Below are 226,207 nucleotides of genomic sequence, written 5' to 3'. Positions count from 1 at the left end.
TCAGGAACTGGCCCGGCACTATTTCAAATGTTTTGGCGATGACTTTGAAGCGACCTATGGCGCGCAACTGCCGCCCGCGGATTTCACTCACAGCAACTGGCACCTGTTTCAGTTGGTCCTGCCGGAGCGCAAGGACGGTTTGCCGGCGCGGGCCACGTTCATGGAGCAGATGCAAGCCAACGGCATCGGCATCGGCTATCACTACCCGCCGATTCATTTGCTGAGTCTGTACCGCGAGCGCGGTTTCAAGGAAGGCATGCTGCCGGTGGCCGAGCGCGTCGGGCGACTGATTGTATCGTTGCCGATGTTCAACACCATGACCAAGGAAGATGTCGAGCGGTCGGTGGCGGCGGTGAAAGCCGTATTGAAACCCTGAAGCGCTCTTAATGTAGGAGCTGCCGCAGGCTGCGATCTTTTGGTCTTGTCTTTAAAAACAAAGTCAAAAGATCGCAGCCTGCGGCAGCGCCTACAGGGCGAGGATTATTCGCCGATTGCAGCCTTGTAGCCGGCAGCGTCGAGCAGTTTGTCCAGCTCAGCCTTGTCGCTTGGCTTGAGCTTGAAAATCCAGGCGTTGTAAGGATCGTTGTTCAGCTCTTCCGGCGCGTCAGCCAGCGCTTCGTTGATTGCGGTCACTTCGCCGCTGATCGGCGAGTAGATGTCGGACGCCGCTTTCACGGACTCGACCACACCGGCCGCTTCACCGGCTGCAAACACCTTGCCCACTTCAGTCAACTCGACAAACACCACATCGCCCAGCGCTTGCTGCGCGTGATCGCTGATGCCCACGGTAACGGTGCCGTCGGCTTCCAGACGCGCCCACTCATGACTTTCGGCAAAACGCAGTTCAGCGGGGATATTGCTCATGCTCGGTGTCCTCAAGAAATTGTCAGCGGTCAGGCCCGCCGGAAAAGGTCAGATCAAGGTTTTGCCATGGCGCACGAAGGTCGGTTTGACCACTCGTACCGGATACCACTTGCCACGGATTTCCACTTCGGCGCGGTCGGCGGTAGCCATCGGTACACGCGCCAGGGCAATCGATTTGCTTAGCGTAGGAGAGAAACTACCACTGGTGATCTCTCCTTCGCCAACATCGGCGATACGAACCACTTGATGGGCGCGTAAAACACCGCGTTCCTCAAGCACCAGTCCCACCAGTTTGTGCGCAACGCCGGCGGCTTTTTCCGCTTCCAGCGCAGCACGCCCGATGAACTGCCGCGAGGTCGGTTCCCAGGCAATGCTCCAGGCCATATTGGATGCCAGCGGCGAGACATCTTGATGAATGTCCTGGCCGTAGAGGTTCATCCCGGCCTCGACCCGCAACGTATCGCGGGCGCCGAGGCCGATCGGCGAAATGCCGGCACCGACCAGATCGTTGAAAAATCCCGGCGCCTGCTCGGCCGGCAAGGCGATTTCCAGGCCATCCTCACCGGTGTAGCCGGTGCGCGCAATAAACCAGTCGCCATCGACGTGAGCTTCGAACGGTTTGAGATGTTTGATCAGTTCGGCGCGGGACTGGGTCACCAGTTCGGCAATTTTCTGCCGGGCCTGCGGGCCTTGAATGGCGAGCATCGCCAGATCCTGACGCTCATGCAATTGCACGTCGTAACCGGCAACCTGCGCCTGCATCCACGCCAGATCCTGGTCGCGGGTGGAGGCGTTGAATACCAGACGATAACGGTCTTCGAGGCGATAGACGATCATGTCGTCGACGATGCCGCCACGCTCGTTGAGCATCGTGCTGTAGAGCGCGCGGCCGGGGCGATGCAGGCGCTCGACGTCATTGGCCAGCAAATGCTGCAGCCAGCCCTTGGCCTGTGGGCCATCGACGTCGATAACGGTCATATGGGAAACATCGAACACCCCGCAATCGCGGCGCACCTCGTGGTGTTCCTCGACCTGCGAGCCGTAATGCAGTGGCATGTCCCAACCGCCAAAATCGACCATCTTCGCGCCGAGGGCGAGATGCAGGTCATACAGAGGCGTACGCTGTCCCATGGGTTTCTCCTTCCGGGCGTGGCGAAGGTGCGGACAGCCGCTGCACGGGGTGAAAGCCGCTAAATAGAAGGCTTTCAGCCGATTTCAGCGAACGGATCTGTCAGACGAACCGCACCGAATGCCGCGCATTGTAGCCGCATGATTCAGCTCTCACTACTAAGTGTTTCGGTGCGCCGAGCGGCGGATCAGGCCGATGACCGGCAACAGACCGACCAATACCAGGGTCAGCGCCGGCAGCGACGCCCGCGCCCACTCGCCCTCACTGGTCATTTCGAAGATCCGCACCGCCAGCGTGTCCCAGCCAAACGGGCGCATCAGCAGGGTCGCGGGCATTTCCTTGAGCACATCGACGAACACCAGCAATGCCGCACTCAGCGTGCCGGGCAGCAACAGCGGCAGATACACTTTGAAAAACAGTCGCGGCCCACTGACACCGAGGCTACGTGCCGCTTCGGGCAATGAAGGCCGTATACGCGCCAGACTGTTTTCCAGCGGCCCGTAGGCCACCGCGATGAAGCGCACCAGATAGGCCATCAGCAACGCCGCCAGACTGCCCAGCAGCAGCGGCTTGCCGGCGCCGCCGAGCCAGCCCGACAGCGGGATCACCAGTTCGCGGTCGAGGTAGCTGAAGGCGAGCATGATCGACACCGCCAGCACCGAGCCCGGCAGTGCATAACCAAGATTGGCCAGACTGACCCCGGAACGGATCGACCGGGTCGGCGCCAGTCGTCGGGCGAAGGCCAGCAGCAACGCGACGCTGACGGTGATCAATGCCGCCATGCCACCCAGATACAGGGTGTGCAGGATCAGCCCGGCGTAACGCTCATCGAGATCGAAGCGCCCGCGCTGCCAGAACCAGACAATCAGTTGCAGGACTGGAATCACGAATGCGCAAGCAAACACCAGAGCGCACCAGCCGGTCGCCGCGAACGCCTTGATCCCGCGAAGGTGATACAACGCCTTGACCCGTGGCCGCTCGTTGCTCGCCCGATTGGCGCCGCGCGCGCGCCGCTCGCCGTACAGCACCAGCATCACCACCAGCAGCAACAGACTGGCCAGTTGCGCCGCGCTGGGCAGGCTGAAGAAGCCGTACCAGGTCTTGTAGATGGCGGTGGTGAAGGTGTCGAAATTGAACACCGACACCGCGCCGAAATCCGCCAATGTCTCCATCAGCGCCAGCGCCACACCGGCACCGATCGCCGGACGTGCCATCGGCAGCGCCACCCGCCAGAACGCCTGCCAGGGCGATTGCCCGAGTACCCGCGCCGCTTCCATCAGGCCTTTGCCCTGCGCCAGAAACGCGGTGCGCGCCAACAGATAAACGTAGGGATAAAACACCAGCACCAGCACCACGATCACCCCGCCGGTAGAGCGCACGCGCGGCAGGCGCAGGCCGCTGCCGAACCATTCGCGCAACAGGGTTTGCACCGGGCCGGCGAAGTCCAGCAGACCGACGAAGACGAACGCCAGCACGTAGGCCGGAATGGCGAACGGCAGCATCAGCGCCCAGTCGAGCCAGCACCGCCCAGGGAATTCGCAGAGGCTGGTGAGCCACGCCAGGCTGACACCGAGCAGCGTCACGCCGACGCCAACGCCAAACACCAGCGTCAGGGTGTTGCCCAGCAGGCGCGGCATCTGGGTTTGCCACAGGTGCGACCAGATCTGCTGATCAATGGTCTGCCACGACAGCAGCAGGACACTCAGGGGCAACAGCACCAGCGCGGCAATGGCGAGGACGATGGGGTACCAGCGGCGTTGGGCGGGGTGGGCCAAGGGGGTTCTCTGGAAGTGGGCCAACGCCCATTCGACGTCGAGCACATGTTGTGGCGAGGGAGCTTGCTCCCGCTCGGCTGCGAAGCAGTCGCAGGAGGTTACCAGATCAATTCATGCCAGACACAAGGGCGCCATGGGGCCGCTTCGCGCCCCAGCGGGAGCAAGCTCCCTCGCCACAATGGTCTGGACAATTACAGACTCAGTTCCAGCCCGCGCGATCCATCATGCGGATCGCTTCAGCCTGTCGCTTGCCCGCCACTTCCACCGGCAAGGTGTCAGCGACGAACTTGCCCCACGCCGCCACTTCCTCCGAAGGTGCCACCGCCGGGTTGGCCGGGAACTCCTGGTTCACGTCGGCGAAGATTTTCTGCGCTTCAGGTGTGGTCATCCATTCGACCAGCGCCTTGGCTGCCTCCGGGTGCGGTGCATGTTGGGTCAGGCCGATACCGGACAGGTTGACATGCACGCCGCGATCGGCCTGATTCGGCCAGAACAGTTTCACTGGCAGGTCCGGTTTCTGTTTGTGCAGGCGACCGTAGTAGTAGGTGTTGACGATGCCGACGTCGCACTGCCCGGCGTTGATCGCTTCCAGCACCGCGACGTCGTCGGAGAACACATCGGTGGACAGGTTGTTGACCCAGCCCTTGAGGATCTTCTCGGTCTTCTCGGCGCCGTGCACTTCGATCATGGTCGCGGTCAGCGACTGGTTGTAGACCTTCTTCGCCGTGCGCAGGCACAGGCGTCCTTCCCAGTTCTTGTCGGCCAGCGCTTCGTAGGTGGTCAGTTCGCCCGGCTTAACGCGCTCGGTGGAGTAAGCGATGGTCCGCGCGCGCAGGCTCAGGCCGGTCCAGGCGTGGGACGAGGAGCGATATTGCGCAGGAATGTTGGCGTCGATGGTCTTCGAGGTGAACGGCTGCAGAATGCCCATCTGCTCGGCCTGCCAGAGGTTGCCGGCATCGACGGTCAGCAGCAGGTCGGCGGTGGCGTTTTCGCCTTCGGCCTTGATCCGCTGCATCAGCGGCGCTTCCTTGTCGGTGATGAACTTGATCTTCACCCCGGTTTTCGCGGTGTAGGCGTCGAACACCGGTTTGATCAGCTCATCGATACGCGAGGAATAGACCACCACCTCGTCGGCGGCCTGGGCGGTAGTGCTGCCGATCAGGGTCAGGGCCAGTGCGGTCAGAAGACGCTTGGATGCCAACATTGGGGTGATCTCTCGGTCGGAAAATGTGGGCCAAATGATAAGGACTCACATTTACCACCTCAATCGAACTCTTTTCCAAGGAGTTACCAGATGTTGCACAGGGCAACACACCCCCTGTAGGAGCTGCCGTGTGAAACGAGGCTGCGATCTTTTGATCTTAAAACAAGATCAAAAGATCGCAGCCTTCGGCAGCTCCTACAGGGAGCGTTATCGAGTCAGGGTTTGGCGAGCGCCGGAAGATCACCTGTGAGGCCTAGTGCTTCGCGAACAAAGAGAGCCTTGGCCTCCGGCATCTGCTCCACCAGCTTCAACCCGGCGTTACGCAACCAGCGTACCGGCAACGGGTCGGCCTGGAACAAGCGTTCGAAGCCCTCCATCGCCGCCATCAGCGCGAGGTTGTGCGGCATGCGCCGACGCTCGTAACGACTCAGCACTTTCACGTCCGCCAGGCGCTCGCCGCGTTCCGTAGCTTGCAGCAGCACTTCAGCCAGCACCGCCGCATCGAGGAAACCCAGGTTGACGCCCTGCCCGGCCAACGGGTGAATGGTGTGCGCCGCATCGCCAATCAGCGCCAGCCCTTCGGCGACATAGCGCTTGGCGTGACGTTGACGCAGCGGCACGCACAACCGTGGGTCAGCGCTGAGCACTTCGCCCAGGCAACCCTCGAACGCACGCTCCAGCTCTCGGCAGAACGCGGCTTCATCCAGCGCCATCAGGCGTTCGGCTTCACTCGGCGTGGTCGACCAGACGATCGAGCACCAGTCTTGCTGCCCGTCACGCTCCAGCGGCAGAAACGCCAGCGGCCCGTGATCGGTAAAACGCTGCCACGCGGTCATCCGGTGCGGCTTGCTGCTGCGCACACTGGTGACGATGGCGTGGTGCAGGTAATCCCACTCGCGGGTGGCAACGCCGGTCAGCCGGCGTACCGCCGAATTGGCGCCGTCCGCAGCAATCACCAGCGGCGCACGCAACTGGCGACCGTCGGCCAGGGTCAGCAGCCAGTCGTCACCGGAGCGACGCATCTGTTCCAGCCGTGCGTTGGCCAGCATGCCCAGATCGCAGTCGTGCAAACGATCGAGCAAGGCATCCTGCACCACGCGGTTTTCGACGATATGGCCGAGCACTTCGGCATGCACACTGCTCGCCGAGAAATGAATCTGCCCGGTGCCGCTGCCGTCCCACACGTGCATGTCGGTGTACGGGCTGCTGCGGCGCTTGGCGATGCCGTCCCAGACGCCAAGGCGTTCGAGTATCCGCTGGCTGGCCGCCGACAAGGCGCTCACTCGCGGTTCGAACGGCGCGGCGGCGTCGAACGGTTTGACGCTCAGCGGGCTGCCGTCGAGCAGCAACACTTCCAGGCCGCTGTCCTGCAACGCCAACGCGAGGGCGCTGCCGACCATTCCGGCTCCGACAATCAGCAGATCTGCGCGCATTTCCATGCTTTAAGCCTGTCTCGCTGGCGGCATGCGCCGCCCGTAAAGGGTTTTAGCCAGCGCGCCAGTTGGCGGCGCGCTGCTGAAAGTGAAAGTGCCGATTCGCCGCTCAAGCATCCGGCCGCGTCCCCAGACCCATGGCCTGACGAGCAAACCAGCGCTTGGCCGGTGGCAACAGATCGAGACCGAGCAGGCCGATGTTGCGCCCCAGCGAGACCAGCGGCTGAGTGCTGCCGAACAGCCGGGTAACCTGATCGGAGAAGCCCACGGTGAGCTCCTGATCCAGGCGCTGGCGCTCGCGATAGGCCTGCAACGTGGCGAAGTCGCCCAGCGGCTGGTCACTGGCGAGCAGTGCGGCGGCCAATGCATCGGCATCGCGCAAGGACAGGTTGAAACCCTGCCCGGCAATCGGGTGCAGGCTGTGTGCAGCGTTGCCGAGCACCGCCAGATGCGAGCGCACTTGCTCCTCGGCCTCGACCAAGGACAGCGGGTACAGATGCCGCGCACCGACCTGTTTCAAGGTGCCGAGGCGGTAGCCGAACACGCCCTGCAGTTCGCTGAGGAAATCGCGCTCGCTCAAGTCTGCCAAACGCTGCGCGTCCATGCCCAGGCGGGTCCAGACCAGCGCACAGCGGTTGTCCGGCAGCGGCAGCAAGGCCATCGGTCCTTCGTCGGTGAAACGCTCGAAGGCCATGCCGTTGTGCGCTTCGCTCGGGGTGATGTTGGCGATCAGCGCGCTCTGGTTGTACGGACGCTTGCGCACGTTGATGCCCAATTGTTCGCGCAAACCGGAACGGCCACCATCGGCGAGCACCGCCAGATCGCACTCGATGCTGGTTTCATCGTTGAGGGTCAGGCGATAACCGTCGGGCAGCGGCTCCATGCGCGTAACCTCCGCCGGGCAACGCCAACTGATCACGTCTTTATCCAGATGCTGCCACAGGCACTGGCCGAGCCAGGCATTCTCCACCACATAACCGAGCGCCGGCACGCCCTCTTCCATCGCCGACAGACGGGCGGTGGAGAAGCGACCCCGATCGGAGACGTGAATCTGTTTGATCGGCTCGGCGCGGCGGGAAATCTCCTGCCACACGCCCAGCCGCTGATAGATCTGCCGTGAACCGAAGGACAGCGCCGATGAACGGGCGTCGTAGCTCGGCTGCCAACTGTCGCCGGGGGCGAACGGTTCGATCAGGACGATTTTCCAGCCGCGCGCCTTGGCCCCGACCTGCAAGGCCAACGCCAGACTGGCGCCGACCAGACCGCCGCCGATGATTGCCAGATTAACTCGACTCATGCCGCGTGGGTCCGCGCTTGCGCCATCAGCGCTTCGATCTCGGCGACGGTTTTCGGTACGCCGCTGGTCAATATTTCACAACCGGTCTTGGTCACTACCACGTCATCCTCGATGCGCACGCCAATGCCGCGCCATTTCTTTGCCACGTGCTGGTTGTCCGGGGCGATGTAGATGCCCGGCTCCACGGTCAGCGCCATGCCGACCTCCAGCACCCGCCATTCGCCGCCGACCTTGTATTCGCCGACGTCGTGTACATCCATGCCCAGCCAGTGCCCGGCACGGTGCATGTAAAACGCTTTGTAAGCTTCGGTCGCGATCAATTCGTCGACCTCTCCTTGCAGCAGTCCAAGTTTCACCAGCCCCGTGGTAATCACCCGAACCGTGGCTTCGTGCGCCTGATTCCAGTTTTTATTCGGGGCGATTTCAGCGAATGCGGCTTCCTGCGAGGCCAGCACCAACTCGTAAATCGCTTTTTGCTCTGGCGAGAACTTGCCGTTGACCGGCCAGGTACGAGTGATGTCGCTGGCGTAGCAGTCGATTTCGCAACCGGCGTCGATCAATACCAGATCGCCGTCCTTGAGCAGCGCGTCATTCTGCTGGTAATGCAGGATGCAGCTGTTGCGTCCGGCGGCGACAATCGAGCCGTAAGCCGGCATCTTCGCCCCGCCCTTGCGGAATTCGTAATCGAGTTCGGCTTCAAGGCTGTACTCGTACAAACCCGGCCGACTGGCCTGCATCGCGCGGATGTGGGCCTGAGCGGAGATCCGTGCGGCTTCGCGCATCACCTTCACTTCTGCCGCCGATTTATACAGGCGCATGTCGTGCAGCAGGTGATCCAGGGCAACGAATTCGTTCGGCGGCTGGGCGCCGAGGTGCGCCTTGGAGCGGATCACGTTGATCCAGTCCATCAGGTGCCGATCGAACTCCGGGTTGCTGCCCATCGCCGAATACACCCGATCGCGGCCTTCGATCAGGCCCGGCAGGATGTCGTCGATGTCGGTAATCGGGAACGCGTCGTCGGCGCCGTAATCACGGATCGCGCCTTCCTGCCCGGCGCGCAGACCGTCCCATAACTCGCGTTCGGCGTTGCGTTCACGGCAGAACAGCACGTACTCGCCATGCTCGCGGCCGGGCATCAGGACGATGACCGCCTGCGGTTCGGGGAATCCACTGAGGTACTGAAAGTCGCTGTCCTGACGATAGACATGCTCGACGTCGCGGTTGCGGATCGCCACCGCGGCGGCGGGCAGGATCGCGATGCTGTTGGGTTCCATCTGCGCCATCAGGGCCTTGCGGCGACGGCTGTATTCCGCTTTGGGGATATGGGTCATGGGCAGATGGCTTTCCCTGGCACGCGATTAATGCAGCGACGGCTTGGCGGCTGGCGGTACGTCGGCTTTCCTGGTTTCCGAGAACAGCAGCAGCGGCGCGACGCGCAGGTATTCCATGACTTCCATGTAATCGTTTTCGCCGTCGTCGGACTCTTCCAGGGCGTCTTGCACCTGGGAAATCGCGGCCAGATCCTGCAGCACTTCGGTGGCTTCGGTACTGAGCATGCTGCTGTCGCGGCAGTTCAGGCCGAATCCGCTGAGGAAGCCCTGGCACCATTGGCCCAGTGCAGCGGCGCGGTCGGCCAGCGGCGCATCATCGGTCGGCAGCAGCAGAACGACGGTCACGTCGCTGCCAGTCAACTCACCCTTGACCATTTCTTGCAGGCCGATCAGGGCGTTGCGGACGTTGTCCTGGATATCGCCTTCGAGCAGTTCGGCGGCGTCGATCAACCAGCCTTCGTTATCGAAGCCGGCGCCGGCGCAGCTGCGGCCGAGCAGCAGGCCATGCAGTTCGGCAGGCGAGACGTTGTGGCCGCTGGCAGTCAGCAGGGTGGCAAAGGCTTGGTACGGGGAATTCGCAATGGTCATGGGCAGCTAGGCGCCAGACGGCGCTATGTCTAGAATGAAGGCCTTGTATCCTACATCGACAGACTCGCCAAGACTATTAAAGGCTGTCCGCCAGCTATCCCATCAGACAGACTCCGACTCAGTGGACACAATGGAAGACACCGACCTGCAAGCGCTGATGGCCAGACTCGAACTGCTGATTAGTCGAGTGGAGCAACTTAAGAGTCAAAACGCACTCTTACTAGCTCAGGAAAAGACCTGGCGCGAGGAACGCGCTCACCTCATTGAAAAAAACGAAATCGCCCGGCGTAAGGTCGAATCGATGATTTCGCGCCTCAAGGCCCTGGAGCAAGACTCATGAGTTCAAGCAATAGCGTTACCGTGCAGATCCTCGATAAAGAATATTCGATCATCTGCCCCCAGGAAGAACGCAGCAATCTGGTCAGCGCCGCCCGCTACCTGGACGGCAAGATGCGCGAGATCCGCAGCAGCGGCAAAGTCATCGGCGCCGACCGTATCGCCGTGATGGCCGCGCTGAACATCACCCACGACCTCTTGCACAAAGAAGAGCGCCCGGACATCCAGGCCAGCGGCTCGACCCGTGAACAGGTACGCGACTTGCTCGATCGTGTCGATCTGGTGCTGGCGACCGATCCGGACGTCACCAAGGGCTGATTCGCCGGGCCGCTTGAGGTATACTCGCGGCACTCCCTGGGGTGCTTGCCAGTTGACGATGTCCCTGAGCCGATTTGCACTACCCTGGAGGTTGCACGTTGGGCTGGTGTGCATGTCCGCCAGACGGAAAGCCTTAAAGTCTACTGCTTCCTCCACCTTGAACTTTCGGGTTCAAGGGCTAAGTTGACAGCGGTTCATCCGGGGAGCCTGATTCGAATCCGATGCCGGTTTTGCCGGCATCGGATTTTTTATGCGTGCGTTTCCGCCCTCACCTGCCGAAGCCGAACCATGACCGAACCCGCGCTGCTGCCCCGCCCGCAACTCCGCCGCCTTCTGCGCAAGGCGCGCCGCGCATTGACCCCGAGCGAACAACGCCAGGCCGCCAAAGGCCTGTTCCGCCAACTGGCGCAAGACCCGCACTTTCGCCGGGCCAGACACATTTCCCTGTACCTGCCCACCGACGGTGAAATCGACCCGCGCTTGCTGCTGCGTGAAGCCCAGCGGCGCGGCAAGGCCACCTACCTGCCAGTGCTCAGTGCCTGGCCGCGAACCAAAATGGTGTTCCAGCGGATTCGCCCGGGCGACAGGCTCAAGCCCAATCGCTTCCGCATTCTCGAGCCACGAGCCAATCTGGCTCAGCAACGCAGGATCTGGACCCTGGATCTGGTGCTGTTGCCACTGGTGGGATTTGACGATGTCGGCGGACGGCTGGGGATGGGCGGCGGATTCTACGACCGCAGTCTGGCCTACCTGGCCCGGCGCAAAAACTGGCGCAAGCCGACGTTGCTTGGGTTGGCCCACGAATGTCAGAAGGTCGAACGCCTGGCGCAGGCCAGCTGGGATGTACCGTTGCAGGGCACGGTCACCGATAAGGCGTGGTATTTCGCAGGGTAGACGCCGCGCAGGTCAACGGCGTCGGAAAGGCTGTTTCAGCGCTTGAACGCGGTCGACTGTTGGACCTGTTGCGCGACTTCAATCGGCGCATCGGTCTTGCTCGTCCACAGACTTTGCGCATAACCGGTGGTTACGACGCCGAGGCCGAACAAAATAACCAAAGTCCATAGCAAATCCGGTTTGCGTTTCATCGATTGCCCCCCTCAAGGCACATCATCACGATGACAGCAGCGGTTTCCGTTCGTAGGCCGTGCAGCAGCGTCAAGCTTTAAAGGCCGGCATTTTGCGACAACGTGAACCCGGGCGCAAATGCTGACGTCAACCGACCGTCGGTTTGTCATAAAATTGCCCGACAACCTGTCCAATCACCGCTTGAGGAGCAAAAGACATGGCCTATTGGCTGATGAAATCCGAGCCGGACGAACTCTCGATCAAAGGCCTGGAGACACTCGGAAAAGCGCGCTGGGACGGGGTTCGCAACTATCAGGCGCGCAATTTCCTGCGGGCGATGGCGGTCGGGGATGAGTTCTTTTTCTACCACTCCAGTTGCCCGGAGCCGGGGATTGCCGGGATCGGCAGGATTATTCAGGCAGCGTACCCGGATCCCACCGCACTGGACCCCGAAAGCCATTACTTCGACCCGAAAGCCACGCCCGAGAAAAACGCCTGGAGTGCAATCGATGTTGCACACGTCGAGACCTTTGCCCGGGTGCTGAAACTGGATTATCTGAAGCAGCAGACCGCATTGGCCGAGATGCCGCTGGTGCAAAAAGGCAGCCGTCTTTCGGTCATGCCGGTGACCGCCGAACAGTGGGCCGTCGTGCTCGGTTTGCGCTGAGAACTCTCCGGTCACGGTTTTTTACCCGAAAAAAGGGCTAGGCTTGGCGCTCATTTGACTGACATCAAGCGAGTGGAACGCTTGAACAGTCAGACTGGACGCCACAGCCGCAGGATGCCCCCCATGTCGACGCACAGCCGTTCTTCACTTTTATATGCCGGTTCGCTCCTGGTGTTACTCGCCGCCGCGGGTGGCCTCGGTTACTGGATGTCGATCAGCAGCCGGCTGGTCGAGGGGCTGTCGATGGGCAACGGGCGCCTGGAAGCCACCGAAGTGCAGATCGCCAGCAAGACGCCCGGGCGCCTGGCCGAGGTGCTGGTGGATGAAGGCGACAAGGTCAGCAAAGGACAACTGCTGGCGCGCATGGACACCCGCACCCTCGAAGCCCAGCGCAACCAGGCCGAAGCCGAAGTCCTGCGCGCCCGGGAAAATCTCAACGCCGCCCAGGCCAATGTGCAGTTGCGTCAGAGTGAGCTGCTGCTGGCCCAGCAAGAGCTCGGCCGCTCGCAATCACTGTTCAAGCACGGTTACGTCAGCGCGCAGATCATCGATCAACTGCAGTCGCGCATTGGCACCGGCAACGCTGCGGTGACCGCAGCCCGCGCCCAGGTATCTGCCGTCAGCGCAACAATCGGCGCAGCGCAGGCGCAGGTGGCGCAGCTGACCAGCGAAATCGACGACAGCCTTCTGCGCGCGCCGATTGATGGCGTGATCCAGCTGCGCATGGCCGAACCCGGCGAAGTGCTGGGTGCCGGCGGCCGGGTCTTGTTGCTGATCGATCCCAACGACCAATACATGAACCTCTATCTGTCAGCTGCGGTGGCCGGGCGCCTGGCCGTGGGCGACGAGGCGCGCGTGTTGCTTGATGCCTTGCCCGATAAACCGCTGCCGGCAAAAATCAGTTTCGTCGCGGCCAAATCGCAATTCACCCCCAAAGAAGTCGAGACCCGCGACGAGCGACAAAAACTGGTGTTCCGCGTCAAGTTGCGCCTGACCCAGCCCAGCGCCGTGCCACAGGCCAAGCCCGGCATGCCCGGCGCCGGCTATGTGCGGATCGCACCCGTCGAATGGCCGGCCAATCTGCAATGAGCAGCCTTGCGGTTCAAGCGAACGGTATCGCCCACCGCTACGGCAAACAGCAAGCGCTGAACGAGATCGCCTTCAGCCTGCCCGCCGGAACCCGCTGCGGGTTGATCGGCCCCGATGGCGCGGGCAAGTCCAGCCTGTTGGGGTTGATCGCCGGCGTGAAAACCCTGCAACAAGGGCAACTGCAAGTGCTCGGAGGCGCGATCCAGGATCGCCGGCATCGCGACACACTCTATGCACGCATCGCCTTCATGCCTCAGGGCCTGGGCGGCAACCTGTACCCCGAACTGTCGATCCGCGAGAACATCCAGTTCTTCTCGACGCTGTTCGGCCTGTCCAGGGCTGAAAGCGAGCAACGCATGCACAGCCTGTTGCTCGCGACCGACTTGCTGAAATTTGCCGAGCGCCCCGCCGGCAAGTTGTCCGGCGGCATGAAGCAGAAACTCGGGCTGTGCTGCGCGCTGATCCATGAGCCCGACCTGTTGATCCTCGATGAGCCGACTACTGGCGTCGACCCGCTCTCGCGCCGGCGTTTCTGGGAGCTGGTCGACGATGTGCGCAGCCAGCGCCCGCAACTGACGCTGCTGGTCGCCACCGCGTATATGGAAGAAGCCGAGCAATTCGAGCATTGCCTGATGCTCGACGCCGGCCAGTTGATCGCCACCGGCCTGAGCCGCGAGCTGGCGGCCGTCACCCCCAGCGGCAAACTCGATGACGCCTTTACCCATTTCCAGGGTGACAGCCAGCACGACGCTCAACCGCTGGTGATTCCACCGCGCACCGGCAACAGCAACGACATCGCCATCCAAGCCCACGATCTGACGCTGCGCTTCGGCGATTTCACCGCCGTGGATCACGTCAGCTTTGCCATTGGCCGCGGCGAGATTTTCGGTTTTCTTGGCTCCAACGGCTGCGGCAAGACCACTACCATGAAAGTCCTGACCGGGCTGATGCCGGCCAGTGAAGGCAGTGCGACGCTGCTCGGCAACCCGGTGAACGCCAAGGATCTGGCCACGCGCAAGCGGGTCGGGTTCATGTCGCAGAGCTTTTCGCTGTATGGCGAACTCAGTGTGCGACAGAACCTCGAACTGCACGCGCGGCTGTTCGACCTGCCCAAAACCGAGAGCGCACAGCGCATCGAGGCACTGATTCAACGCTTCAATCTGCTCGCGGTCGCCGACCAGCCATCCGGGGCGTTGCCATTGGGGCTGCGCCAGCGTCTGTCGCTGGCGGTGGCAGTGCTGCACCGCCCGGAAGTGCTGATCCTCGACGAGCCGACCTCCGGCGTCGATCCGGCAGCCCGCGATGACTTCTGGCGACTGTTGATCGAGTTGTCCCGCGAACAAGGCGTGACGATCTTCCTCTCCACGCATTTCATGAACGAAGCCCAGCGCTGCGACCGCATCTCACTGATGCACGCCGGCAAGGTTCTCGCGTGCGATACCCCGGCGGCACTGCAACGCCAGTTCGCTGGAGAGACGCTGGAAGCGGCCTTCGTCACCTGCCTGGAACAGGCTCAGGGGGCTCAGCCACCAGCGCCTGCGGCCGAACCGCAAATGGCGCCGCCGAGCGCAGCGACAACACCGCTGCCCCGCCACGGTTTCAGCCTCGGTCGCCTGTTGGCCGTGGCCCGTCGCGAAGGCAAGGAGCTGTTGCGCGACAAAGTGCGCATGGCGTTCGCCTTGGCCGGGGCGATTTTCATGATGGTGATCTTCGGTTACGGGATTTCCCTGGACGTGGAAAACCTCGCGTTTGCCGTGTACGACCAGGATCAGACGCCGCAGAGCCGGGCTTATCTTGAGGCGTTTCGCGGCTCCCGCTACTTCGACGAGCAGCCGGCCATTCATGACCCACAGGAGCTGCACCGGCGCCTGCAACGCTCGGAAATCAAACTGGCACTGGAAATCCCGCCCGGATTCGGCCGCGATCTGTACGCCGGGCGCCAACCCGCTGTGGCGGCGTGGCTGGATGGCGGTATGCCGTTTCGCGCTGAAACCAGCCGCAACTATGTTGAAGCCGTGCACCTGGCCAATCTGCAACAACTGGCCGAGCAAAGCAGCCCCGCGCTGGCCCACCCGGCGGCGGCCAGTCTGGAAACCCGCTTTCGCTACAACCAGGACGTAGTCAGCGTCAACGCCATCGGCCCCGGGGTCATGGCGCTGATCCTCGCCTTCATTCCGGCGATGCTCACGGCGCTCGGCATCGTGCGCGAAAAGGAGTTGGGCTCGATCACCAATTTCTACGCCACACCCCTGACCCGTCTGGAGTTTCTGCTGGGTAAACAGGCGCCGTATCTGCTGGTCAGTCTGGTCAACCTCGCAGTGCTGGTGGCGATGAATCGCTGGCTGTTCGGCGTGCCGTTCAAGGGCAGCCTGCTGACTCTGGCATTCGGCGGCCTGCTGTACGTGCTGGCGACCACCAGCATGGGCCTGCTGATTTCGGCGTTCACGCGCACACAAATCGCCGCGATCCTCGGCACCATGATCATCACCAGCTTGCCGACCATCCAGTTCTCCGGGTTGATCGTGCCGCGCTCGTCGCTGGAGGGTGCGGCCGCGGTGATGGGCATGCTGTTTCCAGCGGGGCACTTCCTCGACATCGCGGTGGGCACGTTCACCAAAGCGCTGGACTTGCGTCAGCTGTGGCCGCAGTGCCTGGCGCTGTTCGGGTTCTTTGTCGGGTTCACCGGGCTGAGCCTGATCATGCTGAAAAAGCAGGAGGCCTGATGCACAAGTTCGCGCACATCCTGCGCCTGGGACTCAAGGAACTGACCAGCCTGCGGCATGACAGCGTGTTGCTGCTGTTTTTGTTCTACGCCTTCACCGTGGCGATCTACATGCCCGCTGCGGGTTCAGTGATTGGCGTACATAACGCCAGCGTGGCCATCGTCGACGAAGACCACAGCACCCTCTCGCGCCAGTTGGCCCAAGCCCTGCAGCCGCCGGAGTTCCAGACGCCGGTGCTGTTGCCTTACCCTCAGCTGGACCAGGTGATGGACAGCGGTCAATACACCTTCGTCATCAACATCCCGGCGGGCTTTCAAACCGATCTGCTGGCGGCGCGGCAGCCGGCGATTCAGGTCAATGTCGACGCCACGGCCATGAGCCAGGCATTCATGGGCGCTGGCTACATTGGCCGGATCTTTCAACGCGAGTTACTCGACTATGCAGGTCAGGGTGAAGCAGCGACCAAGGCGCCGGTGTTACTGACTACTCGCGCCCTGTTCAACACCAATCTGGAGGGTGGCTGGTTTCTGGCGGTGATTCAGATCGTCAACAACATCACTATTCTGGCGATCATCCTCACCGGCACGGCGCTGCTGCGCGAACGCGAACACGGCACGCTCGACCACTTGCTGGTGCTGCCGCTGACGGCGCTGGAAATCATGCTGGCGAAAATCTGGAGCAACCTGCTGGTGGTGGTGCTGTGCACCTGGTTGTCGCTGGAAGTGGTGGTCAAAGGCCTGCTGGGCGTGCCATTGGCCGGCTCGATGAGCCTGTTTTTACTGGTGACAGCGGTTTATCTGTTTGCCAGCACCGCGCTGGGCATCTTTCTGGCGACGCTCGCGCGTTCGACGCCGCAGTTCGGCCTGCTGGCGATTCCAGTGATCATCCCGATGTTGCTGCTGTCCGGCGGCAGCACGCCACTGGACAGCATGCCGCAATGGTTGCAGTGGGTGATGCAGGGCTCGCCGTCCACGCACTTTGTCAGCCTCAGCGCCGCGATTCTGTTTCGCGACGCCGGGCTGAGCGTGGTCTGGTCGGACTTGCTGGCGCTGACGGCCATCGGCCTGCTGTTCTTCCTCATCGCGCTGGCACGCTTTCGCAAGAGCCTGGCGTCCTGAACAGCGGCCAGCGTGGTTACTGAATGATCAGGTTGTTGAACAGCAGATCTTCAACCACCGGCTTGCCGGTCTCGTCATTCATCACTTGCTGGGTCTGCTTCAGGGCTTCCTGACGCAGCTTTTCCTTGCCTTCGATGCTGCCCATCGCCTCGGTGGTCTGCTGAGTGAACAGCGCCACCAGTTGATTGCGGATCAGCGGCTCGTTGGCCTTGACCAGTTTGGTCGCCTCTTCACCGGTCACACGCAGCGCCACGTCGGCCTTGTAGACCTTCAGCTTCGGCGTGCCGTCCAGCCCGTAATTGCCCACGAACGGCGGGCTCAGGGTGATGTAGTTGACTTTCGGCGCCTCGCCTTCTTTGGCTTCTTCGGCCAGCGCTGCCACAGGCAGAGACAGGGCCAGCAACAACATGATCCACGCTTTCACAATTCGCTCCTTATCCGGTTTGCGGCCTAGCATAACGACCCGCCGCGCAAGCACAAGCTTATGGCTGACTATCAGGGCCGGGCATGCTCGTTGACCCGTTGACTGACATACCTACACTTATCGGCCATCACTCCCAAAGGAATAGCCCTGATGAAAGCCGTGCTGTGCAAAGCCTTCGGCCCTGCCGAATCGCTGGTGCTGGAAGACGTCGCCAGTCCTGTCGCGAAGAAGAACGAAATCCTGCTGGAGGTGCACGCCGCCGGGGTCAACTTCCCGGACACGCTGATCATCGAGGGCAAGTATCAGTTCAAGCCGCCCTTCCCGTTTTCCCCCGGGGGCGAAGCGGCCGGCGTGGTCAGCGCCGTCGGTGAAAAGGTCAGCCATCTGAACGTCGGCGACCGGGTCATGGCCCTGACCGGCTGGGGCAGCTTCGCCGAACAGGTCGCGGTGCCGGGCTACAACGTGCTGCCGATCCCGCCGTCGATGGATTTCAACACCGCCGCCGCGTTCAGCATGACCTACGGCACCTCGATGCACGCCCTCAAGCAACGGGCGAACCTGCAACCGGGCGAGACCTTGCTGGTACTCGGCGCTTCCGGTGGCGTCGGCCTGGCGGCAGTGGAGATCGGCAAAGCCATGGGCGCCCGGGTCATTGCCGCCGCCAGCAGCGCGGAAAAACTCGCCGTGGCCAAGGCCGCCGGTGCCGATGAACTGATCAACTACAGCGAAACCAGCCTCAAGGACGAAATCAAACGCCTCACCGACGGCCAGGGCGCCGACGTGATCTACGACCCGGTCGGCGGCGACCTGTTTGACCAGGCCATTCGCGCCATCGCCTGGAACGGCCGCCTGCTGGTGGTCGGCTTCGCCAGCGGGCGCATCCCCGAACTGCCGGTCAACCTCGCGCTGCTCAAAGGTGCAGCCGTGCTCGGCGTGTTCTGGGGCTCCTTCGCCCAGCGCCAGCCACAGGACAACGCAGCGAACTTCCAGCAACTGTTCGGCTGGTTCGCCGAAGGCAAGCTGAAACCGCTGGTGTCGCAGGTGTACCCGCTGAGCAACGCGGCGCAGGCGATCAACGATCTGGGGCAGCGCAAGGCGGTGGGCAAGGTGGTGGTGCAGGTGCGCTGAGTTTTTCCCGGCCGGCGCCCCTTGGTGCCGGCCCGGATTGCGCCAGGCAGCAACACAGCTTCACTCTCAGCGGCGCTGGTTATCAAAGCAACTCACGAACCTCTCCCGGCAGAAAACTCATGTATCTCCACATGGGGGCCTCCCGGCAGCCTCTGACGATCATCGGTACGCGCCGATTCATCCTGGCGATGATTGCCAGACGTTGATCATCGGCCAACTGACTCTTGTGGCTCGCGTTCGAAAGGTAAGCGCGGGTGTAATGAAACACGTCCGCGTCGACCCAGGCGTACTCAGGCATGTTCCTGAAACTGCCATTGATGACATGACACTTCACTGACTTCAGCCACTGATTGAGGTGGATCGGCTCGTCCCGGCCCAGTCGAAAGAGCATCGGTGCCACCACGGGCTGTTCTGCAGGCCGCCCGTTTTCAGTCGTCCAGGGCTTGAAGCGCCACTGTGTTATTGCGTCTTTGACTACCTCAGCCAGATCAGGGTGATCACTTTGCACAATGTTGATCGCGCTGACCGAACCATCCGCCTTGACGACAAAACTGACCCTGACCTCGCCTTCGACCCCGGCCCTGCGCAACAGCTTCGGGTAAATCGGCTTGGGAATGTTTTCCGGTATGAGTAACCCTTCCGCTGCCAGCGCAAGACTGAAGATCGTCAATAAAAGCCCAGCAAAGAACCACCGCATGATCTCGCCCCTTCCCGATTGAGATGCCTGTCCGGCAACAACAGAAAGGTTACGGAGCATTGCCTGTTAACTGAATGGCGCAGCTTCGCTATTGAATGCAGGACATTTCCTGATCCTGACAAGAAAACAGGCGAACGCCCTGCGCAACGGGCTTCAGGTACATTTTCTGACGGATGCTTAGCCGCCGCTGGCCGCTGCAGCGTCGCCCGGCAATAAATGCTCCTGCACCTTCAGGCTGCGAGACGGAATCAGCCGTCCCTTGTCATCGAAGCGCAAAACGATCAGCCAGTCGAAGACTTCATCCGGCCATCTTTCCTGGCCCATCAGCGCCGTGGGGTCGCCACCAAAGGCCTTGAGCAGTTTATTGATGTGGCCGTGGTGCCAGGCGATCAGCACCGTTTGCGCCTGATTGCTCTTGCGCAACAGTTTGACCAATTGATGCAGATCGCCATTGACGTAGGGCTGCTCGATCGCGAGGTTCAGGCGTTGGGCCAGCGGGGTCAGGGTCAGGCGCGAGCGCGAACTCTCCGGGGTGTCGCCGGCAGCGATCAAACGCTGGGGCGTGAGTGTCTGGCCGTCGAGTTTCAGCGGATTGAAATAGTCGACATAGGCGGCCGCGCGTTGCTCGCCTCGGGCATTGAGCACCGATCCTGTATCCGGTTTTTCCGCATGCCGGATGATCAGCACCGTGGCGTTGCGCAGGCCGGAATGGGAAGGATGATCGGTGACGATCAATGTCAGCAGCACAACGGCGAGCCCCGCCGCCACCAAGAACCTCGGCACCAACATGCGAACCTTCAGGGCCATTTCCTATCTCTGCTGATCAATTGGCTGAACGGGCCGCGAGTCTATGTCACACCCTGTTGATAAGTGGTGAAAACGTCCTGTTTTTACAGCTGAGCGACAGGTTCGTAAAAGAACATGCGACTTCCAACATTTTCCGCTGTTTTGCCGATGCGAACCGGTGCTATTTTCGGTAACGAAACTGTAACATTCGCATCCGCAGTCAAAACAAGAAATCTGGAGCTCTTGAATGTTTGCTTTCTTTCGTCCTGCCGCACATCAGGCTCCATTGCCTGAAGAAAAAATAGACAGCACTTACCGACGCCTGCGCTGGCAGATCTTCGCCGGTATCTTCTTTGGCTACGCGGGTTACTACCTGCTGCGCAAAAACTTCTCGCTGGCCATGCCGTACCTGATCGACGAGGGCTACAGCCGTGGCGATCTGGGTCTGGCGATGTCGGCCATTGCCATCGCCTACGGTCTGTCGAAGTTCCTGATGGGCCTGGTCTCCGACCGTTCCAACCCGCGTTATTTCCTGCCGTTCGGCTTGCTGGTGTCGGCCGGCGTGATGTTCATTTTCGGTTTCGCGCCGTGGGCGACGTCCAGCGTGACCATGATGTTCATCCTGCTGTTCATCAACGGTTGGGCCCAGGGCATGGGCTGGCCGCCGAGCGGACGCACCATGGTGCACTGGTGGTCGCAGAAGGAACGGGGCGGCGTAGTCTCGGTGTGGAACGTGGCGCATAACGTCGGCGGCGGTCTGATCGGCCCGCTGTTCCTGATCGGCATGGGCCTGTTCAATGACTGGCACGCAGCGTTCTACGTCCCGGCAGCGGTGGCGCTGGGCGTGGCGGTGTTTGCCTTCATCACCATGCGCGACACCCCGCAATCGGTCGGCCTGCCGCCGATCGAGAAGTACAAGAACGATTACCCGGAAGGCTACGACGCCAGCCACGAAGACGAATTCAGCGCCAAGGAAATCTTCGTCAAATACGTGCTGCGCAACAAAATGCTCTGGTACATCGCCATGGCCAACGTCTTCGTCTACCTGCTGCGCTACGGCGTACTGGACTGGGCGCCGACCTACCTCAAAGAAGCCAAGCACTTCGACGTCGACAAGACTTCGTGGGCTTACTTCTTCTACGAGTGGGCGGGCATTCCGGGCACGCTGCTGTGCGGCTGGATGTCGGACAAGATCTTCCGTGGCAACCGTGGCCTGACCGGCATGGTGTTCATGGCACTCGTGACCGTAGCGACGCTGGTGTACTGGCTGAACCCGGCCGGCAACCCGACCGTGGACATGATCGCGCTGTTCTCGATCGGTTTTCTGATCTACGGCCCGGTGATGCTGATCGGACTGCAGGCGCTGGAGCTGGCACCGAAGAAAGCCGCCGGCACGGCAGCAGGCTTCACCGGTCTGTTCGGCTATCTGGGCGGTTCGGTCGCGGCGAGTGCGGCAATGGGCTATACCGTTGACCACTTCGGCTGGGACGGTGGTTTTGTCCTGCTGGTAGGCGCTTGCCTGCTGTCGATGGCCTTCCTGGCCCCGACGCTATGGCACAAGCAAGTCGCCAGTCAGAGTCGCGAAGCCGTCGCCTGATCGGCTTTTGCCTGACAGCGCTTGAGCCGCGCCTCCAGATTTCGATCCGGCATGGCGTGGCTGCGCAGGGCGTGGGCGGTCTGCTCGACATAATCGCGAGTGGTGCCGTAGCGCCCGCAAGCGCTTTCGAACACCTGACTCAGCACATGATCCGGCAAGTTGCCGGCATAGCTGGGCAGGTGTCGCTCCAGAACAAACCCCAACGCCTGAACCTGACTGCCATCTTCGAGCCGGCAGTTCAGCCAGTGCGGGCGATAGGACGGGAATGGCATCTCGCGTTTCCACAGCGCGTACAGCGCAGCGTCGAGATTCTCTTCCGGCAGCCGATAGGCGAAGCCGCTGCACGAACCGCCACGATCCAGACCGAACACCAGCCCGGGCATTTCCGGCGTTCCACGATGCTCATGCGACCACAGGTACAAGCCGCGATGGTAACCGTGGACTCGCCCGCGCACCCGCTCCACCGCCGTGCACTCCGGGCGCCAGATCAGCGAGCCGTAAGCAAACAGCCACACCGGCCCACCCTTGTGGCGCGCCATGGTCGATTGCATCGAGACGAGAAGTTGTTCGTGGGTCAGCTGCGGCCCCAGATCGAGCCGCGGAGGGTAAGCCAGATTCACAAAAGCAGATTCAATGGCTGTCATGACAGAAGTGTTCGGCCCCGCAAGTATTACAAGATGTAAGCACAATTCGCTTGATAGAACATATAGCAGTAACTGTAAAACGAAAAGTGCTAAAGGATGTATGACCCGCCTGACAACGATAATGCGGGATCATCTGCCCGGTTATCCGGTTTTATATAGCCTAATACCCTTGCAGCAATATCTTAAATACCCGAATGAAATATGCATAAGCCTTCGCTTGTTCAGGTTTCGTTCATGAAGGCGCGGGAAACTTCCTACTAGAATGTCGGACTTTCTTTCTTCTCCGTCGCTGAACGCCTACGTATAACGGCCTTCCTCTGGCGCAAGCCATCCCGTTTAACCGAGGCTGCACAATGAACATCCGAAGACTTCTGACCGTATTGCTGATGACTCAGACCGGCCATGCATTGGCCGCGGACGATGCGCAGGACACGGGCTTCTGGTATGCCCAGACCAGCGTCTACACCCGACATTACTCGCCCGACCCCGAGCACAATAATCATCAGGACTTGATCGGCATCGAACGCAATCAGGCTTCCGGCTGGGTCTTTGGCGGGGCAACTTTCCGTAACTCGTTCCGCCAGCGCTCGAACTACGCCTATGCCGGCAAGCGCTATGACAGCCGTGAGTATCCGGTGTATTTGAAAGTCACGGGCGGGCTGTTGCAGGGTTATCGCGGTGATTACAAGGACAAGATCCCGTTGAACCGCTATGGCGTTGCGCCAGTGATCATTCCGTCCGTCGGGACTCAATACGGCCCATTGGCCGCCGAGCTGGTGTTTCTCGGCGCCAATGCGGCGATGGTGACTAGCGGCGTACGTTTCTAGGGACGGGGCTCAAGATCGCGGCGCGTACGCAAATACGTCGGCGCGCATCTGGTGCGCATCCATCCCGGCTTCCACCAGCGCATCCAGCGTGCCGTAGACCATCGCCGGCGAACCGCTGGCGTAGACGTGCAGGGCCTTCAGATCGGCGAAGTCCTCGCACACGGCCTGGTGCAACATCCCGCAGCGCCCTTCCCAACCGCACTGGTCGCTGACCACTTTGTGCAGGAACAGATTGGGCAGCTTCAGCCATTCGTCCCAATGCTCGATGTCGTAGAAATCTTCCGGGCGACGCACGCCCCAGTACAGATGCACCGGGTGTTTGAAGCCGTTGGCGCGGCAGTGTTCGATCAGGCTGTGAATCTGGCCCATGCCGGTGCCGGCGGCGATCAGTACCAGCGGCCCGTCAGGCAATTCGGCGAGGTGGGTGTCGCCGAACGGCAGTTCGACGCGCACCAGCGGGTTGCGCTGCAGTTGCTCGATCAGGCTCAGCGCACTGGCCTCACGGGCCAGCACGTGGATTTCCAGATCCCGTCCGCCGTGCGGTGCAGAGGCCATGGAGAACGCTGACTTTTCACCGTTCTCGCGCTCGATCATCAGGTACTGCCCGGCGTGATAACGCGGTGGCTTGCCGGCCGGCGCACGCAGGCGCACGCGCCAGGTGTCGCCGCCGACGTCCCGGCATTCGATGACCTGACACGACAGGCTGCGCACCGGCAGTTCTCCCAGCGCGAGCACGCCATCCCACAGCAGGACGCAGTCTTCCAGCGGCTCGGCTATGCAAGTGTAGAACTCGCCGTGGTCATGCACCTTGCCGGCCTGTTCGACCCGGCCCTCCACCAGCAGCGCCGCACATACGTGGCAATTGCCGTTGCGGCAGCTTTGCGGGCAGTCGTAGCCCAGGCGCCGCGCACCATCGAGAATCCGCTCGCCGGGCCGTATCTCAAGCACCGCTCCGGAGGGCTGCAGGGTTACACGCATCAATCTATTCCTAACTGATTCCAGATGGCATCGATCCGCTGGGTGACGGCGTCGTCCTTGACGATCACACGGCCCCACTCGCGAGTGGTTTCGCCCGGCCACTTGTGGGTGGCATCCAGGCCCATTTTCGAGCCCAGGCCCGAGACCGGCGAGGCGAAGTCGAGGTAGTCGATCGGCGTGTTGTCGATCATCACCGTATCGCGCTTGGGGTCCATGCGCGTGGTGATGGCCCAGATCACGTCGTTCCAGTCGCGGGCATTGATATCGTCGTCAGTGACGATAACGAACTTGGTGTACATGAACTGTCGCAAAAACGACCAGACACCGAGCATCACGCGCTTGGCATGCCCCGGATACGACTTCTTCATCGTCACCACAGCCATGCGGTACGAGCAGCCTTCCGGCGGCAGGTAGAAGTCGGTGATCTCCGGGAATTGCTTCTGCAGGATCGGCACGAACACTTCATTCAGCGCAACGCCGAGAATTGCCGGTTCATCCGGTGGACGGCCGGTGTAGGTACTGTGGTAGATCGGCTTGATCCGGTGGGTGATGCGCTCGACGGTGAACACCGGGAAGCTGTCGACTTCGTTGTAGTAACCGGTGTGGTCGCCGTACGGGCCTTCATCGGCCATTTCGCCCGGATGGATCACGCCTTCGAGGATGATCTCGGCGGTGGCCGGCACTTGCAGGTCGTTGCCGCGGCACTTGACCAGCTCGGTGCGGTTACCGCGCAGCAGACCGGCGAAAGCGTATTCGGAAAGGCTGTCCGGCACCGGCGTCACGGCGCCGAGGATGGTCGCCGGGTCGGCGCCCAGCGCGACCGACACCGGGAACGGCTGGCCCGGATGCTTCTCGCACCATTCGCGGAAGTCCAGCGCGCCGCCACGGTGGCTGAGCCAGCGCATGATCACCTTGTTGCGGCCGATCACTTGCTGACGGTAAATACCGAGGTTCTGGCGCTCCTTGTTCGGGCCTTTGGTGACGGTCAGGCCCCAGGTGATCAGCGGACCGACGTCGCCGGGCCAGCAGGTCTGCACCGGCAGCATCGCCAGGTCGACGTCGTCACCTTCGATAACCACTTCCTGGCACACCGCGTCTTTGACCACTTTCGGCGCCATCGAGATGATCTTGCGGAAGATCGGCAGTTTCGACCACGCGTCCTTCAAGCCCTTCGGCGGCTCCGGCTCCTTGAGGAAGGCCAGCAGCTTGCCGATCTCGCGCAGTTCGCTGACCGACTCGGCGCCCATGCCCATGGCCACCCGCTCGGGCGTGCCGAACAGGTTGCCGAGCACCGGAATGTCGTAACCGGTGGGCTTCTCGAACAGCAGCGCCGGGCCCTTGGCCCGCAGCGTGCGATCGCACACCTCGGTCATTTCCAGCACCGGCGAGACGGGAATCTGGATGCGTTTCAACTCTCCGCGCTGCTCAAGCTGCTGCACGAAATCCCGAAGATCCTTGAATTTCATTGACGATGGCACCCTCAAAATAGGCGTACATCCTACCTGCTATGCAGCCCTGTGGCAGCCTGTCGCTGCTTACTTGGCTGCATTGGTCTGCGCGTTCCCACGGTTTTCCCGGGCTTGCAGGCTCATAAACAGCGGCTCGAGGATCGGCGCAACGAAGCGTGCACCGACTTCGGACAAGTGATTGTCGTCGGTGTACAGCGAATAGCCGCCAAGTTCAGCGTGGCACAAGCCTTTGTCATCGCACAGCCGTGGCGCGGGATCGACCACGCGCACGGCCGGATCCTCCTGCGCAAGTTGCGCAAACAGCTGACTGATGAACACCTGGCGTTTGTGGTGCGCCTCGACGTCCAGCCCGACGTCATCGACCGGACGATCAAGCATTGCCAGACGTGTCAGCCGATAGGGCGGACTGAAGGCCTGCAGCGGCGCTTCTTTCACCAGCCACACGCGATGCCCGCCGGCACGCAATTGCGCCACACGGGCCCGCAGACCTTCAGCCAGGCGCCGCTCGGCGTCGGCACGATCATAGCGGCCATCGGTGGTTCTCAGAACATGACCCAGATCACCTTTGGCATCGCCGTACAGGTACAGGCTCCAACGCGCAACCAGCACCACATCGCTGACCGATTGCGCCTTCAGCCCCCGCTCGACACGCTGGTTGAAACGCGCACAGACACCGTCATGTTCCAGTCCATCGACCGGAATGCAGCCGGGAGAACTGGCCAGGATCACGCTCACGCCGTAGGCCTTGGCGCCGTCATCGAACACCGGGATCAGCGCCGTGGCGTGACTGTCGCCCCAGACCATGGCGCGGCTCGGCAGATCCGTCATGCCGTAATGGCAGAACAGCTTGTCGTCCGGGGTCTTGTCATCCGCCAGACACGCCATCAGCTCCGGCCGCCACTCGCGACCCTTGGCGTATTGCAGGGCCTGCTCGGACAAGCGCCATGGCAGGCCATCGGTCCAGCGCAGCGATTGCCCGGCCAGACCGAGCACCAGGATGCCGCAGAAACCGGCCAGCAGAATCTGCCGACGGCCGGCGAGCAAACGCCGTTCACGGAACGGCGTTTCGACGAATTTCCATGACAGATAACCCAGCACCAGGGTCAGCAGGATCAATCCGGCCGTGTCGAGCGCGCCCGGTTCATCGACGCTGGCGTAGCTGGAAAACACGAACACCGGCCAGTGCCACAAGTACCAGGAATAGGAAATCAGGCCGAGGCCGACCATCACCCGACTGCTCAACAATTGACCAACCAGCGTTTCGCGATGACCGTTGGCCAGAATCAACAGCACCACGCCCAGCACCGGCAGCAGCGCGGTCGCCCCCGGGAACGGCGTCGACTTGTCGTAGACGAACACTGCCAGCAGGATCAACCCCATGCCCAGCAGGCTCAAGGCCTGGGCGGCCAGCGGTTTCAAACGCCAGGCGTGTTTCGGCGCAATCGCCAGCATCGCCCCGGCCAGCAACTCCCAGGCACGCATCGGCAGCAGGAAGAAAGCTTTCTCCGGATGATGATTGATCGCCCACACACTCAGCCCGAACGACACCAGCAGCACAGCGAACAGCGCCAGCCGCCAGTGTTTCAAACGGCTCGAGAGCAGCGTCAGCAGCAGCGGGAAGAAGATGTAGAACTGCTCTTCTACCGCCAGTGACCAGGTGTGGAGCAGCGGTTTCAGGTCAGAGGCGACGTCGAAGTAACCGTCCTGGCGCATGAACAGGATGTTCGAGACGAACGTCACTTGATAGCGCACCGAACGCCCCAGCTCTTCGTAGTCCTTGGGCGCCAGCAGGAACCAGCCCACCGCCAGCACCGCAATGATCATCGCGAACAGCGCCGGCAGAATCCGCCGCGCACGCCGAGCCCAGAACTCGACGAAACTGAAACGTCCGGCTTGACGCTGGTTCCAGATGATCGAGGTGATGAGGTAGCCGGAAATCACGAAGAACACGTCCACGCCGACAAAACCGCCGGTAAACCCCGGAACGCCAAAGTGGAACAGCACCACGGCGATCACCGCGACTGCGCGCAGGCCGTCGATATCCCTTCGATAAGCGAGTGTGCTCATAAAATCTTTAATGCCAATCAGGTGGTGGTTTTTATACAGCGCGAGCCCGAGTCGAGAGGCTCGCGAGCGCTGCTGGTTGTAGTGCCCGATCACAGACCTTACCAGATCGGGAACCTCCCATAATCCGGGCAAAATTCAGGCAAAAAAATGGCGCCCCGCGCGGGACGCCATTTTTATCGGTTCAGCGGCGATGTTACTTGCGTTTCATCGACAGGAAGAACTCGTCGTTGGTCTTGGTCGTTTTCAGCTTGTCGACCAGGAACTCGATGGCCGCCACTTCGTCCATCGGGTGCAGCAGCTTGCGCAGAATCCACATGCGCTGCAGTTCGTCATCGGCAGTCAGCAACTCTTCGCGGCGGGTGCCGGAGCGGTTGATGTTGATGGCCGGGAACACACGCTTCTCGGCGATCTTGCGATCCAGAGGCAGTTCCATGTTGCCGGTACCTTTGAACTCTTCGTAGATCACTTCGTCCATCTTCGAGCCGGTTTCAACCAGCGCGGTGGCGATAATGGTCAGCGAGCCGCCTTCTTCGATGTTGCGCGCAGCACCGAAGAAACGTTTCGGTTTCTCCAGGGCGTGAGCATCGACACCACCGGTCAGCACCTTGCCGGAGCTCGGGATCACAGTGTTGTAGGCACGGGCCAGACGGGTGATGGAGTCGAGCAGGATCACCACGTCCTTCTTGTGTTCGACCAGGCGCTTGGCCTTCTCGATCACCATTTCGGCAACCTGCACGTGACGGGTCGGCGGTTCGTCGAAGGTCGAGGCAACCACTTCGCCGCGCACGGTGCGCTGCATTTCGGTCACTTCTTCCGGACGTTCGTCGATCAACAGCACGATCAGGTGAACTTCAGGGTTGTTACGCGCGATGTTCGCGGCGATGTTCTGCAGCATGATCGTTTTACCGGCCTTCGGCGGTGCAACGATCAGACCACGCTGGCCTTTGCCGATCGGGGCACACAGGTCGATCACACGACCGGTCAAGTCTTCGGTGGAACCGTTACCGGCTTCCATCTTCATGCGCACGGTCGGGAACAGCGGGGTCAGGTTCTCGAAGAGAATCTTGTTCTTCGCGTTCTCGGGACGATCGAAGTTGATCGTGTCGACCTTGAGCAGAGCGAAGTAACGCTCGCCTTCCTTTGGAGGGCGGATCTTGCCAACGATGGTGTCACCGGTGCGCAAGTTGAAACGACGGATCTGGCTCGGCGAGACGTAGATATCGTCCGGGCCGGCGAGGTAGGAAGCGTCAGCGGAGCGCAGGAAGCCGAAGCCGTCCTGGAGAATCTCCAGCACGCCATCACCGGAGATTTCCTCGCCGCTTTTCGCGTGCTTTTTCAGCAGGGAGAAAATCACGTCCTGCTTGCGCGAACGGGCCATATTTTCTATGCCCATCTGTTCGGCCAATTCGAGCAGTTCGGTAATCGGCTTTTGCTTGAGTTCAGTCAGATTCATATAGGAATGACGTAATCATTTATGGAGGGGGGAAATTAAGCTTTTGGCTTAATGAGGCCGCGCCGCGGAGAAGGCGACAGGATCGCGAACTTGTTCGAAAAGGAGTGCGTCGGCGACGGCTAGCAGGGGGCAGTGGAGAAACCAGTGCGGGGCCGAATGTACCACCTGAGTTTCGGAGCGTCTAGCCCTGAATACGCAAAAAGCCCCGCAAATTGCGAGGCTTTTTTTTGGCGATTTACAGCGACGCTTAGATGTTGGCGTCGAGGAAAGCAGCCAGTTGCGACTTCGACAGGGCGCCGACTTTGGTCGCTTCAACGTTGCCGTTCTTGAACAGCATCAGCGTCGGGATACCACGCACGCCGTGCTTGGCCGGGGTTTCCTGGTTTTCGTCGATGTTCAGTTTGGCAACGGTCAGCTTGCCTTTGTAAGTCTCGGCAATCTCGTCCAGAACCGGAGCGATCATTTTGCAAGGGCCGCACCATTCAGCCCAGTAGTCGACCAGTACAGCGCCTTCGGCCTTGAGTACGTCGGCTTCGAAGCTGGCGTCGCTAACGTGTTTGATCAGATCGCTGCTCATGGAATTCTCCAGGTTGTAAGCAAAAAAACGTGGCCCATCATATCCGCCCTTCCCTTGTTCAGGAAGCCGCAGTTGATTGAGTCTTGCTATGGCGCCCCATGAGTCTGGGTATAGCCCAAGTCACGCGGTGGCGGGGGCGATGAAGGCGATCCCGGTGCGCAGCGCCGCGTTGCGCACGTGCTCTTGCATGGCCTTCTGGGCGGCGGCGGAGGCCCTGCGCGCGAGGGCGCGGAGGATCTTGCGGTGTTCCTGCCAGGTTTCCATCGCCCGTTCGGCGCGGATGAACGGTAGTTTCTGGCTCTCCAGAAAGATCTCGGCGCGGGCGGTGAGGATGCTCAGCATCGCCTGATTGCCGCTGGCCAGCAGAATGCGCCGGTGGAATTCGAAGTCGAGTTTCGCCGCAGCCTCGAAGTCCCCAGCCTTCAATTGCTCGCGCATCGCCGCAACGTTGTCCTCCAGCGCATCCAGATCGATCGTGCTCAAGGTCACCGCCGCCAGCCCGGCGGCAAAACCCTCCAGCGCATAGCGCAACTGAAAGATGTCCAGCGGCGAAGCCTGCGCCGCAAACGGCCAGCCCGGCGCATGGTCACCCGGCGCAAGGTCCACCGGTGCCTGCACGAACACGCCTTTGCCCGGCTGGATGCTGACCACGCCCAGCGCACTGAGCGATGACAGCGCCTCACGCAAGGACGCCCGGCTGACCCCCAGTTGCACCGCCAGATCCCGTTGCGAGGGCAACGCATCGCCCGCACCGAACCCCTGTTCGGTGATCAGTTTGCGAATCGCTTGCAGCGCCACTTCGGGTACGGCGCGGGAGATCGAGTTCATGGTTGTTCAGACGAGCCAGGCCAAGGTGCGACTAGTTGTAAAGCTATTCGCCGGATCCGGCAAGTCGTGCCCCAGCGGGGTTCGGCGCCCGCTGCCGATGCGCTATCGAGGTGCGAAAAACATCCTGACTGTTCAGACCAGTAAGACCGAAAGAACACGCCAAATCCGCGGCCTGCGCGGCATCCGGCGCGGTGTTGGCACGGCGCATGCTCTGTCCGATCGCAGAAAACACTTCCCGCCGATCCGGAGATTTGCCATGAGCCTGCGTTACAGCGCCCTCCTCACCGCCCTGTTTGCCAGCCTGATGCTGAGCCAGGCCCCCGCCCACGCCGATGGCCTGGATGACGTGGTCAAACGCGGCACACTGAAAGTCGCCGTGCCTCAGGACTTCCCGCCGTTCGGCTCGGTCGGCCCGGACATGAAGCCCCGTGGCCTGGACATCGACACGGCCAAACTGCTGGCCGAGCAACTCAAGGTCAAACTCGAACTGACCCCGGTCAACAGCACCAACCGCATCCCGTTCCTCACCACCGGCAAGGTCGATCTGGTGATCTCCAGCCTCGGCAAGAACCCGGAGCGCGAGAAAGTCATCGACTTCTCCCACGCCTACGCGCCGTTCTACCTCGCGGTGTTTGGCCCGCCTGACGCAGCGATCAGCAGCCTCGACGACCTCAAGGGCAAGACCATCAGTGTCACCCGTGGCGCCATCGAAGACATCGAGCTGACCAAGGTCGCCCCCGAAGGCGTGACCATCAAGCGCTTCGAAGACAACAACTCGACCATCGCCGCCTACCTCGCAGGGCAAGTCGACCTGATCGCCAGCGGCAACGTGGTGATGGTGGCGATCAGCGAGAAGAACCCGAAACGCGTGCCGGCGCTGAAAGTGAAGCTCAAGGATTCGCCGGTCTACGTCGGCGTGAACAAGAACGAGCCGGCGCTGCTGGGCAAGGTCAACGAGATTCTCGCCACCGCCAAGGCCGACGGCGCGTTGGAGAAAAACTCGCAGACCTGGCTCAAAGAGCCGCTGCCGGCCGATCTCTGATCGATCGCGCGGGAGACAATTGATGGCTTATCAGTTCGATTTCATGCCGGTGGTGCAAAACACCGACCTGCTGCTGCGCGGCGCTCTGTTCACCCTGGAACTGACGGCGATTGGCGCAGTGCTCGGCGTCGGCGTGGGCATCGTCGGCGCGCTGGTGCGGGCGTGGAACATTCGCCCGTTCTCGGCACTCTTCGGCGTCTACGTCGAGTTGATCCGCAACACGCCATTTCTGGTGCAGTTGTTCTTCATCTTTTTCGGCCTGCCGTCGCTTGGGGTGCAGATTTCCGAGTGGCAGGCGGCGGTGCTGGCAATGGTGATCAACCTCGGCGCGTATTCGACCGAGATCATCCGCGCCGGCATCCAGGCGATTCCGCGCGGGCAACTGGAAGCCGCCGCCGCACTGGCGATGAGCCGTTTCGAAACGTTCCGCCACGTGGTCCTGCTGCCGGCGCTGGGCAAGGTCTGGCCGGCCCTGAGCAGCCAGATCATCATCGTCATGCTCGGCTCGGCAGTGTGTTCGCAGATCGCCACCGAGGAGCTGAGCTTCGCTGCCAACTTCATTCAGTCGCGCAACTTCCGCGCCTTTGAAACCTACGCGCTGACCACGCTGATCTACCTGTGCATGGCGCTGCTGATCCGCCAGTTGCTGAACTGGGTCGGCCGCCGCTATATCGCGAGGAGCAGCCGATGAGCGACTTCACTTTCTGGGACATCCTGCGCAACCTGCTCACCGGCCTGCAGTGGACGCTGGCGCTGTCGCTGGTGGCGTTCATTGGTGGCGGGATCGTCGGGTTGCTGATTCTGGTCATGCGCATCTCGAAAAACCCGTTGCCGAGCAATATCGCCCGCACCTGGATCGAACTGTTCCAGGGCACACCGCTGCTGATGCAGCTGTTTCTGGTGTTCTTCGGCGTGGCGCTGGCCGGGGTCGAAATCTCGCCGTGGATGGCCGCGGCGATTGCCCTCACGCTGTTTACCAGTGCCTATCTGGCGGAGATCTGGCGCGGTTGCGTCGAAGCGATCCCTCACGGTCAGTGGGAAGCGTCATCGAGTCTGGCGCTGAATCCGCTGGAGCAGTTGCGCTACGTGATCCTGCCGCAGGCGCTGCGCATCGCCGTGGCGCCAACCGTGGGCTTCTCGGTGCAAGTGGTCAAAGGCACGGCGGTGACCTCGATCATCGGTTTCACCGAGCTGACCAAGACCGGCGGCATGCTCGCCAACGCCACTTTCGAACCGTTCATGGTCTACGGCCTCGTCGCCCTCGGCTACTTCCTGCTCTGCTACCCCTTGTCGCTCAGTGCGCGCTACCTGGAAAGGAGACTGCATGCCTCTGCTTAGAATTTCCGCCCTGCATAAATACTACGGCGATCACCACGTGCTCAAAGGCATCGACCTGAGCGTCGAGGAAGGCCAGGTGGTGGCGATCATCGGCCGCAGCGGCTCGGGCAAATCGACCCTGCTGCGCACGCTCAACGGCCTGGAGTCGATCAACGACGGGGTGATCGAAGTCGACGGCGAATACCTCGACGCCGCCCGCGCCGACCTGCGCAGCCTGCGGCAGAAAGTCGGCATGGTGTTCCAGCAGTTCAACCTGTTCCCGCACCTGACCGTCGGCGAGAACGTGATGCTCGCCCCGCAAGTGGTGCAGAAAGTACCGAAGGCCAGGGCGGCCGAACTGGCGCGCAAGATGCTCGAACGCGTCGGCCTGGGGGAGAAGTTCGACGCCTTCCCGGATCGGCTGTCCGGCGGGCAGCAACAGCGCGTGGCAATTGCCCGGGCGCTGGCGATGTCGCCGAAAGTGCTGCTGTGCGACGAGATCACCTCGGCGCTGGACCCGGAACTGGTCAATGAAGTGCTGGCCGTGGTGCGCCAATTGGCGAAAGAAGGCATGACGCTGATCATGGTCACTCACGAAATGCGCTTTGCCCGGGAAGTCGGCGACAAACTGGTGTTCATGCACCATGGCAAGGTGCATGAAGTGGGGGATCCGAAGGTGTTGTTTGCCCATCCGCAGACGGCGGAGCTGGCGAATTTTATTGGCACGGTGGAAGCGACAGCCTGAAATAGCCGTAGTGATGGGGCGGACGCCTTCGCGAGCAGGCTCGCTCCCACAGGGATCTCTGTTGGACCACTATGGTGTGTTCGCCGCAAAACCTGTGGGAGCGAGCCTGCTCGCGAATGGCCGCGCCGCGGTCTCAAGCTTTTATGCGCAGGATCAACGGTTTGAACCATGCGCGTTGGCGCCAGCGTTTGATCGTGGCACGATGGCGGGGTTATCGACCGAGACCCCCTGACCATGCCGCAATCCAAAGCCAAGAATCTGTCCCTGATCGCCGCAATCGACCTGGGCTCCAACAGCTTCCACATGGTCGTGGCCAAGGCCCAGAACGGTGAAATCCGCATTCTGGAGCGCCTCGGAGAGAAAGTGCAGCTTGCCGCCGGCATCGACGACGAGCGCCATCTCAACGAAGAATCGATGCAGCGCGGGCTCGATTGCCTCAAGCGTTTTGCCCAACTGATCAACGGCATGCCGCTGGGCGCCGTGCGAATCGTCGGCACCAACGCCCTGCGCGAAGCGCGCAATCGTCTGGAATTCATCCACCGCGCCGAAGAAATCCTCGGTCACCCGGTGGAAGTCATCTCCGGCCGTGAAGAAGCACGGCTGATTTATCTGGGCGTGTCACACACCCTCGCCGACACCCCGGGCAAGCGTCTGGTGGCCGACATCGGCGGCGGCAGTACCGAATTCATCATCGGGCAGCGGTTTGAACCGCTGCTGCGCGAAAGCCTGCAAATGGGCTGCGTCAGTTTCACCCAGCGCTACTTCAAGGACGGCAAGATCACTCCGGCCCGTTACGCCCAGGCGTACACGGCGGCGCGGCTGGAGATCATGAGCATCGAACACGCCCTGCACCGCCTGACCTGGGATGAAGCCATCGGCTCCTCGGGCACCATCCGCGCCATTGGCCTGGCGCTGAAGGCCGGCGGACATGGCACCGGCGAAGTGAATGCCGAAGGCCTGGCATGGCTCAAGCGTCGCCTGTTCAAACTGGGTGACGTCGACAAGATCGATTTCGAAGGCATCAAGCCTGACCGCCGGGCGATCTTCCCCGCGGGTCTGGCGATTCTCGAAGCGATCTTCGACGCCCTCGAACTGCAACGCATGGATCACTGCGAAGGCGCACTGCGTGAAGGCGTGCTCTACGACCTGCTTGGCCGCCATCACCACGAAGACGTGCGCGAACGCACCCTGACTTCGTTGATGGAGCGTTATCACGTCGACCTGGAACAAGCCGCGCGAGTTGAACGCAAAGCGCTGCACGCCTTTGATCAGGTCGCTGCAGACTGGGAGCTGGATGACGGCATCTGGCGCGAACTGCTCGGCTGGGCGGCGAAAGTCCACGAAGTCGGCCTCGACATCGCGCACTACCACTATCACAAGCACGGCGCCTACCTGATCGAGCACTCGGACCTCGCCGGATTCTCCCGCGAAGACCAGCAAATGCTCGCCCTGCTGGTGCGCGGCCACCGCCGCAACATTCCCAAGGACAAGTTCGCCGAATTCGGTGACGACGGCGACAAGCTGATCCGCCTGTGCGTGCTGCTGCGCTTCGCGATCCTGTTCCACCACATCCGTGGCACCCAGGCGATGCCGCAAGTGGCGCTGCACGCCAAGGGCAACACGCTCGACGTGGAATTCCCGGAGCACTGGCTGGATGAGAATCAGCTGACTCAGGCTGACTTTGGCCTGGAGGCCGAGTGGCTGACGCGGGTTGGCATCGTGCTGACAGTCCACTGATAACCCCTGTAGAAGCTGCCGCAGGCTGCGATCTTTTGCTCTTTAAACGGCAAGATCAAAAGATCGCAGCCTTCGGCAGCTCCTACACAGGTCGGTGTTTGGCGTACAAAAAAGGCGATCCCGAGGGATCGCCTTTTTATTTCACCTGAAACCGAGGCTTAGCTGCTCACCGGCAAAATCGGGCTGCCCAGGCGTTCCAGCAACGTCGCCTGCGCACTGCGCGGGTTCTGATTGCCGGTTGGCGTGTTGCGGATGTAACGACCATCCGACTGCAGGCTCCAGCTGTGGGTGTTGTCGGTCAGGTACAGCTCCAGCTCTTTCTTGACGCGAGTCAGCAGCTTCTTGCCTTCCACCGGGAAGCAAGTCTCGACGCGCTTGTCGAGGTTGCGCTCCATCCAGTCGGCACTGGAGAGGAACATCTGCTCCTCGCCGCCGTTGAGGAAGTAGAACACTCGGGTGTGTTCAAGGAAGCGACCGATGATCGAGCGCACATGGATGTTGTGCGAAACCCCGGCAATGCCCGGACGCAGGCAGCACATCCCGCGCACCACCAGATCGATGCGCACGCCGGACTGGCTGGCCTTGTACAGCGCGCGGATGATCTTCGGATCAGTCAGCGAGTTGAACTTGGCGATGATGTGCGCCGGTTTGCCTTCGACGGCGAACTGGGTTTCCCGGGCAATCATGTCGAGCATGCCCTTCTTCAAAGTGAACGGCGCATGCAGCAGCTTTTTCATGCGCAGGGTTTTACCCATGCCGATCAACTGACTGAACAGTTTGCCGACGTCTTCGCACAAGGCATCGTCGGAGGTCAGCAGGCTGTAGTCGGTGTACAGACGGGCGTTGCCGGCGTGGTAGTTACCGGTGCCGAGGTGCGCGTAACGCACGATCTCGCCGGCCTCGCGACGCAGGATCAGCATCATCTTGGCGTGGGTCTTGAAGCCGACCACGCCGTAAATCACCACCGCACCGGCCGCTTGCAGACGGCTGGCCAGTTGCAGGTTGGACTCTTCGTCGAAGCGCGCGCGCAGTTCAATGACCGCGGTCACTTCCTTGCCGTTGCGCGCGGCGTCCACCAGCGCATCGACGATTTCCGAGTTGGCGCCGGAGCGGTACAGGGTCTGGCGCACAGCCAATACATGCGGGTCTTTCGCCGCCTGGCGCAGCAGGTCGACCACCGGGGTAAACGACTCGAACGGGTGCAGCAACAGGATGTCCTGCTTGCTGACGACACTGAAAATGTTCTCGCTGTTCTGCAGCAGTTTCGGGATCTGCGGGGTGAACGGCGTGTATTGCAGCTCCGGGTGACTGTCCAGACCGGTGATGCTGAACAGGCGGGTCAGGTTGACCGGGCCGTTGACCTGATACAGCTCGGTTTCGCTCAGGTTGAACTGCTTGAGCAAGTAGTCCGAGAGGTGTTTCGGGCAGGTGTCGGCGACTTCCAGACGCACCGCATCACCGTAGCGCCGCGAGAACAGCTCACCACGCAGGGCGCGCGCAAGGTCTTCGACGTCTTCGGAATCGAGCGCCAGGTCGGCGTTTCGGGTCAGGCGGAACTGGTAGCAGCCCTTCACCTTCATGCCCTGGAACAGGTCATCGGCGTGGGCGTGAATCATCGACGACAGGAACACATAGTTGTCGCCCGGGCCGCCGACTTCTTCCGGAACCTTGATGATCCGAGGCAGCAGGCGCGGTGCCGGAATGATCGCCAGACCGGAATCGCGACCGAAGGCGTCGATGCCTTCCAGTTCGACGATGAAGTTCAGGCTCTTGTTTACCAGCAACGGGAATGGATGCGTCGGGTCGAGGCCGATCGGGGTGATGATCGGCGCGATCTCGTCGCGGAAGTAGCGGCGCACCCAGGTTTTGATCTTGGTCGTCCAGTGACGGCGACGGATGAAGCGCACCTGATGCTTTTCCAGCTCCGGCAGCAAGATGTCGTTGAGGATCGCGTACTGGCGATCAACGTGACCGTGCACCAGCTCGCTGATCCGCGCCAGCGCCTGATGCGGTTGCAGACCGTCGGCACCGGCCTGTTCCCGGGCGAAAGTGATCTGCTTCTTCAGGCCGGCTACGCGGATTTCAAAGAATTCGTCGAGGTTGCTGGAGAAAATCAGCAGGAACTTCAGCCGCTCCAGCAACGGATAGGACTCGTCCAGCGCCTGCTCCAGCACGCGGATGTTGAACTGCAGTTGCGAAAGCTCGCGGTGGATGTACAGGCTGCTGTCATCCAGCCCCGGGATCGCAATCACTGGCGCCGCCGCGACGGCTTCGGTGACCGGCGCGGGCGGCGCAGGTTCGAGTTCCGGCGGGGTTTCGGTGATTTGCTCCACCACCGGTTGAGCTTCTTTTACTGCAACTTCAGTGAGTCCTTCGGTATTCATCGAATGTTCCTGGGAGGGCTATTTCTGCTCTCGTAACAATTGAGCGGCGCGGACAGCAAAGTAAGTCAGGATGCCATCAGCGCCGGCACGTTTAAAGGCGGTCAGTGACTCGAGAATCACCGCCTCGCTCAACCAGCCATTCTGGATCGCCGCCATGTGCATGGCGTATTCGCCGCTAACCTGATAGACGAAGGTCGGCACTTTGAAGGCATCTTTTACCCGGAAAAGAATGTCCAGGTACGGCATGCCGGGTTTGACCATGACCATGTCCGCGCCTTCAGACAAGTCCGCGCCGACTTCGTGCAACGCTTCATCGCTGTTGGCCGGGTCCATCTGATACGAGGCTTTGTTGGCCTTGCCCAGATTCGCTGCCGAACCCACGGCATCGCGGAACGGCCCGTAATAGGCGCTGGCGTACTTGGCCGAGTAGGCCATGATCCGCACATTGACGTGGCCGGCGATCTCCAGCGCTTCGCGGATCGCCTGAATCCGACCGTCCATCATGTCCGACGGCGCCACGACCTGAGCGCCGGCTTCGGCGTGGGACAGCGCCTGCTTGACCAGTGCGTCGACGGTGATGTCGTTCTGCACGTAGCCTTCTTCGTCGAGAATGCCGTCCTGCCCATGGGTGGTGAACGGATCGAGGGCGACGTCAGTGATCACTCCCAGCTCGGGAAACCGCTCACGCAATGCACGAGTGGCGCGCTGGGCAATGCCCTGCGGGTTCCAGGCTTCGGCGGCGTCGAGGGATTTCAGTTCGACAGGCGTGACCGGGAACAGCGCCAGCGCCGGAATGCCCAGTTCGACCCATTTCGCCGCTTCTTCGAGCAGCAGATCGATGGTCAGGCGCTCGACGCCGGGCATCGAGGCCACGGCTTCGCGACGGTTCTCACCGTCAAGCACGAACACCGGCAGGATCAGGTCATCGACCGTCAGCACGTTTTCCCGTACCAGCCGACGCGAAAAATCATCGCGACGGTTGCGGCGCAAACGGGTAGCGGGGAACAAACGGTTGGCAGGGGTAAAGCTCACGGCAGACTCCTGAGCCCGCGCAAACGGGCGAGCGTGACAGTTATAGACGGCCATTATGACGAACAGATTACAGTTGTGCGTACCCCGTGACATGTAGCCGCATTCCATTGTTAGCGTAGGAAATGTTCACGTCGAGACACATTTCGACACTTTCCTGAATGTGTCCGAAGGGTTAGGCTGCGCGTTCATTTCGCCAGCACCCAGACAATGCTCCAACAATTTCTGCATGACTTCGGCTACTTTGCCCTGTTTCTCGGCACGTTCTTCGAAGGCGAAACCATTCTGGTGCTCGCAGGCTTCCTCGCGTTCCGTGGATACATGGACATCAACCTGGTGGTGGTCGTGGCGTTCTTCGGCAGCTATGCCGGCGATCAGCTGTGGTACTTCCTGGGGCGCAAGCACGGGCGCAAATTGCTCGCGCGCAAGCCGCGTTGGCAGATGATGGGCGACCGCGCGCTGGAACATATCCGCAAGCATCCGGACATCTGGGTTCTGAGCTTCCGCTTCGTTTACGGCCTGCGCACGGTGATGCCGGTGGCGATCGGCCTGTCGGGTTATCCGCCGGGACGCTACCTGCTGCTCAACGGCATCGGCGCAGCGATCTGGGCCACCGCCCTGGCAGCCGCCGCCTACCACTTCGGCGCGGTGCTCGAAGGCATGCTCGGCAGCATCAAGAAGTACGAGTTGTGGGTGCTCGGCGCGCTGCTGATTCTTGGCGTTGGTCTGTGGCTGCGTCGCCGCTTCAAGAATGCGCGCCTGGCCAAGCAGGTTTACGCCGATGAACAAGCCGCAAAAGCCGCGCTGCTTCAGGCAGAACACTCAAAACCCGCCGAGCCTAAGACGCCAGCCGAGTAACACGCTGGCGACAGCCATACAGCCCGATGCCACTGAGCAGGCTGTAACCGAGCAGACCAGCCCAGGCCAACGGGCTGGCCGGCCATAGCCCGAGCAGCGGCGCCAGCCATACCAGCGGCACATTCGACCCCAGCCGCAGCAGCTCGACCTTCAGTGCCCACGGGCGATTCTCCAGCATCACCCCCAGCGCGAACAAACCCCACGCCACTACACCCCACCCCAGTAGCAGCGCGGCGGTCGACAGATGTTGCGCCTGCCCCATCAGGTCACTGCCCAGCGCGATATAGACGCAGAACTGCAGCGCCACATACCACTGGCGACGGCTGTCGAGCGGTACCTCGTACTTGCGGAAGCGGCTCAAGTCGGGTTTGGTCAGCGGGTACTTCGCCGCCACATCCGCCGGACGCCAGCCAGTGCGCATGAACCAGATCCGCAGCTTGTCCCAAAGGCTTTCGGTGCGGCGTGCGTCGTCCCACAACTGCACATAGAACTGCACATTGGCCCACAGCGGATTCCAGCTCGCCAGCGGCGTGGTCACACCGAAAATCACCGGCTCGTTGTCGTCCTCTTCCTGAAACGTACCGAACAACCGATCCCAAAGAATGAACACCCCGCCGTAGTTGCGATCCATGTAGAGAGCGTTCTGTGCATGGTGGGCCCGATGATTGGATGGCGTGACGAAGAACCACTCGAACCAGCCGAGCTTGGGAATGTGCCGGGTGTGAACCCAGAACTGATACAGCAGATTCATCGCCGCGACGCTGACGAACACCAGCAGCGGCACGCCAAGCACGGCCATCGGCAAGTAGAAGATCCAGCCCAGCACAAATCCGGTACTGGTCTGGCGCAACGCCGTGGAGAGGTTGTATTCCTCGCTCTGGTGATGCACCGAATGCGCGGCCCAGAGGATGTTGCGCTCGTGGCCCAGGCGATGCAGCCAGTAATAGCAGAAGTCATAGAAGACAAAGGCCAGCACCCAGACCCAGAGACTGTCTGCCGGCAACCTGAGCAACGCCAGGTGTTCCAGGGCAAACGCATAGGTCACCAGCCCCAGGCCTTTGCTCAGCAGGCCGGTGGTGGTCGACAACACCCCGGCGCTGAGGCTGTTGACCGAGTCAGCGAGGCGATAGTGTCGGGTCCCGCGCCAGCGATCGGCAAGCAGTTCGGCGGCAATCAGCACGAAGAAAAATGGCACTGCATACAGAATGAAGTCCATGGCGCGCCCCGATCGGATTCTATGGACAGATCCTAGGTCTAGCCGCCCAATCACCCTATGGCAACACGCGACAATTTAGTGGACATTTAGCGCCATGAATCTGGAGAGAAACCCATGAGCAAAAAAGTTGCAGTGATCCTGTCCGGCAGCGGCGTGTACGACGGCGCCGAGATCCACGAGAGCGTCATCACTCTGTTGCGCCTGGATCAACGCGGCGCGCAGGTGCAGTGCTTCGCGCCGAACATCGCGCAATTGCATGTGATCAATCACCTGACCGGTGAAGAAATGCCCGAAACGCGCAACGTCCTGGTGGAGTCGGCGCGCATTGCCCGCGGCAACATCAAGGACATCCGTGAGGCCGACGTCGAAGACTTCGACGCGCTGATCGTGCCCGGCGGCTTTGGCGCCGCGAAGAACCTCTCGAACTTCGCCGTCGAAGGTGCCGGCTGCACGGTACAGCCTGAGGTGCTGGCCTTGGCTGAAGCCTTTGCCGAAGCGGGCAAACCGGTGGGTCTGATGTGCATCTCGCCGGCGCTGGCAGCGAAAATCTACGGCCCGGGCGTAACCTGCACCATCGGCAACGATGCCGATACCGCCACCGCGATGAACAAGATGGGCGCCACCCACGAAGACTGCGCGGTGAGCGAGATCATCGAAGACAAGGCGCGCAAACTGGTGACCACCCCGGCCTACATGCTGGCGCAGAACATCAGTGAGGCGGCTTCGGGGATCAACAAGCTGGTCGACCGGGTGCTCGAACTGACGCACGAGCACGACGCTTAAAATCAAAAGATCGCAGCCTTCGGCAGCGCCTACAGAGGATTGAGGTGATCACCAGAACGCTGTAGGAGCTGCCGCAGGCTGCGATCTTTTCAAGATTGACGGGTCAGCCGGGTGAGAATCCGGTCCAGCGCATTGGCAAACGCCTGTTTCTCACGCTCGCCGAACGGTGCCGGGCCGCCGCTGATCTGACCCTGCTCACGCAGGTCGGTAAACAGGTTGCGCACGGCCAGGCGCTCGCCCATGTTCTGCGCGTCGAACTCCTTGCCGCGCGGGTCAAGCGCCGCTACACCTTTCTTCACCAGGCGATCGGCCAGCGGAATATCGCTGCAGATCACCAGCTCTCCGGGCACCGCGTGCTCGACCAGATAATCGTCCGCCGCATCCGGGCCGCTGGGCACCACGATCAGCTTGACGATCGCCAGCCCCGGTTTGATCTGCGGTTGCCCCGCCACCAGCACCACTTCGAACCGGCGCTTGAGGGCGAACTTCACCACCAGCTCCTTGGCGGCCCGCGGGCAGGCGTCGGCATCGATCCATACGCGCATCATTTTTTCCTCTTCTAAAAGCATCGCGGGCAAGCCGCGCTCCCACAAGGTTAACGCTAAACCTGTGGCAGCGTGGCTTGCCCGCGAATGTGAGCGCAGCGAATGCTATTAAGCAATCACCCGCTTCTTCTCAACCATCCGGCTGCGCCCATACAACACGACAATCGCCAGAATCGCCACGGCCTGCGCCGATAGCGAATAAGCGTCGGCATGAATCCCCAGCCAGTCGAAATCGAAGAACGCCACCGGCCGCGTGCCGAAGATCCCGGCTTCCTGCAACGCCTTCACGCCATGCCCGGCGAACACCACCGACAACGCGCAGAGCAGACCGGCGTTGATGCTGAAGAACAGCGCCAGCGGTAGTTTCGCCGAGCCACGCAGGATCACCCAGGCCAGACCGATCAGCAGCACCAGCGCCGTCGCACCACCAGCCAGCACCGCATCATGCCCGGCGGGGCCGGCCTGCAGCCACAGGGTTTCGTAGAACAGGATCACTTCGAACAACTCGCGATACACCGAGAAAAACGCGAGGATCGCGAAGCCGAAACGCCCGCCGCCGCCCACCAGACTCTGTTTGATGTAGTCCTGCCAGGCTGCAGCGTGGCGCCGGTCGTGCATCCACACGCCGAGCCACAGCACCATGACGCTGGCGAACAGCGCCGTCGCGCCTTCGAGCAATTCACGCTGCGAGCCGCTGACGTCGATCACATACGCCGCCAGCGCCCAGGTACCAAGACCGGCGAGCAGCGCCAGGCCCCAGCCGACGTTGACGCTGCGCACCGCCGATTGCTGGCCGGTATTGCGCAGGAACGCGAGGATCGCCGCCAGCACCAGAATCGCTTCGAGGCCTTCGCGCAGCAGAATCAGCAGACCGGAGATGTAGCTCAGCGACCAGCTCAGGCCATCGCTGCCAAGCAGTTCGGCAGACGCTTTGAGCTTGCCCTTGGCCGCGTCCAGGCGCTCTTCCGCCTGCGCCACCGGCAGACCGTCCTGCAACGACTGACGGTAGGCCATCAGCGATTTTTCGGTGTCCTTGCGTACGTTGGCGTCGACGTTATCCAGCGAACTTTCGACCAGTTCGAAACCTTCCAGATACGCCGCCACCGACAGGTCATAGGCCTGATCACGATCACCGGCGCGGTACGCCGCCAGGCTTTTGTCCAGCGTCGCGGCGGTGTAGTCGAGCAATTGCGCCGGGCCGCGTTTGACCTGCGGTGGCTGCGCGCGCTGGGCACGGAAGGTCGCGGCGACTGGCGCACCTTCGGCGGCCTGTACTTCGGCCGGCGTCTGGCGTGCCAGATCAGCGATATTGAAGGTCTTGTCGGACTTGTCGGCGGCCGGGTCGGCACTGAAGCCGGCGATGTAGGTCGCCAGATCCCAGCGCTGACGGTCGTCCAGTTGATCGGCGAACGCCGGCATGTCGGTGCCTTCGACACCTTGGCCGAGGGTGCTGTAGATCGCGTAAAGGCTCAGATGATCCATCCGCGCGGCATCGCGCAGGTTGGCCGGTGGCGGCGCCATGCCGAGGCCCGCCGGACCGTCACCGGCTCCGTTGGCACCGTGACAAACCGAGCAGTTTTGCGCATACAGCGGCGCGCCACGGGTCGGATCCGGCGTGATGATCGGCGCCTGGCTGACCTCATACGCCACCGCCAGTTTCTCCCCCAGTTGCCGGGCCTGACGGGCGACGTCGGCACCGTCCTGCTTTGCCGTGATAGCCGCATGCAGAGCCGCGACGCCCTGCTCCAGCGCAGCCTTCTCCGGTTTGGCCGGCAGACCGCCGATCAGCCCTTGCAGCACTTGGGTGAATTCCAGCTGCTCGCGGTATTCGCCGTCATCGACAACTTTGCCCGCTTCGACCGTCGGCGGGTAGTCGGCGCTGATGTAATCGAGCAGGTGCAGCGCTTGCGGGGCGCCTTCCACCGTGTCGGCCAGCAGGTTGAAGCTGCTCAGGGCGCACAACGGGAACACCAGCCAGGCCAGAAATCGGGACGCGGCAGTCATGAATGAGTCTCAAATGGAAATGCGAAGTTACATATTGTTCACTTCGAACGCTTTTCACTCAAGCGTTGTCGACATACGCCACCTGGGACGGGTGCCATGAACCTGCGAAAACGGACGAATCACTTGGCCACTACCGCACTCTATACTGCGCCACCTCATTGCATTTGCCGCTCAAGGACGAACCCTCTTCATGCGCCATAACATGCTGCTACCCCTGTTGATCGCCGCCGTTGTGCAACTGAGCGGTTGCGGTGCGTATCGCAATTACGATCTGGAGCTGCAACAGACCACCGCGCCGCTCAAAAACGGCAACATCGAAGGTGCCCTGTCGGTGATCGAAGCGAACAATCCGGACCCGGAAAAAGACCTGCTCTACTACTTCGAAAAAGGCGCCGTACTCAGTGCCGGCGGCGATTTTGCGCAAAGCCAGACCACTTGGCGCAGCGCCGAACAGATGATTATCGAACGCCAGGACACAATCCAGACCACTGGCGACAAGTTGCTTGCTGCAATGGGCGATCACTGGGGCAGCATCATCAACGACAAGCTGCGCCGCTACGATGGCTACGACTATGAAAAGGTCATGCTGACCACGCAAATGGCCCTCAATCAGTTGGCGCTAAATGACTTCGATGGCGCTCGCGCCGACATCAAGAAAACCCACGAGCGCGAAGCGCTGATCGCTCGGCAACGGGAGCTGGAATACGAAAAAATCGAGGAAGCAGCCAAGGCCCAGGGCGCACGTGTGCATTACAGGGATCTGCAGGGCTACCCGGTGGTAATGCTCGAATCGCCTGCGGTGATTGCCCTGAAAAACGGTTACCAAAGTGCATTCAGTCACTATCTCGCGGGCTTCACTTATGAAGCGCTGGGTGAAAAGGATCTTGCCGCGCCCGGATATCGTCAGGCCATTGAACTGCGCCCGGACGTAGCCTTTTTTCAACAGGCACTACGCGCCCTCGACAGCCCCGGACTCAAGGCCGATGAAAGCGACGTGCTGATCATTGTGCAAAGCGGGCTGGCACCTGCCCGCAGTTCAGTACGCGTGCCGTACCCGGTGAAGCTGGCAGACGGGCAAGTCATCGTCGCCAACATTTCGTTTCCGGTGATGGTGCCGGACACCTCAACCCCGCCGGTCAGTCAGGTGAGTATCGATGGTCGCCAGAAGAAACTGATCACGGTCAACAGCATCACCGAAATGTCCTTGCGCACGCTGCGTGACGACATGCCCGGGATTATCCAGCGCACGACCTATCGGGCATTCCTCGCCGCAGATGTTCAAGGCACGGACAATCGACGCAACCCGAGCAAGGCGTCCTACGTGACCCATTGGGACACTTTCGAACACGCCGACACCCGCACCTGGCGCACCCTGCCTGACCTGACGCAGGTTGTGCGCCTGCGCCTGAAAAAGGGCGAGCATCTGATCAGCCTGTCGAATACCACGGCGCCGCTGAAAATCCGTATCGACCAGCACCGGCAGATGATCGGCCTGCGCGTGCTCGGTGGACAGATTTACGCCAACGGCAGCGCTTTTCAGTCCAGCACCTCGCTGGAAAATCGAGTATCCAGCCTGAAATAAGTAATGGCACCAAACTAACAAGTGCAATTAAAAAGCTATTACATGGCCAGCATCGCCCGCTTATAATGCCGCGCCCTCGCTATAGCGACGCGGCATAAAAGCTCCTCTGGTTATGAGGAATTGGCAGGAGGCCAGCGCCACTGTCGATGGGTCACACCAGCCCGACCAGCACCGGCGGCTGATGCAGTTACTAGCTCAGGGAAGAAGTACCCCCATGGCATTGCGCACTCCCACCTTGATCGCGCTCAGCGCTGTCACTCTGCTGTCCGGCTGTTCGGCGTTTCGCAACTACGATTCGGAACTGGCCCAGACCAACCAGCAACTGGCCACCGGCAACGTCGACGCCGCGCTGACCCTGCTGGAAAAGAACAACACCGGCCCCGACAAAGATCTGCTCTATTACTTCGAGAAAGGTGAGTTGCTGCGCGCCAAGGGTGACCTGTCCGGCAGCCAGAACGCCTGGACCAGCGCCGACCAGGTGGTCGGTCAGTGGGAAGATTCGGTCAAGCTCGATACCGGTAAATACCTGGCTCAGTTCGGCAGCTTCCTGGTCAACGACAAGGTCCGTCGCTACGAAGGTTACGACTACGAGAAAGTCATGCTGACCACCCAGATGGCCCTCAACCTGCTGGCCGTCAACGACTTCGATGGCGCCCGCACCGCGATCAAGAAAACCCACGAACGTGAAGCGGTGATCGCCGACCTGCGCGACAAGGAATACCTCAAGAGTGAGGAAGAGGCCGAAAAGGAAGGGATCAAGACTCAATACAAGGATCTGCAAGGCTACCCGGTCGCCAGCCTCGACGCGCCGGAAGTGGTCAGCCTGAAAAACAGCTACCAGAGTGCGTTCAGCCATTACCTGGCCGGTTTCGTCTACGAAGCCCTGGGCGAGAAAGACCTGGCTGCACCGGGCTACCGCAAGGCGGCTGAACTGCGCCCGAACACCCCGCTGCTGGAGCAGGCGCTGGTCAACCTCGACAAGCCGAGCAAATCCGACGACAGCGACATCCTGATCGTGGTGCAAAGCGGTCTGGCACCTTCGCGCGATTCGATCCGCGTGCCGCTGCCATTGCCGATCTCCAACAACGTGGTGATCACCCCGCTGTCGTTCCCGATCATCAAGCCTGACACCTCTACCGCACCATTCACGCAGATTGGCGTCGATGGCCAGCAAGTCAACCTGACCGCCCTCAACAGCACCACCGCCATGTCCCGTCGCGCCCTGCGCGATGACATGCCGGGGATCATCGTGCGCACCACCGTGCGCGCAATCACCAAAGGCGTGGCGCAGAAGAAGATCAACGAAACCAACCCGCTGGCCGGTCTGGCCGTGGGTATTTCTTCAGCCGTGCTGGAAGGTGCCGATACCCGTACGTGGCGCACCCTGCCGGACAACACCCAAGTGGTGCGTCTGCGCTTGAAGAAAGGCGAGCACCAAGTCAGCCTGCCGAGCGCCGTCGGCGGTTCGCTGGTCAAGGTCACCGTCGATCAGCGTTATCAAGTGATCAGCCTGCGTGCCGTAGGCAATCAGGTATTTGCCGGCGGCGTCGCCGCCCACGTCATCCCGAGCGCCAGCGCGACCAACGTCGCCAGCCTTAAACAACCTTAAGAACGGAGTCTTTGCATGCGCTTGAAACTCTTCGCCGTTGCCGCCCTCGCCGTGCTGGCCAGCGGCTGCGCCACCCCGCCACCTCCTGAGCCGGGCAGCGCCGCGAGCAAGGTCGTGGCCATGGGTCCGCAGAAACACATCGCGGTCGGCGCCATGCGCGTCGCCCGAGAGAACGGCTTCATGACCGTCAATGTGCAGTTGACCAACACCCTCAACAGCAACAAGACGTTCTACTACCGCTTCGCCTGGCTCGGTGCGGAAGGTTTCCCGGTCGCCGAGGAAGAAGTCTGGAAAAGCCAGATGATGTACGGCGCTCAGACCAGCTTCATCCAGGGCATCGCCCCGACCCCGAAAGCCGTGGATTTCCGTCTCGAACTCAAGACGCCTTAAGTCCGCCACCCTATTCCTGTTTTAGAGAGCATTCCCATGTTTGCACGCTTTTCCCTGATCGCTGTCCTCGCCCTGCTGGCTTCCGGTTGCGCCAACACCTCGCCGACCCTGGGCAGCAAGAACATCAGCTACGGCGACACCAAAGCGGTTGAAACCGTGACCAACGAATTCGGTTCGACCGACCTGCAGATGATCGCCGAATCGATGACCCGCTCGCTGGCCCAGTCCGGCATTCTGCAGGGCCGCCCGGTGGTGCAGGTCTACGACGTGAAGAACAAGACCAGCGAGTACATCGATACCCGCGAAATCACCACCAGCATCAAGACTCAGTTGATGAAGTCCGGCACCGCCCGCTTCGCCAGCGACAACACCGCGATGCAGAGCCAGGTTGATCAGCTCAAGCTGCAAAACCAGAGCGGCCTGTACAAGAAGAGCACCGTGGCCAAGACCGGCAACATGATCGCCGCCAAATACCGTCTGGAAGGCTCGATCAGTTCGATCGTCAAGCGCAGCAGCGACTACAAGGACGTCTTCTACAAATTCAGCCTGCAACTGATCGACGTCGAAAGCGGTCTGGCCGAGTGGATGGACGAAAAAGAGATTCGCAAAACCACGGAGCGTTAATTGATGCGCGCATGGATTGGCATGATGGCCCTGGCTTGCGCGTTCAGCGTGCAAGCGGCCCCGAAAGTCGCGGTAACGGATCTGGCGTATCAGGAACGTGTGGAGCAGTACATCCACATCGTTTCGGCGCAGAGCAATTACCGCGAGGGTTACTACAGCGCCAGTGGTTCGTCGAACTACAACGAGCTGGAAGCGACCACCAGCTACATCGAACAGGGTGAACTGCGCAAATTCACCGGCGACATCAAGGGCGAGATCCTCCGCACCGGCATGTTCCAGCTGGTGCAGGGCACGCCGTACACCGCGTCGTCCAAGGGTGACGTCTACGACGTGATCAAGCGGATCAAGGCCGGCAACTTCAAGGGTGCCGACTATGTGCTGTTCGGCACCGTGTCCGACATCGACTTCACTCAGGACATGAACGAGCTGGCGCACACCGACAGCTATTCGGCGGTGCTGGGTCTGACGCTGGTGGCGGATTTCAGTCTGATCAACACCAAGACCTACGAGATCACCTCGGCCTTCACGGCGATGGGCGAAGCGCAGGACACCAAACTGGTGAACGGTCGCGACATCAAGATCTCGCTGAACCGCCCTCGGGTGGTGCGTGAAGTGTCCAAAGCGCTGGGCGAAGACGTGGCCGGGCAACTGCGCATGCAGCTCGGTGGCGGCGGTTACGAGCAGCCGCGTGAAGCGCAGCAGCGCAACAATCTGCCGCGTGATACCGCGCCGGTAATTTTGCACTGACCAGCTGAGTGAACAACTCTGTAGTGAGGGGATTCATCCCCGATGGACTGCGCAGCAGGCCCCTTCTTGTCAGGTCAAGAGCGGGGCCGCTTCGCGCCCCATCGGGGATGAATCCCCTCGCTACAACGGAGTTCACTGGAGAAATCAGTAGGAATAAAAAGGCGACCCCAAGAGGTCGCCTTTTTTCTGGCCGGGGCTTTTAGACCGCCGCTTTACGCAACGTCGCCATAAACGCCGCCGCACCAATGAACAGCCCGGCAAACGTGCGGTTCATGCGTTTCTGCTGCTTCGGCGTGCGCAACAGGCGTAGCACCTTGGACGCCAAACCCGTGTAGCCAGCCATGACAACCAGATCCACGCAGATCATGGTCACGCCGATCACCAGGTACTGCATCAGCAGCGGTGCATGGGGATTGATGAACTGCGGCAGCACCGCCAGCATGAACACCAGCGCCTTGGGGTTACTGATGTTGACCAGGAAGCCGCGAAACACCAGCGCCAGCGGTTTGCCGATCGGCCGGACTGCTGCGTCATCGCTCATGTCCATGGGCAGCGCACGCCATTGCTTGATCGCCAGATAGACCAGATAGGCCACACCGAACCATTTGATCGCATAGAACGCGGTGGCCGAAGCAGTGAGAATCGCGCCGACCCCAGCGCCGACAATCGCAATCTGTACCGCCAGGCCGATCTGCAGGCCGAGGGCGTTCCAGTAACCGCGCCAGAAACCGTATTGCAGGCCGCTGGACATCGACGCAATGGCGCCAGCACCCGGGGACAGACTGATCACCCAGCAGGCGGCAAAGAATGCCAGCCATGTTTGAAGCTCCATCGCACACCTCGACTCGGACTCGTACCAAGCGTCCAAATTAATGTGGTTTCAGGCGGATGACTATCGTTTTTTTTGTAGGACGTTGCGGACGCAACCCCGTATTTGCGGGCTAATACCCCTTCGCGAGCAGGCTCGCTCCCACAGGGCAATGCATTTTCACTGTGGGAGCGAGCCTGCTCGCGAAGGCGTCAGACCAGACGCCCGGGGAATCTACTTTTCGAACCCGCTGGACGGAAACACATCGCTGCCGCGCCAACGTCGCACCGAGCGCTGGAAGAACAGGCTGTTCGGCACTTGTACCATGGCGCTGCCCGTCCCGAGCTCCTCTGCCTCGATCAACGTGGTGTAAAGCAGATTGATCGCCACGACCCGGCCTTTGACCCCGGGTTTGTCAGTGGTGTCGACCAGCTCCACCACATCGCCGAGGCGGAACGGGCCGACGGTGAAGATCAGGATCGCGCAGAGCAGGTTCGACAGCACACTCCACATCGCGAAGAACGCCACCGCCGCCACCGCGACGAAACCCGACAGCGCCGTCCACAACACCGTGGCCGACACCCCGAGGCGTTCCAGCACAAAGATCAGCGCGCTGCCCATGATCAGCCAGCGCAGACCGCCACGCAGCGGCATCAGCAACTGCGGCGGAAACGGGTAGCGCTCACCCAGACGGGTCAGGCCTTTGGCAACGAAGCGCTGGGCCAGATAGCCGGCCAGCAGGATCAGCAGAATCTGCACGCCGAGCCAGATCGGCTCGACCCACACCGCCGGCAATGGCCACTTGAACGCGTCCATCAGGACAGCGCCTCCAGCTCCGCCTGCATGCTTTCCAGCGTTTCGAGTGCCTCCATCCAAGCTTCTTCCAGCTCGGCTTCGCGCACTTTCAGCCTGGCCTGCTCTGCCAGCAGATCACGCAACTCGTTCTTGCGCGCCGGCTCGTAGATATCGCTGTCGCCGAGGCTGGCATCCACCTTGGCGAGTTTTTCGTGAAGTTTGCCGAGCTCGGCTTCGAGCTTGTCGGCTTCGCGCTTGTGCGGCGCCAGTTGCTGACGCAATGCTGCGGCGGCCTGGCGCTGGGCCTTCTTGTCGGTTTTGTCCGGGTTAACCGGCGTGTTGCTGACCGGCGCGTTGCGCTGGCGGTATTCCACCAGCCAGCGCGCGTAATCTTCAAGGTCGCCATCGAACTCTTCGACCTTGCCGTCAGCGACCAGATAGAAGTTGTCAGTGGTGCTCTTGAGCAAGTGCCGATCGTGAGACACCACCAGTACCGCGCCGCTGAATTCCTGCAGCGCCATGGTCAGCGCCAGGCGCATTTCCAGGTCGAGGTGGTTGGTCGGTTCGTCGAGCAGCAACAGATTCGGCCGTTCCCAGGCAATCAGCGCCAGGGCCAGACGCGCTTTCTCGCCGCCGGAGAAATTCAGTACCGGCTCGTCGATACGCGCGCCACGGAAGTCGAAACCGCCAAGGAAGTCGCGCAGGGTCTGCTCGCGTTCGGTCGGCGCCAGACGCTGCAGGTGCAGCAACGGGCTGGCCTTGGCATCCAGCGAGTCGAGCTGATGCTGGGCGAAGTAGCCGACCACGGTGTTCTCGCCGCGTGTCAGGCGCCCGGCCAGCGGTTCGAGCTCGCCGGCGAGGTTCTTGATCAGGGTCGACTTGCCGGCACCGTTCGGCCCGAGCAGACCGATCCGCGCCCCCGGGGTCAGTTGCAGCTTGACCTTCTCCAGGATGGTTTTTTCGCCGTAACCCAGACGCGCATCGGACAGGTCGATCAGCGGGCTGGAGATCTTGGTCGATTCACGAAAGACGAAGTCGAACGGCGAATCGACGTGAGCCGCCGACAGCTCTTCCATGCGTTCCAGCGCCTTGATCCGGCTCTGCGCCTGACGGGCCTTGGTGGCCTGGGCCTTGAAGCGGGCGATGTAGCTTTCCATGTGCGCACGTTGCGCCTGCTGCTTCTCGTAGGCCTGTTGCTGCTGGGCCAGACGCTCGGCACGGGCACGCTCGAACGCGGTATAGCCGCCCCGGTACAGGGTCAGTTTGCGCTGATCGACATGGGCCACGTGATCGACCACTTCATCGAGGAAGTCGCGGTCGTGGGAAATCAGCAGCAAGGTCCCCGGATAACTTTTCAGCCACTCCTCGAGCCAGATGATCGCGTCGAGATCCAAGTGGTTGGTCGGTTCGTCGAGCAGCAGCAAATCCGACGGACACATCAAAGCCTGCGCCAGGTTCAGACGCATCCGCCAGCCACCGGAGAAATCGCCTACCTGACGATCCATCTGCTCGTTGGTGAACCCGAGGCCGGCCAACAGTTTGCGGGCGCGGGCGTCGGCGGTATAACCGTCGGCGCTGTCGAGTTCGGCGTGCAGGCGGGCCAGCGCCGTACCATCGTGGGCCGCTTCGGCGACGGCGAGGTCACGTTGCACTTCGCGCAGACGCAGGTCGCCATCGAGCACATAGTCGACCGCCAGACGCTCGAGGGTGTCGACCTCCTGACGCATGTGCGCGATCCGCCAGTCGGCCGGCAGCAGGCAATCGCCCGAGTCCGGGTGCAACTCGCCGCGCAGCAAGGCAAACAGGCTGGATTTGCCGGCGCCGTTGGCACCGATGAGGCCGGCTTTGTGGCCGGCGTGCAGGGTCAGCTCGGCGTCTTCTAGCAGACGTTGCGGGCCACGCTGTAAAGTCAGGTTCTGAAGTCGGATCATAATGGCGGCGGAGTCTACCAGCTTCGCTCACAACTGGCGCGAGTAGCACGATGTCCTCTGACCTGTGGAGCTTTTCCCTTGCCACCTACGCCCGACCGGGCGTGGAACCTGCCTGCCTGCAACTGCAAGCGGCGGGGGCCAACGTCTGCCTGCTGCTGTGCGGTCTGTGGTTGGAACAACGTGGTGTGGCCTGCGACGAACAACGCCTGGAGCAGTTGAAAACGCTGGTGGTGCCTTGGGATGCGGAGGTGGTGCAGCCACTGCGTGCGTTGCGCACTCAATGGAAAACCCTGGCCGAGGAAGATTCGGTACTCAAAGGGTTGCGAGAACAAATGAAAGCGCTGGAGCTGGAAGCCGAACGGCACTTGCTGTGGCAACTGGAACAGGCTGCGCAGGACTGGCCGTGTGATGAAGTATCAGCGTCCGGGCAATGGCTGGAGAGTCTGGCGGGATCGACCACCAGCCCGAACCGCGACGCGCTGCAAGTGCTGCGCGTCGCGGCAACCGGCGCTTAGGAAGCGCTGGTCGGGTTGCTGCTGACGCTCGACGCAGCGGCCGGCGTTGGTGCCGTCGTGGTGGTCGAGGTAGAAGCGGCTGGAGCAGGTGCAGCGGCCGGCGCCGGAGCGGCTGGCTTGGCAGCCGGTGCAGTTGCCGGTTTGGCGGCAGCGGGTTTGGCAGCGGCCGGTTTTTTCGCGGCGGGTTTTGCAACCGGCTTGGCGGCTGGCTTAGCGGCTACTGGTTTGGCAGCAGGCTTGGCCGCAGCGGTCGCAGGTTTTGCTGCTGCAGGTTTGGCCGCGGTTTTAACAGCAGGCTTGGCCGCTGGTTTGGCAGCAACCTTGGCAGCAGGTTTTGCCGCGACCGGTTTGGCCGCAGTTTTTGCTGCCGGTTTTGCAGCGGCGGTTTTCGCGACAGGTTTGGCAGCCGGTTTTACCGCGACTTTGGCAGCTGGTTTAGCAGCAGCGGTTTTTACCGGAGCGGCTTTGCGCGCAGCAGGTTTGGCCGCTGGCTTGGCAGCCGGTTTTGTCGCTGCAGGTTTGGCAGCGGCAGTACGAGCGGCCGGTTTCGCAGCGCTCGCCGGAGCCGGTTTTTTCACTGCGGTTTTGGCAGCAGGTTTGGCGGCGGTTTTAGCCGGTGCCTTGGCCGCTGGTTTTGCCACTGGCTTGGCTGCAGCGGTTTTCGCCGGCGCTTCTGCCGCCGCAGGTTTCGCGGCCGCTTTCTTCGCAGGCACTGCTGCAGGTTTTGCTGCGCGAGAGGTCAGCGCCTTGCCGGCGGCCTCTTGCACACGACCGACACCCTGAGCCAGTTTCAGGCTTTCCTGGGCGTCGCGCTTGAGTTGCAGAATGTAGCCACGAGTGTCGGACTGACGATCCTTCAGCGCATCGAGCAGGTCTTCGAGTTCTTTGACTGCAGCCTTGGCCTTGTTCTGCGCCTTGGCTTTACCGGCAGCGGCTGCGTCCTGCAATTTGGTGCGGGATTTGTGCAGTTTTTCTTGCGCCTTGCCGCGTTGCTTTTCCAGTTTGGCGAGCAGTTTTTCAGCATCAGCCAAGGCTTGGGAGCAAGCGTTTTCCAAATGCTCGAGCAGGCTGCCCGAGAGTTGTTGGAGTAAGTGCAACGGAGTGTTTACAGGCTTCTTGGTGGCCGACATGGTTTACCTCCTGGCTGACGTGAGTGCGGCTCATACTAGACCTCTGCAGTTACCGCCGCTAGGTCATCTTGACAGTAACGAAACCGTTGCGTTGCAACGGAGCGAAAATGTTCTGCACAAAGACAAAAGCAGTTCACCGTTGCAGACGTTCGCGCTGGCATAATCGCCCGCATCTCAGGACGGAGTGTGCCCATGTCGCGCTACCTTGTTTTATCCCTCTGGATGATTTTTTCTGCCGCCCACGCCGACGAAAAAACCACCGCGAACGATGCTCACGATCTGGCCTACAGCCTCGGCGCCAGCCTCGGTGAACGCTTGCGCCAAGAGGTCCCGCAATTGCAGATTCAGGCGTTGGTCGACGGATTGCAGCAGGCCTATCAAGGCAAGCCATTGGCACTGAGCGAAGCACGGATCGAGCAGATCCTCGCCGATCACGAATCGCAAAACGCCGAACACTCCACGCTGCCTTCAAGCGATGCCGCGATGGAAAACGAACAACGTTTTCTCACCGCCGAAAAAGCCAAGCCAGGCGTGAAGGAACTGGCCGACGGCATCCTGTTGACCGAGCTGACCCCGGGCAGCGGTGCCAAGGCCGGCCCCGATGGGAAAGTGCAGGTGCTGTACGTCGGTCGACTGCCGGATGGCACGGTGTTCGACCAGAACACTCAGCCGCAATGGTTCAGCCTCGACAGTGTGATTGCCGGCTGGCGTACCGCACTGCAGAACATGCCGGTAGGTGCCAAGTGGCGCCTGGTGATTCCATCGGATCAGGCCTATGGTGCCGACGGTGCGGGCGATCTGATCGCGCCATTTACACCACTGGTGTTTGAAGTCGAGTTGCGCGGTGCAACGAGCTGATCGGCGCCGATTCACGGGCATAAAAAAACGCGGTGCGCTTTCGGCGCACCGCGTTTTTTATGCTCTCGAAAAAACCATCAGGCCTGAACCGGATCTTCCTGCTTGTGTGCCGTGTGCAGCACTTCAATCAGACAGTCTTCCAGCTCGAAGCGCTCGTGCAGCAGGCCACCCAGTTCCTTGAACTTCTCGGCGACGCATTTGCCTGCATCGCAAAGGTCGTTGAACGCGAGGAGTTTTTCGGTGATGACGTCGATACGCGGGTAAAGGGTTTCGGCAAGTTCGAGGCCGCGCTTGTCGTTGAAGGCCTTGGCTTCACCGGTCAGCTGTTCGTAGATCTCGAAGTGCCCGGCCGAGACGTAATCGACCAGCACACCGCAGAATTCCAGCAAGGGTTTACGGTTCTCGGACAGAGCCTGTGGCTTGTCGCCCAACTTGTCGTAGGCACCGATCAGATCTTCACGCTCCTGCAACCAGCGGTCGATCAGCAGATGAACTCCACCCCAGCGTTCCTGAGCATTCTGACAACTTTCGAGCATGGCGATCTCTCTTCCCTTGTGGGTCATGCTGCTCTACACCCGCGCCCCTCTTCTGGCTGTTATCGCTTGGAGGCGGACCGGGCAGAGCGTCATCGAGCAACATAAATCCAATGACACGTGCGGGCCAGATTATGCCCGCACGCCTATGGCTTCAAGGTACGCAGGAGATAAAGTTCATACAAGTGTTTAATCCCCGACCAGCGCCCGGTGCGACGCTTCGCCGCTGAGCGGTCGTTGCAGAGCGCTCCAGACCAGACGCAGCAATTGGTACACCGCAAGGATCGACATCGCCACAAAGAACAGCAGGCTCCACTCGGGGATGCTCAAATCCAACAGCGTCCAGGAAATTTCCGCGCAATCGCCACCGCCTCTGAGCATCCGCACCGTGGCACACAACCACGGCAGGTTGCTGAACAACGCTTCGGAATCAGGCGCGCAACGGGTCATCTGCATCAGCGGGTCACTCTGCAGCAACACCTGTCGCCAGGCCGCCGTCGTCCCGCCCAAGCTCAGGCCAAGCGCGGCGCCCCAGTACAGCGACAGGCCGAAACGCCGTGGTCCATGGACTGCCGCCACCCCGCAACACAACGTCAGCACCGCCATGAAGAATCTTTGCGCCAGGCACAGGCTGCAGGGCGTCAGCCCGACCGCATACTCGAGATAATAGGAAGCTCCCAGGGCCATAGCCCCTGCAGTGAAAGCCGTGAATAACAAGGAGCGTGAACAGGCCAACGACATGGCTTTTCCGTAGCAATAGAGACAGGCAGATACGGTAGAGGAAAGCTTGTCAGCCTTTCAAGGCGGAGCTCTGGCGACAGTTCACCAGAAGTGTAGGGAAAACCCGACAGACGCGAGAGGAATAGGCGTAGTCCCCTGTAGGACTTCGCCCAAGACGCCCGCCGGTGGTAATTATTCGCTCACTGAACGTTCACGAGGGAGCATGCTCCCTCGTGAAATCAGGCGTGAACCGGCACTGGCAACGGCGCAGCCAGCAGGCGCTCATCCAGCAATCCGAGACCTTCCTGGAACAGTTGGTTACTGCGCTCGGTGTCACCCAGTTGCGCAAGCAGACGCGCCAGCTCTGCACAGGCCTCTGGATTGCGCTGCAGCCGCAGACTGCTTTCCAGGTAATCCCGAGCCTTGCCCCACAAACTGGTTTGCAGACAGAGACGACCGAGGGTCAGCAACAGGCTCGGATCCGCCGGATGCTCTTTGAGCCAGCCTTCGGCGGTCTGCAACTGACGCGCCGGATCACTGCCGCGGACCAGGCCATACAGCCGTGCAAGATGGCTGTCGTACTTGCGCTTGAGGGCGCTGCGCAGGACCTCTTCCGCTTCAACCTGTGCGCCCAGCTGACGCAGTTGCTCGGCGTATGCCAGCACCAGTGCCGGCTCTTGGCGCTGCGCGGAAGTCAATTGCTCCCAGGCACGGGTGAGTGACTGCAGACCAACTTTGCCGTCCTCGTCACGATGCGCCGCCAGGGACAGGTTGTTGCCCCAGGCCCGGCGTTCGAGTTCAGCCAGTTCGGCTGGCGGCAGAGCCTTGTCCTTGCGCAGTTCCGGCAACAGGCGAATCACCGCCGACCAGTCGCCGCGCTGCTGATGCAGACGCTGCAACTGCCGCAAAGTCTGCACGTTATGCGGATGCCGCTCGTGCATCGCTTGCAGGGTCACCAGGGCGCCGTCGGTATCACCACGATCGGTCTGCAATTGCGCATGACTCAAGGCAATCGCCAGTTCGGCCTGCGGCTGGCGCTCCAGCGCACGCTCAAGCAACTGATCGCACTCCTCGTACTTGCCTTGCTCGTTGGCCGCGCGTGCCGCACCGAGGTAATACAACAACGGCTGGCGCTCGGCCTCGGCGGCGCGAGACAGATGACGTTGCGCGCTGGCCCAGCGACCTTCGGCCAGATCCAGTTGCCCATGTTCGATGGCCACCTGCACCCGCCGGCTGCGATTACGTCGCGACCACGGGTTGACCACACCACTGGAGGCCATGACCAGCTCGACCAGGGCCTTGATGCCCCAGATCAGCAGCCACAACACGGCGATCAGTGCCAGCGTCGCCCACAGACTCGATTCATAACGGAAGCTCTTGTAGGCGATCAGCACGTAACCGGAGTGCTCGGCAATCGCCAGGCCCAGTGCCGCTGTCGCCGCAATCACCAGAAACACGATCACATACAGGCGTTTCATGGCGTGGTCTCCTGCGCGGTGTTGGCGGCAGGTTTGGCGAACGGTTTGACCGATTCTTCAGCGTTGACGTTACGCCGCTCCAGATAAGCCTGCACCGCGCTCAACGTGCCGGTCAGGTCCGGCGTCTTGACGGTGACCGGTTGCTGGCTCAGCTCGGCAACCTGTTCGAGCATGGTTTTGCTCTGCGGATTGTCCGGGTTGAAATTGCCCTTGAGCACGTCCCGCGCCTCGGTCAGCGCCTGGGTGTAGACGGGCGCCTGGCCATTGAGCGCCGCCCATTGCGCCTGCTCCAGCGCCAGGCTCAGGGCCAGACGCACCTGGCTCAGGCTTTGCCCCGCCAGCAGTGGCTTCACGTTTTTGTCGGCATTGAAATCGATGCGGATATAGCGCGACACCTGATCCCACCACTGCGCCCAGCGGCTGGCGCCATCGCCGTCAGCGGTCAGGCCCAGCAGTGACTCGCCACGATCCTTGTACTCCGGTGCCAGTTCGGTCAGTTCGATGACCTGGTCACGCAAGGCACCAATGCGCAGGAACAGGCCGGTGCGATCCGGCTGTTCGGTGCTGCGCAGCGCGACGAGGGTTTTCGCCACTTGCTCGCGGGCGGCGAACGAGCCGGGGTCGTTCTGCTCACGGAGAATTTCGTCAGCGCCCTGCACCAGCGCCTGAGCGCTGCTGATGTCCTGCAAGGCCGAAAGGCGCAGGCTGGCTAGTCGCAGCAGATGCTCGGCCTCGGCCAGACGCCAGTCCTTGCGGCTGGCGCCGAGAACGGTTTCCAGACGTTGATTGAGGCGCTGCTGATCACCCTGCAGTTGCGTCACCAGACGCTGGCGCTCGGCGAGTTCATCGGCACCGGGCAGTTGCGCGAGGCGCTCGGTCAGGCGCTGTTCGTTGAGTTTGAGGCTCTGCGCCTGATCGTTCAACGCTTGCACCTGGCCAGACTGCTGCGCAGTGTTGGTCTGCAGGTGACGCACCTGCCAGACACCCCAGCCACCAATCGTCACGCCGGCAGCGCCGAGCAACAGGGCGACAATGGCCAGGCCGTTGCCTCGGCGCGGCGCTTGGGCCGGCGGTGGCGTTTCAACCTGGGCATCGATCACAGGCTGGACATCATCTTTAGGCAAGGCTGTTTCGCTCACGTATCCATCCTTTGCATTAGAGAACGGGCACGGGATGCTCCCGTAACGCCGTCAGCAAAGCCGCAGCACTCGCGCCACGGCAATCCACAACTGTTTGGGCCCCGGCGGCACGTGCCAGCTCGGCGACCCTTGGGCTTGGCACAAACAACGGCAACTGCGCAATCGCCGGCCAGGCAGCGCCGGCCAGCTGGCACAGGTGCTCGAAACCCTGTCCACTGCTGACCACCAGCCCGTTCAAGCGTTCCGCAGCAATCCGTCGCGGCAACTCCTGCGGGGCGTAGGCTGGCAGGTCACGTCGATACAACTCCAGATACTCGACACTAGCACCTAGCGCACGCAGGCGCTCGGCGAGCAGTTCGCGACCGCCCTCCCCGCGCAGGATCAGCACCTGCGCGCCGGCCCCGCTGACCGCTTCGCGCAGACGCGGCAATTGCAGCAGGGCTTCGCTGTCATCGCCGTCGGCGGGAAAGTGTACGTCGAGACCGTGATCGCGAAGAATCTGCGCGGTCGCCGCGCCGACGCTGAACCACGGCATCGACAACGACCCAGGCCCATGAGCGTCCAACAGATCAAGCGCAATCCGCGCCGCCGGTTTGCTGACCACAATGACCGCGCTGCAACCCGACAGTTGCGCCAGTGCCCGACGTATCTTGTCAGAGACCGGCAGCGGCACGATGTCCAGAAGCGGCAGGCAACTGCTGAAAAAACCTTCTGCGGCCAACACCCCGGCCAGCGCCGCGCAGTCATCCGCAGGACGCGTCAGTAGCAGGCGCCAGGCAGTCACTCGTGACCTGCCTCGCCATACACCGCTTTGAGAATGTCGTCGGCCCCCTGACTGAGCAAGGCTTCAGCGACCTGCACGCCCAACGCTTCGGCATCGGCGCGCGGCGCGCGGGCCTCGGCGCTGAGCAGCTTGCCACCGCTCGGCTCACCCACCAGGCCACGCAGCCACAACTGCTCACCTTCAAGCACGGCGTAGCAGGCGATCGGCACTTGGCAGCCGCCATTCAGATGTTTGTTCAGAGCACGTTCAGCGGTCACGCGCGAAGCGGTGTCGGCATGGTGCAAAGGCGCGAGCAAGGCGTGGATTTGCGTATCGGCGCTACGACATTCGATGCCGACCGCGCCCTGGCCACCGGCCGGCAGGCTATCGTCGACGCTGATCGCCGAGGTGATGCGGTCTTCGAAACCGAGACGAATCAGGCCGGCTGCCGCAAGAATGATCGCGTCGTACTCACCGGCATCGAGCTTGGCCAGACGGGTGTTGACGTTGCCGCGCAGGAAGCGGATTTCCAGATCCGGGCGACGGGTCAACAGTTGCGCCTGACGTCGCAGGCTGGAGGTACCGACGATGGCGCCGGCAGGCAACGCGTCCAGGCTTTGATAGGTATTGGAAACGAAGGCATCACGCGGGTCTTCACGTTCGCAGATGCAGAACAGGCCCAGGCCTTCGGGGAAGTCCATCGGCACGTCTTTCATCGAGTGCACGGCGATGTCGGCTTCGTTTTCCAGCAGCGCGGTTTCCAGTTCCTTGACGAACAGGCCCTTGCCGCCGATTTTCGACAGCGGTGAGTCGAGCAGCTTGTCGCCGCGACTGACCATGGGCACCAGCGTCACCAGCAGACCCGGATGGGCCTCCTCCAGACGGGCTTTGACGTATTCGGCCTGCCAGAGGGCCAGCGCACTTTTACGGGTGGCGATGCGGATTTCGCGAGAGGACATGGATCAATCCGTACTGAATAGATACGGCGGATAATAACAGCTCAGCCAAATCCACTTTGACTTGAATCAGAAACGGCGTGGCCTCCCTGGCCTGCAATGCCCGGCAGAAGAAAGTGCAACCGTGCGCGAAGGCCGGGTCAGAGGCCCTGCATCATCTTGCGCACACCGGCCACATGACGCCGGCTGACGATCAGCGCATCACCATTGAGGCCTTTGAGGAACAGCTGGAAATGCCCCAGCGGCGTGCGTTGCAGACGCTCGATACGGTCGCGGGCCACCAGTGCGTTACGGTGGATGCGCACGAAACGCTCGCCGAATTCGTCTTCGAGGGCCTTGAGCGGCTCGTCCAGCAACACCTCGCCACTTTCATGGCGCAGGGTCACGTACTTGTGATCTGCAATGAAATAGACCACCTGATCCAGCGGGATCAGTTCGATGCCTTTTCGGGTTCGAGCGCTGATATGGCTGCGCGGGCCGTTGCCGCTTTCGGCGGCAGGCCGGGTCAGGGCCGAAAGTTGCGCCCGGTTGGGACGTTCAGCCCGCTTCAGGGCGTCATGCAGATGTTCGGTTCGCACGGGTTTCACCACATAGCCCACGGCGCTGGCCTGCAGGGCTTCCACGGCAAATTCATCGGGGCTGGTGCAAAACACCACGGCCGGCGGCGTTTCACGCTCGCACAGACGGGCAGCCACCTGCAGGCCATCGAGGCCCGGCATGCGGATATCGAGCAGCACGATATCCGGCTTGTGGCTGTCGATCAGCGCCAACGCCTCTTCGCCATTCGTGGCGCTGGGCTCCAGAACTGTATAACCCTCGAGCTCGCTCACCATTCGGCTGAGGCGCTCGCGAGCCAGTGGTTCGTCATCAACGATCAGGACATTCATATTGCGCTGGATTCCTGCGTGAGTCTCGCACAAGGATAGCGTAGACAGGTGAAGTGACGTCCGTCACCGCGATCCACGCTAAGACTAGCCCGAGCGCCAAAAAGTGCCGTACGTCGGCCAGCAATATTTGCCAGTGTCCGGGTCGTACTGCTCAAAGCCCGCTGTTTTCTGCGTTTTTCACGGGGTATGCCAAAGGACAAATCCACCCACCCCCTCTTCTTATAGTCGGCGTCCAGACCTTAGCGCGATCTGCAGTCGCGCCGACCCTTATGTCCAACTGTAGACGCTTGCCGGGCCGATATTGCTCAATCGAAAAATATCCTTGTGCAAATCCCCTGCAGACAGCGCCGACTATGAACGAGCAGATGAGAAAAAAACGTATCGACCGGTGTCAGCGACAGGATTGGCAACCCTGTTATTATCCGCGCCAGCGTTTCACGCCTTCTTTCTCCAAGCCGATACGAGCGAATTCATGAGCACTGACAAGACCAATCAGTCCTGGGGCGGCCGCTTCAGTGAACCCGTCGACGCCTTCGTCGCCCGCTTCACCGCCTCCGTCACTTTCGACCAGCGCCTGTATCGCCACGACATCATGGGCTCGATCGCCCACGCCACCATGCTGGCCAAGGTCGGCGTGCTGACGGATGCCGAGCGCGACAGCATCATCGATGGCCTGCAGACCATCCAGGGCGAAATCGAGGCCGGCCAGTTCGACTGGCGCGTCGACCTCGAAGACGTGCACATGAACATCGAAGCGCGCCTGACTGACCGCATCGGCATCACCGGCAAGAAACTGCACACCGGGCGCAGCCGTAACGACCAGGTCGCCACCGACATCCGCCTGTGGCTGCGTGACGAAATCGACCTGATCCTGGCCGAAATCACTCGCCTGCAAAAAGGCCTGCTGGAGCAGGCCGACCGTGAAGCGGCGAGCATCATGCCCGGCTTCACTCACCTGCAGACCGCACAACCGGTGACCTTCGGCCACCACATGCTGGCCTGGTTCGAAATGCTCAGCCGCGACTACGAGCGTCTGGTCGACTGCCGCAAGCGCACCAACCGCATGCCGCTGGGCAGCGCTGCGCTGGCCGGCACCACCTACCCGATCGACCGCGAATACACCGCGCAACTGCTGGGTTTCGATGCCGTCGGCGGTAACTCGCTGGACAACGTTTCCGATCGCGACTTCGCCATCGAATTCTGCTCGGCCGCGAGCATCGCGATGATGCACCTGTCGCGCTTCTCCGAAGAGCTGGTGCTGTGGACCAGCGCGCAATTCCAGTTCATCGATCTGCCGGATCGCTTCTGCACCGGCAGCTCGATCATGCCGCAAAAGAAAAACCCGGACGTGCCGGAGCTGGTACGCGGCAAGACCGGCCGTGTATTCGGCGCGCTGATGGGCCTGCTGACCCTGATGAAAGGCCAGCCATTGGCCTACAACAAGGACAATCAGGAAGACAAGGAACCGCTGTTCGACGCGGCCGACACCCTGCGCGATTCGTTGCGCGCCTTTGCCGACATGATCCCGGCGATCAAGCCGAAACACGCGATCATGCGTGAAGCGGCCCTGCGCGGTTTCTCCACCGCCACCGACCTGGCGGACTACCTGGTACGCCGTGGCCTGCCGTTCCGTGATTGCCACGAAATCGTCGGTCACGCGGTGAAATACGGCGTGGATACCGGCAAGGATCTGGCCGAGATGAGCCTGGAAGAATTGCGCCAGTTCAGCGACCAGATCGAGCAGGACGTGTTTGCCGTACTGACGCTGGAAGGCTCGGTGAATGCCCGTGACCACATCGGCGGGACAGCGCCGGCGCAGGTCAAGGCAGCGGTGGTTCGCGGTCAGGCCCTCATCGCCAGCCGCTAAAGGTCAAAAGCTTCGCGAGCAGGCTCGCTCCCACATTTGGATTTTTGTTAAACACAAAATGTGTGGCCGACAAAAATCCCCTGTGGGAGCGAGCCTGCTCGCGAAGGCTTCCTTCAGAGCGCTAAATTCATTTTTTCGCTGCGATCATCGCCAAAAACGTCGGCATCGCCGCCTCTTTGTCGGCAGCAATCTTCTGCACATGCGGATTCTGCTCAAGCTGCTCCAGCAGCGCCTTGGCTTTCGGCATCTCCGCCAGCCAATCGATCCCGAACAGCTTCTGCCCGACCGCACAGGCCAGCGGCACGCTGTACAGAAAGTACAGATCCGCAATGCTCAGGCTGTCGCCCGCCACGTACGGCGCGAACTTGCCGTGTCGGCCCAGTGCCGCAAAACCCAGCAACAGCTCGGCTTTGGTTTTCTCCTTGATCGCGTCCGGCACCGTCGCGCCGAAGAACGCCTCGCCATAACAGGCGCGCCCCGGCAGCTCGATGTACAGCTCGATTTCCTTGGCAATCGCCAACACCTGCGCTCGCTCGAATGGATCGCTCGGTAACAGCGGCGTACCTTTCTGGGTCTGCTCAAGGTATTCGAGGATGATCGCGGTTTCGTTAATAAATCCGGCCTTGACACCGAGTACCGGTACTTTGCCGCGCGGGCTGATCGCCAGCGACTCCGGGGTCTGCGTCGGGTAGAAGGTGACTTCTTCGAACGCCAGGCCTTTTTCCAGCAGTGCCAGTTTGACCATGTTGTAGTAGTTGCTGACAGCGAATCCATAGAGCTTGAACATCACATAGCCTCCAGGCCGTGCGGGGTGGGCAGGCACTGTTTATAGATCGCCCGTCACGATCCTGCCAGCAGCATCACGCCGCTGAATGCGGGTAAACTGGCGCCTTTCCTTGAGGAGCCTGCCATGAGCGAGCCGACAGACATCGACAACGACGAAGAAGAGTTCACCGAGGCGACGTTGATCGAAGCCATCGAGAACCAGATCGAAAGCGACAACCCGCCAGCCGCCAAGGCGACCTTCAACAAGCTGACCCTGGTGGGTGTCGAGCGCGAAGAGATCCTCAACCTGATGGCGCACGTGCTGGCCTATGAGATTGACGCGATGCTCGACGAAGACCGCGCGTTCGATACCGAGTGGTATGAGACCGCACTGCGTGCGCTGCCCGAGCTGCCGCCGGAAAAGCAGTAAGCAAAACACAGCCCCTTGTGGGAGCGAGCCTGCTCGCGAATGCCGTGTATCAGCAAAAACAACGCTATATGACACACCGCTTTCGCGAGCAGGCTCGCTCCCACACAATTTGTCACCCATCCATCCAGCCATCTCTCCGGCCCCGACTACACTGGAATTCGCCTCAAGACAAAATCCCTGATCTAAGCACTGGACACGCCGCAAAAGCGGGTTCACCTTAGGGACGCTGTCGTCCAATTCCTAGAAAGTCTGGAGTCCTTATGTCGCTTACCCCTGAGTTGGTTGCCGAACTGGAAGTCCTCGCACTCTTCAACCTGGACAGTTCCCAGGAAGGTTTGAAAATTCATCAGACCGCTGCCCCGAAACACATTGCCGCCGCCAAACGCCTCTTTGAAAAAGAACTCACCGACCAGCCCGATGGCGGGTATCTGACCAGCCTGGGTCGCGATGCCGCGCAAAATGTGCAAACCGTGCTGACCATTCTGAGAGAGCAGGAAACCGCCTGATCCCCCCTTCTTTTGCCCACGGGAACTCCTGCCACGGGATTTCCGCGGGCCTGCCCGGCCCTCGCGCTAAAAATCTGACGTCAAAAAACAAATTCAGCTTAAAAGTCCCGCCGTGCAAAGGCTAAACTGCCTCCCATTCCGAGACCCTCTTCGTCCGAGCCCACGAGCCGGTTTGAGCTGACATGACGCGCACCCATGAAATCCGCCCCGATCTGGACGAAGGCATCGACCGCAAGGTACTCAGCCAGCTGCGCGCGCGTTTTCTCAAGCTCAATGAAGGTCGCCTTGGCCGGGCACTCGAAGGTCTGTCGACCCGCCAGCAAGGCGTGCTGACCCTGCTGCCGCTGTTCTTCCACGTCAATCATCCGCTGCTGCCAGGCTATGTTTCCGGCAGCACGCCAGCCGGGCTGTCCAACTATGAACCGGACGCTACCGCCCTCGCCGAAGCACAACGCCTGACTCGCTCGTTCTCCTACAAACCACGCCACGGCAGCAACCCGCCACGGCCGATTCACGGGCTGTTCCTGATGGGCAGCCTCGGTACCCTGGCCCAGGCCGATCAGAGCGACATGGACGTGTGGGTCTGCCATGCGCCGGATCTGGGCGAAAGCGAGATCGCCGAGCTGCGCAAAAAATGCCAGCTGCTCGAAGCCTGGGCCGCGACCCAGGGCGCCGAGGCGCACTTCTTCCTGATCGACCCGGTGCGTTTCGTCACAGGCGAACGCGACAGCCAGCTCAGCTCCGAAAATTGCGGCAGCACTCAGCACTATCTGCTGCTGGACGAGTTTTATCGCACCGCGATCTGGCTGGGCGGACGCACGCCGATCTGGTGGCTGGTGCCGGTCTACGAAGAAAGTGCGTACGACCTGTACACCCACACTTTGCTGTCCAAGCGCTTCATTCGCGCCGACGAGACGCTGGATCTCGGGCATTTGGCGAGGATTCCGCCGGGCGAGTTCATCGGCGCCGGCCTGTGGCAACTGTTCAAGGGCATTGAGTCGCCCTACAAATCGGTACTCAAGTTGTTGCTGACCGAGGTCTACGCCAGCGAACACCCGAACGTGCAGTGCCTGAGTCTGCGTTACAAGCAGGCCGTGTTTGCCAATCAACTGGATCTGGATGAGCTGGATCCGTACATGGTCGTGTACCGACGCATCGAAGAGTACCTGACCGCCCGCAACGAGCCGGAGCGGCTGGAGCTGGTACGACGCGCGTTGTACCTCAAGGTCAACCGCAAGCTCACTGGCAGCAGCCGCACCCAGAGCTGGCAGCGCTCGCTGCTGGAACGCCTGGCGCACGAATGGCATTGGGATCAGCGCCAACTGGCCTTGCTCGACAGCCGCAGCCAGTGGAAGGTCCGCCAGGTCAGCGCTGAACGCCGCGCCCTGGTCAATGAGCTGAATTACAGCTATCGCTTCCTGACCCAGTTCGCCCGCAGCGAACAGACCGTCAGCCTGATCAACAAGCGCGACCTGAACGTGCTCGGGCGTCGCCTGTACGCGGCGTTCGAGCGCAAGGCCGACAAGGTCGAATTCATCAATCCCGGCATCGCCCCGGACCTGGCCGAAGACACCCTGACCCTGGTGCAGTCGCCGAACAAGAAAGAACCCGGGCAAACCCAGTGGGGCCTGTACAACGGCAGCCTGAACGCCCTGGAATGGGAGCACTTTGCGCCGATCAAGCGCAGCCGCGAGTTGCTCGAGCTGCTGACCTGGTGCCATCGCAACGGCGTGATCGACAGCAGCACGCGCCTGGCCCTTCATCCCGGCAGCAGCGACATGAGCGAGTTCGAGTTGTTCAACCTGCTCGGCAGCCTGCAGCAGTGCATCGCCCTGCCCCTGCCAACCGTTGCAGAAGAGCCGCTGCTGCGCGCCGCGGTGCCGAGCGAGGTGCTGATACTGGTCAACGTCGGTGTCGACCCGCTCAAGCATCATCGCGACCTGAACATCCTGATGACCACCGAGCGCACCGATTCGTTGAGTTACGCCGGGGTGCGCGAAAACCTTGTATTGACCCTCGATCAGGTCACGCTCAACAGCTGGAATGAAGTGCTGGTCAACCGCTTCGACGGTCCCCACGCATTGCTCGATTGCCTGCGCGACTACCTCAACAACCTGCCGCGCGGCCCGCAGCAGCCGTCATTGAAAGTGCGCTGCTTCTGCCACAACCGCGCACAGTTCATTGCCCGGCGCGTCGAAGAAGTCATCGACACCGCGCAGACCCTGCTGCTCAGCGAACTCAATCATCGCTACCTGATTCAGGTGCAACAGCACTATCACGTGCTGGAACTGGTGCCGGGCCAGGTCAATCATGTCGCGCTCGCGACCTTGCCGGCGCTGCTCGATTATCTGGGTGAAGAACAGCCGCGCTACAGCCCGCTGCACCTGGATCCGATGGCGCTGGAGGATCATGACCTCGCGCTGATTCTGCCCATGGGTCAGCCGGAGGCGATTCAGGTGTTCTACCGGATTACCGAACAACAGGCCGAGTTGTACGTGCTGGATGAGTTCAACGCGCTGTGGCAACAGCATCTGCCGTACCACGACGAACAGAGCCTGCTGGTGCCGCTGCAGCGTTTCCTGCAATCGATCCAGTACCGGCGAGAAGCACTGTTGCCGATGGACGGCAGCCCGGCGATCAGCCTCGAAACCTTGTATTACCAGTTATTGCCTTCAGGCCCGGGGCGCGCGCGCCGGGTCGAAGCACGGCCGGCGCCGCAAACCCCGGTGAACAAACCGTTCTACGATGTGCAGGCAATCATTGGCAAAGCCGCACCGGGCGAAGTGCACGTCACCCTGTATTGCAATCAACGAGAATTCAGCGAGCTCGAACATGGCGACCAGCTGTTTCGCGTGGTCGCCCGGGAGATCGTCGAACAGCGCCGCGAGACCGAGCGCTATCGCTGCTATATCACCGACCTGGACCTCTCGGGCCTGCTTGGTGACGGGCAGAGTTCAAGCAATCTGTATTTGCGCTACAAGGCCGACCTGGAGCGCGCCCTGAACGAGGCGCTCGAACAGATCTGAGGCGGGGTCACTCGCGGAAATCACCACCGTTGGCCGGTTGCGACTCGACTTCCAGCAAGGTCAGTTTCAGGGTCTTGCCACCCGGCGCGGGCCAGTCGATGTGCTGACCGACCTTCAGGCCCAGCAGCGCGCTGCCGACGGGTGCGAGGATCGAGATCTTGCCTTCGTCGGCGTTGGCATCCTTGGGGTAGACCAGCGTCAGGTGATAATCCTTGCCGCTGCCTTCTTCGCGGCAGTGCACGCGGGAATTCATCGTCACGACATCAGCGGGCACTTCATCGTGGCCGACCAGTGTATCGGCGCGGTCCAGTTCGGTTTGCAGCGCGATCACGCCCGGCGCAGCCTGGTCTTTCTCGTTCAGGTTGTCGATCAGGCGCTCCAGACGTTGTACGTCCAGACGGGTAAGGGTGATGGAAGGTGCGGTCATGATCCGGGCAGACTCCTTTCTTCTGCACACAAAAAAAGCAAAACCCCGCCAAAAAAGACGGGGTTTCACCAGGCCTCGATGGGTTGAGGCGTGTTCGGACACTATCACAGCTCAAAAAATATACAAGCCACCCACCCGACAGCCCCACTCAGCCCTGAGGAAACTTTGTGGTGAGGGGATTTATCCCCGATAGACTGCGCAGCAGTCTCAAAAGGCTGGGGCCGCTGCGCAACCCATCGGGGATAAATCCCCTCGCTACAGGATCGAGTCAGGCCTGAATTCGGCGTTGTCGGGCTTGGCTGACGATCACCCGCCGCCGCTCATCATCGGCCGAGCGCCATTCGCGAATATCCTCGACATGGCGGAAGCAGCCAAGGCAAACCTTCTGCTCATCCAGCCGGCAAACGCCAGTGCACGGTGACGGCACCGCCGGGCTGACGTTGCTGTAGAGCGGCTTGGGTGGGCGCGGGGCAACCTCGGTCACGATCAGATCTCTTCGAAATCCAGCTCAAGGCCGGTCTGGTCCTGAACGCAACGAGCCAAGACTTCACCGAGCAGTTCTTCAGACTTCTCGCAGCTCCATTTGCCCGACTCTTCGTCGTAGTCGAAATGGAAACCACCGGAACGCGCCGCCAGCCACAGCTGACGCAGCGGCTCCTGGCGGCTGATGATCAGCTGGCTGCCGTTGTCGAACTTGATGGTCATCATGCCGGCCGTGATCTCGATATCGTCGGCATGATCCTCCAGCAACTCTTCCAACGCCTGCTGGGTGGCATCGACCAGATCGTGGAAACGCGCTTCGGACAAACTCATTGTGGCAACCTCAAAAAATGTCGGGTCAGGCTCAAGCGCCGCAAGATACGGGCGCTGCCGGCCGATTGCAAAGATTAACGACCAAGCACCGTTTCCCATCCAGCACTGGCGCCTGTGGGAGCGAGCCGGCTCCGGGCGGCGATCCGACGAAAGCGGTGTGTCAGCCAGCAAACATATCGAATGTGCCGGCCTCTTCGCGAGCAGGCTCGCTCCCACAAGGCTCCAGGTGTATCCAGAAAGCCCCGCCGGACGGGAACCCCCTCGCATAGGCAAGCTGCCGGGTGGCCGGTATACTCCGGCGCAATTAACGCATTTTCAAGGATTTCGCCATGAAGCGCCTGATCTCTTCCCTTGCTGCGCTCGTCGCGGTTGCCTGCCTCGTTTCGGCCTGTGGTCAAAAAGGCCCGCTGTACCTGCCGGATGACGATCAGGACCCGGCCGAGCAAGCCCAGTCTTCGCAAAAGCAGCCGTCCAAAGCACACAAGCACGACGTTTACCAATAAGGGATCGCCATGGACGCTTTTAACTACCGTGGCGGGGAACTGTTCGCGGAAGGTGTGGCGCTGTCCGCCATCGCCGACCGCTTCGGCACGCCCACCTATGTCTACTCGCGTGCGCACATCGAAGCCCAGTATCTGGCCTACGCCGATGCCTTGGCGGGCATGCCGCACCTGGTCTGCTACGCAGTCAAGGCCAACTCCAACCTCGGCGTGCTGAATGTCCTGGCCCGTCTCGGCGCCGGTTTCGACATCGTTTCCCGTGGCGAGCTGGAACGTGTGCTGGCCGCTGGCGGCAGCGCCGACAAGATCGTCTTCTCCGGTGTCGGCAAGACCCGTGACGACATGCGTCGCGCGCTGGAAGTCGGCGTGCACTGCTTCAACGTCGAATCCACCGACGAGCTGGAGCGCCTGCAAGTGGTGGCCGCCGAGCTGGGTGTTCGCGCACCGGTCTCGTTGCGCGTCAACCCGGACGTCGATGCCGGCACCCACCCGTACATTTCCACCGGTCTCAAAGAGAACAAGTTCGGCATCGCGATTGCCGACGCCGAAGATGTGTACGTGCGTGCCGCGCACCTGCCGAACCTGGAAGTGATCGGTGTCGATTGCCACATCGGCTCGCAACTGACCACCTTGCCGCCGTTCCTCGATGCCCTCGACCGTCTGCTGGACCTCGTCGACCGCCTCGGCGATTGCGGCATTCACCTGCGCCACATCGATCTCGGTGGTGGCCTGGGCGTGCGTTATCGCGATGAAGAGCCGCCACTGGCCGGCGATTACATCAAGGCTGTGCGTGAGCGTCTGAACGGTCGTGACCTGGCGCTGGTGTTCGAGCCGGGCCGCTTTATCGTCGCCAACGCCGGCGTGCTGCTGACCCAGGTCGAATACCTCAAGCACACCGAACACAAGGATTTCGCCATCGTCGACGCGGCGATGAACGATCTGATCCGCCCGGCGCTGTATCAGGCCTGGATGGACGTCACCGCCGTCAAGCCGCGTGACAGCGCCGCGCGCCAGTACGACGTGGTTGGCCCGATCTGCGAAACCGGCGATTTCCTCGCCAAGGATCGTGAGCTGGCGCTGGAAGAAGGCGACCTGCTGGCCGTGCATTCGGCCGGTGCCTATGGCTTTGTGATGAGTTCCAACTACAACACCCGCGGCCGTGCCGCTGAAGTGCTGGTAGACGGTGATCAGGTTTTTGAAGTGCGCCGCCGCGAAACCGTGGCCGAGCTGTTTGCCGGCGAAAGCCTGCTGCCGGAGTAACCCATGCTGCTGCGTTTTACCAAAATGCACGGCCTGGGCAATGACTTCATGGTTCTCGACCTGGTCAGCCAGCACGCGCATATTCAGCCCAAGCACGCCAAGCAATGGGGCGACCGGCACACCGGTATCGGTTTCGACCAGTTGCTGATTGTCGAAGCGCCGAGCAATCCGGACGTGGATTTCCGTTACCGGATCTTCAACTCCGATGGCTCGGAAGTGGAACAGTGCGGCAACGGTGCGCGCTGCTTCGCGCGCTTCGTGCTCGACAAACGCCTGACCGCCAAACGGCAGATTCGCGTCGAGACCAAGGGCGGCATCATCGAGCTGGATGTGCGTAACGACGGCCAGATCGGCGTGAACATGGGCGCACCACGCCTGGTGCCGGCGGACATTCCGTTCGACGCACCGGCGCAGGCGTCCAGCTATCAGCTGGAAGTCGACGGCACCACGGTCGAACTGGCCGCCGTGTCGATGGGTAACCCCCATGCGGTGCTGCGCGTGCAGGACATCAATACCGCACCGGTGCATGAACTGGGACCGAAAATCGAACACCATCCGCGCTTTCCGGCGCGGGTCAACGTCGGTTTCATCCAGGTCATCGACCGCCACCGCGCGCAATTGCGCGTCTGGGAACGCGGCGCCGGGGAGACCCAGGCCTGCGGTACCGGCGCTTGTGCCGCGGCTGTCGCGGCTATCAGCCAGGGGTGGATGGATTCGCCGCTGTTGATCGACCTGCCCGGCGGGCGTCTGTCCATTGAATGGGCAGGCCCCGGCCATCCGGTGCTGATGACCGGCCCGGCAGTGCGTGTATACGAAGGACAAGTGCGTCTTTGAGTGAGCAGAAGCCATGACCGATAAGCCTCAGGTACCCGCCCGACAGTCCGACGAATCAGCGTCCGAGAGCCTGGAGGCGGCAGCGGTTGCCGCATACCTGGAGGCTCATCCGGACTTCTTCGTCGAGCACGAAGAACTGCTGCCCGCCCTGCGCATTCCCCACCAGCGCGGTGACACCGTATCGCTGGTCGAACGGCAGATGAGCATTTTGCGCGACCGCAACATCGAGATGCGTCATCGCCTCTCGCATTTGATGGACGTCGCACGCGACAACGACCGACTGTTCGACAAAACCCGCCGCCTGATCCTGTCGCTGATGGACGCCGCCAGCCTCGAAGACGTGGTGATCAGTGTCGAAGACAGTCTGCGTCAGGACTTTCAGGTGCCTTTTGTCAGCCTGATCCTGCTCGGCGACAATCCGGCACCGGTTGGCCGCTGGGTGACCCACGCCGACGCGCAAACCGCCATCGGCGGCCTGCTCACCGAAGGCAAAAGCGTCAGCGGCAGCCTGCGTGAGCATGAGCTGGACTTCCTGTTCGGCGAAGAACAGCGCAAGCAGATCGGCTCCACCGCCGTGGTCGCCGTCAGCCATCAAGGCATCCACGGCATTCTGGCGATCGCCAGCCGTGATCCGCAGCACTACAAAAGCTCGGTCGGCACGCTGTTTCTCAGCTACATCGCCGAAGTCATGGGCCGCGTGCTGCCACGGGTCAACAGCTCACTGCGCTCGGTACGCTGAGCATGGAACGACAACTGGACGCTTACTGCGAACACCTGCGCAGTGAGCGACAGGTGTCGCCGCACACCCTGTCGGCCTACCGCCGCGACCTCGATAAAGTCCTCGGCTGGTGCATCAAGCAGAACATCGGCAACTGGGCGGCGCTGGATATTCAGCGTCTGCGCAGCCTGATCGCCCGGCTGCATGCTCAGGGACAATCGTCACGCAGTCTTGCCCGATTGCTTTCGGCGGTGCGCGGGCTCTATCACTACCTCAATCGCGAAGGCCTGTGCGACCACGACCCGGCGACCGGTCTGGCGCCGCCGAAAGGCGAACGGCGCCTGCCGAAAACCCTCGACACCGACCGTGCGTTGCAACTGCTGGAAGGTGCGGTAGAGGACGATTTTCTCGCCCGTCGCGATCAAGCGATTCTCGAACTGTTCTACTCCTCGGGCCTTCGCCTGTCCGAGCTGACCGGGCTCAACCTCGATCAGCTGGATCTGGCCGACGGCATGGTTCAGGTGCTCGGCAAGGGCAGCAAGACCCGCCTGCTGCCGGTGGGCAAAAAGGCCCGCGAAGCACTGGAGCAATGGCTGCCGCTGCGGGCCATGACCAACCCGGCCGACGACGCCGTGTTCGTCAGCCAGCAAGGCCGACGCCTCGGTCCACGGGCGATTCAGGTGCGGGTGAAACTGGCCGGCGAGCGCGAGCTGGGGCAGAACCTGCACCCGCACATGCTGCGGCACTCCTTCGCCAGCCACTTGCTGGAATCCTCGCAGGATCTGCGCGCGGTGCAGGAACTGCTCGGCCACTCGGACATCAAGACCACGCAGATCTACACCCACCTGGACTTCCAGCACCTGGCGGCGGTCTACGACAGCGCCCACCCACGGGCCAAACGCAGCAAAGGCGACGATTCATGAACATCCAGTTGATCACCTTCGACCTCGACGACACTCTGTGGGACACCGCGCCGGTGATCGTCAGCGCCGAAGCGGTATTGCGCGAATGGCTGAGCGAACACGCACCGAACCTGGGCGCGGTGCCGGTGGAGCATCTGTGGGCGATTCGCGAACGGGTGCTGACCCGCGAACCGGGCCTCAAGCACCGCATCAGCGCGCTGCGCCGGCGGGTGCTGTTCCACGCACTGGAAGACGCCGGGTACGCCCACGGCGAAGCTTCGGATCTGGCCGACAAAAGTTTTGAAGTGTTCCTGCAGGCACGGCACCAGATCACGGTATTTCCCGAGGTCGAACCCACCCTGGAAATCCTCGCCAACCACTACGCCCTCGGCGTGGTCACTAATGGCAACGCTGACGTGCGCCGCCTCGGGCTCGCCGATTACTTCAAGTTTGCGTTGTGTGCGGAAGACATCGGTATTGCCAAGCCGGATGCGCGGCTGTTTCACGAGGCGTTGCAGCGCGGTGGCGTGAGCGCTGACATGGCTGTGCACATTGGCGATCATCCGGGCGACGACATTGCCGGGGCCCAGCAGGCGGGCATGCGCGCGATCTGGTTCAACCCGGCGGGCAAGGTCTGGGAAGCGGAGCGTCAGCCGGATGCTGAAATCCGTAACCTCACGGATCTGCCAGCAGTGCTCGCCCGCTGGAATGCCACCGCCTGCTGACACACAACCGCTTTTTTGTGGTGAGGGGATTTATCCCCGATCGGTTGCGCAGCAGCCGTGAAGTCATCTTGCGCGGTGTGTCAGGACTGTGGGGCGTGCTGCATCAGGGGCCGCTTCGCGACCCATCGGGGATAAATCCCCTCACCACAAGGCTCACCCCTGCAAGGGATCGCGGCGCGTCTGGAGTATTTGTTCCAGGCATGAAAAAGCCCGCAGCGACGGCGGGCTTTTTCAGCAAGCAAGTGACACGCCTCAGATAGGGCGGCTGCCGTACTTGTTGTCTGGCTTCTTGGGCGGATCGGCGACCACGTTGGCCTCCACTTCCTGCACCTTGCCGCCGCGCGCAAGGAATTCTTCCATGGCCTTGGCCAGGGCGTCGCGCTCCTTGTTCTTGGCTTCGATGCTCGGCAACTCGTCGACCGACACCGCAGCCTTGGCTTTGCCTTTGGCAGCCGGGGCCGGCGTATCGTCACCGCCATCGTCTTCAGCAACGTCTTCCGCTGCTGCTTCCAGACCGTCCTCGGCCTCGTCTTCGTCGCCTACTTCGAGGTCGTCGTTTTCCAGATCATCGTCGCTCATGTTCTACCTCATGACTTGCGAAAAGCAGATTAGTTATAGACCAGCTTTGGCGACTGTCGAAAGTCGCCGGAAAAAAATCGGTAACCGCTGGTAACCGGCGGTTTACGCCCCTTCACCGTGCAAGGTGGCGAGGACTTTACGGGCACCGCCATGATCACGGTGCTCGCCCAGATAAACGCCTTGCCAGGTTCCCAGAGCCAGACGTCCCGCCGATACCGGCAGACTGATCTGGCAGCCAAGCACGCTGGCCTTGAAGTGCGCCGGGAGGTCGTCCAGGCCTTCGTCGTTATGCTCATAGCCGTCTGTTCCTTGTGGGATCAGACGATTGAAAAATCGTTCGAAGTCGCGACGGACCGCCGGATCGGCGTTCTCGTTGATGGTCAACGACGCCGAGGTATGCTGCAGCCACAAATGCAACAGACCGACCCGGCACGCCTTGAGTTCAGGCAGGCCGGCGAGTAACTCGTCCGTTACCAGATGAAAGCCCCGGGGCCGTGCCCGCAGGGTTATCAGAGTCTGTTGCCACATACAGTTCTCCGCACGTTCGGGGCGCATTCTAGCGCGCTCTGGGAAAAAACAAAGGCCCTAATATTCCTGCAATGATGTAAGCCATTGGCCGCAGAAAAATGCCCATCGTAAACACGACGAAAGCCGTACGAAAAATCCTTTCAGCTGCTCTCTCAATGACAAATCCCGGACAAAAAAATGCCCGGCAAGCCGGGCAAGTTTTTTCGATGCGCGTACTTACAGGTTGTAGCCGCGTTCGTTGTGTTGTGCCAGGTCCAGGCCAACCGATTCTTCTTCCTCGGTCACCCGCAGACCCATCACGGCGTCCAGCACCTTGAGGATGATGAAGGTGACAATCGCGGTGTAGATCACTGTGAAGCCGACGCCTTTGCACTGAATCCACACTTGCGCCGCGATGTCGGTCACGGTGCCGAAGCCGCCCAGCGACGGTGCAGCGAATACACCGGTCAGGATCGCACCGAGGATACCGCCGATACCGTGCACGCCGAATGCGTCCAGGGAGTCGTCATAACCAAGCTTGCGTTTCAGGGTGGTGGCGCAGAAGAAGCACACCACACCCGCCGCCAGACCGATCACCAGTGCGCCCATCGGGCCCACGGTGCCAGCCGCCGGAGTGATTGCAACCAGACCGGCAACCACACCCGAGGCGATGCCCAGTGCACTTGGCTTGCCGTGGGTGATCCACTCGGCAAACATCCAGCCCAGTGCAGCCGCAGCGGTAGCAATCTGAGTGACCAGCATCGCCATACCGGCAGTGCCATTGGCCGCCGCAGCGGAACCGGCGTTGAAGCCGAACCAGCCAACCCACAACATCGCTGCACCCATCAGGGTGTAACCGAGGTTGTGCGGTGCCATCGGGGTGGTCGGGAAACCTTTGCGCTTGCCCAATACCAGGCAGGCAATCAGACCGGCCACACCGGCGTTGATGTGCACCACGGTGCCGCCCGCGAAGTCGAGTACGCCCCAGTCCCACATCAGGCCGCCGTTACCGGACCAGACCATGTGCGCGATCGGTGCATAGACGAGGGTGAACCAGATGCCCATGAAAATCAGCATCGCGGAGAATTTCATCCGCTCGGCGAACGCACCGACAATCAGCGCCGGGGTGATGATCGCGAAGGTCATCTGGAAGGTGATGAACACCGCCTCGGGGAACAGCGCCGCAGGGCCGGTCAGGCTCGAAGGCGTGACACCGGCGAGGAACGCCTTGCCCATGCCGCCGAAGAACGAGTTGAAGTTGACGACGCCCTGCTCCATGCCGGTGGTGTCGAACGCAATGCTGTAGCCATAAATGACCCACAGGATGCTGATCAGACCGGTAATGGCGAAGCACTGCATCATCACCGAAAGAATGTTTTTCGAGCGAACCATGCCGCCGTAAAACAGCGCCAGGCCCGGGATGGTCATGAACAGCACGAGGGCTGTCGAGGTGAGCATCCAGGCGGTGTCGCCGGAATTGAGGACCGGGGCCGCCACTTCGTCTGCCGCCATTGCAAGGCCGGGCATTACGATGGACAACAGGGCTCCTAGCCCTGCGAATTTACGCAGAGTCATATTGTTTTCTCCTGGGGCGTTGGGGTTTGTGGCGGCTTAAATCGCGTCGGTATCGGTTTCGCCGGTACGGATGCGGATCGCCTGTTCCAGATTGACCACGAAGATCTTGCCGTCACCGATCTTGCCGGTGTTGGCCGCTTTGGTTATCGCCTCGATAACCCGATCCAGATCCTTGTCGTCGATGGCCACGTCGATTTTCACCTTGGGCAGAAAATCGACCACATATTCCGCGCCGCGATACAGCTCGGTGTGACCCTTCTGCCGGCCGAAGCCTTTGACTTCAGTAACGGTAATGCCCTGCACGCCGATTTCGGACAGCGACTCGCGCACGTCGTCCAACTTGAACGGCTTGATGATGGCAGTGACTAGCTTCATGAAACTCTCTCCCGAATTGGTGGACTTGCCCCAGGAAAACAAACCCGACTCAAGTCTAAGCGCAGTGCCTGGCTTTGTAACGCATCGTCGGCCTTGCCTGCCCGACTGACGCCAGCTAACCGCTGCCGGCGAAACTCCCCGCTCCGCCTGCCGCACTGCATTCGTCACAGCGACTGCATCAGTGCATGGGTCACTACCGACTAAGCAGAAAGCTTGCCATCTCGCCAAATTCCTCTGATTTCAGTCCCTTGGCCGCTGCCACAGGCGTTTGCACGAAAAACGCCCGACGGTTACGCACAACAACGGTGCGCTGCCGTCCGTCCGCTTGCGCGAAAAGCGTGCATCCGTGCCTGCGTCAATGACTATAGACACTGCGTGATACACTGCGCGCCACTGTTTACAGGACACATTCCATGCTCGCGCCCAAAGACTTCCTCGACGCCCTGAGCGGCACTGCCTCCCGCCTGTTCAGCGGCGACACCCCGCTGCCGAAAGCCGAAATCGAAAGCCAATTCAAGATGCTGTTGCAAAGTGCGTTCAGCAAACTGGATCTGGTGAGCCGGGAAGAGTTTGACAGTCAGATGGTCGTTCTGGCGCGTACCCGCGCCCGCCTTGAAAGCCTTGAAGCCAAAGTCGCAGAACTGGAAGCCAGGCTGACGCCGCCGGCCGAGTAAGACTGCAGCCCCTGGGCCGAGACGCCTTCAAGTTTGCGAGTAGACATTAAACCGCCCCCGCCGAGGCAGGAGCGGTTTCCGTCAGATCAATCCTCTACAACGAATTATTCCAACGGTCTCGCAGAAACTCGTACAGGCGAAAAGCCCATAACGCGATTCTGACGAGGCGCCACATATGTTTAAGAAACTTAGACATACTTTGGCCCTCCTTGCGTGGGGCCAAACCTAGGATGCACTTTCCGGCGTACGAACATCTTCGGGACTACACACGAGTGTGTCCGCCAAGGCGGCCGGGTGTGGGTTCCCCAAAAACAGCACCGGCACGGGTCTCATACCGTGTCGAGGAACATGAAATCTTTAGCTCCCGGCCACACTTCACGAAAACTCGAGGAGTGGGCATCGTCGCCGGGGATGTTATGCCGGTAGTTCGAAGGGGACTTAAACAAGTTGTATCAAGTGATTAAGCAATGTTTCACACCTTAATGAGTCAATCATTTCAAGGCGAAATTGACTTTGGACAAATGATGTCGGTGCTTGCGTCAACGTGAAAACGTGCATAACCTGCACATACACGAGTGTGTCCGCAAAGGATACGCAGGCCTTGGCCTCACCGAAGCCTGCAAACTGAAAACCGTCTACTCAAGGCGGTTTTTTTTCGCCTCGAAATTGGTTGACCTCCTCCCGCAACATCCAGTGAAAGTTCGCGCCCGCCAGCTCCCCTTTCCCCGACTACCCTTCAAAAACCCGCAGGAAGCGGCCCCCGATTCAGCTCAAGGAACGACCATGTCCCTGTCCATCGTCCACAGTCGCGCCCAGATAGGCGTGGATGCACCTGCCGTTACCGTCGAAGTTCATCTGGCCAACGGCCTGCCGTCGCTGACCATGGTCGGCCTGCCCGAGGCGGCGGTGAAGGAGAGCAAGGATCGGGTGCGCAGCGCGATCATCAATTCCGGGCTGCAGTTTCCGGCGCGGCGGATCACCCTGAATCTGGCGCCGGCGGATTTGCCCAAGGACGGCGGGCGGTTTGATCTGGCGATTGCCTTGGGGATTCTGTCGGCAAGTGTGCAGGTGCCGTGTCTCACGCTGGATGAGGTGGAATGCCTTGGTGAACTGGCGCTGTCCGGCGCGGTGCGGCCGGTGCGCGGGGTGTTGCCAGCGGCGCTGGCGGCGCGCAAGGCCGGGCGGGCCTTGGTGGTGCCGCGGGCGAATGCCGAGGAGGCCTGTCTGGCTTCGGGCTTGAAAGTGTTTGCGGTGGATCATCTGCTGGAAGCCGTGGCGCATTTCAACGGGCATACGCCGGTCGAGCCATATGTCTCGGACGGGCTGATCCACGCGGCGAAACCTTATCCCGACCTCAACGAAGTGCAAGGACAGATGGCCGCCAAACGGGCGCTGCTGATTGCGGCGGCAGGCGCGCACAACCTGCTGCTCAGCGGGCCGCCGGGCACTGGCAAAACGTTGTTGGCGAGTCGCCTGCCAGGCCTGCTGCCGCCCCTGTCCGAATCCGAAGCGCTGGAAGTGGCGGCGATTCAATCGGTCGCCAGCGGTGTGCCGCTGACTCATTGGCCGCAGCGTCCATTCCGTCAACCGCACCATTCTGCATCGGGGCCGGCGCTGGTCGGTGGCAGCTCGAAACCACAACCCGGCGAAATCACCCTCGCCCACCACGGCGTGCTGTTTCTCGACGAGCTTCCGGAATTTGATCGCAAGGTATTGGAGGTACTGCGCGAACCTCTGGAATCCGGATATATCGTGATCGCCAGAGCCAAGGATCGCGTGCGATTCCCCGCGCGTTTCCAGCTGGTAGCAGCGATGAACCCCTGCCCCTGTGGATATCTGGGCGAGCCGAGCGGCAAGTGTTCGTGCACACCAGACATGGTGCAGCGCTACCGTAACAAGCTCTCGGGGCCGTTGCTGGATCGGATCGATCTGCACCTGACGGTGGCGCGGGAGGCAACGGCGTTGAATCCATTGGTCAAACCGGGCGAGGACAGTGCCAGTGCGGCAGCCGTGGTGGCCGAGGCACGAGAACGCCAGCAAAAGCGCCAGCGTTGTGCCAACGCCTTTCTTGATCTACCGGCGCTCAAGCGGCACTGCCAGTTATCCACAGCCGATGAGAAATGGCTCGAGTCAGCCTGTGAACGGCTGACACTCTCGCTGCGTTCGGCACATCGCTTGCTCAAGGTTGCGCGCACACTGGCGGACCTTGAGCAAGTGGATGCGATCAAGCGTGAGCACTTGGCCGAGGCGCTGCAATACCGCCCGGCAACGCCTTAATGCTCGGTCAAATCCACCAGCGGCGCCTGCCGTACTTCGGTTTCGCGCCCGGCCTGAATCTCGGTCACGCGCTTCAATGCGTTATCCACAGCGCTTTTGTCTGCCAGCAGGCTGTAGCTGATCTGAAACTGTTGGCTGGCCTTTGGCGCAATGGTCGGTACCAGGTTCAGCGGACGCTGATAGCGGCGGTTGTAGGAAAAACTGGTGCCCGGTTCAAGGCCCGTGACATAGCCCTGCCCTTGGGTGTCGGTGTTTTTCCACAGAGAAAATACCGGCAGCTGCCGGGTATTGAAGCCGACGGAGACACCGAGGCTGCCAGCCTTGTCATGCAGCACGGTCAAGGTTTCGCCTTTGGCGTCGGCGTAGGGTATGACGTTGTAGACGGTTTCGTCATAGTCCTTGGTCGGCCCGCGATAGGTCTGCCAGTCGGCCAACTCGGCTTTGGCCTTGTCGTTGAAGGGCGAGACCTGTTTCACCGGTGCCGCGAACCGCGCGCCCTGCTCGAGGAACGGCGTGCTGAAGTTACTGTGGTACAGCGCCTGGTATTCCTTTGGATAATCGCCGTTGTTGGTCAGCGTATCGTTAAGGGCAAAACGGGTGCTGCCGGGCTCAGTGACAAGCTCCGTCATCACCGAAAAGTCGACTTTCTTGAACGCCTGCTCTTTGAGTTCGCCGCGCAAGCTGATGGCATAGGGTGGTTTTTCATCGATGTGCAGCGTGACGCTGCTGGCCGGGATATTGGCAGCGCGGCCGTGCAGGGTCAGCAACTCGCCATTGTCCATGCCGGGATGGCCAACCCATTCGTAACCGCAGCGGGTCACCAGTTCATTGAAGCCTTCCAGCCAGCCCAGACCACCGCGCCCATTGAGTTCGATGAAGGCCGGGTTGACCACTTCCTTGACCGGCGAATCCCAACCCATACGCACGTTGCCGACAGACGCCTGCAGGACATTCATGCCACGGGATGGCACCACCGAGAGTTTCATCGTGCCGTTATCGATATCGACGATGCTGACACCTTCCTGTCGCCCACCGTGCAGGGTGCGCTGGCTTATGGAGAAAGGTTTGCCGGTTTTCACACCGAGCTGCTCACTGGTGATCGTCCAGTTTTGCGCGGGCTTGTTGGTATCGAGGAGTACGTAATCCCAAGCCATGGCGTGGGAAGCAGCAGAGAGTGCGCCGAGGGCAACGGCGAATTTGAGCGGGGTCATGGCAGCAGCCTTTATTGGAGTTGTGCCATTTTTTATAGCGCTGCGGAAACGTTTCAGCAAGAAAAGATGAGAGACATATAGATTGATTTGCCATGGATCGGCGACGTTGCATTCGCGAGCAGGCTCGCTCCCACAGAGTATTCGGGTGCTCAAACGATTTATGAGCGACCCCGGAAACGGTGGGAGCGAGCCTGCTCGCGAAAGCTATATCAAGGCTGTATCAACGGAAGCGATCAACCTCGGAACGCAGATCCGCCGCCAGCTTTTCAAGCTCTTTGGCGGTGACCGCGAGGTTGGAAACCACTTCACGCTGCTCGCTGTTGGCCAGCGCAATACTCTGCAGATTGCTGCTGAGCAACGTCGCCGTGCTGCTCTGCTCCTGCGTCGCCGTGGTAATCGCCGCAAACTGCTGCCCTGCCGAACGGCTCTGTTCATCGATCCGCGCCAGCGCCGAAGCCACATTGGCGTTGCGCGACAGGCCTTCCTGCATCAGCACATTGCCCTGCTCCATGGTGCTGATGGCGTTGCCGGTTTCCTGCTGGATGCTGTGGATCATCCCGGAAATTTCATCGGTCGCCTGACGGGTGCGCGACGCCAGGTTACGCACTTCATCGGCCACCACAGCAAAACCACGGCCCTGTTCACCGGCCCGCGCCGCTTCAATCGCCGCGTTGAGCGCCAGCAGGTTGGTCTGTTCGGCAATCGAAGTGATCACACTGACGATGCCGCCAATTTCCTGAGAGCGCTGACCCAGCGTGTTGATCACGGACGCCGTGGTGTTCAGCGCGCCAGCGATTTGCTCCAGCGAGGACGAAGCTTCTTCCATCGAGCTGCGACCGATCTGCGTTTGCTGGGCATTTTCCTGCGCCAGACGCTGAGTCGCGCCCATGTTGTCGGCAATGTTCAGCGAGGTCGCGCTGAACTCTTCCACCGCGCCGGCCATGCTGGTGATTTCGCCGGACTGCTGTTCCATGCCTTCGTACGCACCGCCGGACAAACCGGACAGCGCCTGGGCGCGGCTGTTGACCTCTTGCGAGGCGCGGCGGATGTGCTCGACCATGGTCGACAGCGCCTGGCTCATCTGGTTGAACGCGCGGGACAGCTGGCCGATCTCGTCATTGCTCGACACGTTCAGGCGCACGCTCAAATCACCGGCGCCCAAGGCTTCGGCCTGACGTACCAGATCGCTCAATGGCGCCAGCTTGCTGCGCAGCAGCCAGACCACCGAACCGACCGCCAACAACATCGCCAGCAGACTGCCGATAGCCAGTTGCGTACCGACGCTCCAAGTCACCGCGCGGATCTCGGTTTTCGGCATGCTCGCCACCACCGACCACGGCCCGCCCTCGAACGGAACAGCAATGCTGTAAAAGTCTTCAGAGGTGTCGCTCCAGAACTCACCCTTGCCCGGTTTCGCCGCCAGCCCCTTGATCACCGGAACGGCCTGATCCAGCGCTTGCACGCCGGCCGGCGCCACCAGCCATTTATTCTGCTCATCCAGCAGCGCCAACGAACCGGTCTGGCCGATGCGGAAACGCTTGAGATTGGCAAACTGGGCGTTCTGCGCATCGGTGTAGTCAAAACCAACGAACAACACCGCAATCACCTTGCCGCTGCTGTCGCGCACCGGGGTGTATTGGGTCATGTAGGAGCGATCGAACAACAAAGCACGGCCGACGTAGCCCTGCCCCGCCATCAACCTGGCATAGGCGGGGTGCGCATGATCGAGCAAGGTGCCAATGGCGCGCGTGCCGTCCTGTTTGGTCAGCGAGGTGCTGACGCGCACGAAATCTTCGCCGCTGCGCACGAACAGCGTGGCGACACCAGCGGTCATCTGCTTGAACTCGTCGACTTCCTTGAAGTTGTTGTTCAGCACTTCACTGCCCAGGTGCAGGCCCGGGGTCTGGGTGCCGGCGACGTTCACCGGTTCATCCGGGTGAATGCTCAGGCCCGCGCTGAAGCGCTTCTCGAACAACCCGCTCAGGCGCTGGGTGCTCTCGCGCAGCGTGCCGTGGAAGGTGCTCAACTGGTCAGCCAGCAGCCGCGCCTCACTGGCGAGGTGTTCTTCACGGGTGGCGAGATTGGCGGAATCCAGCGAACGCAGGGCGAATACCGTACTGCCGCTGATGACGATCGCCAGTATCACAGCGAGCGCGAGGCCCAGCTGCGAAGCGATCCGAGCGCGAGGTTGAGACATGAACAGCTCCTGGCCGAGCCACCGGATCCTCCTTGATCGCAGCACCTGCTCGGAAAATTCTAATAATGGGGGTGGAATCGTGGAGACCGGCACGACGGTCCCACATGCTCATTTTCGGCGGTTAAACCGAATACTTGAGTAAATAGCGGGGTTATGGCGCAAGGCCGGCATTGTGGCGGCTCTAACGTTTCAGCTCAAGCGCTTGACCTGCGGCAGCGACATGGCGCGCACTTCGCCTTGCAGAAAATCACTGAGGCGGCGCAAACGTTCACCTCCCGGACGGGTTTTCGGCCACACCAGGTAGTAATTCAGGCCACTGGCGACGGCAGTCGGCCACGGCAGGCTCAAGCGGCCCTGCGCCACATCTTCGGCGACCATCAGCAGATCCCCCATCGACACTCCATAGCCTCGGGCGGCAGCGATCATGCCCAGTTCGAGGGTATCGAACACCTGCCCGCCCTTGAGCGAGACCTGATCGGACAGCCCCATGTGCTCCAGCCAACTGCGCCAGTCACGCCGATCCGGGGTCGGGTGCAGCAACTCGGTGGAGGCCAGCCGCGCCACGTCCCAGGGTTGATCGTTCAGCAGGTTCGGCGCGCCGACCGGGATCAGTTCTTCGGGAAACAGCAGGCTGGCCTCCCAGTCCGGCGGGAAGTGCCCGTCACTGAGCAGTACCGCGCAATCGAATGGCTCATTGTTGAAATCCACCGAGTCCACGTCCATCCAGGCACTGGTCAGTTGCACTTCGTTACCCGGTTGCAGATGGCGGAAACGACTGAGTCGCGCCAGCAGCCAGCGCATGGTCAGGGTCGATGGCGCTTTCATGCGCAGGATGTCGTCCTCGGCGCGCAAGGTGTTGCAGGCGCGTTCAAGGGCTGCAAAGCCCTCGCGAATGCCGGGCAACAACATCCGCGCCGATTCCGTCAGTTGCAGGTTGCGTCCGCTGCGGTGAAACAGCTTGCAGGCGAAATGCTCTTCCAGCGTCTTGATGTGCCGGCTGACGGCACTCTGGGTGATCGACAACTCCTCGGCCGCCCGGGTGAACGAGCTGTGCCGCGCCGCCGCTTCGAATGCGCGCAGGGCATACAAGGGTGGAAGACGACGGGACATACACAAAGCTCCTTTGGCGGCATCCGGCCACCCCGGCGAGGTTTACTCATGATGAGTTTTAATCATGCCACCCATCCTTTTTATCCTTTTGTGCAAACCCTGCCAAGCGCCGAGAATCGACGGTCTCTTGTTCCCTTTGATTGATGGGTGGTGATGACCATGCAGCATCCTGTGCGTACCGAACTCTGGGCCATCCTGCGGCTGGCGGGGCCGTTGATTGCTTCACAGTTGGCGCACATGCTGATGGTGCTGACCGACACGCTGATGATGGCGCGTCTGAGTCCCGAGGCGCTGGCCGGTGGCGGACTGGGCGCGGCAAGTTATTCGTTCGTGTCGATTTTCTGCATCGGCGTGATCGCGGCGGTCGGCACCCTGGTGGCGATCCGTCAGGGCGCCGGCGACATCATCGGCGCGGCCCGCCTGACTCAGGCCGGGCTGTGGCTGGCGTGGCTGATGGCGCTCGGCGCCGGGTTGCTGTTGTGGAATCTGAAACCGGTGTTGCTGCTGTTCGGCCAGACCGAAACCAACGTCAACGCCGCTGGACAATTTTTGATCGCTCTGCCCTTTGCCCTGCCCGGCTATCTGAGCTTCATGGCCCTGCGCGGCTTTACCAGTGCGATTGGGCGGGCGACGCCGGTGATGGTCATCAGCCTCGGCGGCACCGTGGCCAACTTCCTGCTCAATTACGCATTGATTACCGGGATGTTCGGCCTGCCGAAACTGGGGCTGACCGGCATCGGCCTGGTCACGGCAATCGTTGCCAACTGCATGGCGCTCGCGCTGGCCTGGCACATCCGCCGGCACCCGGCCTACGACGCTTACCCGTTGCGCGCCGGCCTGTCGCGGCCAAATCGTCAGTATCTGAAAGAACTGTGGCGACTCGGCCTGCCGATTGGCGGCACCTATGCCGTGGAGGTCGGTTTGTTCGCCTTCGCCGCGCTGTGCATGGGTACCATGGGCAGCACGCAACTGGGCGCACACCAGATTGCCCTGCAGATCGTTTCGGTAGCGTTCATGGTGCCGGCGGGGATGTCCTACGCGATCACCATGCGCGTCGGCCAGCACTACGGCGCCGGGCAACTGAGCGATGCACGCCTGTCCGGCCGGGTCGGGATCGTCTTCGGTGCAGTGGTAATGCTGGGTTTCGCCATGGTGTTCTGGCTGTTGCCGAATCAATTGGTCGGATTGTTCCTCGATCATAACGACCCGGCGTTTGCCGAAGTCATTCGCCTGGCGGTGAGCCTGCTGGCGGTGGCGGCATGGTTTGAACTGTTTGACGGTACGCAGACGATTGCCATGGGCTGTATCCGTGGACTCAAGGACGCAAAAACCACGTTTCTGGTCGGCCTCGGTTGCTATTGGCTGATCGGCGCGCCAGCGGCGTGGTGGATGGCGTTCCACCTGCATTGGGGGCCAACGGGCGTCTGGTGGGGTCTGGCGCTGGGTCTGGCGTGTGCGGCGGTGAGCCTGACGCTGGCGTTTGAATGGAAGATGAAGCGGATGATTCAGCGGGAGCCGCAATCTCGGGGCTTCAACATCCCTCAACCTGAGTGAGTTTCACCTTGTGGGAGCGAGCCTGCTCGCGAATGCGATCGGTCAGTCGAATTATCTTTGCCTGACACACCGCTTTCGCGAGCAGGCTCGCTCCCACAGGGGTTTACGCCTAACCCGGAAATTGCGCTCAACTGACGATTTCGAGCGCTGGCTGCTGGCTTGAGCCAAACGTCAGGTACTCAACCAACTCCGCCAACGGCAATGGCCGGCTGATCAGGTAACCCTGCACCTGATCGCAGCCAAATCCGCGCAACAACTCCAATTGCTCAGGCGTCTCCACCCCTTCGGCCACCACTTCCAGATGCAGGTTGTGCGCGAGGTTGATCATCGCGTGCACCAGTTTGCGGTTCTCTTCGCGCTGTTCCATGCCGCCGACGAAGCTCTTGTCGATCTTCAGCAAGGTGATCGGCAGGCTGTTGAGGTGCACGAACGACGAGAACCCGGTGCCGAAGTCATCCAGCGAGAAACGCACACCGAGGCGGCCGAGGGCGTCCATGGTCTGTTTGACCAGATCGCTGCGGCGCATCACCGCGGTTTCGGTGAGTTCGAATTCCAGCCACTGCGCCTCGACCCCACGCTCGGCAATCAGCCGACTGAGCGTCGGCAGCAACTGACTGTCCTGAAACTGGCGGAACGACAGGTTGATTGCCATGTGCAGCGCCGGCAGCCCGCGCTCGCGCAGCGCCTGCATGTCACGCAGGGCGCGGGAAATCACCCAGTAACCCAGCGGCACGATCAAACCGCTTTGTTCAGCGAGCGGCACGAATTCGCTCGGCGGCAGCAGACCACGCTCGCCATGACGCCAGCGCACCAGCGCTTCAAGGCCGACGATTTGCCCGTCCGCCAGATTCAGGCGTGGCTGGTAGTGCAACTCCAGCTCATCACGACGCAAGGCCCGGCGCAGTTCGCTTTCGAGGTCGGCCATGCTCCGCGCGTTGCGGTTGATGCGTTCGTTGAAGATATGGAAGGTGCAACCCTGGGTGCTCTTGGCCTGCTGCATGGCGATGTGCGCGTGCCACATCAGCGGGTCGGCACCACCCTGTGCGCGGGCATGGGCGATGCCGAGGCTGGAGCCGATCAACAGGCTTTCGCCATCGACCCAATACGGCTCGGACAAGGCTTCGGTGATGCGTTCGGCCATCCACTCGGCGCGTTGCGGCGCGCGGCGGGTGTCGATCAGCAAGGCAAACTCGTCGCTGCCCAGCCGCGCCAGTTGATCCCCGGCCTCGAGCTGACTTTTCAGCCGCGCAACGACCTGCAGGATCAGCCGGTCGCCGGCCTGATGGCCGAGGGCGTCGTTGGCGTGACGGAAGTTGTCGAGATCCAGATGCCCCAGGGCCAGACCGCGACCGTCGTTTTCCGCCAGGCGCGCCGCGAGCAGGGTCTGGAAACCCTGGCGGTTGGCGATGCCGGTCAGCGGATCCTGTTCGGCGAGGCGTTGCAGGGTGTTTTCCAGCACGCCGCGCTCACGCACATGGCGCAAACAACGGCGCAGCATGCCGGCGTCAAGCGCGTCGAACACCAGCCAGTCACTGACACCCACCGGCGCGGTGGCGGGTTCGTGCTCCAGCAGCAACACCGTCGGCAGGCTGCAACGGCCCGGGGCCGGCTGCAACGCGGGAACGGTCAACAACACCGCATGGCGATTGTCTTCGAACAGACTGCTGACCGACTCCCAGCTCGGCGCGCTGATCAGCACCGCCGCGCTCCCCATCGGAGCCAGACACTCGCGCAATAACGCTGTCCACGCTGGCTCTTCGGCCAGTAGCAGCAAACGCAAGGGTTCGACAGGCGTAGACAAGCTAGCTCCCTAGACTCTGCAATGATGTGGGCGGGGCATTATGCCGTTGCGATGTTCAATGACAACGATTATCAGAACGTTATTTTGTGTCACGAATGAGAACATTAGCCGCAAAATCACCGTGTATCCTCCGCGAAAGTAACAAAACCGGCAAATTTGAATCGCGTGGTGCGTCACAAGTCGGAGAGAGCAGCACAAATCGCTGAGCCTGTTAAAATGCCGGCCCATTTCGTCAACGACTCCCGAATTTTCGTATGTCCCGACTCAATCCCCGGCAGCAAGAAGCCGTGAACTACGTCGGCGGCCCTCTATTGGTGCTCGCCGGCGCTGGCTCCGGCAAGACCAGCGTGATCACGCGCAAGATCGCGCACCTGATCCAGAACTGCGGCATCCGCGCCCAGTACATCGTCGCCATGACCTTTACCAACAAGGCTGCGCGCGAAATGAAGGAGCGGGTTGGCACCCTGCTGCGCGCTGGTGAAGGTCGCGGCCTGACGGTCTGCACCTTCCACAACCTGGGCCTGAACATCATCCGCAAAGAGCATGCGCGGCTGGGCTACAAACCCGGTTTCTCGATCTTCGACGAGACCGACGTCAAAGCCCTGATGACCGACATCATGCAGAAGGAATACGCAGGCGACGACGGCGTCGACGAGATCAAGAACATGATCGGCGCCTGGAAAAACGACCTGATCCTGCCGGCCCAGGCGCTGGAAAACGCGCGCAATCCCAAGGAACAGACCGCTGCCATCGTTTACACCCACTACCAGCGCACACTCAAAGCGTTCAACGCGGTGGACTTCGATGACTTGATCCTGCTGCCGGTAAAGCTCTTCGAAGAGCACGCCGACATTCTCGAAAAGTGGCAGAACAAGGTGCGCTACCTGCTGGTCGACGAGTACCAGGACACCAACGCCAGCCAGTACCTGCTGGTGAAGATGCTGATCGGCAAGCGCAACCAGTTCACCGTGGTGGGCGACGACGACCAGTCGATCTACGCCTGGCGCGGCGCGCGGCCGGAAAACCTGATGCTGCTCAAGGACGACTATCCGTCGCTGAAAGTGGTGATGCTGGAGCAGAACTACCGCTCCACCAGCCGCATCCTGCGCTGCGCCAACGTGCTGATTTCGAACAACCCGCACGAATTCGAAAAGCAACTGTGGAGTGAGATGGGCCACGGCGACGAGATCCGCGTGATCCGCTGTCGCAACGAGGACGCCGAAGCCGAGCGCGTGGCCATGGAAATCCTCAGCCTGCACTTGCGCACCGACCGCCCGTACAGCGATTTCGCGATTCTCTATCGCGGCAACTACCAGGCCAAGCTGATCGAGCTGAAGTTGCAGCACCACCAGGTGCCGTATCGCCTGAGCGGCGGCAACAGTTTCTTCGGGCGTCAGGAAGTGAAGGACCTGATGGCCTACTTCCGCCTGATCGTGAACCCGGATGACGACAACGCCTTCCTGCGGGTGATCAACGTGCCGCGCCGGGAAATCGGCTCCACGACCCTGGAAAAACTCGGCAACTACGCCACCGAACGCAAGATCTCGATGTACGCCGCCACCGACGAAATCGGTCTGGGCGAGCATCTGGACAGCCGCTTCACCGATCGCCTGTCGCGCTTCAAGCGCTTCATGGACAAGGTCCGTGAACAGTGCGCCGGCGAAGACCCGATCTCGGCCCTGCGCAGCATGGTCATGGACATCGACTACGAGAACTGGCTGCGCACCAACAGCTCCAGCGATAAGGCTGCGGACTACCGGATGAGCAACGTCTGGTTCCTGATCGAGGCCTTGAAGAACACCCTGGAAAAAGACGAAGACGGCGAGATGACCGTCGAAGACGCCATCGGCAAACTGGTCCTGCGCGACATGCTCGAACGTCAGCAGGAAGAAGAGGACGGCGCCGAAGGCGTGCAGATGATGACCCTGCATGCGTCCAAGGGCCTGGAATTCCCTTACGTGTTCATCATGGGCATGGAAGAGGAAATCCTCCCGCACCGCTCCAGCATCGAAGCCGACACCATCGAAGAGGAGCGCCGCCTGGCCTACGTGGGCATCACCCGCGCGCGTCAGACCCTGGCCTTCACCTTCGCTGCCAAACGCAAACAGTACGGCGAGATCATCGACTGCGCGCCAAGCCGCTTCCTCGATGAGCTGCCGCCGGACGACCTGGCGTGGGAAGGCAACGACGACACACCGACCGAAGTCAAAGCCGTGCGGGGCAACAGCGCACTGGCTGATATACGCGCGATGTTAAAGCGCTAGAATTGACCACTTTTTACTAGACCTTCGGCGCACAAAGCGCCAAATGAGGACAGCTTCATGGAAGCATTGCACCAGAAAATCCGCGAACAAGGCATCGTGCTTTCCGACCAGGTCCTGAAGGTCGACGCCTTCCTGAACCACCAGATCGACCCGGCCCTGATGAAGCTGATCGGCGACGAATTCGCCACGCTGTTCAAGGATTCGGGCATCACCAAGATCGTCACCATCGAAGCCTCGGGCATTGCCCCGGCGATCATGACCGGTCTGAACCTCGGCGTGCCGGTGATCTTCGCCCGCAAGCAACAGTCCCTGACCCTGACCGAAAACCTGCTGTCGGCGACCGTTTACTCGTTCACCAAGAAGACTGAAAGCACCGTGGCCATCTCGCCGCGTCACCTGACCAGCAGCGACCGCGTGCTGATCATCGACGACTTCCTGGCCAACGGTAAGGCTTCGCAGGCGCTGATTTCGATCATCAAACAGGCTGGCGCCACGGTGGCCGGTCTGGGCATCGTGATCGAGAAGTCATTCCAGGGTGGGCGTGCCGAGCTGGACTCGCAGGGCTATCGCGTTGAATCGCTGGCTCGCGTGAAGTCGCTGAAGGATGGCGTCGTGACCTTCATCGAATAAAGCCACACCGCACCGCAATATCTTTGTGGGAGCGAGCCTGCTCGCGAATGCTCCGTGTCAGTCGACATCCTGGTTGTCTGATACACCGCTTTCGCGAGCAGGCTCGCTCCCACAGTGGGTTTTTCGGTGGGCGGTTACTGCGCGGTAGCCTTCAGGCCGGTGAGCAGCAGGCGCTGGAACAGGTCTTCCTTCAGGCCTTCCGGGTTGGTCAGTTGCATACGTTCAAGGTGTTCGGGGAACGTCGAAGCCTCCGGCGCATCCAGCGCAGCCTTGCCCAATTCCAGTATCTCGCTCAGCTTGAACTTGCTCTTCAGCCAGTTCAGCGCTCGCAGCAGATCGCGCTCGATCGCGGTGAAATCACAACCCAGCGGATACTCCGGAAACAGGTTCGGATGCTTTGCGGCAATGGCCTGCAAGCGTTGCGCGGTGTTGTCGGCAAATCGCGGATCGAGGCGGAAGTCCTTCGGCAGCTTGCCGACCTTCTGTGCCTGCTCGATCAACCCCGGCTGGAAGCGTGAATCGCTGATGTTGAGCAACGACTCGATCACCACCGCATCGGCCTTGCCGCGCAGGTCGGCGATGCCGTACTCGGTGACCACGATGTCACGCAGGTGCCGTGGAATCGTGCAGTGGCCGTACTCCCAGACAATGTTCGAACTGACCTCGCCGCCGGACTCGCGCCAGCTGCGCAGGATCAGAATCGAGCGCGCATCGTGCAGCGCGTGGCCTTGGGCGACGAAGTTGTATTGCCCGCCAACCCCGCTGAGCACCCGCCCGTCTTCCAACTGATCGGCCACACCCGCGCCCATCAGCGTCATAGTGAACACGGTGTTGATGAATCGCGCATCGAGACGCTGCAAGCGCTTGAGCTCTTCCTGCCCGTACAGCTCGTTGATGTAGCTGATGCGGGTCATGTTGAATTCGAGGCGCTTGCTCAGCGGCAGCTCGCGCAGGCGCTCGTAGAAACTGCGCGGGCCGAGGAAGAAGCCGCCGTGCACCGAGATGCCATCGGTCTGCGCCGCTTCATCGAGGGTGCCGGCGTTGGCCTGTTCCTGAGTGTGCACGTCGGGGTAGACCTTGCGCCGGATGATCCCGGCATCGGCCAGCACCAGCAAACCATTGACGAACATCTCACTGCAGCCATACAGGCCCTTGGCGAACGGCGAGGTACCGCCCTCGCGTTCGATCAACTGCGCCCATTGGCTGAGATTGATGTCATTGAGCAAGGCTTGGTAACCGGCGTTGTCCGCCTGCCGCGCCAGCAGAGCGGCGGTCAGTGCATCGCCCATCGAACCGATGCCGATCTGCAAGGTGCCGCCGTCGCGCACCAGCGTGCTGGCGTGCAAACCGATGAAATGATCCTGAAAGCCCACCGGCATGTTCGGCGTGGAAAACAGCGTGCTGCTGTCCTTTGCGTCGATCAGCAGGTCGAAGGTGTCGATATCGACTTCGGCATCGCCGGGCATGTACGGCAGGTCGGTGTGCACCTGACCCACCAGCAAAATGGTCTCCCCGGCATCGCGGCGCTTGGCGATCATCGGCAGCAGGTCAAGGGTGATGTCCGGGTTGCAGCTCAGGCTCAACCGATCGGGATGTTCGCTGCTGCTGGCAAGTAACTGGGCCACCAGATTGAGGCCGGCGGCATTGATGTCGCGGGCGGCGTGGCTGTAGTTGCTGCTGACGTAATCCTGCTGGGCCGGTGCGCTGTTGAGCAGGCTGCCGGGCTGCATGAAGAACTGTTCGATACGGATGTTGGCGGGCAAGCTGTCGCGGCGCAGGTCGGTGAGGAAATCGAATTCGGGGTAATCACCGAATACACGCTCGACGAAGGGTTCGATGAAGCGCTTCTGCAGACCGTCACCCAGCGTCGGGCGCCCCAGGCACAGCGCGGTGTACATCGTCAGTTGTCGCTCGGGCAGATCCTTGATGCGCCGGTACAGCGCGTTGACGAAATGATTGGGCTTGCCCAGCCCCAGCGGCATGCCCATGTGGATATGCGCAGGCAAGCGTGCGAGCACCTCGTCCACTGCCTGTTCGATCGAACACAATTGCACCATCTGTAGCCTCCTGCCCGTTCCGTGAATAGAGGTAGACCGAGCTTGCCTCGACTTTGCTGCAAAGGACAGCCCACGTCGCGAATCGCAGGCACAAAAAAACCGTCCGAAGACGGTCTTTTTCGTCAGAAGCGCGGCTTATTTCAGGCCGGACATCTTCTGGATCGCGCCTTTCAACTCGTCATCCGAGCAATCGGCGCAAGTGCCTTTTGGCGGCATGGAGTTGATGCCGGTGATGGCCTTGGCCAGGATGCCGTCGAGGCCGCCCTGATGATCGGCGCGGTCTTTCCAGGCGGCGGTGTCACCAATTTTCGGTGCGCCCAACAGGCCAGTGCCGTGGCAAGCGTTGCAATGTTTTGCAATCACTTCATCCGGGGTCTTCGCACCACCGCCGCCGCCCGCAGAGGCAGCGACTTCCATTCCTTTGCATTCCTGCCCCTGAACGCACACCTGGCCCACTGGCTCGAGGCGCTTGGCAATGTCGTCATTCGTCGCAGCTTGAGCGCTGACAGCCCAGAGGGCCAGTACGGTTGCTGGTGCGGCCAGCATTTTCATAATTAGGTTCACGCGTTCACCCTCAATGGTGGCTATTCACGCCTGCGGCCACGGTTCGCAGGCGGGCGCAAGTATAGCGGGTAGCCCGCCACACTGAAACAACCCCATAGTCGAAGGGGTTATACCGCGCAGTGGAAAAACTCTGCGGATGCCTTCGCCGTCATGGCCTGGCGCCTCTGTGTTTAAAAATTCGCCGGCGTGGCTGCGCTGATTAGTCGCGCAGGCGCGTCGAACGGATTACGGAAACGGTGCGGCTTGGTACTTTCAAAATAGTAGCTGTCGCCGGCTTCGAGAATAAAAGTTTCCAGCCCCACCACCAGTTCCAGACGACCTTCCACCAGAATCCCGGTTTCCTCGCCTTCATGGGTGAGCATTTCTTCGCCGGTATCGGCGCCGGGCGGGTAGATTTCGTTAAGGAATGCGATGGCCCGGCTCGGGTGCGCGCGGCCGACCAGTTTCATGGTCACCGCGCCGTCGGAGATGTCGATCAGCTCGTTGGCCTTGTAGACGATCTGGGTCGGGACTTCCTGCAGGATTTCTTCGGAAAAGAACTCGACCATGGACATGGGAATCCCGCCCAGTACCTTCCTCAGCGAACTGATCGAAGGGCTGACGCTGTTCTTTTCGATCATCGAAATGGTGCTGTTGGTGACGCCCGCGCGTTTGGCGAGTTCACGCTGGGAAAGCCCTTTGAGCTTGCGGATCGATTGCAGTCGTTCACCGACGTCCAAGGCGGGAGCCTCCTGATGTTGTAAGAATATTGAGCGTTATCATGGCGACAGCGTTCAGTATTTACAACACTTGGCCCCCGCAGCGGCGTCAACCCTCGGAATAGAGCCTTGGCACCCGACGCAGGTTGCAGAAGATCTGGTACGGAATGGTGTCCGCCCACTGCGCCACTTCGCTGGCGAGGATGTTTTTGCCCCACAGCTCGACGGTCGAACCGAGGTCTGCTTCCGGCACCTCAGTGAGGTCGATGCACAGCATGTCCATCGACACGCGACCGAGAATCCGGCTGCGTTTACCGGCCACCAGCACTGGCGTGCCGGTCGGTGCCTGACGCGGGTAGCCGTCGGCATACCCCATGGCCACGACGCCGATGCGCATCGGCTTGTCGGTAATGAATTTGGCGCCGTAGCCGATTGGCTCGCCGGCGGGCAATTCACGCACGCAGATGACTTTCGATTCGAGCGTCATCACCGGTTGCAGGCGCTCGGCCACGGCGTTGGCTTCTTCGAACGGGGTTGCGCCATAGAGCATGATGCCCGGGCGCACCCAGTCGCTGGGGATCTGCGGCCAACCGAGCACCGCCGGCGAATTGCGCAGGCTGACTTCGGCCGCCAGGCCCTGACGCGCCGCCTCGAACACCGCCACTTGATCGGCGCTGCTCTGCTCGTGCAATTCATCGGCACGGGCGAAGTGACTCATCAGCACGATCTTCGCCACTTTGCCGCTGGCCAGCAGGCGTTGATAGGCCGCCGCGTAATCCTTCGGATGCAGGCCCACACGGTGCATCCCGGAATCGAGCTTCAACCACACGGTGATCGGTTTGCTCAATGCCGCCTGCTCGATGGCTTCGAGCTGCCACAACGAATGCACAACGCACCAGAAATCATGCTCGACGATCAGCGCCAGTTCATCGGCTTCGAAAATGCCTTCGAGCAACAACACCGGGGCCTTGATACCCGCCGCGCGCAGCTCCAGTGCTTCTTCGATGCAGGCGACGGCGAACCCGTCGGCCTCGGCTTCCAGCGCCTGGGCGCAACGCACCGCGCCGTGCCCGTAGGCATCAGCCTTGATCACCGCCAGCGCCTTGGCGCCGGTGACTTCGCGGGCAATTCGGTAGTTGTGGCGCAGGGCTTCTAGGTCGATCAGGGCACGGGCAGGACGCATGGCGGCAGACTTCTAGGCGGTCATGGGAATAAAAACCGGCGCTGGCTGACGGCGTGAACCGCCAACAGCGCCGGGAGAGGGATCTTTGAAACGGTTACGGCAACGCGGCGACGATGGAAATCTCGACGAGGATGCTCGGCTTGGCCATCTTCGCTTCGACAGTGGCGCGGGCCGGCGCGGCGCCTTTGGGCAGCCACTGATCCCACACCGAGTTCATCCCGGCAAAGTGCGCCTCGATGTCGTTCAGGTAGATCGTCGCCGACAGCAGGTGCTGCTTGTCAGTCCCTGCCAGATCCAGCAAACGCTCGATGTTGGCGAGCACGTCGCGGGTCTGCTGTTCGACCCCGGCGTTGAAGTCATCACCGACCTGACCGGCCAGATACACGGTGCCGTTGTGGGTGACGATCTGACTCATGCGCTCATTGGTGAGCTGGCGCTGGATTGCCATGTTTTGCGGACTCCTGAGGCTTGTTGCCGTAACGGGAAATATCGAGGCCTTCGGCGCTGATCTGCGGCTTTTTCTTCGCCATCAGATCGGCCAGCAAACGACCGGAACCGCACGCCATGGTCCAACCCAGGGTGCCGTGACCGGTGTTGAGGAACAGGTTCTTGAACGGCGTGGCACCCACGATTGGCGTGCCGTCCGGCGTGGTCGGACGCAAACCGGTCCAGAAGCTCGCCTCGGTCAGATTGCCGCCCTGAGGATAAAGGTCGTTGACGATCATCTCCAGGGTTTCGCGCCGACGCGGGTTGAGCGACAGGTCAAAACCGGCGATTTCCGCCATGCCGCCGACGCGGATGCGGTTGTCGAAACGGGTGATCGCGACCTTGTAGGTCTCGTCAAGAATGGTCGAAGTCGGCGCCATGTCCGGGTTGGTGATCGGCACGGTCAGCGAGTAGCCCTTGAGCGGATACACCGGGGCCTTGATGCCCAGCGGCTTGAGCAGTTGCGGCGAGTAGCTGCCGAGGGCCAGCACGTAGCGGTCGGCGGTTTCCAGCTTGCCATCGATCCACACGCCGTTGATGCGGTCGCCGGCGTAGTCGAGGCGCTGGATGTCCTGACCGAAGCGGAATTCCACACCGAGTTTCACGGCCATTTCCGCCAGGCGCGTGGTGAACATCTGGCAGTCGCCCGTCTGGTCGTTCGGCAGACGCAGAGCGCCGGCAAGGATATCGGTGACATTGGCCAGCGCCGGCTCGACGCGGGCAATGCCGGCGCGGTCGAGGACTTCAAACGGCACGCCGGATTCTTTCAGCACGGCGATGTCTTTGGCGGCGCCATCCAGCTGCGCCTGGGTGCGGAACAGTTGCGTGGTGCCGAGGCTACGGCCTTCGTAGGCGATGCCGGTTTCGGCACGCAGTTCGTCGAGACAGTCGCGGCTGTACTCGGACAGACGCACCATGCGCTCCTTGTTCACCGCGTAACGGCTGGCGGTGCAGTTGCGCAGCATCTGCGCCATCCACAGGTACTGGTCTATGTCGGCAGTGGCCTTGATCGCCAGCGGCGCGTGGCGCTGCAGCAGCCATTTGATGGCCTTGAGCGGCACGCCCGGCGCGGCCCACGGCGAAGCGTAACCCGGCGACACCTGGCCGGCGTTGGCGAAACTGGTCTCCATGGCCACGGCTGGCTGCCGGTCGACCACCACCACTTCAAACCCGGCACGGGCCAGATAGTAAGCACTGGCGGTACCGATGACGCCGCTACCCAAGACCATTACGCGCATTTTTGTATCCCTCATCGCGGCAGGGCCGCGTACGTCTGTTGTTAGAGCAATGATGCGCGCAGTGTAAAAAAGAATGGCCAGTGCATTTCACTATATAAGCGCCTATATTTGGCGACAATTCTCGGCAAAAACCCTTTTCACGGAGGCGCATCCCCTATGCGTACCAACACTCAGACCAAACGTGAGCTGGACAAGATCGACCGCAACATCTTGCGGATCCTGCAGGCAGACGGGCGGATATCGTTTACCGAACTCGGGGAGAAGGTCGGTTTGTCCACCACGCCGTGCACTGAGCGGGTGCGAAGGCTGGAGCGTGAGGGGATCATCATGGGCTACAACGCCCGCCTGAATCCGCAGCACTTGAAGGGTAGCCTGCTGGTGTTCGTCGAGATCAGCCTCGACTACAAATCCGGCGACACCTTCGAAGAGTTCCGCCGCGCGGTGCTGAAACTGCCGCACGTGCTGGAATGCCACCTGGTGTCAGGGGATTTCGACTATCTGGTGAAGGCGCGGATTTCCGAGATGGCTTCGTACCGCAAGCTGTTGGGCGACATTCTGTTGAAGCTGCCGCATGTGCGTGAGTCGAAGAGCTATATCGTGATGGAAGAGGTGAAGGAGAGCCTGAGCCTGCCGATTCCGGACTGAAGATTGGCATCGCTCCATTCGCGAGCAGGCTCGCTCCCACAGAGGAATGCATTTCAAATGTGGGAGCGAGCCTGCTCGCGAAAGCGTCAGCTCGGTTGCGAGTGAACCCGTTAAACCAGCACCTGCCGATTCGAAGCCATGTACTCGAAGATCTGCTTTTCCACCCGTGGATGAATCAGCTCCACCGGCCCGCGCCCGTTCGGGCACGGCAGGGTTTTGGTGGTACCGAACAAGCGGCAAATCAACGGACGCTCGCCATACACCGTGCAACCATTGGGCCCAAGGTGCACACAGTTCAGCTCTTCCATCGCCGCATCCTGTTCGGCGCGGGTCTTGCGCGGCAGGCGCGACATTTCTTCCGGGGAAGTGGTCACCGGTCCACAGCAGTCATGGCAGCCGGGCACGCAGTCGAACGTGGGTATCTGCTGACGCAGGTCGCGAAGGGTCTGGCGATTGCAACTCATCGAAACGGTAACCCACATGAAATAGGCGGCAATTGTGCCGCAAAAGCCGTGATCCAGACAGCAACGGCCGACCAGTGTTGCCGGTTTTCGGCCGTGCGGCTTATGCTCCGTCAAATTTTCTCGACACCCAGCCGTTGGATGATGCCCATGAATGCCCGCGCCCGAACCTTCGCGAGCCAACCCCACGTTGCCTCTTACTACGCCGCCAGCAGCCTGCCGCAGCCCGATCATCCGCAGCTGCAAGGTGAAGTGATGGCCGACGTGTGCGTGGTCGGCGGCGGGTTTTCCGGGTTGAATACCGCGCTGGAACTGGCCGAACGCGGCCTCAGCGTGGTGTTGCTGGAGGCACACCGGATCGGCTGGGGCGCCAGTGGCCGCAACGGCGGACAGTTGATTCGCGGGGTCGGCCACGGCCTCGACCAGTTCGCCAATGTCATCGGTGCTGACGGCGTACGCCAGATGAAACTGATGGGCCTGGAAGCGGTGGAAATCGTCCGCCAGCGCGTCGAACGGTTCCAGATCCCGTGCGATCTGACCTGGGGCTACTGCGACCTCGCCAACAAGCCGGCTGACCTCGAAGGCTTCGCCGAAGACGCCGAAGAGCTGCGCAGCCTCGGCTATCGCTACGAAACCCGCCTGCTGCAAGCTGATGAAATGCACACCGTGGTCGGCTCCAAACGCTACGTCGGCGGCTTGATCGACATGGGTTCCGGGCATTTGCATCCGCTGAATCTGGCGCTGGGCGAAGCCGCTGCCGCACAGCAATTGGGCGTGCAACTGTTCGAGCAATCGGCGGTGACGCGGATCGATTACGGCACCGAGGTTCGCGTCCACACCGCTCAAGGTTCAGTGCGGGCGAAAACCCTGGTGCTGGGCTGCAACGCTTACCTCAACGACCTCAATCCGCAACTCAGCGGCAAAGTGCTCCCGGCCGGCAGCTACATCATCGCCACCGAGCCGTTGAGCGAAACCCAGGCGCACAGCCTGCTGCCGCAAAACATGGCGGTCTGCGACCAGCGGGTGGCGCTGGATTACTACCGGCTCTCGGCGGATCGACGCCTGCTGTTCGGCGGTGCCTGCCATTATTCCGGGCGTGACCCGAAGGACATCGGCGCCTACATGCAACCGAAGATGCTCGAAGTGTTTCCACAACTGGCAGGCGTGAAGATCGACTATCAATGGGGTGGGATGATCGGCATCGGTGCCAACCGGCTGCCGCAAATTGGCCGACTCAAAGACCAGCCGAACGTGTATTACGCCCAGGCCTATTCCGGGCACGGGGTAAATGCCACGCACTTGGCCGGCAAGCTGCTGGCCGAGGCGATCAGCGGGCAGCACAGCGGCGGCTTTGATCTGTTTGCCAAGGTGCCGCACATCACTTTCCCGGGTGGCAAGCATTTGCGTTCGCCGTTGCTGGCGTTGGGGATGTTGTGGCATCGGCTCAAAGAGTTGGTCTGACGGATACGTGGCGCCTTTGCCGACGCCTTCGCGAGCAGGCTCGCTCCCACACTTGGAATGCATTTCCCTGTGGGAGCGAGCCTGCTCGCGAAGGGTCCTAACGACCACTGAAGGTTTCAGATCCGCCAGAACGGCTTCAACCCCTCCTCCTGCGCCTGCTCCCGGGTCAGCCCAATATCTTTGAGCTGCTCCGGCGTCAGGTTCAAAAGCGCCTTGCGCGTGTGCAGACGATGCCAGAACAGGCCCCAGCGACTCAGGCCGGACGGCGCGTTGCGCATGGCGCTATTCCATGCGCTGTCCTCCTGCCCTGCCGCCAGTTCCTGACTGTGTAACGTCAGCCGCACATCGCTCAAGCCGTTCATTTTTGTCGCTCCTGTTTACTTGGGTAGCCAGAGATTCCATGATGCGCGGGTCGGCAAAAGCATTACAGATTCAACACATCTGTATTAATCCCATACAGATTTGCCGTTTCTGCGTCTGAATCACCGATTTTTGCTGCATCTGTACTGGTTTAATGAATCACCTGCATCGAGGCAGTGCCATGACCCTGTATGTGAACCTCGCCGAGCTGCTCGGCACCCGCATCGAACAAGGCTTCTACCGTCCCGGTGATCGCCTGCCTTCGGTGCGCGCCCTGAGCGTAGAACACGGGGTCAGCCTGAGCACCGTGCAGCAGGCCTATCGCATGCTTGAAGACAGCGGCCTGGCCACGCCGAAACCCAAGTCCGGCTACTTTGTGCCGGTGGGCCGCGAGCTGCCGGAGCTGCCCGCCGTCGGGCGTCCGGCGCAGCGGCCGGTGGAGATTTCGCAGTGGGATCAAGTGCTGGAGCTGATTCGCGCAGTACCGCGCAAGGACGTGGTGCAACTGGGTCGCGGCATGCCCGACGTGACCACGCCCACCCTGAAACCACTGCTGCGTGGGCTGGCACGGATCAGCCGCCGACAGGACATGCCCGGGCTGTATTACGACAACATCCACGGCACCCTCGAACTGCGCGAGCAGATCGCCCGGCTGATGCTCGATTCCGGCTGTCAGTTGAGCGCCAGCGATCTGGTGATCACCACCGGTTGCCACGAAGCGCTGTCCACCAGCATCCACGCGATCTGCGAGCCGGGCGATATCGTCGCGGTGGATTCGCCGAGCTTCCACGGCGCCATGCAGACCCTCAAAGGGCTGGGCATGAAAGCCCTGGAAATCCCCACCGATCCACTGACCGGCATCAGCCTCGAAGCACTGGAACTGGCGCTGGAGCAGTGGCCGATCAAGGTCATCCAGATCACCCCCAACTGCAACAACCCGCTGGGCTACATCATGCCGGAGTCGCGCAAACGCGCTTTGTTGACGCTGGCGCAGCGTTTCGATGTTGCGATCATCGAGGACGACGTGTATGGCGAACTGGCTTACACCTACCCGCGACCGCGCACGATCAAATCCTTCGACGAGGATGGTCGCGTGCTGCTGTGCAGTTCGTTTTCCAAGACCCTGGCGCCGGGGCTGCGCATCGGTTGGGTCGCGCCGGGACGGTATCTGGAACGGGTGCTGCACATGAAATACATCAGCACCGGTTCCACCGCGCCACAGCCGCAGATTGCCATTGCCGAATTTCTCAAAGGTGGCTACTTCGAACCGCACTTGCGGAGAATGCGCACGCAATACCAGCGCAATCGCGACGTAATGATCGATTGGGTGACGCGCTATTTCCCGGCCGGCACTCGCGCCAGTCGTCCGCAAGGCAGCTTCATGCTGTGGGTCGAATTGCCGGAGGCTTTCGATGCGCTGAAACTCAATCGTGCACTGCATGACCAAGGCGTGCAGATTGCCGTCGGCAGCATCTTTTCCGCCTCGGGCAAGTATCGCAATTGTTTGCGGATGAATTACGCGGCCAAACCGACACCGCAAATCGAAGAAGCAGTGCGCAAGGTCGGCGCGGCGGCGATCCGGCTGCTGGCCGAGTCCGAATCACTCGAGCTGAAACGTACCGTACCCCTCGAAGCGCTGAAGGTCGGCGACACGGCTTGAGGTATCGCTGACGCGGGCTTCGATCTGCAGTTCCACCTCCAGATGGCGCCCGGCGGCGATGCTGCCCGCGCGCCGGTTCACGATGCGATCACCAGGCTGCAGCAGATCCGCCGCGCCCGTCCGGCCTCCCTCGCGCTGCCATTGCACCGGCGCGCCATCCAGACGCGCCGCCACCATGCGTATCTGCAAGCGTCCCGCTGCCCATCGATAATCCAGCGCATCGCTGTTCGGGGCAGAAAACGACCAGGTGAACGAACGCGCGACCGGGCATTGAATCCGTAGGTGAACCGTGCGCACCCCGAAACTGCCGTCATTACTCGATTGCCGGGCGCGCAGCTCCGTGCGCGTCGAAACGCCATAATCCACAGCGCTCGGTGAGAGCGTCATCTGACAGGCGTCGCTGGCCATGACCGACGTTGCTGCCAGCGCTCCCAGAGTGATCAAGATAAGTCGAAGCATGCGCAATAACCCGGTCATGTGAGGTTCAACGGCTGACAGAGCGCGTCGACGGGCTCGATCAACGCGTGCTCCTCCGGCGCTTCAGCCAGATTGAATTGCAGGTCGCAGTGCGCGCTATCCGACAGTTGCACCCGCAGCAGCTGCCCGGGTTTGATATCCGGAAGAAAGATCGTCCCGGCCTCAAGCACCGTGGTCACGAATACGCCTTGCTGGTCCTGAACAAGCAAACCACTGGGCAGCCATTGCCGATCAACCGTTCTGGCCTTCAACAGCACACGCCGCACGCGAGTGACGGTGAAATCCAGATGCTGAACCGAGCCGCGCCCGGCCTCCACCTCCTGATAACCGTCGAGCACTTCCACATTGCGCGGCAGGCTCAGTGGATCGACCTCCAGCCTGGCCGTCGCATAGGGCGGCAGACTCGCCGCTATTGCCCGGCCCGAAACGTCCGTCCACACCGGACCTTGCGGCGTGTACAGCTTCAGACCCGCTCGGTCACCAGCCTTGAGCACGGCAAAGGTCTCGCGCAGTGGATACGGCGACAGCGTCACACCGTCGCGATGCAGCGCCATGCCGCCACGCAGGCCGACGTCGAACTCACTTGCGCTGTCACGCTGGTTCAGGCCCAGATCCACACGGCTGTAATGCGTCAGTGCGTTGACCCGCAATCCCAGCGATGGCGCTGCGGCTTCACGCTGTTCGGCGCTGGCGCTATAAGCCAGGGTTTCACTGAGCACCTCGCTCATCGACACGCCACTGCGCACTCCGGATCGCGGATCGCTGCGCACATAGCTACGAGCCCTGCGCTGCTCACCCAATGGCATCCCGACCGTCAGATAAGCCGAGGTGCCCCGACGCCACGCGTCGGCATCGCCGATGCTGCGCTCAAGACTCAACGACAGGCTGATCCGCGCGGGCAACGTCTGCGACCAGGACAAACCCAGACGCATGTGTGGCGGCTCGTCCACGCTGGTGTAGCGCGACCAGGTCATGCCGAATGCCCCCCAGCGCTCGACAGAGCCGTTGAGCGAAAATGTCCAGTGATCGCGCCCGGGGGCTTCGGCCCGTCCCTGCTGCTGGCTCCAGCCGGTGTCCGACAGGGTGCGAAAGCCCTGACCACGGCGCACCGCAACCACACTGGTGGACAGATTCGGCGACAACACAGCACTGACAGTCATTTGCACCTCATGACCTGCAATGCCTGTGTCTCGATCGCTGGACAGCACCTGGCGCACACCGGTGCTCAGGTTGCCCGGCCATTGACGCTGCAGCCCCCAGCCTGCCGACAGATAGTCCGCCCCACCCAGGATCCCGCCGCTGACGCGCAACGCTCGCGACAGACTCCATTCCCGGCCAAAGGTGGCAAACGATGGCGCCTGACGATCATCCGCACCCTGGCATCGCACCGTGCCCAGCGCCAGATTGAAGCCGTCCGCACGGTCTGATTGCGCGTCTTGAAGACTGGCTGCAGGAACGCGGAAACGCCGCACCTGACCTTCTTGCTCATGCACGCTGACTTCAAGGTCGAGCTGGGTGCTCAACAGCGGCAACGCGCGCAGGGTGAACGGCCCACCGGGAACCCGCGTGGTGTAGATCAGCACGCCGTTCTGTCGGACTTCGATCCGCGAGGGCGACCAGGCAATGCCCTCGACCTCGCCACGCGCGCCCTGCTGTGCCGCGCGCAATTGCGCGAACGCATCCTCCGGCAGAATCTGCACACCGCTGAACGCTTCGCCGGCAAACAAGGGCGACTGCAGGTTCAACTGACCGATCTGCACGCTGGCTTCGTAGTCTTCCAGGGTGCGCATGCCATAGGCATACAGATGCTCGAAGCGCGTACTGTCGGGCAATTGCGTATAGGACTGGCGACTGCGCAAAACCCAGTTGCCAGCGTTCAAGCCAATCTCCGAACCCAGGCTGCGAAAATCGCTGCGCTGCCCCCCTGACTGGCCGCCCATGACCAACGCATCGTAATTGAACACGCCGCCGACACCGCCGTTGGTGAAGGTGTGCGGTTGAGGTTCCGGCAACGCCAGCAGGTCGGTCGGTAGCAGCAGGTCGATCTGCTCCTGGCCGGGACGCAGCTCGACGATGGCCGAGGGCAGACCTTCGCGCAGTGTCAGACACGGGTCGACCGGCGCCGGAGCCGCTTGTGCGCGCACGCCGGCAGCCTTGAGCAAGGCCGGTTGCAGGCACGGTTCGCCCTCGGCATCGAACGTCACGAACACCCGACCCCGAGGCTGTCCATTGACCTCCAGCGCGACCAGACGTGTGCCCTGGGAGAAACGCGGTGCCTGGCGAAAGTACGCTGCCAATGCCGGATCGAGTCCGCGCTCGCGAAGCATCTGCGCGTCGAACTCCACCACCTCGCCGGCCAGCGCCACCCCCACACCCTGAACCATCACCAATGCCAGCCCCCGACGGGCAGAACCGCGCATCAATGCGTTACCGGAGCATCGAAGTGATCCACCGCAAAGCCATAGGTGGTGGCCGGAAAAATCCGTACGGCCATGGCCCGCACCGTCGAGCTTAACGGTAACCGGACGGCCAGGCGCTCTCCGGGCAGGATCCAGGTACGCGGCAGCTCCACCACCTGCGTGCCCGGCAGCGGAACAATCGCCTTCGCCAGCCGCACAACGTAAGGACTGGGATTACTGACCAGCAGGCCTTCAGCCGTGGCCGACCAGCTCAGCCGCTTCCATGGCTCGCGCTCGACTGGCAGGCCGGCGGGGCGCAGGATCACCGGCAGGTTTTGCCGAACCCCCAGATTGACCCGGGCGCCGTCGACACCTGCGACAGGATTGATCCCCTCAAAGATCACCCGCTTCAGACGCTCGGTCTGCAACGGTTCGGCGCTCTGCAAAATAAACCGTACCTGCTGCACCGCGCCGGCCTCGACCCGGGCCACCGACGGGCTGAACAGCAACAGCGTCTGATCATGCGGCTCGACGTCTACGACCGTGGTATGCAGCAGGGCCGGACGCGTTTCGGTATTGCGCACGTTCATGGTTGCTTCGCCCACGCCCTCATCCACCACCAGCACAGGGGTCTGCGGCACCATGCCCGCAGCGTGGACGACAGGCATCAAAATCAGGACGAGCAGGCACAGTGGCAGCGCCCTGAAGACAGGACGACACATCGAAATCGACATCGGTATTGTTCCGCTGGGAATGGCAACGCCCCCGTCAAAAGGCGCGCCGAAAGAGCGAGAAAGAACCCGACCATGGCCGGGTTCTGACGATCAGAGGTAGTACATATCGAACGTGACCGAGCCATCGAGCGGAATCTCGCTGGTGATCGGCAGTGCGTTACTCGGGCCAATGATCGGCAGCAAGCTCATCGGAAACCCGTGGTGGCGCGCCGCGACCGGGCCAGCGGCCACGCCCGTCCCCCAGGAGTACAGCGCCGGGGCATTGCTTACCAGCGGCGAGGAAGGCAGTTGCCACGTCGGCGCCGCCAGGCTTCGGGTGATCAGGGTCTGCTGGATGCCGTCGGCCTCCGGACGCCCGTGGCGCAGCGCAAAACCACCGATACGGATGCCGTTGATTTCGCCCAGGCCATAGAACAAGGCCGCATCGCTGTTACCGGCGCCATCGCTGATACCCGGCAGTTTGGTCGCCGCGCGATTGTCTCTGACCGACACTTCCACCGGTGCTGGAGCATCGCAGTTGATGTGCAGCGATATATCGTGAGTCGGCAGCAGCGTCTGCGTGGTCTTGTTCAGCGTGGCTGCCGATATCTTGCGCAAATCTACCGTGCCGCCACCGGCAAACGCGGGAATGCACGACGTCGGAATGATGGTTCCGATCACGCTCAGGTCCACGCTTTCGGCAACCGCCAGTGTGGGTATTACTGCAGCCGCAACGGCGGCCATCCATGTTGATGTTTTCATCAGTCCCTACCTGTTCGGCTATTTATAAATGGCAGTGGTTCAGTGCATCGCTTTCACGAGGCCGTGAACGCCGGGGCGATGATTTCGTTTTTTGTAGGCTCCGTATGTAGGAATAGGCACCAAGCCAAAACAGAAAAAACGACAAAGCAAATAGTCCAAAGCCACATGCGAACTCATTCCTACTTTCGAACGACTAATGGTTTACCCAATGTGGCGAGGATCTGCCTTGAAGGGTCTTTGAAATCCTCTGCATGCCATACTCCGCCCCCCAGCCTCCAGCCGAGAAAGCAACGTGCGACCCGGAAAAAAATTGCTCGCTGTCTGCGTGTTGTGTTCGTTGGCCAGTGGTTGCGCAACCCTTGATGTACCGCGCGAACCCAGCCAGGTGTTGCCGGCCACCGGCTCCGCATTCGGCCGCTCGATCCAGGCCCAGGCCGCGCCTTATCAGGGCCGTTCCGGCTTCCGCTTGCTGTCCAACAGCACTGAAGCGTTCACCGCGCGCGCCGAACTGATCCGCAATGCGCAAACCAGCCTCGACTTGCAGTACTACATCGTTCACGACGGTGTCAGCACGCGGATGCTGGTGGAAGAACTGCTCAAGGCTGCCGACCGCGGCGTGCGCGTACGCATCCTGCTCGATGACACCACCAGCGACAGTCTGGACACGATCATCGCCACGCTGGCGGCGCACCCACAGATTCAGATTCGCCTGTTCAACCCGCTGCACTTGGGCCGCAGCACCGGCGTGACCCGCGCTGCCGGACGCCTGTTCAACCTGTCGCTGCAACACCGGCGCATGCACAACAAACTGTTTCTGGCCGACAACAGCGTGGCCATCGTCGGCGGGCGCAATCTGGGCGACGAGTACTTCGATGCCGAGCCGAACCTGAATTTCACCGACATCGACATGCTCAGCGTGGGCCCGGTGGCCGAACAGCTCGGGCACAGTTTCGATCAGTACTGGAACAGCGCGCTGAGCAAGCCGATCGACGAATTCCTCTCCAGCAAACCGAGCATCAAAGACCTGCAAAACACCCGCACACGCCTGGAAGAATCGCTGGATGAAACCCGCAAACAGAACCACGCGCTGTATCAACAGTTGATGACGTTCAAGACCGCGCCGCGCATGGAGATCTGGCGCAAGGAACTGATCTGGGCCTGGAACCAGGCACTGTGGGACGCGCCGAGCAAGGTGCTGGCCAAGGACGAGCCGGATCCGCAACTGCTGCTGACCACGCAACTGGCACCGGAGCTGCGCGGCGTCAGCAAAGAACTGATCATGATTTCGGCGTACTTCGTGCCCGGCCAGCCGGGGCTGGTGTACCTGACCGGGCGCGCCGACGCCGGGGTCTCGGTGAGCCTGCTGACCAATTCGCTGGAAGCCACCGATGTGCCAGCGGTGCACGGCGGGTACGCGCCGTACCGCAAGGCGTTGCTGGAACACGGTGTGAAACTGTATGAACTGCGCCGTCAGCCCGGGGACAACTATGGCAGCGGTCCGCATTTGTTTTACAGCAAGTCGTTCCGCGGCTCGGATTCCAGCCTGCACAGCAAGGCGATGATTTTCGATCGACAGAAAGCGTTCATCGGCTCGTTCAACTTCGATCCGCGCTCAGTGTTGTGGAACACCGAAGTCGGGGTGCTGGTGGACAGCCCGGAGCTGGCCGGACATGTGCGCGAACTGGCGCTGCAAGGCATGGCGCCAGCCCTGAGTTATCAGGCGAAATTGCAGGATGGGAAGATTGTCTGGGTGACCGAGGACAACGGTCAGATGCACACGCTGACTCAGGAACCCGGGAGCTGGTGGCGGCGCTTCAATGCGTGGTTCAGCACCACGGTGGGCCTGGAACGGATGCTTTAAAAAGCAAAAGATCGCAGCCTGCGGCAGCTCCTACAGCGAAGGAATGCGGTTTCCCTGCAGGCTGCGATCTTTTGACCTTAAGCCGTTTGCACCGTCCCGAATGCACCTTGGCGCATCAGCAGAATCACCAACCCGAACGCCCCCGCCGCCATCAACAATGGCAACGCATGCCCGCTGATCCACTGGCTGCCCGCCCCCGCGAGCAAAGGCCCGATCAGACAGCCCACACCCCACAGCTGCGCAATGTGCGCATTGGCCCGCACCAGCGCATCGTCGCGGTAACGCTCGCCAATCAGGATCAGTGACAAGGTGAACAGGCCACCGGCACTGGCGCCGAACAACACCCACAACGGCCAGATCAGCAGCGTATCGAGCAACAGCGGAATCGCCAGGCTCGACAGCATCAGGATCACCGCGCATCCGGTGAACAACGTGCGCCGCGACAGGTAGTCTGCCAACGCGCCAATCGGCAGTTGCAGCAGCGCGTCGCCGACCACCACGGTGCTGACCATCGCCAGCGCAATCTCGGCAGTGAAGCCCTGCTGCAGGCAATACACCGGCAGCAGCGTGAGGATCATCGCCTCGAACGCGGCGAACAACGACACCGCCCAGGCAATCGCCGGCAACTCGCGGGCAAATCCCCAGAGATCGCCGAAGGTCACACTGCTGGCTTCACTGCTCGGCGCCCCGCTGCGGCCCATCAACAGAAAAGGCGAAACCGTCAGCAGCCCGACGCCGACCCAGAATCCATAATCATGTTCAGTACCCAGCGCCCCCAGAAGCAATGGACCAGACAGTTGGCTCAGCGCATAGCTGCTGCCATACAGAGCGACCAGCCGCCCGCGCCAGTGTTCGACGACCAGTTGGTTGATCCAGCTTTCGCCAAGGATGAACACGATGGTCAGGATCACCCCGATCATCAGGCGTAATACCAGCCAGATCGGATAACTCGGCAGCAGCGCCAGCAAGCCAATCGACAACGCGCCGGCCCACAGGCACAGGCGCATCAGGTTAGCCGTACCGAAACGCGCCGCCAGATGACTGGAAATCTTCGCGCCCAGCAATACGCCAATCGCCGGCATCGCCGCCATCACGCCGATGGCGAAAGAGCCATAGCCCCAACCCTCCAGACGCAACGACACCAGCGGCATGCTGACCCCCAGGGCCAGACCGACACTCAAGACAGACGCCAACACGGCGAAATACGTCGCCCAACGCATGGTCCACGCTCCTGTGGATATTTTTATAGGCACCACAAAACCACTGTGGGAGCGAGCCTGCTCGCGAATACGGTTTCACATTCAGCCCATGGCTGACTGATACACCGCTTTCGCGAGCAGGCTCGCTCCCACAGGGGATCGCTGTTTCGTCAGGGAGCCCGGCGTTGCCGGGCTCCCGTTAACGGCTTACAGCTTGATCCACGTCGCCTTCAGCTCGGTGTACTTGTCGAATGCATGCAGCGACTTGTCACGACCGTTGCCCGACTGCTTGAAGCCACCGAACGGTGCGGTCATGTCGCCGCCGTCGTACTGGTTGACCCACACGCTGCCGGCGCGCAGCGCTTTGGCGGTCAGGTGCGCTTTGGAGATGTCCTGGGTCCACACTGCTGCGGCCAGGCCATACGGCGTATCGTTGGCGATCTGGATCGCCTCTTCGGCGGTGTCGAAAGCGATGACCGACAGCACCGGGCCGAAGATCTCTTCCTGAGCGATCTTCATCGCGTTGCTCACACCGTCGAAAATCGTCGGCTCGACGTAAGTGCCGCCGGTTTCCTGGAGGATGCGCTTGCCGCCAGCGACCAGTTTGGCGCCATCGCTGTGGCCGGATTCGATGTACGACAGCACGGTGTTCATCTGCTGGGTATCGACCAGCGCACCAACGTTGGTCGCCGGATCCAGTGGATTGCCCGGTTTCCAGGTTTTCAGCGCCTCGATCACCATCGGCAGGAATTTGTCCTTGATCGAACGCTCGACCAGCAGACGCGAACCGGCGGTGCAGACCTCACCCTGGTTGAAGGCAATGGCGCTGGCGGCGGATTCGGCAGCGGCTTGCAGGTCCGGCGCATCAGCGAAGACGATGTTCGGGCTCTTGCCGCCGGCTTCCAGCCATACGCGCTTCATGTTCGATTCGCCGGAGTAGATCATCAACTGCTTGGCGATCTTGGTCGAACCGGTAAACACCAGCGTGTCGACATCGTTGTGCAATGCCAGCGCCTTGCCAACGGTGTGGCCGTAACCCGGCAGCACGTTGAGCACGCCTTTCGGAATACCGGCCTCAACGGCCAGCGCAGCGATGCGGATGGCAGTCAACGGGGATTTTTCCGACGGCTTGAGGATCACCGAGTTACCGGTCGACAGCGCCGGGCCGAGTTTCCAGCAGGCCATCATCAGCGGGAAGTTCCACGGCACGATGGCGCCGACCACGCCCACCGGCTCGCGGGTCACCAGACCGAGTTGATCGTGCGGAGTGGCGGCGACTTCGTCGTAGATCTTGTCGATCGCCTCGCCGCTCCAGCTCAGGGCCTGCGCCGCGCCGGGCACGTCGATATACAGCGAATCGCTGATCGGCTTGCCCATGTCGAGGGTTTCGAGCAGCGCCAGTTCTTCGGCGTGCTGCTTGAGCAGCCCGGCGAAACGAATCATGGTGGCTTTGCGTTTGGTCGGTGCCAGGCGCGACCAGACGCCGGAATTGAAGGTGGCGCGAGCGTTTTCCACGGCGCGCTGAGCGTCGGCGGCGTCACAGCTGGCGATCTTGCCCAGCAGACGGCCATCGACCGGGCTGATGCACTCGAAAGTCTCGCCGGAGACGGCGTCGGTGTATTCACCGTTGAGGTAGGCGCGGCCTTCGATCTTCAGGTCGCGGGCACGTTGTTCCCAATCGGCACGAGTCAGGGTGGTCATTCGAGTGTCCTCCTCTTGTTGAATAGAGCGCCGCGTTCTTCGCGGTCGTCTTCAGGAATGCTGCCCGGCCAGCCTGCTTTTCGGCCCAAGGCACCCGCCACCCTAAACCAGCGGCCGGGTTTGTTTCAATATATTTGACATAAGCGCGCCATACGACCTTGCGGTGTTCATTTTAATAAACATAGACTCTGACCCTTTCAAGCCACCGCGCCGTCATCACGGGAGAAAACAACAATGAACATCCAGAACGTCGTCGACATCAGCCTGACCACCAGCGCAGCCGAACGCTATCGCCCGGACCCGGCCAAAGTGCTCAAGGGTGATCCCGAGCAAGCGGTGTTCAATCAATACGACAGCCCTTGCGGGCAAATGGGTGTTGGCGTGTGGGAAGGTGCGGTTGGCCAATGGACGGTCAATTACACCGAACACGAATATTGCGAAATCCTGCAGGGAGTTTCGGTGCTGCGTGACAGCGATGGCAATGCCAAGACCTTGCGCGTGGGTGACCGCTTTGTGATTCCAGCAGGCTTCCGTGGCACCTGGGAAGTGCTGGAGGCTTGCCGCAAGGTCTATGTGATCTTTGAACAGAAGGCTTGAGGACTTTCGCTGATATTACCGGCCCCTTCGCGAGCAGGCTCGCTCCCACACTCGACCGCATTCCATTGTGGGAGCGAGCCTGCTCGCGAAAGCGTCGCAACAGTCAGCACAAAACTCCAGGCAACAAAAAAGGCCCGTATCGTGAGATACGGGCCTTTTTTGTAAGTCGGGAAAAATCAATTACTTGATTTTGCCTTCCTTGTAGATCACGTGCTTGCGAACAACCGGATCATATTTCTTGATCTCGATTTTGTCCGGGGTAGTACGCTTGTTCTTGTCGGTAGTGTAGAAGTGACCAGTACCGGCGCTCGAAATCAAACGAATCAATTCACGCATGATTAGCTCCCTTAAATCTTGCCGTCGCGACGCAGCTCGGCCAGCACAACGCTGATGCCACGCTTGTCGATGATACGCATGCCTTTGGCGGAAACGCGCAGGCGTACGAAACGTTTCTCTTCTTCAACCCAGAAGCGGTGATGCTGCAGGTTCGGCAGGAAACGACGACGGGTTTTGTTGTTTGCGTGGGAAATGTTATTCCCGGTTACCGGACCCTTACCGGTAACTTGACATACTCTCGACATGCCTCAGCCCTCTAAAACCACATGCCCAACCCGGCATGGGTTGGCCGCTTAATCTCTCAGTCATTTGGCGCCAGGCGCCGCGTTTCTTTAGAGGTCTTACCGGCTACACCTACAGTGAAGGAACCGGGCCCCTAGAAAAGAGCGCTGCTTTATACCAGAAAGACCGGGGTGCAACAACAATGGATGTGCAATCGACCGGTAAAAACGCGCATTTTCCGGCTGCGGACGCTTTGGATAAAGGCTGAGGCGCGTTTTGACCACTCGTCGCAGAAAACCGCCCTTGAGCGCGCTTGAGACTTTTCCCAGCGCGTTGCGGTCTGAGAAGCACCACTGTCCCGGCCCGAAAAATGCAAAAAGGGGATAGTCATTTGCAATCCAGCCCTCTAGGGTAACCCTTTTCCAGACTGCACCTGCAGATGGGCCTTCGATCTGTAAAGGAAGCCGACCATGCGCCTCGCTGCCCTACCCCTGTTGCTCGCCCCGCTTCTGCTGAGCCCATTGGCCCAGGCTGCCGCCCTGAGTGTGTGCACCGAGGCCAGCCCTGAAGGGTTCGACGTGGTGCAATACAACTCGCTGACCACCACCAATGCCTCGGCCGACGTACTGATGAACCGCCTGGTGGACTTCGACACCGCCAGCGGCAAAGTCGTGCCAAGCCTGGCCGACAGCTGGGAAGTCAGCCCCGATGGCCTGAGTTACGTGTTCAAGCTGCACCCGCAGGTGAAGTTTCACAGCACTGACTATTTCAAGCCGACCCGCACCCTGAGCGCCGAAGACGTCAAGTTCAGCTTCGACCGCATGCTCGATCCCGCCAACCCATGGCACAAAGTGGCGCAAAGCGGATTCCCGCACGCCCAGTCCATGCAGTTGCCGACGTTGATCAAGAAGATCGACGCACTCGACCCGCTGACCGTGCGCTTTACCCTTGACCACCCGGATTCGACGTTCCTCGCGACACTGAGCATGGGCTTCGCCTCCATCTATTCCGCCGAATATGCGGACAAGCTGCTCAAGGCCGACGCCACCGACAAGCTCAACAGCCAACCGATCGGCACCGGCCCGTTCGTGTTCACGCGATTCCAGAAAGACGCCTCGGTGCGCTACAAGGCCAACCCGGACTACTTTGGCGGCAAGCCTGCGGTCGATCCGCTGATCTTCGCCATCACCCCTGACGCCAACGTGCGCCTGCAAAAACTGCGGCGCAACGAGTGCCAGATCGCTCTGTCGCCAAAACCGCTGGACGTGAAGGCCGCGCAGGAAGAACCGACGCTGAAAGTGGAAAAGACTGACGCATTCATGACCGCTTTCGTCGGCATCAACAGCCAGCATCCACCGCTCGACAAACCGGAAGTGCGCCAGGCGATCAACCTCGCCTTTGACAAGGCCAACTACGTCAAAGCCGTGTTCGAAGACACTGCCGAACCGGCCAACGGCCCTTACCCGCCGAACACCTGGAGCTACGCGAAGAACCTGCCGGGCTATCCGCACGACGTGGCCAAAGCCAAGGCGCTGCTGGCCAAGGCCGGACTCAAGGACGGCTTCCAGACCACCATCTGGACGCGTCCGTCCGGCAGCCTGCTCAACCCGAACCCGAGTCTGGGCGCACAGTTGCTGCAATCGGACCTGGCGGAAATCGGCATTCAGGCGGAAATCCGCGTGATCGAGTGGGGCGAACTGATTCGCCGCGCCAAGGCGGGCGAGCATGACCTGCTGTTCATGGGCTGGGCCGGCGACAACGGTGACCCGGACAACTTCCTCACGCCGCAGTTTTCCTGCGCAGCGGTCAAGTCCGGCACCAACTTCGCCCGCTACTGCAATGCCGACCTGGACAAGCTGATCAGCGCCGGCAAAACCACCAGCGAGCAAGGCGTGCGCACCAAGTTGTATGAACAGGCACAGGCACAAATTCAGCAGCAGGCGCTGTGGCTGCCGCTGGCACACCCGACCGCTTATGCGCTGACGCGCAAGGATGTGCAGGGTTACTCCGTGAGCCCGTTTGGGCGGCAGGATTACTCCAAGGTCAACCTGAAATAACCCACCACAGCACAATCCCCCTGTAGGAGCTGCCGGAGGCTGCGATCTTTTGATCTGAAAAACAAAATCAAAAGATCGCAGCCTCCGGCAGCTCCTACAGGGGGTAGGCCGGCTACATCCAGCCACACTCCGCCATCGACAGCGGCTCGCCGTCGCCAATGATGAAGTGATCCAGCACCCGTACATCAATCAGGTCCAGAGCCTTCTGCAAGCGCTTGGTCAGTTGCCGATCCGCCTGGCTCGGATCGCTGTTCCCCGATGGATGGTTGTGGCAGAGAATCACCGCCGCCGCGTTGTTGGCCAATGAGCGCTTCACCACTTCCCGGGGATGCACACTGGTATTGTCGATCGAGCCGCGAAACAGCGCCTCGAACGTCAGCACTTGATGCTTGGAATCAAGAAACAGGCAGCCAAACACCTCGTGGGGCTCATGGCGCAGCATGGATTTGAGGTAATCCCGAACAGCCTGTGGATTCTCCAGTGCCGGCTCTCTACGTGAGCGTTCGGCCAGATAGCGGCGGTTCATTTCTTGAGCAGCCTGCAACTGCGCAAACTTTGCGGGCCCCAGCCCCAACTGTTTGCTGAATGCTTCCTGATCGGCCTCAAGCAACAAACGCAGGCTGCCGAACTGATTCAACAAGTGTCGCGCCAGGTCCACTGCGCTTTTTCCAGCGACTCCCGTACGCAAAAAAATCGCCAGCAACTCGGCGTCTGAAAGGCTCGCAGGGCCCTGTTCCAACAACCTTTCTCGCGGCCGCTCCGCCGCCGGCCAATCGCGAATACTCATACACCTTCCTTGTCTGTGGGCGCCGCTGTTCCGTAGCGGTCGCTGTGATATCGTAGCCCATCTTTTTTGCGGGCGAATTCACCCTGGGGAGGGGGTTTCGCCACGTATCAACCACGAAATGAAAGGCAGACCTATGCAGCGGCTGTATCGGAAACGCATCGTTCTGGGCGTCGGCGGCGGCATTGCAGCCTACAAGAGCGCCGATCTGGTTCGTCGCCTGATCGACCAGGGCGCTGAAGTGCGCGTGGTCATGACCCATGGTGGCGCCGAATTCATCACCCCGCTGACCATGCAGGCCCTGTCCGGGCACCCGGTTCACCTGGACTTGCTCGACCCGGCAGCCGAAGCGGCGATGGGCCACATCGAGCTGGCCAAGTGGGCCGATCTGGTGCTGATCGCCCCGGCCACCGCCGACCTGATCGCCCGTCTGGCCCAGGGCATCGCCAACGATTTGCTGACCACGCTGGTTCTTGCTACCGACGCCGTGGTGGCGGTCGCGCCGGCGATGAACCAGGCCATGTGGCGCGATCCGGCAACCCAGGCCAACCTGCAACTGCTGGAAAGCCGTGGCCTGAAGACCTTCGGCCCAGCCTCCGGCAGCCAGGCCTGCGGCGACGTCGGCATGGGCCGGATGATGGAAGCCACCGATCTGGCGCAGTGTGCGGCGGATTGTTTCCAGCGTCAGGCACTGACCGGCAAGCACGTAGTGATCACCGCAGGCCCGACTCAGGAAAACATCGACCCGGTGCGCTACATCACCAACCACAGCTCCGGGAAAATGGGCTTCGCCTTGGCGGAAGCGGCGGTGGAAGCCGGCGCCCGCGTGACCCTGATCAGCGGCCCGGTGCACCTGCCAACGCCGGATCGCGTCACCCGCATCGACGTGGTCAGTGCCCGCGACATGCTCGCGGCGTGCGAATCCGCCATCCCGTGCGATGTGTTCATCGCCTCGGCAGCGGTGGCGGACTACCGTCCGGAAGTCGTTGCCCCGCAAAAACTCAAGAAAGACCCTACAAGCGGCGACGGCTTCGTCCTGCAAATGGTGCGTAACCCGGACATCCTGGCCACCATCGCAACCCGTCCCGACCGCCCGTTCAGTGTCGGCTTCGCCGCCGAGACCGAACACCTGCTCGACTACGCTGCACGCAAGCTGAAAGACAAGAATCTCGATTTGATCGTCGCCAACGACGTGGCCAATCCGAGCATCGGGTTCAACAGCGAAGAAAACGCCTGCAGCGTGATCGACCGTGAGCTTCACGCCACCGTTTTCGCCCAGACCAGCAAGGGCAAGATTGCTCGCCAACTGGTCACTTTTATCGCCGAACGTCTGAACCAGGTTTAATTTACATGCACGCTTTGCAAGCCAAGATCCTCGACCCCCGCATCGGTACCGAATTCCCGCTGCCACAATACGCCACTCCAGGCTCTGCCGGCCTCGACCTGCGCGCCATGCTGGAGCAGGACATCGTGATCAAGCCGGGTGAAACCGTGCTGATCCCTACCGGCCTGTCGGTCTACATCGGCGACCCGAACCTCGCCGCGCTGATCCTGCCGCGCTCGGGCATGGGCCACAAGCACGGCATCGTGCTGGGCAACCTCGTCGGCCTGATCGACTCGGATTACCAGGGCCCGCTGATGGTGTCCTGCTGGAACCGTGGCCAGAGCGACTTCACCATGACCGTCGGCGAGCGTCTGGCGCAGCTGGTGCTGGTGCCGGTAGTACAGGCGCACTTCGAAATGGTGGAAGAGTTCGTCGAAACCGAGCGCGGCGCGGGCGGCTTCGGTCATACCGGCACGAAATAACCGAATGCCTCCCTGTAGGAGCTGCCGCAGGCTGCGATCTTTTGACTTTGTTTTTCAAGAGCAAGATCAAAAGATCGCAGCCTGCGGCAGCTCCTACAGGGGGAATTTGTGCAGATTCACACGGAAGGTTTAACACCGAAAATCAAGGTTTTGCCGGCCAAAAGCCACGCCAGCCGAGGCGTCATGGCCCTTTCACACCACGAACTCTCTGTGGAAAACGCCGTCATACCCTTCAGTTTGAGCCTGCCGTCGAGTGAATCGTCGGTCTGTCCCGCCCTTTTCGAGATGGAGCATTTGTGCAGATGAGCACCCCAGCCAAGATCGCCCCGAAGCTACCTGACAGCATCTTCCGCGCCTATGACATTCGCGGCACCGTGCCGGAATTCCTCAATGCCGAAACCGCGTACTGGATTGGCCGCGCCATCGGCTCGCAGAGCCTGGCCCAGGGTGAACCGAACGTGTCGGTCGGCCGCGACGGGCGTCTGTCCGGCCCGGAGCTGGTTGCCGAACTGATCCGCGGTATCGCCGAGAGCGGCTGCCATGTCAACGACGTTGGCCTGGTTCCGACCCCGGCGCTGTACTACGCGGCCAACGTGCTGGCCGGCAAGTCTGGCGTAATGCTCACCGGTAGCCACAACCCGTCGAACTACAACGGCTTCAAGATCGTGATCGCCGGCGACACCCTCGCCAACGAGCAGATCCAGGTGCTGCACGAGCGCATCAAGACCAATGACCTGACGAGCGGTCAGGGCAGCGTCACTCAAGTCGAAATCCTTGACCGCTACACCACCGAAATCGTCCAGGACGTCAAACTGGCCCGCCGCCTGAAAGTCGTGGTCGACTGCGGCAACGGCGCGGCCGGCGTGATCGCTCCGCAACTGATCGAAGCGCTGAACTGCGAGGTCATCCCGCTGTTCTGCGAAGTCGACGGCAACTTCCCCAACCACCACCCGGACCCGGGCAAACCCGAGAACCTCGTCGACCTGATCGCCAAGGTCAAGGAAACCAACGCCGATCTCGGCCTGGCCTTCGACGGCGACGGCGACCGTGTCGGCGTGGTGACCAATACCGGCAGCATCGTCTACCCGGATCGCCTGCTGATGCTGTTTGCCCGCGACGTGGTGGCGCGCAATCCTGACGCGGAAATCATCTTCGACGTCAAATGCACCCGCCGCCTGGTGCCGCTGATCAAGGAATACGGTGGTCGCCCGCTAATGTGGAAGACCGGTCATTCGTTGATCAAAAAGAAAATGAAACAATCCGGCGCTCTATTGGCCGGCGAGATGAGCGGGCACATCTTCTTCAAGGAGCGCTGGTTCGGTTTCGACGACGGTATTTACAGCGCCGCACGGCTGCTGGAGATTCTCAGCAAGGAAAAATCCACCGCCGAAGAGCTGTTTGCGACCTTCCCGAACGATATTTCTACGCCGGAAATCAATATCCATGTGACCGAAGAGAGCAAATTCAGCATCATTGATGCACTGCACGACGCACAGTGGGGCCCAGGCGCTGACCTGACCACCATTGACGGCGTGCGAGTCGATTACGCCAAAGGCTGGGGCCTGGTGCGCGCCTCCAACACCACACCGGTGCTGGTGCTGCGTTTCGAGGCCGATGACGAGGCAGAACTTGCGCGTATCAAGGCGGTGTTCCACACCCAACTGAAACGCGTTGCACCTGATCTCCAACTACCGTTCTGATTCACCCGGAGCCCTGAATGACCCTCGAACGCGAAGCCGCCGCCCACACCGCCCAGGTCCTGTCCGAAGCGTTGCCTTACATCCGACGTTATGTCGGCAAGACCTTGGTGATCAAATACGGCGGCAACGCGATGGAAAGCGAGGAGCTGAAAACCGGCTTTGCCCGCGACATCGTCTTGATGAAAGCCGTGGGCATCAACCCGGTGGTGGTTCACGGCGGCGGCCCGCAGATCGGTGATCTGCTCAAACGCCTGTCGATCGAAAGCCACTTTGTCGATGGCATGCGCGTCACCGACGCCGCGACCATGGACGTGGTGGAAATGGTCCTCGGCGGCCAGGTCAATAAAAGCATCGTCAACCTGATCAACCGTCACGGTGGCAGCGCCATCGGCCTGACCGGTAAAGACGCCGGGCTGATTCGTGCGAAGAAACTGACCGTCACCCGCCAGACCCCGGAGATGACCCAGCCGGAAATCATCGACATCGGTCAGGTCGGTGAAGTGGTCGGGATCAACACTGAACTGTTGAATCTGCTGGTCAAAGGCAACTTCATCCCGGTGATCGCGCCAATCGGCGTCGGTGAAAACGGCGAGTCGTACAACATCAACGCTGACCTGGTGGCCGGCAAGGTCGCCGAGGCGCTGAAAGCCGAGAAGCTGATGCTGCTGACCAACATCGCCGGCCTGATGGACAAGTCGGGCACTGTGTTGACCGGCCTGAGCACCCAGCAGGTCGACGACCTGATCGCCGATGGCACCATCTACGGCGGCATGCTGCCGAAGATTCGCTGCGCTCTGGAAGCGGTTCAGGGCGGTGTCGGCAGCTCGCTGATCATCGACGGTCGCGTACCGAACGCGATCCTGCTGGAAATCTTCACCGATACCGGTGTGGGTACGCTGATCAGCAATCGCAAGCGTCCGTAAGCCGTCGCGGAAACCAAAAGACCCCGCTCAGCCTGACTGAGCGGGGTCTTTTTTTGCCTGCGGCATTCCATCTCTTTTGTGGCGAGGGAGCTTGCTCCCGCTGGGTTGCGAAGCGGCCCCAAAATATTGTGAGCGCTGCGCACTCAAGCGGGAGCAAGCTCCCTCGCCACAAAAGCACCTACGACATCAGACGCCGAACTGAGCGCGGTACGCTTCCACAGCCGGCAGATGCTGCTTGAGCTGCGGATCGTCAGCGAGGAATTCCAGCACCTGGTTCAGCGAAACGATGCTGATCACCGGAATACCGAAATCACGCTCGACTTCCTGGATTGCCGACAACTCGCCGTTGCCACGCTCCTGACGATTCAGGGCGATCAACACGCCAGCGGCCTTGGCGCCATCCTGGGAGGCGATGATCTGCATCACTTCGCGGATCGCGGTGCCGGCGGTGATCACGTCGTCGATGATCAGCACGTCGCCGGTCAGCGGAGCGCCGACCAGACTGCCGCCTTCGCCGTGGGCCTTGGCTTCCTTGCGGTTGAAGCACCACGGCAGGTCGCGGTCGTGATGCTCGGCCAGCGCGACGGCAGTGGTTGCCGCCAGCGGGATGCCTTTGTAGGCTGGGCCAAACAGGACGTCGAAAGAAATGCCGCTTTCGGCGATGGCTGCCGCGTAGAAACGCCCCAGCTGCGCCAGGGCCGAGCCCGTGTTGAACAGGCCGGCGTTGAAGAAGTAAGGACTGGTGCGCCCGGACTTCAGGGTGAACTCACCGAAGCGCAAAACGCCGCGATCGATGGCAAAACGAATGAAATCGCGCTGATACGCTTGCATGAAAAAAACCCCAAATACCACGGATTTAGCTAATTAGCTTGACGCCGTGTATCATACACGCACGCGATTTTTGGGGCCATTTATGCGGATCATCAGTGTGAACGTCAATGGTATTCAGGCGGCAGTCGAGCGTGGTTTGCTCAGTTGGCTGCAAGCTCAGAATGCCGACGTCATCTGCCTGCAGGACACCCGTGCCTCCGCCTTTGAACTGGATGACCCAGCCTTCCAACTGGATGGCTACTTCCTTTATGCCTGCGATGCTGAAGTCCCTGCCCAAGGTGGCGTGGCTTTGTATTCGCGGTTGCAACCGAAGGCTGTCATCAGCGGTCTCGGTTTCGAGACGGCCGACCGCTACGGGCGCTACCTGCAAGCAGATTTCGACAAAGTCAGTATTGCCACCTTGCTGCTCCCTTCGGGGATGAACGGCGATGAGGACTTGAACCAGAAGTTCAAGCTCATGGACGACTTCGGCAAGTACCTGGACAAGCAGCGGCGTAAACGTCGCGAGTACATTTATTGTGGCTCGCTGTACGTGGCGCAGCAGAAGCTCGACATCAAGAACTGGCGCGACAGCCAGCAATCCCCGGGCTTCCTGGCGCCGGAACGCGCCTGGATGGACGAGATTGTCGGCAACATGGGTTACGTCGATGCCCTGCGCGAAGTCAGCCGCGAAGGCGATCAGTACAGCTGGTGGCCGGACAACGAACAGGCCGAGATGCTCAATCTGGGCTGGCGTTTCGACTACCAGATCCTGACCCCGGGCCTGCGACGCTTCGTGCGCAGTGCACGCCTGCCGCGGCAGCCACGGTTCTCGCAGCACGCGCCGCTGATCGTCGACTACGACTGGACGCTGACCATCTAAGCGTCGATTCGTGAATGCAAAAAAGCCGACATCACTGTCGGCTTTTTTGTGCGCGCTGATTACAGGTCATTTGTGCTGATCGTTATTTGATCAACCGCCAGGTGAACGGATAACGGTAGGGAAACCCTTCGTTCGCCTTCACCCCGGCAATGATCGTCAACACCAGCGCCCCAATGGCCAGCAGGCCCAGCAAGAAGAAGCCGATGATCAACACCATCAGCAGCAGACAGATCGCGGCAGCAATCGCCACGGTGATCTGGAAATTCAGTGCCTCTTTGCCCTGAGCGTCGATGAACGGATCAGTTTCGCGCTTCATCTGCCACAGAATCAGCGGCCCGATCAGGTTGCCGAACGGAATCCAGATCCCCAGCAAGGCGGACAAGTGACAAAACATCGCCCATTGGCGAACCTCCTGGCTCGGTTTGGGCAGCAACTCTTGCTCATCACTCATCGCGTCCTCCTTGCGGGTTACAAACCTGCTCAGTCGGCCAGTGCGGCCTTTTGCAGTTCGAAGATTTCGTTCATGCCTTTCTTCGCCAGTTCCAGCATGGCGTTCAGATCTTCAGGCTGGAACGGCGCGCCTTCGGCGGTGCCCTGGACTTCGATGAAGCCTCCAGTGCTGGTCATCACCACGTTGAGGTCGGTCTCGGCAGCGGAATCTTCAAGATAGTCCAGATCCAGCACCGGCTCGCCCTGATACATGCCGACCGACACCGCGCCGATCATTTGCTTGAGCGGGTCGCCGCCTTTCAGGCCGCCACGCTTCTTGATCACTTTCAGCGCGTCGACCAGTGCAACCATGGCACCGGTGATGGAGGCGGTGCGAGTGCCGCCGTCAGCCTGGATCACGTCGCAGTCGACGTACAGGGTCACGTCGCCCAACTTGGACATGTCCAGCGCAGCGCGCAGCGAACGGCCGATCAGGCGCTGGATTTCCAGGGTGCGACCGCCCTGCTTGCCACGGCTCGCTTCACGCTGGTTACGCTCGCCAGTGGCGCGCGGCAGCATGCCGTACTCGGCAGTCAACCAGCCCTGGCCCTGGCCTTTGAGGAAACGCGGCACGCCGTTTTCGACGCTGACGGTGCAGATGACCTTGGTATCACCGAATTCGACCAGTACGGATCCCTCGGCGTGTTTGGTGTAGTTGCGGGTAATGCGGATCGAGCGGAGCTGATCGGCAGCGCGACCACTTGGACGTTTCATAGGGAATACCTGTACTGGGGACGGAAAACTGCCGAGCATTATAGAGCGCTGCACCGCGCCTGGGCACGGGTTAAAAATTCCGGCCGTCGACCCACGACCCTGAAACACGCATAACCGACGGCCTGCAGCCCTTTGTCACACCGTGTGTTTGGGCGCATCCGCCGCACTGCGCTACAATCCTGCGCCTTTGCTGCCAGTCGGCTTAAATTCATTGATATCGAGCCTGCGGAACATCCCTTCTGCGCCGATCTGCATTGCGAGGTCACCGCCATGGTGCACAGCATGACCGCCTTCGCCCGCGTTGAGAAAGCCGGCGCCCAGGGCACCCTGAGCTGGGAACTGCGCTCGGTCAACAGCCGCTATCTGGAACCGCACCTGCGTCTTCCGGAGTCGTTCCGCGACCTCGAGGGCTCAGTGCGTGAAGCCCTGCGTCAGGGCCTGTCGCGGGGCAAACTGGAATGCACCCTGCGCTTCACCGAAGAAAGCGCCGGCAAGCCGTTGCAGGTCGACCGCGAGCGCGCCGCACAATTGGTCGCCGCCGCCGAAACCGTTGCCGGGTTGATCAACAACCCGGCGGCACTGAACCCGCTGGAAGTGCTGGCCTGGCCCGGCGTGCTGGTGGCCGACGCGACTGATCCACAGGCGCTGAATGCCGATGCGCTGGCGTTGTTCAATCAAGGTCTCAAGGAACTCAAGGCCGGCCGCGAGCGCGAAGGCGCGGAGCTGGCACGCCTGATCAACGAGCGCCTGACTTCCATAGAAGAAGACGTCGTGACCCTGCGTGAACTGGTGCCGCAGATGCTCGCGACCCAGCGCCAGAAAGTCCTCGACCGCTTCGCCGACATGAAGGCCGAACTGGATCCGCAGCGTCTGGAACAGGAGATGGTCATGCTCGCGCAAAAGAGCGATGTGGCCGAAGAACTGGATCGCCTGAGCACCCACATCATTGAAGTCCGCCGGGTGCTCAAGTCCGGCGGCGCTGCTGGCCGGCGCCTCGACTTCCTGATGCAGGAACTCAACCGCGAAGCCAACACACTGGGCTCCAAGGCCTTCGACCCGCGCAGCACCCAGGCCGCCGTCAACCTCAAGGTGTTGATCGAGCAGATGCGCGAACAAGTGCAGAATATTGAGTAAGGCAACAGACATGACCCACCACACCGGCACCCTGTACATCATTTCCGCCCCTTCGGGCGCGGGCAAGAGCAGCCTGGTCAAGGCGTTGACCGACACCAACCCGGAAATCCGCGTCTCGATTTCCCACACCACCCGCGCCATGCGCCCGGGCGAAGTGGATGGCGTGAACTACCACTTCGTGACCCGCGAAGAGTTCGTGAAGATGGGCGAGCACGGCGACTTCCTCGAACGCGCCGAAGTCTTCGGCAACTTCTACGGCACCTCGCAAAGCCGTCTGCAGCAGACGCTGGACGAAGGCCACGACCTGATTCTGGAGATCGACTGGCAAGGCGCCGAGCAGGTCCGCAAGTTGATGCCGCAAGCCCGCTCGATCTTCATCCTGCCGCCGTCGCTGCAGGCCCTGCACCAGCGCCTGACCAACCGTGGCCAGGACAGCGACGAGATCATCGACGGCCGGATGCGCGAAGCGGTCAGCGAGATGAGCCACTACGTCGAATACGATTACTTGATCATCAACGATGATTTCGCCCACGCGCTGGACGATCTGAAAGCGATTTTCCGTGCCAATCAGCTGCAGCAGAAGCGCCAGCAAGTGCGTTTCGGCAGATTGCTGGCTGAATTGCTGGGTTAATCAGCACTTCCCAAAACCGCTGCAAGCGCTTTACATTGGTGCCTGCAGCGCGTTGAAGGGTCTGGTCAAAAAATCAGCGCTTCCCTAATCGCTGGTGATTTTTTAAACTGTTGAGTCCGCTCGCCCAACCGGGCAGCGCGCATATTGCATTCGCTCCGAGGAATACCATGGCCCGCGTAACCGTTGAAGACTGCCTAGAACACGTGGAAAACCGCTTTGAGCTGGTCATGCTCTCTACCAAGCGTGCCCGTCAACTGGCCACCGGCGGCAAAGAGCCACTGGTCCAGTGGGAAAACGACAAGCCGACCGTTGTCGCCCTGCGTGAAATCGCTGAAGGCCTGATGAGCTACGAGTTCATCGCCGAGCAGGAAATCGTCCAGGATGAACCGCTCTTCGCTGCTTTCGAGGACGAGTCCAACGAGGCCGTCTAAGCCTATGCCTGGTCGACGTAGCACGGCGCGGGAACACAGCCTACGGCAGGAGTCATCATGCCGAGCATAGACGCCCTCGCCGATCGCTTATCGACCTACCTCGGCAACGACCAGGTCAACCTGGTCCGCCGAGCGTATTTCTACGCCGAACAAGCCCATGACGGTCAGCGCCGTCGCAGCGGCGAGGCGTACGTCACGCATCCTCTTGCGGTGGCGAATATTCTTGCCGACATGCACATGGACCATCAGAGCCTGATGGCGGCGATGCTGCATGACGTGATCGAAGACACCGGTATCGCCAAGGAAGCGCTGCAAGCGCAGTTCGGTGAAACCGTGGCCGAACTGGTCGACGGGGTCAGCAAACTGACCCAGATGAACTTCGAGACCAAGGCCGAAGCCCAGGCCGAGAACTTCCAGAAAATGGCCATGGCCATGGCCCGCGACATTCGCGTGATCCTGGTCAAACTCGCCGACCGCCTGCACAACATGCGCACGCTGGAGGTGTTGTCCGGGGAAAAACGCCGCCGCATCGCCAAGGAAACCCTCGAAATCTACGCGCCCATCGCCAACCGGCTGGGCATGCACGCGATTCGTATCGAGTTCGAAGACCTCGGCTTCAAGGCGATGCACCCGATGCGTTCCGCGCGGATTTACCAGGCGGTCAAGCGCGCCCGGGGCAACCGCAAGGAAATCGTCAACAAGATCGAAGAATCCCTTGGCCATTGCCTCGCAATCGACGGCATCCAGGGCGAAGTCAGCGGACGCCAGAAACACCTCTACGGCATCTACAAGAAAATGCGCGGCAAGCGTCGGGCCTTCAACGAGATCATGGACGTCTATGCGTTCCGGATCATCGTCGACAAGGTCGATACCTGCTACCGCGTGCTGGGTGCCGTGCATAATTTGTACAAGCCGTTGCCGGGGCGCTTCAAGGATTACATCGCGATCCCCAAGGCCAACGGCTATCAGTCACTGCACACCACGTTGTTCGGCATGCACGGCGTACCGATCGAGATCCAGATCCGTACCCGCGAAATGGAAGAGATGGCCAACAACGGCATTGCCGCCCACTGGCTGTACAAATCCAGCGGTGACGAGCAGCCGAAAGGCACTCACGCCCGCGCCCGTCAATGGGTCAAAGGCGTGCTGGAAATGCAGCAACGTGCCGGCAACTCGCTGGAATTCATCGAGAGCGTGAAGATCGACCTGTTCCCGGACGAGGTCTACGTGTTCACGCCCAAAGGCCGGATCATGGAGCTGCCCAAAGGCTCCACGGCGGTCGACTTTGCCTACGCGGTACACACCGATGTCGGCAACAGCTGCATCGCCTGCCGGATCAACCGCCGCCTCGCACCGCTGTCCGAGCCGCTGCAAAGCGGCTCCACGGTCGAGATCGTCAGCGCGCCCGGCGCGCGGCCGAACCCGGCGTGGCTCAACTTCGTGGTCACCGGCAAGGCGCGCACGCACATCCGTCATGCGCTGAAACTGCAGCGCCGCTCCGAGTCGATCAGCCTCGGTGAACGCCTGCTGAACAAGGTGCTCAACGGTTTCGACAGCGCGCTGGAGAAGATCCCGGCCGAGCGCGTCAAGGCAATGCTCGCCGAATATCGTCTGGAACTGATCGAAGATTTGCTCGAAGACATCGGCCTGGGCAACCGCATGGCCTATGTCGTGGCGCGCCGCCTGCTGGGCGAAGGCGAGCAGCTGCCGAGTCCGGAAGGTCCGCTGGCGATTCGCGGCACCGAAGGGCTGGTGCTGAGCTACGCCAAGTGCTGCACGCCGATCCCGGGCGACCCGATTGTCGGCCACCTGTCGGCGGGCAAAGGCATGGTCGTGCACCTGGACAACTGCCGCAACATCAGCGAAATCAGGCACAACCCGGAAAAATGCATCCAGCTCTCGTGGGCCAAGGATGTCACCGGCGAATTCAACGTCGAGCTGCGCGTCGAGCTGGAGCACCAGCGCGGCCTGATCGCGCTGCTGGCCAGCAGTGTCAACGCGGCCGACGGCAATATCGAGAAAATCAGCATGGACGAGCGCGATGGCCGCATCAGCGTCGTCCAACTGGTGGTCAGCGTCCACGACCGTGTGCACCTGGCCCGCGTGATCAAGAAACTGCGCGCCCTGACCGGGGTCATCCGCATCACCCGCATGCGTGCCTAATTCACACCTAACAAGGAGTCATACATGACCAAGACTGTTATCACCAGCGACAAGGCCCCAGCCGCCATCGGTACTTACTCCCAGGCGATCAAGGCCGGCAACACTGTCTACATGTCGGGCCAGATTCCTCTGGACCCAAAGACCATGGAGCTGGTTGAAGGCTTCGAAGCCCAGACCGTCCAGGTGTTCGAGAACCTCAAAGCCGTGGCTGAAGCTGCCGGTGGTTCCTTCAAGGACATCGTCAAGCTGAACATCTTCCTCACCGACCTGAGCCACTTCGCCAAGGTCAACGAGATCATGGGCAAGTACTTCGACCAGCCTTATCCGGCCCGCGCCGCCATCGGCGTTGCAGCCCTGCCGAAGGGTTCGCAAGTCGAAATGGATGCCATCCTGGTCATCGAGTAATGCACACGGCGCAGCCTTCAACCGCTGCGCCGACTGCTCTGCGGTAAAGAAAAGGTTTTGAAAGGATTCCACCATGCGCAAAGCGCTTGCTCTCTCGCTGCTCGCCATTTTCCTCGGCGGCTGTGCCAGCGACCCCGCCGACCGTGACATCAGCGGCACCTGGATCAACCAGGTGGCGATCGATGCCGCTGCCAAGGGCGGCCCCCTGCGCGAAGCGCTTCAGGCCTATGGCCCGAACCTGGAGTGGGACGTCAATACCAAGGCCGGTCAGGCCCGCTACACCAACGGTTTCGAGAACGTCGAAGGACGGCTGCAGGGCGAACAGTCCGGCGCCTGGAAAGTCGACTTCTATGGCAGCTCCGGCAGCGTGCTGAAACGCGACGGCGGCCGGATGAAACAAGCCGCCACCGAGAACGAACCCGACCAGTTGTTCGACCGCGCACAAATCCCCGTACCGGAAGGCGCGCCAATCGGTGCCAGCTTCGAACGCGCACTGTATTCGGCTTACCTGGGCGGCAGCTGGAAGATTGCCAGCGGCGACGGCGAAGGCAACACCGTGCAATTCCAGGCCGACGGCCAGGTGTCCGGCCTGCCCGGCGCCGACCGCTACGCGCTGTGCCTGGCAGGCGACTGCGCCTCGATGAACAGCGACCACGACAGCATGTGGCTGCAGCTCAACGGTCAGGGCAACAACTGGATCTTTGCCCGCAAAGGCAAGGCGCTGGAAATTTTCCAGGCAGTGAATACCGCACTGGCGGATGAAATGCCGCAGTTCACCCCGGGTGAGCGCAAGTGGTTGCTTGAGAAACAGTAACCGCGCCTGAGAACAATATATAACCCTGTGGGAGCGGGCTTGCCCGCGATGAGGCCATCAGACTCAACACTTTAGTTGACTGCCAAGCCGCCATCGCGGGCAAGCCCGCTCCCACAGTGATTTGTGGTGTCAGAGAATCAGCACTTGCCTTCAAGAATCGCCGCATAACCTTCGCGGTAACTCGGATATTTCGGCGTCCAGCCCAGCGCCTTCGCACGAGCATTGCTGCAGCGTTTACTGCCAGTGCGGCGTACGCTGGCGTCGTCAGCCCATTCGGTAACCCCCAGATACTCCCGCAGCCAGGCGACCACTTCGGCCAGCGGTGCCGGCGCATCGTCCACACCGATATAGATATCCTGCAATGGCTCGCCCCGGTGAGCCGCCTGCAGCAGAAACGCCATCAGCCCCGCCGCGTCATCAGCGTGAATGCGATTGCCGTACAGAGGCGGCTCGACCGCCACCCGATATCCGCGACGCACCTGGGTCAGCAGCCACTCACGACCCGGGCCGTAAATGCCGGTCAGGCGCACGATGCTCGCCGGAATGCCGCTGTTCAGCGCCACTTGCTCGGCCTCAAGCATCAGTCGCCCGGAGTATCCGCTGGCGACAGTCTCTGAATGTTCGTCGACCCACTCCCCTTCCTGCTGCCCGTACACGCTGCTGCTGGACACGAACAGCAGTCGCTCAGGCACCTGGCCAAAGTCATTCAGCCAGCTCAGCACATTCTGCAAACCCTGTACGTAGGCGGCGCGATAACCGGCTTCATCGTGATCGGTCGCCGCCGCGCAATACACCAGATAGTCCACTGCTCCGAACGGCCAGTTTTCCGGGCAATCTTCCTTGAACAAATCACCAGCGATGCCGATGACGCCGTCCGGCAAACGCGACACATCACGGCGCAGACCCTGCACCTCCCAGCCGGCGGCCAACAATTGCGTAGCCAGACGACTGCCGACATCACCACAACCGGCAATCAAAACAGAAGGCGCGGACATCAAAAAACTCCCAAAAGAAAGGAACAGACTAGCCCTCGTACAGGACGAACGGCTAGCAATGAAGGAAAAAAAGAAACTCTATTACTTTTGTTAACAAGAATTACTTGCAATAATGCACCCCACTTTTGTTCTCGGCCTTACGAGGCCTGGAAGAGCATTACCGTTTTTCTACCTCAGGTCCGGCCAGCATGACACGTAATCAAAACCCCGCTTCGCCAACCAAACGACCTCGCGCCTTCAGCGCAGTGGCGGCCCTGCTGCTCAGCCTGATGCTGGCACCGACCGCCGCTTTCGCCGACGCACAAGCGCCAACCGCTCCGGCGGCCACCGAACAGCACGCACCAACTGCAGCCGCGCCAGCCACCACCGATCCGGTGCAGGCAGTAGACGCCGCCCCGGCAGACGCCCCTGAAGTGCTCGAACCCGACAACACCTTGGGCATGGCCCACGACCTGTCGCCATGGGGCATGTACCAGAACGCCGACATCATCGTGAAAATCGTGATGATCGGCCTGGCCATCGCTTCCATCATCACCTGGACCATCTGGATCGCCAAAGGCTTCGAGCTGATGGGTGCCAAGCGGCGTCTGCGTGGTGAAATCGCTGCCCTGAAAAAAGCCGCCACCCTCAAGGAAGCCAGCGCCACTGCGGCAAAGGAAGGCACCCTCGCCAACCTGCTGGTGCACGACGCCCTCGAAGAGATGCGCCTGTCGGTCAACAGCCGCGAGAAAGAAGGCATCAAGGAGCGCGTCAGCTTCCGTCTTGAGCGTCTGGTCGCTGCCTGTGGCCGCAACATGAGCAGCGGCACCGGCGTCCTCGCCACCATCGGTTCCACCGCGCCGTTCGTCGGCCTGTTCGGCACCGTGTGGGGCATCATGAACAGCTTCATCGGCATCGCCAAGACCCAGACCACCAACCTCGCCGTCGTGGCGCCGGGTATCGCCGAAGCGCTGCTGGCCACCGCGCTGGGTCTGGTTGCTGCGATTCCTGCGGTGGTGATCTACAACGTGTTCGCCCGCTCCATCGCCGGCTACAAGGCGCAGGTGTCCGACGCTTCGGCGCAGGTCCTGTTGCTGGTCAGCCGTGACCTCGATCACCAGCCTGAGCGCAGCAGCTCGCAACCACACATGGTGAAAGTGGGGTAATCGGCCATGGGCCTGCATTTGAAAGAAGGCGCAGACGACGATCTGGCCGAGAACCACGAAATCAACGTCACGCCGTTCATCGACGTGATGCTGGTGCTGTTGATCATCTTCATGGTGGCCGCGCCACTGGCCACTGTGGACATCAAGGTCGACCTGCCGGCCTCGACCGCCAAACCGGCGCCGCGCCCGGAGAAACCGGTGTTCCTCAGCGTAAAAGCTGATCAGCGCCTGTACATCGGCGACGACGAAGTCAACGCCGATACCCTCGGCGCAACGCTCGACGCCAAGACCCAGGGCAAAAAAGACACCACCATCTTCTTCCAGGCCGACAAGGGTGTGGACTACGGCGACCTGATGAGCGTGATGGATAAATTGCGCTCGGCCGGTTACCTGAAGGTCGGTCTGGTGGGCCTTGAGAGCGCAGCCAAGAAATGATCACGACGCGCCATAAGCTGACGCGTTACAGCGGTAGCCTGGCCGTGGTGCTGGGCGTTCACGCGCTGGCCATCGCGCTGGCGCTGAACTGGACCGCCCGCCCGCCCATCGAACTGCCGCCGCAGGCAATGATGGTCGAGCTGGCACCGGTTCCGACCCCGCCACCGCCTGCTCCGCCGAAAGTCGTCACACCGCCGCAGCCACCGGCTCCGGTCGAAGAGTTGCCGATTCCGAAACTGGCTGAAGCACCCAAGGCCGAGATTGCCGTACCAAAGCCCAAACCCAAGCCAAAGCCGAAACCGCAGCCGCCCAAACCGGTGGAGAAAAAACCGGAGCCGGTGAAGGAAAAACCTTCCGAGGAAAAACCGGCGGAGACGCAGCCGACCCAGGCACCGACGGAGAAATCCGCCCAGCCGACACCGGGACCGTCGCCCGCACAAATGGCCGCCAAGGCCAGCTGGCAAAACACCCTGCTCGCGCACTTGGGCAAGTACAAGAAGTATCCGGCCAGTGCGCAGGCTCGCGGCAAGGAAGGCGTGAACCGTTTGCGTTTCGTCGTCGACGCTGAAGGCAATGTGTTGTCGTTCGAACTGGTGGGCCGCTCGGGCAACGCCGACCTGGATCGGGCCACCCTGGAAATGATCCGTCGCGCACAACCGCTGCCCAAGCCACCGGCCGACATGCTCAACAACGGCTCGATCGAAATTGTCGCGCCGTTTGTGTACTCGCTGGACCGTCGTCGTTAAGTAGCAAGATCAAAAGATCGCAGCCTTCGGCAGCTCCTACAGGTATTCGCCCCCTGTAGGAGCTGCCGAAGGCTGCGATCTTTTGTTTTTCAGCTCATCCATAAACGGCAAACTCACATTGCCCAGTGTCGCATTCCTCACTCAGTCTGATAACGTGCGTCTATCGATTGCAGCCGTTATGCTTGGCCCGCAACTTCATGGACGCTCGCTATGACCCTCACAGAATTACGCTACATCGTTACCCTCGCCCAAGAGCAGCACTTCGGCCACGCCGCCGAGCGTTGCCACGTCAGTCAGCCGACCCTCTCGGTAGGCGTGAAAAAACTTGAAGACGAACTCGGTGTGCTGATTTTCGAGCGCAGCAAAAGCGCCGTACGCCTGACCCCGGTCGGCGAAGGCATCGTCGCCCAGGCGCAGAAAGTCCTGGAGCAGGCGCAAGGCATCCGTGAACTGGCCCAGGCCGGCAAGAACCAGCTGACCGCCCCGCTGAAAGTCGGCGCGATCTACACCGTCGGGCCGTACCTGTTCCCGCACCTGATTCCGCAACTGCACCGGGTCGCCCCGCAGATGCCGTTGTACATCGAAGAAAACTTCACCCACGTGCTGCGCGACAAACTGCGCAACGGTGAGCTCGATGCAATCATCATCGCCCTGCCGTTCAACGAAGCCGACGTGCTGACCCTGCCGTTGTACGACGAGCCGTTTTACGTCTTGATGCCAGCCCAGCACCCGTGGACGCAAAAAGAATCCATCGACCCGGGCCTGCTCAACGACAAGAGCCTGCTGCTGCTCGGCGAAGGCCATTGCTTCCGCGACCAGGTGCTTGAGGCCTGCCCGACCCTGACCAAGGGCAACGACGGCGCCAAACACACTACGGTGGAATCCAGCTCGTTGGAAACCATCCGCCACATGGTCGCGTCCGGTCTGGGGATCTCGATCCTGCCGCTGTCGGCGGTGGACAGCCATCACTACGCCCCAGGCGTGATCGAAGTGCGGCCGCTGTCGGCGCCGGTGCCATTCCGCACCGTCGCCATCGCCTGGCGTGCGAGCTTCCCGCGGCCGAAAGCCATCGAGATCCTCGCCGACTCCGTTCGCCTGTGCTCGGTGGCCAAGCCCGCCGCGCCGGTCACGGCCGGTTAAGCCAGGGTCATGACCGAGCTGTCGCAAGTGTCGGTGACGGCACTCAAGGGTGTCGGCGATGCCATGGCCGAGAAACTGGCCAAGGTCGGCCTGGAAAACCTCCAGGACGTGCTGTTTCACCTGCCGCTGCGTTATCAGGATCGCACCCGCGTGGTGCCGATCGGCCACTTGCGCCCGGGCCAGGACGCGGTGGTCGAAGGTACCGTCAGCGGTGCCGACGTGGTCATGGGCCGGCGGCGCAGCCTCGTCGTGCGCATGCAGGACGGCACTGGCGGGCTGAGCCTGCGCTTCTACCATTTCAGCAATGCGCAGAAAGAAGGCCTCAAGCGCGGCACGCGGATTCGCTGCTACGGCGAAGTGCGACCCGGCGCCTCGGGACTGGAAATCTACCACCCGGAATACCGCGCCATCACCGGCGACGAACCGCCGCCCGTGGATGAAACCCTGACCCCGGTCTACCCGCTCACCGAAGGCCTGACCCAACAGCGCCTGCGCCAGTTGTGCATGCAGACCCTGACCCTGCTCAAGCCGAACACCCTGCCCGACTGGTTGCCGACCGAACTGGCCCGCGACTACCAACTGGCGCCGCTGGCCGATGCGATCCGCTACCTGCACAATCCGCCCGCCGACGCCGACGTCGATGAGCTCGCCCTCGGTCATCACTGGGCCCAGCATCGCCTCGCTTTCGAAGAACTGCTGACCCATCAACTGTCGCAACAACGTCTGCGCGAAAGCCTGCGTTCACTGCGCGCACCAGCGATGCCGAAAGCGACGAAGTTGCCGCCGAAGTATTTGGCTAACCTCGGCTTCAACCCGACCGGCGCCCAGCAACGCGTGGGCAACGAAATCGCCTACGACCTCAGCCAGCACGAACCGATGCTGCGCCTGATTCAGGGCGACGTCGGCGCGGGCAAAACCGTGGTCGCCGCCCTCGCTGCGCTGCAAGCGCTGGAGGCTGGTTATCAGGTCGCGCTGATGGCGCCGACCGAGATCCTCGCCGAACAGCACTTCATCACCTTCAAGCGCTGGCTCGAACCGCTGGGCATCGACGTGGCGTGGCTGGCCGGCAAGCTCAAGGGCAAGAACCGCGTCGCCGCGCTGGAACAGATCGCCAGCGGCACGCCGATGGTGGTCGGTACCCATGCGCTGTTCCAGGACGAAGTGCAATTCAAGAATCTGGCGTTGGTGATCATCGACGAACAACACCGCTTCGGCGTCCAGCAACGCTTGGCGCTGCGGCAGAAAGGCGTCGGTGGGCGCATGTGCCCGCATCAACTGATCATGACCGCAACGCCGATTCCACGCACGCTGGCGATGAGCGCCTACGCCGACCTCGACACCTCGATCCTCGACGAACTGCCGCCTGGTCGCACCCCGGTCAACACCGTGCTGGTCACCGACACCCGCCGCGTCGAAGTCATCGAACGGGTGCGCAGCGCCTGCGCCGAAGGGCGTCAGGCCTATTGGGTGTGCACGCTGATCGAAGAGTCGGAAGAGCTGACCTGTCAGGCCGCCGAAACCACGTTCGAAGACCTCACCGCCGCCCTCGGCGAGCTCAAGGTTGGGCTGATCCATGGGCGCATGAAACCAGCGGAAAAAGCGGCGGTCATGGCTGAATTCAAGGCCGGCAATCTGCAACTGCTGGTTGCTACCACCGTGATCGAAGTCGGCGTCGACGTGCCCAACGCCAGCCTGATGATCATCGAAAACCCCGAGCGCCTCGGCCTTGCACAATTGCACCAGTTGCGTGGCCGCGTCGGCCGGGGCAGCGCGGTCAGCCATTGCGTGCTGCTTTACCATCCGCCGCTGTCACAGATCGGCCGCCAGCGCCTGGGCATCATGCGCGAGACCAACGACGGTTTCGTCATCGCCGAAAAAGACCTCGAACTGCGCGGCCCCGGCGAAATGCTCGGCACCCGTCAGACCGGCCTGCTGCAATTCAAGGTCGCCGACCTGATGCGCGACGCCGACTTGCTGCCCGCCGTGCGCGATGCCGCGCAAGCGCTGCTGGAACGCTGGCCAACCCACGTCAGCCCATTGCTCGACCGCTGGCTGCGCCATGGGCAGCAATACGGCCAAGTGTGAGCACCGTCGCAGTTTGTGAAGGATCGTTCCGACAGAGCTGGTTATACTCCTGCCATTGTTTCAAAAACGGATACAGACCATGACTGACGCAGCTCTCGCCCCCGAACTCCCGCACGCGCCGTCTGTAATTCGGCTGCTGCTCGGCAAGCTGGGTATCGCCTACGAAGAAGTGCTCGACCACCACGGCCTCAATGCTTCGCGCAAGGTACAAGCCGTGTTGCTGGACGACGCCGTGGGCGCGCTGATGGTGCTGTTTCCGCAGAGCCAGTTGCTCGACCTCAATCGCCTCGCCGAACTGACGGGCCGGCGCCTGACCGCCGTGTCCACCGAGCGCCTGGAAAAGATGCTCGGCAAACACAGCCTGAGCCTGCTGCCGGGCCTGCCGGCGCTAACCAGTTCGCCGTGCCTCTACGAAGAAAGCCTGCTGCGCGAGCCGAAGCTGCTGATCAACTCTGGCGAGCCGGGCGTGCTGCTGGAGATCACCAGCGAAGCCTTCAAGAGCATGCTGACCAAGGCCAGCGCCGCCAACTTCGGCGAAGCCCTGAGCAGCATCCGCCCGAACCTTGATCGTCCGGACGATGACCGCGAGGAAATCACCCAGGCCGTACAGGCGTTCACTGCACGCCGGATTCAGCAGCGTCTGGAAGCGACCATCGAGATTCCGCCGCTGGCCGAGACGGCGCAAAAAATCATCAAGCTGCGCGTCGACCCCAACGCCACCATCGACGACATCACCGGCGTGGTCGAAACCGACCCGGCGCTGGCTGCACAAGTGGTGAGCTGGGCGGCGTCGCCGTACTACGCTTCGCCGGGCAAGATCCGTTCGGTGGAAGACGCGATCGTTCGCGTACTGGGCTTCGATCTGGTGATCAACCTCGCGCTGGGCCTGGCCCTCGGCAAGACCCTGAGCCTGCCGAAGGACCATCCGCAACACACCACGCCGTACTGGCAGCAATCGATCTACACCGCCGCCGTCATCGAAGGCCTGACCCGCGCCATGCCGCGTGCCCAGCGCCCGGAAGCCGGCCTGACCTACCTGGCCGGTCTGCTGCACAACTTCGGTTACCTGCTGCTGGCCCACGTGTTCCCGCCGCACTTCTCGCTGATCTGCCGCCACCTGGAGGTCAACCCGCACCTGTGCCATAGCTACATCGAGCAGCACCTGCTGGGCATCAGCCGCGAACAGATCGGCTCGTGGCTGATGCGCTATTGGGACATGCCCGATGAGCTGGCCACCGCCCTGCGCTTCCAGCACGACCCAAGCTACGACGGCGCCTACGCCGAATACCCGAACCTCGTCTGCCTGGCCGTGCGCCTGCTGCGCAGCCGCGGCATCGGCTCCGGCCCCGACGAAGACATCCCCGACGCCCTGCTCGAACGCGTCGGCCTGACCCGCGACAAAGCCAACGACGTGGTCAGCAAAGTCCTCGAAGCCGAAGTCCTGCTGCGGGAACTGGCCTCGCAGTTCAGCCAGGCCTGAACCAAAACAGGCCCGCTCCCCCAAGGCTTACACAACCCCTGTGGGAGCGAGCCTGCTCGCGAAGAATTCACCTCGGTTTCCTGGATGTACTGAGCACCTGTGGCGGGAGCTTGCTGCCGCTCGACTGCGCAGCAGTCGCAAATCCAGCCAACAAGGCATGCCTGACACAACAAGGCCTCAGGGTTCAGGGCCGCTCCGCAGCCCAGCGGGAGCAAGCTCCCTCGCCACAAAAGCTCTTCTCATCAAGACTCGGCTCAAGCCTTGGGCTTGGCCTTCCTCGGCTTCAAATACTTCATCAACCCCTGAAACCACATCACCAGCGCCGGATTCCCCTTCAGCTGGATCGACTTGTCCTGAATCCCCTGCATGAACGCCAGCTGCTTGTTCTTCGCCTGCATCGTGACAAAGGCATAACCCGCATCCTTGAACGCAATCGCAAACGCCGGCTCCGCCACCATCCCAGACTTGCTGGTAATGCGCTGATCCTTCACCACGAAATGCCGCGCCACTTTCCCGTCCAGCGTCTGCAGCTGAAACACCAGATCCTTGTCACCCAACTGCTGCTGGAACGCAGGATTTGTCCGGCTGGCCTTCCCCATCAACAAACCCATCATCCACAGAAGAAAACGAAATTTCATGCGCACAGCCTCAAAAGGAAAATGAACGGCCGGGGCAGTGTAAGGGATTCATACGATAACGCCACTATCTGCCGCTATTGGAAGATGATGCAGCCAATTTCCCGCACGATGACCGCCAAGTCACACTTCTGCACCCACCGTCCTACACCTGTTGAAACACATCCCTGTAGGAGCTGCCGAAGGCTGCGATCTTTTGATCTTCCGGCCTGCAAACCTATGGGAAATTTCCTGCAAAGTGCCGCGATACCTATGAACTAGGCAGGTTGGCAGTTCGTCGATAGCCTTTGCTTGTCACCGCCAAATCGGTGACCGGATGTGCAAGTCCGAAATCCGGAGCAAATCTCTTCTAACTCCAAAGGATTTACGCCGATGACCAACCCGACACCCAACACTGAGGACACCTCGCCCTACGAATCTGTCGATTCAAGAAAACTCCACGAAGCCGCCGAACGCGCCCTCGACCACCACTTCAAACCGCGCACCGAATCCCAACCCAAACGCGAAACCGGCCTCTTCAGCCTCACCCCCGGCACCGACGCCGAAGCCCTCATGGCCAACGCCTCCGAAGACCTCCTGTCCATCAGCGCCATCGCCTGCGACCTCGCCGACGACCTCCACGGCTCCCGCCGCTCGGTTGCACTGGCCCTGAGCAGAATGGCGGATGGGGTGCGATTGATGGTGGAAGGGACGCTCGACCACATTGAAGTGCGGAACGTTGCAGCCAAGTCCTAGCGAAATTTGCGGATGAAAAAAGGGGACGTTAAGTCCCCTTTCTGAATATTTCGGGCCAGCTATGCACCAGGCTCAGCCCCATCACACTTCAGTTCTTTGATTTGCTCGCTCTGAATCGGAATCAAACAAACGAGACGCTTCTCTCCGAGTCCACGAAGCTCCGTCAAACTGAGCGTCACGTGCAACCCATCCTCAGCAAACGCATGATCCTCAAACCCGGCATCGGCATAGTCCGTCCAAAATGCCTTGCCTTCGAAACTGCAGAACCGCTTGGAGGACAGCACTTTCCAACCGCTGTTGGGCGCCAGTATCTGGACTGTCAGGCATGAACTGCCAAACGTGCTGACATAGCGCGCCACGACATCGCCGAAGCGCTGGGAGCCGGACAGGTACACCTTGTTGAGATCGGCTCATCAGCGACGATTGTGTCCAGGTAAGCCGCACGCTCCAGACTCAGTCTGGCCATGCAGTTGTTGATCGTCGTGACATGCGCTGCCACCCCTGGCTCGATTTCCGTGGCTTCAAGCGGGCATGTGGTGTCGCGTAGCTTGATCCAAGCGCGCTGGGATTCTCTGGCCATGGCGACCAGCGCCTTGCCCTGCTCAGGGTCAAGCCGTTGTTGAGCCTCAAACCGTCCCAGCAGTTTCTTGTAGCTGGCATTGAGTTGCGTGTCGGCTTCCTTGCGGGCGGCCTCCACACACCGATCGACCTGGGCGCTCACGGTGATTTCCTTGCAGTCGTCCTCGGCCATCGCAAGAGAGGCAAACAGGCATACAAAGGACAACGCGATAAAGCGCACAAACATGTTCAATGTTTCATTCCCTGAATAACGGATCGCTCAACTACGCGTTGAGGTATTTTCTGCGCCTTGCCCTCGGCGCTCATCGCGTCGCGGTACTGGCTGTAATAGCGCTGCGCTTCATCTTTGCGATCAAGGCGCCAGAGTGAATCGGCGATGTTCAACATCAGTACTGTGCGTTTACCGACGGCCTCAACGCCGCGATACAACTTCAGCGCCAGTGCATCGTTGCCGCCCTCGGCTAAATAGAAGCCAAGATCATTAAGACCCTGAACATTTCGAGCCGGTGGATGGCAAGCCATGTACGAATCCGCCCCCATGACCAAGCTCCATTCGATCTCGCTGGCTCGATATTGCGCAGATTCAATGTTCGAGAGGGTTTTCAGTAGTGCCTGTGGGGAAGGTGTCTCCATTTCAGGTTTGAGTACTTCACCCTCGTCGGTAGTCCAGCTATTGCCCACCCATTTGCCAGCGCAGAACTGATCATCACGCTGAAGCAGCACACAACCGGTCTCCATCGAAATCACATCGCAGTGACTTCGTGACTGGAAGCTGTCTTCACCACTCCCGTCTGACAACATTCCATACATTGTTTGGTTCACGAGTAAGGTCTTCTTGTCAGGGCTAAGCCATCGAGGAAGGACTTCGACCCCAATATCGGTTCCGTAGAGCGGGAATGTTTTTCCATTCGCGGTAAAGGTCGCGCTCGCCGCTTCCACTGAGTGTTCGGGCCATACTTTTGCTTTCAAATGCAATGTCAGTGTGTGCCCGTCGACTCCAGTGACTCGCACTTCTTCTGCCGTAGCCCCATTCGCCAGCAACAGACTCGCGAGCAATAGTGCGGATCTAAGGCTGCCCATACTCGATCCTTTTAGCCGCAGGGCTTGTTTGCTGTAACTGTCTTTCAGTGATGCCATAAGCCTCTATGAGCCCTTCCCAGGACCCCTTCGAACCAAACGACCGATAACTATTGCTGTAGCTGTAATGCTCCAACCTTCCAGCGGTGGAGTAATACCCGCGCCACTCCGGGCAGGATCCACACCCGCCATAACCGCCGATGAACACCAGGCTGCCCTTGCTTCCTTTTACACAATCCATCTCCACTGCCACGTTACTCAGCATCTTCGTCTTCTTACCGTCAGACGTGAGCTGTGAAACCTTGTCGATATTGCGCCGCAACACTTTGCCGCCAATGTTGATCGTCTGGTCGGAGCAAACCGGGATGAGGTGGGTTTCCGCGTCATCCACCGTCACGGATCGGCAGGACGACACCATCACCACTTCAACGCCGCCACATTGCATGACATCGCGCTGGGTGTAGGCGTCCTTGGGAGCGGCGAAAGCTGGAAACGAGAGCAACAGCGAAAGGCTGCCCGCGAAAAGATACTGATTCATGGAAAATTCCCTTTTGCCGTTAACCGGCCTGTTGTCCAGCCAGGCACTTTGCGTAGCCATCGGCGAATTTAGCATCGAATGACAACTCCACCGGCTCTTCCAGTTCAGCCGAGGTATTGAGCAGAACCCGAGTGACCGGGGTGTATTTGATCCAGCCGATAGTGCCGGTGCCGTCCGTATCAAATAGCAACTGGGCTCGCACCATTTCACCGTCGTCTTCATCAATCAGCAGGTTGACCTTGTCCTTGCCGACATAGCGAAACGGGAAGTTGCTGCTCCTGACCATTTTGGTGAGATAGCCGTAGCAACTCCCGGCTTCGGCAGTTGCCGGAATGGCGTAGGTGAGGGGCAACAGAAGAAGTGCACTCAGCATGGGCCGAATGGAAAAGCGGTTCATCCAATCATCCTTAATCAAACGGCGGCGATCACAAATCCTTGAACGTCAGCAGCCGGAACTCGTTGTTCACAAACTCGAAGTAGGGGGTTCTGTAACGGCTTTCGAGCTCATTACCCTGCGCGTCTTCTTCGATATCGGCCGCAATGCCGGAAACAATGAGCAGACGGCTATCGGGCTTGTTCGACAGGCTGAAGGTATTGCCGTCGTACGCATTCGGCAGCCCCACAACAACCTCCCCCGTGCGCGCATCCAGCACTTCGCCGCAAATGGCACTGCCACCACAGCCGACTCGGTACAGGAAGTAGTGGCCGGCAAAGTTGACCTTGCGTTTGAGTGCCTGTGCACGATCCTTATCCATCCTCGGGTTGCTGTGTTCTTGCGACACCGGTTCGTGATTGATACCAGTGAACTCTGGGGTGACGGTGTAATCCTTGAAGTCCGGGTCAGCGGCGAAAGCCACGGACGCGACAATGGCCAAGAGGCCGCCGAGTAAAACTGAACATCCCTTCACGCTGTAACTCCGTTCGGTCATCGTAGGCTTACTCAAAAGCCATGCTGCGCACCGCTGTTTTGATTTCTTCAAATCCTTCGGCGCTGATCGCCAACGGTATGGCCGAGCCTGACTCCGCCGAGCCTATCAACACGCTTTCGCCACGCAGCAGGCAGAAAGCAACGCGGGTGATGTGACGTCGTGACTTGTCATGGAAACCGAAGATGAACCCCGAGGACCTCTCCCCACCTAATGCCTCAAAGGTGTATCTGTTTTTTGGCCCCGCCAGCGACGTAGGCTCCCAACCATGATCGGTCAGGGTCGCCGGGCATTTACGGTCGTTACTCTCTCGCACAAGTTGCAACTCAATCGTGTCATCAAGCGGCGGCTTCTGAGTGGTGAGCACAGAAAAGTTGTTGGTGTTTTCACACATGACACCGAACCAGGGCTGGCTCAAGTTTGTGGGCTTTTCGAAATTCCACTCATAACCCGTCGAGGTCTGAGCCTGCGATAAACGCGGGGCGCTAGAGGTTTCAGGCTGTTGTTTGGCCGCAATGAATACCAGATCAGGCGTATTGAACTGCAACCATTGATCTTTCGAGAGCGTCATTGAGAAACGACAAGGTGTCATGTCGACCGCAGCTTCGGATGGGCCTTGCGCGATCTGCGACTGACCCGACGCATTGCCCACCGAGACAACACTTGCGGCGGCATGACTGGCCTGAGCGAACGCAGCAACGCTGATCAGCAATACCCGCAGATAACGAGGTCTCACGAAACCCGGAATCGACAATTCATCAGGCACAGTTCCACTCACTTAGAATTTAACGGCAAAGAATCGCGACACATCCGCGCTCCGAGTTTCAAATGCAGTGGCTCGCCTTGATCGGCTCTGGATCTTGCGACTTCAATCGCGCCACGTTGTCGATGCTCAACCGGTGACCTTTATCAGCCGCCATTTGATAACAGGCTAACGCTCGGGACATATCCTTTGTTCCCAACTCGCCACCCTCAAAGGTAGAAGCCAGATAACTCATCGCCTCTATGGAGCCCATGTTGATTGCTCGAATGACCTGCTCTTCTGCCTGCTTGGGGTGGAGGCAAGGACCGTCGTAATCGGTGGAGTTCCCCATACAAAAAAACGAGGCATAACCCAATGCACCACTCGGCGTCTTTGACGCGGCTTTGAACAACGCCTCAACCTTGCTGGTTTCCAGCTGGGACGCCATCTGCGAAAGGCTCAGTCTTGCCGCTGACTCGCTCGCCTCTGGATCACCCGACTCTGCTGCGCAGACATAATTTTCCAGAGACGCTTCAATCAACTCCACAGTTAGACGGTACTGCTCAAGAAACCCTAGCCCTCCTAAAGCCTCGGCACGTTGTTCGCAGAAGTTCTCGGCGCGGCTCATTCCGGGTTTACGTGTTGCGACAAGATCATTCTCGCTGATCGACCAGTCTTCGACGCCCTCAAGTACCCAACATGCCTGACGTGAGAAGTTGAAGATTTTTACATTGCTGTTGCCCGCCCGCTTATCGATCACGTTGACGTGACTGTCATCGACCTCTTCAATCTCGACTCCCGGTGTCTTGCCGGGTGTGATGGCGGCCATCAGCGGGTAGGTGAAAGAAGCTCCGCTGACGCCCGAGGTCGAAGGCTCAAAGGTACTATGGTCCTTGCCTGCTACCGGCTTCAACACAAGCGACTTGACCGTCATCGCAGTGAGACGGCGCTGTGATTCACTGCTGGCGGAAAACGCTGTCAGGAACGCAGGGAATTCCTCCGAAGGACAAGCGCCGATGGCCGGCGCTGTCGAAGTGCTCTTGTCGGATGAAAGAGCAGGGACGATCTTGTCCAGATACGCCGAGCGCTCACGGCTCATTCTGGCGATACACGAGTTGACCGCGAACACATGCGCCGGCATCCCCGTCTCGATCTCGAATGCTTCCAAAGGGCAGTTAGCATCGCGCAACTTCAGCCATGCACGTTGCGATTCTTTAACCTTCGCTGCGTACTCCGCTCCCAATGCCGGATCCGCTCGATAATCAGACTCAAGCCGCGCCATCAATTGCTTGTAGCTGAGGTTCAACTGCGTATCGGCAGCCTTCTTCGCCGCCTCCGAGCAGGGCACCATTTCCAGGCTTGAGCTGACATGGCTGCAGTCATCCTGCGCGTACACCGCTGAGAGTGGCAGCAGCAAGGCCATCAGGGTAAAAACAAAACGTTTCACTGTGTTCTTCCTTGAGTCATTCAGGCTTTGCGTTTGGTGAATCGGATGACGCATTGCTTGGGTATGTTCATTTCCCAGCAGGTGCTGAGCAACGCTTTACGCTTTTTGTCGACACGCAAATTAACGAATCCATCGCCGCAGTCCGGCTGCAACTCTTCGAACGTGCCGGTTTTGACTTGGAAAATGAACACCCGGTAGTAATGGTAAGTGCCCATGCCGTCATCGAGCTGCCAGATCGCGAAATCCTGAGCGCCGTCGAAATTGAAATCGTCGAACTGCATGTGGAGTTCGTTTACGGCTTCAAAATCGACCGTCCGCGACTCGTTATGCGTTTCGCTTTTAACCGCGACGTTCAGCGTGGAGCCTTCGAGAACCAGCGTCGCTTCGACGCCCTGGGTTGGGCTGAACGTTGTGGTTTCGGCTAACACCGGCATCGTCCACAGCAGGCCGAGCAATGATGCTGCTAGAGCTTTTGATCTCATGTACTCGCCCTACTCCCAGTTGCGTCCGGACTCCAGAGAGAGATCGACGCTGGTGATATTTCCAAAGTAGTAAACCTTGCCGTTGGACTTCTTCGTATACGTCATCGAGACGATCTGCGTTCCTTGAGTCACGAGCTCGTAGGTCCCCGCAACGTTGCCGCTGCTGACTTCAGACCAGCTTGTGGTGCTCTGCCAAGGGGCATCAGCACCGAGCATTTCGTTTTGGGAATCCGTCAACACAATGGAAATTGGCTCGCTGGCTCATCTGGAAAATCAGCTGGCAGTGAAGCAGGAAGTAAAAACCGCAAGACGATTAACGGGACAGGTTCAACTAAAAATGAACCATCCCGTTCTCTCTATTGCCGCGCGCAACTTTTAATGCTTTTTGTCCTGCAAGCTAAAGTAGCTTTTAATGCTCGCCGCATCTTTATAAGCACAGACCACTTTATTTCCCGCAACCAGATCAACCCCCTCCATACAATTATCTAAAGCTGGGTCAGGTAAGTCACCACTGAAATGAAGCAAGGATACACTTCCACCTTCTCTCCTTATTGGGAGTTCCATAACCGAGTAAGCAAAACCGTCAAATGCCGAGTTAGAAATTTTTCTTTTCGTCAATACAAACATGGATTTTCCGGCTCTCACAGGGGACTTCCACTCGTAGAAAAATACAGAAACGATCTGGTCTCCCTCAATCTTCCAAACATAATTTAGAGAAGGTTTGCCGGAATTCAATGATGAGTAATATATCTCAGCATCGGCAACATGCTCTTCTTTAGCTACCGCCTTCAGACTATTTTTCAAAAAAAATACAGCGATCTTTTCTTCGCCTAAAGAAGCTACCACCGTAGGATGGAATTCACCTATTGTGGGTGCGGCATCCGCAAACACATTAGACGCTACGAAGCCAAAAGCTACAAACGAAATAAAATACCGATTAAATAGAGTTAAATATTTTTTCAACTTTATATATCCTTTTGAGGAAAAAATGGAACAGACCACGTTTTCGGGCAATTACTAAAACCGTGGTCTGCCCCCATTTCACCCTCATCACTCTGCATAATGCGTTTCTGAATGCTTTAGCAGATTTAGAAAATTTTTCCGAAACTCGTTTATATCGTCATCATCACCACATACATTTATAGAAAAAACGTGTTCCTTTCCAGCCTCAAAAGACGTGGTAAAGCAAGCTGAATCAAGAAAATAAGTTGCCTCGACACCAGACCAATTTCCTCCAGAAATCCGCTCGGCCTTTGCTAACGGTTCAGAGCCCGTACCAAACTTTAAACCATCTTTCTCTTGAACATACTCGTTAGAGACAGCATCTTCCAGTGTCATCCCCTTGCATCGAACCCTAACATTTTCAGTTCTTCCGTCCTTGTACTTGTATTTTAAAAAAGTCACACCTTCATCCGACTTCATAACTGAAAAACCGGTTACGTCATGTGACTTAATAATGCAGCCATTACTTTGTGTCACTAGACCATCTCCCGCATAGACGAGAGAGAACGAGGACAGTAGATATAGCACAAAAAATCTGATCATTGCTTTTGCCTTTTAACAAATGATGGTATTGGCGCTAAGGGCTCCCCAACTGTAGAACTAACATAGAGCAAGTCCGACAATATAGCCTGCACATGAGTAAAAGCATCTCTGCGATCAGGTAGCCCATTCATTTTCGTGGTTGTAGTTGGCTTGCCGGTATTAATATGGCGACCGACCAAATCCAGTGTCGAATTACTCAATCTATTTTCCGCACGGAGAGGAACTTTACAGGCGTGCGTCTTCCAATCATAGTCTTCGCATACTTCGACAGCCCATAAAGCGTTATCAACAACTGGATCGCTAGTCTTATTGGCGCAATTATCTGCCCACCAAAAACCTGCGCTTTCGGCCTGATCATAAGTTTCCGTCTCGACCTTATCTCTCCAGACTATATTTTGTGCAGCATTAGCCACCGACCTGCCTCGATGTTTAAAATACTTAAGGTAATTTTCCTGGTGCGTGATTTGTATAATACCCCGCCCATACCAGTCACCGTATTTTTTATCCTTACCACGACCAGTCTCGGCAAATTTTGAAAAATAACCAGACTCTGTAAGGCCATTACCTATAAACTGGCTCATACGCTGCTTTGTTACAATTAGGTATTTTCGCATCGCCTTATTGAGAGACATCTGAATATTTTCTGCTCTTTCTAAGGCCCCAGCATACTTGATTCCTGCGCGATACAATATTTTGCTCTTGTGATCTTCCGCAACAAATGACCTTGGAATGCATTGCGTTAACTCATTAACACTTAACCAAGAGCATTTCCTGAAAGCCTCAATAAACTCTTTCGGTGGAAAATGCCAATGCTTTGGTCCGATTCCCGTTAAACCAGACTCCTCCCAGAAAGCCATTGACTCTTGATGAGCCTTAAGCTTTTCGTAATCTCCTTTTGGCATCGGAGGTCCAAGCTCTGACTCCTGGAGCAGCCATCCGTAGCGAGTTTCGAAATCACTTTTACCCCACTCGCTTGGAAACTTGAAAATACATCTTTTAAGCTTCTGCTTTGAAATTTCTTTTTCAATAATCTCTTGATTATGCTTCTTAACACGATAACTCTTGCTTAAAACGTGCTCTTCCTCGGGTTTAGCAGGAGTGTGCTTTAAATCAGGAGATCTGGATGCCTCGACAATGCCTTTGGACGGAGGAAACAATGGGTCTTCATCCAGTTTCAATAACGTACGTAAATACGGCGACTGGCAATGGCTGTCTTCATCAGTATCATCGTCGACTAGCTTCCAGCCCAGCCACTGAGGAAAATCGGCATCACTAAAAATAGTGACAGTGCTACTATTTAAATTAACCCACCCGGCGCCGTCAGGAAATGCAATCTTACGCCAATGGGCAGCGCCTGCCGGAACCAATTGATCCGGTCCCAGTACACGGCCAAAACGAAGTAATTCATAACCTGCACTTGGGCAACCAGCAAATCGAGCTGCTGCCTTTTGATAGAGGTCGTACTCAAAATCTTTATCTTCTTTTTGCTCACCTATACATTCACCCTCAAGTGTATAAGTTCTAAGCAGGCACTGTCCTTGACTATAACTCATGCGCACAAACAGATCTTCTGCCGGACGGCGCACACAACTCGAAGCATTATTTGTATCAGTCCATGAACTAGGATGCTCTGCATACCCTATGACTTCTGGAGGCAAGTAAAAATACATATCACCCCAGCAACTGTCTTTTCTTCCAGGATGGGTTTGATATGACAACTCCCTCTCGGATCGGCCTATCAAATTTTTAACTTGGCTATCATCCGCGATAATTTCAAAATGAATTTTATTTCCAGCACCGTAGATCTGACCGGCCTCACCAATCGCCTCCTTGCGATAAATCTGCATTCCCTTCGTAGGGTTTTTCACCGCTAATTTTGAAAGATGCATATAAATTGAGAAAAAAACCACCTTCGAATTTGCACCCTCTCCAATTTCAGTTTCGTGCCGAAGAACAATGCAGCCATTGTCCGTCCAGCCGCTGTAATTCAGAGGGGCATCTTCACTCGTATCCACGGGTGCAGGCTCGCGGAAGTAGGCCAGCGTTCCATCCGCAATCGCGCGTACCGGCAGTGCACGTCCAGCCTCTTTGGGGGCCTTAAGGTGAGTACCGCCATGCCAATTCAAATCAAAGCTGATCGGAAAAAAGCCATCGCCTGGCTCACCGCAAAGCATCGCTCGATTCAAATACGCTTCGTCGCTCTCTCCAGCGGTTGGAGCAGGAAGAAATGGAGGGCTAATCAACATAGGTGTGGTCCATATTTAATAAATTCTTCATATCCATTGAGCGCTGGAGTCACAGCGATAACAGGTACTTGGTTTTTGGTTTCGGCTCTTCTGGCGCATTTGCAATCGCCTGATCCATCAAACTCCCCGCCTTATCCTTATCCGCCGCCCCCGGCAGCACCGGCGGTTTAATCCCGATCCCGGTGCCGCTCCCCGGCGAGCCACCCGCATTAATCTTCACCACCGGCCCAACCACCGTCACACCACCGCCATCCAGCTTGATAAAGCTCCCACCCCCAAGAATGGTCAGCTCCGTCCCCGCCTCAATAACAATCTTGTCCCCAGCCTTGAGATGAATCTCTTTCCCCACGCTGGTTAGCTGCGCCGTGCCCAGCTTCACATGCTGGTTCTGCCCAACCGTCAGGTGGTCATCCAGCTTCGCTTCAACCTTGCGGTCGGAGATCGTCGTGCGGTGTTCTTCAGCCTTGAGTTCGGTGTAGGTGTTCTTCACTACAGTGTCGTGGCGTTCATTGCCGACCCGAATCTTCTGGTCATGCTCGATGTTCTCGTCCCAATCACGCTGGGCGTGGATGTAGATCTGCTCCGCACCTTTCTTGTCTTCAATGCGCAGTTCGTTGTAACCGCCACCACCCGGGGAGCTGAGGGTTTTGAAGATGCTTCGGGTTTTGTTGGCCGGCAGGGCGTACGGCACCGGGTTTTCCTTGTGGTACAGGCAGCCGGTGACGAGGGGTTGGTCGGGGTCGCCTTCGAGGAAGGTGACGAGGACTTCCATGCCGATGCGCGGGATGCTGATCGCACCGTAGCGGTCGCCGGCCCAGGAGCTGGAGACGCGTAGCCAGCAGCTGGTTTTGTCGTCGGCCAGGCCTTCGCGGTCCCAGTGGAATTGCACTTTGATGCGGCCGTATTGGTCGCAGTGGATTTCTTCGCCTTTGGGGCCGGTGACCATGGCGGTCTGGCTGCCGAGCACGCGCGGTTTCGGGTGTTCGAGGGCTGGGCGGTAGAACACGTCCCACGGGGTGGCGAGGAAGGTGTTGCGGTAGCCTTGGTGGAAGTCGTCCTTGTTGTCGGTGGTGTCGCTGGTCACGCCTTCTTCGAGGACTTGCGGTTGTTTGCCTTCGTGGAAGATTTCGGTGAGCAGCCACAGGTCGTTCCACTCGCTACGCGGGTGGTCGGACATGGCCATGAAGTGGCCGCTGACCAGCTTGGTCTGGTCGCCGCGACCTTCGGCCTGGCGGTAGTCGGCGCGGTGGCGTTCGAGGGCGCGCTGGCTGAGGAACTTGCCTCGCGCACGGTCGATGAAGCGGCCCGGGTAGTCGTAGTCTTCGAGATCCGGTTCAGTGCTCTCGCCGTCAGGCTTATACGCGGCCTCCATTTGCAGGCGCGGTTTTTCGAAGTCGTAGTCGCGGCGCGTGGTGCGGCTGGTGCGGGTTTCCAGACGCAGTTTGAAGCCTTTGATCACCGGCTCTTCGGCGACCATGCCGCTGCCTTGCACGTACGCGGTCGGCTGGCCGAGGTCGGGGAACACGGTCTGGTCGTCGCCGAACACCAGCAGGTGAGCCTTTTCGCTGTGCTGGAAGTGGTAGTGAATACCCTCCTCTTCACACAGGCGCTGGACGAAGTGCAAATCGGTTTCGTCGTACTGTACGCAGTAGTCACGATCCGGGCACGGCTGGCTCAGCTGGAAGCTGTAGGCGTTGCCCTTGATCCCGTGTTCGTCGAGGATCAGCGCGATGATTTTCGGCGCCGACATCTGCTGGTAAATGCGCTGGTTGGTGCGGTGATGCAGGTATTGCAGCTGCGGCACCAGCGAGACCTTGTAGCGGGTCAGGCGCTTGCCGGCATCGCCTTGGGCGACGCGGTAGATCTGGCCGTGAATGCCTGACCCTTGTGGATCGAACGCCAGAAACGCCTGCTTGTGCAGGAGCTTTTCCAGGTCCAGATCGGGGTTTTCGCTGACCAGTTCGAGGTCGAAACGAAACGGCTGGCTGATGCCTTCGGTGCCGGTGAACGACAGCACTTGCAGGTCGCCCACGTAGTCTTCGACCTTGAGGCTGAAGTGGGTTTCGTTAGCTGGGTTGAACATAAAGCGCTCCCTGTTCGAATGTCGTCCGTTACGCCCGAAGTCGCAACCGTTGCAGCCAGGACGAAGTGGCGCCCAAGGCGTCACGCAATTGGTCGGCAGTGATGGTGCGTTCTGCCGCATTGAAGCTCAGCGCAGTTCGCAACGCTGGCCAGCCGTGTTTCGGTAAGTTCGCCGGGGCTTGCAGCTCGCGCTCCAGGTGCTCGTCGCGGGCCTGGGTCGAGGGCAAGCGGCGGAACGGGTGTTTGCCGCTCGCCAGTTCATAGATCACGCAAGCCACGCCGTACACGTCCGCGCTGGCCGACAACGGTTGGCCCTCAAGCAGTTCGGGGGCGGCGTAGCCCGGAGTCCAGGCGTTGAAACGCTCGCGGCTCAGGTGCGGCAGGCCGGGCAGTACGCCCTCGTCTGCCTGGCCGAGACCGAAGTCGAACAGGCGCAGGCCGTCTTCGCTGAGCATGACGTTGCTCGGCTTCATGTCACCGTGCAGCACGCCGCGACGGTGGGCGTAGGCCAGCGTATCGAGCAGCGGCAACGCGATGTCGCGCGTTTCTTTCCACGGCAGGCCCAGGGGCCGCTCGCAGAGCAATTTGTCCAGGGTCAGGCCACGCATGTATTCCATGGTGATGAAGGCCCGCTGGCAGTCGGTGTCGACTTCAAAGGTGTGTGCACGCACGACGTTGTCGTGGCGCAGGCGCCGGGTCAGGGCGAACTCGCTGTAGAGCAAGGCACTGGCGTCCGGCGATTCGGCAAATTCTTCGCTGAGGATTTTCAGCGCAATGTAAGGGTCGGGATCGCCGAACTGCTCGTGCAGCAGATCTCGCGCCCTGTAAACCGCACCCATGCCGCCCGCCCCGAGCAGACGCTCGAGGTGGTAGCGGCCGGCGAGTACGTCCGGCAATGCACCGATGCTGGCCTTGGTCGGCGCCAGCAACGGCTCGGCGTTGTTTGCCTTGGCGAAGGCGAAGTAGGTCAGGTTGCTGGCCTGCTCTTCGCTCATCAGCAAGTCATCGACTGAGGATTCGATTTCAGTCATTGGCGGATCACCACGGCAGTCAGGTTGTCCCGGGCGGCGCCACGCAGGGCGCCGTCGAACAGACGTTCCAGCGCCACGTGCGGCGCGCTGAGGCTGAGGGCGCAGCCGAGGGCATCGCTGCTCAGTCCTTGGTACAAACCATCGCTGCACAGCAAAAACGCATCGCCCGGATAGACCTCGAGTTCGAGGACATCCAGGGTCAGCTGTTCGGCCGCACCGACGGCTCGGGTCAAGGCCTGAGCCGCCGGGTGCGCTGCCGCCTGTTCGACGCTCATCTGTTGCTCGTCGATCAGTTGCTGCTGCAGCGAATGATCCTTGGACAGCTGATACAGCCGCTGCCCACGCCACAGGTAACAACGGCTGTCGCCGGCCCAGATGCAGGCCGCGCGATTGCCTTCCACCAGCAGCGCCACGACGGTGCTGCCCATGATGCTGTCGTGGCGCCCGGCGGTGACCGTCAACTCTTGCCCCAAGCGCCGGTTCAGCCAGTGCAGGCACTGGCGGATGGCTTTGAGGCGTTCGTCGAAGTCCTCGTACTGCGGCAGTTCAGCCAGGCTGGCGACGATCAACTGGCTGGCGATGTCGCCACCCTGATGACCGCCCATGCCGTCCGCGACCACCCACAGCCCCTGCTGTGGCGAGTCGAGGAAGGCATCTTCGTTGCGCGACCGCACCTTGCCCGGGTCGGTTCGCGCCGCGCTGCGCCAGGGACTGGCCACCAGCATCAGAGCTGCACCGGCATACGGAAGGTGCGCAGCACGCCCATGTCGAACGGGTTCGGCGTGCGCTGGCTGGTCAGCAGGTAGTTGGCGCGCAGGCCACCCACGTCGGCTTTCAGCACCAGCACGTCGCGTCCGGTCAGGTACTCGGTCTGCATCAGGTCGAACAGACGGAACAGCGACCATGGGCCGGAGTTCTTCTCGATGCCGATCGGCCGCCCGGCCATCTTGTCCATCACCAGACTGGTGCGACCGTCTTCAGCATCGGTCGGCCACTTGAACGTCATCGGCAGGATCGGACCGTGGCGGTACTCCATGGTTTTGTCGCCGAACTTGAACTCGGAACGGCTCACCGCCGGGTCGAGAGTGTACGGCTCCAGTTTGAACTGTACGGTCGGCTCGGCCGGGTTGATCGAGAAGAAGCTCTGACGAATCGTCAGGGCTGCCGCCATCTGGTCGAGATACATCTTCGATACCGGCAGGCTGTGACCGTCGACGCTGCGCATCCGGTAGTTGCCCGGATCACCGCTGACGAACGGACGCATGTAGCTGTCGAAGAAGCGGTCGACAGTGCCTTGAGCCCGGAAGAACTCGCGGAAGTCGCTGATCGCCACGTCGCTGGTGCTGCTGGCACTGAACGGATAACGCTTGCTGATGGTTTTGCCATACACGCTGTACAGCTCGTTCTGATAACGGCCGTTCAGGTATTGGTAAGCATCGTTGAGCACCAGACGCCACGAGTCTTCAGCCAGCACGTTGAACCACACGCTCAGCGGACGCGGCAGGCGACCCGAGGCAGCACGCAGGTTGGTCAGCGCATCACGCTGGCCGCTCATGCGGGTTTTCGCCATTTCGAACGCGGCTTGTTCCGGCGTGCTGGAACGGGCCAGACCGGACAGTTGCAGTTGCAGGTCGTTGAGCGCGCTGATGGCCGGGGTCAGGTCAGCGGCCGGGCCGTTGTTGTCATCGAGCAAACGGTGCAGCGGCTCGAAGCGCCGTTGCAGCGACTTCTTCGCGGTGTCCGGCAGGCTTTTCGCCACGGCCATCGCCGAAGCCTTGTCGGCGACAGCCGAGGCCAGTTTGCCGACCTTGCCCAGTTTGCCCTTCTGCCCGGCCAGTGCATCGGCGGCATCACCGGCTTCGTCCACCGGATCGGCAGCGGCCGGGAAGCGCGTGTTTTCACGTACTTCAGTGAGCAATGCCAGCACCGGCGAGTTGGCCGACGTCAGGCCCGCCAGTTGCTCGGCGCCTTCACCGGCGTCGCTGATCGGCGGCAAGGCCACCTGGCCAACGGCTTCGCTCCAGTAGTTGGCGTAGTCGCGGAAGTACAGTTGCTCCAGCTCGACCATCAGGCGACGCAAGTCCATGTCGCTGATGCCCGCGCCTTCACCCAGCACCCAGTTGTCACGCAGGATGTCGGTGACCAGCGCCGAACCCTGCACCGAGAAGTACTGCTGATAACCCTGCTGGGTGTAGAACCCCGGGATCACGTATTCGGTACCGATGAACAGCGAGCCTTGCGGGCCGAGGTGCTGGCTGAAACGGTATTCCGGCAGGTTGCGCGCCTGCTCGCGGAGCATGCGGTAGACCACGGTGGCCAGCGATTCGGCGCGCAGCACCTGACGTGCCTGAGTCACCAGTTGATCGTTCAGCGGGTAGATGAACGGCTGCTTCAGCAGGCGCTCAAGGTGAGTGTTCAGACCGTTCTGCACCGCAGTGTTGCCGGTGTAGCGCTGCGACCAGTCAGTGGCGACCCAGTCCTTGAGCCACACGGCGTCACGACGGTCTTTCATGTTCAGCATCAGGTACGCACGCAGGCTGTTGAGCAGCTTGTCGCGGTCCTTCATGTTGGCGCGGATCTGCCCTTCGAGCATCGTCGCGACCCGTGGCAGCAATTGCGCCTCGAGCTCATGCTCGTAGGCTTGCCTGACCACCGGATTGACGTCTTCGCCTTGATACAGACCGCCACGCTCGTGGTACGAGACGTCGCCCTTCTTCGGGAACACCTGAGTCGCGGCGTAGCTGGTGTCGAGGGTTTTCAGCACGCCCATCGCGTCATCACGCGGGCTCAGCGCCGAACGCTGCTGAGTCCAGTTCTGCGCCAGCGTGCGCAGGTTTTCCAGACGCTCATAGTTGGCCGAGAAACCACCGGCCCAAAGCATGCCGAACAGCGCCAGTGCCGCCAGTGCGCCAACGTACAACGCACGCTGGCCCCAATGGATGCGGCTGCGCTCGCGCTTGTCGAGGCCGGCCAGATCCGACTCGGGGAAAATCACCCGGCTGAACAGATGATGGATGAAGCGCGAACGGCCACTGCGCAGAGTCGGCAGCACGCCGGCACTCATGCCGAGGCTGGCGCCGATGCCGGCGGTGGTCGCGTCCATTTCCTGGGTCAGGTGCGGCGCACTGGTCAGGTAGAAACCCCGCAGCAGCGACGCGCGCTGGTAGCGGTTGCCAGTGAACGCCATGTCGACGAACAGGCACAGGCGCTCGCCGATCTGCCCCAGTTGATGCGGGAAGTCGAGGATGCGGCCACGGCGCTGGGTATCGCGTTCCGAGTGCATGCGCATGATCACCTGATTGTTCAGGCGCCGCAGCAACTCTTCGAACTCGCCGCGCAGTACCGCGACGTCGGTGCCGACCTGATCCTTGCGGAAACTGGTGCCCAGCACCTGATCGCTTTCTTCGCGGGTCAGTTGATCGAAGAACTCGTCGAAACCGAGCAGCTTGTCGGCCTTGCTCAGCACCAGATACACCGGCACATCGACGTGCAGTTTCTGATAGACGTCTTGCAGACGACCGCGCACCTGACGCGCCAGGGTGTCGATGTCCTGCTCGCTGCCACCGATCAGGGACTCCACCGGAATAGTCACTAGCACACCGTTCAACGGACGCCCGCGACGACGCTTGCGCAGCAGTTCGAGCAAGGTGGTCCAGGCACTGCCGTCGACTTCGGCGTCCGGCTGGGTGGTGTAACGTCCGGCGGTGTCGATCAGCACGCCGTGGTCGGCGAAGTACCAGTCGCAATGCCGGGTGCCGAGGGTGTCGCGGGTCAGCTTGCGGTCGATCTTGTTGATCGGGAATTCCAGCCCGGAGAAGTCCAGCAGGCTGGTCTTGCCGGAGGCCTGCGGACCAATCAGCAGGTACCACGGCAAATCGTTGCGCCAGCGCTCGCTGCGGCCGCGATACAGGCTCGAAGTCTTCAGGGTTTTCAGCGCGTCCTTGAAGCGCGCCTTCAACTCTTTCTGCTCTTCTTCGATCAGTTCGTCGCGACGGATGCGATCCTGGCCGTCTTCGGTTTCTTCGACGGCTTTCTTGCGGATGCCCGCGCGCCAGCTGACGAAGACCATGGTCAGGCCCCAGATCAGGAACAGGACGCTGATGGTCAGCAAGCGAGAGGTCGAGCTCTCCCAGAACTTGTAGTCATCCACCGCCAACAACGGGCCGACGAACCACACCAGCAGCGCCACGAACAGCACCAGCAGCAGAGTCCAGACCCAGGTCTGGCGCAGGAAGGCGCCGACTTTCTTGAAAAACTTTTTCATCACACGTCCCTGTTTACGGCTGCGACTGCGGTTGCACCGCGGCCGGATCAAGCGGCTGATAAGGTTGCAGAACGGTGTCGCGCTGCTCGCCCAGGACCCAGGCGAAGCCCGAATACATCACCACCAGGCAGACCACCGTGAACAGCACCACCATCCACGCCGGCACGATGCGCACCAGGTTGCGGCGCTGGTCGTTGAGGCCTTCCCAGTGCGGCGACAATTCACGCGGCACGTCGCCACGCAACTGACGGATCTGCCGGTACAGGGCGTCGCGGATGCCCTCAAGCTCAAGCATGCCACGCGCCTGCACGCGGTACTTGCCCTCGAAACCGAGGGACAGGCACAGGTACATCAGCTCGAGCATCGGCAGGTGCTTGACCGGATTCTTCGACAGCCGATCGAGCAGCTGAAAGAACTTCTCGCCACCGAAGGTCTCGTTGTGGAAGCTGCTGAGCAGGCTCATCTGTGACCACTCGCTTTCGTTGCCCCACGGCGTGGTCACCACAGCTTCGTCGACCACGGTGCAGAGCACGTAACGCGCGGCCATCACCTGACTGCTTTCAGCGCCGTTGTGCAACGCGCGCACTTCAAACAGCTTGAGCCCGGCGGTCAGGCGCTCGTTGAGCGCGTAGAGGTCTTCGCGGGTTTCGCTGTGCTTGAGGCGCACCACTTCCGAGAGCAGTTCGGACGACGCTGCCACCAGCGAATTCAGGCTGATGTTGAACGCTTCCGCCGGGCGCAGGCGCGCGGCGTAGATCATCCGTTCTTCCAGTTGCTCGAAGCGCGGCGGCGCGGCGAAGTCGGTCAGCGGACTGGCTGCCGGTCCGTGGCCCTGACGATCGAGCAGGACGGTTTTGTCGTCCTGGTTGTAATCCGTTTCCTTGATCATGGCGGTCAGTTCCTGATGGCCCAGAATTTCAGTTCAAGCTCGGCGAATTCGCCGGACACGTGGAACGCGAAGCCGCCGGAGCGCTCGAGTTGCGCCAGGTCTTCGGAACTGAGTTCGAGGATGAAGTAGGTTTTGTTCGAGTGGAACGCGATCTGCCGCGGGGCCACCGGCAACGGTTTGACCTTGATCCCCGGCAAGTGCAGGTTGACCAGTTGGCGGATACGCTCCACCGGGCCGACCTTGAGGTGCGCCGGCAAGCGATGGCGCAGTTCTTCGGAGTCGCAGTTGGCGCTCGCCGCCAGCACGAACGACGCCGAGCCGAGCAGTTTGTGGTCGTGCAACGGCGACACGATGATCCCGTACTGACGCGCCTGCAGAATCAGTTCGATGGCGTGCTGTTCCAGCACCATCGACAGCACCTGACGAATCGCTTCCATCAGTTTGCGGAAGCTTGCACCCTGATCGGCGTGGGAATAGCGGCTGTCCAGACGCGGGCGTTTGCTGTCGCTGGAGAAGGTCGCCAGATCGCCGAGCATGGTCAGCAGCGTGCGATACAACTCTTCCGGATGCACCTGCTCCAGACCGAGGTAGTGGCGCAGCAGCAGTTCAGTACGGTTGATCAGTTGCAGCATCATGAAGTCGCCGACTTCCGCACCACCGACCTTGCCGTTGGAGCGGATCCGCTCGGCAATCGTGTCGCCCCGGTGGTTGAGCATGCTGATGACTTCTTTCAGGCACGACAGCAGATAGCTGGACGCGTGGGCCTGGATGTAGGTCGGCACGAAATCCGGGTCGAGGCTGATCACGCCGTCCGGCGTGGTGTCGAGCACGTCGCAGATCTTCAACTTCACGTAGGCCTGATCGCTCTGCTGCTCGCCGAGCAACAGTTTGAAGTCCGGGCGACCACAGCTGACCTGGCTGGCGGAATCATCGCCAGCGTTGGAGTCGGCCACTTCGGCGTCGTACGCGGTGTAACGCGCGAGCACGTCGGACTGCTCCGGACGGCGCGCTTCGATGTGGTTCCCGGTGACCAGCGGCAGCGCCAGGTAAATCGGCGTGTTACCGGTGTTCGGCGGCACGTCCAGCGCCAGCGGCTCGGTGTTGCCGCCGAGTTCGAACAGGCTGCCATCCGGCAGGATCCCCGAGGCGGCACTGATCACCAGTTTGCCCATGTTGAGGAACTGCAGGTCGATCTCCAGATTGAGGAAACCCCAGGTGTAACCACCCAGCAACTGGGTGCGGGTTTTCATCTGGTGATCGTAATAGCGATCGTTGTGCTGGAAGTGCTGCGGCCGCAGCAGCATGCCTTCCTGCCAAATGACTTTATGGGTATTCATCTTCAGTCATCCGCCTTGGCGAGCGCTTCATGGGTGTTGCGGATCCCGGCCTGATCCAGGGTCAGATCGGCCTCGGTCAGCTCCAGTGGGGTGACCTGAACGGTGTAGCGCCACTTGGTTTCCGGCAGATCGCGGTACGCAGCGAGAACGCCGACGTAGCGGCTGCCCTCCTCCACGCTGAGTTTCATTTCCACGGTTTCACCCGGGCGCAGTTCGAGTTCTTCGCTGGCCACCAGATCCGGGTTGAGGGATTCCTTGGCGCGCTCGTAGAGGCTGAAGAAATCAGCGTTCTCGAAGGTCACCGGGTGCTTGAGTTCGAACAGACGCACCACGATCGGCGAAGGACGGCCGTTGAGGTCCGGGTTGAGCTGATCACTGCCGGTCAGCTTCAGGTTGATCTTGGTCACTTTCGAGTACGGCGACAGCGACGAGCAACCGGCGAGCAGCACCAGCACGGTGAGCGCAGTCAGCGTCTTGAAAAAAGCGGTCGAGCGGCGAGACATGCGCATCATCCTTGGTGGTCGGTGTGTAGGGTAGAAATCAGGCGGATCTGTTCTTCGTAGGCCTGGGCGAAATCGCGGGCCAGCAGACGCTCGCTCCAGTCATCGTCCTGACGCAGGGCCTGGTGGTAACGGCCGAACGCTCTCCAGCGTCCGCCCGAAGTGGCGATCAACGGCTTGTTGTCGCGCTCGAAACGCAGGGTCAGTTGCTCCGGCGAGAAGTGCTCGAGGGTGCCGCGTACGGCGGCGCGGCTGGCGGTCAGCAAGGCCACCTGATGCGCCTGCAGATCGCGGAACGCGCGGGAAATCGCCTGCTCGGCCGGCAGGTGCCCGGGCTTGTGCGGCTGCAACAGAATCTCCAGCGCTTCGCTCGGATCAACCGCGAATTTCAGCGGGTTCTTGTTGGTCCCTTGCACAGTGGTCTGGGCCAGACGCAGTTCGTTTTTCAGCTCCGAACGGGTGCGCAGGCTCTGCTGCAGTCCGCCGATGCTCTGGCGCAGCAGCCGCGCGGCGTTCAGCGCCAGGGCTTCGCGGGCGTCGTGATCAAGGCCTTTGAGATCCACACCCAGCGCCGCACCGAAGTGCTCCCAGAAACCCTCGCTCTGACGCTCGACGGCTTTCGGGGCCGGAGCAGGCTCGGGTTCAACCGGGGCGACCAGCTCGGGCACCATCAGGCTTTCCATGTCGATGCGTGCATAGTCGGCACGCTGACGGGAGTCCTCGGGCTTGGCGGTCGGCGCCAACAGTTCGTCGATTTCCGAATAGACGCGCTCTTGCTGTTCGATCGCGTTCAGCGGATCGAGGTCGAGGAAGGCGTCGTCCGGAATGATGCTGCCGGCGGCAAGCGGACGGCCGACTTCACCGTCGAAGGTCGCCGGGTCACGCACCAGCCGTGCACGAATCTCGAAGTCGCCGAGCACGTAGGTGCTGCCGTGCTCGATGCGCACCGGTTCGCCCTTGTGCAGGCGAGCGCCGCTGCCGCCGTCCTGAACCCCGTTGCTGCTGGTGTCGGTGAGGAAAAACGTGCCTTCGCGGTAGCTGACAATCGCGTGGTGATTGGACAGATGACGCTTGCGGTCAGGAATGATCCAGTCGCAGTCCTCGCCCCGCCCGATCACGCCGCCGGCCTGTTTGAAGGTCTTCTGGCACAGCTCGGTGGGCACGAACTGCTTGGTGTTCAGCATTTCGAAAACCAATTCCATGTTTGATGCTCCTTGCGGTCACTTGCCGCGATTGACCGCTTGCGGATCACCCAACGGGCGATAGTCGTTGTCGTTGAATTTGTAATTGCCGCTGCAGCCGCCGAGGCCGCATAGAACGACGAGGGTCAGCAGGACAGCGTGCCAGTGACGAACAGACATCAGAGGGTCTCCAGGGGTAGACAAAGCACAAAGCGCCGACCCTTGCGGGCGGCGCTGAAATTAATTCTTTGGGCGGTCTCGAAGGCTCTGCATCGGGGCCTTGAGCCAGACCAGCGAGGCGTACGCACCTCCTGTGGCAAGTGAGCAATTTGTGGTGAGGGAGCTTGCTCCCGCCGGGGTGCGCAGCAGCCCCAAAACCAGACACTGCGGTGCCACAGGGAAACCGAGCTCATCGGGTTGCGACTGCTGCGCAGCCGAGCGGGAGCAAGCTCCCTCGCCACAGGGGAATATTCCGATCCAGAGCACTTCTTCAGGTCAACCATCGAAGTCACCCAAATTGATATTCAACCGCCCGAGGCGGTACAGCAGGGTGCGGCGCGGCAAGCCCAGTTCGCGGGCAGCGAGGGTCTGGTTGCCGTCGTTCTTGCGCAGGCAATCGAGCAACAACGTGCGTTCGACCTTTTCCAGACGTTCGCGCAGATTCAGGCCGCTATGGTCTTCGGGCATCGGCTCCATGCGCAGGGAGAAATGCTCGGCCAGCAACTCGCCGCCCTCGCACAACAGCACCGCGCGTTCGACCAGTGCCTTGAGTTCGCGCACGTTGCCGGGGAAGGTGTAGCCGGACAGGTGCTCCAGCGCCGCGCTCGACCAGCGCACCGGGTCGCGCTGCAAATACGCGCAGGTCTTGTCGGCAAAGTGCTGAGCCAGTTCGAGGATGTCGCCTTCGCGCTGACGCAGGGCCGGCAGCTCGATCGGGAACTGCGCGAGGCGGTAATACAGGTCCTCGCGGAATTTGCCTTCGCTGACCAGCGTCGACAGATCGCGGTGCGTCGCGGCAATGATGCGCACGTCGATCTTGTGCGTGTCGTTGGAGCCCAGCGGGCGAATTTCGCCTTCCTGCAACACGCGCAGAATCTTCGCCTGCAACGACAGCGGCATGTCGCCGATTTCGTCGAGCAACAACGTGCCGCCGTTGGCCGCATCGAACAGCCCCGCGCGGTCACGATCAGCGCCGGTGAAGGCGCCTTTGCGATAGCCGAACAGCTCGCTTTCCAGCAGGTTTTCCGGGACGGCCGCGCAGTTCTGCACGATGAACGCCTGAGAGCGACGCGGGCCGCAATCGTGAATCGCCCGGGCGACGACTTCCTTGCCGGTCCCGGTTTCGCCGCGCAATAGCACGGTGTACGGGCTGTGCAGGACTTTGCTGATCAGCGAGTGGGTCTGGCGCATGGCGGCGCTTTTGCCGATCAAGCCATAACCACTGATGCTCGGCACACTGCGCGCCACCGTGGCCGACTCGGCCAGCGGCTGGCGCAGACGCTGCAGCAAGTGCAATTGACCGAGCACGAACGAGCCGAGCTGACCGAGCGAATCGGCAAAGCCTTGCAAGTCCACACGGCGACGGCTGGCGCACAGCAACAAGCCTTCGACCGCTTTGTGCTGATTGACCAGCGGCACGCACAGCAGCGATTGCCACGGTGTCGCCGCAGCCGGCAGAAAACTGGTCTCGTGCAGGCTGCCGCTCAGGTCGTCAAGGCACACCACGCGGTTCTGACACAGGGCAAACTGCAGCAGCTGCTCACCGTTGTAGTCCGCCGGGAGGCTGGTGGCGGCGCGCGGTTGCAGCGCGCCGTCGAGGCATTCGGCGTTCATCCCCAGACAGGTGTGGGTGGCGTCGAGCAGGTACAGCTGCGTCAGTTCACAGCCGCTCAACTCGGCCAACCCGCGCACGAAGTCACCCAGCAGCGCAGCACCGTCCGCCGCGCGCGACAGGCTGGCGAACTGCGCCAGCAAGGCTTCGGCATAGACCAGAGGCTGCGGCACTTGAGTGAACATCACACCCACCTCAGGCGAACTCGCACGTCACGCTGGCGTTGCCGTCGAGCGTGGCATGCACACGCTTGAGGCTTTCACCGGTGGCCATTGCATCGAGCAAGCGGTCAGCTACCAACGGCAGCACGTGCTGATCGAGCAGATGGTCGATCAGACGCGCGCCGCTTTCGCTTTGCGTGCAGCGCTCGGACAGATGATCGACGAGGTTCTGGCACCAGCTGAAATCCAGCTGACGGCGATTGAGGCGCTCGCCGAGACGACCGAGTTTGATCTCGATCAGCTCGCGCAATACCGGGCCGCCGACCGGGTAGTACGGCACCACTTTCATCCGCGCCAGCAGCGCCGGTTTGAAGTGTTTGCTCAGCACCGGGCGAATGGTCTCTTCGAGCAGCTCGGCGGTCGGGCGGGCGCCGTCTTCGCAGAGGTCGCTGATCTTGTCGCTACCAAGGTTCGAGGTCATCAGGATCAAGGTGTTGCGGAAGTCGATCTCGCGACCTTCGCCGTCGTTGGCCACACCTTTGTCGAAGATTTGGTAGAACAGGTTGAGCACGTCCGGATCGGCCTTCTCGACTTCATCGAGCAGAACCACCGAGTACGGCTTCTGGCGCACCGCTTCGGTGAGCATGCCGCCCTCGCCGTAACCGACGTAGCCCGGTGGCGCACCGATCAGACGCGAGACGGTGTGCTTCTCCTGGAATTCGGACATGTTGATGGTGGTGATGAAACGGTCGCCGCCGTACAGCAGGTCAGCCAGAGCCAGCGCGGTTTCGGTCTTGCCGACGCCGCTCGGGCCGACCAGCAGGAACACGCCGACCGGCGCATCCGGTTTGTTCAGGCCGGCAGCAGTGGCGCGCATCGACCGATCCAGCGCGTGCACGGCTTGTTCCTGACCCCGGATGCGCGTGCGCAGATCGGTAGCGAAGCTGGCGACCTTGGCGTTGTGTTCGCGGGCCAGTTGCGCCAGCGGCACGCCGGTCCAGGCACTGATCACTTCGGCCACCAGACGCGGGCAGACTTCGAAGCTGACCAGACGCTCTTTGACTTGAGCCGCGGTCAGGGCGCTGTGGGTTTCGTTGAGCTGGGCTTCCAGCGCTTCGACGCTCTGGCCTTCCTCGACCTCGGCGGCGATGGTTTCGATCACCGTGCCTTCGGCGTCTTCTTCAACGCTGACGGTCGGCTCGACAGCGGCAGCTTCGCGGGCCTTGGCCAGTTGCTGACGCAGTTCCAGCAGGCGCTCGGCCAGTTGCTTCTGTTCGGTCCACAGACTTTCCAGCGCGACCCTTTCGCTTTCGGCTTCGTCGAGCCGCGCTTCCAGTGCATCCAACGCTTCGTGGTCGATCAACAGACCAGCCTCGGCATCGCGACGCAGAGCCTGACGCTGGCGACCACCCTCAGCCAGTTCGCCACGCAGGCGTTCGAGGCTTTCCGGGGCGGCGGCGAGGCTGATGCGCACACGGGCACACGCGGTGTCGAGGACGTCGACGGCTTTGTCCGGCAACTGCCGACCGGCCAGATAGCGGGCGGACAGCTCGGCAGCAGAGACCACCGCGTCATCGCGCAGGTAGATGCCGTGGCTCTTCTCGTAGACCTGCGCCAGACCACGGAGAATGGTCACCGCTTCGCTGACGGTCGGTTCGTGCAACTGCACCGGTTGGAAACGACGGGCCAGCGCCGGGTCTTTCTCGAAGTATTTCTTGTACTCGGCCCAAGTGGTGGCGGCGATGGTGCGCAGTTCACCACGGGCCAGCGCCGGTTTCAGCAGGTTGGCCGCGTCGGAACCGCCGGCGTTGCCGCCCGCGCCGATCAGGGTGTGGGCTTCGTCGATGAACAGGATGATCGGTTTTGGCGAGGCTTTGACCTCGTCGATCACGCCTTTGAGACGCCGCTCGAATTCACCTTTAACGCTGGCACCGGCCTGCAGCAGGCCCATGTCCAGCGACAGCAGCTCGACGCCCTTGAGCACCTGCGGCACTTCACCGGCAGCGATGCGCGAGGCCAGGCCTTCGACGATGGCGGTCTTACCGACACCGGCCTCACCGACCACGATCGGGTTGTTCTTGCGGCGACGGGCAAGGATGTCGACCATCTGCCGGATCGCGCCATCGCGGCACAGCACCGGGTCGAGTTTGCCGTCGCGCGCCTGTTGCGTCAGGTTGTGGGTGAAGCGCTGCAGCAGCGATTCGCCCTGCGCCGCCGGCTTGCCGCTGGCGGCCGGTTGCTCCTGTTGCGACAGGGCAAATTCCTTCAGGCGATCAATGTTCAACTTGGCGAGCAGCGGCTGGTAACGGCTGCCGGCGTAGCGCATCGGGTTACGCAGCAGCGCGAGGATCAGTGCGGCGTCTTCGACCTGGGTCTGGCCCAGTTCAAGGTTGGCCACCAGCAGCGCGTCTTGCAGCCACTGCACCAGTTCCGGGGCGAACACCGGGTTGCGCGAGGCACTGTGCTCAACGCGAGATTGCAGTGCGGCGCTCAGTTCACCAGCGTCGACGTCTGCATCCTGCAAGGCGCGCGAGAGCAAGCCGTTCGGACGTTCCAGCAAACCCAGCAACAGGTCTTCGACGAGGATCTTGCTGCCGCCACGGGCCACGCAACGTTCGGCCGAACGTTCCAGGTCACGACGGGTTTCGGCGTCCAGCGCCTGGATGAGTTGTTGCAGGTCTACGTTGATCATGGCTCACGTCCTTAATGAATTTTGCTGCCCAGAGTGACCACGCCGTCTGCTTTTTCGCAGCCCAGCCAACTGGTCCATCCCAGGCGACAGTCGTTCTTCTCACCAATGCGCAGTTCGCGGATTTCTTCCGGGCGCAGCACCAGGCGAATGTCGTAATCGAGCGGGTCACGCAGGGTGAACCGCACCAGCGCGCACAGCGGCTGGTAACCGAAACCGATCGGCAGGAATTCGTGGAATCGCTCCCAGTCAAGTTCGGTGATGTGAATGCGGAATTTGCCGCTGCGGTCGCGCACCTGCTCGCCCAGCACCAGGTCTTCACCGAGCAGGCTGTTGGCGCGACCGAGGCGGTTGCGCTGCTCGTCGAGGATCTCCACGCGGCGCTCGATGCACTGCTCGATGACCAGGTCTTCGTGCTTGAAGTAGTAACGCAGCACGGCTTCGATCAGCGCCGCCGAGTGCGCGCGCAAGCTGAGCAAACCGAGGTATGGCAGCAGGCGCTTCCAGTTCAGTTCCTTGGCCTTGCGGATCTCGTCGCCACCCAGACCGATCAGCGCGAACAGCTGCGACGAAAACGGGTCGATCGCGCCACTCTGGAAGCTGGCGCGATAACGGTACTTGCGCCAGATCGGCAGCATCAGCCGTTGCAGGCGATGGTGGAACAGGTCGAGGAAGTTGCGCGTCGGGTTGCCGTCCTCGCTGTCGCCCAGCGCCTGCTCGCCGTAGAACGCCGGCAGCGGCGAACCGGAGCCGACCAGGCCGATCAGGTTGAAACGCATGCGCGCGCGCATCTGCCCGTGCTCTTCGAAAAACTCCACGCGATCGACGTCGCTGCGCGGAAAGCCCAGGCTCGGGTTGGCCTGAAACTCCACCTGGTCGTACAGATCGTCTTCGCTCAGGTACGGGTGCGCCTCGCGCAGCCGGTCGATCACCAGCAGCACGGCCTGAAACAGCGAGTACTCGCGTATTACCTTGGTCAGCCCGCTTAAAGCAGGGGCTGCAGGCCCATACGTGGTGTCCATTGGTACACCTCTCCCTGTGTGCTTTTTACCCGCAGCTCGTGGTACGAATTGAGACTGGCGTAAAGCGCGAAAAACTCGTTAAGAACCGAGGCAAAAACGAACAGGTCGCCTTCGCCGATATACCCTTCCGGGTCGATGGTCAGTTCGGTGCGCAGACCGCGCACCGGCAAGCCACGGTGCAGCCGGTCGACGTGGTGGTGCTTGATGTGTTTGAGGCCGCCGAGCAGGCGTTTGCTGACCTTCTCCGCGTGCTGGTCGTAATAGCGCGGCAGGTCGTAGGTTTCGAGAATCACCTTCAACGCGTTGACGTCGGCCAGCGACAGATAGTTGAGCGACATGTTGCTGATCAGCTTCCACAGGAAGTCACGGTTCAGCGGCGGCGCAAAGCTCGACGTGGCCGGGGTGATGTTGCGGAAACTGAGGAACTCCGGGGTCTCTTCACAGGCCATGCAGATGTCGCCGAGCTTGAGCTTGCGCGGCAGGTTCTGGTTGGTGCACATCAACTCGATCGACAGGGTTTCGTGGGCTTCGGTGTGGCGGATGCCGAAGCTCAGGTAGGTGTCGAGGCCGTCATGCAGCAAGGACGAACGCTGGCGGATGCTGTAATGCGGACGGCTGTTGGGCACGTCGAAACTCGGGTCGTGCTCGAACGACTCGAACGGCACGTACTCCTGATAACCGAGGCCGCCGGGCTTCCAGCCGGTGACGGTTTCCACCGAGAACACGCCGCAGTTTTCCAGATCGTATTCCGCTGGCAGTAGCAGGTATTCATCCTGTTTGCCGTCGAGGCGGATCGGCAGCGCATCGTGCGCAAACAGGTTGGCAATCGGCGTGCAGAACAGCTTCACGTTATCCAGGGTCGGCCGCATGCGCATGATCCCGCTCTTGCGGATATCGAAACGCAATTCCAGGCCGCGCATCTGCTTGAGCGTGTCTTCCGGCAGCGCCTTGAGGATGTCCAGACCGTTGACGTCGACGAACAGGAACTTGTCCTGGAAGGCGAAGTATTCCTGCAGGTAGCGATAGCCACGGAAAGTGTTCAGCGGATACGGGATCAACGCTTCTTCTTCGGCAAAACCCACTGGCTTGACCCGGTCACCGGGAATCTTGAACGCCATCGGTTTGCCGGCCACGCCATCGATTGGCTTGCCGGCGCCGTCGAGCGGGATCAGTTCGATGCCTTCCAGGTTGCGCAGCAGACTCAGATACAGCATCTGGCTGATGTAGCGTTCGCCGGCAAAGTGCAGGCGCAGCTTGCTCAGTTCCAGCTCACCGAGGTGGCCGTCGGCGCTCATTTCCAGACGCAGGCTGAGCAGCGAACCGTCGCCCTTCACCGAGTAGTTCAGCGCCGCCAGATCCAGCGGCAGGACTTCGGTCGGGTAGCAGGTGCGGAAGCGGCAACGCACGTCTTCGATCGGTTTGCTTTCAATCGGCGTATCGCGCTCGACCACCAGCGCCGGCCCGGAACGCTTCAGCGGATCAAACTGCAGAATGCTGAACGCCGGCAGCGGGCGCATGTAGTTCGGCCACAGCAGTTGCATCAGCGAATGGCTGAGCTCCGGCAGCTCGTCATCGAGCTTCTGCCGCAGACGCCCGGTTAAGAACGCAAAACCTTCCAGCAACCGCTCCACATCCGGATCCCGCCCGGCCTGGCCCAGGAACGGCGCCAACGCCGGACTACGTTCGGCGAAACGGCGACCGAGTTGGCGCAGTGCGGTGAGTTCGCTTTGGTAGTAGTGGTTAAAGGACACGGGTTACCTGCCTGGTAGTGGAACTCATCAAAAACACACCCTGTAGAACGGACGGATAGCGGTGTTCATGTCATGCCGGCGACTTGGCTCTCCCCTAATCGCCCTCAGCAATTTCATAAGGGGTGTTACTGATAAAAGCGTTGAGCCAATGCGGTCTCCACTCCGGAACTCTGATACCAAAATGTTGATCGCGCTTGTAAAAATCGATCCATACGATACCCACAATTACATTATCTTCATGGGCAGTCATATCTACAGTACCGCGAGAATATAAAGGCGATCGAAATACTGCGTTCGAGTCTCTCTTGTCGGTAATTCGCAAGTATGACAAATCATCAAAAGGCACAAGCAAACCTCTGACGGGCACATTTTCAATCAAATAGTTCCCTGATTCGCTTACTACAGAACTGCTCGCCTGACGCTTAATAATACCGTTCATGGAAACAGCAAAAAAAACAATCACGACCAGCAAAAAGCCGAGGAGCAGGACAATCTTTTTGGCGCGCATCAATTTTTCACCAACTCAATAGTCACAGGATTAATATTTTCATAAAAAATATCGGAGAACAGCTTGAAATCCCCGCCTTTTGAGTAAAGCTTCCTGTATTCCACAAAATGCTTGTTCTGGATAAAGAAATATCGTTTATTCGCAGCTTCGACAAACCGCTTTTCTGCCGCCTCGCTCATTCCGAATATGGATGACCGAGCGATACCTGCAGTTTCCTGATCGATTGCCATATTTTGCGCATTGGCGTCCATTACCCCGGCGACGCCATCGAAATTCCAGAATCCGAGTGGCTGACTGATGAAATCATCACCATCGTTAAAATCGTAATTGTCTTCAACGTAGTAACCCAGGCGATCGGCAACGAACACGACTTTCCTGTCAAAGACGTTGACAACGCCTTCTGCGATAACTCGCATATTGAAGTTCGCCAAAGCTCCGCGCAGCTCATCGAGTTCACCACCACCCAACTGACTGAAGTTAACTGCACGCGAGTTAAAATAACCGAACTTTTCGGCTGCGCGCCCCTTGCCGTTAAATTTAACTGGATAACAACCAGGACCCGACTTTCCAAATGCACGGAGTATCTTGGTGCTTATTTCTGGCATGGCTTTTTCATTATTCCACGCCGCTTTAAGAACTTTACGCGTTTCTTCAGGCTTCTTGAATTTCAGCACCCAGTCCATCTTCACTATATTTTCTTCGATATACTGATCGGGCACCGGCCTCACACGTTCTTTTTCTTCTTTTTCCATTCCGCCACTGGCGTTCTTCCAAGGGGCACCATTAAACCAGTGACGCATCAATGCGGCGGCAACCGGCCATTTCATTTTGTCCATGGCAGCAGGAATATCGGTAACTTTAAAAAGACGAACAACAGTAGACTGCCCAGCTTTGTTACTCGCTGGGGTGAGGCTGGATGCTACTACCGTGTCTGCCATATAAACGTCCTTACTTCAAACCTTAGAAACCGAAGCTCACGTATAAAAACCAGCCAAGCACTCAGCCAATCATCACTTCAGTTTGTTGTTCAATTATTAATTCCACCGCCTCGGCCTGAGCGGAAGAAATTTTCTGCGTTTTTCCATCAGCACTGGTAACACCGTTAATGATCTTTCCCGAAGCGGTTTTCAATGTGTACGCCACACCCGCCATTGGCTTGCCTGTGTCCTGGCAATTGATCGTAAAGTGCTCATCGAACGGCCATTTGATCTCCACCGGCAAAGGCGGCACAAACGGCGCCGGCGAATGCGAATTGCCGATAATCACCGTCCCGGACCCCGCCGTGACCTTGTTGCCATGGGTTCCCACCGAATCAACCGTGGCAGCCGGTTTGCCATTGATCAAAACCGTGGTCGCCAGATCGCCGACCAACGCACCACCACACGCCGAGGCATCGCCTTGGCGGGCGGCCGCGAGGCCGTCGAAGAACACGTCGCCGGAACCGGCGGCGATCGGGTTGGTACCGTGGCCAGGAAGTGGGCAAGCGGTGGGGTCGGATACGCGTGCTGCGGGTTTGCCAGACATCGGGAATCTCCTTAGGTGACCTTCACTTGACCGCTGCCATCCAGGCGCGCGGAAAAACTGACCTGACGCTTGAAACCCTCGACTTCCAGCAGGCCTTCGATGCTGAAGGCCAGCCGCAGCTGGTCGTGGTCACGCGGCAGGGAAATGACACGCACGTTGCTCAGGCGCGGCTCGTAGGCTTCGATGAAGTTTTCGATGGCCAGACGGGCCTGACTCAGGGAGTCGTGCAGGCTCAGACGCATGTCATTGAGATCGGGCAACCCGTAGTCGGCCAGCGTTTGCACGCTGCCGGCCCGGGTGCTGAGCATTTTGGCCAGATGGGCAGCCACTGACGCCATGGCACAAGCCTCAAGGCTGTTGCCCTTGCGTAGTTCCGCGTCGCCGTTGAGGCGTTCGAAGAGGCTGCCGTATCCGTCCATGAGTCGCTCTTACTCTTTGTCCAGCTTGCCAACCAGCGACAGGGTGAAATCGGCACCCATGTACTTGAAGTGCGGACGTACGTTCAAGCTGACGCGGTACCAGCCCGGCTCGCCTTCAACGTCGCTGACGATCACTTGCGCAGCGCGCAGCGGACGACGGCCACGCACTTCGGCGCTCGGGTTTTCCTGGTCGGCGACGTACTGGCGGATCCACTTGTTCAGTTCCAGCTCGAGGTCGGTACGCTCTTTCCACGAACCGAGTTGCTCGCGCTGCAGCACTTTCAAGTAGTGAGCCAGGCGGTTGACGATCATCATGTACGGCAGTTGGGTGCCGAGCTTGTAGTTCAGCTCTGCAGCCTTGCCTTCTGCGCTGATGCCGAAGAACTTCGGCTTCTGCACCGAGCTGGCGGAGAAGAACGCCGCGTTGTCGGAGCCTTTGCGCATGGTCAGGGAGATGAAGCCTTCCTCGGCCAGTTCGTATTCACGACGGTCGGAAACCAGAACCTCGGTCGGGATCTTGGTTTCGATTTCGCCCATGCTTTCGAAGTGGTGCAACGGCAGATCTTCAACCGCGCCACCGCTCTGTGGGCCGATGATGTTCGGGCACCAGCGGAATTTGGCGAAGCTGTCGGTCAGCTTGGTGCCGAACGCGAACGCGGTGTTGCCCCACAGGTAGTGCTCGTGGCTGTTGGCAACGGTTTCCTTGTACACGAACGATTTCACCGGGTTTTCTTCCGGATCGTACGGGTTACGCAGCAGGAAACGCGGCACGGTCAGGCCAACGTAGCGGGAGTCTTCCGAAGTACGGAAGCTCTGCCATTTGGCGAATTGCGGGCCTTCGAAGTGGTCTTTCAGATCTTTCAGATCCGGCAGGCCGGTGAAGCTTTCCAGACCGAAGAATTTCGGGCCGGCCGCGGCGATGAACGGCGCGTGGGACATGCAGGAAACGCTGGCCACGTACTGCATCAGTTTCACGTCCGGCGAGCTTGGGGACATGAAGTAGTTGGCGATGATCGCGCCCACCGGCTGACCACCGAACTGGCCGTATTCTGCGGTGTAGATGTGCTTGTACAGGCCCGACTGCATGACTTCCGGCGAGTCTTCGAAATCGTCCAGCAGGTCTTCTTTGGAGACGTTGAGGATTTCGATCTTGATGTTTTCGCGGAAGTTGGTGCGGTCGACCAGCAACTGCAGGCCACGCCACGACGATTCCAGAGCCTGGAAGTCCGGGTGGTGCAGGATCTCGTCCATCTGACGGCTGAGCTTGGCATCGATCTCGGCGATCATGCGGTCAACCATGGCCTTCTTGACCGGCTCACCGTTGTTCTGCGGCTTGAGCAGTTCTTCGATGAACGCCGACACGCCACGCTTGGCGATGTCGTAGGCTTCGTCGTCCGGGGTCAGACGGGTTTCGGCGATGATGCTGTCGAGAATGCTGTATTCGCCGCTTTCGGCGCTCTTCTCTTGTGCTGCGCTAGTGCTCATTGTGTTGGCTTCCTTGGCTGGAGTCTCAGGCGTCCGGGGCTGCGGCGTTCAGGCCCAGCTCACCGAGTACGCGACCGCGGGATTCGTCGTCGGCGAGCACGCCTTCGATCGCTTTACGGAACGCAGGTGCGTTACCCAGCGGGCCTTTGAGGGCCACCAGCGCATCGCGCAGTTCCATCAGTTTTTTCAGCTCAGGCACTTGCTCGACCAGGCTGGCCGGGTTGAAGTCCTTCATCGAATTGACGCGCAATTGCACAGCCAGCTCGTCGGCCTCGCCATCTTCCTGCAGACGGTTCGGCACGCTCAGCGTCAGACCCAGTTCTTGCTTGGCCAACACTTCGTCGAAGGTCATCTTGTCGATGCTGATCGGCTTGCGATCTTCGATTTTGCGATCGTCCTTGCGGTGGGTGTAGTCACCGATTGCCAGCAGCTTCAGCGGCAGTTCAATCTCTTCCTGAGCACCGCCGGTGGCGGGTTTGAAGGTGACGTTGATGCGTTCCTTGGGGGCTACCGAGCCTTCTTTGGCCATGGCTTTTCTCCTTGCGGTTGTGGCCCTGGGGCCTATTCGAGTACCACTTCGAGATCGAGGTGGCACAGCCTGCGATAAATCTCTTCCTTGCGTTCACGCACTGCATGGTTCTGCGGCAACAGCTCGCAGCAACTGTGCAGCAGGTGCAGCACTTCCAATGCAAGATCGGGCTCCCAGGCGTGCAGGCCTGAGTCCTGTAATGTCTGATCGAGGGTTTCGAGCTGGTTCTTGGCCAGTTCGTATTTCTTGGCCATGAAGCACAGCCGCGCGAGGGCGAACTGCCAGAAGAACCGCTCGCGTCCACCGTGGGCCGTTTGCAAGCCTTGCTTGAGAATCTGCACGGCAGGCTTGAGACCTTCCTTGCGCAGCAGCGGCAGCACGTCCTGCAGGGCTTTTTCCCAGGCGGGCTGGGTTTCGACGTCGTCGGTTTCGACCTTGCGCGGCGCGCTGGCGCTTTGCAGGTGCGGCATGACATTGCCGGCGATCCACGCCCGGGTGGACGGATCGGCAAACGGCGCGCCGTCATGGAAGCGACATTCGATGATGCCGGGCAGGCGCTGAACCAAAAGCGCGAAGTGGATTTCCACTTCGCGCATTGCCATCTCGGCGTTGAGGTTCTGGAGACATTCCCAGACCATCCTCTGGCCGTCGAACCAGAACGGCGCCTTCGCCAGGCTCGCCTCCAGTTCCACCAGCAGGTCGGCGTATTTGCCTTGATCGAAGCGATCCTGATACTGCTTGAGTTTGTCCACCGGCAGACCGCGCAACACGGTGATCTGCTCGGCGTTGCGCTCGGGCACCGCGTCGATCGGCAGCCACAGCAAAGTGCGGTTCAGACGCAAGGCGCGCAGGTCGGTGGCTTTCTGTTTGAGCCACCAGGCACACAACGGACGCGCGCTTTCCTGCTGGGCGCGCAGAGCCTTGTAGGCGTCTTTTTCGTTGTCGATCGGTGCGCCGGGGGTCAGCAACTGGCTTGCGGCCTGCTTGACCTGCGCCACTGCTGCGCCCACCACACCGGGGGCCGGCTGATTGTCGGCGGCACGCTGGATCATGGTTTTCAGGCGACGCGAGAGCGGCAACAGCAGCGGCGCATCGTCGCCCAAATGTTCGGTGCACGCGGCATCGAGACCGGCCAGATGCTCGGACAACTGCCGGAACATCGGCAGCTGTTCCTTGATCGCGATGTTTTCGGTGAGCACCTGCTCCAGGCGCGGCACCAGCCAGCCGATGGCGGCGGCACGGGTACGCGGTTTGAGCGGGTGAACGTCGGCCCAGTGGTTTTCCGACAGATGGTGCAGCAGACCGAGGCCAGCCAGCAGCCCGGGGAAGGATTCGCGCTGGTACAACGACCAGGTCAGCCAGGCGCCGACACGCAAATCCTTGGATTGGGTACGCAGCAGGTTTTCGCTGTTTTCGCGGATTTTCAGCCAGTCGATCTGCCCGCTTTCGTGCATCGACGAGGCTTTGGCCAGCTCGCTTTCCAGCGCCTCGAATTCGCTCGAAAAACGAACGTCTTCGCCCGCGAAATTCTCTTTGGAAACAGAGACTTTTGCGAGTTCGAGGTAATGGGCGGAAAGTTTGCTTGAGTAGGACATCCATGGCCTTTATTCAGGATTACAGTCAGGCGCCTATTGGAGTTACCGCGGCGCGGGACAGTATCGAAGAGCGGTGAAGCGACTCATCCAATTGAGATGTGCTCTTTCAAGTGGGCGCATCGTAATCACTATGATGGCCACTAGCAAGCATCTGATTAAACAACAAGACGAAGTGTTCAGTGGGGTGTGTAAGAGATCGCCCTATATATGGCAGGGGAATCCCTGATGGCGAATTATATTGCGCGCATTTGCCTCGCCCCCTCAGAACCCTTGATCCAGAGCGGCCCAACCCGCTCTGTGCGAATCGCCTCGAACACCCGTCCCAATACACGGCGGCAAGCATGACAACTCTCGAAAAAAATGGAAGTAGGACTCTTCCGAAAATGCATTGGATTTTACAAACGATTTACCGGCGACAACACTCAACAACAAAAGTGCCATCAATTTGATGGCAATTCATGCTTCTGAAACTTTATACAGCTCGTGAATGCTGCACTTCAGTGCTAACTCAATAATTATCGAAGTGACTTCCCACAGACATTTCCTTCAATCCGCACAACACTTTCACGCCCGGAATACTCTGACAAATGTCAGGGATACTTCTTACATCAATTTATTTCCTGCGTCGCTAGCGTGCCTTGGCAAATTCTTTTCGCGTGGCGATCAGGGACGATCGAACACCGCGCATCGACTCACCTGCTTAAGGACAAGCGTATGTTCAGCACAGGCAGTTGCGCGCCTTTTATCCTGCAAATCCCCAGCGTTCTCCACGACTTCAAGGTGCTCGCATTTGATGGCGCTGAAGCCATCAGCTGCCTTTACGCGATCCGGGTCGAGCTGGTCAGCGAGCGAGCAGATATCGATCTGGAAGGCCTGCTCAGTCAGCCGGCATTTCTGCAATTCGGGTTCAACCACGAAGGTATTCACGGGCGCATTGAAGATGTGCGGGTGGGTGAAAGCGGAAAACGCCTGACCCACTATGAGCTGACGCTGGTGCCTGCGTTGCATTATCTGCAGTTCAGTCATGATCAGCGGGTTTTTCAGCAGCGTACGGTGCCGCAGATCATCGCGCAGGTGCTCAAAAGGCATGGCATTCAAGGTGATGCTTTTACCTTTCATGTCGCCTCGAATCCGCCACGCGACTATTGCACTCAGTACGCGGAAAGCGACTTTGAATTCATACAGCGCCTGTGCGCCGAGGACGGGATCGCCTGGCATCACCAGCATTCGGCGGACGGCCACCTGCTGGTGTTCACCGATGACCAGGTGTTTCTCCCCACGTTGGCTGCGATGCCGTATCTGCAGGAATCCGGCATGGTGGCCGAGCATCAGGTGGTCAGCCGATTCAGTGTGCGCAACAGTACGCGCACCAGCACCGTCACCCGTCGTGACTACGACCTGAAACGCCCGAGCCTGTTGCTTGAAGCCCGCTTCACTGCCGGCTTCACTCCAGTGCTGGAGGACTACCGTTATCCGCTATTGATTGAAAACGACAGGCGCGGCAAGCAAGTTGCCCGGCAAGCGCTGGAGCGCCACCGTAGTGATTACGAAAGGGGCGATGGCGAAAGCGATCAGACAAATTTTCGTTGCGGGCACTTGTTTGAGCTGACCGGACACCCGCGCAAACAGTGCAACGATCTGTGGCTGCTGCTCAGCGTTACTCACGAAGGCCGCCAGCCGCAAGTGCTTGAGGAGACCAGCACCGGCAACGTCGAACCCGCCGATGGTTTTACCCAAGGCTACCGCAATCGCTTTAGCGTGATTCCTGGCGAGATGGTATTCAGGCCTGCACTGCCGCCGCCACGCCGTCCGCTGGTGACTCAGACCGCACGGGTTACCGGCCCCGAAGGCGAAGAGATTTATTGCGATGAGTTCGGTCGCGTGAAGATCGAATTTCCCTGGGATCGCAAAGAACTCAACAGTGAGCGCAGCAGTTGTTGGGTACGCGTAGCGAGCAGTTGGGCCGGCGATCATTTTGGCGCAGTGACCATTCCGCGGGTTGGCATGGAAGTCGTGGTGTCCTTTTTGGAGGGCGACCCGGACAAACCACTGATCACCGGTTGTGTGTCCAACAGAGTTACCGCGCCACCCTACTCGTTACCCGATCACAAGACCCGAACTGTCTTGCGCAGCGAAAGCTCGCCACGCAATGGCGGTTACAACGAACTGTCGATCGAGGATCGTGCCGGGCAAGAGCTCATCCATGTGCGCGCACAGCGCGACATGGCGCAAAAAATCGGCAACAGCTTTCAACTGGAAGTGGGCAACGAGCGCCGCGAAACCATCAATGGCAACAGTTACACCCATGCTGGCCGGGCTCTCGACATTGAGGCCGGCCAGCAAGTGCTGCTCAAGGCTGGCGCCAGTGTGGTGCTGGATGCCGGCGTGAGCATCACGCTGAAGGCTGGCGGCCATCACCTCGTGATCGATAGCGGTGGCATTTTCAGCAGCACTGAAATCGAAACGGACCGCGAACCGCAAGACAGTGAAGCGCCCCCTCTGCTGCTGCCTGGACTGGATGGCGCATTACTCAGTGCGCCAGCGGTACACGAACGCGCAGAGGAAGAGCTTGAGGAAGAGGAGGAAGAAGTCGACCTGGAGGATGAGACGCCGGGGGGAATAACTTTGCGTATCGGGGTGTTTTTCGATGGCACGGGGAACAACAAAGCCAACAGCGAGACGGTCGCAGCGTGTTACGCCCCGGACGCGAATCTTGCGGAGGCGGCTGCAGAGATCCAGCAGCACTGCGCCACCTACGGTTACGACGGTGATGGAAACTCGCCGGATAACAGTTACGGGAATGATGTGAGCAATATTGCGAGGTTGTATGAGCTTTACACCGACGACACTTACAAGCTTTTACCAGTGTCCGCAAAAACCGCATCGATCGCGGTTTACATAGAAGGCGTCGGCACCAAAAGCAATGACGCCGACTCTCTCTACTCACAAGCAACAGGTAGAGGTGAAACAGGCGTAGTCGCTCGTGTAGAGCAAAGTCCGACAGTTATCAGGCAACAAATACGGCAGCTGATTGAACGGAACCCAGCATTGGTAATTCAGCGAATCGAATTCGATATTTTCGGTTTCAGCCGAGGAGCCGCAGCAGCCAGACACTTTGCAAATGAAGTGCTTAAGGGTAATGAGGGGCTACTCGCCAAGTCGCTTTCCAGCGGCTTGGTTGAAGGCTTCAACTGGCGATTCAAGGTCGATACGGAGATCAACTTCATTGGGCTTTTTGACACCGTTGCAGCAATCGCCAACCCATGGCTGCTCGATTTTACCGGCGCCAACAGTAGAAACCCCGGCCTCGAGTTGAAGCTGCCTGATGGTTGCGCCAACAAAATAGTCCACCTGGTTGCCCGTGATGAATATCGCGAGAACTTCGCACTCAACAGCCTGGGCGACATCGATCTGGTCTTGCCCGGCGCTCACTCGGATCTGGGCGGCGGCTATTTGCCTAAAGCCAAGGAAAAACTTCTGCTGAGCAACCCGCTCACCAGCACTATCAGCCGAGACAAGGACGCGACCCGCAGTGCAGCCTATGCTGCTGCCGAAAAAGAAACCTATGCCTGGTATGCAAAAGGCGTCATCGAAGAGGACACCACGGGCAGTCATTTACACGTTGCACTTTGGGAAAGAGCCGTGACTCAACCAACGGAAAAAGGCGGATACAGGCAGGATCCCCAGAAGCGGGTTTACACGGCGGCCAGCATTGAGCGACCAGTACACGGGGAGCTGTCTCTGGTGTATCTGCGTATCATGCGTGAGCTGGCGGTCAGACATGGAGTCCCATTCGAGGAGATTGACGAAAATGAGCCAAGACTGTCCTTGCCGGCGGAATTGATCCCGATTCATGCCAAGCTTGAAGCTTATGCGCTTGGAAAATCATCTGTCGAAGGCCTGACCATCAAAGAAAGGGAATTGTTACGTAGGCGCTATATCCATCTTTCCGCTCACTGGAATGCAGCCAAGGGCTTGAACAGCAGCGACATGAACATCGTTTTCATCAACCGCCCGGCCAAGAGCAACCAACGAGTCGTGCACCCCCATGAATGACTTCACTCGACGTCTCGGCAAAACAATATGTTTCCTGCTTGGCACATTTTTGGCTGGCTGTGTACAAGATGTCTCCCATGCTGCAGAGAAGCAGCCTTGGTTCCTTGGCTTTGGAGCACCAGACTATATGGAGGTCTGGATAGAAACAGCAGACGTGGTGGATATCCGGGAGCGAGTGTTTCGGCGTGCCGGTTCGGGTATTGCATCAGTACAGAATCCCGTGGAGCACAAGGGCAACCCCGCAGGTTGGCCAGAAAACCCTGGAAGCGGAAAAGGCAAGTATGTAACGGGTGCCGACCTGCCCCGCTTGGTCTACGTACGCTGGCAATCTCTGGCCGAACCTCAGACTTATGAAGCCTATATCGTCATCCCCGAATCAGCCCGGGAGATCATGCGCAAACCCGAAAAAGCGTTCTGCAACTTTGGCTCGGAGTGGGTTACTGAATCGCGTAAAAACCTGGTAATTGGGCTGGCACCCGGCGGCATTGCCAAAGTATGGCTCACTGGAACATGCCTCAAGGCAATCGAGATTGCCCGGATCGTAGGCACCGTGAATAAAAAGGGTCCATACCAAGGAAAAAATGAAGGCCGCTATGCTCTGCCTCTTGAGCCGGAGTCCAGGGCCTACGTGGAAAAATTTGGAATTCCTTATGGCTCTTGGTAAGGACAGCCCGGTGATCATGCCGAGAAGCTCGACCCTTCGAATCAAGAAACTCACAAGCCTGTTTACAGGCCTTCTGCTGGCGGTTTGCACTCAAACTCATGCTCAAGCGAAAGACAAACTGCCCTGGTTCCTTGGCTTTGGAGCACCGGACTACATGGAGGTCTGGATTGAAACCGCCGATGTGGTGGATATCCAAGAAAGAGTGTTCCGGCGGGCAGGATCAGGCATTGCTTCAGTACAGAGGCCTGACGATCAAAAAGGCAACCCCGCTGGCTGGCCGGACAACCCCGGCAGCGGCAAAGGCAAATATGTAACTGGCGCCGATTTACCTCGCCTGATCTACGTGCGATGGCAGTCACTGGCCGAACCCCAAACCTACGAGGCGTACATCGTAATTCCCGAATCTGCACGGGAAATCATGCGCAAACCCGAAAAAGCGTACTGCAGGTTTGGCTCAGAGTGGATCACCGAATCCCGTGACAATATGGGTATCGGTCTGGCCCCCGGCGGCATTGTAAAGGTTTGGCTAGGGGGAGCCTGTTTGAAGTCGGTCGAAATTGCCCGCGTGCAAGGAACCATCAACCCCAAAGGCCCCTACGAAGGCAAATCCGGCGGTAAACATCGGCCTCTTTCTGATGCCTCCAAAACCTACATCGAAAAATTCGGCATCCCCTTCGGGAGCTGGTAAGGAGCTTTACCTCATGGAATTGAAACCCCTGTTGTTCGCAGCACTCATGTGGCTACCCGTCACTCAGGCCTCTGCAGATACCCCGTCACTGGACGGTCATTACTATCTGACCGGCGCAATGGAAATGGGCGCCGAATTGCTGCTGCGCAAGGACGGCACGTTTGACGCCGGCGTGGCGTATGGCAGCGCAGATGGCTTTGCCAAGGGCACCTGGCAGGTGCAGAACAACACCGTGACGCTGAAGAGCGGGACCAAGGCGGCCTCGAACAGCGATTTGTCGGCCCTGTTTCAGGATCTGCAACTAGCCATCGAACCGAACTGCCTGGCCGTGGATTTCGGCAACGGCAAGGCCTGTTTCCGACGTCAGTAAGCCGATTGGCAGCCACAAAAAATGGGCACCCGACCGCAATCGGTGTGCCCATTTTTATTGCAGTTCTCCCTGCTTCTCAGGGAGTTCGCCGCAATTTAAGGATTGACGCTGTCTTTCAACGACTTGCCTGGCTTGAATGCAACAGTGTTGCTGGCCTTGATTTTCACCGGTTCGCCGGTTTGCGGGTTCTTGCCGGTGCGGGCGCCGCGGTGGCGTTGCAGGAAGGTGCCGAAGCCCACCAGCGTGACGCTGTCCTTGCGGTGCAGAGCGCCGGTGATTTCTTCGAGGACGGCGTTGAGCACGCGGTTGGCCTGTTCTTTGGTCAGATCCGCTTTTTCAGCGATTGCAGCGGCGAGTTCTGGTTTACGCATTAGTGAAGCCCCTTTGACGGTTTTTTGTTGTTATGTCCGTGCTGTTCTCGTTGGAACAGCGCCCAAGGCGCCGCAGGCTCTACTCTGCGGCAGACGGGAGTGAGAATGGCACGCGGATACCGGCGGCGCCAGTCTCCCCGCGACCTTTGTAGAGGCAAAAGCGGGGTGATTCCGACAGAACGACCGGTATTTACGCCAGCAGGGGCGGAAGCTGTTTGTTCAGGGCGAGTTTTTCCATCACTGCCGCGCCGGTCAGCGCATAGCCGAGCAACTGACCCTCGGCGCTGTGGCACAGGGCCTTGATGTCGGCGCCCTGCCCTTCGACGGTCCAGACACCTTCGCTGCCCCGAGGCGGTGGCGACACGACCAACGGGCATACCGGAGTTTTCACCGTGATCGGCATCGGGCCGTAACTCACGGCCGTCGGATTGCCCGCCAGGGTTTGTGCCAGCGCACGCGCGCAGCTCATGAGGGGCATCACGTACAACAAATTCAGCCCATCGACCTCGGCACAGTCGCCCAGGGCGTAAATATTGGCGTGGGACGTCTTCAGATACCGGTCGACTACGACACCGCGATTGACCTGCACCCCGGCCGCCGCGGCCAGATCGATGCGCGGGCGCAGGCCGATGGCCGACACCACCACATCGCAGGCAATCACCTGACCGTCGGACAGATGCGCTTCCAGCCCGTCCGCGACTTTGTGCAGACGGGTCAGCACCGGACCGAGGTGGAAACGCGCGCCCAGGCTTTCCAGCCCGGCCTGCACGGCGGCCGCAGCGGCGGGGTGCAGCAGCATTGGCATCACTTGCTCGCACGGCGCCACCAGTTGCACCTCGTAGCCGCCGAGGATCAGGTCGTTGGCGAATTCGCAGCCGATCAGGCCCGCTCCCAGCAGCAACACGCGGCGCTTGCCCGCAGCGGCTGCACGAAAGCGTGCGTAGTCTTCGAGATCGTTGATCGGGAATACCCGTTCGGCGCCATCGCCTTCGATCGGCACCCGCACGGTTTCCGCGCCCCAGGCGAGGATCAGGTCGCGGTAGTACACCGCTTCTTCGCCGATCCACAGGCGCTTGTGGCCGGCGTCGATGCCGCTGATGCGCGTGTGGGTGCGCACTTCGGCCTTCAATTGCTCGGCCATAGCGCCGGGTTCGGCCATGCTCAGGCCATCGGCGTCCTTGTTCTTGCCGAAACCGGTGGAGAGCATCGGTTTGGAGTATGAGCGGCCATCATCTGCAGTAATCAGCAGCAGCGGGGTTTCGCTGTCGAGCTTGCGAAATTCCCGGGCCAGGTTGTAGCCCGCAAGCCCGGTGCCGACGATTACGACAGGTGCGTTCATGCCTTACTCCTTGGTTTTTCTCAGTTGATTTCGATCATTTCGAAGTCCGACTTGCCGACGCCGCAGTCCGGGCACAGCCAGTCTTCCGGCACGTCCTGCCAAGCGGTGCCTGGCGCGATGCCGTCATCCGGCCAACCGTCAGCTTCGTTGTAGATCAGGCCGCAGACGATGCATTGCCACTTTTTCATTCAGGTACTTCCTCAGGATTCAGGCTTTGGTCGGCGCGGACGGTCGATGGTGGTTGTGCTGCCGTCCGGCTCAGGGCGTTTTGTACTGAGGGTGCCGGGCAGATGCAAGCCTGTTCGGCGCAACGGCGACCCGGATCCATCAAATTCGCAGCACGCCATGTTAAGCTCGCCGCCTCATTTGCGGCCAATAATGACTCATTGTGCACCATTCAAATGCCTGCCCGGCCCCGCTCTGGCTGACTCAAAGCCGACTGACGCCCCTTCCCGATTCGTTGACCCTGAACTGGTTGTTCGACGAAGGCTCGCTGACCCGCCGCCTGACGCGGCTGTCGAATGACGGCTTCAGCGTCACGCCGCTGTTCGAAGGCTGGGACACTTTGCGCAGCGACGAATGTACGGCGCTGGATCTGGCCGAAGGCAGCGAAGGTTGGGTGCGCGAGGTGTACCTGCGCGGTCACGGCGAGGCCTGGGTGTTCGCCCGCAGCGTGGCGTCACGCGCCGCCCTGCAAGGCGACGGCTTGCACATGGAAGAATTGGGCAGCCGCTCGCTGGGCGAATTGCTGTTTTGCGACCACGCCTTCCAGCGCCGCGCCATCGAGGTCTGTCACTACCCGCAGGACTGGCTGCCGTCAGAATGCCGCGCGCCGGAGCTGTGGGGCCGCCGCTCGCGCTTCGACCGTGGCGCCTTGAGCGTGCTGGTGGCAGAGATTTTCCTGCCGACGCTGTGGAACGCCGCCCGCGCCCATCCGGAGAACTGCTGATGTACCAGAGCCTGCTCAAGTCCCTGAACCGCTTGAATCCACGCGCCTGGGATTTCATTCAGTTGACGCGCATGGACAAGCCGATCGGCATTTACCTGCTGCTGTGGCCGACGCTATGGGCGCTATGGATTGCCGGTAAGGGCTCGCCTTCGCTGGCCAATATCGTGATTTTTGTCCTCGGCGTGGTACTGACCCGCGCCGGGGGTTGCGTGATCAACGACTGGGCGGATCGCAAGGTTGATGGCCACGTCAAACGCACCGCGCAACGACCGCTGGCCAGCGGCAAGATCAGTTCTAAAGAGGCGCTGGTGTTCTTCGCGCTGCTGATGGGCGTGAGTTTCCTGCTGGTGCTGTGCACCAATGCGCCGACCATCTGGCTGTCGCTGGGCGGCCTGGCGCTGGCATTCACCTATCCGTTCATGAAGCGCTACACCTATTACCCGCAAGTGGTGCTCGGCGCGGCGTTCTCGTGGGGCATGCCGATGGCGTTCACCGCCGAAACCGGCGAACTGCCTGCCGCCGCGTGGCTGCTGTGGATCGCCAATCTGTTGTGGACGGTGGGTTACGACACCTATTACGCGATGACCGATCGTGACGATGACCTGAAGATCGGCGTGAAATCCACGGCGATTCTGTTTGGTGATGCGGATCGGGTAATCATCCTGACCCTGCAGGCGCTGTCATTGGGCTGTCTGCTGCTGGCCGGGTCGAAGTTCGAGCTGGGGACGTGGTTCCATCTCGGCCTGCTGGTGGCCGCGGGCTGTTATGCGTGGGAGTTCTGGTACACCCGCGATCGCGACCGCATGCGTTGCTTCAAGGCGTTCTTGCACAACCATTGGGCCGGATTGGCGATTTTTGTCGGGATCGTGCTGGATTACGCGTTGCGCTGATCCACAAAAACCTGTGGGAGCGAGGCTGCTCGCGGAGGCGTCGTGTCAGTCAGCCAATGTGTTAACTGACACACTGCTTTCGCGAGCAGGCTCGCTCCCACAGGGATGTAGTTGCTGCAGGAATCAGTGTTTAGGCATGTGCCACATGTCCTTGAACCCTTCCCCCTTCATGTCGCCTGGTTTTTCATCCATTTTGAAGGTGTAAAGCGGCTTGCCGTCATATGCCCACTGCATCGTGCCGTCATCACGCTTGATGGGGGTGAATTTGCCTTCAGCCTTGGCACCCGCCGGCGCCATCATCGGCGGCCAGTTCTTCGCGCAATCGCCGTTGCACATCGATTTACCGCCCGTGTCCTTGTCGAAGGTGTACACGGTCATGCCTTTGTGATCGGTCATCATGCCGTCTTTCATCATGACCGGGTCAGCGGCGAACGCCATCGACGGTAATGCAACGGCAGCAGCCATCAGCAGGGCTTTGAAAGAAGCAGTCATTTGAGTCATGGAAACCTTCTTTTGTGGTTGTCAGGATTCGGACTTAGAGCTTAGTCCAGGATCAGGCCAACCGCCGGGCGACTAAAATACTGTCACACGACTGCAATAATTCCGTTATCTAATGCGGCGCAAGACAGTTAAATGACAAGAGGATTAAGGCATGGTTGGCAGGAGCATTCTGATCGTCGACGACGAAGCGCCCATTCGCGAAATGATCGCCGTTGCGTTGGAAATGGCCGGCTATGACTGCCTCGAGGCGGAGAACTCGCAGCAGGCACACGCCATCATCGTTGACCGCAAACCGGACCTGATCCTGCTCGACTGGATGCTGCCCGGCACCTCCGGCATCGAACTGGCCCGCCGCCTCAAGCGTGACGAACTGACCGGGGACATCCCGATCATCATGCTCACCGCCAAGGGCGAAGAGGACAACAAGATTCAGGGTCTTGAAGTCGGCGCCGACGACTACATCACCAAACCGTTTTCCCCACGCGAACTGGTCGCCCGCCTCAAGGCCGTGCTGCGCCGCGCCGGTCCGACCGATGGCGAAGCGCCGATCGAAGTCGGTGGACTGCTGCTCGACCCGATCAGCCACCGCGTGACCATCGACGGCCGTCCGGCCGAGATGGGCCCGACCGAATACCGTCTGCTGCAATTCTTCATGACCCACCAGGAACGCGCCTACACGCGCGGGCAGTTGCTGGATCAGGTTTGGGGCGGCAACGTCTATGTTGAAGAGCGCACCGTCGACGTGCACATCCGGCGCCTGCGCAAGGCCCTCGGCGATGCCTACGAAAATCTGGTACAAACCGTGCGCGGCACCGGCTACCGGTTTTCCACCAAGGCCTGATCCGACCGCCAGACTCGCTGACAAGGACCGTATTTTCCGTGAATCAAAACTGGCATGGCACCCTGATTCGCCACATGCTGTTGCTGGTCACCGCTTGCCTGGTGATCGGCTTGATCAGCGGCTATTACGGCTGGAGCCTCGCTGCCGGCCTGGGCCTGTATCTGGCCTGGACGCTCAAGCAACTGCTGCGCCTGCACGAATGGCTGCGTCTGCACCAACCCGATGAAGCACCGCCCGATGGCTATGGCCTGTGGGGCGAGGTGTTCGACAGCATCTACCACCTGCAACGCCGCGACCAACGGGTACGCGGACGCCTGCAAGCGGTGATCGATCGGGTACAGGAGTCCACCGCCGCGCTCAAAGATGCAGTGATCATGCTCGACAGCGACGGCAACCTGGAATGGTGGAACCGCGCCGCCGAAACCCTGCTCGGCCTCAAGACCCCGCAGGACAGCGGCCAACCGGTGACCAACCTGGTGCGCCATCCGCGCTTCAAGGAATACTTCGAGCAGGACAGCTACGCCGAACCGCTGGAAATCCCTTCGCCGACCAATGATCGGGTGCGCATTCAGCTGTACCTCACGCGTTACGGCAACAACGAGCATCTGATGCTGGTGCGCGATGTCACGCGCATCCATCAGCTGGAACAGATGCGCAAAGACTTCATCGCCAACGTTTCCCACGAACTGCGCACGCCGCTGACGGTGATCTGCGGTTACCTGGAAACCCTGCTCGACAATGTCGAGGAAGTGAATCCGCGCTGGAGCCGCGCCCTGCAGCAGATGCAGCAACAGGGCGGGCGCATGCAGACCCTGCTCAACGACCTGCTGTTGCTGGCGAAACTGGAAGCCACCGATTACCCGTCGGACAATCAGCCGGTGCAGATCGACACCCTGCTGCAGTCGATCAAGAGCGATGCGCAGCAGTTGTCCGGGCAGAAAAACCAGAAAATCACCCTCGAAGCCGATGGCAAGATCCTGCTCAAGGGCAGCGAGGCGGAACTGCGCAGCGCCTTCTCCAACCTGGTGTTCAACGCCGTGAAGTACACCCCGGCCGAGGGCAACATCCGCATTCGCTGGTGGGGCGACGAGCAAGGCGCGCACCTGAGCGTGCAGGACTCCGGGATCGGCATCGACAGCAAGCACCTGCCGCGCCTGACCGAACGCTTCTACCGTGTCGACTCCAGTCGCAACTCCAACACCGGCGGCACCGGGCTGGGCCTGGCAATCGTCAAACACGTGTTGCTGCGCCACCGCGCACGGATGGAGATCAGCAGTGTGCCCGGTCATGGCAGCACGTTCACCTGCCACTTCGCCCCGGCCCAGGTGGCCCAGGCACGGGCCATCAGCGCCGCCGAGTGATACCGGCCAGCACGCGCCACTAGGCAATCGCCAAGTCAGCCGCTACATTGGCTGACTTGCGTCTGCCTTTCAGGCGCGACTTTTTCTCTCTTACGAATCACACGGAACCTGCAAAACTCCATCATGGACCCTTCCCCTGGCTTGTCCCTCGCTACGATTTTCGCCGATTTCGGCATGATTCTTTTCGCTCTGATCCTGGTGTTGCTCAACGGCTTCTTCGTTGCAGCGGAATTCGCCATGGTCAAACTGCGCTCGACCCGGGTCGAAGCCATCGCCGACAAGAACGGCTGGCGCGGGCACATCCTGCGCACCGTACACAGTCAGCTGGATGCGTACCTGTCGGCGTGTCAGCTCGGTATCACCCTCGCCTCCCTCGGCCTGGGCTGGGTCGGTGAACCGGCGTTCGCGCACCTGCTCGAGCCGCTGCTGAGCGCGGTCGGCGTGCAGTCGCCGGAAGTGGTCAAAGGCATTTCGTTCTTTACCGCGTTCTTCATCATTTCCTACCTGCACATCGTGGTCGGTGAGCTGGCGCCCAAGTCATGGGCGATCCGCAAACCCGAGCTGCTGTCGCTGTGGACGGCAGTGCCGCTGTACCTTTTCTACTGGGCGATGTACCCGGCGATCTACCTGCTCAACGCCAGCGCCAACGCGATTCTGCGCATCGCCGGCCAAGGCGAACCCGGCCCGCACCACGAGCATCATTACAGCCGCGAAGAACTGAAACTGATCCTGCACTCCAGCCGTGGTCAGGACCCGAGCGACCAGGGCATGCGCGTGCTGGCCTCGGCGGTGGAGATGGGCGAACTGGAAGTGGTCGACTGGGCCAACTCCCGCGAAGACCTGATCACCCTCGAATTCAACGCACCACTGAAAGAAATCCTCGCGATGTTCCGTCGCCACAAGTTCAGCCGGTATCCGGTGTACGACAGCGAACGCCAGGAGTTCGTCGGTCTGCTGCACATCAAGGACCTGTTGCTGGAACTGGCGGCGCTGGACCACATTCCCGAGTCGTTCAACCTGGCTGAACTGACCCGCCCGCTGGAGCGCGTGTCGCGGCACATGCCGCTGTCGCAATTGCTGGAGCAGTTCCGCAAGGGCGGCTCGCACTTCGCCGTGGTCGAAGAGGCCGACGGCAACATCATCGGCTACCTGACCATGGAAGACGTGCTGGAAGTGCTGGTCGGCGACATCCAGGACGAACACCGCAAGGCCGAGCGCGGGATCCTCGCGTATCAACCGGGCAAGCTGCTGGTACGCGGCGACACGCCGCTGTTCAAAGTTGAACGCCTGCTCGGTATCGACCTGGATCACATCGAAGCGGAAACCCTCGCCGGGCTGGTCTACGAGACCCTCAAGCGCGTCCCGGAAGAGGAAGAAGTGCTGGAAGTCGAAGGCCTGCGGATCATCATCAAGAAGATGAAAGGGCCGAAGATTGTGCTGGCGAAGGTGTTGATGCTGGATTGATGGGCTGACCGGGCACCGCGCCGATTCCTTCGCGAGCAGGCTCGCTCCCACAGTTGAAATGCATTCCAGGGTGGGAGCGAGCCTGCTCGCGAAGGGGCCAACGGATGCAACACATCACTGCTTGCCCAACGCAAAGTTGGGCAACGCCCCCAGCGGCTGGTTGAACTGATACGGAATCGACACCAGCCCCTGCCCGGTATTGCGCTGCACCACAAAGTGCAGGTGCGGGCCACTGCTGTTGCCGGTATTGCCGGACAGCGCCAGCGGGCTGCCGACCGTTACCCGCTGACCCTCGCGCACGCTCACCGAACCTTGCTTGAGGTGCAGGTACACGCCCATCGTGCCGTCGTCATGCAGCACCCGGACAAAATTGCCGGACGCATCATTGCCGCGCCCGCTCTGCGAATTTTCGGTTTTCACCACCACCCCGGCCCGTGCGGCAATGATCGGCGTGCCGACCGGCATGGCGATGTCCATCGCATACCGGTTCTTCGGCCCGTAGTGGCTGTACTGGCCGTTGGCGCCCTGACTCAGACGGAACGGCCCGCCCCGCCACGGCAAAGGATAGCGATAGCTCTGCGCGGCGCCTGCAGGGTCACCCAGCGAATACTGAAATTGCGGTGAATACACCAGCGGCTGACCCTGGGTAATCGCTGTGAGCAGCGCCAACCGGGTATTACTGCGCGCAGGCAGCACTCGGCGGATGGTCTGGGCCGGTGCGCCACGCACGTTGCTCATCCCGATAAACGCCAGCGCAATCTCGACCGGCGCATACAGATCGTTGCGCACGAACACCACGTCGGCGCCCTTCTGCTTCTTGATGTCGAGGTACACCTGGCGCTCCAGATGTTCGACCATGCGGTCCTGAAACACGAACACCTGCGAGCCTTTGCTCGGTCGGTCGCTGTACGAGACGACACCGTTGGCATCGGTGGATTTGTAGATGGTCATGGCCACAGTCGAGGTGGAGGCCAGGAAAAGACCACAGAGAAACAGCAGGCGCGCGAGCATGGGCAGGAATCTGTCGAAGGAAGGCCTGGAAAAGAGCCTAGCAGCTGAGACAGACCAGGCTAGTCGACAGATGTTTCAAATTGGCAGGTGCGGGAGATGGGTGGTGCTGTTGATGGCCCCTTCGCGAGCAGGCTCGCTCCCACATTTGAAATGCATTTCAAGGTGGGAGCGAGCCTGCTCGCGAAGACGGACTGTCAGGCGATAGAGATCAAGCGCCCGGAACGAAGTGCTTCTGCGCCGTACCGCGGGCGATCAGGCGGGAGATGTAGTCGAGCTTCTGCGCATCCTGGTCGACGAAACGGAATGTCAGTTGCAGCCAGTCGCTGTCGGCTTTCTGTTCGTGGGCAACGATGGCGTGCAGGTAGCCGTTGAGGCGGGCGATTTCGGCGTTGTCGCCCTGCTCCAGATCGAGCACGGCGCTGTCGAGAATCTGCGGCAGGGCCTCGGTGCGTTTCACCACCAACAGCGCTTCCTTGATGCTCAGGGCCTTGATCACGCATTGCTGTGTGCCGCCGGGCAGGCGCAACTGGCCCTGGCCACGACCGCCGGCGGGCGCTTTGGAGGCGGCCGGAGCCTGGACTGGCGGGCTGTTGAGCAAGCCGCGGGACAGCGCCGCAGCAGGCGCCGCCGCAGCGGCAGGCTTGGCGAACGGATTGGCCGCAGCAGCGGCCGGCGCAGCACCGACCACCGCAGGCTTGCCACCGGTCAACGCGCTCAGGGAATCGTTGCCGAATGCCGAATTCATCTTGGTCGGTGCGCTGTTCATCAGGGTGTCGAGCTTGCCGACCTTGTTCAGCGCCTGCTTGACCTTGGTCAGCAGTTGCTCGTTGGTGAACGGCTTGCTGACGTAGCCGGAAACGCCGGCCTGAATCGCCTGCACCACGTTCTCTTTATCACCACGGCTGGTGACCATGATGAATGGCATGGTCTTGAGATTGTCCTGCTCGCGGCACCAGGTCAGCAGTTCAAGACCGGACATTTCCGGCATTTCCCAGTCGCACAGCACCAGGTCGAATGCTTCCTTGGCCAACATGGCCTGAGCCTTTTTGCCGTTGATGGCATCCTCGGTGCGGATCCCCGGGAAGTAATTACGCAGGCACTTTTTCACCAGGTCGCGAATGAACGAAGCGTCGTCCACGACCAACACACTGATCTTGCTCATCCAACACCCCTATAAAAATCCCGGCAAGCATACCGCTTTGCTGATGGCACATTGCCAACAATCTTCAGTCACGCCGGGACTTTTCGTTCGCGGGTGCTGCTTTTCAATTCGATTCTCTGTTCAAGCGCCATAAACAAAAACGCCCGGCCAAAGGGCCGGGCGCTTTTCTCAGGCAATCTTACTTATCGTCAGCATCGCCCGGAACATTAGCGGTTTCGCCGCTTGTGCCTTGAACTTCTTCTTTCATGCGTTTGAGGCCCAGGTGCCGCACATCGGTGCCGCGTACCAGGTAGATCACCAACTCCGAGATGTTGCGCGCGTGGTCGCCGATACGCTCCAGCGAACGCAGCACCCAGATGATGCTCAGAACCCGCGAAATGGAGCGCGGGTCTTCCATCATGTAGGTGGCCAGCTCACGCAGCGCGGTCTTGTATTCACGGTCGATGACCTTGTCGTATTGCGCCACCGACAGGGCCAGATCGGCGTCGAAGCGGGCAAACGCGTCCAGCGCATCGCGCACCATGTTGCGCACCTGGTCGCCGATATGACGCACTTCGACATAACCGCGCGGCGCTTCGCCTTCTTCGCACAGCTGGATGGCGCGGCGGGCGATCTTGGTCGCTTCGTCGCCGATGCGCTCCAGATCGATCACCGACTTGGAGATGCTGATGATCAGACGCAGGTCGGACGCCGCCGGCTGACGACGGGCGAGAATGCGCAGGCATTCTTCGTCGATGTTGCGTTCCATCTGATTGATCTGGTCGTCGATCTCGCGCACCTGCTGAGCCAGGCCGGAGTCGGCCTCGATCAGCGCGGTGACCGCGTCGTTGACCTGCTTCTCGACCAGCCCGCCCATGGCCAGGAGGTGGCTGCGCACTTCCTCAAGCTCGGCGTTGAACTGCGCGGAGATGTGGTGGGTAAGGCCTTCTTTACTAATCATGTTGGCGTCCTTGGAGCGTCCGGTAAGGTGCGGTGGGCCGCAGCGTCAATTCTGTGAATAACCGCAACTGTCAGCCATAACGACCGGTGATGTAGTCTTCGGTCTGTTTCTTCGCCGGATTGGTGAACAGGGTATCGGTGTCGCCGAATTCCACCAGTTTGCCCATGTACATGAACGCCGTGTAGTCGGAAACCCGCGCGGCCTGCTGCATGTTGTGGGTCACGATGACGATGGTGAACTTTGACTTCAGCTCGTAGATCAGCTCTTCGACTTTCAGGGTCGAGATCGGGTCGAGGGCCGAGCACGGCTCGTCGAGCAGCAACACTTCCGGCTCAACCGCGATGGTGCGGGCAATCACCAGACGCTGCTGCTGACCACCGGACAGGCCGAGTGCCGAGTCATGCAGACGGTCTTTGACCTCATCCCAGAGGGCCGCGCCTTTCAACGCCCACTCGACGGCTTCGTCGAGGATGCGCTTCTTGTTGATGCCTTGAATGCGCAGACCGTAGACCACATTTTCGTAAATGGTCTTGGGGAACGGGTTGGGCTTCTGGAACACCATGCCGACGCGCCGACGTAGTTCGGCGACGTCTTCACCCTTGCGGTAGATGTTGTTGCCGTACAGGTTGATCGCACCTTCGACACGGCAGCCGTCAACCAGGTCGTTCATGCGGTTGAAGGTGCGCAGCAGCGTGGACTTGCCGCAGCCGGACGGGCCGATAAACGCGGTCACGCGCTGTTTCGGGATGTTCATGCTGACGTCGAACAGCGCCTGCTTCTCACCGTAGAACAGGCTCAGGCCCGGGACTTCGATGGCCACCGTTTCCTGCTCGAGGCTCAGGCTCTGCTTGTCGCGACCCAGGGCCGACATGTTGATGCCGTGGGTATGTGTTTCGTGCTGCATGGGAGGCTCCCTGTGCTAACAAATTCGGTTCGGTTTTTGTGGGAGCCAGCCTGCTGGCGATTCAGGCGCTGCGGTTTGTCTATGAAACCGCGGTGATGCCTTCGCGAGCAGGCTCGCTCCCACATAGAAATCAGTGCTGCAAAATCAGCTATCCAGTGCTTTGTATTTTTCGCGCAGGTGGTTACGAATCCACACCGCCGACAGGTTCAATGTGGCGATCACCAGCACCAGCAGCAACGCCGTGGCGTACACCAGCGGCCGTGCCGCTTCGACGTTCGGGCTCTGGAAGCCGACGTCATAGATGTGGAAGCCCAGGTGCATGATCTTCTGGTCCAGGTGCAGGTACGGGTAATTGCCGTCCACTGGCAGCGACGGTGCCAGTTTCACTACACCCACCAGCATCAGCGGCGCCACTTCACCGGCGGCGCGAGCCACGGCGAGGATCATGCCGGTCATCATGGCCGGGCTGGCCATTGGCAGGACGATCTTCCACAGCGTCTCGGCCTTGGTCGCGCCCAGTGCCAGCGAGCCTTCACGGACGGTACGCGGGATACGCGCCAGACCTTCCTCGGTCGCCACGATCACCACCGGTACCGCCAGCAGCGCCAGAGTCAGCGAAGCCCAGAGCAGACCCGGTGTGCCGAACGTCGGCGCCGGCAGCGCTTCAGGGAAGAACAGACGGTCGACCGAACCACCCAGCACGTAGACGAAGAAGCCCAGACCGAACACGCCGTAGACGATCGCCGGCACACCGGCGAGATTGTTCACCGCGATGCGGATCACTCGGGTCAGGGTGTTCTGCTTGGCGTATTCACGCAGGTACACCGCCGCCAGCACGCCGAACGGGGTGACGATCATCGCCATGATCAGGGTCATCATCACGGTGCCGAAGATCGCCGGGAAGATCCCGCCTTCGGTGTTCGCTTCACGCGGATCGTCGGAAAGGAATTCCCAGACCTTGCTGAAGTAGAAACCGATCTTGGTCATCGTGCCCATGGCATTCGGCTGATAGGCGTGAACCACTTTGCCCAGGCTGATTTCGATCTCTTTGCCGTTGGCATCGCGAGCAGTCAACGCGTCGCGGTTGAACTGCGCATGCAGATCGCTCAGGCGTGCTTCGACATCCTGATAACGCGCGTTCAGCTCGGCACGCTCGGCGTCCATGTCCGCTTGCGCGGTGGCGTCGAGCTTGCCGTCGAGTTCCAGTTTGCGCCCGTGCAGACGGATGCGCTCCAGCCCTGAGTTGATCGCCCCGATGTCAGTCTTTTCCAGCGATTTGAGTTGGGCCGCCAGGCCGTTCACCCGGTTGATCCGCGCTTGCAACTCAGGCCACGCCGCTTCACCTTCGGCGATCACCTTGCCGTCCTGTTTGACGTTGACCAGGTAGCCGTAGAAGTTGCCCCACTCGCGACGCTCGATCGCCATCAGTTCCGGCGGCGTGGTCTGCTTGGTCAGCCACTCGCCGACCACCCAGGTGAAGTCGTTGCCGTTCAGGTCGCGGTTGCCGACCTTGATCAGCTCGCGGGTCATGAATTCCGGGCCCTGATCAGGCACCGGCAGGCCGGCGCTTTTCAGGCGTGCGCGCGGTACTTCTTCTTTCTGTACCACTTCGCCGATGACCAGGTGATTGGCTTGGCCCGGTACGTCGTAGCTGGCGTGGATCAGGTCCGCCGGCCAGAAGTGACCCAGACCGCGCACGGCAATCACCGCCAGCAGGCCAATGGTCATGATGACCGCGATGGACACCGCGCCACCGCTGATCCAGACGCCCGGGGCGCCGCTCTTGAACCATCCATTCAGGGAGTTCTGTTTCACAGACTTCTACCTTTCTTAAAGCGACGAGTATTTCTTGCGCAGACGCTGACGAATCAGTTCTGCCAGGGTGTTCATGACGAAGGTGAACAACAGCAGCACCAGCGCCGAGAGGAACAGCACGCGGTAGTGGCTGCCGCCGACTTCCGACTCGGGCATTTCCACCGCGACGTTGGCGGCCAGGGTGCGCAGGCCTTCGAACAGGTTCATTTCCATGACCGGGGTGTTACCCGTGGCCATCAGCACGATCATGGTTTCGCCGACCGCACGGCCCATACCGATCATCAGCGCCGAGAAAATGCCCGGGCTGGCGGTGAGGATCACCACCCGGGTCATGGTCTGCCACGGCGTGGCACCGAGCGCCAGGGAACCGAGGGTCAGGCCACGCGGCACACTGAACACGGCATCTTCGGCAATCGAGTAGATGTTCGGGATCACCGCAAAACCCATCGCCAGACCGACCACCAGAGCGTTGCGCTGGTCGTAGGTGATGCCCAGGTCGTGGGAGATCCACATGCGCATGTCACCGCCGAAGAACCAGTTCTCCATGTACGGGCTCATGTACAGCGACAACCAACCGACAAACAGAATCACCGGAATCAGCAGTGCACTTTCCCAGCCATCCGGGACTTTCAGGCGGATCGACTCGGGTAGACGACTGAAAGTGAAACCGGCCACCAGAATGCCGATCGGCAACAGCATCAGCAGGCTGAAGATGCCCGGCAGATGCCCTTCCACATACGGGGCGAGGAACAGACCGGCGAAGAACCCGAGGATCACCGTCGGCATCGCTTCCATCAGCTCGATCACCGGTTTGACCTTGCGGCGCATGCCCGGGGCCATGAAGTACGCGGTGTAGATCGCTGCGGCAACCGCCAGCGGTGCCGCCAGCAGCATGGCGTAGAACGCGGCTTTCAGGGTGCCGAAGGTCAGTGGCGAGAGGCTCAGTTTCGGTTCGAAATCGGTGTTGGCCGCCGTCGATTGCCAGACGTATTTAGGCTCGTCGTAGTTCTCGTACCAGACCTTGCTCCACAGCGCGCTCCACGACACTTCCGGGTGCGGGTTGTCGAGCAGCAGCGGTTGCAGCTTGCCGCCGGCCTCGACGATCACCCGGTTGGCGCGCGGCGACAGGCCGAACAGGCCCTGACCTTCGGCCACCGGCTCGACCAGCAACGTGCGGTGCGCGGTGCTGTGGAACACACCGAGCTTGCCGCTGGCATCAAGGGCCACGAAGCCCTTGCGACGCTCTTCGGCAGTGATTTCAACGATCGGCGTGGTGCCCATCTGGAAAGTACGGATCTGCTTCAGGCGCAGTTCGCCATCGGTATCACGGGCCATGAACCACTGGGCCAGGCCACCCTTGGAGTCACCGATGATCAGCGAGATGCCGCCCACCAGTTGCGTGCTCGCGGTGACTTCGGCGTCAGCGTTTTCCAGCAGTTTGTAGCGACCGTTGAGGCTCTTGTCGCGCAGGCTGAACACGTCGGCCTGGGCGCGCCCGTTGACCACGTACAGCCATTGCTGGCGCGGATCGACGAAGATGTTTTTCACCGGCTCGGTCATCTGCGGCAGTTCGATACGCTTCTGCTCGTTGGTGACTTCGCCGGTCATCATGTTTTCTTCGCTGGTCAGCGACAGCACATTAAGTTGCGCACCGGTCGAACCCACCAGCATCAACGTCGAATCGGTCGCATTGAGGCTCACGTGCTCCAGTGCCCCGCCGCTCTCGTTCACAGCGATCGGCGCTTCGCCGTACGGGTATTCGATGGCCGGGGTGATGGTTTTCTTGCCATCGGGATAGCTGACTTTATAGGTGTGACGGAACACCAGCGCCTGGCCGTTGGACAGGCCCACCGCTACCAGCGGATGACCTGGCTGATCTTCGCCAATGGAAGTGACGGTCGCGCCAGCAGGAACCGGCAGATCGACGCGCTTCAATTCAGCGCCACTGTCGATGTCGAAGAACAGCGCCTGGCCTTTGTCGGAAACGCGCATCGCCACCTGATTCTGCTCTTCGAGCGAAATCATCAGCGGCTTGCCGGCGTCCTGCATCCAGGCCGGGGTAATGGCATCTTTCGCGGTCAGGCTGGCACCCTGGAACAACGGGGCAACGACGTAGGCGAGGAAGAAGAAGATCAGCGTGATGGCTGCCAGCACCGCCAGACCGCCAACGAGGACGTACCAGCGGGTGAAGCGATCCTTGAGCGCGCGAATGCGGCGCTTGCGTTGCAACTCAGGCGTATTGAAGTCAATGCGCTTGGGAGGGTTCGTAGTCATTTTGGAATTGGCCAGATCATTCATGCGCACACCCTAGCGATCCTGTATGACAGAAAGATGACAATGCAGTGACGCAGCAAATCCGCCGCCAGCAGGGCACTGGCAGTGGATAAAAGAATTCGGGGAGTGTGGGGCGAACTTGCTCGCGAAAGTGCCGGTTCTGAAGGCCGCTTCGCGAGCAGGCTCGCTCCCACATGAGTCAGGCGGGGTTCACCCCCTGACTCAGTTTGTTACTTTTTTGCGACTTCAGCGCCGCCTTCCTGCAGACCCAGGTCAGCCAGTGCTTTTGCAGCAACCTTGGCTGGCAGTGGGATGTAGCCGTCTTTCACCACCACTTCCTGGCCCTGTTTGGACAGAACCAGTTTCACGAACTCGGCTTCCAGCGGGGCCAGAGGCTTGTTCGGGGCCTTGTTCACGTAAACGTAGAGGAAGCGCGACAGTGGGTACTTGCCGTTCAGGGCGTTTTCTTCGGTGTCTTCGATGAAGTCAGTGCTGCCTTTCTTCGACAGAGCAACAGTCTTCACGCTGGCAGTCTTGTAGCCGATGCCCGAGTAGCCGATGCCGTTCAGCGAGGAGCTGATCGACTGCACAACCGACGCCGAACCTGGTTGTTCGTTGACGTTAGGCTTGTAGTCGCCTTTGCACAGGGCTTCTTCCTTGAAGTAGCCGTAAGTGCCGGATACCGAGTTACGACCGAACAGTTGCACTGGCTTGTTGGCCAGGTCGCCGGTCACACCCAGGTCGCCCCAGGTTTTCACGTCGGCTTTGGCGCCGCACAGACGGGTGGACGAGAAGATCGCGTCAACCTGTTCCATGGTCAGGTGCTGGATCGGGTTGTCCTTGTGCACGAACACCGCCAGGGCGTCCACGGCCACCGGGATAGCGGTTGGCTTGTAGCCGTATTTCTGCTCGAAGGCCGCCAGTTCGGTGTCCTTCATCTTGCGGCTCATCGGGCCCAGGTTGGAGGTGCCTTCAGTCAGCGCAGGTGGCGCGGTGGCGGAGCCAGCAGCCTGAATCTGGATGTTTACGTTCGGGTATTCTTTCTTGTAGTTCTCAGCCCACAGGGTCATGAGGTTGGCCAGAGTGTCGGAACCAACGCTGGACAAGTTGCCCGATACACCGGTGACCTTGGTGTAAGCCGGAATTGCCGGGTCAACGCCAGCGGCTACCGCGTGGGCAGTCGCAACGCCAGCAGCGACAAAAGTCATTGCCGCCATCAAACGCTTCAGTTTCATGCCTTACTCCTAGCAGATAGGGTGTGTTAAGTCGGGGCCAAGTATCAGCAGGCCGTGTGAACACTCTATGGCTGAAATATGACAATTGGATGAAAGGCCAGCATCGGAGTTTTTACTGGATGATTCGAGTCATCCCCCTTCGCGAGCAGGCTCGCTCCCACAGTTGAAATGCATTCCAATGTAGGAGCGAGCCTACTCGCGAAGGGGCCGGTACTGCTGGAGGAAATTACGGATCAGCGACCCTTGTTCCAGAGCCACGCGCCAACAAGAATCCCCATCGTGCACAGCACCGCCACATAGTAGGCCGGGCCCATCGCACTCTCTTTAAGCAGCAGGCTGACCACCATCGGCGTCAGGCCACCGAAGATCGCGTACGCCACGTTGTACGAGAACGACAGCCCGCTGAAGCGCACCACCGGCGGGAACGCCTTGACCATCACGTATGGCACCGCACCGATGGTGCCGACCAGCAGACCGGTCAGGGCATACAGCGGGAACAGCCAGTTCGGGTGATCGGCGAGGCTGTGATAGAAAGTCCAGGAGCTGATCAGCAGGCCCAGGCTACCGAAGACAAACACCCGGCCGGCACCGAATCGGTCCGCCAGGGCACCGGAGATGATGCAACCGACGCTGAGGAACACGATCGCCAGGCTGTTCGATTGCAGCGCCACCGTTGGCGAGAAGTGATAGACCGTCTGCAGCACGGTCGGGGTCATCAGGATCACCACGACGATACCGGCGGACAGCAGCCAGGTCAGCAGCATCGAGATCGCAATCGCCCCGCGATGGTCACGCAGCACCGCACGCAGCGGTACTTCTTCGGCCAGCGCCTTGCGCAGTTGCAATTCGGCGAACACCGGGGTTTCGTGCAGCCAGCGGCGCAGATAGACCGAGAACAGGCCGAAGACGCCGCCGAGCAGGAATGGAATTCGCCAGGCGTAGTCGGACACCTCCACTGGCGTGTAGATGCTGTTGATTGCCGTGGCGACCAGCGAGCCGAGCAAAATGCCGGCAGTGAGGCCGCTGGTCAGGGTGCCGCAGGCGTAGCCGATGTGCTTTTGCGGCACGTGTTCGGAAACGAAGACCCACGCCCCCGGCACCTCTCCGCCAATCGCTGCGCCCTGGATCACCCGCATCAGCAGCAACAGAATCGGCGCCCACAGGCCGATCTGAGCGTAGGTCGGCAGCAGACCCATGATCAGGGTCGGCACGGCCATCATGAAAATGCTCAGGGTGAACATTTTCTTGCGCCCCAGCAGGTCGCCGAAGTGCGCCATGACGATGCCGCCCAGCGGCCGCGCGAGGTAACCGGCGGCGAAAATGCCGAAGGTCTGCATCAGGCGCAGCCACTCGGGCATGTCGGCCGGGAAGAACAGCTTGCCGACCACGGTGGCGAAGAACACGAAGATGATGAAATCGTAAAACTCCAGCGCACCGCCCAAGGCCGATAGCGACAGAGTCTTGTAATCATTGCGGGTCAGGGGGCGTGCAGGTTGCTCGGGCTGCGCGAGGCTCGAAGGCGCTGTGGTCATGGCAAGGGCTTCTCTTATAGGCGGATCTACCGCCACAACAACGCTGGCTGTGGCTTGGGCAGGTTCGGCACCATAGCAAATTGTTCGAAAAAGCACATAGAGGCGCGTATTTGCCGGTCAAAATCAGAACCCGATGGTCGTCGCGGAGTCTACCGACCGATATACTCGCAACCTTGCTCCGGTTTGTAGGGGGTTGCTGTGCGAAAACGTCGTTGGCCCGGCTTTTGAACGGGATCAGCCGGTTTCGCAGAGTTTCCCCTTTAGGCGCCTATGGAAAACGTGACGAACGCAGTATGTTCGGTGCTGAATCGTTTTTCCTGAAGACGGCTACCACCAGCAATACCAACGAAGAGTCACGGGTCAGAGGCACCCCCGGCATGATAGAGCTCGAACAAGAAGATCCGATCCCGCAAGGCGACCTGGCCTTGCAAATCACCGCACTCCCGCGCGAAACCAACGGCTTTGGCGATATTTTCGGCGGCTGGCTGGTGGCGCAGATGGACCTGGCGGGGACCGCGATGGCCAGCCGCGTTGCCGGTGGCCGTGTGGCGACCGTGGCCATCGACCGCATGGCCTTTCTGGTGCCGGTCGCGGTCGGTGCGCAATTGTCCTTTTATACCCAGACCCTGGAAATCGGCCGCAGCTCGATCCAGATGATGGTCGAAGTGTGGAGCGACGATCCGCTGTCCAGCGAGTGGCGTAAAGTGACCGAGGCGGTGTTCGTCTTCGTCGCCATCGACGGCAGCGGTCGCACCCGCTCGGTGCCGCCGCGCGCACGTTAAACCTCGCCGCGGTTTTGCGGTCGATAGTCGTCCCAAGTGTCTGATCGAGAGCTGTCCCATGAACACGCCCAGCGTTGAAGCCGTGAAACTGGATGAACTGAACTGCTGGCGCATCCGCCACGGTCAGGCCGAAGTGCTGGTCGCCCAGCAAGGCGCGCACATCCTCAGTTATCAGATCGACGGCCAGCCGCCGATCATCTGGCTCAACGACAAGGCTGTATTCAAGACCGGCAAGAGCATCCGCGCCGGTGTGCCGGTGTGCTGGCCGTGGTTCGGCAAGTTCGAACGCAACCCGCAGCACGTGCAGGCCATGTACACCGGTGAGCAACCGGCACCCGCACACGGTCTGGTGCGAGCGATGGATTGGGAGCTGGGCGGCATCGAATCAGAGGCTGATGGCGTCAAGGTCGAATTCAAGCTGCCCTACCCAGAAGGTGGCCTGCCGGGCTGGCCGCATCAGGTCGACCTGACCCTGACCCTGCATCTGAATGATCAGTTGCACATCAGCCTGACCAGCCAAAACCGGGGTGCCGAAGCCGTCAGCATCAGCCAGGCGCTGCACACTTATTTCGCGGTCAGCGATGTTCGCAACGTGCACGTCGACGGTGTGGACGGTCTGGATTACATCGAGACCTTGGACAACTGGAAGACCAACGCCCAGAAGGGTGACCTGTATTTTGCCGGCGAAACCGATCGCATCTACCTCGACGCCCCGCCGCAGTTGAGCATCGTCGACCCGACCTGGGAACGACGCATCGTGCTGACCGCCACTGGCTCACGCACCGCCGTGATCTGGAACCCGTGGGTCGACCGCGCGGCAGCGCTGACCGACATGGACAACGATGGCTGGCAGCGCATGCTGTGCATCGAGACGGCGAATGTTATGAATGATGTGGTGAATCTGGCGTCGGGTGCGAGCCATACGATGGGTGTCAGCGTCGGTAGTAAACCGCTTTAACCAGTACCGCAAAACAAAATGTGGGAGCGAGCCTGCTCGCGAATGCGTTATGTCAGCCACTCTTCAAGTGTCTGATACACCGCTTTCGCGAGCAGGCTCGCTCCCACAGTTGTTTTGGGGTGACGATTACAGATCGGACTCCTGCACCACCCGCACCTTGTCCGCATCCAGCGCATACGCCGCATCGGCCAGGTCATTACTGACTTTCTCGATCTTCAGCGTGCCGGTCACCCACAGCGGCGTGTAGATGTCATCCAGCTTCAAGCCCTTGGGATAACGCACCAGCACCAGTTGATTCGGCGGCGGTGGCGGTACGTGGATGCACGCGCCCGGGTATGGCACGAGGAAGAACAGCGTGCTGCGACCCTTGGCATCGGATTCCAGCGGCACCGGGTAGCCACCGATGCGGATGTGCTTGTCGTTCATCGACGCCACGGTCTTGGTCGAATACATCACCGCCGGCAGGCCCTTGGCCTGTTTCATCCCGCCCTTCTCGGTGAAGGTGCCGGTGGCTTCCGGGGAGTTGTGGTCGATTTCGGGCATGGCCTCGAGGGCTTTCTGGTCCGACTTGGGCATCAGTTCCAGCCAGTCGGTTTCCGGCAGTTCGCCGGCGTGGGCCAGACCGCTGCCCAGCAAAAGGAGAGTCAACAAAAGACGGCGCATGGAGGTGCTCGGTAAAAAATGCTCGGATAAGGAAGGACGTCGGATCGCCGAGCATTCTAGCCCTCCCTGCCGCGTTGGCAGAGAGGACTTGGTCGCTTGGATCAGTTCTTTTTGATCAGGCCGTAGATCACCAGCAGCACGATCGCGCCGACCAGCGCACCGATGAAGCCTGCGCCTTGACCTGCCTGATAGATACCCAGGGCCTGGCCGCCGTAAGTGGCCGCCAGCGAACCGCCGATACCGAGCAGGATGGTCATGATCCAGCCCATGCTGTCATCGCCCGGTTTGAGGAAACGTGCCAGCAGGCCGACGATCAAGCCGATAAAGATGGTTCCGATAATTCCCATGGCATTTCCCTCTGACACTCAATAGTAGATATGCCAAAGCCTAGTCAGACTTTGGCATCCTGCCATGAGAGAACGGCGAGCCCTGAATGGTTCCGCCGCTGCCAGATGAAACTGTCGTTACTCGGCGATCAGCGCTTCGACCTTGACGATCTGCGCCTGCAGCGTCGCCATGTCGGCGCAGCGCAGGTTGGCGTGACCAACCTTGCGCCCGGCCTTGAAGGCTTTGCCGTAGTGGTGCAGATGGCAATCTTCGATGGCGATGACTTTCTCCACCGGTGGAACCACACCGATGAAGTTGAGCATCGCGCTCTCGCCGACCTTGGCCGTCGAGCCCAGCGGCAGGCCGGCCACGGCGCGCAGATGGTTTTCGAACTGGCTGCACTCGGCGCCTTCGGTGGTCCAGTGCCCGGAGTTGTGCACGCGCGGGGCGATCTCGTTGGCCTTGAGGCCACCGTCGACTTCAAAGAACTCGAACGCCATCACGCCGACGTAATCCAGCTGCTTGAGCACACGGCTGGAGTAGTCTTCGGCCAACGCCTGTAGCGGGTGATCGGTGCTCGCCACCGACAGCTTGAGGATGCCGCTGTCGTGGGTGTTGTGCACCAGCGGGTAGAAGCGGGTTTCGCCATCGCGGGCACGCACGGCGATCAGCGAAACCTCACCGGTGAACGGCACGAAGCCTTCCAGCAGGCAGGCAACGCTGCCCAGCTCGGCGAAGGTGCCGACCACGTCTTCCGGCTTGCGCAGGACCTTCTGGCCCTTGCCGTCATACCCCAGGGTGCGAGTTTTCAGCACGGCCGGCAGACCGATCGAAGCCACGGCGGCCTCCAGGTCGGCTTGCGATTGAATGTCGGCGAAGGCCGGAGTCGGAATGCCCAGGTCCTTGAACATGCTCTTCTCGAACCAGCGGTCGCGAGCGATGCGCAGGGCTTCGGCGCTCGGATAGACCGGGACGAATTGCGAGAGAAACGCCACGGTTTCGGCCGGGACGCTTTCGAACTCGAAGGTCACCAGGTCGACTTCGTCAGCCAGTTGGCGCAGGTGATCCTGATCGCCGTAATCGGCCCGCAGGTGTTCGCCCAGCGCGGCGGCACAAGCGTCCGGCGCAGGGTCGAGGAAAGCGAAGTTCATGCCCAGCGGAGTGCCCGCCAGCGCCAACATACGGCCCAACTGGCCGCCACCGATTACACCGATCTTCATCTCAACAACCTCAGGCAATACGTGGATCTGGATTGTCCAGGACGCTGTCTGTCTGCTCGGCACGGAAGGTTTTCAGTACCGCGTGGAATTGTGGATGCTTGGCGCCGAGGATGCTCGCCGACAGCAGCGCGGCGTTGATCGCGCCGGCCTTGCCGATGGCCAGGGTGGCAACCGGGATGCCCGCTGGCATCTGCACGATCGACAGCAGCGAATCGACGCCCGAGAGCATCGACGACTGCACCGGAACGCCCAGCACCGGCAGGTGGGTCTTGGCCGCACACATGCCTGGCAGGTGGGCTGCGCCACCGGCACCGGCGATGATCACCTCAATGCCGCGGCCCTCAGCCTCTTCGGCGTACTGGAACAGCAGATCCGGGGTGCGGTGGGCGGAAACCACCTTGACCTCGTACGGGATGCCGAGCTTTTCCAGCATATCGGCGGTGTGGCTAAGGGTGGACCAATCGGACTTGGAGCCCATGATCACGCCAACCAGTGCACTCATCGTCGCGCCTCTTCTCTCTGGGCGCCCGCAGGCGCGTCAAAAACAACAAGCCACGCAGGATTGCGTGGCTTGATTGTACGAAAAATGGCCGGACGTACCGGCCGAAGGCCGCGCAGTATACCGCAAAGAAGCCAATAAACAGCCCCCGAAACGACCATCTGTCAAATCAGCGAAAGGCCCGGTTTTATTGACTTGAAGGTCAGCAGAAAAGATCAAAAGATCGCAGCCTTCGGCAGCTCCTACAGGGCAAGGCATTTCAACCTGTAGGAGCTGCCGAAGGCTGCGATCTTTTCCCACAGACCCACCACTCAAGAAGCCTGTGCAGCGCCGCCTTCAAGCTTGCGCCACAGCAACCGTACGTTGGCCTTGCGCACCAGTGCGCAGCGGTACAGGCGAATTTCCAGCGGTACATGCCATTGCGGGCCGCCGCAGACCACCAGTTCGCCGCGGGCCAGCTCGGCGCGCACGCTCAGTTGCGGTACCCAGGCGATGCCGAGGCCTTCCAGGGCCATGCTTTTCAGGCTGTCGGCCATGGCGGTTTCATAGATCGTGGTAAAGCGCAGCTGACGTTGACGCAGCAAACCATTTACCGAGCGCCCGAGAAACGCCCCGGCGCTGTACGCCAGCAACGGTACGCTGACGTCACCTTCCAGATCGAACAGCGGCTTGCCTTCGGCATCCGCCGCACACACCGGGAGCATTTCGGTCTGGCCCAGGTGCAGCGACGGGAAGATTTCCGGGTCCATCTGCATCGCCGCGTCCGGGTCATAGAAAGCCAGCATCAGATCACAGCCTCCTTCGCGCAATGCATGCACCGCATCGCCAACGTTGGTCGCCACCAGCCGCGTGGCGATGTTCAGTCCTTCGTTGCGCAGTTGTGCGATCCAGCGCGGGAAAAAGCCCAGCGCCAGCGAGTGCGCGGCGGCGATCTGCATCACTTCGCCCTGCCCGCCTTCGAGGTGATGCAGGTGGCGCAGCACTTCACCGAGCTGTTCGACCACGGTGCGCGCGGTCACCAGAAACAGTTGCCCGGCCGCCGTCAGTTCGATCGGCGTGCGCGAGCGGTTGACCAGCGTCAGGCCCAGCGCCGCTTCGAGGCTGCGGATCCGCCGACTGAACGCCGGCTGGGTCACGAAACGCCGTTCTGCCGCCTGCGAGAAGCTGCGGGTGGCGGCCAAAGCACTGAAGTCCTCGAGCCATTTGCTTTCCAGATTCATCACGCCCTCCCGGGAACGCACCAAAACAGGTCACACGTCTGCCGCGCAGGCGGCGTCACACGGGCATTATGCCGAATGTGCATAGGCCAGTGTTTAACAGCATTGGCCCAAAAAATCCCGTAAGCCTAGCATTCGCAGCGTTCCGGCATAGACCGGGTCCATATCGAGATGATTTCTATCATGTCCTCCGCTGCATCTTTCCGCACAGAAAACGACCTGCTTGGCGCCCTCGAAGTACCGGCTCAAGCGTATTACGGCATCCAGACCCTGCGAGCGGTGAACAACTTCCGTCTCTCCGGCGTTCCGATTTCGCATTACCCGAAACTGGTTGTGGGTCTGGCGATGGTCAAACAGGCCGCCGCTGACGCCAACCGTGAGTTGGGTCATCTGAGCGAAGCCAAGCACGCTGCCATCAGCGAAGCCTGTGCCCGATTGATCCGCGGTGATTTCCACGAAGAATTCGTGGTCGACATGATTCAAGGTGGCGCCGGTACGTCCACCAACATGAACGCCAACGAAGTGATCGCCAACATTGCGCTCGAAGCAATGGGTCACCAGAAAGGCGAGTACCAGTACCTGCACCCGAACGACGACGTCAACATGGCGCAGTCGACCAACGACGCCTATCCGACCGCCATTCGCCTGGGTCTGCTGCTGGGTCACGATTCGCTGCTGGCCAGCCTCGACAGCCTGATTCAGGCCTTCGCCGCCAAGGGTGAAGAATTCAACCACGTGCTGAAGATGGGTCGTACCCAGCTGCAGGACGCCGTGCCGATGACCCTGGGTCAAGAGTTCCGCGCATTCGCCACCACCATGGGCGAAGACCTGGCCCGTCTGAAGACGCTGGCCCCGGAACTGCTGACTGAAGTGAACCTGGGCGGCACCGCGATCGGCACCGGCATCAACGCCGACCCGCGCTATCAAGCGCTGGCCGTTCAGCGTCTGGCGCTGATCAGCGGTCAGCCGCTGGTGCCCGCCGCCGACCTGATCGAAGCCACTTCCGACATGGGCGCCTTCGTGCTGTTCTCCGGCATGCTCAAGCGCACCGCGGTCAAGCTGTCGAAGATCTGCAACGACCTGCGCCTGCTGTCCAGCGGCCCACGCACCGGCATCAACGAGATCAACCTGCCAGCGCGTCAGCCAGGCAGCTCGATCATGCCCGGCAAGGTCAACCCGGTGATTCCGGAAGCCGTTAACCAGGTGGCCTTCCAGGTCATCGGTAACGATCTGGCGCTGACCATGGCAGCCGAAGGCGGCCAACTGCAGCTGAACGTGATGGAGCCGCTGATCGCGTTCAAGATCCTCGACTCGATCCGTCTGCTGCAACGCGCCATGGACATGCTGCGCGAGCACTGCATCGTCGGCATCACCGCCAACGAAGCCCGCTGCCGCGAACTGGTCGAGCACTCGATCGGTCTGGTCACCGCGCTGAACCCGTACATCGGCTACAAAAACGCCACCCGCATCGCCCGTATCGCCCTTGAAAGTGGCCGCGGCGTGCTGGAACTGGTGCGCGAAGAAGGCTTGCTCGACGAAGCCATGCTCGCCGACATCCTGCGCCCGGAAAACATGATTGCCCCGCGTCTGGTTCCGCTCAAAGCCTGAGCCGACGCGTTATTTGTAGCACCGCTCACCAGGTCGAGGGACTAGACACCTCTCACCTTTTGAGGGCTTGGGGATTTGTCCCCAAGCCCTTTTTTTTAACTTCTTTGCGGGCAGGACGTTAAATGTTTTGTGTATTTGATACCGCCAAGATCGCAGCCTTCGGCAGCTCCTACATGATGGATGTAACCCTGTAGGAGCTGCCGAAGGCTGCGATCTTTTGATTTTGCAGCAACTCTCGTTTCGTCGCTTGCACCACGAGCGTGCAGACGGGCGCCGCACTGATCGGTATAGTGCCGCCCCTCTTCGCGTGAGCGGTCGTCGGTAACGAGGCCATAACCCATGCGAAACCCGAACTAATAACAAACCCGCGAAATGGACCGGGACGAAACCTTCGCCTCACCTGTTGTGCCGTGCGCAAACCGGTGTAACGCGATGTTTCTGAACATCCAGCATTTGCTTACACAAAAAACAGCGAGGAAAAATCCATGCTCGAAGTCATCAACGACTTCCTCTCAGGGAAAGTACTGATCGTGCTCATTGTCGGGCTCGGTAGCTACTTCACGATTCGCTCGCGTTTCGTTCAATTGCGCCACTTCTTCCACATGTTCGCGGTGTTCCGCGACAGCCTGAAAAGCAGCGGCGGGCAACTCAGCTCGTTCCAGGCCCTGATGCTCAGCCTTGCCGGCCGCGTCGGTGCAGGCAACATCGCCGGTGTCGGCATCGCCGTGACCCTCGGTGGTCCGGGTGCGGTGTTCTGGATGTGGGTGACCGCACTGGTCGGCATGTCCAGCAGCTTCTTCGAATGCACCCTGGCCCAGGTCTACAAGCGCGCCGACGGTGACGGTCTGTACCGTGGCGGCCCGGCCTACTACATCCAGCACGGCCTGAAACTCAAAGGCATGGCGGTGGTGTTCTCGATCCTGTTGCTGGTCACCTACGGCTTCGCCTTCATCGGCCTGCAGTCCTACACCGTGACCCACTCGCTGCAAAACGCCTTTGCCTTCGACCCGCGCCACACCGGGATCGTCCTGGCGGTGCTGCTGGCCATCACCTTCATCGGCGGTATCAAGCGCATCGCTGCGGTGTCCGACCTGTTGGTGCCGGTCAAGACCCTGGCCTATATCGGCGTGACCCTGTACGTGATCGGCACCCAGATCGAACACGTGCCAGCCATGCTGGAAACCATCTTCAAAAGCGCCTTCGGCCTCGACCCGGCCTTCGGCGGCCTGCTCGGCAGCGCCATCGTCATGGGCGTGAAGCGTGGCGTGTTCGCCAACGAAGCGGGCCTGGGCAGTGCGCCGAACGTCGCCGCCGTGGCCTCGGTGAAACACCCGGGCGCTCAGGGCGTAGTTCAGGCCTTCAGCGTGTTCCTCGACACCTTCGTGATCTGCACCTGCACCGCGCTGCTGATCCTGCTGTCGGGCTTCTACACCCCGGGTTTCGAAGGTGACGGCATCGTCCTGACCCAGAACTCGCTGGCCGCCGTGGTCGGTGACTGGGGCCGCATCTTCGTCAGTGTTGCGCTGTCGCTGTTCGTCTTCACCTGCATCCTCTACAACTACTATCTGGGCGAAAACAGCCTGCAGTTCCTCAGCCGCAACCGCGCCGTGCTGATGGTGTTCCGCGGTCTGGTCCTGGCGCTGGTGGTATGGGGTTCGATGCAGGATCTGTCGACCGTGTTCGCCTTCGCCGACATCACGATGACCTGCCTGGCCTTCGTCAACCTGATGGCCCTGGCCATGCTGTTCAAGGTCGGCATGCGTGTCATGCGCGACTACGACGAGCAGCGCCGCGCCGGCATCAAGCAGCCGGTGTTCGACTCCAGCAAATTTGCCGATCTGGATCTGGACCTGAAGGCCTGGCCGACCGAGGCGCCAGCCGTCGGCAAGACCGCAGTCGAGCCGCAAGGCATCCCTGCAGCGCAACGCTGACAGGTGAATGACGGGCGCATCCCCTGCGCCCGTCAGTTACAGTTCGTAAAACTGTGGGAGCGAGCTTGCTCGCGAAAGCGGCGGATCAGTCGACATTCTGGTATCTGACCCACCGCATTCGCGAGCAAGCCCGCTCCCGCAGGAACTCATCGCTTCGGAGAATCCTATGACCCCTTCGACTTATCCCGCCGCCCAACACGTCATGGTGCTCTACACCGGTGGCACCATTGGCATGCAGGCCAGCGCCAACGGCCTGGCCCCGGCGTCCGGCTTCGAAACCCGCATGCGCGATTACCTGCACGGCCAGCCCGAGTTGGTGGTGCCGCAGTGGCGCTTCCGGGAAATGTCGCCACTGATCGACAGCGCCAACATGAGCCCGGCCTACTGGCAGCAACTGCGCGAAGCGGTAGTCGATGCGGTGGACGTGCAAGGCTGCGACAGCGTGCTGATCCTGCACGGCACCGACACTCTTGCCTACAGCGCAGCTGCAATGAGCTTCCAGTTGCTTGGCCTGCATGCCCGCGTGTGTTTCACCGGCTCGATGCTGCCGGCTGGCGTCACCGACAGCGATGCCTGGGAAAACCTCGGTGGCGCGCTGGTTGCCCTCGGCCAAGGCCTGGCGCCGGGCGTGCACCTGTACTTTCACGGTGAACTGCTGGCGCCAACCCGTTGTGCGAAAGTGCGCAGCTTCGGCCGTCATCCGTTCAAGCGCCTGGAACGTCAAGGTGGCGGCGTGAAAGCCACGTCGATTCCGGCAGCGCTGCACTACGACCAGCCAAAACAACTGGCGAATGTCGCTGTACTGCCACTGTTCCCCGGCATCAGCGCCGGGATTGTCGACGGGTTGCTCGACGGCGGTATCCAAGGGCTGGTGCTGGAGTGCTACGGCAGCGGCACCGGGCCGAGCGACAATCCCGAGTTCCTCGCCAGCCTTGGCCGCGCGCGGGATAACGGCGTGGTGGTGGTCGCGGTCACGCAGTGCCATGAAGGCGGCGTCGAGCTGGATGTGTATGAAGCCGGCAGCCGTTTGCGCGGCGTGGGCGTGTTATCCGGCGGCGGCATGACCCGCGAGGCGGCGTTCGGCAAGTTGCAGGCGTTGTTGGGTGCAGGTCTGGAATCGACCGAAGTGCGCCGGCTGATCGAACTCGATCTGTGTGGCGAGCTGATCTGACGCCACCCGAACCCTTGCAGGAGTGATCCCCTGTGGCGAGGGCGCTTGCTCCCGCTCGACTGCGAAGCAGTCGCAGTGTTTTGGGGCCGCTACGCGCCCCAGCGGGAGCAAGCTCCCTCGCCACAACAGCCCTCCCACCGTTTGATCTGTGTGCGGCATATAACTTGCTGCCGTTTCCAGCATCCCCAGGCTGGAAGATCACATGCTGCACTCCCACCTCACGACCCTCAACGCCGTCTCTCTTATCCTCAACACCTTCAAAGATGAAGGCCTGTCGAGCGACGCGCTACTGGCCGGCAGCGGCATCAGTGCGGCGGATCTGAACCGCGCCGACACGCGCATCACCACCAATCAGGAAATGCAGGTGTGCGCCAACGCGGTCGCGCTCAAGCACGACATTGGCCTGGAACTGGGCCGGCGGATGCACGTTTCCTGCTACGGCATCCTCGGTTACGCGCTGCTGACCTGTGCCACCTTCGGTGACGCTTTGCGCCTGGCGATTCGCTATCCGGCGCTGTTGGGAACACTTTTCGAACTGAGCCTGGAAGACGATGGCGAGCGCGTCTGGTTCGTCGCTGCCGATTACCGCGAGAGCCCGGAGATGGCGGTGTTCAACGCGGAATTCTGCCTGGTGTCGCTGAAGGTCATCTGCGACGACCTGCTCGGGCATCCGCTGCCACTGCTGGCGACGCGTTTTGAACATGCCGCGCCGGATTATCGCGACAGTTATGCCGAGCACTTCGCCAGCCCGCTGCACTTCGCCGCCAAGGACAACGCCTTTGCCTTCGACCGGCGCTGGCTCGATCAACCGTTGCCATTGGCCGACAGCATCACCCACCAGGCCATGGCCGATCGCTGCCGCAAGCAGAATATCGAGTTCACCGGACGGCAGGCGTGGCTGGGGCGGATTCGCCAGCTGCTCAGCGCCCAGCTCAATGCTGCACCGGGCCTCGAGGGGCTGGCCCAGCAGATGAAATGCTCGCCGCGCACCTTGCGCCGCCACCTCAAGGACATGGGCAGCAGTTATCAGGAGCTGCTCGACGAACTGCGTTTCGAGCGCGCCAAGCAGATGCTGTGTGAGGATCAGTTGCCGATCTACCGCATCGCCGAGACCCTGGGCTTCAGCGAAACCGCGAGTTTCCGCCATGCGTTCGTGCGCTGGAGCGGGGTTGCGCCGAGCCAGTTCCGACCCTGAAGATCAAAAGATCGCAGCCTTCGGCAGCTCCTACACCGATCTGTGTAGGAGCTGCCGAAGGCTGCGATCTTTTGATCTGCTGGAAAGGGGCGAATTGCGGTCAGCTTTTTTGGCCATATCGATCCCCTTTTGGCCTTTCCTGCCGTTCTCCGATTCGCCGCGCGCCGCAACACTGGGGGCAACCGAATCAGCCCCCTGCGGAGAACAACAAATGCTGACGATCTACTCGGACGATCACCACCTGCACCACGGCCGCTGCGAGCTCATCGACGGCCAGCTCAAGCCGTGCTTCGAGATGCCATCGCGTGCCGACCATGTGCTGCAACGGGTACAGCACCAGAACCTCGGTTCGGTGGAAGCGCCAAAGGATTTCGGTCTCGAACCGATCGCGCGCATCCACAACCGCGACTACCTCGACTTCTTCAAAGGCGCCTGGGAACGCTGGACTGAATTCAACACCGACGGCGACCTGCTGCCCTACACCTGGCCCGCCCGCACCCTGCGTCAGATCAAACCGACCAGCCTGCACGGCCAGCTCGGTTACTACAGCTTCGACGGCGGCGCGCCGATCACCGCCGGGACTTGGCAAGCAGCGTATAGCGCAGCGCAAGTTGCCCTCACTGCCCAGGCGGAAATCCAGCGCGGCGCCCGCAGCGCCTTCGCCCTGTGCCGGCCACCGGGACACCACGCCGCCAGCGACTTGATGGGCGGTTATTGCTACCTCAACAACGCCGCTATCGCTGCTCAGGCATTCCTCGATGCCGGCCACAAGAAAGTCGCGATCCTCGACGTCGACTATCACCACGGCAACGGCACGCAGTCGATTTTCTACGAGCGCAGCGACGTGCTGTTCACCTCGATCCACGGCCACCCGGAAGCCGAGTTTCCATTCTTCCTCGGCTATGACGATGAACGCGGTGAAGGGGCCGGTGAAGGCTTCAACTTCAACTATCCGCTGCCCGCCGGTTCCGGCTGGGAGGTGTGGAGTGCGGCGCTGGAACAGGCCTGTAACGAGATCGACAGCTATGGCGCCGACATCATTGTCGTGTCGCTGGGCGTCGACACGTTCAAGGACGATCCGATCTCGCAGTTCAAGCTCGACAGCCCGGATTACCTGGCGATGGGCAAGCGCATCGCCGCCCTCGGCAAACCGACCCTGTTCGTGATGGAAGGTGGCTACGCCGTCGAAGAGATCGGCATCAACGCGGTGAACGTGCTGGAAGGGTTCGAACAATGAACCGACTCAAGCACTGCATGGCGCCAGCCCTGTGCGCGGCGCTGCTCAGCGTCGGCGCCCACGCCGAAGAACGCACCTTGCGCGTCTACAACTGGTTCGACTACATCACGCCCAAGGCGCTGGAAGACTTCAAGGCGCAAAACAGCCAGACCAGACTGGTCTACGACATCTTCGACACCAACGAAGCGCTGGAAGCCAAGCTGCTGACCGGCAACTCCGGCTATGACGTGGTGGTGCCGTCCAATGTGTTCCTCGCCAAGCAGATCGAGGCCGGGGTGTTCCAGCCGCTGGACCGCAGCAAGCTGCCGAACTGGAATCACCTCGATCCGAAACTGATGAAGCTGATCGACGCCAACGACCCGGGCAACCAGTTCGCCGTGCCGTACATGTACGGCACCATCCTGATCGGTTTCAACCCGGCCAAGGTCAAGGCCGCGCTGGGCGATAACGCGCCGGTGGACAGCTGGGACCTGATCTTCAAGGAAGAGAATCTCAGCAAGCTCAAGCAGTGCGGCGTCGCCCTGCTCGACTCGCCGTCGGAGATCCTGCCGCTGGCGCTGCAACACCTGGGTCTGGACCCCAACAGCAAGAACCCGGCGGATTACGCCAAGGCCGAAGCGCTGCTGATGAAGATCAGGCCGTACATCACCTACTTCCACTCATCCAAGTACATGGCCGACATCGCCAACGGTGACATCTGCGTCGCGGTCGGTTATTCCGGCAGTTTCTCGCAGGCGGCCAACCGCGCCAAGGAAGCGAAGAACGGTGTGGTGGTCGACATGCGCCTGCCCAAGGAAGGCGCACCGATCTGGTTCGACATGCTCGCTATTCCCAAGGGCGCGAAGAACACCGAGGACGCCTACACCTTCATCAACTACCTGCTGCAACCGGCGGTGATCGCGCCGGTCAGCGACTTCGTCGGGTATCCGAACCCGAACAAGGACGCCACCCAACTGGTCGAACCGGCGATCCGCAACAACCCCAACCTGTACCCGACCGATGCGGCGATGGGCACGCTTTACACCCTGCAACCGCTGCCGCGGGATGCCGAGCGTGCACGCACCCGGGCCTGGACCAAGATCAAGTCCGGCACCTGACCTTCACTTCGGTTCAGTTACGGGCCTGCGTTGATGCAGGCCTTTTTTTGTCCGCGATATCTATATACCGCCATGCCGGCCCCGACGGTCATTACCTTGAGCCCGAACGCGCACCGAACGCCCAACGGTACCTGCGCCCACCTCACAGGAAGTGACCATGAGCGAAGACTCCGCCCCACCCGCCGCCCTCCCGAATGATCAGAATGACTTGCTCACCCAACTGGTGGCAGGACCCTCGATCAGGGAGGTCGCCACCCAAGCGCTGTTGCCGGCCCTGAAAACCCTCTACCCGCAACTGACCATCGATCCGCGTCTGGCCATGGTGGTGACACCGACCTGGGCCTTTGCTGCAACGCAGGTCATCCCCGGCGCAAGACGCTACGAATCACTGACGGGCGCCCTGGTCCGTCATGGGGTGGCATCCACGTCCGTGCTGTATTTCGATGGCGAGCATTACCTCACCCTGGAACCTCTGGCGCCGGTACCCGTGCAATTGCCGGTCAACATCGAGGCTATCGGGCGCTTGCTCAACGAACTTGCGCCCTTGCTGTTCATCGCGTTTCAGGAGCAACAGCTCAATTACTGGAACCAGCTCACGCGCCCCTCGACGCCACGCTGGAAGCAGTTGTCCCACTCACTGCGCGAGCGTTGGAACATTGCACCCGGGCCATCATGGGATGCCGATCAGGTCGCCATGGCCCGCCACTTGTTCACTTATCCGGAAAAGGGCGCCCGCACGACCAACGACCGCTATCAATCGCGGGCCTGCCTGATCGACCTCGACCAGGTCGACGACGGTGCTGCAAGACACCTGAACACCCTCGACATGGCGGTACTGACCGGAACGCTGGGCACTCGCACGCTGATCCTCACTTACACCATAACCGGTGGTTTTCAGAGCTACGAGTCAATGCAGGCTCTGGGCGAGTCCCTGCTGAGCTACACCGCAGAAAATGACGCCGGCAATGCCTGGCAGTGGCGCCTGATCGAACCCGAAGGCAACTACTTCGACCACCTCGCCTGTAACCTGATTGCGTTGCAAGCCGATGCGATCGGTGCACTGGCGACCGATACTGACATCCGCAACCGCGATCTGGCACCCCACATCAGTCGGGCGGCAGATGGACACGACCCGACGGACAGGCAGGCACCCTCGCGCTTCAACCGGGTCGAGCAAGGGTTGCCGGACTGGATGCTCAACGCGTCCTCCGTCGATCTCACGGCCTACAGTCGTCATCTGATGGACTTGGCGACCCTTCGCACACAGAACGCCAACCAGTCGTTTCAGGACGGGATCAAGCCGATCCGCGAGTACACTCTGGAGAGACTTCGCGAGGCCATGCTCAAGCAACATCCCGAGGCTGCAGATCTGGATCTGGCAGACATCGAGATCGTGGTCGACAGTGTCGTGGTCTGGGGCACTTTTGTGCCACCGACGGAACCCCAACGTAGCACCTTGAGCCTGGTCGATCTGGCGCTGCAAAACCTGATCGCCGTCCCCCTGGGTGACAAGACCGTGCGCAGCAAAAGTGCCTCGACGCTGCCGTCCTGGATGAACGCGGCGTACCTGGAGGCCTTGATCGTCAGTGTCGACATCGGCAAGACCTACCCGGCCCTGATCAAAGGCAAATTGCTTGACGATCCTCTGGAAAGCCTGCGCCGGCAGAATCTGTTCACCGGCCATTTGCGGGTTGAGCTACCGCTGTTGGCCCTGCAACAAAAGATTCGCGGCCTGGGCGGGATCAATGAGCTCGGCTATCGCTATGTCGCTGCCGTGGTGCAGGTGCTCGATGCCAATCGCCGGGTCGACGGCCAGGAAATTGTCATTCGCCCACTGGCATTCAATTCCGGTTGGCGGCTGCTTGCCTCTGCGGACGAAGTGGCCAACATGTTTGTCATCGGTCCTCGGCAGATGGACAAGGGCCCTTGTCTGCTTTATCAGCCATTACTTGACCAGTCCTTGAGCCAGTACCCGACACCGGCCAACCTGATTTATGCCATCAAGCATTCGGCCACCCTGCGCCAATCGGTACTTGCCTGGTTACCGGACAGGGTACGCAGCCATTATTCCGACTACGTATTCACCGGCAGCCTGCCCTCGGTCTGGTCGCTCTCGCAGCTGTTGGCAGACCCGCTGACCCCTCTGCAAATGGGCGGCACGCTGTCCCTTGGCACGCAAGTCATTGCCAACGATTACCTGGCCGCTGTGTTCAAGAGCAACGCCCTGGCACTGGTGGATCTGGCACAGCGGCAATCGGTGTCCAACGCGCAAAACCGCTGGGCGACTTTCAAACAGGCGGCGTGGGCGATCCTCAATGCGGCGCTGCCCTTTCTGGGCAGTACGGTCGGTACCGCCGCGTGGATCTGGCAGATTCTGGAGGACCTGCAACAAGGCCTGGACGCCACAGAAACAGGCGACCGTGACCAGCAGAAAGCCGTGATGACCGACCTGTTGCTGACATTGGCCATGGTCCTCGCGCACCGCGGTGCGACGCGTCATACCACGGCCCGCCAGATCGAAGAAAAGCCTGTCGGTGCCGTCACGACCGAGATTCGGCAGGCCGTCGAACCGCCACCGGCCTCTATCGTGCAACTGCCCGACAGGGCAAGCGATTCCGCTACTGCCCGGCACCCTATATCCCTATTGACCGGCCCGGCCCTGAGTCTTAAGGAAACGCTCGACCGTTTCCAAATCAGCAAACCCGAGCCTCTGACTCCGCCCGCTGCCGATAGCGGTGCGTACCGACATCTCTACAGCCACGACAACCGCTACTACACCCAGGTCGGGGAGCGCTGGTTCGAGGTGGCCGTGGAGGAAAACGGCGAGGTCTCGATCATCGACGCTCGCCAACAACCTCCACGCCAAGGGCCGCCGTTGATCGGCAATTCCCGTGGGCAATGGTTCGTCGACACCCGCCTGCGTCTGCGAGGCGGCGGCTTGTCTGCCCGGCGCAAAGCGATCAAACAGCAAAACGCTCAACGGATCGCCGAACTCAAGCAGCAGTTGGCCGCGTTTGATGATGAACGCGCCAACGCCAAAACCGAACTGATCGCCGCTTACAACCAGATGAAAGCCGCCAGCACCGAGGCTCGACCGGCATTGCAGCAACAATTTTTAGACCTGCTCGAGCAGCGCAGCAGCCAGTACGAAGCCCCCATCGAACAGCTCAAGGCGCTCAGCCTGCTTGAAAGCTTGCCCAACTACCGCTCCGCCATGACTTCGATGCTGGATACCCAGCTGTACTTCAACCAGAGCTGGCTTGATGAGAACAATGCCACCTTCAGCCGGACACTGCGTGAAACCCTGGCACTGCTGGAGGCGCAAGAGACTGCCGCGGGCTCGGGCGATCGGACGATCTATCGACAGATGATTGATCTCGCTGAAGGCGTAATCGGCAAGATCGAGTTTGCCCACTCGCGGTTCCAGGCGCTGAGCAGGCTAGGCAGAAACGCTGCCGAGATCACCAACAAGTACCGCAGGCAATTACCCGCTTTCAGCGTGAATGACCTCAAGGCGCTCCAAGTTTCACTGGCGCGCGAGGTCTGCTTCGAAGCAGGCGACAGCGTTGCTCTGAATGAGGCGCGAGGCGACTTCACCCGCCTGCTCGACACCACGAACCTGGCGATCCAGACCTCACAGGAACTGATTCAGGAAGACAGCGCCGAGGGGATTATCCAGCGCGCCGAAGCGCTTGATGGCGTGCTGGAGCAGTTCACGGGCATTATTCAAGCCTTCGAAGACTTGTCCCTCAGCCACAAGGATGTACTGATCCAGCCGTCCTTCGAGCAAGTGCGCAAACGGGTCAGCGAATTCCACAAAGACACTGAAGATCATCTGGCGCAGTTGCTGCGTGAACTGCCGACGACGGAGTCACGTTCAGTACCTTCACAACCGCCGCGAGCCTCGCGCAAACGGGTCATCAAGACGCGCTTCAAAGGCACCGTGGTTGGCGAAATGCGCCCTGCGGCTCCGGGTGAACCCGTTTTGCTGGAAGTTCGCGCACCCGTGACGGGCAAGGTCATCGCCACCTTTCACGAAAAGACACCCGGGGTCTGGCTGGAACGCATCGCGGCCCCGCGACGCCGTCCGGTCGCACCTGCACCGGCGCTGGCAGTACAGCTGGTGCAGGGCCAGGCGCTGCTCGATGGCCTGGAAGATTTCATTCGGCGAACCGAAGCCCAATCGAAGAAACCTGGCCGTATCCCGGTGGAAACCGAGGAGCTGTTTCGACAACATGCCGAACATGTCGGACAAAGCGCCAGTGCCCTGGCGCAAGCCATGACCCCTCTCAGCACGATTGACGGCCAGAACCAGACCGCCACCCGACTGCAGGCAGCGCTTGAGAAAGCAAAGGAGCGACTGTACGCCGAGGGTTACCGGGTTCGCGTCGACATGATCAAGCAGCAACCGCCGACGGCGGCGCGGGTGGAATGGCTGCTGAGCAAAGGTGAAATCGATATCGTGCGCAACGGTGATCGGCGCCGGCTCAAGGGGCCACGCAAGGACTTTCTTCAGGAATACGAGATTCGCGAGCGTCGTGGGGCAGCGACTCTCTGGTACGCGCACTTTCATTACCCCCGGCTCGACGCGGCCATCAACGCCTTTACCGCTGCTCATTTGAAGACCCGGGAGCAGCGCTTGCTGGCCGGCGCTTTCGACGTGCGCGCCGACACTGCAAACCCGCAGCTCATCGCGATTTATCGCAGCGAGATCAGCCCGCAACTGGCTCGTGCCCTGTTCTTTTCGCATGCCTGAAATGTCAAAAAGGAAACTGACAATGACCGACTCTGTCGACAACCTCCGTCCCCCCGTCCTGCTGAAGAAAAACCTCGTCGTGCGGCAGACAAGCCAAGGCCCAACCGTCGACGAAGTGGCGGCTCAAATGCTGCGTAAAGCCCTGAAAGAGAGGTTTCCCGACCGCGATATCGACCCCGACCATACGCTCATCGGCACCCCTCAATGGCAATGGGACAACGGTACGCTGACGGCAATGCCCATCCGGTTCGAGTCTCTGACCCAGGCCGTAGTCCGGCAGTTCTTCACCGCCACCAGCGCCAATTACCTGGAAGGCGAACACTTCCTGACAACCGATCCGCAAGCCACACCCGTGCTGCACCTGGACATCGGCATCGAAGCCATCGCCACCTTGCTCAACGACTACGCGCCCCTGCTTTTCACCGCCTTTGGCGAACGTCAGCTGGATTACTGGAACAGCGCCGGACACAAGTCAACGCGTTGGCAAGAGTTGTCCGATGCCCTGCGCAAAGCCCTTGATGTGCAGACCGACAGTGGCTGGGATGAAAGCCAATGCCACGTGGCCAGAGCCGTCTCGCAGTTCCCGGACAAGCAGCAGAGGCCGACTCGGGCTCCCGAGGTTTCGTCGATCAAGGCCTGCCTGATCGATGTCGACACGGTCGATGACAAGGGCGAGACCCGGCATCTGATCGTCGGCGGCGCGGCCGTGCTCACGGGGCGTTATCGGCAGCGCGACCTGGTGATGATGTACTCGGTAGAAAAGGGTTATGAGTCGTTCGACACTCTGGAATCGCTGGGAGCGTCTTTATCTGATCGCCTGCCCGACCAATTGGCCGGACGCAACCTGAAGTGGCAGTTGTTCGAGCCTGCAGGCAATTTCTTCGATCACATGGCCTGGGCGTTGATTGCCAGTCAACTCGATGCCATCGCTTCGATCACCAGCGCAGAACTCGCCGCCGATCGCACGCTGTACGCCCCGGACTTGACCCGTGCCGACCATCCCCGCGATACCGGACTGGACGACGCCATTCCCGACTGGCTGATCGGCGCCTCGGCGGCGGACATGGAGCGCTACAGCCGATCGGTCAGTGCGCTGGGCAAGCTATACAAACTCGCAGACAAGAACCTGTTCCGGATTGCGTCCATCACGACCTTCGCTGGCAGGCGTATGCGCGAAGCCATTCTGGCCGATAAAAAATCTGCGGCCGGGCTGCCGCTGGAAACCCTTGAAATCACCATCACCAACAGCTTCGAGTCGGGGGGCCTGACGCTGCCCAACCCCAACGATACTCATACGGAAACCCTGGGTGAGTTTGCACTGCAGAACGCCGCCCCCTACCAGGCAAGCCTGCGCTTCAATCCGCCGCAAACCGTTCCCCGCTGGTTGAACGAGACCTATCTGACAAACATGGCGAGCCAGGTCAACATCGGCATGGCCTATCCACAGTTGATCAAGGAAAAACTGATCAATGATCGGCCGCAAGCTGCATTACAAGCACAGTTCTATATCAGACAACTCCAGGCTGTGCTGCCGCTCGTTGCACTGGAGAACAAAATCCGTCGCATCGCCGGTTTCAATGAGCAGGGCTATCGCTATGTGTGCGAATGGCTCAAACCGACACCCGCTCATCCGCAACCGGTGGTGATACGCCCTCTGACCTTCATCCGCTCCGGAGAAAGCATCGGTGATACGGTGGACAACATGTTCATCATCGGCCCCCGTCAGCCCGAGGCCGGCCCCTGCGTGCTGTACCGGCCACTGTTCGAACAATCGCTGATGCAGTTCCCTTCCGCGCAAAACCTGCTGTACGCCTTGCACCAACCGGGAGAGCTGAGGGATTCGGTGCTGGCGTGGTTGCCCGATGCAGCCATCAGCTTCAAATACGCTCAATTCACCTTCCCGATCGGCCTGCCCACCCCATGGCTCGGCGCTGAGTTGCTGCTGGAACCCTGGACCTCCGTGAACTGGGCCGGGCCGGTCGAACTCGGGTCACAGGAACTGAGCGGCGATGTATTCGCCAAATTGTTCCAGTCCCATGCCCAAGCGATGGCGCAACTGGCTGACCGGCAATCGCAATCCAACGCCGAACGCCGCTGGGCCTTGCTGCGAGACAGCGGCTGGGCCGTGTTCAATGTTGCTGCGAACTTTCTCAGCGGCCCGGCTGGCGCGGCCATCTGGATCTGGCAAAGCCTCACTGAAATCGAGCATGCGCTGGAGGCGCATCAACGCGGCGACAGGCTCAACGAGTGGAGTTCGGTGGGCGACATGTTGCTGACCTTGGGCATTCTCTTGGCCCATCACGCTGCCGTACGCCGCAAGGCCGGCCCACGCCCATGGTCAGACATCGACAACAACGTAGCCGACTTGCCGCAGAAACCGGCCGTAGCGCCCGCCAAACCTGTCGTGACCCTGATTCCCACGCCACTGACCGATGAACTGCCTCCCGCTCATTACAATTCACTGGAAGCCAGCGGCTCCATACCTCGCAGGAGCCCTGCGGCCTTGATCGCGTATCTGCAAGATGCCGCAGTCCCGGCCCCGGACCTGACTGATCCGAATGTGCAGACCCTGCGGCGCGGTCGTGCCAGCCTGTACAGGCTCAATGATCAGCTGTACGCACAGGTCGGCGAACACTGGTACAAGGTGATCGAAAATGATGATCAACAGCTGCAGATCGTATTTGCCGGCAATCCGCGGAAAACCGGGCCGCTTCTGGCGCAATTTGCTCAAGGCCAGTGGGTGGTCGATACGCGTCTGCGCCTGCGCGGGGGAGCCGGTGGGCAGAGTCTGCAAAACCGGCTCAGGACCCAACGCAGGGAAAAGGAGCAACAGCGAAAACAGCTGGAAACCGCGCTGAATGACTTCAAACGCCAGGAACCCGCAGCCGATGCCGCGTTGCAACGGGCACTGGATGAAATGCTCGCGGCCAGCGGCCCTGCGCACGAGCAAGCCACCCAGCGCTATCTCGCACAGGTTGAAACGCTGATTGGCGATTATGACGCCGCCCTGAAGAACCTCGAGCAATGGCGCCAGAAAGGCGGCAGGGAAGGCTATCTGCATGATGTGCTGCGCCTGACCACACTGCTGCAGAAAAACCTCAGCCTGTGGTTTTCCCTCAAACGCAACGCCTATGCCAGCCTTACCCACAAGCTGGTCGAGAACAACGAGATCGAATCGGACACCGCGCTGCAAACTCATATTGAAAATGTCAGACAGACATTGGCATTGAGTCAGGACATGGTGACGCGCCTGCGATTGTCCCAGAGCTCACTGGCCGCTCTCGAAACCCTGGGAAGTGCCGGTATCACCGCTGCACAACGCTTGCGCGCGTTGCTGCCGTCATTCACCGAGTGGGATTTGAAGTCCAACGAAATCGGCATGTCCCACGAGCTGTGCATGCGTAACTCGGCCAACGCAGCGGCCGCGCCGGAGCGTGACGTGGTGGGATTGCTGATCATCGAGGCAGCTACCGCCACCCATCAGCATGCACAATTGCTCAAAACGCCGACCGCGACAGATGCAATCGCGCTGCACATCGAACGTCTGAGCAAGCTGATCGATGTTTATGCCGACACCGATCAGCGCCTCACAGACCTGCCTGGTGAAATGCCGGACAAACTGGAACCGACCCAGCTTGAACGAATACGCGGCCTGATCAACGAGTTCCGGCAACTGGCTCAGGATCAATTGAACGCGCTGCTGCCCGAGAACGTTGTCAGCGCCCCACCCGTCCCTCCCAGACCGGCCGTTGCGGGGCCCTCCCGCCCAGCCATAAAAGTGACCAAAAGCCGTCCTCGCGAACCGCAATCCGCCCACGCTTCAACCACAACCGAGCAACCTCTGGAGAGCGTACTGCCGGCGAGGCCGCGTCCAAATCGACAACCGCCATTGGCAGACATCGATATTGTCGCCAATAGCCTGAAACTGGTTGATGACGTGCAGGCTTTCACGCAACAGACACGCAAGGACGCGTTACGGCCCAACCGGATTCCGGCGGACATGCAGGATCTGTTCGATCAACGAGCAGCGCTTCTGGAGCGAGCGGCGGCCGATGCTGCCCAGGCCCTCGCCCGCATTCGCGCCACTGGCGGCGCAACGCCGCCGGTGGGCAATATCGGGGCGTATCTCACCGCCGATGCCCAGCGATTACGGACCGAAGGCATCAACCTCCGCGCCAGCATGCTCAAGCAGCGCCAGCCTCGTCAGGCTTATCTTCAATGGATGCTGGACAATCACCAAGTGCAAATCGAACGCAATGTTCAGGGAAGGATCAGGACCAAAAAACGTCGCGATTACTTTCAGGAATACCGGATTCTGGATGTGACCAACAAGCATCAACCATTGTGGCTGGCACATTTTCACTACGACTCGCTGGAGGCTCCACTGGAGAGCTTCACAGCGGCGCACCTGAAAATCGCTGATGCGCATTTGCAGCAATTCACTGCCGAACGCCGCGAGGCACTCGGCACATTGGCACCGATCGACTATGTGCTGCGACGAATCAGCGACCCGGCGCTGTTTTTCAAACTTGAACCCCAGCCCTGAATCAGGCGACGGGGTGGTCTGGAGCCCGCCCCTTTCAATCCACCTGCCAGGCCCTGCGCAACCTGTCCAGCGCGGCGTCGATCGCCGGTTCAGGCACCGCAGCAAACCCCATCACCAGACCGGCGCGCTGCTCCAGCTCAGCGCCGGCGTCCGGCAACCAATAGCTGCTCAAGCCATTGATCTCGACCCCGACGTCACGGGCCAATTCGATCAGCTCACGCTCACGCGCCTCGCTGTCGACTGGCACGGTCAAATGCAGGCCTGCGGCCACGACGGGCAACGGGCCGACTCCCGGAATGTTCGCCGGCCACCCCTTGAGCAGCGTGTCGCGCCGGCTCAGCGCCGCTCGCCGCATACGGCGGATGTGCCGCTGGAAGTGTCCGCTCGCCATGAATTCGGCCATGACCGCCTGGGTGCTGACTTCGGAATGCCTTACATCCACCGCACGCCGTTGAGCGAACGCCTCCACTAACCCCGGAGGCAGCACCAGATACCCCAGGCGCAATGCCGGAAACGCCACCTTGCCGAACGTGCCGACATACAGCACCCGTCCCTGCCGATCCAGCGCCGCCAAAGGGGCCAGCGGCGCGCCGCTGTAGCGGTACTCGCCGTCGTAGTCGTCCTCGACGATCCAGCCTCCTGTGCGCTCGGCCCAGGCAAGCAGTTCAAGGCGTCGGGCAAGGCTCATCACCACCCCGGTGGGATATTGATGGGAAGGCGTTACATAAGTCAGGCGACAGTCGTTCAACCTCGTCAGTTCGGCACAGTCGATGCCCTCGTTATCCACAGCCACACCGTGCAGTTTCGCACCCGCCACGGCGAAGGCGTGACCCGCTGCTCGATACCCCGGATTTTCAATCGCGACGCCGTCACCCGGCTCGACCAGCAACTGTGCACAAAGGCTTATTCCCTGCTGCGCACCGCTGGTGATCACAATTTGTTCAGCTGTGCATTGCATGCCCCGAGAACTGCGCAGATAGGCAGCGATCATCCCGCGCAACCGTGCATCACCGGCCGGATCGCCATAACACAGCTGCTGCAAATCCGGTTTTCGCCAGAAAGCCGCATTCAGCTTGGCCCAGACGTCGAACGGGAACAGATCAAACGCCGGTACACCGACCCGAAAAGCCCGGGGCGGACCACTGGGCGGCCGGGCCAAATGGTTATTTCTGACCCGGGTCAACGGATCGTTGTGGATAACATTGCTGGATGGATCCACAGGTAAATCAGGGCATTTTGTGGATAAGGCTGTGGGTAAGCCTGTTGAAAACCCTGTGGATACTTTTGTGGACAACTTTTTCGCTGGCAACGCTGCGTGAGGCAAATGCGCAACGTAAGTGCCATCACCGACCCGACCTTCGATGAAGCCTTCGGCATACAGTTGATCGTAGGCGCGCACCACACTGTTACGCGAAATGGCCAGCGCCGCCGCCAGATCACGACTGGCCGGTAGCCGCGTGCCGCTGCACAGCCGCCCGTCCAGTACGCGCAATCGTAATGCCTGATAGAGCTGGCGGCTCAAGCCTTGGCGGCGGTCGAGTTCGATTCCGGCCGGATTGAACGGCATAGACAGTGTGGTCGATTCGGGCATGGCAATGGACCTACGAAATTGGTCATCAATGGCTCTTACAACAGACCAATAGCCTGCCTAGGATGCAGGCATTCGCCAAGGAAAATCTCTCCATGTACACGCCCCGCGCCTTCGCCATCGACGACCTGTCGCAATTGCACGAACTGATCCTCGCCACTCGCCTTGCCATTCTTGTGAGTCACGGTGAAAACGGTCTGCAAGCCAGCCACGTGCCGGTGCTGCTGCACCGCGAACAGGGTCCGAACGGCACGCTGTACGGGCACCTGGCCAAAGCCAATCCGCAATGGAAAGACCTGCGCGACGGCGCTGAAGCGATGCTGATATTTGCCGGCCCCGACGCCTACGTCAGCCCCGGGTTTTACCCGAGCAAGGCCGAGCACGGCAAAGTCGTGCCGACCTGGAACTACGTCGCCGTGCACGCCTACGGCCACGCCGAAACCTTCAGCGACGGCGGGCGCCTGCTCGACATCGTCAGCACACTGACTGATCGCCATGAAGCCGGGCGCGCGCAGCCGTGGAAGGTCGACGACGCGCCGGCCGACTACATCGACGGCATGCTCAAGGCCATCGTCGGTTTCGCCATACCCATCGACCGCCTCGAAGGCAAGCGCAAGCTCAGCCAGAACCGCAGCGCCGAAGACATTGCCGGCGTGCGCGAAGGCCTGGCTGCCAGCCCCGACATCAATGACCAGACCCTCGCCCACTTGATGCGTTAAGGAAATCAGCATGAGTCAGATCCAGATCCGCCCGGTGACTGCCGGTGATCACGCCGCCTGGTTGCCGTTGTGGCAGGCCTACCTGCGCTTTTACAACACCGAGTTGCCGGACACCGTCACGCACAGCACCTGGCAGCGTTTCCTCGACCCGAGTGAACCGACCCACGCCGCTCTCGCCTGGGCCGATGACAAGGCCGTGGGCATGGTGCATTTCATCTACCACCGTTCCAATTGGAGCATCGAAAACTCCTGTTACCTGCAGGACCTGCTGGTAGCGCCAGAGACCCGTGGCACTGGCGTCGGACGCCGGCTGATCGAACACGTCTACGCCACCGCCAAGGCCGACGGTTGCTGCAAGGTGCATTGGCTGACCCACGAAACCAATGCCACCGCGATCCAGCTCTACGCGCGCATCGCCGAGCGCCCGGGATTCATCCAGTTTCGCAAAGCCATTTAAGGAGCCGCGTGCATGACCACTTCCCTTGCCGACTGGAAAGGCGTTCCGGCGCCCACCAGCAAACTGCTCGAAGGCCGCTTTATCCGCCTGGAAAGACTTGACCCGGCGCGCCACGGCGACGAGCTGTTTAACGCCCTTGAGGGCCCCGGCGCCGACCCGAAGCTGTGGGATTACTTGCCCTATGGGCCGTTCCCCGAGCGCAGCGTTTTCAATGACTGGCTGAACAATCATGCGGCCAGCAGCGACCCGTATTTCTTCAGCATCATCGACCGCGCTACAGGCCAGGTGCAGGGCATCCTCAGCCTGATGTCGATCGTCCCGGCGCAGGGCCGCATCGAGATCGGCCACGTGACCTTCGGCGCGTCGATGCAGCGCTCGCCGAAAAGCACTGAAGCGGTGTACCTGCTCGCCAAATATGCCTTCGCGCTGGGCTACCGGCGCCTGGAATGGAAGTGCAACAACGGCAACGCCCGCTCCAAATACGCCGCCGAACGCTTGGGCTTCAGCTTCGAAGGCGTGTTCCGCCAGCACATGGTGGTCAAGGGCCAGAACCGCGATACCGCGTGGTATTCGATTCTGGATTCAGAATGGCCGGCGATTGCGGCAGGGTTCGAGCAGTGGTTGAGCGATGCTAACCAGACGCCGACCGGGCAGCTCAAAGGTTTGGTCGAGTGCCGTAGTTAAATCGTCAAAGCAAAATCGGCAGCTCCTACAGGGTGAACATCAATCCCCTGTAGGAGCTGCCGAAGGCTGCGATCTTTTGATCTGTTGTTTACCCCAGTTTCTGCGCCAGCACCGCAATGTGTTCCGGCCCGATCCCGCAGCAACCGCCCAAATGGCTGGCGCCCCGCTGCTGCCAGTCAATCGCCCAGTGCAAATAACCCGGCGGATCCAGGTCATCGCGCAGCGGGTCGAGGCCGTCGTTGGCCGTCGCCTCTTTCGGTTGCGGTGGAAACGCATTGGCATACGCGCCGATGTGAATCTGCACGCCCAGGCGTTCGAAGGTGGCGCGCGCTGCGTCAATCGCCGCGCCGATCACTTCCGGCTGGCTGCAGTTGAACAGCAGCGTCTCGACGCCCAGCTCCGCCGCCACGGCCGCTGCCTCAGCCACCGGCTCACCGGAACGCAGACGCGGTACTTCGTCGGTGTCTTCATCCTTCAAAGTAAACGACAGCCAGAACGGTTTGCCGTCCTGCGGCAGACCGGCGCGAATGGAACGCGCCTCGATGATCGAGCTCTGGGTTTCCGCCAGCCACAGGTCGATATGTGGCGCCAGGCCGGTCACCAGTGGCGTCAGCAATTCGTTCACCCGCGTCGCTTCGAACAGGTCCGGGCGATAGGAACCGAACAGCGGCGGTAACGAACCGGCCACTCGCACCGCTTTGCCCGACGCCTGCACCGCACGCTGTGCCAGCTCTCCCGCCAACGCTGCCAGAGCCTGGCCTTCAGCGGCAAACCGCGCCTCGCCGATATGAAACGGCACGACCGCATAACTGTTGCTGGTGATCACATTGGCGCCGCTGGCGATGTAGGCGGCGTGCACCGCTTCGACCGCTTGCGGCGCTTCGATCAGGGCCAGCGCCGACCACTCGGGCTGCCGAAACGGCGCCCCGGCGCGTTGCAACTCACGGCCCATGCCGCCATCGAGAATTACCGTGCTTGCTGTGCCCATATGCTTTTCGCTCATATGCTTATGAATATTTCTCACTACCAGAGTAGTTCTTATAACTATTTAATACGCACCATTCGGTTAATAACAACTCCTTTTTTCAGGTGTCGACTGTGAAACTTCAACCGCTACTGGCCCTGGGCCTGACGATTCTGGCCGCGTCCACTCAAGCCTTCGGCGGCGCCACACTCGATCGCGTCGAACAGAAAAAAGAGCTGGTCGGCGTGCTGATGGAAAGCTACCCGCCCTTCTCGTTTCTCAATGAGCAGAATCAACTGGACGGCTTCGACGTCGACGTCGCCAAAGCCGTCGCGGAAAAACTGGGGGTCAAGCTGCGCCTGGAAACGCCATCCTGGGACGTGATCGCTGCCGGCCGCTGGAGCGGGCGCTATGACATCTGCATCTGCTCCATGACCCCGAGCAAGGCGCGCGCCGAAGTGTTCGATTTCCCGGTCGAGTACTACGCCTCGCCCGCCGTGATCGTGGTCAACGCCAAGGACGATCGCATCCACGGCGCCAAGGACCTGAGCGGCAAAAAGGTCGGCCTGACCAGCGCCAGCAGCTACGAAAGTTATCTGAACAAGAATCTGGTCATCGAAGGCGCCGAAGACACGCGTCTGGAGTACCCGTTCGAGGATGTGCAGATCGCTCCGTACGATACTGACAACGTCGCCTTCCAGGATCTGGGCCTGGGCGCCGGTGTGCGCCTGGATGCCATCCTCACCAATCTGGTGACCGCGCAGCCGCGCCTGAATCAGGACCAGCGCTTCAAACTGGCCGGCGCGCCGCTGTACTCGGAGCCGAACTCGGTGGCCATCGAAAAGGGTGATGCCGAGTGGGACGCCAAAGTGCGCGAGGTGTTTGCGCAACTCAAGCAGGACGGCACGCTGAGCAAGCTGTCGCAGAAATGGATCGGCGCCGATATCAGCCAATGACTGCCTTCCCGACACCTCCACAGCCGCCGCAACCGGTGGCTGAATCGCGCCTGCAACGGCTGCTCGGTTTCCGCACGCGCCTGTACCTGACCTGGGCGGCGATGTTCAGCCTGTTCGCCGGGTTTTTCCTGAGCTTCGATCTGAAGCTTTCGATCATCCTCGACAAGCTGCCGAATCTGCTCGGCGTGCACCTGGCGCCCAACGGCTTTCTGCAGGGCGCGGCGCTGACCCTGTTTCTTTGCGCGTGCGCGATCGTCGCCTCGTCCTTGCTGGGCTTCGTCACCGCCCTCGCGCGCCTGTCGAAAAGCGCCGTGGCATTCGGGATCGCCAGTTTCTACACCTCGTTCTTTCGCGGCACGCCGCTGCTGATCCAGATCCTGTTGATCTACCTCGGCCTGCCGCAACTGGGTGTCGTGCCCGGCGCAGTGGTCGCCGGGATCATTGCCCTGTCACTCAACTACGGCGCGTACCTGAGCGAGATTTTCCGCGCCGGCATTCTCGGCGTGCCCTACGGCCAACGCGAAGCTTCGCTGGCGCTGGGCATGCGCGAGAGCGTGATCTTCTGGCGCATCACCCTGCCCCAGGCGATGCGCACGATCATCCCGCCGACCACCAACCAGTTCATCTCGATGCTCAAGGACTCGTCACTGATCTCGGTGATGGGCGTCTGGGAAGTGATGTTTCTGGCGCAGTCCTACGGACGCTCGAGCTACCGCTACATCGAGATGCTGACCACGGCGGCGATCATTTACTGGCTGATGTCGATCGGTCTGGAGCTGATTCAGGCGCGCATGGAACGGCATTATGGCAAGGCTTATGTGCGGCGTAGCTAGGTTAATCAGCACCTTGCGCCAGCGTCGGGTTTTAATTGATCTCTCGTCGGATCCGCACCACGCCCATTTTCAGTCCAAACGGACGAAACACTGCATTCAACGATTTCAATGTCTGGTTGCCCTCGCCATGCTCGATATGCACCAGCGTGCGAACCGATATTTTGCACATCCTGGCAAACTGGGTTTGATGCAGACCGGTCACTTCCACGCGTAGACGGCGAACCGCTTCACCGATCTCCAGTGTCCCTTGGGCCAGCGCCTCTTGAATGTTTTCGATGAGCACCGTGCGCTCGGCTACCGTCATGCTCATTTCAGATCCCACTCTTTCAAGCGTTGCTCCAGATTTTTCAGATGGATTCCCGGGTGATTCATCGTTCTGTCGGGCACACCACTCGCCGTCAATAGGTCGGGGAGCGCCGCCAGACGCTGGGCATCTTCACGCAAGCGTTCGAAAGGATCTGATGCGTCAGTCAAACCTGCCAAAGGGTCTTTGGGATCGGTGATATCAGCCAATGCGCGGCACACTCCCCGCCAATCGACCTCTCCCGCCCTCTCCAGATCTTTTGGCCATTTGGTTGTACGGGTCACACCCTCGTCATCCATGACCATCGGGGCCAAGTCATAGATCGGCGCCAGACGAAACGAACTTTCCTGGCGAATAATCGCGGTGTTACGACCATGGTTATCCGAATTACCGAGGATCTTGTTGATCAGATCCCGACGTAAGTAATCCATCACAAGTTCGGGAATCTGGCTGGCCTGTCCTGC

At 60.7% G+C, this 226,207-nt stretch carries 208 protein-coding genes, 1 other RNA gene and 3 pseudogenes (2 of these 212 running past the window's edge); 90 read left to right on the top strand and 122 right to left on the bottom strand.

Features of this window, described 5'->3' with window-relative positions:
• Positions 1-376: the final stretch of a DegT/DnrJ/EryC1/StrS family aminotransferase gene (locus ACM6HV_RS08960; protein ID WP_414904007.1), read on the top strand. Its footprint begins 764 nt before the window's first position; the window shows 376 of its 1,140 coding nt (coding positions 765-1,140); its start codon lies off the left edge, out of view; it ends in the stop codon at positions 374-376.
• 104 nt (positions 377-480) lie between these two features.
• On the opposite strand, the gene gcvH is transcribed toward ACM6HV_RS08960, so the two are convergent.
• From gcvH to ACM6HV_RS08920, 8 genes are all read right to left on the bottom strand, one after another.
• Complete coding sequence (gene gcvH, locus ACM6HV_RS08955; protein WP_414904006.1) at positions 481-864, bottom strand: glycine cleavage system protein GcvH; 384 nt, start codon at positions 862-864, stop codon at positions 481-483.
• 48 nt (positions 865-912) lie between these two features.
• A complete protein-coding gene (gene gcvT / locus ACM6HV_RS08950; protein WP_414904005.1) occupies positions 913-1,995 on the bottom strand; it encodes a glycine cleavage system aminomethyltransferase GcvT in 1,083 nt (360 codons plus the stop codon).
• 156 nt (positions 1,996-2,151) lie between these two features.
• Positions 2,152-3,768 (bottom strand): ABC transporter permease, encoded by a 1,617-nt coding sequence (locus tag ACM6HV_RS08945; protein ID WP_414904004.1) that lies wholly within the window; start codon positions 3,766-3,768, stop codon positions 2,152-2,154.
• 199 nt (positions 3,769-3,967) lie between these two features.
• Positions 3,968-4,972 (bottom strand): extracellular solute-binding protein, encoded by a 1,005-nt coding sequence (locus ACM6HV_RS08940; protein WP_414904003.1) that lies wholly within the window; start codon positions 4,970-4,972, stop codon positions 3,968-3,970.
• Positions 4,973-5,187: 215 nt separating this feature from the next.
• Complete coding sequence (locus tag ACM6HV_RS08935) at positions 5,188-6,405, bottom strand: 2-octaprenyl-3-methyl-6-methoxy-1,4-benzoquinol hydroxylase (RefSeq protein WP_414904153.1); 1,218 nt, start codon at positions 6,403-6,405, stop codon at positions 5,188-5,190.
• A gap of 109 nt (positions 6,406-6,514) precedes the next feature.
• Positions 6,515-7,702: a 2-octaprenyl-6-methoxyphenyl hydroxylase gene (ubiH, locus tag ACM6HV_RS08930; RefSeq protein ID WP_086792356.1), complete on the bottom strand. Its 1,188-nt coding sequence runs from the start codon at positions 7,700-7,702 to the stop codon at positions 6,515-6,517.
• Positions 7,699-9,033, bottom strand: a complete 1,335-nt coding sequence (pepP, locus tag ACM6HV_RS08925; RefSeq protein WP_414904002.1) for a Xaa-Pro aminopeptidase — start codon at positions 9,031-9,033, stop codon at positions 7,699-7,701. The genes ubiH and pepP overlap by 4 nt, the downstream gene beginning before the upstream one ends.
• Before the next feature lie 27 nt (positions 9,034-9,060).
• Positions 9,061-9,621 (bottom strand): YecA family protein, encoded by a 561-nt coding sequence (locus ACM6HV_RS08920; protein ID WP_121182553.1) that lies wholly within the window; start codon positions 9,619-9,621, stop codon positions 9,061-9,063.
• Between the two features lie 130 nt (positions 9,622-9,751).
• Between ACM6HV_RS08920 and ACM6HV_RS08915 the strand changes: the two genes are divergently transcribed.
• The 4 genes from ACM6HV_RS08915 to ACM6HV_RS08900 all read left to right on the top strand — a co-directional run bounded on the left by ACM6HV_RS08915 (position 9,752) and on the right by ACM6HV_RS08900 (position 11,169).
• The gene (locus ACM6HV_RS08915) at positions 9,752-9,961 is read left to right on the top strand and encodes a TIGR02449 family protein (protein ID WP_025112001.1); all 210 of its coding nucleotides are present in this window, start codon (positions 9,752-9,754) and stop codon (positions 9,959-9,961) included.
• Positions 9,958-10,275: a cell division protein ZapA gene (locus ACM6HV_RS08910; protein ID WP_008055229.1), complete on the top strand. Its 318-nt coding sequence runs from the start codon at positions 9,958-9,960 to the stop codon at positions 10,273-10,275. Before ACM6HV_RS08915 ends, ACM6HV_RS08910 begins: the two co-directional genes overlap by 4 nt.
• Before the next feature lie 30 nt (positions 10,276-10,305).
• Positions 10,306-10,484, top strand: a non-coding RNA gene (gene ssrS / locus ACM6HV_RS08905) — 6S RNA.
• Between the two features lie 79 nt (positions 10,485-10,563).
• Complete coding sequence (locus ACM6HV_RS08900) at positions 10,564-11,169, top strand: 5-formyltetrahydrofolate cyclo-ligase (RefSeq protein WP_414904001.1); 606 nt, start codon at positions 10,564-10,566, stop codon at positions 11,167-11,169.
• Between the two features lie 35 nt (positions 11,170-11,204).
• Here the strand turns inward: ACM6HV_RS08900 and ACM6HV_RS08895 are convergent, their stop codons facing one another.
• On the bottom strand, positions 11,205-11,360 hold the full coding sequence (locus tag ACM6HV_RS08895; RefSeq protein WP_086792358.1) for a hypothetical protein: 156 nt from the start codon (positions 11,358-11,360) through the stop codon (positions 11,205-11,207).
• A gap of 197 nt (positions 11,361-11,557) precedes the next feature.
• Here ACM6HV_RS08895 and ACM6HV_RS08890 point away from each other — a divergent pair, with 197 nt between their 5' ends.
• The 4 genes from ACM6HV_RS08890 to ACM6HV_RS08875 all read left to right on the top strand — a co-directional run bounded on the left by ACM6HV_RS08890 (position 11,558) and on the right by ACM6HV_RS08875 (position 16,937).
• The gene (locus tag ACM6HV_RS08890) at positions 11,558-12,007 is read left to right on the top strand and encodes an EVE domain-containing protein (protein ID WP_047297220.1); all 450 of its coding nucleotides are present in this window, start codon (positions 11,558-11,560) and stop codon (positions 12,005-12,007) included.
• Between the two features lie 123 nt (positions 12,008-12,130).
• Positions 12,131-13,096: an HlyD family secretion protein gene (locus tag ACM6HV_RS08885; protein WP_041072069.1), complete on the top strand. Its 966-nt coding sequence runs from the start codon at positions 12,131-12,133 to the stop codon at positions 13,094-13,096.
• Positions 13,093-15,819 carry a ribosome-associated ATPase/putative transporter RbbA gene (gene rbbA / locus ACM6HV_RS08880; protein ID WP_414904000.1) on the top strand — a complete coding sequence of 909 codons (2,727 nt, stop codon included), beginning with the start codon at positions 13,093-13,095 and terminating at the stop codon, positions 15,817-15,819. Before ACM6HV_RS08885 ends, rbbA begins: the two co-directional genes overlap by 4 nt.
• Complete coding sequence (locus ACM6HV_RS08875) at positions 15,819-16,937, top strand: ABC transporter permease (RefSeq protein WP_414903999.1); 1,119 nt, start codon at positions 15,819-15,821, stop codon at positions 16,935-16,937. The genes rbbA and ACM6HV_RS08875 overlap by 1 nt, the downstream gene beginning before the upstream one ends.
• Before the next feature lie 16 nt (positions 16,938-16,953).
• On the opposite strand, the gene ACM6HV_RS08870 is transcribed toward ACM6HV_RS08875, so the two are convergent.
• Positions 16,954-17,361, bottom strand: a complete 408-nt coding sequence (locus ACM6HV_RS08870; protein ID WP_027610485.1) for a flagellar basal body-associated protein FliL — start codon at positions 17,359-17,361, stop codon at positions 16,954-16,956.
• A 150-nt stretch (positions 17,362-17,511) separates the two neighbouring features.
• Here ACM6HV_RS08870 and ACM6HV_RS08865 point away from each other — a divergent pair, with 150 nt between their 5' ends.
• Complete coding sequence (locus ACM6HV_RS08865; protein ID WP_145593664.1) at positions 17,512-18,489, top strand: NADPH:quinone oxidoreductase family protein; 978 nt, start codon at positions 17,512-17,514, stop codon at positions 18,487-18,489.
• Between the two features lie 82 nt (positions 18,490-18,571).
• Here the strand turns inward: ACM6HV_RS08865 and ACM6HV_RS08860 are convergent, their stop codons facing one another.
• Positions 18,572-19,186, bottom strand: a complete 615-nt coding sequence (locus ACM6HV_RS08860) for an energy transducer TonB (protein ID WP_414903998.1) — start codon at positions 19,184-19,186, stop codon at positions 18,572-18,574.
• A gap of 177 nt (positions 19,187-19,363) precedes the next feature.
• Positions 19,364-19,993 carry a flagellar basal body-associated protein FliL gene (locus ACM6HV_RS08855; RefSeq protein ID WP_414903997.1) on the bottom strand — a complete coding sequence of 210 codons (630 nt, stop codon included), beginning with the start codon at positions 19,991-19,993 and terminating at the stop codon, positions 19,364-19,366.
• Between the two features lie 226 nt (positions 19,994-20,219).
• On the opposite strand from ACM6HV_RS08855, the gene glpT reads away from it, so the two are divergent.
• Entirely contained in the window at positions 20,220-21,569 is a 1,350-nt protein-coding gene (glpT, locus tag ACM6HV_RS08850; RefSeq protein WP_003229323.1) for a glycerol-3-phosphate transporter, read from the top strand.
• Here glpT and ACM6HV_RS08845 read toward each other — a convergent pair.
• Positions 21,545-22,213, bottom strand: a complete 669-nt coding sequence (locus ACM6HV_RS08845) for a gamma-glutamylcyclotransferase (protein ID WP_041072057.1) — start codon at positions 22,211-22,213, stop codon at positions 21,545-21,547. The two genes, glpT and ACM6HV_RS08845, sit on opposite strands and share 25 nt — an antisense overlap.
• Positions 22,214-22,566: 353 nt before the next feature.
• Between ACM6HV_RS08845 and ACM6HV_RS08840 the strand changes: the two genes are divergently transcribed.
• Positions 22,567-23,040, top strand: coding sequence for a sn-glycerol-3-phosphate transporter (locus ACM6HV_RS08840; protein WP_414903996.1), 474 nt, complete (start codon positions 22,567-22,569; stop codon positions 23,038-23,040).
• Between the two features lie 9 nt (positions 23,041-23,049).
• On the opposite strand, the gene ACM6HV_RS08835 is transcribed toward ACM6HV_RS08840, so the two are convergent.
• The 6 genes from ACM6HV_RS08835 to ACM6HV_RS08810 form a co-directional block, all read right to left on the bottom strand.
• On the bottom strand, positions 23,050-24,018 hold the full coding sequence (locus ACM6HV_RS08835; protein ID WP_414903995.1) for a CDP-6-deoxy-delta-3,4-glucoseen reductase: 969 nt from the start codon (positions 24,016-24,018) through the stop codon (positions 23,050-23,052).
• Entirely contained in the window at positions 24,018-25,484 is a 1,467-nt protein-coding gene (ubiD, locus tag ACM6HV_RS08830) for a 4-hydroxy-3-polyprenylbenzoate decarboxylase (RefSeq protein ID WP_007968427.1), read from the bottom strand. Before ubiD ends, ACM6HV_RS08835 begins: the two co-directional genes overlap by 1 nt.
• 69 nt (positions 25,485-25,553) lie before the next feature.
• Complete coding sequence (locus ACM6HV_RS08825) at positions 25,554-27,554, bottom strand: acyltransferase family protein (RefSeq protein ID WP_414903994.1); 2,001 nt, start codon at positions 27,552-27,554, stop codon at positions 25,554-25,556.
• Between the two features lie 193 nt (positions 27,555-27,747).
• Positions 27,748-29,007, bottom strand: a complete 1,260-nt coding sequence (gene rho / locus ACM6HV_RS08820) for a transcription termination factor Rho (RefSeq protein WP_003229334.1) — start codon at positions 29,005-29,007, stop codon at positions 27,748-27,750.
• Positions 29,008-29,254: 247 nt separating this feature from the next.
• Positions 29,255-29,584, bottom strand: a complete 330-nt coding sequence (gene trxA / locus ACM6HV_RS08815) for a thioredoxin TrxA (protein WP_003206727.1) — start codon at positions 29,582-29,584, stop codon at positions 29,255-29,257.
• Positions 29,585-29,704: 120 nt separating this feature from the next.
• Positions 29,705-30,412, bottom strand: coding sequence for a FadR/GntR family transcriptional regulator (locus ACM6HV_RS08810; RefSeq protein WP_414903993.1), 708 nt, complete (start codon positions 30,410-30,412; stop codon positions 29,705-29,707).
• Between the two features lie 256 nt (positions 30,413-30,668).
• Here ACM6HV_RS08810 and ACM6HV_RS08805 point away from each other — a divergent pair, with 256 nt between their 5' ends.
• The 5 genes from ACM6HV_RS08805 (at position 30,669) to ppx (ending at position 35,253) form a co-directional block, all read left to right on the top strand.
• Positions 30,669-31,454 (top strand): transporter substrate-binding domain-containing protein, encoded by a 786-nt coding sequence (locus ACM6HV_RS08805; protein ID WP_414903992.1) that lies wholly within the window; start codon positions 30,669-30,671, stop codon positions 31,452-31,454.
• 22 nt (positions 31,455-31,476) lie between these two features.
• The gene (locus ACM6HV_RS08800; RefSeq protein ID WP_414903991.1) at positions 31,477-32,145 is read left to right on the top strand and encodes an amino acid ABC transporter permease; all 669 of its coding nucleotides are present in this window, start codon (positions 31,477-31,479) and stop codon (positions 32,143-32,145) included.
• Positions 32,142-32,792, top strand: coding sequence for an amino acid ABC transporter permease (locus ACM6HV_RS08795; RefSeq protein ID WP_145593671.1), 651 nt, complete (start codon positions 32,142-32,144; stop codon positions 32,790-32,792). The genes ACM6HV_RS08800 and ACM6HV_RS08795 overlap by 4 nt, the downstream gene beginning before the upstream one ends.
• The gene (locus ACM6HV_RS08790; RefSeq protein WP_414903990.1) at positions 32,779-33,516 is read left to right on the top strand and encodes an amino acid ABC transporter ATP-binding protein; all 738 of its coding nucleotides are present in this window, start codon (positions 32,779-32,781) and stop codon (positions 33,514-33,516) included. Before ACM6HV_RS08795 ends, ACM6HV_RS08790 begins: the two co-directional genes overlap by 14 nt.
• A gap of 234 nt (positions 33,517-33,750) precedes the next feature.
• On the top strand, positions 33,751-35,253 hold the full coding sequence (ppx, locus tag ACM6HV_RS08785; RefSeq protein ID WP_047297233.1) for an exopolyphosphatase: 1,503 nt from the start codon (positions 33,751-33,753) through the stop codon (positions 35,251-35,253).
• 158 nt (positions 35,254-35,411) lie between these two features.
• On the opposite strand, the gene ppk1 is transcribed toward ppx, so the two are convergent.
• Both ppk1 and hemB read right to left on the bottom strand, forming a co-directional pair.
• Positions 35,412-37,637 carry a polyphosphate kinase 1 gene (gene ppk1, locus ACM6HV_RS08780; RefSeq protein ID WP_041072035.1) on the bottom strand — a complete coding sequence of 742 codons (2,226 nt, stop codon included), beginning with the start codon at positions 37,635-37,637 and terminating at the stop codon, positions 35,412-35,414.
• A gap of 18 nt (positions 37,638-37,655) precedes the next feature.
• On the bottom strand, positions 37,656-38,669 hold the full coding sequence (gene hemB, locus ACM6HV_RS08775; RefSeq protein ID WP_041072033.1) for a porphobilinogen synthase: 1,014 nt from the start codon (positions 38,667-38,669) through the stop codon (positions 37,656-37,658).
• 207 nt (positions 38,670-38,876) lie between these two features.
• Between hemB and ACM6HV_RS08770 the strand changes: the two genes are divergently transcribed.
• Positions 38,877-39,524 carry a DedA family protein gene (locus ACM6HV_RS08770; RefSeq protein WP_145593674.1) on the top strand — a complete coding sequence of 216 codons (648 nt, stop codon included), beginning with the start codon at positions 38,877-38,879 and terminating at the stop codon, positions 39,522-39,524.
• On the opposite strand, the gene ACM6HV_RS08765 is transcribed toward ACM6HV_RS08770, so the two are convergent.
• Positions 39,505-40,740 carry a sterol desaturase family protein gene (locus tag ACM6HV_RS08765; protein ID WP_414903989.1) on the bottom strand — a complete coding sequence of 412 codons (1,236 nt, stop codon included), beginning with the start codon at positions 40,738-40,740 and terminating at the stop codon, positions 39,505-39,507. The genes ACM6HV_RS08770 and ACM6HV_RS08765 overlap by 20 nt on opposite strands.
• A 114-nt stretch (positions 40,741-40,854) precedes the next feature.
• Here ACM6HV_RS08765 and elbB point away from each other — a divergent pair, with 114 nt between their 5' ends.
• Positions 40,855-41,523 (top strand): isoprenoid biosynthesis glyoxalase ElbB, encoded by a 669-nt coding sequence (elbB, locus tag ACM6HV_RS08760; protein ID WP_414903988.1) that lies wholly within the window; start codon positions 40,855-40,857, stop codon positions 41,521-41,523.
• A gap of 89 nt (positions 41,524-41,612) precedes the next feature.
• Here elbB and ACM6HV_RS08755 read toward each other — a convergent pair whose 3' ends face one another.
• The gene (locus ACM6HV_RS08755) at positions 41,613-42,068 is read right to left on the bottom strand and encodes a YaiI/YqxD family protein (protein WP_414904152.1); all 456 of its coding nucleotides are present in this window, start codon (positions 42,066-42,068) and stop codon (positions 41,613-41,615) included.
• 108 nt (positions 42,069-42,176) lie between these two features.
• The gene (locus ACM6HV_RS08750; RefSeq protein ID WP_414903987.1) at positions 42,177-44,072 is read right to left on the bottom strand and encodes an FTR1 family protein; all 1,896 of its coding nucleotides are present in this window, start codon (positions 44,070-44,072) and stop codon (positions 42,177-42,179) included.
• Between the two features lie 190 nt (positions 44,073-44,262).
• Here ACM6HV_RS08750 and ACM6HV_RS08745 point away from each other — a divergent pair, with 190 nt between their 5' ends.
• The 5 genes from ACM6HV_RS08745 to ACM6HV_RS08725 all read left to right on the top strand — a co-directional run bounded on the left by ACM6HV_RS08745 (position 44,263) and on the right by ACM6HV_RS08725 (position 49,024).
• Positions 44,263-45,654, top strand: coding sequence for a COG3014 family protein (locus tag ACM6HV_RS08745; protein ID WP_414903986.1), 1,392 nt, complete (start codon positions 44,263-44,265; stop codon positions 45,652-45,654).
• A gap of 214 nt (positions 45,655-45,868) precedes the next feature.
• Positions 45,869-47,263: a COG3014 family protein gene (locus ACM6HV_RS08740; RefSeq protein ID WP_414903985.1), complete on the top strand. Its 1,395-nt coding sequence runs from the start codon at positions 45,869-45,871 to the stop codon at positions 47,261-47,263.
• A 15-nt stretch (positions 47,264-47,278) separates the two neighbouring features.
• Positions 47,279-47,653 carry a YcfL family protein gene (locus tag ACM6HV_RS08735; protein ID WP_338800309.1) on the top strand — a complete coding sequence of 125 codons (375 nt, stop codon included), beginning with the start codon at positions 47,279-47,281 and terminating at the stop codon, positions 47,651-47,653.
• A gap of 36 nt (positions 47,654-47,689) precedes the next feature.
• Positions 47,690-48,277, top strand: coding sequence for a penicillin-binding protein activator LpoB (lpoB, locus tag ACM6HV_RS08730; protein WP_003229365.1), 588 nt, complete (start codon positions 47,690-47,692; stop codon positions 48,275-48,277).
• A gap of 3 nt (positions 48,278-48,280) precedes the next feature.
• Positions 48,281-49,024: a penicillin-binding protein activator LpoB gene (locus ACM6HV_RS08725; protein WP_414903984.1), complete on the top strand. Its 744-nt coding sequence runs from the start codon at positions 48,281-48,283 to the stop codon at positions 49,022-49,024.
• 199 nt (positions 49,025-49,223) lie between these two features.
• On the opposite strand, the gene rhtB is transcribed toward ACM6HV_RS08725, so the two are convergent.
• The 3 genes from rhtB to ACM6HV_RS08710 form a co-directional block, all read right to left on the bottom strand.
• The gene (rhtB, locus tag ACM6HV_RS08720; RefSeq protein ID WP_414903983.1) at positions 49,224-49,856 is read right to left on the bottom strand and encodes a homoserine/homoserine lactone efflux protein; all 633 of its coding nucleotides are present in this window, start codon (positions 49,854-49,856) and stop codon (positions 49,224-49,226) included.
• A gap of 210 nt (positions 49,857-50,066) precedes the next feature.
• Positions 50,067-50,648 carry a mechanosensitive ion channel family protein gene (locus ACM6HV_RS08715; protein WP_003229371.1) on the bottom strand — a complete coding sequence of 194 codons (582 nt, stop codon included), beginning with the start codon at positions 50,646-50,648 and terminating at the stop codon, positions 50,067-50,069.
• Positions 50,648-52,558: an ATP-binding cassette domain-containing protein gene (locus ACM6HV_RS08710; protein WP_041072019.1), complete on the bottom strand. Its 1,911-nt coding sequence runs from the start codon at positions 52,556-52,558 to the stop codon at positions 50,648-50,650. The genes ACM6HV_RS08715 and ACM6HV_RS08710 overlap by 1 nt, the downstream gene beginning before the upstream one ends.
• Before the next feature lie 50 nt (positions 52,559-52,608).
• On the opposite strand from ACM6HV_RS08710, the gene ACM6HV_RS08705 reads away from it, so the two are divergent.
• A complete protein-coding gene (locus ACM6HV_RS08705) occupies positions 52,609-53,073 on the top strand; it encodes a TIGR02444 family protein (protein ID WP_414903982.1) in 465 nt (154 codons plus the stop codon).
• Here the strand turns inward: ACM6HV_RS08705 and ACM6HV_RS08700 are convergent.
• Positions 53,070-54,203, bottom strand: a complete 1,134-nt coding sequence (locus ACM6HV_RS08700; protein WP_414903981.1) for an AlgP family protein — start codon at positions 54,201-54,203, stop codon at positions 53,070-53,072. The genes ACM6HV_RS08705 and ACM6HV_RS08700 overlap by 4 nt on opposite strands.
• 192 nt (positions 54,204-54,395) lie before the next feature.
• Between ACM6HV_RS08700 and ACM6HV_RS08695 the strand changes: the two genes are divergently transcribed.
• The gene (locus ACM6HV_RS08695) at positions 54,396-55,061 is read left to right on the top strand and encodes an FKBP-type peptidyl-prolyl cis-trans isomerase (protein WP_108184170.1); all 666 of its coding nucleotides are present in this window, start codon (positions 54,396-54,398) and stop codon (positions 55,059-55,061) included.
• A 77-nt stretch (positions 55,062-55,138) separates the two neighbouring features.
• Here the strand turns inward: ACM6HV_RS08695 and ACM6HV_RS08690 are convergent, their stop codons facing one another.
• The 8 genes and pseudogenes from ACM6HV_RS08690 to ACM6HV_RS08655 form a co-directional block, all read right to left on the bottom strand.
• On the bottom strand, positions 55,139-55,597 hold the full coding sequence (locus tag ACM6HV_RS08690; RefSeq protein ID WP_041072012.1) for an Rsd/AlgQ family anti-sigma factor: 459 nt from the start codon (positions 55,595-55,597) through the stop codon (positions 55,139-55,141).
• 186 nt (positions 55,598-55,783) lie between these two features.
• Positions 55,784-56,335 carry a disulfide bond formation protein B gene (locus ACM6HV_RS08685; protein ID WP_414903980.1) on the bottom strand — a complete coding sequence of 184 codons (552 nt, stop codon included), beginning with the start codon at positions 56,333-56,335 and terminating at the stop codon, positions 55,784-55,786.
• A gap of 218 nt (positions 56,336-56,553) precedes the next feature.
• The gene (locus tag ACM6HV_RS08680) at positions 56,554-57,792 is read right to left on the bottom strand and encodes a heme biosynthesis protein HemY (protein ID WP_041072010.1); all 1,239 of its coding nucleotides are present in this window, start codon (positions 57,790-57,792) and stop codon (positions 56,554-56,556) included.
• Positions 57,789-58,931, bottom strand: coding sequence for a uroporphyrinogen-III C-methyltransferase (locus tag ACM6HV_RS08675; RefSeq protein ID WP_414903979.1), 1,143 nt, complete (start codon positions 58,929-58,931; stop codon positions 57,789-57,791). The genes ACM6HV_RS08680 and ACM6HV_RS08675 overlap by 4 nt, the downstream gene beginning before the upstream one ends.
• Before the next feature lie 16 nt (positions 58,932-58,947).
• Complete coding sequence (locus tag ACM6HV_RS08670; protein ID WP_414903978.1) at positions 58,948-59,715, bottom strand: uroporphyrinogen-III synthase; 768 nt, start codon at positions 59,713-59,715, stop codon at positions 58,948-58,950.
• Entirely contained in the window at positions 59,712-60,653 is a 942-nt protein-coding gene (hemC, locus tag ACM6HV_RS08665; protein ID WP_041072005.1) for a hydroxymethylbilane synthase, read from the bottom strand. The genes ACM6HV_RS08670 and hemC overlap by 4 nt, the downstream gene beginning before the upstream one ends.
• Before the next feature lie 137 nt (positions 60,654-60,790).
• On the bottom strand, positions 60,791-61,537 hold the full coding sequence (locus tag ACM6HV_RS08660; protein WP_041072003.1) for a LytR/AlgR family response regulator transcription factor: 747 nt from the start codon (positions 61,535-61,537) through the stop codon (positions 60,791-60,793).
• Positions 61,534-61,674, bottom strand: a pseudogene (locus tag ACM6HV_RS08655) (sensor histidine kinase); the annotation flags it as partial. The gene ACM6HV_RS08660 and the pseudogene ACM6HV_RS08655, both read right to left, overlap by 4 nt.
• Before the next feature lie 335 nt (positions 61,675-62,009).
• On the opposite strand from ACM6HV_RS08655, the gene argH reads away from it, so the two are divergent.
• A complete protein-coding gene (argH, locus tag ACM6HV_RS08650) occupies positions 62,010-63,404 on the top strand; it encodes an argininosuccinate lyase (RefSeq protein WP_041072002.1) in 1,395 nt (464 codons plus the stop codon).
• Between the two features lie 127 nt (positions 63,405-63,531).
• Here argH and ACM6HV_RS08645 read toward each other — a convergent pair whose 3' ends face one another.
• A complete protein-coding gene (locus tag ACM6HV_RS08645) occupies positions 63,532-64,191 on the bottom strand; it encodes a glutathione S-transferase family protein (RefSeq protein WP_414903977.1) in 660 nt (219 codons plus the stop codon).
• Between the two features lie 123 nt (positions 64,192-64,314).
• On the opposite strand from ACM6HV_RS08645, the gene ACM6HV_RS08640 reads away from it, so the two are divergent.
• The 3 genes from ACM6HV_RS08640 (at position 64,315) to ACM6HV_RS08630 (ending at position 68,131) form a co-directional block, all read left to right on the top strand.
• Positions 64,315-64,599 carry a hypothetical protein gene (locus ACM6HV_RS08640; protein WP_007964529.1) on the top strand — a complete coding sequence of 95 codons (285 nt, stop codon included), beginning with the start codon at positions 64,315-64,317 and terminating at the stop codon, positions 64,597-64,599.
• 260 nt (positions 64,600-64,859) lie between these two features.
• Positions 64,860-65,105: a TIGR02647 family protein gene (locus tag ACM6HV_RS08635; protein WP_003229392.1), complete on the top strand. Its 246-nt coding sequence runs from the start codon at positions 64,860-64,862 to the stop codon at positions 65,103-65,105.
• A gap of 182 nt (positions 65,106-65,287) precedes the next feature.
• Entirely contained in the window at positions 65,288-68,131 is a 2,844-nt protein-coding gene (locus tag ACM6HV_RS08630) for a class I adenylate cyclase (RefSeq protein ID WP_414903976.1), read from the top strand.
• A 7-nt stretch (positions 68,132-68,138) separates the two neighbouring features.
• Here the strand turns inward: ACM6HV_RS08630 and rnk are convergent, their stop codons facing one another.
• From rnk to cyaY, 3 genes are all read right to left on the bottom strand, one after another.
• A complete protein-coding gene (gene rnk, locus ACM6HV_RS08625) occupies positions 68,139-68,558 on the bottom strand; it encodes a nucleoside diphosphate kinase regulator (RefSeq protein WP_041071993.1) in 420 nt (139 codons plus the stop codon).
• A 268-nt stretch (positions 68,559-68,826) separates the two neighbouring features.
• On the bottom strand, positions 68,827-69,042 hold the full coding sequence (locus ACM6HV_RS08620) for a DUF1289 domain-containing protein (RefSeq protein WP_108184178.1): 216 nt from the start codon (positions 69,040-69,042) through the stop codon (positions 68,827-68,829).
• Between the two features lie 2 nt (positions 69,043-69,044).
• A complete protein-coding gene (gene cyaY, locus ACM6HV_RS08615) occupies positions 69,045-69,371 on the bottom strand; it encodes an iron donor protein CyaY (protein WP_041071991.1) in 327 nt (108 codons plus the stop codon).
• A gap of 329 nt (positions 69,372-69,700) precedes the next feature.
• Here cyaY and lptM point away from each other — a divergent pair, with 329 nt between their 5' ends.
• From lptM to ACM6HV_RS08585, 6 genes are read left to right on the top strand one after another with little or no spacing between them, the layout of a single operon-like run.
• Positions 69,701-69,874: an LPS translocon maturation chaperone LptM gene (gene lptM, locus ACM6HV_RS08610; protein ID WP_007911098.1), complete on the top strand. Its 174-nt coding sequence runs from the start codon at positions 69,701-69,703 to the stop codon at positions 69,872-69,874.
• A 9-nt stretch (positions 69,875-69,883) separates the two neighbouring features.
• On the top strand, positions 69,884-71,131 hold the full coding sequence (gene lysA, locus ACM6HV_RS08605; RefSeq protein ID WP_007964537.1) for a diaminopimelate decarboxylase: 1,248 nt from the start codon (positions 69,884-69,886) through the stop codon (positions 71,129-71,131).
• Positions 71,132-71,134: 3 nt separating this feature from the next.
• Positions 71,135-71,965: a diaminopimelate epimerase gene (gene dapF, locus ACM6HV_RS08600; protein WP_041071988.1), complete on the top strand. Its 831-nt coding sequence runs from the start codon at positions 71,135-71,137 to the stop codon at positions 71,963-71,965.
• A gap of 13 nt (positions 71,966-71,978) precedes the next feature.
• Positions 71,979-72,704, top strand: a complete 726-nt coding sequence (locus ACM6HV_RS08595; protein WP_108184179.1) for a DUF484 family protein — start codon at positions 71,979-71,981, stop codon at positions 72,702-72,704.
• Between the two features lie 2 nt (positions 72,705-72,706).
• Positions 72,707-73,606, top strand: a complete 900-nt coding sequence (gene xerC / locus ACM6HV_RS08590) for a tyrosine recombinase XerC (protein WP_414903975.1) — start codon at positions 72,707-72,709, stop codon at positions 73,604-73,606.
• On the top strand, positions 73,603-74,310 hold the full coding sequence (locus ACM6HV_RS08585; RefSeq protein WP_145593691.1) for an HAD-IA family hydrolase: 708 nt from the start codon (positions 73,603-73,605) through the stop codon (positions 74,308-74,310). The genes xerC and ACM6HV_RS08585 overlap by 4 nt, the downstream gene beginning before the upstream one ends.
• A 252-nt stretch (positions 74,311-74,562) precedes the next feature.
• On the opposite strand, the gene sutA is transcribed toward ACM6HV_RS08585, so the two are convergent.
• From sutA to glnK, 4 genes are all read right to left on the bottom strand, one after another.
• Positions 74,563-74,889: a transcriptional regulator SutA gene (gene sutA / locus ACM6HV_RS08580; protein WP_007951900.1), complete on the bottom strand. Its 327-nt coding sequence runs from the start codon at positions 74,887-74,889 to the stop codon at positions 74,563-74,565.
• Positions 74,890-74,991: 102 nt separating this feature from the next.
• A complete protein-coding gene (locus ACM6HV_RS08575; RefSeq protein ID WP_003229414.1) occupies positions 74,992-75,417 on the bottom strand; it encodes a secondary thiamine-phosphate synthase enzyme YjbQ in 426 nt (141 codons plus the stop codon).
• 216 nt (positions 75,418-75,633) lie between these two features.
• Positions 75,634-76,971 carry an ammonium transporter gene (locus ACM6HV_RS08570; RefSeq protein WP_027610437.1) on the bottom strand — a complete coding sequence of 446 codons (1,338 nt, stop codon included), beginning with the start codon at positions 76,969-76,971 and terminating at the stop codon, positions 75,634-75,636.
• Positions 76,972-77,007: 36 nt separating this feature from the next.
• Entirely contained in the window at positions 77,008-77,346 is a 339-nt protein-coding gene (glnK, locus tag ACM6HV_RS08565; RefSeq protein ID WP_002555808.1) for a P-II family nitrogen regulator, read from the bottom strand.
• A 413-nt stretch (positions 77,347-77,759) separates the two neighbouring features.
• Between glnK and ACM6HV_RS08560 the strand changes: the two genes are divergently transcribed.
• Both ACM6HV_RS08560 and ACM6HV_RS08555 read left to right on the top strand, forming a co-directional pair.
• Positions 77,760-78,020, top strand: a complete 261-nt coding sequence (locus ACM6HV_RS08560) for an accessory factor UbiK family protein (RefSeq protein WP_041071977.1) — start codon at positions 77,760-77,762, stop codon at positions 78,018-78,020.
• Between the two features lie 783 nt (positions 78,021-78,803).
• Positions 78,804-80,297, top strand: a complete 1,494-nt coding sequence (locus ACM6HV_RS08555) for a YifB family Mg chelatase-like AAA ATPase (protein WP_414903974.1) — start codon at positions 78,804-78,806, stop codon at positions 80,295-80,297.
• Here ACM6HV_RS08555 and ACM6HV_RS08550 read toward each other — a convergent pair.
• The 3 genes from ACM6HV_RS08550 to ACM6HV_RS08540 form a co-directional block, all read right to left on the bottom strand.
• Entirely contained in the window at positions 80,294-81,508 is a 1,215-nt protein-coding gene (locus ACM6HV_RS08550) for an aldose 1-epimerase family protein (protein WP_414903973.1), read from the bottom strand. The genes ACM6HV_RS08555 and ACM6HV_RS08550 overlap by 4 nt on opposite strands.
• Before the next feature lie 220 nt (positions 81,509-81,728).
• Entirely contained in the window at positions 81,729-83,705 is a 1,977-nt protein-coding gene (locus ACM6HV_RS08545) for a methyl-accepting chemotaxis protein (protein WP_095668026.1), read from the bottom strand.
• A gap of 189 nt (positions 83,706-83,894) precedes the next feature.
• Positions 83,895-84,815, bottom strand: a complete 921-nt coding sequence (locus ACM6HV_RS08540) for a LysR substrate-binding domain-containing protein (RefSeq protein WP_041071969.1) — start codon at positions 84,813-84,815, stop codon at positions 83,895-83,897.
• A gap of 159 nt (positions 84,816-84,974) precedes the next feature.
• Here ACM6HV_RS08540 and ACM6HV_RS08535 point away from each other — a divergent pair, with 159 nt between their 5' ends.
• The gene (locus tag ACM6HV_RS08535) at positions 84,975-86,369 is read left to right on the top strand and encodes a NorM family multidrug efflux MATE transporter (protein WP_414903972.1); all 1,395 of its coding nucleotides are present in this window, start codon (positions 84,975-84,977) and stop codon (positions 86,367-86,369) included.
• Between the two features lie 127 nt (positions 86,370-86,496).
• Here ACM6HV_RS08535 and ACM6HV_RS08530 read toward each other — a convergent pair whose 3' ends face one another.
• On the bottom strand, positions 86,497-88,170 hold the full coding sequence (locus tag ACM6HV_RS08530) for a putative bifunctional diguanylate cyclase/phosphodiesterase (protein WP_198758815.1): 1,674 nt from the start codon (positions 88,168-88,170) through the stop codon (positions 86,497-86,499).
• Positions 88,171-88,424: 254 nt separating this feature from the next.
• Here ACM6HV_RS08530 and rep point away from each other — a divergent pair, with 254 nt between their 5' ends.
• Entirely contained in the window at positions 88,425-90,434 is a 2,010-nt protein-coding gene (gene rep / locus ACM6HV_RS08525; protein ID WP_027610430.1) for a DNA helicase Rep, read from the top strand.
• 57 nt (positions 90,435-90,491) lie between these two features.
• Positions 90,492-91,064 carry a xanthine phosphoribosyltransferase gene (locus tag ACM6HV_RS08520; protein WP_003229440.1) on the top strand — a complete coding sequence of 191 codons (573 nt, stop codon included), beginning with the start codon at positions 90,492-90,494 and terminating at the stop codon, positions 91,062-91,064.
• 134 nt (positions 91,065-91,198) lie between these two features.
• Here the strand turns inward: ACM6HV_RS08520 and ACM6HV_RS08515 are convergent, their stop codons facing one another.
• The 6 genes from ACM6HV_RS08515 to dadA all read right to left on the bottom strand — a co-directional run bounded on the left by ACM6HV_RS08515 (position 91,199) and on the right by dadA (position 97,290).
• Positions 91,199-93,121 carry an acetyl-CoA hydrolase/transferase C-terminal domain-containing protein gene (locus tag ACM6HV_RS08515; RefSeq protein ID WP_414903970.1) on the bottom strand — a complete coding sequence of 641 codons (1,923 nt, stop codon included), beginning with the start codon at positions 93,119-93,121 and terminating at the stop codon, positions 91,199-91,201.
• Between the two features lie 135 nt (positions 93,122-93,256).
• Complete coding sequence (locus tag ACM6HV_RS08510) at positions 93,257-93,673, bottom strand: c-type cytochrome (RefSeq protein ID WP_041071964.1); 417 nt, start codon at positions 93,671-93,673, stop codon at positions 93,257-93,259.
• A gap of 182 nt (positions 93,674-93,855) precedes the next feature.
• On the bottom strand, positions 93,856-94,404 hold the full coding sequence (locus ACM6HV_RS08505; RefSeq protein WP_007920393.1) for a cupin domain-containing protein: 549 nt from the start codon (positions 94,402-94,404) through the stop codon (positions 93,856-93,858).
• 88 nt (positions 94,405-94,492) lie between these two features.
• Complete coding sequence (alr, locus tag ACM6HV_RS08500; RefSeq protein WP_041071963.1) at positions 94,493-95,566, bottom strand: alanine racemase; 1,074 nt, start codon at positions 95,564-95,566, stop codon at positions 94,493-94,495.
• 94 nt (positions 95,567-95,660) lie between these two features.
• Positions 95,661-96,014: a RidA family protein gene (locus ACM6HV_RS08495; RefSeq protein WP_041071962.1), complete on the bottom strand. Its 354-nt coding sequence runs from the start codon at positions 96,012-96,014 to the stop codon at positions 95,661-95,663.
• A complete protein-coding gene (gene dadA, locus ACM6HV_RS08490; RefSeq protein ID WP_041071961.1) occupies positions 95,986-97,290 on the bottom strand; it encodes a D-amino acid dehydrogenase in 1,305 nt (434 codons plus the stop codon). Before dadA ends, ACM6HV_RS08495 begins: the two co-directional genes overlap by 29 nt.
• Before the next feature lie 156 nt (positions 97,291-97,446).
• Between dadA and ACM6HV_RS08485 the strand changes: the two genes are divergently transcribed.
• Positions 97,447-97,935: an Lrp/AsnC ligand binding domain-containing protein gene (locus ACM6HV_RS08485; protein WP_003177284.1), complete on the top strand. Its 489-nt coding sequence runs from the start codon at positions 97,447-97,449 to the stop codon at positions 97,933-97,935.
• Between the two features lie 110 nt (positions 97,936-98,045).
• Here the strand turns inward: ACM6HV_RS08485 and ACM6HV_RS08480 are convergent, their stop codons facing one another.
• A complete protein-coding gene (locus tag ACM6HV_RS08480) occupies positions 98,046-98,399 on the bottom strand; it encodes a YkgJ family cysteine cluster protein (protein WP_041072178.1) in 354 nt (117 codons plus the stop codon).
• 147 nt (positions 98,400-98,546) lie between these two features.
• Here ACM6HV_RS08480 and ACM6HV_RS08475 point away from each other — a divergent pair, with 147 nt between their 5' ends.
• Positions 98,547-99,857 carry an NAD(P)/FAD-dependent oxidoreductase gene (locus ACM6HV_RS08475; RefSeq protein ID WP_414903969.1) on the top strand — a complete coding sequence of 437 codons (1,311 nt, stop codon included), beginning with the start codon at positions 98,547-98,549 and terminating at the stop codon, positions 99,855-99,857.
• Between the two features lie 116 nt (positions 99,858-99,973).
• On the opposite strand, the gene ACM6HV_RS08470 is transcribed toward ACM6HV_RS08475, so the two are convergent.
• Positions 99,974-100,219, bottom strand: coding sequence for a DUF1127 domain-containing protein (locus ACM6HV_RS08470; RefSeq protein ID WP_115985830.1), 246 nt, complete (start codon positions 100,217-100,219; stop codon positions 99,974-99,976).
• Positions 100,220-100,398: 179 nt separating this feature from the next.
• Between ACM6HV_RS08470 and ACM6HV_RS08465 the strand changes: the two genes are divergently transcribed.
• On the top strand, positions 100,399-101,877 hold the full coding sequence (locus ACM6HV_RS08465; RefSeq protein ID WP_414903968.1) for a PLP-dependent aminotransferase family protein: 1,479 nt from the start codon (positions 100,399-100,401) through the stop codon (positions 101,875-101,877).
• Here ACM6HV_RS08465 and ACM6HV_RS08460 read toward each other — a convergent pair.
• The 4 genes from ACM6HV_RS08460 to ACM6HV_RS08445 form a co-directional block, all read right to left on the bottom strand.
• Entirely contained in the window at positions 101,818-102,354 is a 537-nt protein-coding gene (locus ACM6HV_RS08460) for a hypothetical protein (protein ID WP_414903967.1), read from the bottom strand. The genes ACM6HV_RS08465 and ACM6HV_RS08460 overlap by 60 nt on opposite strands.
• Positions 102,351-104,774, bottom strand: a complete 2,424-nt coding sequence (locus ACM6HV_RS08455; RefSeq protein ID WP_414903966.1) for a fimbria/pilus outer membrane usher protein — start codon at positions 104,772-104,774, stop codon at positions 102,351-102,353. Before ACM6HV_RS08455 ends, ACM6HV_RS08460 begins: the two co-directional genes overlap by 4 nt.
• On the bottom strand, positions 104,774-105,475 hold the full coding sequence (locus ACM6HV_RS08450; protein ID WP_414903965.1) for a fimbria/pilus chaperone family protein: 702 nt from the start codon (positions 105,473-105,475) through the stop codon (positions 104,774-104,776). The genes ACM6HV_RS08455 and ACM6HV_RS08450 overlap by 1 nt, the downstream gene beginning before the upstream one ends.
• A 102-nt stretch (positions 105,476-105,577) precedes the next feature.
• Positions 105,578-106,228 carry a DUF1120 domain-containing protein gene (locus tag ACM6HV_RS08445; RefSeq protein ID WP_041071953.1) on the bottom strand — a complete coding sequence of 217 codons (651 nt, stop codon included), beginning with the start codon at positions 106,226-106,228 and terminating at the stop codon, positions 105,578-105,580.
• 310 nt (positions 106,229-106,538) lie between these two features.
• Between ACM6HV_RS08445 and ACM6HV_RS08440 the strand changes: the two genes are divergently transcribed.
• The gene (locus ACM6HV_RS08440; RefSeq protein ID WP_414903964.1) at positions 106,539-108,089 is read left to right on the top strand and encodes a phospholipase D family protein; all 1,551 of its coding nucleotides are present in this window, start codon (positions 106,539-106,541) and stop codon (positions 108,087-108,089) included.
• A gap of 77 nt (positions 108,090-108,166) precedes the next feature.
• Here ACM6HV_RS08440 and ACM6HV_RS08435 read toward each other — a convergent pair whose 3' ends face one another.
• Together ACM6HV_RS08435 and ACM6HV_RS08430 are read right to left on the bottom strand one after the other, a co-directional pair.
• Positions 108,167-109,309 carry an MFS transporter gene (locus ACM6HV_RS08435; protein ID WP_108184199.1) on the bottom strand — a complete coding sequence of 381 codons (1,143 nt, stop codon included), beginning with the start codon at positions 109,307-109,309 and terminating at the stop codon, positions 108,167-108,169.
• A 186-nt stretch (positions 109,310-109,495) separates the two neighbouring features.
• Positions 109,496-110,989, bottom strand: coding sequence for an aldehyde dehydrogenase (locus ACM6HV_RS08430; protein WP_041071948.1), 1,494 nt, complete (start codon positions 110,987-110,989; stop codon positions 109,496-109,498).
• Between the two features lie 234 nt (positions 110,990-111,223).
• On the opposite strand from ACM6HV_RS08430, the gene ACM6HV_RS08425 reads away from it, so the two are divergent.
• Positions 111,224-111,586 (top strand): cupin domain-containing protein, encoded by a 363-nt coding sequence (locus ACM6HV_RS08425; RefSeq protein ID WP_041071946.1) that lies wholly within the window; start codon positions 111,224-111,226, stop codon positions 111,584-111,586.
• Positions 111,587-111,766: 180 nt separating this feature from the next.
• Here ACM6HV_RS08425 and rpmG read toward each other — a convergent pair whose 3' ends face one another.
• Complete coding sequence (gene rpmG / locus ACM6HV_RS08420; protein ID WP_003177274.1) at positions 111,767-111,922, bottom strand: 50S ribosomal protein L33; 156 nt, start codon at positions 111,920-111,922, stop codon at positions 111,767-111,769.
• A gap of 11 nt (positions 111,923-111,933) precedes the next feature.
• Positions 111,934-112,167, bottom strand: a complete 234-nt coding sequence (rpmB, locus tag ACM6HV_RS08415) for a 50S ribosomal protein L28 (protein WP_003229474.1) — start codon at positions 112,165-112,167, stop codon at positions 111,934-111,936.
• A 447-nt stretch (positions 112,168-112,614) separates the two neighbouring features.
• Here rpmB and ACM6HV_RS08410 point away from each other — a divergent pair, with 447 nt between their 5' ends.
• On the top strand, positions 112,615-114,201 hold the full coding sequence (locus ACM6HV_RS08410) for an ABC transporter substrate-binding protein (RefSeq protein ID WP_086792427.1): 1,587 nt from the start codon (positions 112,615-112,617) through the stop codon (positions 114,199-114,201).
• A gap of 112 nt (positions 114,202-114,313) precedes the next feature.
• Here ACM6HV_RS08410 and radC read toward each other — a convergent pair whose 3' ends face one another.
• Positions 114,314-114,988 (bottom strand): RadC family protein, encoded by a 675-nt coding sequence (radC, locus tag ACM6HV_RS08405; protein ID WP_041071940.1) that lies wholly within the window; start codon positions 114,986-114,988, stop codon positions 114,314-114,316.
• A gap of 133 nt (positions 114,989-115,121) precedes the next feature.
• Here radC and coaBC point away from each other — a divergent pair, with 133 nt between their 5' ends.
• The 4 genes and pseudogenes from coaBC (at position 115,122) to argB (ending at position 119,414) form a co-directional block, all read left to right on the top strand.
• Positions 115,122-116,330, top strand: a complete 1,209-nt coding sequence (gene coaBC / locus ACM6HV_RS08400) for a bifunctional phosphopantothenoylcysteine decarboxylase/phosphopantothenate--cysteine ligase CoaBC (RefSeq protein WP_041071937.1) — start codon at positions 115,122-115,124, stop codon at positions 116,328-116,330.
• A gap of 5 nt (positions 116,331-116,335) precedes the next feature.
• Positions 116,336-116,791, top strand: a complete 456-nt coding sequence (gene dut / locus ACM6HV_RS08395) for a dUTP diphosphatase (RefSeq protein ID WP_003229483.1) — start codon at positions 116,336-116,338, stop codon at positions 116,789-116,791.
• A 323-nt stretch (positions 116,792-117,114) separates the two neighbouring features.
• A pseudogene (locus tag ACM6HV_RS08390) lies at positions 117,115-118,491 on the top strand (phosphomannomutase/phosphoglucomutase); the annotation flags it as partial.
• A 17-nt stretch (positions 118,492-118,508) separates the two neighbouring features.
• Positions 118,509-119,414 carry an acetylglutamate kinase gene (gene argB / locus ACM6HV_RS08385; RefSeq protein ID WP_003229488.1) on the top strand — a complete coding sequence of 302 codons (906 nt, stop codon included), beginning with the start codon at positions 118,509-118,511 and terminating at the stop codon, positions 119,412-119,414.
• A gap of 186 nt (positions 119,415-119,600) precedes the next feature.
• Here the strand turns inward: argB and pyrE are convergent, their stop codons facing one another.
• Positions 119,601-120,245 carry an orotate phosphoribosyltransferase gene (gene pyrE, locus ACM6HV_RS08380; protein WP_041071932.1) on the bottom strand — a complete coding sequence of 215 codons (645 nt, stop codon included), beginning with the start codon at positions 120,243-120,245 and terminating at the stop codon, positions 119,601-119,603.
• Positions 120,246-120,327: 82 nt separating this feature from the next.
• Here pyrE and ACM6HV_RS08375 point away from each other — a divergent pair, with 82 nt between their 5' ends.
• Positions 120,328-121,107 carry an exodeoxyribonuclease III gene (locus tag ACM6HV_RS08375; protein WP_007920349.1) on the top strand — a complete coding sequence of 260 codons (780 nt, stop codon included), beginning with the start codon at positions 120,328-120,330 and terminating at the stop codon, positions 121,105-121,107.
• An 82-nt stretch (positions 121,108-121,189) separates the two neighbouring features.
• On the opposite strand, the gene ACM6HV_RS08370 is transcribed toward ACM6HV_RS08375, so the two are convergent.
• Entirely contained in the window at positions 121,190-121,558 is a 369-nt protein-coding gene (locus tag ACM6HV_RS08370) for a DUF4870 domain-containing protein (RefSeq protein ID WP_003229492.1), read from the bottom strand.
• Positions 121,559-121,587: 29 nt separating this feature from the next.
• Positions 121,588-122,310: a ribonuclease PH gene (gene rph / locus ACM6HV_RS08365; protein ID WP_027610407.1), complete on the bottom strand. Its 723-nt coding sequence runs from the start codon at positions 122,308-122,310 to the stop codon at positions 121,588-121,590.
• A 270-nt stretch (positions 122,311-122,580) separates the two neighbouring features.
• On the opposite strand from rph, the gene ACM6HV_RS08360 reads away from it, so the two are divergent.
• The 6 genes from ACM6HV_RS08360 to ACM6HV_RS08335 all read left to right on the top strand — a co-directional run bounded on the left by ACM6HV_RS08360 (position 122,581) and on the right by ACM6HV_RS08335 (position 127,888).
• On the top strand, positions 122,581-123,444 hold the full coding sequence (locus ACM6HV_RS08360) for a YicC/YloC family endoribonuclease (protein ID WP_414903963.1): 864 nt from the start codon (positions 122,581-122,583) through the stop codon (positions 123,442-123,444).
• Positions 123,445-123,454: 10 nt separating this feature from the next.
• The gene (gmk, locus tag ACM6HV_RS08355) at positions 123,455-124,075 is read left to right on the top strand and encodes a guanylate kinase (RefSeq protein WP_041071927.1); all 621 of its coding nucleotides are present in this window, start codon (positions 123,455-123,457) and stop codon (positions 124,073-124,075) included.
• A 167-nt stretch (positions 124,076-124,242) separates the two neighbouring features.
• Entirely contained in the window at positions 124,243-124,506 is a 264-nt protein-coding gene (gene rpoZ / locus ACM6HV_RS08350; RefSeq protein WP_008030604.1) for a DNA-directed RNA polymerase subunit omega, read from the top strand.
• A 57-nt stretch (positions 124,507-124,563) separates the two neighbouring features.
• A complete protein-coding gene (gene spoT, locus ACM6HV_RS08345) occupies positions 124,564-126,669 on the top strand; it encodes a bifunctional GTP diphosphokinase/guanosine-3',5'-bis pyrophosphate 3'-pyrophosphohydrolase (RefSeq protein ID WP_041071922.1) in 2,106 nt (701 codons plus the stop codon).
• A 24-nt stretch (positions 126,670-126,693) separates the two neighbouring features.
• Positions 126,694-127,074, top strand: coding sequence for a RidA family protein (locus ACM6HV_RS08340; RefSeq protein WP_003229509.1), 381 nt, complete (start codon positions 126,694-126,696; stop codon positions 127,072-127,074).
• A 73-nt stretch (positions 127,075-127,147) separates the two neighbouring features.
• A complete protein-coding gene (locus ACM6HV_RS08335) occupies positions 127,148-127,888 on the top strand; it encodes a hypothetical protein (protein WP_414903962.1) in 741 nt (246 codons plus the stop codon).
• Positions 127,889-128,025: 137 nt separating this feature from the next.
• Here ACM6HV_RS08335 and ACM6HV_RS08330 read toward each other — a convergent pair whose 3' ends face one another.
• Positions 128,026-128,883: an SDR family oxidoreductase gene (locus ACM6HV_RS08330; protein WP_145593708.1), complete on the bottom strand. Its 858-nt coding sequence runs from the start codon at positions 128,881-128,883 to the stop codon at positions 128,026-128,028.
• A gap of 188 nt (positions 128,884-129,071) precedes the next feature.
• Between ACM6HV_RS08330 and exbB the strand changes: the two genes are divergently transcribed.
• From exbB to ACM6HV_RS08300, 6 genes are all read left to right on the top strand, one after another.
• Positions 129,072-130,028 carry a tonB-system energizer ExbB gene (gene exbB, locus ACM6HV_RS08325; protein ID WP_108184206.1) on the top strand — a complete coding sequence of 319 codons (957 nt, stop codon included), beginning with the start codon at positions 129,072-129,074 and terminating at the stop codon, positions 130,026-130,028.
• A gap of 6 nt (positions 130,029-130,034) precedes the next feature.
• Positions 130,035-130,463 (top strand): TonB system transport protein ExbD, encoded by a 429-nt coding sequence (gene exbD / locus ACM6HV_RS08320; protein WP_041071566.1) that lies wholly within the window; start codon positions 130,035-130,037, stop codon positions 130,461-130,463.
• A complete protein-coding gene (locus tag ACM6HV_RS08315) occupies positions 130,460-131,209 on the top strand; it encodes an energy transducer TonB family protein (protein ID WP_414903961.1) in 750 nt (249 codons plus the stop codon). The genes exbD and ACM6HV_RS08315 overlap by 4 nt, the downstream gene beginning before the upstream one ends.
• 210 nt (positions 131,210-131,419) lie before the next feature.
• The gene (locus ACM6HV_RS08310) at positions 131,420-132,349 is read left to right on the top strand and encodes a hydrogen peroxide-inducible genes activator (RefSeq protein ID WP_007962352.1); all 930 of its coding nucleotides are present in this window, start codon (positions 131,420-131,422) and stop codon (positions 132,347-132,349) included.
• Between the two features lie 9 nt (positions 132,350-132,358).
• A complete protein-coding gene (gene recG, locus ACM6HV_RS08305) occupies positions 132,359-134,434 on the top strand; it encodes an ATP-dependent DNA helicase RecG (protein ID WP_198758391.1) in 2,076 nt (691 codons plus the stop codon).
• 79 nt (positions 134,435-134,513) lie between these two features.
• Entirely contained in the window at positions 134,514-135,914 is a 1,401-nt protein-coding gene (locus ACM6HV_RS08300; protein ID WP_041071572.1) for an aminoacyl-tRNA deacylase and HDOD domain-containing protein, read from the top strand.
• Positions 135,915-136,168: 254 nt separating this feature from the next.
• Here the strand turns inward: ACM6HV_RS08300 and ACM6HV_RS08295 are convergent, their stop codons facing one another.
• Positions 136,169-136,552 (bottom strand): SCP2 sterol-binding domain-containing protein, encoded by a 384-nt coding sequence (locus tag ACM6HV_RS08295; protein WP_414903960.1) that lies wholly within the window; start codon positions 136,550-136,552, stop codon positions 136,169-136,171.
• 369 nt (positions 136,553-136,921) lie between these two features.
• On the opposite strand from ACM6HV_RS08295, the gene ACM6HV_RS08290 reads away from it, so the two are divergent.
• Positions 136,922-137,284, top strand: a complete 363-nt coding sequence (locus ACM6HV_RS08290) for a DUF6124 family protein (RefSeq protein WP_414903959.1) — start codon at positions 136,922-136,924, stop codon at positions 137,282-137,284.
• Between the two features lie 59 nt (positions 137,285-137,343).
• On the opposite strand, the pseudogene ACM6HV_RS08285 reads toward ACM6HV_RS08290, so the two are convergent.
• The 8 genes and pseudogenes from ACM6HV_RS08285 to ACM6HV_RS08250 form a co-directional block, all read right to left on the bottom strand.
• A pseudogene (locus ACM6HV_RS08285) lies at positions 137,344-138,089 on the bottom strand (lysozyme inhibitor LprI family protein).
• Between the two features lie 2 nt (positions 138,090-138,091).
• Positions 138,092-138,943 (bottom strand): tetratricopeptide repeat protein, encoded by an 852-nt coding sequence (locus tag ACM6HV_RS08280; RefSeq protein ID WP_414903958.1) that lies wholly within the window; start codon positions 138,941-138,943, stop codon positions 138,092-138,094.
• Complete coding sequence (locus ACM6HV_RS08275) at positions 138,930-139,478, bottom strand: hypothetical protein (RefSeq protein WP_414903957.1); 549 nt, start codon at positions 139,476-139,478, stop codon at positions 138,930-138,932. Before ACM6HV_RS08275 ends, ACM6HV_RS08280 begins: the two co-directional genes overlap by 14 nt.
• 19 nt (positions 139,479-139,497) lie before the next feature.
• Positions 139,498-139,875: a hypothetical protein gene (locus tag ACM6HV_RS08270; RefSeq protein ID WP_414903956.1), complete on the bottom strand. Its 378-nt coding sequence runs from the start codon at positions 139,873-139,875 to the stop codon at positions 139,498-139,500.
• A 28-nt stretch (positions 139,876-139,903) separates the two neighbouring features.
• Positions 139,904-140,407: a hypothetical protein gene (locus tag ACM6HV_RS08265; RefSeq protein ID WP_414903955.1), complete on the bottom strand. Its 504-nt coding sequence runs from the start codon at positions 140,405-140,407 to the stop codon at positions 139,904-139,906.
• 7 nt (positions 140,408-140,414) lie between these two features.
• A complete protein-coding gene (locus ACM6HV_RS08260; protein ID WP_414903954.1) occupies positions 140,415-141,170 on the bottom strand; it encodes a hypothetical protein in 756 nt (251 codons plus the stop codon).
• Positions 141,171-141,228: 58 nt separating this feature from the next.
• Complete coding sequence (locus ACM6HV_RS08255; protein WP_414903953.1) at positions 141,229-142,593, bottom strand: lysozyme inhibitor LprI family protein; 1,365 nt, start codon at positions 142,591-142,593, stop codon at positions 141,229-141,231.
• Between the two features lie 20 nt (positions 142,594-142,613).
• Positions 142,614-143,075 (bottom strand): XAC2610-related protein, encoded by a 462-nt coding sequence (locus tag ACM6HV_RS08250; RefSeq protein ID WP_414903952.1) that lies wholly within the window; start codon positions 143,073-143,075, stop codon positions 142,614-142,616.
• A gap of 154 nt (positions 143,076-143,229) precedes the next feature.
• Here ACM6HV_RS08250 and ACM6HV_RS08245 point away from each other — a divergent pair, with 154 nt between their 5' ends.
• Positions 143,230-143,454: a hypothetical protein gene (locus ACM6HV_RS08245; RefSeq protein WP_414903951.1), complete on the top strand. Its 225-nt coding sequence runs from the start codon at positions 143,230-143,232 to the stop codon at positions 143,452-143,454.
• On the opposite strand, the gene ACM6HV_RS08240 is transcribed toward ACM6HV_RS08245, so the two are convergent.
• The 23 genes from ACM6HV_RS08240 to tssA form a co-directional block, all read right to left on the bottom strand.
• Positions 143,451-144,038: a hypothetical protein gene (locus ACM6HV_RS08240; protein WP_414903950.1), complete on the bottom strand. Its 588-nt coding sequence runs from the start codon at positions 144,036-144,038 to the stop codon at positions 143,451-143,453. The two genes, ACM6HV_RS08245 and ACM6HV_RS08240, sit on opposite strands and share 4 nt — an antisense overlap.
• 87 nt (positions 144,039-144,125) lie before the next feature.
• Complete coding sequence (locus ACM6HV_RS08235; RefSeq protein WP_414903949.1) at positions 144,126-144,497, bottom strand: hypothetical protein; 372 nt, start codon at positions 144,495-144,497, stop codon at positions 144,126-144,128.
• Positions 144,498-144,616: 119 nt separating this feature from the next.
• Positions 144,617-146,866 (bottom strand): hypothetical protein, encoded by a 2,250-nt coding sequence (locus ACM6HV_RS08230; protein WP_414903948.1) that lies wholly within the window; start codon positions 146,864-146,866, stop codon positions 144,617-144,619.
• A 49-nt stretch (positions 146,867-146,915) separates the two neighbouring features.
• A complete protein-coding gene (locus ACM6HV_RS08225) occupies positions 146,916-148,949 on the bottom strand; it encodes a type VI secretion system tip protein VgrG (protein ID WP_414903947.1) in 2,034 nt (677 codons plus the stop codon).
• Positions 148,950-148,977: 28 nt separating this feature from the next.
• Entirely contained in the window at positions 148,978-149,979 is a 1,002-nt protein-coding gene (locus ACM6HV_RS08220; RefSeq protein WP_027610390.1) for a serine/threonine-protein kinase, read from the bottom strand.
• On the bottom strand, positions 149,976-150,704 hold the full coding sequence (locus tag ACM6HV_RS08215; protein ID WP_414903946.1) for a PP2C family protein-serine/threonine phosphatase: 729 nt from the start codon (positions 150,702-150,704) through the stop codon (positions 149,976-149,978). Before ACM6HV_RS08215 ends, ACM6HV_RS08220 begins: the two co-directional genes overlap by 4 nt.
• Positions 150,704-154,243 (bottom strand): type VI secretion system membrane subunit TssM, encoded by a 3,540-nt coding sequence (tssM, locus tag ACM6HV_RS08210; RefSeq protein WP_414903945.1) that lies wholly within the window; start codon positions 154,241-154,243, stop codon positions 150,704-150,706. Before tssM ends, ACM6HV_RS08215 begins: the two co-directional genes overlap by 1 nt.
• Before the next feature lie 13 nt (positions 154,244-154,256).
• On the bottom strand, positions 154,257-155,132 hold the full coding sequence (gene icmH / locus ACM6HV_RS08205; RefSeq protein WP_047297298.1) for a type IVB secretion system protein IcmH/DotU: 876 nt from the start codon (positions 155,130-155,132) through the stop codon (positions 154,257-154,259).
• Positions 155,133-155,137: 5 nt separating this feature from the next.
• Positions 155,138-156,469, bottom strand: coding sequence for a type VI secretion system baseplate subunit TssK (gene tssK / locus ACM6HV_RS08200; RefSeq protein ID WP_007962327.1), 1,332 nt, complete (start codon positions 156,467-156,469; stop codon positions 155,138-155,140).
• 2 nt (positions 156,470-156,471) lie between these two features.
• A complete protein-coding gene (tssJ, locus tag ACM6HV_RS08195; RefSeq protein ID WP_007962325.1) occupies positions 156,472-156,972 on the bottom strand; it encodes a type VI secretion system lipoprotein TssJ in 501 nt (166 codons plus the stop codon).
• A gap of 5 nt (positions 156,973-156,977) precedes the next feature.
• The gene (gene tagH / locus ACM6HV_RS08190) at positions 156,978-158,171 is read right to left on the bottom strand and encodes a type VI secretion system-associated FHA domain protein TagH (RefSeq protein WP_414903944.1); all 1,194 of its coding nucleotides are present in this window, start codon (positions 158,169-158,171) and stop codon (positions 156,978-156,980) included.
• An 18-nt stretch (positions 158,172-158,189) separates the two neighbouring features.
• Positions 158,190-158,330 carry a hypothetical protein gene (locus ACM6HV_RS08185; protein WP_003229566.1) on the bottom strand — a complete coding sequence of 47 codons (141 nt, stop codon included), beginning with the start codon at positions 158,328-158,330 and terminating at the stop codon, positions 158,190-158,192.
• Positions 158,331-158,645: 315 nt separating this feature from the next.
• Positions 158,646-160,166: a sigma-54 interaction domain-containing protein gene (locus ACM6HV_RS08180; protein WP_414903943.1), complete on the bottom strand. Its 1,521-nt coding sequence runs from the start codon at positions 160,164-160,166 to the stop codon at positions 158,646-158,648.
• Between the two features lie 10 nt (positions 160,167-160,176).
• Positions 160,177-162,834 carry a type VI secretion system ATPase TssH gene (gene tssH / locus ACM6HV_RS08175; protein WP_414903942.1) on the bottom strand — a complete coding sequence of 886 codons (2,658 nt, stop codon included), beginning with the start codon at positions 162,832-162,834 and terminating at the stop codon, positions 160,177-160,179.
• Between the two features lie 11 nt (positions 162,835-162,845).
• Positions 162,846-163,853, bottom strand: coding sequence for a type VI secretion system baseplate subunit TssG (gene tssG, locus ACM6HV_RS08170; RefSeq protein ID WP_003229570.1), 1,008 nt, complete (start codon positions 163,851-163,853; stop codon positions 162,846-162,848).
• Entirely contained in the window at positions 163,817-165,604 is a 1,788-nt protein-coding gene (gene tssF / locus ACM6HV_RS08165; protein WP_121182770.1) for a type VI secretion system baseplate subunit TssF, read from the bottom strand. The genes tssG and tssF overlap by 37 nt, the downstream gene beginning before the upstream one ends.
• A 94-nt stretch (positions 165,605-165,698) precedes the next feature.
• On the bottom strand, positions 165,699-166,112 hold the full coding sequence (locus tag ACM6HV_RS08160; protein ID WP_414903941.1) for a hypothetical protein: 414 nt from the start codon (positions 166,110-166,112) through the stop codon (positions 165,699-165,701).
• Positions 166,112-167,050, bottom strand: coding sequence for a DUF6402 family protein (locus ACM6HV_RS08155; RefSeq protein ID WP_414903940.1), 939 nt, complete (start codon positions 167,048-167,050; stop codon positions 166,112-166,114). The genes ACM6HV_RS08160 and ACM6HV_RS08155 overlap by 1 nt, the downstream gene beginning before the upstream one ends.
• A 61-nt stretch (positions 167,051-167,111) precedes the next feature.
• The gene (locus ACM6HV_RS08150) at positions 167,112-167,636 is read right to left on the bottom strand and encodes a PAAR domain-containing protein (protein ID WP_145593725.1); all 525 of its coding nucleotides are present in this window, start codon (positions 167,634-167,636) and stop codon (positions 167,112-167,114) included.
• Between the two features lie 11 nt (positions 167,637-167,647).
• Complete coding sequence (tssE, locus tag ACM6HV_RS08145) at positions 167,648-168,055, bottom strand: type VI secretion system baseplate subunit TssE (protein ID WP_041071603.1); 408 nt, start codon at positions 168,053-168,055, stop codon at positions 167,648-167,650.
• 9 nt (positions 168,056-168,064) lie between these two features.
• A complete protein-coding gene (gene tssC / locus ACM6HV_RS08140) occupies positions 168,065-169,540 on the bottom strand; it encodes a type VI secretion system contractile sheath large subunit (protein ID WP_003229584.1) in 1,476 nt (491 codons plus the stop codon).
• A 25-nt stretch (positions 169,541-169,565) separates the two neighbouring features.
• A complete protein-coding gene (tssB, locus tag ACM6HV_RS08135; protein ID WP_003229587.1) occupies positions 169,566-170,069 on the bottom strand; it encodes a type VI secretion system contractile sheath small subunit in 504 nt (167 codons plus the stop codon).
• A 32-nt stretch (positions 170,070-170,101) separates the two neighbouring features.
• Complete coding sequence (tssA, locus tag ACM6HV_RS08130) at positions 170,102-171,664, bottom strand: type VI secretion system protein TssA (RefSeq protein WP_047297308.1); 1,563 nt, start codon at positions 171,662-171,664, stop codon at positions 170,102-170,104.
• A 714-nt stretch (positions 171,665-172,378) separates the two neighbouring features.
• Between tssA and tssI the strand changes: the two genes are divergently transcribed.
• Genes tssI through ACM6HV_RS08110 form a run of 4 tightly spaced genes read left to right on the top strand, consistent with a single transcriptional unit; the run spans position 172,379 to position 177,442 of the window.
• Positions 172,379-175,720 carry a type VI secretion system tip protein TssI/VgrG gene (tssI, locus tag ACM6HV_RS08125; protein ID WP_414903939.1) on the top strand — a complete coding sequence of 1,114 codons (3,342 nt, stop codon included), beginning with the start codon at positions 172,379-172,381 and terminating at the stop codon, positions 175,718-175,720.
• Entirely contained in the window at positions 175,713-176,384 is a 672-nt protein-coding gene (locus tag ACM6HV_RS08120) for a DUF2931 family protein (protein ID WP_414903938.1), read from the top strand. The genes tssI and ACM6HV_RS08120 overlap by 8 nt, the downstream gene beginning before the upstream one ends.
• The gene (locus ACM6HV_RS08115; protein WP_414903937.1) at positions 176,371-177,072 is read left to right on the top strand and encodes a DUF2931 family protein; all 702 of its coding nucleotides are present in this window, start codon (positions 176,371-176,373) and stop codon (positions 177,070-177,072) included. Before ACM6HV_RS08120 ends, ACM6HV_RS08115 begins: the two co-directional genes overlap by 14 nt.
• A 13-nt stretch (positions 177,073-177,085) precedes the next feature.
• Positions 177,086-177,442 (top strand): hypothetical protein, encoded by a 357-nt coding sequence (locus tag ACM6HV_RS08110; RefSeq protein ID WP_414903936.1) that lies wholly within the window; start codon positions 177,086-177,088, stop codon positions 177,440-177,442.
• 95 nt (positions 177,443-177,537) lie between these two features.
• Here the strand turns inward: ACM6HV_RS08110 and ACM6HV_RS08105 are convergent, their stop codons facing one another.
• From ACM6HV_RS08105 to ACM6HV_RS08095, 3 genes are all read right to left on the bottom strand, one after another.
• Positions 177,538-177,813, bottom strand: coding sequence for an HU family DNA-binding protein (locus ACM6HV_RS08105; RefSeq protein WP_003213368.1), 276 nt, complete (start codon positions 177,811-177,813; stop codon positions 177,538-177,540).
• Between the two features lie 190 nt (positions 177,814-178,003).
• Positions 178,004-179,152: an NAD(P)/FAD-dependent oxidoreductase gene (locus ACM6HV_RS08100; protein WP_414903935.1), complete on the bottom strand. Its 1,149-nt coding sequence runs from the start codon at positions 179,150-179,152 to the stop codon at positions 178,004-178,006.
• A gap of 20 nt (positions 179,153-179,172) precedes the next feature.
• Entirely contained in the window at positions 179,173-179,340 is a 168-nt protein-coding gene (locus tag ACM6HV_RS08095) for a rubredoxin (RefSeq protein ID WP_145593732.1), read from the bottom strand.
• Between the two features lie 200 nt (positions 179,341-179,540).
• On the opposite strand from ACM6HV_RS08095, the gene ACM6HV_RS08090 reads away from it, so the two are divergent.
• Positions 179,541-180,101 (top strand): chorismate--pyruvate lyase family protein, encoded by a 561-nt coding sequence (locus ACM6HV_RS08090; RefSeq protein WP_414903934.1) that lies wholly within the window; start codon positions 179,541-179,543, stop codon positions 180,099-180,101.
• A complete protein-coding gene (gene ubiA, locus ACM6HV_RS08085; RefSeq protein ID WP_108184232.1) occupies positions 180,101-180,991 on the top strand; it encodes a 4-hydroxybenzoate octaprenyltransferase in 891 nt (296 codons plus the stop codon). Before ACM6HV_RS08090 ends, ubiA begins: the two co-directional genes overlap by 1 nt.
• Positions 180,992-181,114: 123 nt before the next feature.
• Here ubiA and ACM6HV_RS08080 read toward each other — a convergent pair whose 3' ends face one another.
• A complete protein-coding gene (locus tag ACM6HV_RS08080) occupies positions 181,115-181,492 on the bottom strand; it encodes a hypothetical protein (protein ID WP_041071626.1) in 378 nt (125 codons plus the stop codon).
• A 151-nt stretch (positions 181,493-181,643) separates the two neighbouring features.
• On the opposite strand from ACM6HV_RS08080, the gene phoB reads away from it, so the two are divergent.
• The 3 genes from phoB to ACM6HV_RS08065 all read left to right on the top strand — a co-directional run bounded on the left by phoB (position 181,644) and on the right by ACM6HV_RS08065 (position 185,158).
• Entirely contained in the window at positions 181,644-182,333 is a 690-nt protein-coding gene (phoB, locus tag ACM6HV_RS08075; RefSeq protein ID WP_003229608.1) for a phosphate regulon transcriptional regulator PhoB, read from the top strand.
• A gap of 74 nt (positions 182,334-182,407) precedes the next feature.
• Positions 182,408-183,694, top strand: coding sequence for a phosphate regulon sensor histidine kinase PhoR (gene phoR / locus ACM6HV_RS08070; RefSeq protein ID WP_217436730.1), 1,287 nt, complete (start codon positions 182,408-182,410; stop codon positions 183,692-183,694).
• Between the two features lie 123 nt (positions 183,695-183,817).
• Positions 183,818-185,158 (top strand): hemolysin family protein, encoded by a 1,341-nt coding sequence (locus ACM6HV_RS08065; RefSeq protein ID WP_007962298.1) that lies wholly within the window; start codon positions 183,818-183,820, stop codon positions 185,156-185,158.
• A gap of 114 nt (positions 185,159-185,272) precedes the next feature.
• On the opposite strand, the gene ACM6HV_RS08060 is transcribed toward ACM6HV_RS08065, so the two are convergent.
• The 8 genes from ACM6HV_RS08060 to ACM6HV_RS08025 all read right to left on the bottom strand — a co-directional run bounded on the left by ACM6HV_RS08060 (position 185,273) and on the right by ACM6HV_RS08025 (position 196,031).
• Positions 185,273-186,169, bottom strand: a complete 897-nt coding sequence (locus ACM6HV_RS08060) for a peptidoglycan DD-metalloendopeptidase family protein (protein ID WP_414903933.1) — start codon at positions 186,167-186,169, stop codon at positions 185,273-185,275.
• A gap of 208 nt (positions 186,170-186,377) precedes the next feature.
• A complete protein-coding gene (locus tag ACM6HV_RS08055; protein ID WP_414903932.1) occupies positions 186,378-187,331 on the bottom strand; it encodes a response regulator in 954 nt (317 codons plus the stop codon).
• A gap of 178 nt (positions 187,332-187,509) precedes the next feature.
• Positions 187,510-188,271 carry a phosphate signaling complex protein PhoU gene (gene phoU, locus ACM6HV_RS08050; RefSeq protein WP_007962290.1) on the bottom strand — a complete coding sequence of 254 codons (762 nt, stop codon included), beginning with the start codon at positions 188,269-188,271 and terminating at the stop codon, positions 187,510-187,512.
• Between the two features lie 70 nt (positions 188,272-188,341).
• A complete protein-coding gene (pstB, locus tag ACM6HV_RS08045) occupies positions 188,342-189,175 on the bottom strand; it encodes a phosphate ABC transporter ATP-binding protein PstB (protein ID WP_007962289.1) in 834 nt (277 codons plus the stop codon).
• Between the two features lie 144 nt (positions 189,176-189,319).
• On the bottom strand, positions 189,320-190,990 hold the full coding sequence (pstA, locus tag ACM6HV_RS08040) for a phosphate ABC transporter permease PstA (RefSeq protein ID WP_414903931.1): 1,671 nt from the start codon (positions 190,988-190,990) through the stop codon (positions 189,320-189,322).
• A 15-nt stretch (positions 190,991-191,005) separates the two neighbouring features.
• The gene (locus ACM6HV_RS08035; protein WP_174376841.1) at positions 191,006-193,039 is read right to left on the bottom strand and encodes an ABC transporter permease subunit; all 2,034 of its coding nucleotides are present in this window, start codon (positions 193,037-193,039) and stop codon (positions 191,006-191,008) included.
• 455 nt (positions 193,040-193,494) lie between these two features.
• Positions 193,495-194,499, bottom strand: coding sequence for a phosphate ABC transporter substrate-binding protein PstS (locus tag ACM6HV_RS08030; RefSeq protein WP_086792482.1), 1,005 nt, complete (start codon positions 194,497-194,499; stop codon positions 193,495-193,497).
• Positions 194,500-194,732: 233 nt separating this feature from the next.
• Positions 194,733-196,031, bottom strand: coding sequence for an MFS transporter (locus tag ACM6HV_RS08025; RefSeq protein WP_414903930.1), 1,299 nt, complete (start codon positions 196,029-196,031; stop codon positions 194,733-194,735).
• Positions 196,032-196,408: 377 nt separating this feature from the next.
• Here ACM6HV_RS08025 and ACM6HV_RS08020 point away from each other — a divergent pair, with 377 nt between their 5' ends.
• Positions 196,409-196,813, top strand: a complete 405-nt coding sequence (locus ACM6HV_RS08020) for an acyl-CoA thioesterase (RefSeq protein ID WP_003229628.1) — start codon at positions 196,409-196,411, stop codon at positions 196,811-196,813.
• A gap of 58 nt (positions 196,814-196,871) precedes the next feature.
• Positions 196,872-197,771 carry a D-hexose-6-phosphate mutarotase gene (locus ACM6HV_RS08015; protein ID WP_414903929.1) on the top strand — a complete coding sequence of 300 codons (900 nt, stop codon included), beginning with the start codon at positions 196,872-196,874 and terminating at the stop codon, positions 197,769-197,771.
• Between the two features lie 126 nt (positions 197,772-197,897).
• Here the strand turns inward: ACM6HV_RS08015 and ACM6HV_RS08010 are convergent, their stop codons facing one another.
• From ACM6HV_RS08010 to ACM6HV_RS07990, 5 genes are all read right to left on the bottom strand, one after another.
• Positions 197,898-198,434, bottom strand: a complete 537-nt coding sequence (locus ACM6HV_RS08010; RefSeq protein ID WP_007962278.1) for a DUF3299 domain-containing protein — start codon at positions 198,432-198,434, stop codon at positions 197,898-197,900.
• 101 nt (positions 198,435-198,535) lie between these two features.
• Positions 198,536-198,781: a GlsB/YeaQ/YmgE family stress response membrane protein gene (locus ACM6HV_RS08005; RefSeq protein ID WP_003229635.1), complete on the bottom strand. Its 246-nt coding sequence runs from the start codon at positions 198,779-198,781 to the stop codon at positions 198,536-198,538.
• 117 nt (positions 198,782-198,898) lie between these two features.
• A complete protein-coding gene (locus ACM6HV_RS08000; RefSeq protein WP_414903928.1) occupies positions 198,899-199,981 on the bottom strand; it encodes a 5-(carboxyamino)imidazole ribonucleotide synthase in 1,083 nt (360 codons plus the stop codon).
• A 10-nt stretch (positions 199,982-199,991) separates the two neighbouring features.
• Positions 199,992-200,483: a 5-(carboxyamino)imidazole ribonucleotide mutase gene (gene purE, locus ACM6HV_RS07995; RefSeq protein ID WP_003229641.1), complete on the bottom strand. Its 492-nt coding sequence runs from the start codon at positions 200,481-200,483 to the stop codon at positions 199,992-199,994.
• 308 nt (positions 200,484-200,791) lie between these two features.
• Positions 200,792-201,700, bottom strand: a complete 909-nt coding sequence (locus tag ACM6HV_RS07990; RefSeq protein WP_414903927.1) for a LysR substrate-binding domain-containing protein — start codon at positions 201,698-201,700, stop codon at positions 200,792-200,794.
• A gap of 180 nt (positions 201,701-201,880) precedes the next feature.
• Between ACM6HV_RS07990 and aspA the strand changes: the two genes are divergently transcribed.
• From aspA to ACM6HV_RS07950, 8 genes are all read left to right on the top strand, one after another.
• Positions 201,881-203,305 carry an aspartate ammonia-lyase gene (gene aspA, locus ACM6HV_RS07985; RefSeq protein ID WP_041474969.1) on the top strand — a complete coding sequence of 475 codons (1,425 nt, stop codon included), beginning with the start codon at positions 201,881-201,883 and terminating at the stop codon, positions 203,303-203,305.
• A 485-nt stretch (positions 203,306-203,790) separates the two neighbouring features.
• Positions 203,791-205,236: an alanine/glycine:cation symporter family protein gene (locus tag ACM6HV_RS07980; RefSeq protein WP_414903926.1), complete on the top strand. Its 1,446-nt coding sequence runs from the start codon at positions 203,791-203,793 to the stop codon at positions 205,234-205,236.
• Positions 205,237-205,402: 166 nt separating this feature from the next.
• Positions 205,403-206,407: an asparaginase gene (locus tag ACM6HV_RS07975; RefSeq protein WP_414903925.1), complete on the top strand. Its 1,005-nt coding sequence runs from the start codon at positions 205,403-205,405 to the stop codon at positions 206,405-206,407.
• 202 nt (positions 206,408-206,609) lie between these two features.
• Positions 206,610-207,602, top strand: coding sequence for an AraC family transcriptional regulator (locus ACM6HV_RS07970; RefSeq protein ID WP_145593744.1), 993 nt, complete (start codon positions 206,610-206,612; stop codon positions 207,600-207,602).
• Positions 207,603-207,813: 211 nt separating this feature from the next.
• Positions 207,814-208,839 carry a histone deacetylase family protein gene (locus ACM6HV_RS07965; protein ID WP_414903924.1) on the top strand — a complete coding sequence of 342 codons (1,026 nt, stop codon included), beginning with the start codon at positions 207,814-207,816 and terminating at the stop codon, positions 208,837-208,839.
• A complete protein-coding gene (locus ACM6HV_RS07960; RefSeq protein ID WP_414903923.1) occupies positions 208,836-209,936 on the top strand; it encodes a polyamine ABC transporter substrate-binding protein in 1,101 nt (366 codons plus the stop codon). Before ACM6HV_RS07965 ends, ACM6HV_RS07960 begins: the two co-directional genes overlap by 4 nt.
• 157 nt (positions 209,937-210,093) lie before the next feature.
• On the top strand, positions 210,094-214,692 hold the full coding sequence (locus ACM6HV_RS07955) for a hypothetical protein (RefSeq protein ID WP_414903922.1): 4,599 nt from the start codon (positions 210,094-210,096) through the stop codon (positions 214,690-214,692).
• A 22-nt stretch (positions 214,693-214,714) separates the two neighbouring features.
• Positions 214,715-219,238 (top strand): hypothetical protein, encoded by a 4,524-nt coding sequence (locus ACM6HV_RS07950; protein WP_414903921.1) that lies wholly within the window; start codon positions 214,715-214,717, stop codon positions 219,236-219,238.
• A 34-nt stretch (positions 219,239-219,272) separates the two neighbouring features.
• Here the strand turns inward: ACM6HV_RS07950 and ACM6HV_RS07945 are convergent, their stop codons facing one another.
• Entirely contained in the window at positions 219,273-220,829 is a 1,557-nt protein-coding gene (locus ACM6HV_RS07945) for a PLP-dependent aminotransferase family protein (protein ID WP_414903920.1), read from the bottom strand.
• Between the two features lie 92 nt (positions 220,830-220,921).
• Between ACM6HV_RS07945 and ACM6HV_RS07940 the strand changes: the two genes are divergently transcribed.
• The 3 genes from ACM6HV_RS07940 to ACM6HV_RS07930 are packed head-to-tail and all read left to right on the top strand — an operon-like array spanning position 220,922 to position 222,686.
• Positions 220,922-221,545 (top strand): FMN-binding negative transcriptional regulator, encoded by a 624-nt coding sequence (locus ACM6HV_RS07940; RefSeq protein WP_041071665.1) that lies wholly within the window; start codon positions 220,922-220,924, stop codon positions 221,543-221,545.
• 10 nt (positions 221,546-221,555) lie between these two features.
• Positions 221,556-222,002, top strand: a complete 447-nt coding sequence (locus ACM6HV_RS07935; RefSeq protein WP_414903919.1) for a GNAT family N-acetyltransferase — start codon at positions 221,556-221,558, stop codon at positions 222,000-222,002.
• A gap of 12 nt (positions 222,003-222,014) precedes the next feature.
• Positions 222,015-222,686, top strand: coding sequence for a GNAT family N-acetyltransferase (locus tag ACM6HV_RS07930; protein WP_414903918.1), 672 nt, complete (start codon positions 222,015-222,017; stop codon positions 222,684-222,686).
• Positions 222,687-222,774: 88 nt separating this feature from the next.
• On the opposite strand, the gene ACM6HV_RS07925 is transcribed toward ACM6HV_RS07930, so the two are convergent.
• Complete coding sequence (locus tag ACM6HV_RS07925; protein ID WP_414903917.1) at positions 222,775-223,674, bottom strand: homocysteine S-methyltransferase family protein; 900 nt, start codon at positions 223,672-223,674, stop codon at positions 222,775-222,777.
• 110 nt (positions 223,675-223,784) lie between these two features.
• On the opposite strand from ACM6HV_RS07925, the gene ACM6HV_RS07920 reads away from it, so the two are divergent.
• On the top strand, positions 223,785-224,606 hold the full coding sequence (locus tag ACM6HV_RS07920) for an ABC transporter substrate-binding protein (protein ID WP_414903916.1): 822 nt from the start codon (positions 223,785-223,787) through the stop codon (positions 224,604-224,606).
• Positions 224,603-225,439 carry an amino acid ABC transporter permease gene (locus ACM6HV_RS07915; RefSeq protein WP_027610349.1) on the top strand — a complete coding sequence of 279 codons (837 nt, stop codon included), beginning with the start codon at positions 224,603-224,605 and terminating at the stop codon, positions 225,437-225,439. Before ACM6HV_RS07920 ends, ACM6HV_RS07915 begins: the two co-directional genes overlap by 4 nt.
• Before the next feature lie 31 nt (positions 225,440-225,470).
• Here the strand turns inward: ACM6HV_RS07915 and ACM6HV_RS07910 are convergent, their stop codons facing one another.
• Positions 225,471-225,749, bottom strand: coding sequence for a helix-turn-helix domain-containing protein (locus tag ACM6HV_RS07910; protein ID WP_027610348.1), 279 nt, complete (start codon positions 225,747-225,749; stop codon positions 225,471-225,473).
• On the bottom strand, positions 225,746-226,207 hold the 3' end of the coding sequence (locus ACM6HV_RS07905) for a HipA domain-containing protein (RefSeq protein ID WP_414903914.1). Its footprint extends 891 nt past the window's final position; only the last 462 of its 1,353 coding nucleotides appear in the window; its start codon lies beyond the right edge, outside the window — the gene reads right to left on this strand; it ends in the stop codon at positions 225,746-225,748. The genes ACM6HV_RS07910 and ACM6HV_RS07905 overlap by 4 nt, the downstream gene beginning before the upstream one ends.

Source organism: Pseudomonas sp. IT-P260, from assembly GCF_949768395.1.
Taxonomy (GTDB): domain Bacteria; phylum Pseudomonadota; class Gammaproteobacteria; order Pseudomonadales; family Pseudomonadaceae; genus Aquipseudomonas; species Aquipseudomonas parakoreensis.
Note: the sequence above shows the minus strand (reverse complement) of the source record. Positions and strands in the feature narration are given on the sequence as shown.

What these genes read in the sequence shown, in the direction of transcription:
- ACM6HV_RS08735 (WP_338800309.1), top strand. Translation starts at nt 47,279, where the DNA reads ATGCGCTTGAAACTCTTCGCCGTTGCCGCCCTCGCCGTGCTGGCCAGC.
- ACM6HV_RS08550 (WP_414903973.1), bottom strand. Translation starts at nt 81,508, where the DNA reads ATGACCCCGCTCAAATTCGCCGTTGCCCTCGGCGCACTCTCTGCTGCT.
- ACM6HV_RS08025 (WP_414903930.1), bottom strand. Translation starts at nt 196,031, where the DNA reads ATGACCACAGCGCCTTCGAGCCTCGCGCAGCCCGAGCAACCTGCACGC.
- tssC (WP_003229584.1), bottom strand. Translation starts at nt 169,540, where the DNA reads ATGAGCACTAGCGCAGCACAAGAGAAGAGCGCCGAAAGCGGCGAATAC.
- ACM6HV_RS08180 (WP_414903943.1), bottom strand. Translation starts at nt 160,166, where the DNA reads ATGTTCACTCAAGTGCCGCAGCCTCTGGTCTATGCCGAAGCCTTGCTG.
- ACM6HV_RS08840 (WP_414903996.1), top strand. Translation starts at nt 22,567, where the DNA reads ATGAACATCCGAAGACTTCTGACCGTATTGCTGATGACTCAGACCGGC.
- ACM6HV_RS08790 (WP_414903990.1), top strand. Translation starts at nt 32,779, where the DNA reads ATGCCTCTGCTTAGAATTTCCGCCCTGCATAAATACTACGGCGATCAC.
- ACM6HV_RS08535 (WP_414903972.1), top strand. Translation starts at nt 84,975, where the DNA reads ATGCAGCATCCTGTGCGTACCGAACTCTGGGCCATCCTGCGGCTGGCG.
- ACM6HV_RS08520 (WP_003229440.1), top strand. Translation starts at nt 90,492, where the DNA reads ATGGAAGCATTGCACCAGAAAATCCGCGAACAAGGCATCGTGCTTTCC.
- ACM6HV_RS08095 (WP_145593732.1), bottom strand. Translation starts at nt 179,340, where the DNA reads ATGAAAAAGTGGCAATGCATCGTCTGCGGCCTGATCTACAACGAAGCT.
- ACM6HV_RS08510 (WP_041071964.1), bottom strand. Translation starts at nt 93,673, where the DNA reads ATGAAAATGCTGGCCGCACCAGCAACCGTACTGGCCCTCTGGGCTGTC.
- ACM6HV_RS08460 (WP_414903967.1), bottom strand. Translation starts at nt 102,354, where the DNA reads ATGACCGGGTTATTGCGCATGCTTCGACTTATCTTGATCACTCTGGGA.
- ACM6HV_RS08430 (WP_041071948.1), bottom strand. Translation starts at nt 110,989, where the DNA reads ATGACCACCCTGACTCGTGCCGATTGGGAACAACGTGCCCGCGACCTG.
- elbB (WP_414903988.1), top strand. Translation starts at nt 40,855, where the DNA reads ATGAGCAAAAAAGTTGCAGTGATCCTGTCCGGCAGCGGCGTGTACGAC.
- ACM6HV_RS08185 (WP_003229566.1), bottom strand. Translation starts at nt 158,330, where the DNA reads ATGTCTGTTCGTCACTGGCACGCTGTCCTGCTGACCCTCGTCGTTCTA.
- ACM6HV_RS08570 (WP_027610437.1), bottom strand. Translation starts at nt 76,971, where the DNA reads ATGACTCTGCGTAAATTCGCAGGGCTAGGAGCCCTGTTGTCCATCGTA.
- ACM6HV_RS07915 (WP_027610349.1), top strand. Translation starts at nt 224,603, where the DNA reads ATGACTGCCTTCCCGACACCTCCACAGCCGCCGCAACCGGTGGCTGAA.
- ACM6HV_RS08480 (WP_041072178.1), bottom strand. Translation starts at nt 98,399, where the DNA reads ATGAGTTGCAATCGCCAGACCCTTCGCGACCTGCGTCAGCAGATACCC.
- glpT (WP_003229323.1), top strand. Translation starts at nt 20,220, where the DNA reads ATGTTTGCTTTCTTTCGTCCTGCCGCACATCAGGCTCCATTGCCTGAA.
- tssE (WP_041071603.1), bottom strand. Translation starts at nt 168,055, where the DNA reads ATGGACGGATACGGCAGCCTCTTCGAACGCCTCAACGGCGACGCGGAA.
- cyaY (WP_041071991.1), bottom strand. Translation starts at nt 69,371, where the DNA reads ATGAGTTTGTCCGAAGCGCGTTTCCACGATCTGGTCGATGCCACCCAG.
- dut (WP_003229483.1), top strand. Translation starts at nt 116,336, where the DNA reads ATGCACGCTTTGCAAGCCAAGATCCTCGACCCCCGCATCGGTACCGAA.
- ACM6HV_RS08895 (WP_086792358.1), bottom strand. Translation starts at nt 11,360, where the DNA reads ATGAAACGCAAACCGGATTTGCTATGGACTTTGGTTATTTTGTTCGGC.
- ACM6HV_RS08330 (WP_145593708.1), bottom strand. Translation starts at nt 128,883, where the DNA reads ATGTCCGCGCCTTCTGTTTTGATTGCCGGTTGTGGTGATGTCGGCAGT.
- rnk (WP_041071993.1), bottom strand. Translation starts at nt 68,558, where the DNA reads ATGACCGCACCTTCCATCACCCTTACCCGTCTGGACGTACAACGTCTG.
- hemC (WP_041072005.1), bottom strand. Translation starts at nt 60,653, where the DNA reads ATGTCCTCTCGCGAAATCCGCATCGCCACCCGTAAAAGTGCGCTGGCC.
- ACM6HV_RS08860 (WP_414903998.1), bottom strand. Translation starts at nt 19,186, where the DNA reads ATGCGGTGGTTCTTTGCTGGGCTTTTATTGACGATCTTCAGTCTTGCG.
- ACM6HV_RS08155 (WP_414903940.1), bottom strand. Translation starts at nt 167,050, where the DNA reads ATGGCAGACACGGTAGTAGCATCCAGCCTCACCCCAGCGAGTAACAAA.
- ACM6HV_RS08150 (WP_145593725.1), bottom strand. Translation starts at nt 167,636, where the DNA reads ATGTCTGGCAAACCCGCAGCACGCGTATCCGACCCCACCGCTTGCCCA.
- ACM6HV_RS08230 (WP_414903948.1), bottom strand. Translation starts at nt 146,866, where the DNA reads ATGTTGATTAGCCCTCCATTTCTTCCTGCTCCAACCGCTGGAGAGAGC.
- ACM6HV_RS07945 (WP_414903920.1), bottom strand. Translation starts at nt 220,829, where the DNA reads ATGCCCGAATCGACCACACTGTCTATGCCGTTCAATCCGGCCGGAATC.
- ubiH (WP_086792356.1), bottom strand. Translation starts at nt 7,702, where the DNA reads ATGAGTCGAGTTAATCTGGCAATCATCGGCGGCGGTCTGGTCGGCGCC.
- ACM6HV_RS08035 (WP_174376841.1), bottom strand. Translation starts at nt 193,039, where the DNA reads ATGCAGGACGCCGGCAAGCCGCTGATGATTTCGCTCGAAGAGCAGAAT.
- ppx (WP_047297233.1), top strand. Translation starts at nt 33,751, where the DNA reads ATGCCGCAATCCAAAGCCAAGAATCTGTCCCTGATCGCCGCAATCGAC.
- ACM6HV_RS08080 (WP_041071626.1), bottom strand. Translation starts at nt 181,492, where the DNA reads ATGACTCAAATGACTGCTTCTTTCAAAGCCCTGCTGATGGCTGCTGCC.
- ACM6HV_RS08885 (WP_041072069.1), top strand. Translation starts at nt 12,131, where the DNA reads ATGTCGACGCACAGCCGTTCTTCACTTTTATATGCCGGTTCGCTCCTG.
- ACM6HV_RS08110 (WP_414903936.1), top strand. Translation starts at nt 177,086, where the DNA reads ATGGAATTGAAACCCCTGTTGTTCGCAGCACTCATGTGGCTACCCGTC.
- ACM6HV_RS08805 (WP_414903992.1), top strand. Translation starts at nt 30,669, where the DNA reads ATGAGCCTGCGTTACAGCGCCCTCCTCACCGCCCTGTTTGCCAGCCTG.
- ACM6HV_RS08220 (WP_027610390.1), bottom strand. Translation starts at nt 149,979, where the DNA reads ATGACTGAAATCGAATCCTCAGTCGATGACTTGCTGATGAGCGAAGAG.
- ACM6HV_RS08065 (WP_007962298.1), top strand. Translation starts at nt 183,818, where the DNA reads ATGGACCCTTCCCCTGGCTTGTCCCTCGCTACGATTTTCGCCGATTTC.
- ACM6HV_RS08105 (WP_003213368.1), bottom strand. Translation starts at nt 177,813, where the DNA reads ATGCGTAAACCAGAACTCGCCGCTGCAATCGCTGAAAAAGCGGATCTG.
- tssB (WP_003229587.1), bottom strand. Translation starts at nt 170,069, where the DNA reads ATGGCCAAAGAAGGCTCGGTAGCCCCCAAGGAACGCATCAACGTCACC.
- ACM6HV_RS08835 (WP_414903995.1), bottom strand. Translation starts at nt 24,018, where the DNA reads ATGCGTGTAACCCTGCAGCCCTCCGGAGCGGTGCTTGAGATACGGCCC.
- ACM6HV_RS08310 (WP_007962352.1), top strand. Translation starts at nt 131,420, where the DNA reads ATGACCCTCACAGAATTACGCTACATCGTTACCCTCGCCCAAGAGCAG.
- ACM6HV_RS08475 (WP_414903969.1), top strand. Translation starts at nt 98,547, where the DNA reads ATGAATGCCCGCGCCCGAACCTTCGCGAGCCAACCCCACGTTGCCTCT.
- sutA (WP_007951900.1), bottom strand. Translation starts at nt 74,889, where the DNA reads ATGAGCGACGATGATCTGGAAAACGACGACCTCGAAGTAGGCGACGAA.
- ACM6HV_RS08275 (WP_414903957.1), bottom strand. Translation starts at nt 139,478, where the DNA reads ATGAATCAGTATCTTTTCGCGGGCAGCCTTTCGCTGTTGCTCTCGTTT.
- ACM6HV_RS07970 (WP_145593744.1), top strand. Translation starts at nt 206,610, where the DNA reads ATGCTGCACTCCCACCTCACGACCCTCAACGCCGTCTCTCTTATCCTC.
- ACM6HV_RS08450 (WP_414903965.1), bottom strand. Translation starts at nt 105,475, where the DNA reads ATGTGTCGTCCTGTCTTCAGGGCGCTGCCACTGTGCCTGCTCGTCCTG.
- tssK (WP_007962327.1), bottom strand. Translation starts at nt 156,469, where the DNA reads ATGAATACCCATAAAGTCATTTGGCAGGAAGGCATGCTGCTGCGGCCG.
- gcvT (WP_414904005.1), bottom strand. Translation starts at nt 1,995, where the DNA reads ATGGGACAGCGTACGCCTCTGTATGACCTGCATCTCGCCCTCGGCGCG.
- coaBC (WP_041071937.1), top strand. Translation starts at nt 115,122, where the DNA reads ATGCAGCGGCTGTATCGGAAACGCATCGTTCTGGGCGTCGGCGGCGGC.
- gcvH (WP_414904006.1), bottom strand. Translation starts at nt 864, where the DNA reads ATGAGCAATATCCCCGCTGAACTGCGTTTTGCCGAAAGTCATGAGTGG.
- rep (WP_027610430.1), top strand. Translation starts at nt 88,425, where the DNA reads ATGTCCCGACTCAATCCCCGGCAGCAAGAAGCCGTGAACTACGTCGGC.
- phoU (WP_007962290.1), bottom strand. Translation starts at nt 188,271, where the DNA reads ATGATTAGTAAAGAAGGCCTTACCCACCACATCTCCGCGCAGTTCAAC.
- ubiD (WP_007968427.1), bottom strand. Translation starts at nt 25,484, where the DNA reads ATGAAATTCAAGGATCTTCGGGATTTCGTGCAGCAGCTTGAGCAGCGC.
- ACM6HV_RS08115 (WP_414903937.1), top strand. Translation starts at nt 176,371, where the DNA reads ATGGCTCTTGGTAAGGACAGCCCGGTGATCATGCCGAGAAGCTCGACC.
- tssG (WP_003229570.1), bottom strand. Translation starts at nt 163,853, where the DNA reads ATGGACACCACGTATGGGCCTGCAGCCCCTGCTTTAAGCGGGCTGACC.
- ACM6HV_RS08810 (WP_414903993.1), bottom strand. Translation starts at nt 30,412, where the DNA reads ATGAACTCGATCTCCCGCGCCGTACCCGAAGTGGCGCTGCAAGCGATT.
- ACM6HV_RS07955 (WP_414903922.1), top strand. Translation starts at nt 210,094, where the DNA reads ATGAGCGAAGACTCCGCCCCACCCGCCGCCCTCCCGAATGATCAGAAT.
- exbD (WP_041071566.1), top strand. Translation starts at nt 130,035, where the DNA reads ATGGGCCTGCATTTGAAAGAAGGCGCAGACGACGATCTGGCCGAGAAC.
- ACM6HV_RS07960 (WP_414903923.1), top strand. Translation starts at nt 208,836, where the DNA reads ATGAACCGACTCAAGCACTGCATGGCGCCAGCCCTGTGCGCGGCGCTG.
- ACM6HV_RS07910 (WP_027610348.1), bottom strand. Translation starts at nt 225,749, where the DNA reads ATGAGCATGACGGTAGCCGAGCGCACGGTGCTCATCGAAAACATTCAA.
- phoR (WP_217436730.1), top strand. Translation starts at nt 182,408, where the DNA reads ATGCTGTTGCTGGTCACCGCTTGCCTGGTGATCGGCTTGATCAGCGGC.
- ACM6HV_RS08690 (WP_041072012.1), bottom strand. Translation starts at nt 55,597, where the DNA reads ATGCTCGAAAGTTGTCAGAATGCTCAGGAACGCTGGGGTGGAGTTCAT.
- ACM6HV_RS08585 (WP_145593691.1), top strand. Translation starts at nt 73,603, where the DNA reads ATGAACATCCAGTTGATCACCTTCGACCTCGACGACACTCTGTGGGAC.
- ACM6HV_RS08300 (WP_041071572.1), top strand. Translation starts at nt 134,514, where the DNA reads ATGACTGACGCAGCTCTCGCCCCCGAACTCCCGCACGCGCCGTCTGTA.
- argB (WP_003229488.1), top strand. Translation starts at nt 118,509, where the DNA reads ATGACCCTCGAACGCGAAGCCGCCGCCCACACCGCCCAGGTCCTGTCC.
- ACM6HV_RS08270 (WP_414903956.1), bottom strand. Translation starts at nt 139,875, where the DNA reads ATGAACCGCTTTTCCATTCGGCCCATGCTGAGTGCACTTCTTCTGTTG.
- ubiA (WP_108184232.1), top strand. Translation starts at nt 180,101, where the DNA reads ATGTACCAGAGCCTGCTCAAGTCCCTGAACCGCTTGAATCCACGCGCC.
- ACM6HV_RS08370 (WP_003229492.1), bottom strand. Translation starts at nt 121,558, where the DNA reads ATGAGTGATGAGCAAGAGTTGCTGCCCAAACCGAGCCAGGAGGTTCGC.
- rpoZ (WP_008030604.1), top strand. Translation starts at nt 124,243, where the DNA reads ATGGCCCGCGTAACCGTTGAAGACTGCCTAGAACACGTGGAAAACCGC.
- rpmG (WP_003177274.1), bottom strand. Translation starts at nt 111,922, where the DNA reads ATGCGTGAATTGATTCGTTTGATTTCGAGCGCCGGTACTGGTCACTTC.
- ACM6HV_RS08915 (WP_025112001.1), top strand. Translation starts at nt 9,752, where the DNA reads ATGGAAGACACCGACCTGCAAGCGCTGATGGCCAGACTCGAACTGCTG.
- tssM (WP_414903945.1), bottom strand. Translation starts at nt 154,243, where the DNA reads ATGAAAAAGTTTTTCAAGAAAGTCGGCGCCTTCCTGCGCCAGACCTGG.
- ACM6HV_RS08705 (WP_414903982.1), top strand. Translation starts at nt 52,609, where the DNA reads ATGTCCTCTGACCTGTGGAGCTTTTCCCTTGCCACCTACGCCCGACCG.
- tssH (WP_414903942.1), bottom strand. Translation starts at nt 162,834, where the DNA reads ATGATCAACGTAGACCTGCAACAACTCATCCAGGCGCTGGACGCCGAA.
- pstB (WP_007962289.1), bottom strand. Translation starts at nt 189,175, where the DNA reads ATGCAGCACGAAACACATACCCACGGCATCAACATGTCGGCCCTGGGT.
- ACM6HV_RS08900 (WP_414904001.1), top strand. Translation starts at nt 10,564, where the DNA reads ATGACCGAACCCGCGCTGCTGCCCCGCCCGCAACTCCGCCGCCTTCTG.
- ACM6HV_RS08425 (WP_041071946.1), top strand. Translation starts at nt 111,224, where the DNA reads ATGAACATCCAGAACGTCGTCGACATCAGCCTGACCACCAGCGCAGCC.
- ACM6HV_RS08685 (WP_414903980.1), bottom strand. Translation starts at nt 56,335, where the DNA reads ATGTCGTTGGCCTGTTCACGCTCCTTGTTATTCACGGCTTTCACTGCA.
- ACM6HV_RS08470 (WP_115985830.1), bottom strand. Translation starts at nt 100,219, where the DNA reads ATGAACGGCTTGAGCGATGTGCGGCTGACGTTACACAGTCAGGAACTG.
- argH (WP_041072002.1), top strand. Translation starts at nt 62,010, where the DNA reads ATGAGCACTGACAAGACCAATCAGTCCTGGGGCGGCCGCTTCAGTGAA.
- ACM6HV_RS08010 (WP_007962278.1), bottom strand. Translation starts at nt 198,434, where the DNA reads ATGCGCCGTCTTTTGTTGACTCTCCTTTTGCTGGGCAGCGGTCTGGCC.
- spoT (WP_041071922.1), top strand. Translation starts at nt 124,564, where the DNA reads ATGCCGAGCATAGACGCCCTCGCCGATCGCTTATCGACCTACCTCGGC.
- ACM6HV_RS08715 (WP_003229371.1), bottom strand. Translation starts at nt 50,648, where the DNA reads ATGGACGCGTTCAAGTGGCCATTGCCGGCGGTGTGGGTCGAGCCGATC.
- ACM6HV_RS08825 (WP_414903994.1), bottom strand. Translation starts at nt 27,554, where the DNA reads ATGAGCACACTCGCTTATCGAAGGGATATCGACGGCCTGCGCGCAGTC.
- ACM6HV_RS08725 (WP_414903984.1), top strand. Translation starts at nt 48,281, where the DNA reads ATGCGCGCATGGATTGGCATGATGGCCCTGGCTTGCGCGTTCAGCGTG.
- pepP (WP_414904002.1), bottom strand. Translation starts at nt 9,033, where the DNA reads ATGACCCATATCCCCAAAGCGGAATACAGCCGTCGCCGCAAGGCCCTG.
- ACM6HV_RS07950 (WP_414903921.1), top strand. Translation starts at nt 214,715, where the DNA reads ATGACCGACTCTGTCGACAACCTCCGTCCCCCCGTCCTGCTGAAGAAA.
- ACM6HV_RS08280 (WP_414903958.1), bottom strand. Translation starts at nt 138,943, where the DNA reads ATGGGCAGCCTTAGATCCGCACTATTGCTCGCGAGTCTGTTGCTGGCG.
- ACM6HV_RS08020 (WP_003229628.1), top strand. Translation starts at nt 196,409, where the DNA reads ATGATAGAGCTCGAACAAGAAGATCCGATCCCGCAAGGCGACCTGGCC.
- ACM6HV_RS08630 (WP_414903976.1), top strand. Translation starts at nt 65,288, where the DNA reads ATGACGCGCACCCATGAAATCCGCCCCGATCTGGACGAAGGCATCGAC.
- ACM6HV_RS08540 (WP_041071969.1), bottom strand. Translation starts at nt 84,815, where the DNA reads ATGTCCCGTCGTCTTCCACCCTTGTATGCCCTGCGCGCATTCGAAGCG.
- rpmB (WP_003229474.1), bottom strand. Translation starts at nt 112,167, where the DNA reads ATGTCGAGAGTATGTCAAGTTACCGGTAAGGGTCCGGTAACCGGGAAT.
- rph (WP_027610407.1), bottom strand. Translation starts at nt 122,310, where the DNA reads ATGAAACGTCCAAGTGGTCGCGCTGCCGATCAGCTCCGCTCGATCCGC.
- ACM6HV_RS08855 (WP_414903997.1), bottom strand. Translation starts at nt 19,993, where the DNA reads ATGGCCCTGAAGGTTCGCATGTTGGTGCCGAGGTTCTTGGTGGCGGCG.
- ACM6HV_RS08660 (WP_041072003.1), bottom strand. Translation starts at nt 61,537, where the DNA reads ATGAATGTCCTGATCGTTGATGACGAACCACTGGCTCGCGAGCGCCTC.
- ACM6HV_RS08215 (WP_414903946.1), bottom strand. Translation starts at nt 150,704, where the DNA reads ATGCTGGTGGCCAGTCCCTGGCGCAGCGCGGCGCGAACCGACCCGGGC.
- tssI (WP_414903939.1), top strand. Translation starts at nt 172,379, where the DNA reads ATGTTCAGCACAGGCAGTTGCGCGCCTTTTATCCTGCAAATCCCCAGC.
- ACM6HV_RS08755 (WP_414904152.1), bottom strand. Translation starts at nt 42,068, where the DNA reads ATGCGCGTATGGATCGATGCCGACGCCTGCCCGCGGGCCGCCAAGGAG.
- ACM6HV_RS08555 (WP_414903974.1), top strand. Translation starts at nt 78,804, where the DNA reads ATGTCCCTGTCCATCGTCCACAGTCGCGCCCAGATAGGCGTGGATGCA.
- ACM6HV_RS08800 (WP_414903991.1), top strand. Translation starts at nt 31,477, where the DNA reads ATGGCTTATCAGTTCGATTTCATGCCGGTGGTGCAAAACACCGACCTG.
- ACM6HV_RS08015 (WP_414903929.1), top strand. Translation starts at nt 196,872, where the DNA reads ATGAACACGCCCAGCGTTGAAGCCGTGAAACTGGATGAACTGAACTGC.
- ACM6HV_RS08845 (WP_041072057.1), bottom strand. Translation starts at nt 22,213, where the DNA reads ATGACAGCCATTGAATCTGCTTTTGTGAATCTGGCTTACCCTCCGCGG.
- alr (WP_041071963.1), bottom strand. Translation starts at nt 95,566, where the DNA reads ATGCGTCCTGCCCGTGCCCTGATCGACCTAGAAGCCCTGCGCCACAAC.
- ACM6HV_RS08375 (WP_007920349.1), top strand. Translation starts at nt 120,328, where the DNA reads ATGCGGATCATCAGTGTGAACGTCAATGGTATTCAGGCGGCAGTCGAG.
- ACM6HV_RS07940 (WP_041071665.1), top strand. Translation starts at nt 220,922, where the DNA reads ATGTACACGCCCCGCGCCTTCGCCATCGACGACCTGTCGCAATTGCAC.
- lptM (WP_007911098.1), top strand. Translation starts at nt 69,701, where the DNA reads ATGAAGCGCCTGATCTCTTCCCTTGCTGCGCTCGTCGCGGTTGCCTGC.
- trxA (WP_003206727.1), bottom strand. Translation starts at nt 29,584, where the DNA reads ATGAGCAGCGATCTGATCAAACACGTTAGCGACGCCAGCTTCGAAGCC.
- phoB (WP_003229608.1), top strand. Translation starts at nt 181,644, where the DNA reads ATGGTTGGCAGGAGCATTCTGATCGTCGACGACGAAGCGCCCATTCGC.
- ACM6HV_RS08700 (WP_414903981.1), bottom strand. Translation starts at nt 54,203, where the DNA reads ATGTCGGCCACCAAGAAGCCTGTAAACACTCCGTTGCACTTACTCCAA.
- tssJ (WP_007962325.1), bottom strand. Translation starts at nt 156,972, where the DNA reads ATGTCTCGCCGCTCGACCGCTTTTTTCAAGACGCTGACTGCGCTCACC.
- ACM6HV_RS08000 (WP_414903928.1), bottom strand. Translation starts at nt 199,981, where the DNA reads ATGAAGATCGGTGTAATCGGTGGCGGCCAGTTGGGCCGTATGTTGGCG.
- aspA (WP_041474969.1), top strand. Translation starts at nt 201,881, where the DNA reads ATGTCCTCCGCTGCATCTTTCCGCACAGAAAACGACCTGCTTGGCGCC.
- ACM6HV_RS08225 (WP_414903947.1), bottom strand. Translation starts at nt 148,949, where the DNA reads ATGTTCAACCCAGCTAACGAAACCCACTTCAGCCTCAAGGTCGAAGAC.
- xerC (WP_414903975.1), top strand. Translation starts at nt 72,707, where the DNA reads ATGGAACGACAACTGGACGCTTACTGCGAACACCTGCGCAGTGAGCGA.
- ACM6HV_RS08295 (WP_414903960.1), bottom strand. Translation starts at nt 136,552, where the DNA reads ATGAAATTTCGTTTTCTTCTGTGGATGATGGGTTTGTTGATGGGGAAG.
- ACM6HV_RS08445 (WP_041071953.1), bottom strand. Translation starts at nt 106,228, where the DNA reads ATGAAAACATCAACATGGATGGCCGCCGTTGCGGCTGCAGTAATACCC.
- ACM6HV_RS07975 (WP_414903925.1), top strand. Translation starts at nt 205,403, where the DNA reads ATGACCCCTTCGACTTATCCCGCCGCCCAACACGTCATGGTGCTCTAC.
- pyrE (WP_041071932.1), bottom strand. Translation starts at nt 120,245, where the DNA reads ATGCAAGCGTATCAGCGCGATTTCATTCGTTTTGCCATCGATCGCGGC.
- ACM6HV_RS08595 (WP_108184179.1), top strand. Translation starts at nt 71,979, where the DNA reads ATGACCGATAAGCCTCAGGTACCCGCCCGACAGTCCGACGAATCAGCG.
- tagH (WP_414903944.1), bottom strand. Translation starts at nt 158,171, where the DNA reads ATGGAATTGGTTTTCGAAATGCTGAACACCAAGCAGTTCGTGCCCACC.
- ACM6HV_RS08315 (WP_414903961.1), top strand. Translation starts at nt 130,460, where the DNA reads ATGATCACGACGCGCCATAAGCTGACGCGTTACAGCGGTAGCCTGGCC.
- ACM6HV_RS07990 (WP_414903927.1), bottom strand. Translation starts at nt 201,700, where the DNA reads ATGAATCTGGAAAGCAAATGGCTCGAGGACTTCAGTGCTTTGGCCGCC.
- ACM6HV_RS08920 (WP_121182553.1), bottom strand. Translation starts at nt 9,621, where the DNA reads ATGACCATTGCGAATTCCCCGTACCAAGCCTTTGCCACCCTGCTGACT.
- lpoB (WP_003229365.1), top strand. Translation starts at nt 47,690, where the DNA reads ATGTTTGCACGCTTTTCCCTGATCGCTGTCCTCGCCCTGCTGGCTTCC.
- ACM6HV_RS08265 (WP_414903955.1), bottom strand. Translation starts at nt 140,407, where the DNA reads ATGACCGAACGGAGTTACAGCGTGAAGGGATGTTCAGTTTTACTCGGC.
- ACM6HV_RS08360 (WP_414903963.1), top strand. Translation starts at nt 122,581, where the DNA reads ATGGTGCACAGCATGACCGCCTTCGCCCGCGTTGAGAAAGCCGGCGCC.
- ACM6HV_RS07935 (WP_414903919.1), top strand. Translation starts at nt 221,556, where the DNA reads ATGAGTCAGATCCAGATCCGCCCGGTGACTGCCGGTGATCACGCCGCC.
- ACM6HV_RS08795 (WP_145593671.1), top strand. Translation starts at nt 32,142, where the DNA reads ATGAGCGACTTCACTTTCTGGGACATCCTGCGCAACCTGCTCACCGGC.
- ACM6HV_RS08005 (WP_003229635.1), bottom strand. Translation starts at nt 198,781, where the DNA reads ATGGGAATTATCGGAACCATCTTTATCGGCTTGATCGTCGGCCTGCTG.
- ACM6HV_RS08910 (WP_008055229.1), top strand. Translation starts at nt 9,958, where the DNA reads ATGAGTTCAAGCAATAGCGTTACCGTGCAGATCCTCGATAAAGAATAT.
- dapF (WP_041071988.1), top strand. Translation starts at nt 71,135, where the DNA reads ATGCTGCTGCGTTTTACCAAAATGCACGGCCTGGGCAATGACTTCATG.
- ACM6HV_RS08545 (WP_095668026.1), bottom strand. Translation starts at nt 83,705, where the DNA reads ATGTCTCAACCTCGCGCTCGGATCGCTTCGCAGCTGGGCCTCGCGCTC.
- ACM6HV_RS08435 (WP_108184199.1), bottom strand. Translation starts at nt 109,309, where the DNA reads ATGCGTTGGGCGACGTATTTCGCCGTGTTGGCGTCTGTCTTGAGTGTC.
- radC (WP_041071940.1), bottom strand. Translation starts at nt 114,988, where the DNA reads ATGAGTATTCGCGATTGGCCGGCGGCGGAGCGGCCGCGAGAAAGGTTG.
- ACM6HV_RS08645 (WP_414903977.1), bottom strand. Translation starts at nt 64,191, where the DNA reads ATGTTCAAGCTCTATGGATTCGCTGTCAGCAACTACTACAACATGGTC.
- exbB (WP_108184206.1), top strand. Translation starts at nt 129,072, where the DNA reads ATGACACGTAATCAAAACCCCGCTTCGCCAACCAAACGACCTCGCGCC.
- gmk (WP_041071927.1), top strand. Translation starts at nt 123,455, where the DNA reads ATGACCCACCACACCGGCACCCTGTACATCATTTCCGCCCCTTCGGGC.
- ACM6HV_RS08710 (WP_041072019.1), bottom strand. Translation starts at nt 52,558, where the DNA reads ATGATCCGACTTCAGAACCTGACTTTACAGCGTGGCCCGCAACGTCTG.
- ACM6HV_RS08495 (WP_041071962.1), bottom strand. Translation starts at nt 96,014, where the DNA reads ATGGCAATCCAGCGCCAGCTCACCAATGAGCGCATGAGTCAGATCGTC.
- ACM6HV_RS08640 (WP_007964529.1), top strand. Translation starts at nt 64,315, where the DNA reads ATGAGCGAGCCGACAGACATCGACAACGACGAAGAAGAGTTCACCGAG.
- ACM6HV_RS07965 (WP_414903924.1), top strand. Translation starts at nt 207,814, where the DNA reads ATGCTGACGATCTACTCGGACGATCACCACCTGCACCACGGCCGCTGC.
- ACM6HV_RS08465 (WP_414903968.1), top strand. Translation starts at nt 100,399, where the DNA reads ATGACCCTGTATGTGAACCTCGCCGAGCTGCTCGGCACCCGCATCGAA.
- ACM6HV_RS08765 (WP_414903989.1), bottom strand. Translation starts at nt 40,740, where the DNA reads ATGGACTTCATTCTGTATGCAGTGCCATTTTTCTTCGTGCTGATTGCC.
- ACM6HV_RS08055 (WP_414903932.1), bottom strand. Translation starts at nt 187,331, where the DNA reads ATGAGCAAGATCAGTGTGTTGGTCGTGGACGACGCTTCGTTCATTCGC.
- ACM6HV_RS08235 (WP_414903949.1), bottom strand. Translation starts at nt 144,497, where the DNA reads ATGAAGTCGGATGAAGGTGTGACTTTTTTAAAATACAAGTACAAGGAC.
- ACM6HV_RS08935 (WP_414904153.1), bottom strand. Translation starts at nt 6,405, where the DNA reads ATGCGCGCAGATCTGCTGATTGTCGGAGCCGGAATGGTCGGCAGCGCC.
- ACM6HV_RS08635 (WP_003229392.1), top strand. Translation starts at nt 64,860, where the DNA reads ATGTCGCTTACCCCTGAGTTGGTTGCCGAACTGGAAGTCCTCGCACTC.
- ACM6HV_RS08515 (WP_414903970.1), bottom strand. Translation starts at nt 93,121, where the DNA reads ATGGTGCAATTGTGTTCGATCGAACAGGCAGTGGACGAGGTGCTCGCA.
- dadA (WP_041071961.1), bottom strand. Translation starts at nt 97,290, where the DNA reads ATGCGCGTAATGGTCTTGGGTAGCGGCGTCATCGGTACCGCCAGTGCT.
- ACM6HV_RS08745 (WP_414903986.1), top strand. Translation starts at nt 44,263, where the DNA reads ATGCGCCATAACATGCTGCTACCCCTGTTGATCGCCGCCGTTGTGCAA.
- ACM6HV_RS08335 (WP_414903962.1), top strand. Translation starts at nt 127,148, where the DNA reads ATGCGCAAAGCGCTTGCTCTCTCGCTGCTCGCCATTTTCCTCGGCGGC.
- ACM6HV_RS08060 (WP_414903933.1), bottom strand. Translation starts at nt 186,169, where the DNA reads ATGCTCGCGCGCCTGCTGTTTCTCTGTGGTCTTTTCCTGGCCTCCACC.
- ACM6HV_RS08740 (WP_414903985.1), top strand. Translation starts at nt 45,869, where the DNA reads ATGGCATTGCGCACTCCCACCTTGATCGCGCTCAGCGCTGTCACTCTG.
- ACM6HV_RS08030 (WP_086792482.1), bottom strand. Translation starts at nt 194,499, where the DNA reads ATGAAACTGAAGCGTTTGATGGCGGCAATGACTTTTGTCGCTGCTGGC.
- ACM6HV_RS08455 (WP_414903966.1), bottom strand. Translation starts at nt 104,774, where the DNA reads ATGCGCGGTTCTGCCCGTCGGGGGCTGGCATTGGTGATGGTTCAGGGT.
- ACM6HV_RS08575 (WP_003229414.1), bottom strand. Translation starts at nt 75,417, where the DNA reads ATGTGGCAACAGACTCTGATAACCCTGCGGGCACGGCCCCGGGGCTTT.
- ACM6HV_RS08485 (WP_003177284.1), top strand. Translation starts at nt 97,447, where the DNA reads ATGCGTACCAACACTCAGACCAAACGTGAGCTGGACAAGATCGACCGC.
- ACM6HV_RS08865 (WP_145593664.1), top strand. Translation starts at nt 17,512, where the DNA reads ATGAAAGCCGTGCTGTGCAAAGCCTTCGGCCCTGCCGAATCGCTGGTG.
- ACM6HV_RS08290 (WP_414903959.1), top strand. Translation starts at nt 136,922, where the DNA reads ATGACCAACCCGACACCCAACACTGAGGACACCTCGCCCTACGAATCT.
- glnK (WP_002555808.1), bottom strand. Translation starts at nt 77,346, where the DNA reads ATGAAGCTAGTCACTGCCATCATCAAGCCGTTCAAGTTGGACGACGTG.
- ACM6HV_RS08695 (WP_108184170.1), top strand. Translation starts at nt 54,396, where the DNA reads ATGTCGCGCTACCTTGTTTTATCCCTCTGGATGATTTTTTCTGCCGCC.
- icmH (WP_047297298.1), bottom strand. Translation starts at nt 155,132, where the DNA reads ATGATCAAGGAAACGGATTACAACCAGGACGACAAAACCGTCCTGCTC.
- ACM6HV_RS08770 (WP_145593674.1), top strand. Translation starts at nt 38,877, where the DNA reads ATGCTCCAACAATTTCTGCATGACTTCGGCTACTTTGCCCTGTTTCTC.
- rhtB (WP_414903983.1), bottom strand. Translation starts at nt 49,856, where the DNA reads ATGGAGCTTCAAACATGGCTGGCATTCTTTGCCGCCTGCTGGGTGATC.
- ACM6HV_RS08940 (WP_414904003.1), bottom strand. Translation starts at nt 4,972, where the DNA reads ATGTTGGCATCCAAGCGTCTTCTGACCGCACTGGCCCTGACCCTGATC.
- purE (WP_003229641.1), bottom strand. Translation starts at nt 200,483, where the DNA reads ATGAGTGCACTGGTTGGCGTGATCATGGGCTCCAAGTCCGATTGGTCC.
- rho (WP_003229334.1), bottom strand. Translation starts at nt 29,007, where the DNA reads ATGAATCTGACTGAACTCAAGCAAAAGCCGATTACCGAACTGCTCGAA.
- ACM6HV_RS08410 (WP_086792427.1), top strand. Translation starts at nt 112,615, where the DNA reads ATGCGCCTCGCTGCCCTACCCCTGTTGCTCGCCCCGCTTCTGCTGAGC.
- ACM6HV_RS08120 (WP_414903938.1), top strand. Translation starts at nt 175,713, where the DNA reads ATGAATGACTTCACTCGACGTCTCGGCAAAACAATATGTTTCCTGCTT.
- ppk1 (WP_041072035.1), bottom strand. Translation starts at nt 37,637, where the DNA reads ATGAATACCGAAGGACTCACTGAAGTTGCAGTAAAAGAAGCTCAACCG.
- ACM6HV_RS08340 (WP_003229509.1), top strand. Translation starts at nt 126,694, where the DNA reads ATGACCAAGACTGTTATCACCAGCGACAAGGCCCCAGCCGCCATCGGT.
- lysA (WP_007964537.1), top strand. Translation starts at nt 69,884, where the DNA reads ATGGACGCTTTTAACTACCGTGGCGGGGAACTGTTCGCGGAAGGTGTG.
- recG (WP_198758391.1), top strand. Translation starts at nt 132,359, where the DNA reads ATGACCGAGCTGTCGCAAGTGTCGGTGACGGCACTCAAGGGTGTCGGC.
- ACM6HV_RS08250 (WP_414903952.1), bottom strand. Translation starts at nt 143,075, where the DNA reads ATGAGATCAAAAGCTCTAGCAGCATCATTGCTCGGCCTGCTGTGGACG.
- ACM6HV_RS08680 (WP_041072010.1), bottom strand. Translation starts at nt 57,792, where the DNA reads ATGAAACGCCTGTATGTGATCGTGTTTCTGGTGATTGCGGCGACAGCG.
- ACM6HV_RS07930 (WP_414903918.1), top strand. Translation starts at nt 222,015, where the DNA reads ATGACCACTTCCCTTGCCGACTGGAAAGGCGTTCCGGCGCCCACCAGC.
- ACM6HV_RS07925 (WP_414903917.1), bottom strand. Translation starts at nt 223,674, where the DNA reads ATGGGCACAGCAAGCACGGTAATTCTCGATGGCGGCATGGGCCGTGAG.
- ACM6HV_RS08100 (WP_414903935.1), bottom strand. Translation starts at nt 179,152, where the DNA reads ATGAACGCACCTGTCGTAATCGTCGGCACCGGGCTTGCGGGCTACAAC.
- ACM6HV_RS08890 (WP_047297220.1), top strand. Translation starts at nt 11,558, where the DNA reads ATGGCCTATTGGCTGATGAAATCCGAGCCGGACGAACTCTCGATCAAA.
- ACM6HV_RS08750 (WP_414903987.1), bottom strand. Translation starts at nt 44,072, where the DNA reads ATGACTGCCGCGTCCCGATTTCTGGCCTGGCTGGTGTTCCCGTTGTGC.
- tssA (WP_047297308.1), bottom strand. Translation starts at nt 171,664, where the DNA reads ATGTCCTACTCAAGCAAACTTTCCGCCCATTACCTCGAACTCGCAAAA.
- ACM6HV_RS07980 (WP_414903926.1), top strand. Translation starts at nt 203,791, where the DNA reads ATGCTCGAAGTCATCAACGACTTCCTCTCAGGGAAAGTACTGATCGTG.
- rbbA (WP_414904000.1), top strand. Translation starts at nt 13,093, where the DNA reads ATGAGCAGCCTTGCGGTTCAAGCGAACGGTATCGCCCACCGCTACGGC.
- ACM6HV_RS08160 (WP_414903941.1), bottom strand. Translation starts at nt 166,112, where the DNA reads ATGCGCGCCAAAAAGATTGTCCTGCTCCTCGGCTTTTTGCTGGTCGTG.
- ACM6HV_RS08875 (WP_414903999.1), top strand. Translation starts at nt 15,819, where the DNA reads ATGCACAAGTTCGCGCACATCCTGCGCCTGGGACTCAAGGAACTGACC.
- ACM6HV_RS08560 (WP_041071977.1), top strand. Translation starts at nt 77,760, where the DNA reads ATGCTCGCGCCCAAAGACTTCCTCGACGCCCTGAGCGGCACTGCCTCC.